The sequence below is a fragment of the Nocardia mangyaensis genome (genome assembly GCF_001886715.1).
Taxonomy (GTDB): Bacteria; Actinomycetota; Actinomycetes; order Mycobacteriales; family Mycobacteriaceae; genus Nocardia; species Nocardia mangyaensis.
This window is the reverse complement of the sequence record NZ_CP018082.1, coordinates 6,373,325-6,604,010: the sequence shown is the minus strand read 5'-3', so window position 1 is coordinate 6,604,010 and position 230,686 is coordinate 6,373,325. Positions and strand designations below refer to the sequence as shown.

At 69.1% G+C, this 230,686-nt stretch carries 165 protein-coding genes, 4 tRNA genes and 2 pseudogenes (1 of these 171 only partly in view); 95 read left to right on the top strand and 76 right to left on the bottom strand.

What is annotated here, in order from left to right; genetic code table 11:
* Window positions 1-6, bottom strand: partial view of a geranylgeranyl reductase family protein gene (locus tag BOX37_RS29860; protein WP_240505102.1) — the 5' portion only. Its footprint begins 1,335 nt before the window's first position; only the first 6 of its 1,341 coding nucleotides appear in the window; its start codon is at window positions 4-6; the stop codon falls past the left edge of the window.
* A gap of 145 nt (window positions 7-151) precedes the next feature.
* Between BOX37_RS29860 and BOX37_RS29855 the strand changes: the two genes are divergently transcribed.
* Both BOX37_RS29855 and htpX read left to right on the top strand, forming a co-directional pair.
* Window positions 152-1,174, top strand: coding sequence for a polyprenyl synthetase family protein (locus BOX37_RS29855; RefSeq protein WP_071930527.1), 1,023 nt, complete (start codon window positions 152-154; stop codon window positions 1,172-1,174).
* 36 nt (window positions 1,175-1,210) lie between these two features.
* On the top strand, window positions 1,211-2,071 hold the full coding sequence (htpX, locus tag BOX37_RS29850) for a zinc metalloprotease HtpX (RefSeq protein WP_071930526.1): 861 nt from the start codon (window positions 1,211-1,213) through the stop codon (window positions 2,069-2,071).
* Window positions 2,072-2,087: 16 nt separating this feature from the next.
* Here htpX and BOX37_RS29845 read toward each other — a convergent pair whose 3' ends face one another.
* On the bottom strand, window positions 2,088-2,579 hold the full coding sequence (locus tag BOX37_RS29845; RefSeq protein WP_071930525.1) for a YajQ family cyclic di-GMP-binding protein: 492 nt from the start codon (window positions 2,577-2,579) through the stop codon (window positions 2,088-2,090).
* A 176-nt stretch (window positions 2,580-2,755) separates the two neighbouring features.
* On the opposite strand from BOX37_RS29845, the gene BOX37_RS29840 reads away from it, so the two are divergent.
* From BOX37_RS29840 to rplA, 10 genes are all read left to right on the top strand, one after another.
* A tRNA-Tyr gene (locus BOX37_RS29840) sits at window positions 2,756-2,838 on the top strand.
* 295 nt (window positions 2,839-3,133) lie between these two features.
* Window positions 3,134-3,206: transfer RNA gene (locus tag BOX37_RS29835), tRNA-Thr, on the top strand.
* Window positions 3,207-3,292: 86 nt separating this feature from the next.
* Window positions 3,293-3,368: transfer RNA gene (locus BOX37_RS29830), tRNA-Met, on the top strand.
* Between the two features lie 36 nt (window positions 3,369-3,404).
* Window positions 3,405-3,575, top strand: coding sequence for a 50S ribosomal protein L33 (gene rpmG, locus BOX37_RS29825; RefSeq protein ID WP_071930524.1), 171 nt, complete (start codon window positions 3,405-3,407; stop codon window positions 3,573-3,575).
* A gap of 105 nt (window positions 3,576-3,680) precedes the next feature.
* Entirely contained in the window at window positions 3,681-4,742 is a 1,062-nt protein-coding gene (locus tag BOX37_RS29820; RefSeq protein WP_071931988.1) for a fused (3R)-hydroxyacyl-ACP dehydratase subunits HadA/HadB, read from the top strand.
* Between the two features lie 202 nt (window positions 4,743-4,944).
* Window positions 4,945-5,017, top strand: a tRNA-Trp gene (locus BOX37_RS29815).
* A gap of 49 nt (window positions 5,018-5,066) precedes the next feature.
* Window positions 5,067-5,435: a preprotein translocase subunit SecE gene (gene secE / locus BOX37_RS29810; protein ID WP_156910623.1), complete on the top strand. Its 369-nt coding sequence runs from the start codon at window positions 5,067-5,069 to the stop codon at window positions 5,433-5,435.
* A 110-nt stretch (window positions 5,436-5,545) separates the two neighbouring features.
* Complete coding sequence (nusG, locus tag BOX37_RS29805; protein WP_071930522.1) at window positions 5,546-6,355, top strand: transcription termination/antitermination protein NusG; 810 nt, start codon at window positions 5,546-5,548, stop codon at window positions 6,353-6,355.
* Between the two features lie 240 nt (window positions 6,356-6,595).
* Window positions 6,596-7,030, top strand: a complete 435-nt coding sequence (gene rplK, locus BOX37_RS29800; protein ID WP_071930521.1) for a 50S ribosomal protein L11 — start codon at window positions 6,596-6,598, stop codon at window positions 7,028-7,030.
* 78 nt (window positions 7,031-7,108) lie between these two features.
* Window positions 7,109-7,822 carry a 50S ribosomal protein L1 gene (gene rplA / locus BOX37_RS29795; RefSeq protein WP_019049396.1) on the top strand — a complete coding sequence of 238 codons (714 nt, stop codon included), beginning with the start codon at window positions 7,109-7,111 and terminating at the stop codon, window positions 7,820-7,822.
* Between the two features lie 78 nt (window positions 7,823-7,900).
* Here the strand turns inward: rplA and BOX37_RS29790 are convergent, their stop codons facing one another.
* On the bottom strand, window positions 7,901-9,511 hold the full coding sequence (locus BOX37_RS29790) for an MFS transporter (protein ID WP_071930520.1): 1,611 nt from the start codon (window positions 9,509-9,511) through the stop codon (window positions 7,901-7,903).
* 404 nt (window positions 9,512-9,915) lie between these two features.
* Here BOX37_RS29790 and rplJ point away from each other — a divergent pair, with 404 nt between their 5' ends.
* The 6 genes from rplJ (at window position 9,916) to BOX37_RS29760 (ending at window position 21,289) form a co-directional block, all read left to right on the top strand.
* The gene (rplJ, locus tag BOX37_RS29785; protein WP_071930519.1) at window positions 9,916-10,461 is read left to right on the top strand and encodes a 50S ribosomal protein L10; all 546 of its coding nucleotides are present in this window, start codon (window positions 9,916-9,918) and stop codon (window positions 10,459-10,461) included.
* Between the two features lie 63 nt (window positions 10,462-10,524).
* Entirely contained in the window at window positions 10,525-10,911 is a 387-nt protein-coding gene (rplL, locus tag BOX37_RS29780) for a 50S ribosomal protein L7/L12 (protein ID WP_071930518.1), read from the top strand.
* Window positions 10,912-11,150: 239 nt separating this feature from the next.
* Window positions 11,151-12,218, top strand: coding sequence for an ABC transporter ATP-binding protein (locus tag BOX37_RS29775; protein WP_206045734.1), 1,068 nt, complete (start codon window positions 11,151-11,153; stop codon window positions 12,216-12,218).
* Between the two features lie 532 nt (window positions 12,219-12,750).
* Complete coding sequence (gene rpoB / locus BOX37_RS29770; protein WP_071930516.1) at window positions 12,751-16,251, top strand: DNA-directed RNA polymerase subunit beta; 3,501 nt, start codon at window positions 12,751-12,753, stop codon at window positions 16,249-16,251.
* A 110-nt stretch (window positions 16,252-16,361) separates the two neighbouring features.
* Entirely contained in the window at window positions 16,362-20,315 is a 3,954-nt protein-coding gene (locus tag BOX37_RS29765) for a DNA-directed RNA polymerase subunit beta' (protein ID WP_071930515.1), read from the top strand.
* Between the two features lie 140 nt (window positions 20,316-20,455).
* Complete coding sequence (locus BOX37_RS29760) at window positions 20,456-21,289, top strand: SDR family oxidoreductase (protein WP_071930514.1); 834 nt, start codon at window positions 20,456-20,458, stop codon at window positions 21,287-21,289.
* Window positions 21,290-21,444: 155 nt separating this feature from the next.
* On the opposite strand, the gene BOX37_RS29755 is transcribed toward BOX37_RS29760, so the two are convergent.
* On the bottom strand, window positions 21,445-22,641 hold the full coding sequence (locus tag BOX37_RS29755; protein ID WP_071930513.1) for a Fic family protein: 1,197 nt from the start codon (window positions 22,639-22,641) through the stop codon (window positions 21,445-21,447).
* Window positions 22,642-22,700: 59 nt separating this feature from the next.
* A complete protein-coding gene (locus BOX37_RS29750) occupies window positions 22,701-23,714 on the bottom strand; it encodes an EamA family transporter (protein WP_071930512.1) in 1,014 nt (337 codons plus the stop codon).
* Window positions 23,715-23,753: 39 nt separating this feature from the next.
* Here BOX37_RS29750 and BOX37_RS29745 point away from each other — a divergent pair, with 39 nt between their 5' ends.
* The gene (locus BOX37_RS29745) at window positions 23,754-24,284 is read left to right on the top strand and encodes a CGNR zinc finger domain-containing protein (RefSeq protein WP_071930511.1); all 531 of its coding nucleotides are present in this window, start codon (window positions 23,754-23,756) and stop codon (window positions 24,282-24,284) included.
* A gap of 119 nt (window positions 24,285-24,403) precedes the next feature.
* On the opposite strand, the gene BOX37_RS29740 is transcribed toward BOX37_RS29745, so the two are convergent.
* The 8 genes from BOX37_RS29740 to BOX37_RS29695 form a co-directional block, all read right to left on the bottom strand.
* Entirely contained in the window at window positions 24,404-25,093 is a 690-nt protein-coding gene (locus tag BOX37_RS29740; RefSeq protein ID WP_156910622.1) for a hypothetical protein, read from the bottom strand.
* A gap of 66 nt (window positions 25,094-25,159) precedes the next feature.
* On the bottom strand, window positions 25,160-25,804 hold the full coding sequence (locus BOX37_RS29735) for a DUF8020 domain-containing protein (protein WP_071930509.1): 645 nt from the start codon (window positions 25,802-25,804) through the stop codon (window positions 25,160-25,162).
* Window positions 25,805-26,135: 331 nt separating this feature from the next.
* Window positions 26,136-27,377 (bottom strand): FAD-dependent oxidoreductase, encoded by a 1,242-nt coding sequence (locus BOX37_RS29730; RefSeq protein WP_071930508.1) that lies wholly within the window; start codon window positions 27,375-27,377, stop codon window positions 26,136-26,138.
* A 344-nt stretch (window positions 27,378-27,721) separates the two neighbouring features.
* Window positions 27,722-28,711 (bottom strand): pirin family protein, encoded by a 990-nt coding sequence (locus tag BOX37_RS29720; RefSeq protein ID WP_071930506.1) that lies wholly within the window; start codon window positions 28,709-28,711, stop codon window positions 27,722-27,724.
* Window positions 28,708-29,082 (bottom strand): GNAT family N-acetyltransferase, encoded by a 375-nt coding sequence (locus tag BOX37_RS35635; protein WP_240505101.1) that lies wholly within the window; start codon window positions 29,080-29,082, stop codon window positions 28,708-28,710. The genes BOX37_RS29720 and BOX37_RS35635 overlap by 4 nt, the downstream gene beginning before the upstream one ends.
* Window positions 29,083-29,279: 197 nt before the next feature.
* Window positions 29,280-30,296: an aldo/keto reductase gene (locus tag BOX37_RS29705; RefSeq protein WP_071930504.1), complete on the bottom strand. Its 1,017-nt coding sequence runs from the start codon at window positions 30,294-30,296 to the stop codon at window positions 29,280-29,282.
* 4 nt (window positions 30,297-30,300) lie between these two features.
* A complete protein-coding gene (locus tag BOX37_RS29700; RefSeq protein WP_071930503.1) occupies window positions 30,301-30,750 on the bottom strand; it encodes a MerR family transcriptional regulator in 450 nt (149 codons plus the stop codon).
* Window positions 30,751-30,837: 87 nt separating this feature from the next.
* Window positions 30,838-31,206: a VOC family protein gene (locus tag BOX37_RS29695; protein ID WP_071931986.1), complete on the bottom strand. Its 369-nt coding sequence runs from the start codon at window positions 31,204-31,206 to the stop codon at window positions 30,838-30,840.
* Between the two features lie 48 nt (window positions 31,207-31,254).
* Between BOX37_RS29695 and BOX37_RS29690 the strand changes: the two genes are divergently transcribed.
* Entirely contained in the window at window positions 31,255-31,458 is a 204-nt protein-coding gene (locus tag BOX37_RS29690; protein WP_071930502.1) for a hypothetical protein, read from the top strand.
* A gap of 16 nt (window positions 31,459-31,474) precedes the next feature.
* Here the strand turns inward: BOX37_RS29690 and BOX37_RS29685 are convergent, their stop codons facing one another.
* Entirely contained in the window at window positions 31,475-31,966 is a 492-nt protein-coding gene (locus tag BOX37_RS29685; RefSeq protein WP_071931985.1) for a SixA phosphatase family protein, read from the bottom strand.
* A 156-nt stretch (window positions 31,967-32,122) separates the two neighbouring features.
* Here BOX37_RS29685 and BOX37_RS29680 point away from each other — a divergent pair, with 156 nt between their 5' ends.
* Window positions 32,123-33,790 (top strand): FAD-dependent oxidoreductase, encoded by a 1,668-nt coding sequence (locus tag BOX37_RS29680; RefSeq protein WP_071930501.1) that lies wholly within the window; start codon window positions 32,123-32,125, stop codon window positions 33,788-33,790.
* 30 nt (window positions 33,791-33,820) lie between these two features.
* Here BOX37_RS29680 and BOX37_RS29675 read toward each other — a convergent pair whose 3' ends face one another.
* Window positions 33,821-34,594, bottom strand: a complete 774-nt coding sequence (locus tag BOX37_RS29675) for an acyl-[acyl-carrier-protein] thioesterase (RefSeq protein ID WP_071930500.1) — start codon at window positions 34,592-34,594, stop codon at window positions 33,821-33,823.
* A gap of 189 nt (window positions 34,595-34,783) precedes the next feature.
* Here BOX37_RS29675 and BOX37_RS34995 point away from each other — a divergent pair, with 189 nt between their 5' ends.
* The 8 genes from BOX37_RS34995 (at window position 34,784) to BOX37_RS29635 (ending at window position 44,170) form a co-directional block, all read left to right on the top strand.
* Window positions 34,784-36,940 carry a serine/threonine-protein kinase gene (locus BOX37_RS34995; RefSeq protein WP_084760385.1) on the top strand — a complete coding sequence of 719 codons (2,157 nt, stop codon included), beginning with the start codon at window positions 34,784-34,786 and terminating at the stop codon, window positions 36,938-36,940.
* 27 nt (window positions 36,941-36,967) lie between these two features.
* Window positions 36,968-37,942, top strand: coding sequence for an NADPH:quinone oxidoreductase family protein (locus BOX37_RS29665; protein WP_071930498.1), 975 nt, complete (start codon window positions 36,968-36,970; stop codon window positions 37,940-37,942).
* Between the two features lie 259 nt (window positions 37,943-38,201).
* Window positions 38,202-39,515, top strand: a complete 1,314-nt coding sequence (locus tag BOX37_RS29660; RefSeq protein WP_071930497.1) for an amidohydrolase family protein — start codon at window positions 38,202-38,204, stop codon at window positions 39,513-39,515.
* Window positions 39,516-39,627: 112 nt separating this feature from the next.
* Window positions 39,628-40,422 carry an ABC transporter ATP-binding protein gene (locus tag BOX37_RS29655; protein ID WP_071931984.1) on the top strand — a complete coding sequence of 265 codons (795 nt, stop codon included), beginning with the start codon at window positions 39,628-39,630 and terminating at the stop codon, window positions 40,420-40,422.
* The gene (locus BOX37_RS29650; RefSeq protein WP_084760384.1) at window positions 40,422-41,294 is read left to right on the top strand and encodes an ABC transporter permease; all 873 of its coding nucleotides are present in this window, start codon (window positions 40,422-40,424) and stop codon (window positions 41,292-41,294) included. Before BOX37_RS29655 ends, BOX37_RS29650 begins: the two co-directional genes overlap by 1 nt.
* Before the next feature lie 20 nt (window positions 41,295-41,314).
* Window positions 41,315-42,487: an ABC transporter substrate-binding protein gene (locus BOX37_RS29645; protein WP_071930496.1), complete on the top strand. Its 1,173-nt coding sequence runs from the start codon at window positions 41,315-41,317 to the stop codon at window positions 42,485-42,487.
* 11 nt (window positions 42,488-42,498) lie between these two features.
* Complete coding sequence (locus tag BOX37_RS29640; RefSeq protein WP_071930495.1) at window positions 42,499-43,491, top strand: isopenicillin N synthase family dioxygenase; 993 nt, start codon at window positions 42,499-42,501, stop codon at window positions 43,489-43,491.
* Window positions 43,492-43,522: 31 nt separating this feature from the next.
* Window positions 43,523-44,170, top strand: a complete 648-nt coding sequence (locus BOX37_RS29635; RefSeq protein ID WP_071930494.1) for a GntR family transcriptional regulator — start codon at window positions 43,523-43,525, stop codon at window positions 44,168-44,170.
* 4 nt (window positions 44,171-44,174) lie between these two features.
* On the opposite strand, the gene BOX37_RS29630 is transcribed toward BOX37_RS29635, so the two are convergent.
* A complete protein-coding gene (locus BOX37_RS29630) occupies window positions 44,175-44,690 on the bottom strand; it encodes an Lrp/AsnC family transcriptional regulator (RefSeq protein WP_071930493.1) in 516 nt (171 codons plus the stop codon).
* Between the two features lie 132 nt (window positions 44,691-44,822).
* Between BOX37_RS29630 and hppD the strand changes: the two genes are divergently transcribed.
* The gene (gene hppD / locus BOX37_RS29625; RefSeq protein WP_071930492.1) at window positions 44,823-45,968 is read left to right on the top strand and encodes a 4-hydroxyphenylpyruvate dioxygenase; all 1,146 of its coding nucleotides are present in this window, start codon (window positions 44,823-44,825) and stop codon (window positions 45,966-45,968) included.
* A gap of 7 nt (window positions 45,969-45,975) precedes the next feature.
* Here hppD and BOX37_RS29620 read toward each other — a convergent pair whose 3' ends face one another.
* A complete protein-coding gene (locus tag BOX37_RS29620) occupies window positions 45,976-47,547 on the bottom strand; it encodes a cation:proton antiporter family protein (RefSeq protein WP_071930491.1) in 1,572 nt (523 codons plus the stop codon).
* Window positions 47,548-47,663: 116 nt separating this feature from the next.
* On the opposite strand from BOX37_RS29620, the gene BOX37_RS29615 reads away from it, so the two are divergent.
* From BOX37_RS29615 to BOX37_RS29580, 8 genes are all read left to right on the top strand, one after another.
* Window positions 47,664-48,191: a DUF3558 domain-containing protein gene (locus BOX37_RS29615; protein WP_071930490.1), complete on the top strand. Its 528-nt coding sequence runs from the start codon at window positions 47,664-47,666 to the stop codon at window positions 48,189-48,191.
* Window positions 48,188-48,742 (top strand): DUF3558 domain-containing protein, encoded by a 555-nt coding sequence (locus BOX37_RS29610; RefSeq protein WP_071930489.1) that lies wholly within the window; start codon window positions 48,188-48,190, stop codon window positions 48,740-48,742. The genes BOX37_RS29615 and BOX37_RS29610 overlap by 4 nt, the downstream gene beginning before the upstream one ends.
* A gap of 271 nt (window positions 48,743-49,013) precedes the next feature.
* On the top strand, window positions 49,014-49,388 hold the full coding sequence (gene rpsL, locus BOX37_RS29605; RefSeq protein WP_056814220.1) for a 30S ribosomal protein S12: 375 nt from the start codon (window positions 49,014-49,016) through the stop codon (window positions 49,386-49,388).
* A 1-nt stretch (window position 49,389) separates the two neighbouring features.
* Complete coding sequence (gene rpsG, locus BOX37_RS29600; protein ID WP_071930488.1) at window positions 49,390-49,860, top strand: 30S ribosomal protein S7; 471 nt, start codon at window positions 49,390-49,392, stop codon at window positions 49,858-49,860.
* A gap of 33 nt (window positions 49,861-49,893) precedes the next feature.
* Window positions 49,894-51,996 (top strand): elongation factor G, encoded by a 2,103-nt coding sequence (gene fusA, locus BOX37_RS29595; RefSeq protein WP_071930487.1) that lies wholly within the window; start codon window positions 49,894-49,896, stop codon window positions 51,994-51,996.
* 114 nt (window positions 51,997-52,110) lie between these two features.
* Entirely contained in the window at window positions 52,111-53,301 is a 1,191-nt protein-coding gene (tuf, locus tag BOX37_RS29590) for an elongation factor Tu (RefSeq protein ID WP_071930486.1), read from the top strand.
* Window positions 53,302-53,625: 324 nt separating this feature from the next.
* Window positions 53,626-54,069 carry a hypothetical protein gene (locus tag BOX37_RS29585; RefSeq protein ID WP_156910621.1) on the top strand — a complete coding sequence of 148 codons (444 nt, stop codon included), beginning with the start codon at window positions 53,626-53,628 and terminating at the stop codon, window positions 54,067-54,069.
* Between the two features lie 93 nt (window positions 54,070-54,162).
* Window positions 54,163-54,981 carry an alpha/beta fold hydrolase gene (locus tag BOX37_RS29580; RefSeq protein WP_071930484.1) on the top strand — a complete coding sequence of 273 codons (819 nt, stop codon included), beginning with the start codon at window positions 54,163-54,165 and terminating at the stop codon, window positions 54,979-54,981.
* Between the two features lie 9 nt (window positions 54,982-54,990).
* On the opposite strand, the gene BOX37_RS29575 is transcribed toward BOX37_RS29580, so the two are convergent.
* The 3 genes from BOX37_RS29575 to BOX37_RS29565 form a co-directional block, all read right to left on the bottom strand.
* Window positions 54,991-55,341 (bottom strand): nitroreductase/quinone reductase family protein, encoded by a 351-nt coding sequence (locus BOX37_RS29575; RefSeq protein WP_071930483.1) that lies wholly within the window; start codon window positions 55,339-55,341, stop codon window positions 54,991-54,993.
* 67 nt (window positions 55,342-55,408) lie between these two features.
* Window positions 55,409-55,840, bottom strand: a complete 432-nt coding sequence (locus BOX37_RS29570; protein WP_071930482.1) for a PPOX class F420-dependent oxidoreductase — start codon at window positions 55,838-55,840, stop codon at window positions 55,409-55,411.
* A 97-nt stretch (window positions 55,841-55,937) separates the two neighbouring features.
* Window positions 55,938-56,822 (bottom strand): helix-turn-helix transcriptional regulator, encoded by an 885-nt coding sequence (locus BOX37_RS29565; protein ID WP_071930481.1) that lies wholly within the window; start codon window positions 56,820-56,822, stop codon window positions 55,938-55,940.
* A gap of 102 nt (window positions 56,823-56,924) precedes the next feature.
* Here BOX37_RS29565 and BOX37_RS29560 point away from each other — a divergent pair, with 102 nt between their 5' ends.
* Complete coding sequence (locus tag BOX37_RS29560; protein WP_071930480.1) at window positions 56,925-58,436, top strand: MFS transporter; 1,512 nt, start codon at window positions 56,925-56,927, stop codon at window positions 58,434-58,436.
* 453 nt (window positions 58,437-58,889) lie between these two features.
* Here BOX37_RS29560 and BOX37_RS29555 read toward each other — a convergent pair whose 3' ends face one another.
* Entirely contained in the window at window positions 58,890-59,366 is a 477-nt protein-coding gene (locus BOX37_RS29555; RefSeq protein WP_071931982.1) for a DoxX family protein, read from the bottom strand.
* 73 nt (window positions 59,367-59,439) lie between these two features.
* On the opposite strand from BOX37_RS29555, the gene BOX37_RS29550 reads away from it, so the two are divergent.
* Window positions 59,440-59,904: a MarR family winged helix-turn-helix transcriptional regulator gene (locus tag BOX37_RS29550; RefSeq protein ID WP_071930479.1), complete on the top strand. Its 465-nt coding sequence runs from the start codon at window positions 59,440-59,442 to the stop codon at window positions 59,902-59,904.
* Between the two features lie 19 nt (window positions 59,905-59,923).
* Here the strand turns inward: BOX37_RS29550 and BOX37_RS29545 are convergent, their stop codons facing one another.
* Together BOX37_RS29545 and BOX37_RS29540 are read right to left on the bottom strand one after the other, a co-directional pair.
* Window positions 59,924-60,541 (bottom strand): TetR/AcrR family transcriptional regulator, encoded by a 618-nt coding sequence (locus BOX37_RS29545; RefSeq protein WP_071930478.1) that lies wholly within the window; start codon window positions 60,539-60,541, stop codon window positions 59,924-59,926.
* The gene (locus BOX37_RS29540) at window positions 60,541-60,897 is read right to left on the bottom strand and encodes an SPW repeat domain-containing protein (RefSeq protein WP_071930477.1); all 357 of its coding nucleotides are present in this window, start codon (window positions 60,895-60,897) and stop codon (window positions 60,541-60,543) included. Before BOX37_RS29540 ends, BOX37_RS29545 begins: the two co-directional genes overlap by 1 nt.
* Window positions 60,898-61,089: 192 nt before the next feature.
* On the opposite strand from BOX37_RS29540, the gene BOX37_RS29535 reads away from it, so the two are divergent.
* The 3 genes from BOX37_RS29535 (at window position 61,090) to BOX37_RS29525 (ending at window position 63,972) form a co-directional block, all read left to right on the top strand.
* Window positions 61,090-62,289 (top strand): NAD(P)/FAD-dependent oxidoreductase, encoded by a 1,200-nt coding sequence (locus BOX37_RS29535; RefSeq protein ID WP_071930476.1) that lies wholly within the window; start codon window positions 61,090-61,092, stop codon window positions 62,287-62,289.
* Between the two features lie 33 nt (window positions 62,290-62,322).
* Entirely contained in the window at window positions 62,323-63,087 is a 765-nt protein-coding gene (locus BOX37_RS29530; RefSeq protein WP_071930475.1) for a glutamate racemase, read from the top strand.
* 144 nt (window positions 63,088-63,231) lie between these two features.
* A complete protein-coding gene (locus BOX37_RS29525; protein ID WP_071930474.1) occupies window positions 63,232-63,972 on the top strand; it encodes a DNA alkylation repair protein in 741 nt (246 codons plus the stop codon).
* Between the two features lie 40 nt (window positions 63,973-64,012).
* Here the strand turns inward: BOX37_RS29525 and BOX37_RS29520 are convergent, their stop codons facing one another.
* Window positions 64,013-65,068, bottom strand: coding sequence for a ferredoxin--NADP reductase (locus tag BOX37_RS29520; RefSeq protein WP_071930473.1), 1,056 nt, complete (start codon window positions 65,066-65,068; stop codon window positions 64,013-64,015).
* A 37-nt stretch (window positions 65,069-65,105) separates the two neighbouring features.
* Window positions 65,106-65,744, bottom strand: a complete 639-nt coding sequence (mftR2, locus tag BOX37_RS29515; protein WP_071930472.1) for a mycofactocin system transcriptional regulator MftR2 — start codon at window positions 65,742-65,744, stop codon at window positions 65,106-65,108.
* Window positions 65,745-66,098: 354 nt separating this feature from the next.
* On the opposite strand from mftR2, the gene mftA reads away from it, so the two are divergent.
* The 8 genes from mftA (at window position 66,099) to BOX37_RS29475 (ending at window position 94,339) form a co-directional block, all read left to right on the top strand.
* On the top strand, window positions 66,099-66,203 hold the full coding sequence (gene mftA, locus BOX37_RS29510; protein ID WP_156910620.1) for a mycofactocin precursor MftA: 105 nt from the start codon (window positions 66,099-66,101) through the stop codon (window positions 66,201-66,203).
* A 2-nt stretch (window positions 66,204-66,205) separates the two neighbouring features.
* A complete protein-coding gene (gene mftC, locus BOX37_RS29505) occupies window positions 66,206-67,699 on the top strand; it encodes a mycofactocin radical SAM maturase (protein WP_084760368.1) in 1,494 nt (497 codons plus the stop codon).
* Window positions 67,700-67,840: 141 nt separating this feature from the next.
* Complete coding sequence (gene mftF, locus BOX37_RS29500; protein WP_071930470.1) at window positions 67,841-69,238, top strand: mycofactocin biosynthesis glycosyltransferase MftF; 1,398 nt, start codon at window positions 67,841-67,843, stop codon at window positions 69,236-69,238.
* Window positions 69,239-69,248: 10 nt separating this feature from the next.
* Complete coding sequence (locus tag BOX37_RS35630; protein ID WP_071930469.1) at window positions 69,249-70,886, top strand: GMC family oxidoreductase N-terminal domain-containing protein; 1,638 nt, start codon at window positions 69,249-69,251, stop codon at window positions 70,884-70,886.
* A 105-nt stretch (window positions 70,887-70,991) separates the two neighbouring features.
* Window positions 70,992-72,356 (top strand): GAF domain-containing protein, encoded by a 1,365-nt coding sequence (locus tag BOX37_RS29490; RefSeq protein WP_071930468.1) that lies wholly within the window; start codon window positions 70,992-70,994, stop codon window positions 72,354-72,356.
* A gap of 466 nt (window positions 72,357-72,822) precedes the next feature.
* Window positions 72,823-91,014 carry a non-ribosomal peptide synthase/polyketide synthase gene (locus tag BOX37_RS29485; protein WP_240505100.1) on the top strand — a complete coding sequence of 6,064 codons (18,192 nt, stop codon included), beginning with the start codon at window positions 72,823-72,825 and terminating at the stop codon, window positions 91,012-91,014.
* A complete protein-coding gene (locus BOX37_RS29480) occupies window positions 91,014-94,112 on the top strand; it encodes an AMP-binding protein (RefSeq protein WP_071930466.1) in 3,099 nt (1,032 codons plus the stop codon). Before BOX37_RS29485 ends, BOX37_RS29480 begins: the two co-directional genes overlap by 1 nt.
* Before the next feature lie 11 nt (window positions 94,113-94,123).
* Window positions 94,124-94,339, top strand: a complete 216-nt coding sequence (locus BOX37_RS29475) for an MbtH family protein (protein ID WP_071930465.1) — start codon at window positions 94,124-94,126, stop codon at window positions 94,337-94,339.
* Window positions 94,340-94,399: 60 nt separating this feature from the next.
* Here BOX37_RS29475 and BOX37_RS29470 read toward each other — a convergent pair whose 3' ends face one another.
* From BOX37_RS29470 to BOX37_RS29430, 9 genes are all read right to left on the bottom strand, one after another.
* Window positions 94,400-95,857 carry a catalase gene (locus BOX37_RS29470; RefSeq protein ID WP_071930464.1) on the bottom strand — a complete coding sequence of 486 codons (1,458 nt, stop codon included), beginning with the start codon at window positions 95,855-95,857 and terminating at the stop codon, window positions 94,400-94,402.
* An 18-nt stretch (window positions 95,858-95,875) separates the two neighbouring features.
* Window positions 95,876-97,309 carry a DUF1254 domain-containing protein gene (locus BOX37_RS29465; protein ID WP_071930463.1) on the bottom strand — a complete coding sequence of 478 codons (1,434 nt, stop codon included), beginning with the start codon at window positions 97,307-97,309 and terminating at the stop codon, window positions 95,876-95,878.
* Between the two features lie 86 nt (window positions 97,310-97,395).
* Window positions 97,396-98,583 (bottom strand): TetR/AcrR family transcriptional regulator, encoded by a 1,188-nt coding sequence (locus tag BOX37_RS29460; protein WP_240505099.1) that lies wholly within the window; start codon window positions 98,581-98,583, stop codon window positions 97,396-97,398.
* A gap of 48 nt (window positions 98,584-98,631) precedes the next feature.
* Complete coding sequence (locus BOX37_RS29455) at window positions 98,632-100,575, bottom strand: acetoacetate--CoA ligase (RefSeq protein ID WP_071930461.1); 1,944 nt, start codon at window positions 100,573-100,575, stop codon at window positions 98,632-98,634.
* A 96-nt stretch (window positions 100,576-100,671) separates the two neighbouring features.
* Window positions 100,672-101,499 carry an HpcH/HpaI aldolase/citrate lyase family protein gene (locus BOX37_RS29450; RefSeq protein ID WP_071930460.1) on the bottom strand — a complete coding sequence of 276 codons (828 nt, stop codon included), beginning with the start codon at window positions 101,497-101,499 and terminating at the stop codon, window positions 100,672-100,674.
* Window positions 101,496-101,975 (bottom strand): MaoC family dehydratase, encoded by a 480-nt coding sequence (locus BOX37_RS29445; protein ID WP_071930459.1) that lies wholly within the window; start codon window positions 101,973-101,975, stop codon window positions 101,496-101,498. Before BOX37_RS29445 ends, BOX37_RS29450 begins: the two co-directional genes overlap by 4 nt.
* Complete coding sequence (locus BOX37_RS29440; protein WP_071930458.1) at window positions 101,972-103,132, bottom strand: acyl-CoA dehydrogenase family protein; 1,161 nt, start codon at window positions 103,130-103,132, stop codon at window positions 101,972-101,974. The genes BOX37_RS29445 and BOX37_RS29440 overlap by 4 nt, the downstream gene beginning before the upstream one ends.
* Window positions 103,129-105,282 (bottom strand): acetyl/propionyl/methylcrotonyl-CoA carboxylase subunit alpha, encoded by a 2,154-nt coding sequence (locus tag BOX37_RS29435; RefSeq protein ID WP_071931980.1) that lies wholly within the window; start codon window positions 105,280-105,282, stop codon window positions 103,129-103,131. The genes BOX37_RS29440 and BOX37_RS29435 overlap by 4 nt, the downstream gene beginning before the upstream one ends.
* Before the next feature lie 5 nt (window positions 105,283-105,287).
* Window positions 105,288-106,895, bottom strand: coding sequence for a carboxyl transferase domain-containing protein (locus BOX37_RS29430; RefSeq protein ID WP_071930457.1), 1,608 nt, complete (start codon window positions 106,893-106,895; stop codon window positions 105,288-105,290).
* A gap of 95 nt (window positions 106,896-106,990) precedes the next feature.
* On the opposite strand from BOX37_RS29430, the pseudogene BOX37_RS29425 reads away from it, so the two are divergent.
* Window positions 106,991-107,578, top strand: a pseudogene (locus BOX37_RS29425) (SACE_7040 family transcriptional regulator); the annotation flags it as partial.
* A 151-nt stretch (window positions 107,579-107,729) separates the two neighbouring features.
* Here the strand turns inward: BOX37_RS29425 and BOX37_RS29420 are convergent.
* The 3 genes from BOX37_RS29420 to BOX37_RS29410 all read right to left on the bottom strand — a co-directional run bounded on the left by BOX37_RS29420 (window position 107,730) and on the right by BOX37_RS29410 (window position 110,189).
* Window positions 107,730-108,122, bottom strand: a complete 393-nt coding sequence (locus tag BOX37_RS29420) for an NYN domain-containing protein (RefSeq protein ID WP_071930456.1) — start codon at window positions 108,120-108,122, stop codon at window positions 107,730-107,732.
* Between the two features lie 295 nt (window positions 108,123-108,417).
* The gene (locus tag BOX37_RS29415) at window positions 108,418-109,122 is read right to left on the bottom strand and encodes an ABC transporter ATP-binding protein (RefSeq protein ID WP_071931979.1); all 705 of its coding nucleotides are present in this window, start codon (window positions 109,120-109,122) and stop codon (window positions 108,418-108,420) included.
* Window positions 109,123-109,133: 11 nt separating this feature from the next.
* Complete coding sequence (locus tag BOX37_RS29410; RefSeq protein WP_071930455.1) at window positions 109,134-110,189, bottom strand: ABC transporter permease; 1,056 nt, start codon at window positions 110,187-110,189, stop codon at window positions 109,134-109,136.
* A gap of 130 nt (window positions 110,190-110,319) precedes the next feature.
* On the opposite strand from BOX37_RS29410, the gene BOX37_RS29405 reads away from it, so the two are divergent.
* The 5 genes from BOX37_RS29405 to BOX37_RS29385 all read left to right on the top strand — a co-directional run bounded on the left by BOX37_RS29405 (window position 110,320) and on the right by BOX37_RS29385 (window position 113,469).
* On the top strand, window positions 110,320-111,564 hold the full coding sequence (locus tag BOX37_RS29405) for a sensor histidine kinase (protein WP_084761073.1): 1,245 nt from the start codon (window positions 110,320-110,322) through the stop codon (window positions 111,562-111,564).
* A complete protein-coding gene (locus BOX37_RS29400) occupies window positions 111,561-112,178 on the top strand; it encodes a LuxR C-terminal-related transcriptional regulator (RefSeq protein WP_071930453.1) in 618 nt (205 codons plus the stop codon). Before BOX37_RS29405 ends, BOX37_RS29400 begins: the two co-directional genes overlap by 4 nt.
* Before the next feature lie 45 nt (window positions 112,179-112,223).
* The gene (locus tag BOX37_RS36345; protein ID WP_240505098.1) at window positions 112,224-112,517 is read left to right on the top strand and encodes a hypothetical protein; all 294 of its coding nucleotides are present in this window, start codon (window positions 112,224-112,226) and stop codon (window positions 112,515-112,517) included.
* Window positions 112,514-112,927 (top strand): type II toxin-antitoxin system VapC family toxin, encoded by a 414-nt coding sequence (locus BOX37_RS29390; RefSeq protein WP_071930452.1) that lies wholly within the window; start codon window positions 112,514-112,516, stop codon window positions 112,925-112,927. The genes BOX37_RS36345 and BOX37_RS29390 overlap by 4 nt, the downstream gene beginning before the upstream one ends.
* 116 nt (window positions 112,928-113,043) lie before the next feature.
* Window positions 113,044-113,469, top strand: a complete 426-nt coding sequence (locus BOX37_RS29385; RefSeq protein ID WP_071930451.1) for a PPOX class F420-dependent oxidoreductase — start codon at window positions 113,044-113,046, stop codon at window positions 113,467-113,469.
* A gap of 6 nt (window positions 113,470-113,475) precedes the next feature.
* On the opposite strand, the gene BOX37_RS29380 is transcribed toward BOX37_RS29385, so the two are convergent.
* Together BOX37_RS29380 and BOX37_RS29375 are read right to left on the bottom strand one after the other, a co-directional pair.
* A complete protein-coding gene (locus BOX37_RS29380; protein WP_071930450.1) occupies window positions 113,476-114,741 on the bottom strand; it encodes a TerD family protein in 1,266 nt (421 codons plus the stop codon).
* Between the two features lie 67 nt (window positions 114,742-114,808).
* The gene (locus BOX37_RS29375) at window positions 114,809-115,441 is read right to left on the bottom strand and encodes a DUF3105 domain-containing protein (RefSeq protein ID WP_084761072.1); all 633 of its coding nucleotides are present in this window, start codon (window positions 115,439-115,441) and stop codon (window positions 114,809-114,811) included.
* A gap of 215 nt (window positions 115,442-115,656) precedes the next feature.
* Here BOX37_RS29375 and cobM point away from each other — a divergent pair, with 215 nt between their 5' ends.
* From cobM to BOX37_RS29340, 5 genes are all read left to right on the top strand, one after another.
* Entirely contained in the window at window positions 115,657-116,445 is a 789-nt protein-coding gene (gene cobM, locus BOX37_RS29370; protein ID WP_071930448.1) for a precorrin-4 C(11)-methyltransferase, read from the top strand.
* Between the two features lie 386 nt (window positions 116,446-116,831).
* Complete coding sequence (locus tag BOX37_RS29365) at window positions 116,832-161,456, top strand: non-ribosomal peptide synthetase (protein ID WP_084760358.1); 44,625 nt, start codon at window positions 116,832-116,834, stop codon at window positions 161,454-161,456.
* A gap of 136 nt (window positions 161,457-161,592) precedes the next feature.
* Complete coding sequence (locus BOX37_RS29350; RefSeq protein WP_071930447.1) at window positions 161,593-162,168, top strand: Uma2 family endonuclease; 576 nt, start codon at window positions 161,593-161,595, stop codon at window positions 162,166-162,168.
* Between the two features lie 75 nt (window positions 162,169-162,243).
* A complete protein-coding gene (locus BOX37_RS29345) occupies window positions 162,244-162,411 on the top strand; it encodes a hypothetical protein (protein ID WP_156910619.1) in 168 nt (55 codons plus the stop codon).
* Window positions 162,412-162,663: 252 nt separating this feature from the next.
* A complete protein-coding gene (locus tag BOX37_RS29340; RefSeq protein WP_071930445.1) occupies window positions 162,664-163,707 on the top strand; it encodes an ATP-grasp domain-containing protein in 1,044 nt (347 codons plus the stop codon).
* Here BOX37_RS29340 and BOX37_RS29335 read toward each other — a convergent pair.
* A complete protein-coding gene (locus BOX37_RS29335) occupies window positions 163,631-164,548 on the bottom strand; it encodes a LysR family transcriptional regulator (RefSeq protein ID WP_071930444.1) in 918 nt (305 codons plus the stop codon). The genes BOX37_RS29340 and BOX37_RS29335 overlap by 77 nt on opposite strands.
* A gap of 160 nt (window positions 164,549-164,708) precedes the next feature.
* Between BOX37_RS29335 and BOX37_RS29330 the strand changes: the two genes are divergently transcribed.
* On the top strand, window positions 164,709-166,100 hold the full coding sequence (locus BOX37_RS29330) for an MFS transporter (RefSeq protein WP_071931978.1): 1,392 nt from the start codon (window positions 164,709-164,711) through the stop codon (window positions 166,098-166,100).
* A complete protein-coding gene (locus BOX37_RS29325; protein ID WP_071930443.1) occupies window positions 166,097-166,579 on the top strand; it encodes a pyridoxamine 5'-phosphate oxidase family protein in 483 nt (160 codons plus the stop codon). Before BOX37_RS29330 ends, BOX37_RS29325 begins: the two co-directional genes overlap by 4 nt.
* Before the next feature lie 64 nt (window positions 166,580-166,643).
* On the opposite strand, the gene BOX37_RS29320 is transcribed toward BOX37_RS29325, so the two are convergent.
* A complete protein-coding gene (locus BOX37_RS29320) occupies window positions 166,644-167,297 on the bottom strand; it encodes a TetR/AcrR family transcriptional regulator (protein WP_071930442.1) in 654 nt (217 codons plus the stop codon).
* 97 nt (window positions 167,298-167,394) lie between these two features.
* Here BOX37_RS29320 and BOX37_RS29315 point away from each other — a divergent pair, with 97 nt between their 5' ends.
* The 3 genes from BOX37_RS29315 to BOX37_RS29305 all read left to right on the top strand — a co-directional run bounded on the left by BOX37_RS29315 (window position 167,395) and on the right by BOX37_RS29305 (window position 169,444).
* Window positions 167,395-168,396 (top strand): NAD(P)-dependent alcohol dehydrogenase, encoded by a 1,002-nt coding sequence (locus BOX37_RS29315; RefSeq protein WP_240505097.1) that lies wholly within the window; start codon window positions 167,395-167,397, stop codon window positions 168,394-168,396.
* Window positions 168,397-168,559: 163 nt separating this feature from the next.
* Window positions 168,560-168,811: a hypothetical protein gene (locus BOX37_RS29310; protein ID WP_071930440.1), complete on the top strand. Its 252-nt coding sequence runs from the start codon at window positions 168,560-168,562 to the stop codon at window positions 168,809-168,811.
* Window positions 168,812-168,967: 156 nt separating this feature from the next.
* The gene (locus tag BOX37_RS29305; protein WP_071930439.1) at window positions 168,968-169,444 is read left to right on the top strand and encodes a MarR family winged helix-turn-helix transcriptional regulator; all 477 of its coding nucleotides are present in this window, start codon (window positions 168,968-168,970) and stop codon (window positions 169,442-169,444) included.
* Here BOX37_RS29305 and BOX37_RS29300 read toward each other — a convergent pair whose 3' ends face one another.
* A complete protein-coding gene (locus BOX37_RS29300) occupies window positions 169,445-170,395 on the bottom strand; it encodes a helix-turn-helix transcriptional regulator (RefSeq protein ID WP_071930438.1) in 951 nt (316 codons plus the stop codon).
* A gap of 62 nt (window positions 170,396-170,457) precedes the next feature.
* Here BOX37_RS29300 and BOX37_RS29295 point away from each other — a divergent pair, with 62 nt between their 5' ends.
* Complete coding sequence (locus tag BOX37_RS29295; RefSeq protein ID WP_071930437.1) at window positions 170,458-171,609, top strand: epoxide hydrolase family protein; 1,152 nt, start codon at window positions 170,458-170,460, stop codon at window positions 171,607-171,609.
* Here BOX37_RS29295 and BOX37_RS29290 read toward each other — a convergent pair whose 3' ends face one another.
* The 4 genes from BOX37_RS29290 to BOX37_RS29275 form a co-directional block, all read right to left on the bottom strand.
* A complete protein-coding gene (locus tag BOX37_RS29290) occupies window positions 171,610-173,580 on the bottom strand; it encodes a 5-oxoprolinase/urea amidolyase family protein (RefSeq protein WP_071931977.1) in 1,971 nt (656 codons plus the stop codon).
* Between the two features lie 164 nt (window positions 173,581-173,744).
* Window positions 173,745-174,365 (bottom strand): urea amidolyase associated protein UAAP2, encoded by a 621-nt coding sequence (locus BOX37_RS29285; protein WP_071930436.1) that lies wholly within the window; start codon window positions 174,363-174,365, stop codon window positions 173,745-173,747.
* Window positions 174,362-175,111 carry a DUF1989 domain-containing protein gene (locus tag BOX37_RS29280; protein WP_071930435.1) on the bottom strand — a complete coding sequence of 250 codons (750 nt, stop codon included), beginning with the start codon at window positions 175,109-175,111 and terminating at the stop codon, window positions 174,362-174,364. The genes BOX37_RS29285 and BOX37_RS29280 overlap by 4 nt, the downstream gene beginning before the upstream one ends.
* Window positions 175,112-175,357: 246 nt before the next feature.
* Window positions 175,358-176,896: an amino acid permease gene (locus BOX37_RS29275; protein ID WP_071931976.1), complete on the bottom strand. Its 1,539-nt coding sequence runs from the start codon at window positions 176,894-176,896 to the stop codon at window positions 175,358-175,360.
* A gap of 216 nt (window positions 176,897-177,112) precedes the next feature.
* On the opposite strand from BOX37_RS29275, the gene BOX37_RS29270 reads away from it, so the two are divergent.
* Window positions 177,113-177,790: a TetR/AcrR family transcriptional regulator gene (locus BOX37_RS29270; protein ID WP_071930434.1), complete on the top strand. Its 678-nt coding sequence runs from the start codon at window positions 177,113-177,115 to the stop codon at window positions 177,788-177,790.
* 71 nt (window positions 177,791-177,861) lie between these two features.
* On the opposite strand, the gene BOX37_RS29265 is transcribed toward BOX37_RS29270, so the two are convergent.
* From BOX37_RS29265 to BOX37_RS29240, 6 genes are all read right to left on the bottom strand, one after another.
* A complete protein-coding gene (locus BOX37_RS29265) occupies window positions 177,862-178,389 on the bottom strand; it encodes a hypothetical protein (RefSeq protein WP_071930433.1) in 528 nt (175 codons plus the stop codon).
* A 56-nt stretch (window positions 178,390-178,445) separates the two neighbouring features.
* Window positions 178,446-179,243 (bottom strand): family 1 encapsulin nanocompartment shell protein, encoded by a 798-nt coding sequence (locus BOX37_RS29260; RefSeq protein ID WP_071930432.1) that lies wholly within the window; start codon window positions 179,241-179,243, stop codon window positions 178,446-178,448.
* Complete coding sequence (locus BOX37_RS29255) at window positions 179,240-180,334, bottom strand: Dyp-type peroxidase (protein ID WP_071930431.1); 1,095 nt, start codon at window positions 180,332-180,334, stop codon at window positions 179,240-179,242. The genes BOX37_RS29260 and BOX37_RS29255 overlap by 4 nt, the downstream gene beginning before the upstream one ends.
* Window positions 180,335-180,417: 83 nt before the next feature.
* On the bottom strand, window positions 180,418-180,744 hold the full coding sequence (locus tag BOX37_RS29250) for a cupin domain-containing protein (protein WP_071930430.1): 327 nt from the start codon (window positions 180,742-180,744) through the stop codon (window positions 180,418-180,420).
* A 104-nt stretch (window positions 180,745-180,848) separates the two neighbouring features.
* Window positions 180,849-181,337 (bottom strand): dihydrofolate reductase, encoded by a 489-nt coding sequence (locus BOX37_RS29245; RefSeq protein WP_071930429.1) that lies wholly within the window; start codon window positions 181,335-181,337, stop codon window positions 180,849-180,851.
* Window positions 181,334-182,137, bottom strand: coding sequence for a thymidylate synthase (locus BOX37_RS29240; protein ID WP_071930428.1), 804 nt, complete (start codon window positions 182,135-182,137; stop codon window positions 181,334-181,336). Before BOX37_RS29240 ends, BOX37_RS29245 begins: the two co-directional genes overlap by 4 nt.
* Window positions 182,138-182,181: 44 nt before the next feature.
* Between BOX37_RS29240 and cobF the strand changes: the two genes are divergently transcribed.
* Complete coding sequence (gene cobF / locus BOX37_RS29235; protein WP_071930427.1) at window positions 182,182-182,922, top strand: precorrin-6A synthase (deacetylating); 741 nt, start codon at window positions 182,182-182,184, stop codon at window positions 182,920-182,922.
* 9 nt (window positions 182,923-182,931) lie between these two features.
* Here cobF and BOX37_RS29230 read toward each other — a convergent pair whose 3' ends face one another.
* Entirely contained in the window at window positions 182,932-183,159 is a 228-nt protein-coding gene (locus BOX37_RS29230) for a hypothetical protein (RefSeq protein WP_071930426.1), read from the bottom strand.
* Between the two features lie 165 nt (window positions 183,160-183,324).
* On the opposite strand from BOX37_RS29230, the gene BOX37_RS29225 reads away from it, so the two are divergent.
* Window positions 183,325-184,194, top strand: a complete 870-nt coding sequence (locus BOX37_RS29225; RefSeq protein WP_071930425.1) for an Fpg/Nei family DNA glycosylase — start codon at window positions 183,325-183,327, stop codon at window positions 184,192-184,194.
* A gap of 1 nt (window position 184,195) precedes the next feature.
* Here BOX37_RS29225 and BOX37_RS29220 read toward each other — a convergent pair whose 3' ends face one another.
* From BOX37_RS29220 to pdxR, 3 genes are all read right to left on the bottom strand, one after another.
* Entirely contained in the window at window positions 184,196-185,635 is a 1,440-nt protein-coding gene (locus tag BOX37_RS29220) for a dihydrolipoyl dehydrogenase family protein (protein ID WP_071930424.1), read from the bottom strand.
* The gene (locus BOX37_RS29215) at window positions 185,632-185,871 is read right to left on the bottom strand and encodes a DUF2630 family protein (RefSeq protein ID WP_071930423.1); all 240 of its coding nucleotides are present in this window, start codon (window positions 185,869-185,871) and stop codon (window positions 185,632-185,634) included. The genes BOX37_RS29220 and BOX37_RS29215 overlap by 4 nt, the downstream gene beginning before the upstream one ends.
* A 116-nt stretch (window positions 185,872-185,987) precedes the next feature.
* Window positions 185,988-187,364 (bottom strand): MocR-like pyridoxine biosynthesis transcription factor PdxR, encoded by a 1,377-nt coding sequence (gene pdxR / locus BOX37_RS29210; RefSeq protein ID WP_071930422.1) that lies wholly within the window; start codon window positions 187,362-187,364, stop codon window positions 185,988-185,990.
* 73 nt (window positions 187,365-187,437) lie between these two features.
* Here pdxR and BOX37_RS29205 point away from each other — a divergent pair, with 73 nt between their 5' ends.
* The gene (locus BOX37_RS29205) at window positions 187,438-188,130 is read left to right on the top strand and encodes a pyridoxamine 5'-phosphate oxidase family protein (RefSeq protein ID WP_071931975.1); all 693 of its coding nucleotides are present in this window, start codon (window positions 187,438-187,440) and stop codon (window positions 188,128-188,130) included.
* A gap of 81 nt (window positions 188,131-188,211) precedes the next feature.
* Here the strand turns inward: BOX37_RS29205 and BOX37_RS33570 are convergent.
* Both BOX37_RS33570 and BOX37_RS29195 read right to left on the bottom strand, forming a co-directional pair.
* Window positions 188,212-188,406, bottom strand: a pseudogene (locus BOX37_RS33570) (phosphatidylglycerol lysyltransferase domain-containing protein); the annotation flags it as partial.
* Between the two features lie 24 nt (window positions 188,407-188,430).
* Complete coding sequence (locus BOX37_RS29195) at window positions 188,431-189,579, bottom strand: rhomboid-like protein (protein ID WP_071930421.1); 1,149 nt, start codon at window positions 189,577-189,579, stop codon at window positions 188,431-188,433.
* A gap of 132 nt (window positions 189,580-189,711) precedes the next feature.
* Here BOX37_RS29195 and BOX37_RS29190 point away from each other — a divergent pair, with 132 nt between their 5' ends.
* Both BOX37_RS29190 and BOX37_RS29185 read left to right on the top strand, forming a co-directional pair.
* The gene (locus tag BOX37_RS29190; protein WP_071931974.1) at window positions 189,712-191,010 is read left to right on the top strand and encodes an alpha/beta hydrolase; all 1,299 of its coding nucleotides are present in this window, start codon (window positions 189,712-189,714) and stop codon (window positions 191,008-191,010) included.
* A 148-nt stretch (window positions 191,011-191,158) separates the two neighbouring features.
* Window positions 191,159-191,857 carry a TetR/AcrR family transcriptional regulator C-terminal domain-containing protein gene (locus BOX37_RS29185; protein WP_071930420.1) on the top strand — a complete coding sequence of 233 codons (699 nt, stop codon included), beginning with the start codon at window positions 191,159-191,161 and terminating at the stop codon, window positions 191,855-191,857.
* Window positions 191,858-191,891: 34 nt separating this feature from the next.
* Here the strand turns inward: BOX37_RS29185 and BOX37_RS29180 are convergent, their stop codons facing one another.
* The gene (locus BOX37_RS29180) at window positions 191,892-193,157 is read right to left on the bottom strand and encodes a hypothetical protein (protein ID WP_071930419.1); all 1,266 of its coding nucleotides are present in this window, start codon (window positions 193,155-193,157) and stop codon (window positions 191,892-191,894) included.
* Window positions 193,157-193,924 (bottom strand): crotonase/enoyl-CoA hydratase family protein, encoded by a 768-nt coding sequence (locus tag BOX37_RS29175; protein WP_071930418.1) that lies wholly within the window; start codon window positions 193,922-193,924, stop codon window positions 193,157-193,159. The genes BOX37_RS29180 and BOX37_RS29175 overlap by 1 nt, the downstream gene beginning before the upstream one ends.
* Before the next feature lie 61 nt (window positions 193,925-193,985).
* On the opposite strand from BOX37_RS29175, the gene BOX37_RS29170 reads away from it, so the two are divergent.
* Genes BOX37_RS29170 through BOX37_RS29155 form a run of 4 tightly spaced genes read left to right on the top strand, consistent with a single transcriptional unit; the run spans window position 193,986 to window position 197,586 of the window.
* Window positions 193,986-194,591: a TetR/AcrR family transcriptional regulator gene (locus BOX37_RS29170; RefSeq protein WP_071930417.1), complete on the top strand. Its 606-nt coding sequence runs from the start codon at window positions 193,986-193,988 to the stop codon at window positions 194,589-194,591.
* An 18-nt stretch (window positions 194,592-194,609) separates the two neighbouring features.
* Window positions 194,610-196,238 (top strand): acyl-CoA dehydrogenase family protein, encoded by a 1,629-nt coding sequence (locus tag BOX37_RS29165; protein WP_071930416.1) that lies wholly within the window; start codon window positions 194,610-194,612, stop codon window positions 196,236-196,238.
* A 40-nt stretch (window positions 196,239-196,278) separates the two neighbouring features.
* Window positions 196,279-196,947, top strand: coding sequence for a nucleoside/nucleotide kinase family protein (locus BOX37_RS29160; protein ID WP_071930415.1), 669 nt, complete (start codon window positions 196,279-196,281; stop codon window positions 196,945-196,947).
* A gap of 60 nt (window positions 196,948-197,007) precedes the next feature.
* Entirely contained in the window at window positions 197,008-197,586 is a 579-nt protein-coding gene (locus BOX37_RS29155; RefSeq protein WP_071930414.1) for a potassium channel family protein, read from the top strand.
* Here the strand turns inward: BOX37_RS29155 and pgi are convergent.
* Complete coding sequence (pgi, locus tag BOX37_RS29150) at window positions 197,558-199,195, bottom strand: glucose-6-phosphate isomerase (protein ID WP_071931973.1); 1,638 nt, start codon at window positions 199,193-199,195, stop codon at window positions 197,558-197,560. The two genes, BOX37_RS29155 and pgi, sit on opposite strands and share 29 nt — an antisense overlap.
* 179 nt (window positions 199,196-199,374) lie before the next feature.
* Between pgi and BOX37_RS29145 the strand changes: the two genes are divergently transcribed.
* A complete protein-coding gene (locus tag BOX37_RS29145) occupies window positions 199,375-200,832 on the top strand; it encodes an NAD-dependent succinate-semialdehyde dehydrogenase (protein WP_071930413.1) in 1,458 nt (485 codons plus the stop codon).
* 189 nt (window positions 200,833-201,021) lie between these two features.
* Here BOX37_RS29145 and BOX37_RS29140 read toward each other — a convergent pair whose 3' ends face one another.
* Complete coding sequence (locus tag BOX37_RS29140) at window positions 201,022-201,315, bottom strand: chorismate mutase (RefSeq protein ID WP_084761067.1); 294 nt, start codon at window positions 201,313-201,315, stop codon at window positions 201,022-201,024.
* 334 nt (window positions 201,316-201,649) lie between these two features.
* Here BOX37_RS29140 and BOX37_RS29135 point away from each other — a divergent pair, with 334 nt between their 5' ends.
* Entirely contained in the window at window positions 201,650-204,250 is a 2,601-nt protein-coding gene (locus BOX37_RS29135; protein ID WP_240505095.1) for a UvrD-helicase domain-containing protein, read from the top strand.
* A gap of 385 nt (window positions 204,251-204,635) precedes the next feature.
* On the opposite strand, the gene BOX37_RS29130 is transcribed toward BOX37_RS29135, so the two are convergent.
* Both BOX37_RS29130 and BOX37_RS29125 read right to left on the bottom strand, forming a co-directional pair.
* Window positions 204,636-206,015 (bottom strand): DUF1731 domain-containing protein, encoded by a 1,380-nt coding sequence (locus BOX37_RS29130; protein WP_071930411.1) that lies wholly within the window; start codon window positions 206,013-206,015, stop codon window positions 204,636-204,638.
* A gap of 150 nt (window positions 206,016-206,165) precedes the next feature.
* Window positions 206,166-207,218: a M23 family metallopeptidase gene (locus BOX37_RS29125; protein WP_071930410.1), complete on the bottom strand. Its 1,053-nt coding sequence runs from the start codon at window positions 207,216-207,218 to the stop codon at window positions 206,166-206,168.
* A gap of 510 nt (window positions 207,219-207,728) precedes the next feature.
* Here BOX37_RS29125 and sucC point away from each other — a divergent pair.
* The 6 genes from sucC (at window position 207,729) to purH (ending at window position 215,028) form a co-directional block, all read left to right on the top strand.
* The gene (gene sucC, locus BOX37_RS29120; RefSeq protein WP_071930409.1) at window positions 207,729-208,904 is read left to right on the top strand and encodes an ADP-forming succinate--CoA ligase subunit beta; all 1,176 of its coding nucleotides are present in this window, start codon (window positions 207,729-207,731) and stop codon (window positions 208,902-208,904) included.
* 13 nt (window positions 208,905-208,917) lie between these two features.
* A complete protein-coding gene (gene sucD / locus BOX37_RS29115; RefSeq protein ID WP_071930408.1) occupies window positions 208,918-209,835 on the top strand; it encodes a succinate--CoA ligase subunit alpha in 918 nt (305 codons plus the stop codon).
* Window positions 209,836-210,046: 211 nt separating this feature from the next.
* Window positions 210,047-211,129 carry a DUF5336 domain-containing protein gene (locus tag BOX37_RS29110; protein ID WP_071930407.1) on the top strand — a complete coding sequence of 361 codons (1,083 nt, stop codon included), beginning with the start codon at window positions 210,047-210,049 and terminating at the stop codon, window positions 211,127-211,129.
* Between the two features lie 112 nt (window positions 211,130-211,241).
* Entirely contained in the window at window positions 211,242-212,750 is a 1,509-nt protein-coding gene (locus BOX37_RS29105; RefSeq protein ID WP_071930406.1) for a cell division protein PerM, read from the top strand.
* An 83-nt stretch (window positions 212,751-212,833) separates the two neighbouring features.
* Entirely contained in the window at window positions 212,834-213,466 is a 633-nt protein-coding gene (gene purN, locus BOX37_RS29100; protein WP_071930405.1) for a phosphoribosylglycinamide formyltransferase, read from the top strand.
* The gene (gene purH, locus BOX37_RS29095) at window positions 213,463-215,028 is read left to right on the top strand and encodes a bifunctional phosphoribosylaminoimidazolecarboxamide formyltransferase/IMP cyclohydrolase (protein ID WP_071930404.1); all 1,566 of its coding nucleotides are present in this window, start codon (window positions 213,463-213,465) and stop codon (window positions 215,026-215,028) included. The genes purN and purH overlap by 4 nt, the downstream gene beginning before the upstream one ends.
* 67 nt (window positions 215,029-215,095) lie before the next feature.
* On the opposite strand, the gene BOX37_RS29090 is transcribed toward purH, so the two are convergent.
* The 3 genes from BOX37_RS29090 to BOX37_RS29080 form a co-directional block, all read right to left on the bottom strand.
* Window positions 215,096-215,353 carry a hypothetical protein gene (locus tag BOX37_RS29090; protein ID WP_071930403.1) on the bottom strand — a complete coding sequence of 86 codons (258 nt, stop codon included), beginning with the start codon at window positions 215,351-215,353 and terminating at the stop codon, window positions 215,096-215,098.
* On the bottom strand, window positions 215,350-216,078 hold the full coding sequence (locus BOX37_RS29085; protein WP_084760347.1) for a TNT domain-containing protein: 729 nt from the start codon (window positions 216,076-216,078) through the stop codon (window positions 215,350-215,352). The genes BOX37_RS29090 and BOX37_RS29085 overlap by 4 nt, the downstream gene beginning before the upstream one ends.
* A gap of 98 nt (window positions 216,079-216,176) precedes the next feature.
* A complete protein-coding gene (locus BOX37_RS29080) occupies window positions 216,177-216,617 on the bottom strand; it encodes a hypothetical protein (RefSeq protein ID WP_071930402.1) in 441 nt (146 codons plus the stop codon).
* 201 nt (window positions 216,618-216,818) lie between these two features.
* Here BOX37_RS29080 and BOX37_RS29075 point away from each other — a divergent pair, with 201 nt between their 5' ends.
* Entirely contained in the window at window positions 216,819-217,379 is a 561-nt protein-coding gene (locus BOX37_RS29075) for a LysM peptidoglycan-binding domain-containing protein (protein WP_084761066.1), read from the top strand.
* 58 nt (window positions 217,380-217,437) lie between these two features.
* Here BOX37_RS29075 and rpsR read toward each other — a convergent pair whose 3' ends face one another.
* The 4 genes from rpsR to rpmB all read right to left on the bottom strand — a co-directional run bounded on the left by rpsR (window position 217,438) and on the right by rpmB (window position 218,524).
* Window positions 217,438-217,695: a 30S ribosomal protein S18 gene (rpsR, locus tag BOX37_RS29070; protein WP_067979995.1), complete on the bottom strand. Its 258-nt coding sequence runs from the start codon at window positions 217,693-217,695 to the stop codon at window positions 217,438-217,440.
* Window positions 217,696-217,729: 34 nt separating this feature from the next.
* Window positions 217,730-218,035 (bottom strand): 30S ribosomal protein S14, encoded by a 306-nt coding sequence (gene rpsN / locus BOX37_RS29065; protein ID WP_071930400.1) that lies wholly within the window; start codon window positions 218,033-218,035, stop codon window positions 217,730-217,732.
* 73 nt (window positions 218,036-218,108) lie between these two features.
* Window positions 218,109-218,279, bottom strand: coding sequence for a 50S ribosomal protein L33 (rpmG, locus tag BOX37_RS29060; protein ID WP_019049259.1), 171 nt, complete (start codon window positions 218,277-218,279; stop codon window positions 218,109-218,111).
* An 8-nt stretch (window positions 218,280-218,287) separates the two neighbouring features.
* On the bottom strand, window positions 218,288-218,524 hold the full coding sequence (gene rpmB / locus BOX37_RS29055; protein ID WP_067485415.1) for a 50S ribosomal protein L28: 237 nt from the start codon (window positions 218,522-218,524) through the stop codon (window positions 218,288-218,290).
* Between the two features lie 104 nt (window positions 218,525-218,628).
* Here rpmB and mrf point away from each other — a divergent pair, with 104 nt between their 5' ends.
* From mrf to rpmF, 3 genes are read left to right on the top strand one after another with little or no spacing between them, the layout of a single operon-like run.
* Window positions 218,629-219,933, top strand: coding sequence for a ribosome hibernation factor-recruiting GTPase MRF (mrf, locus tag BOX37_RS29050; RefSeq protein WP_071930399.1), 1,305 nt, complete (start codon window positions 218,629-218,631; stop codon window positions 219,931-219,933).
* Window positions 219,930-220,196 carry a type B 50S ribosomal protein L31 gene (locus BOX37_RS29045; RefSeq protein WP_071930398.1) on the top strand — a complete coding sequence of 89 codons (267 nt, stop codon included), beginning with the start codon at window positions 219,930-219,932 and terminating at the stop codon, window positions 220,194-220,196. The genes mrf and BOX37_RS29045 overlap by 4 nt, the downstream gene beginning before the upstream one ends.
* A gap of 3 nt (window positions 220,197-220,199) precedes the next feature.
* On the top strand, window positions 220,200-220,373 hold the full coding sequence (gene rpmF, locus BOX37_RS29040; RefSeq protein ID WP_071930397.1) for a 50S ribosomal protein L32: 174 nt from the start codon (window positions 220,200-220,202) through the stop codon (window positions 220,371-220,373).
* Between the two features lie 396 nt (window positions 220,374-220,769).
* On the opposite strand, the gene BOX37_RS29035 is transcribed toward rpmF, so the two are convergent.
* From BOX37_RS29035 to BOX37_RS29015, 5 genes are read right to left on the bottom strand one after another with little or no spacing between them, the layout of a single operon-like run.
* Complete coding sequence (locus BOX37_RS29035) at window positions 220,770-221,546, bottom strand: MHYT domain-containing protein (RefSeq protein WP_071930396.1); 777 nt, start codon at window positions 221,544-221,546, stop codon at window positions 220,770-220,772.
* Window positions 221,539-222,138 (bottom strand): GTP-binding protein, encoded by a 600-nt coding sequence (locus BOX37_RS29030; protein ID WP_071931970.1) that lies wholly within the window; start codon window positions 222,136-222,138, stop codon window positions 221,539-221,541. Before BOX37_RS29030 ends, BOX37_RS29035 begins: the two co-directional genes overlap by 8 nt.
* A gap of 13 nt (window positions 222,139-222,151) precedes the next feature.
* On the bottom strand, window positions 222,152-222,523 hold the full coding sequence (locus BOX37_RS29025) for a DUF742 domain-containing protein (RefSeq protein ID WP_071930395.1): 372 nt from the start codon (window positions 222,521-222,523) through the stop codon (window positions 222,152-222,154).
* 6 nt (window positions 222,524-222,529) lie between these two features.
* Entirely contained in the window at window positions 222,530-222,934 is a 405-nt protein-coding gene (locus BOX37_RS29020) for a roadblock/LC7 domain-containing protein (protein ID WP_071930394.1), read from the bottom strand.
* The gene (locus tag BOX37_RS29015; RefSeq protein ID WP_071930393.1) at window positions 222,931-225,852 is read right to left on the bottom strand and encodes a sensor histidine kinase; all 2,922 of its coding nucleotides are present in this window, start codon (window positions 225,850-225,852) and stop codon (window positions 222,931-222,933) included. The genes BOX37_RS29020 and BOX37_RS29015 overlap by 4 nt, the downstream gene beginning before the upstream one ends.
* 247 nt (window positions 225,853-226,099) lie before the next feature.
* Here BOX37_RS29015 and BOX37_RS29010 point away from each other — a divergent pair, with 247 nt between their 5' ends.
* The 5 genes from BOX37_RS29010 (at window position 226,100) to BOX37_RS28990 (ending at window position 230,427) form a co-directional block, all read left to right on the top strand.
* On the top strand, window positions 226,100-226,786 hold the full coding sequence (locus BOX37_RS29010; RefSeq protein ID WP_071930392.1) for a response regulator transcription factor: 687 nt from the start codon (window positions 226,100-226,102) through the stop codon (window positions 226,784-226,786).
* Between the two features lie 9 nt (window positions 226,787-226,795).
* Window positions 226,796-228,253, top strand: a complete 1,458-nt coding sequence (locus tag BOX37_RS29005; protein WP_071930391.1) for a sensor histidine kinase — start codon at window positions 226,796-226,798, stop codon at window positions 228,251-228,253.
* A 94-nt stretch (window positions 228,254-228,347) separates the two neighbouring features.
* Window positions 228,348-229,700 carry a S1C family serine protease gene (locus tag BOX37_RS29000; RefSeq protein ID WP_240505094.1) on the top strand — a complete coding sequence of 451 codons (1,353 nt, stop codon included), beginning with the start codon at window positions 228,348-228,350 and terminating at the stop codon, window positions 229,698-229,700.
* Window positions 229,700-230,242, top strand: coding sequence for a MogA/MoaB family molybdenum cofactor biosynthesis protein (locus tag BOX37_RS28995; RefSeq protein ID WP_206045929.1), 543 nt, complete (start codon window positions 229,700-229,702; stop codon window positions 230,240-230,242). Before BOX37_RS29000 ends, BOX37_RS28995 begins: the two co-directional genes overlap by 1 nt.
* Complete coding sequence (locus BOX37_RS28990) at window positions 230,239-230,427, top strand: hypothetical protein (RefSeq protein ID WP_071930388.1); 189 nt, start codon at window positions 230,239-230,241, stop codon at window positions 230,425-230,427. Before BOX37_RS28995 ends, BOX37_RS28990 begins: the two co-directional genes overlap by 4 nt.
* Window positions 230,428-230,686 lie beyond the last annotated feature (259 nt).

Here is a 230,686-nt window from a genome sequence, read left to right as displayed (position 1 = left end):
ACCCATGGCTCAATACTGGCACCCCCGGCCGCTGTGCGAGAGTGTCGGGTACACCGGGAATAGTCACTGTGTGACGGTGTTCATCGGCCGTTGCGCCGGAACACGCTAGGTTGCTACCCGTCGGGGTCGGACGCATCGCTGGGAGAAGATAATGAGCACATCGGCTGTGAGCGACGAGAGCACCGTGGTTGCCGGGGTGGATCTCGTCGATCCGGAACTCGCCGTCACCGTGCGCGATGCCCTGGCCGCGGTCGAGAAACTGCTCGTCGACGAACTCTCCGACGGCGAGGAATTCCTTCAGGAAGCCGCGTTGCACCTGGCCAAGGCAGGTGGCAAGCGGTTCCGGCCGCTGTTCACCGTGCTCACCGGTCAGCTCGGCCCCAATCCCACCGACCCGGCGCTGATCACCGCGGGCACGGTGGTGGAGCTGGTGCACCTGGCGACCCTCTACCACGACGACGTGATGGACGAGGCGTCCCAGCGTCGTGGCGCGGTCAGCGTCAACGCCCGCTGGAACAACAACATCGCGATCCTGGCCGGCGACTACCTGTTCGCCCACGCCTCGCGCCTGACCTCGACGCTGGGCCCGGACGCGGTCCGCATCATCGCCGAGACCTTCGCCGAGCTGGTCACCGGCCAGATGCGGGAAACCATGGGCGCCAAGCAGTCCCAGGACCCGGTCGAGCACTACCTGCGCGTGGTCTGGGAGAAGACCGGTTCGCTCATCGCCGCCGCGGGCCGTTTCGGCGGCACCTTCTCCGGCGCCGACGACGAGCACGTCGAACGGCTGGCGCGCCTCGGCGACGCCGTCGGCACCGCCTTCCAGATCTCCGACGACATCATCGACATCTCGTCCTCGGCCGAGCAGTCCGGCAAGACCCCCGGCACCGACCTGCGCGAAGGCGTGCACACCTTGCCCGTGCTCTACGCCCTGCGCGAGTCCGGCTCCGACGGCGACCGCCTGCGCACCCTGCTCGCCCGCCCCCTGGAAACCGACGCCGAGGTCGAGGAGGCCCTGGAACTGCTGCGCCGTTCCCCCGGCATGGCCCAGGCCAAGGAAAAGCTGCAGGAATACGCCGACCTGGCCGACACCGAGCTCACCGCCCTGCCCGCGGGCCCCGCCAACGACGCCCTCACCCGCCTGGTCCGCTACACCATCGAACGAGTCGGTTAGCCGGAACTATCCCGGCTCCATCCACGTTTTCCGTTCATGCCCAATGGGATCAAAACGGCTGGTTTGATGATCGGGCTGTCGGCGCTGATCGTCGCCATCGGGGCGATGTTCCGCAGTCCGACGATTCTGATCATCTCGATCGTGCTCGCGGTCGGCATGAACGCCTACGCCTACTTCAACAGCGACAAACTGGCGTTGAAGGCGATGCACGCGCAACCGGTCAGCGAACTCGAGGCTCCGGTGATGTACCGGATCGTGCGCGAGCTCGCGACCACCGCTCGCCAGCCCATGCCGCGGCTCTACATCAGCCCGACCAACGCGCCCAACGCGTTCGCGACCGGCCGCAATCCCCGTCATGCCGCGGTCTGCTGTACCAGCGGCATCCTGCAACTGCTCGACGAGCGCGAGCTGCGCGCGGTGCTGGGCCACGAACTGTCACACGTCTACAACCGTGACATCCTGATTTCCTCGGTGGCGGGCGCGATGGCCTCGATCATCACCGGTCTGGCCAACATGGCGTTCTTCGCCAGCTCGTTCGGCAGCAGGGACAACGGACCCAACATCATCGGTGTGCTGCTGGTCTCGCTGCTCGGCCCGATCGCCGCCGGCCTGATCAAGATGGCGGTGTCACGGTCGCGTGAGTACCAAGCCGATCAATCCGGTGCCGAGCTCACCGGCGATCCGTTGGCGCTGGCCTCGGCCCTGCGCAAGATCGAACGCGGCGTGCAGGCCGCCCCACTGCCGCCGGACCCCAAGCTGACCAGCGAATCGCACCTGATGATCGCCAACCCGTTCCGCGCGGGCGACCGGGTGGCCCGTTGGTACTCCACCCACCCGCCCATGGTCGAGCGCATCAGGCGCCTGGAGGAGATGGCAGGCGGCACTCACCGCTACTGAGCGCCGCCCTGACGCCCTACCGATAATTGACGAACTGCAGCGCGATTCCGAAGTCCTCGCCCTTGAGCAGCGAGATCACGGCCTGCAGATCATCGCGCTTCTTGCTGCTCACGCGCAGCTCCTCGCCCTGGATCTGCGCCTTCACGCCTTTGGGGCCCTCGTCGCGGATCTTCTTGGAGATCTTCTTCGCCTTCTCGGTGTCGATGCCCTGCACCAGCGTGCCGGTGATCTTGAACACTTTGCCCGAGGGCTGCGCCTCGCCCGCGTCGAACGCCTTCAGTGAGATGTCGCGCCGGATCAGCTTTTCCTTGAACACCTCGAGCGCCGCCTTCACCCGCTCCTCGGCGTTGGCGGTCAGCACGATGGCCTCCTCGCCGGACCAGGCGATCGAGGCGTCGGTGCCCTTGAAGTCGTAGCGGGAGTTCAGCTCCTTCTCCGCCTGATGCAGCGCGTTGTCGACCTCCTGACGATCGACCTTGCTCACGACGTCGAATGACGAATCGGCCACACTGCGCTCCTGTCCATGAAGGTCTGGTCACTCCGGCGGCCCAGGTCTACCGGCCGCCGAGACAGTTGTACCCGCACCGGTGTTCCAGTGCTGCTCGCAGGGGGCCTGTGCAGGCGGTTTGCATTGGGGGTGTGGGTTCGTTGTAAGCTGCTCAGCGCACCGGAAACGGCGCACAAGGCAGATTGCCCGAGCGGCCAATGGGAGCAGACTGTAAATCTGTCGGTGAAAGCCTACGTAGGTTCGAATCCTACATCTGCCACATCGAACCCCGTCGATCACGAGATCGGCGGGGTTCTTTGCTTGTTCCGCCTACCCCGCGGCTTCGACGTGTCGTCCGACGGCTCGACTGTTCGCTCTCGGGCTCGCGCGGGGTCCCAGGTGGTTGGGGAGGCTACCGTGTTCCTGCGCGAATCAGGGGGTCGAGGTGGGTAGAAACATGGGCCTACCTGGCGATTTGGTGGTGTTGGCTGGTAGTGTGTAATCTCGTTCAGGACGCCGGAGCACGGGGTCGCGCTGGTCGGGTCGCCGATCAAGACTCTGTGCCACGTTGTCATGCCCCCTTAGCTCAGTCGGCAGAGCGTTTCCATGGTAAGGAAAAGGTCAACGGTTCGATTCCGTTAGGGGGCTCGCCGGATTGCCGGTGGTGACCGACTCGGCATCGCACTCGCGTTTACGCGGGGGTGGGCGCGGCATCATCGTGATAGGTCCGCCGTGGCGGTGTAGCTCAGTCGGTAGAGCAAACGACTCATAATCGTTGTGTCGCCGGTTCAAGTCCGGCCATCGCTACCAATAACGACTCAGCCCAGACCGGAAAGAAGGCAAATCGTGGCCGCGAAGTCCACCGATGTCCGGCCAAAGATCACCTTGGCCTGCGAAGAGTGCAAGCACCGTAACTACATCACCAAGAAGAACCGGCGTAACGACCCGGATCGCCTCGAGCTGAAGAAGTTCTGCCCGAACTGCTCCACTCATCGGGCGCACCGCGAGTCGCGCTGATTCTCCACCAGTTTTACCGAAGGCCGGACGAAAGTCCGGCCTTTGTGCTTTTCCGGACCGGCCGCCGTTGGTGACCTACGGGTGAGTAAGGTCCATTCTGTGACAGTGAACACCGGAACTGATGACGCGGTCTCCGCCGCAGCTGCCGAGCCCGTCGATCCCGCGGCCCACGCGGCATCCATGGTCGGCCACCACTATCGGGTCGACGACTACTACGAGGTCGGTCGCGAGAAGGTGCGCGAATACGCCCGCGCGGTGCAGGACTACCACCCGGTGCACTGGGAAGAAAACATCGCCCGCGAGTACGGCCACGACGGTCTGCTCGCGCCGCTCACCTTCATCTCCCTGGTCGGCATCCTCGCGCAGCGCAAACTGTTCGAGCAGATCGTCACCGGGTACGACCTGAGCCAGATCATGCAGACCGATCAGATCCTGGAATTCCACCGTCCGATCCGGGTCGGCGATCAACTCACCTGTGATGTGTACCTGCATTCGTTCCGGCAGGCCTTCGGGGGCGACATCATCGTCACCAAGAACATCGTCACCGCTCAGGGCGACGAACTGGTGCTCACCACGTACACCACCCTGATCGGCCGCAGTGGCGGTGACATCGATCCCAGGATGTCGGACGCGGTGCGCAACGTGCTCATGCACGGACTCGCCGAGGATGAACCCGCCCACCACGCCCCCGGCGAGATCACTCCCGATCCGGTCGCCAAGCTGCCCGAGCCGGTGCTCACCTCGCACGCGCTCGCCTTCGGCAGCGTGTCCGCCGGGGACGAACTGCCCCCCCGCGTGGTCCGCCTGACCCGGGGCGACCTGGTCAACTACGCCGGCGTGTCCGGCGACGCCAACCCGATCCACTGGAGCGATGAGATCGTCAAGCTGGTCGGTCTGGACGACGTGGTCGCACACGGCATGCTCACTATGGGTCTCGGCGGCGGATTCGTCACCTCCTGGCTGGGCGATCCCGGCGCGGTGAAGGAATACAACGTGCGATTCACCAGTCCGGTCTATGTCGCCGCCGAGGTCCCCGCCGAGCTCGAATTCACCGGTAAGGTGAAATCGGTCGACCCGGAGAACAAGACCGCCGTCGTCGCCATCACGGCGAAGTCGGCGGGAAAGAAGATCTTCGGTCGCGCCACGGCAACCGTTCAGCTGTCCTGACCTGGTCGACTGTCCCGGATTGGCGAATACGGCACGCGGTAACGTACACTCGGGACTCTGGGGTCACCGGCTGCTGCGCGCTGATCTTCCGGGGAGCGGAGCTCCCTCTGGAAGCGGCGCGCGTGTTGTGTGAGTGGCACCAGGGTTCGATAACCGAATATCGACTGTGGTTGGACGCAACGGCCTCGGCTGGTCCAACCGAAGGGGCGTAGCTCAATTGGCAGAGCAGCGGTCTCCAAAACCGCAGGTTGCAGGTTCAAGTCCTGTCGCCCCTGCCCTTAATGCCAGCGACGAGGAAGGATCGACGTGAGCGACGAGCGGGACATGCGCGCCGAAGACGGCGACGACGACACCGCCGCTGCCACTCGACCGAGCGGTAAGCGGTCCACCCGTCGTGTGCGTCCGTCGGATCCTCCGGCGGACAATGGCAATGGCGGGGTAGCCATGCTCGACCGGCCCTCGTCCCCGCGCAAGGCGGACAAGGCTGCTGGTAAGGCCACGAGCAATCCGTTCAAGCGGATTCTCAAGTTCCTGCGAGAGGTCATCGCGGAACTGCGCAAGGTGATCTGGCCCAACCGGAAACAGATGGTCACCTATACGGCCGTTGTTCTGGTGTTCGTGGTCTTCATGGTCGCGTTCATCAGCGGGATCGACGTGGTGTACGTCAAGGCTGTCGACTGGCTGTTCGGCTGATCGCCGACACCGGAAGCCGACCCCGCGCGGAGCGGTGGAGTGTGCTCCACGCACCCGGACCCGGCCCGGTCCAGAGCATGTACGTGACGACACAGGAAGCGAGTGCCTCAGTGAGCACCCCGGAGAACGACACCGACAACGAGTTCCCGGTTGACGACTCGGCCGTGGCGAAGACCGCCACCGACGAGGTCGAGGCCACCACCGAGCTCGCTGACGACGCCGCGGCCGACGAGGCAGCCGTCGTCGAGGCGCCCGCCACCGAAGAAGACCCCGACGCCGACCCGGTCGAGTCGATGAAGGCCAAGCTGCGCCGCGTCCCCGGCGACTGGTACGTCGTGCACTCCTACGCCGGCTACGAGAACAAGGTCAAGACCAACCTCGAGACCCGCGTGCAGAACCTCGGCCTCGAGGACTACATCTTCCAGGTCGAGGTGCCGACCGAAGAGGTCACCGAGATCAAGAACGGGCAGAAGAAGAACGTCAACCGCAAGGTGCTGCCCGGCTACATCCTGGTCCGGATGGAACTGAACAACGAGTCGTGGGGCGCGGTCCGCAACACCCCCGGCGTCACCGGTTTCGTCGGTATGACCGGCGGTGGCCCCGGCGCCAAGCCGACCCCACTGACCATCAACGAGGTCGTGAAGTTCCTGGTCCCGGCCGGTGCGCAGGCGCAGAAGAAGGCCGCCGCTGCCGCGGCTTCGTCCGGTTCGGATGCCGGCGCCGCCGCTACGGGCAAGCCGGTCATCGAGGTCGACTTCGAGGTCGGCGAGTCGGTCACCGTCATGGACGGCCCGTTCGCGACGCTGCCCGCCAGCATCAGTGAGGTCAACGCCGAGCAGCAGAAGCTCAAGGTGCTCGTCTCGATCTTCGGTCGCGAGACCCCGGTCGAGCTGAACTTCACCCAGGTCTCCAAGATCTAGCTCGAAACCAGCTTCGCAACGGCACCGCTTCGGCGGTGCCGTTGTCGTTGCGCGACCCTCCCCGCCCGCGGCCTCCGCGCCGCGGTTCGGTAGAGTGTGACAGTTCGTGTGTAGACCCGCTCCAGGCGTTTTCCGCCCGGTGTGACGGTCGTGCGCGGATGCCGGGCTTGGACCCGGCGTGGGAGCGATCCCGCAACAGGCTTACGGCAACCGTAAGGAACCGAAACCCAAGGAAGAAAGATGCCCCCCAAGAAGAAGAAGCTCGCCGGGATCATCAAGCTGCAGATCCAGGCCGGCGCCGCGAACCCGGCCCCTCCGGTCGGTCCCGCGCTCGGTCAGCACGGCGTCAACATCATGGAGTTCTGCAAGGCGTACAACGCCGCGACCGAGTCGCAGCGTGGCAACGTCATCCCGGTCGAGATCTCGGTGTACGAGGACCGGACGTTCGACTTCAAGCTGAAGACCCCGCCCGCCGCCAAGCTGCTGCTCAAGGCCGCCGGTGTGCAGAAGGGCTCGGCCGAGCCGCACAAGACCAAGGTCGCCAAGGTCACCATGGACCAGGTCCGGGAGATCGCCAAGACCAAGGCCGAGGATCTCAACGCCACCGATATCGATCAGGCCGCGAAGATCATCGCCGGAACCGCCCGTTCGATGGGTATCACCGTCGAGGGTTGAGCGAACCTCGCTCCAGGTGGGAGGGCCGGCCAGGCCCGGAAACCACATCTGAACTCAGAAACTTAAGGACAGAGAAACATGGCAAAGCGAAGCAAGGCGTATCTCGCCGCTGCTGAGAAGGTCGATCGCGACAAGCTGTACTCCCCGCTGAGCGCCGCGCGCCTGGCCAAGGAGACCGCCACCACCAAGACCGACGCGACCGTCGAGGTCGCCGTTCGTCTCGGCGTGGATCCCCGTAAGGCCGACCAGATGGTCCGCGGCACCGTCAACCTGCCGCACGGCACCGGTAAGACCGCTCGCGTCATCGTGTTCGCCGCGGGCGAGAAGGCCGCTGAGGCCGAGGCCGCCGGTGCCGACGCCGTGGGCGCCGAGGACCTGATCGAGCGGATCCAGGGCGGCTGGCTCGACTTCGACGCCGCGATCGCCACCCCGGACCAGATGGCCAAGGTCGGCCGCATCGCGCGTGTCCTCGGCCCGCGTGGCCTGATGCCGAACCCGAAGACGGGCACGGTCACCAACGATGTGACCAAGGCCGTCAACGACATCAAGGGCGGCAAGATCAACTTCCGCGTCGACAAGCAGGCCAACCTGCACTTCGTCATCGGCAAGGCGTCCTTCGACGACGCCAAGCTGGTGGAGAACTACGGCGCCGCGCTGGACGAGATCCTGCGTGTGAAGCCGTCGACCGCCAAGGGTCGCTACGTCAAGAAGATCACGGTTTCGACGAACACCGGACCGGGCATCCCGGTGGACCCGAACCGCACCCGCAACCTCCTCGACGAGGATGCGTGAGCTTCGGCTGACCGCTAGCTCCTGAGCAACCACGAGGGTGGGAACGCACTGCGTTCCCACCCTCGCGGCGTTTCCTGGCTAGTCGTGGTCGTCGTCGGTCTTGCGCCAGCCGAGCAGGACGGATTCGCCCTGCTGTGGTTTCCACGGCAGGAAGATCGCCACGATCACCGCGCAGACGATCACCGCGCCCGCGCCGACCATCGAGGCGGTGTGCGCGCCCTGCAGCGTCGCCGTCTTCATGGCGACGATCAGGTTCTCGCGCTGGGTCTCGAAGAAGGGCGCGAGTTCGCGTTTGCGTAGTTCCAGCACGCTGAGCGGGCTGGCCTTGACCAGGCTCTTCTCGTTGTCGTTCATGATGCCCAGCGGGATCGCGTCGACCCGGTCGGCGATCCTGCTGGTGTAGTAGGAGGCCACGATCGAGCCGAGTATCGCGACGCCGAGGGTGCCGCCGACCTCGCGGGTGGTGTCGTTGACGGCCGAACCCGCGCCCGCCTCGTTCAGTGGCAGCGAGGACATGATCGATTCGGTCGCCGGACCCTGCACGATGCCGAGTCCCAGTGCCATGAACACCATCGCGGGCAGCACGCCGAGCACATAGGTGCTGTCCACGGTGACCTGTCCGCCCAGGTAGAGCCCGAGGCCGATGAGCAGCAGGCCGGTCACCAGGACCGCCGTCGTGCCGACACGCTGCGCGAGCAGGGTGGCCACCGGCGCGCCGATCGCCACCGAGAAAGCGAACGGCAGTGAGGCGATGCCGAATTCGAGTGGGGTGTATTCGCGCACCCCTTGGAAATACTGGGTGATCAGGAACAGGAATCCGAACATCGAGAAGTAGCCGATCGCGATGGCCAAGGCGGGCAGCGAGAATCGGCGATTGCGGAACAGGCGCATATCGAGAATCGGTGCGGCGGTACGCAATTCCCATGTCACGAACCCGGCCAGCAGGGCCATGCCGAGCAGCAGGGTGCACAGGGTGGTGAGCGAGAGCCAGCCGTTGTGCGGTGCCTCGATGATCGCCCAGACCACCAGCGTGATGCCCGCGATCGAGAGTCCGATGCCGACCAGATCGAGCTTGCCGGCCTGTGTGGCCCGTGATTCGGGGACCCACAGCAGCGTGGCGACCAGCGCGACCAGCGCCACCGGCACATTGATCCAGAACACCGAATGCCAGCTGAAGTGTTCGAGCAGCCAGCCACCCGAGATCGGACCGATGGCGATGGCGAAGCCCGCCATGGCGGTCCAGGCGGCGATGGCGAACGCGCGTTCGCGCCGGTCGGTGAAGATGTTGATGATCAGGGCCAGGGTGGCCGGGAAGACGGCGGCGGCGAAGACACCCATGGCGGCGCGGGCCGCGATGACCTGCGTCATCGAGTCGGCGAGCGCGCCACCGACCGACATCACCGCGATGCCGATCAGGCCGACGATCATGATCCGGCGGCGGCCGTAGCGGTCGCCGAGGTTGCCCGCCGCGAGCAACAGTCCGGCGAAGGTGAGGGTGTAGGCGTCGACGACCCACTGCAGGCCGGAGACCCCGGTCTGCAGTTGGACGCCGATCGAGGGCAGGGCCACGTTGACGATGGTGTTGTCGAGCACCACCAGCAGTTCGGCCAGGCAGATGACGAGGAGAGCGACGATTCGCTGTGGACGCCGGTCCAGCAGCACTGGTGGAGCGACTATGGAGGTTGCCATAGTTGAGGAGTGAACCAGGTTACTGTCACCGGATGTAACACCTTTCTGGTGAGATTGCTGCCACTCATTTCATGAAAAGTGATCCAGCGCACAGCAATTTCGGGCGAACCGGGCGCTGCCCGAGGCGTTTTGGCAGATGGGGGTACGTGCAGGTACAGTGAACTCCGGTCATCGACTCGTTCGATGACTACCCATTCGTTCTACCGAAGACCGTTGGTCGTCGATGCCGCTCGCGCGGTGTCGATCGAAGGTCCGGCGACATTGCCGGCGGCCCACGCAGGGAGAGCTGAGGCCGAAGTAGTTTCGCGCCCCGGTACGCCTTGCGTCCGGGGCGTTAGTTTTGTCGCCGGCCCCTGAATTCGGTAGTGCGCGTTCACGAACCGACATCAGAGAGGAGGCGAAGTATGGCGAAGCCTGAAAAGGTCACCGCTGTCGCGGAGATCGCGGAGCAGTTCAAGAACTCCACGGCCACTGTTGTCACGGAATACCGTGGCCTGTCGGTCGGCAAGCTCACCGAGCTGCGTCGCGCGCTCGGCGCGGACGCTACGTACTCCGTCGCCAAGAACACCCTGGTCAAGCTCGCTGCAGGCGAAGCCGGTGTCGCGGGCCTCGACGACCTGTTCGTCGGGCCGACCGCGATCACCTTCATCCAGGGTGAGCCGGTCGACGCGGCCAAGGCGCTCAAGCAGTTCGCCAAGGAGAACAAGGCCCTTGTGATCAAGGGTGGGTACATGGACGGCAAAGCGCTGTCCGTGTCCGAGGTCGAGCGCATTGCCGACCTCGACTCCCGCGAGGTGCTGCTGGCCAAGCTGGCCGGCGCGTTCAAGGCGAAGCCCGCGCAGGCCGCAGGCCTGTTCAACGCCCCCGCTTCCCAGGTCGCCCGGCTCGCCGCGGCCCTGCTGGAGAAGCGTCAGGGCGAGGCTGCCGCCGCCCCGGCCGACGCCGAATAAGACCACCAATACCCGCCTCGTGACGCGCATGCGGCGCGAGGTACACCATCGGAAGGAAACATCATGGCCAAGCTGAGCACCGAAGAACTGATCGGCGCCTTCAAGGAGCTGACCCTGCTCGAGCTCGCCGAGTTCGTCAAGGTCTTCGAGGAGACCTTCGAGGTCACCGCCGCTGCCCCCGTCGCCGTCGCCGCCGCGGGTGCTGCCCCGGCCGCCGCCGACGCCGCCGAGGAGCAGGACGAGTTCGACGTCATCCTCGAGGGTGCGGGCGACAAGAAGATCCAGGTCATCAAGGTGGTCCGTGAGATCGTCTCGGGCCTGGGCCTGAAGGAAGCCAAGGACCTGGTCGAGGGCGCCCCGAAGCCGATCCTGGAGAAGGTCGCCAAGGATGCCGCCGAGGCTGCCAAGGCGAAGCTGGAAGAGGCCGGCGCCAAGGTCTCGGTCAAGTAATTCAGCGTTTAGCGGTGACAACGGGCGGTCCTTTCGGGGGCCGCCCGTTTGTTATTTGTCCGAACATGCGATGGTGATACGCGCTGTATCAATCGGCTGGGTTACTCTTCAGTCATATGAGGGTGTGCCCCGTCTCACTGATGGGATACAGTGACCGGACCCACAGTGTCGTGACGCACCGCCGTGATGTGAGCGCGCGGTCAGCGGGTGGGGTGCTCGCAGGATCAATGGAGGTAGGCGTGGGCGTCGAGGTCAGGACCGAGGGTGTAACAAAGTCCTTCGGTTCACAGCGAATTTGGCAGGACGTGTCGATCACGCTCCCTTCGGGCGAGGTGAGCGCACTGCTCGGTCCCTCCGGTACGGGTAAGTCGGTGTTCCTGAAGTCGCTCATCGGCCTGCTCCGGCCCGAGCGCGGCTCCATCTTCATCGATGGCACCGATATCACCACCTGCTCCAACAAGGAGCTCTACGAGATCCGCAAGCTGTTCGGCGTGCTCTTCCAGGACGGCGCGCTGTTCGGCTCCATGAATTTGTACGACAACATCGCGTTCCCGCTTCGTGAGCACACGAAGAAGACGGAATCCGAGATCAAGCGCGTCGTGATGGAGAAGCTCGAGCTGACCGGTCTGCTCGGCGCCGAGAACAAGCTGCCCGGCGAGATCTCCGGCGGTATGCGCAAGCGTGCCGGTCTGGCCCGTGCGCTGGTCCTCGACCCGCAGATCATCCTCGTCGACGAGCCCGACTCGGGCCTGGACCCGGTGCGTACCTCGTACCTGGCCCAGCTGCTGCTCAACATCAACGCGCAGATCGACGCGACGATCCTGATCGTGACGCACAACATCAACCTGGCTCGTACCGTGCCGGACAACATCGGCATGCTCTTCCGGCGCAACCTGGTGATGTTCGGCCCGCGCGAGGTGCTGCTCACCAGCGAGGAGCCGGTGGTCAAGCAGTTCCTCAACGGTCGCATGATCGGCCCGATCGGCATGTCGGAGGAGAAGGACGAGGCGCAGATGGCGCGCGAGCAGGCGCTCGTCGACGCCGGTCACCACCACGGTGGCGCCGAGGAGATCGACGGCATCATCCCGCAGATGAAGGCCGAGCCCGGTATGCCGGTTCGCCAGGCGGTGTTCCGTCGCCAGGCGCGGGTGCGCGAGATCATGCACACCCTGCCGCACGCGGCCCAGTCCGCGATCCGCGAGTCGCTCGATCAGTCCGACGACACCCAGGTGATGGCGGCCTACGGCGCCGACGCGCCCACCGAGACCTTCAGCAAGACGATTCCGCACGGCCAGATCAACGGCTGACGCCCTTCCCGCTCCGCAGAGCCCCGGCCTCCGGTCGGGGCTCTGTTGCGTCCTGGCCGCGGCGAAAACAGGCTCTGACCGGCTGTTCCGTGGGTTGGCGCGCACGGCGTGTCGCGGGTAAAATGACCGCCGTCCTGGCCGGGGATGCCCAGCGCGCCAGGCGATCTCACTTGGCGGGCAGTCGACGCCGCGCCACTTGACGAGGCGCGCGCGAACCGTCACCCTATTCACAGCAGTCAGCTGTCACAGGGGCTCCAGCGCCCGAGAAACACCCGACGCAGCCAGCGTCACGGGTCTTCGGCGAGTTGCCGTGCGAGCAGTCGCACGGATGGTATGTTGACACTCCCTTGTCTTGGGGTGTAAGTTTGGACGTTGCGCTGGCTGCCTCCTGTCCACACCTTGATTCGCACTCGTGAGTTCCACCTTCCGGTGTTACTTCCGTTGCTGCCTGTTCGGGTTTCGTTCGGGTTGTAACCAGCGGAATTCGTAGCAGACAAGCGACGGTCGCGGACCACCACGCGACGCGCGTGAGGTGCTGGAAGGACGCATCTTGGCAGTCTCCACCCAGACCAAGGCTGGAATCCCCGGAGCCCCGTTGAGGGTTTCGTTCGCGAAGATCCGAGAGCCCTTGGAGGTGCCCGGACTTCTCGACCTACAAACGGACTCGTTCGCCTGGTTGGTCGGTACTCCCGACTGGCGTGAGAAGGCGGCCGCACGCGGCGACGTCGGTCTCGCAGGCGGCCTCGAGGAGGTGCTCGAGGAGCTCTCGCCCATCGAGGACTTCTCCGGGTCGATGTCCCTGTCGTTCTCCGATCCACGCTTCGAAGAGGTCAAGGCCTCCATCGATGAGTGCAAAGAGAAGGACATGACCTACGCGGCGCCCCTGTTCGTCACCGCGGAGTTCATCAACAACAACACCGGCGAGATCAAGAGCCAGACGGTCTTCATGGGTGATTTCCCGATGATGACCGACAAGGGCACCTTCATCATCAACGGCACCGAGCGTGTCGTCGTCTCGCAGCTGGTGCGTTCCCCCGGTGTCTACTTCGATCACAGCATCGACAAGGGCACCGAGAAGGACCTGCACAGCGTGCGCGTGATTCCCTCGCGCGGCGCGTGGCTGGAGTTCGACGTCGACAAGCGCGACACCGTGGGTGTCCGGATCGACCGCAAGCGGCGTCAGCCGGTCACCGTGCTGCTCAAGGCGCTGGGCTGGTCGACCGAGGAGATCGTCGAGCGTTTCGGCTTCTCCGAGATCATGATGTCCACCCTGGAGAAGGACAGCACGCCCGGCCAGGACGAGGCGCTGCTCGACATCTACCGCAAGCTGCGCCCGGGCGAGCCGCCGACCAAGGAGTCCGCGCAGACCCTGCTGGAGAACCTGTTCTTCAAGGAGAAGCGCTACGACCTGGCGCGCGTCGGTCGTTACAAGATCAACAAGAAGCTCGGCATCCACGTGCACGAGCCGGTGACCTCCTCGGTGCTCACCAAGGAAGACATCGTCACCACCATCGAGTACCTGGTGCGTCTGCACGCCGGTGACCGCTCGATGACCGCCCCCGGTGGCGAAGAGGTCCCCGTCGAGATCGACGACATCGACCACTTCGGCAACCGTCGGCTGCGCACCGTCGGCGAGCTGATCCAGAATCAGATCCGGGTCGGCCTGTCCCGCATGGAGCGTGTGGTGCGCGAGCGGATGACGACTCAGGACGTCGAGGCGATCACGCCGCAGACCCTGATCAACATCCGTCCCGTCGTGGCCGCGATCAAGGAGTTCTTCGGAACCTCGCAGCTGTCGCAGTTCATGGACCAGAACAACCCGCTCTCGGGTCTGACCCACAAGCGCCGCTTGTCGGCGCTGGGCCCGGGTGGTCTGTCCCGTGAGCGTGCCGGTCTGGAAGTTCGTGACGTCCACCCGTCGCACTACGGCCGCATGTGCCCGATCGAGACCCCGGAAGGCCCGAACATCGGCCTGATCGGTTCGCTGTCGGTGTACGCGCGGGTCAACCCGTTCGGCTTCATCGAGACCCCGTACCGCCGGGTCATCGACGGCAAGGTGACCGACGAGGTCAAGTACCTGACCGCCGACGAGGAAGACCGCTACGTTCGCGCGCAGGCCAACTCCCCGGTCGACGCCGAGGGGCGCTTCCTCGAGGAGAAGGTCCTCGTCCGCCGTGCGGGCGAAGAGGTCGAGTTCGTGACGCCGGCTCAGGTCGACTTCATGGACATCTCGCCGCGCCAGATGGTGTCGGTCGCGACGGCCATGATCCCGTTCCTCGAGCACGACGACGCCAACCGTGCCCTGATGGGCGCGAACATGCAGCGCCAGGCCGTGCCGCTGATCCGTTCCGAGGCCCCCATCGTGGGCACCGGCATGGAGCTGCGCGCCGCGGTCGACGCAGGCGATGTCGTGGTGAACGAGAAGCCGGGTGTGGTCGAGGAGGTCTCGGCCGACTACGTCACCGTGATGGCCGACGACGGCAGCCGCAAGTCCTACCGGATGCGCAAGTTCAACCGCTCCAACCAGGGCACCTGCTCCAACCAGCGTCCGATCGTGGACGAGGGTCAGCGGGTGGAGTCGGGCCAGGTCCTGGCCGACGGCCCCTGCACCGAGAACGGTGAGATGGCGCTGGGCAAGAACCTGCTCGTCGCGATCATGCCGTGGGAAGGTCACAACTACGAGGACGCGATCATCCTGTCGCAGCGCCTCGTGGAAGAGGACGTGCTCACCTCGATCCACATCGAAGAGCACGAGATCGACGCCCGCGACACCAAGCTGGGCGCCGAGGAGATCACCCGGGACATCCCGAACGTCTCCGACGAGGTGCTGGCCGACCTGGACGAGCGCGGCATCATCCGCATCGGTGCCGAGGTCCGCGACGGCGACATCCTGGTCGGCAAGGTCACCCCGAAGGGCGAGACCGAGCTGACCCCGGAAGAGCGCCTGCTGCGTGCCATCTTCGGTGAGAAGGCGCGCGAAGTGCGCGACACCTCGCTGAAGGTGCCCCACGGTGAGTCCGGCAAGGTCATCGGCATCCGCGTGTTCTCGCGCGAGGACGACGACGATCTGCCTCCCGGTGTCAACGAACTGGTCCGCGTCTACGTGGCCCAGAAGCGCAAGATCCAGGACGGCGACAAGCTCGCCGGTCGTCACGGCAACAAGGGCGTCATCGGCAAGATCCTCCCCATCGAGGACATGCCGTTCATGCCCGACGGCACCCCGGTCGACATCATCCTGAACACCCACGGTGTGCCTCGTCGTATGAACATCGGCCAGATCCTGGAAACCCATCTCGGGTGGATCGGCAAGGCCGGGTGGAACATCGAGGTGGCCGCCGACGGCAGCCGTCCCGACTGGGCGGCCTCGCTGCCCGAGCAGATGCTCGGTGCTCCGGCCGACTCCAACATCGCGACCCCGGTGTTCGACGGTGCCAAGGACGACGAGCTGACCGGTCTGCTCGGTTCGACCCTGCCCAACCGCGATGGTGAGCGCATGGTCAACTCCGACGGCAAGTCGACGCTGTTCGACGGTCGTTCCGGCGAGCCGTTCCCGTACCCGGTCGCGGTCGGTTACATGTACATCCTGAAGCTGCACCACCTGGTCGACGACAAGATCCACGCCCGTTCGACCGGCCCGTACTCGATGATCACCCAGCAGCCGCTGGGTGGTAAGGCGCAGTTCGGTGGTCAGCGTTTCGGTGAGATGGAGTGCTGGGCCATGCAGGCCTACGGCGCGGCGTACACGCTGCAGGAACTCCTGACCATCAAGTCCGACGACGTGGTGGGCCGCGTGAAGGTCTACGAGGCGATCGTCAAGGGCGAGAACATTCCGGAGCCGGGCATTCCGGAGTCGTTCAAGGTGCTCCTCAAGGAACTCCAGTCGCTGTGCCTCAACGTGGAGGTCCTGTCCTCGGACGGCGCCGCGATCGAGATGCGTGACGGTGACGACGAGGATCTGGAGCGCGCCGCGGCGAACCTGGGCATCAACCTGTCCAGGAACGAAGCGGCCACCGTCGACGATTTGGCGAACTAGGTGGTAAGCGCGGGTGGCCGTTCCCTGGAACGAACGGCCTCCCGCGCTCCGCGATCGACAACTAGTGAACTTTTGCTCGAATTCGACCCGAACAGGGGAAAGGAAGTTACGTGCTAGACGTCAACTTCTTCGATGAACTCCGGATCGGCCTGGCCACCGCCGAAGACATTCGGCAGTGGTCCTTCGGCGAGGTCAAGAAGCCGGAGACCATCAACTACCGCACGCTCAAGCCGGAGAAGGACGGGCTCTTCTGCGAGAAGATCTTCGGCCCCACCCGGGACTGGGAGTGCTACTGCGGCAAGTACAAGCGTGTCCGGTTCAAGGGCATCATCTGTGAGCGCTGCGGCGTCGAGGTGACTCGCGCCAAGGTGCGTCGTGAGCGGATGGGCCACATCGAGCTGGCCGCCCCGGTCACCCACATCTGGTACTTCAAGGGCGTTCCCTCGCGCTTGGGCTACCTGCTGGATCTGGCGCCGAAGGATCTCGAGAAGATCATCTACTTCGCCGCCTACGTCATCGTCGGTGTCGACGAGGAGCTGCGCCACAACGAGCTCAGCACCCTCGAGGCCGAGATGGAGGTCGAGAAGAAGGCCGTCGCCGATCAGCGCGACGCCGATCTCGAGGCCCGCGCGCAGAAGCTCGAGGCCGATCTGGCGGAGCTGGAGGCCGAGGGCGCCAAGTCCGATGTCCGTCGCAAGGTCAAGGACGGCGGCGAGCGCGAGATGCGTCAGCTGCGCGACCGCGCCCAGCGTGAGCTGGACCGCCTCGACGAGATCTGGTCCACCTTCACCAAGCTGGCGGTCAAGCAGCTCATCGTCGACGAGGTGCTCTACCGCGAGCTCGTCGACCGCTATGGCGAGTACTTCACCGGCGCCATGGGTGCGGAGTCCATCCAGAAGCTGATGGAGAACTTCGACATCGACGCCGAGGCCGAGAACCTGCGCGAGACCATTCGCTCGGGCAAGGGCCAGAAGAAGCTGCGCGCGCTCAAGCGGCTCAAGGTCGTCGCGGCCTTCCAGGCCAACGGCAACTCGCCCATGGGCATGGTGCTCGACGCCGTTCCGGTGATCCCGCCGGAGCTGCGCCCGATGGTCCAGCTCGACGGTGGCCGTTTCGCCACCTCCGACCTGAACGACCTGTACCGCCGCGTGATCAACCGCAACAACCGCCTCAAGCGACTGATCGATCTGGGTGCGCCCGAGATCATCGTCAACAACGAGAAGCGGATGCTGCAGGAGTCCGTGGACGCGCTGTTCGACAACGGTCGTCGTGGCCGTCCGGTGACCGGACCGGGCAACCGCCCGCTGAAGTCGCTGAGCGATCTGCTCAAGGGCAAGCAGGGCCGGTTCCGTCAGAACCTGCTCGGCAAGCGCGTGGACTACTCGGGCCGTTCGGTCATCGTGGTCGGTCCGCAGCTCAAGCTGCACCAGTGCGGTCTGCCGAAGCTGATGGCGCTCGAGCTGTTCAAGCCGTTCGTCATGAAGCGTCTGGTGGATCTCAACCACGCGCAGAACATCAAGTCCGCCAAGCGGATGGTGGAGCGTCAGCGTCCCCAGGTGTGGGATGTCCTCGAAGAGGTCATCGCCGAGCACCCGGTGCTGCTCAACCGCGCGCCCACCCTGCACCGCCTCGGTATCCAGGCCTTCGAGCCGCAGCTGGTCGAAGGCAAGGCCATCCAGCTGCACCCGCTGGTGTGTGAGGCGTTCAACGCCGACTTCGACGGTGACCAGATGGCTGTGCACCTGCCGCTGTCGGCGGAGGCGCAGGCCGAGGCGCGCATCCTGATGCTGTCGTCGAACAACATCCTGTCCCCGGCCTCGGGTCGCCCGCTGGCGATGCCGCGACTGGACATGGTGACCGGCCTGTTCTACCTGACTCGTCTCGACGAGAACGGTGTCGGCACCTACAAGGCCGCGCGCAAGGACGAGGCCGAGTTCGGCGTCTACTCCTCGCCGGCCGAGGCGCAGATGGCCGTCGACCGCGGTGAGCTCACCGTGCGCTCGATGATCAAGGTGCGGCTCACCGAGCAGCGTCCGCCGCGTGAGATCGAGGCGGAACTGTTCCCGGACGGCTGGAACCGCGGTGAGGCGTGGCTGGCCGAGACCACCCTGGGCCGGGTGATCTTCAACGATCTGCTCCCGGCGGACTACGCGTTCATCAACGAGCCGATGCCGAAGAAGCGTCAGGCCACGATCATCAACGACCTCGCTGAGCGTTACCCGATGATCGTTGTCGCGCAGACCGTCGACAAGCTCAAGGACGCCGGCTTCTACTGGGCCACGCGTTCGGGTGTCACCGTCTCCATGTCGGACGTGCTCGTTCCGCCGGAGAAGGCCGACATCATGGAGCGCTACGAGTCCATGGCCGATCAGATCGAGAAGAAGTACCAGCGTGGTGCGCTCGATCACCAGGAGCGCAACAACGCCCTGGTCAAGATCTGGCAGGAAGCGACCGAAGAGGTGGGCGCCGCGCTGCGGACCCACTACCCGCCGGACAACCCGATCATCACGATCGTCGACTCCGGCGCGACGGGTAACTTCACCCAGACCCGTACGCTGGCCGGCATGAAGGGCCTGGTGACGAACCCGAAGGGTGAGTTCATCCCGCGCCCGATCAAGTCCTCGTTCCGTGAGGGCCTGACCGTGCTCGAGTACTTCATCAACACCCACGGTGCTCGTAAGGGTCTGGCCGACACCGCGCTGCGTACCGCCGACTCGGGTTACCTGACCCGTCGTCTGGTGGACGTCTCGCAGGACGTCATCGTGCGTGAGCACGACTGTGGCACCGAGCGCGGCATCGTCGTGCCGATCGCGGAGAAGCAGGCCGACGGCTCGCTCATCCGGGACGCGCACGTCGAGACCTCGACCTACGCGCGCACCCTGGCGACCGACGCGGTCGACGCCAAGGGCAACGTCGTGGTGGCCAAGGGCGCCGATCTCGGCGACCCGGCCCTGGAGGCGCTGCTCGACGCCGGGATCACCGAGGTGAAGGTCCGCTCCGTGCTGACCTGCACCACCGGTACCGGCGTCTGCGCCACCTGCTACGGCCGCTCGATGGCCACCGGCAAGCTGGTCGACATCGGCGAGGCCGTCGGCATCGTCGCCGCCCAGTCCATCGGTGAGCCCGGTACCCAGCTGACCATGCGTACCTTCCACCAGGGTGGCGTCGCCGGCGACGACATCACCGGTGGTCTGCCGCGTGTCCAGGAGCTCTTCGAGGCTCGTGTCCCCAAGGGCAAGGCGCCGATCGCGGAGGTCTCGGGCCGGGTGCGCCTCGAGGACGACGACCGCTTCTACAAGATCACGATCATCCCTGATGACGGGTCCGAGGAAGTCGTCTACGACAAGCTCTCGAAGCGTCAGCGTCTGCGTGTGTTCAAGCACGACGACGGCTCCGAGCGTCTGCTGGCCGACGGTGACCACGTGGAGGTGGGTCAGCAGCTGCTCGAGGGCGCTGCCGATCCGCACGAGGTGCTGCGCGTGATGGGTCCCCGTCAGGTGCAGGTCCACCTGGTCCACGAGGTCCAGGAGGTCTATCGCTCGCAGGGTGTGTCGATCCACGACAAGCACATCGAGGTCATTGTGCGCCAGATGCTGCGTCGCGTGACGATCATCGATTCCGGTGCCACGGAGTTCCTGCCCGGCTCGCTCACCGAGCGTTCCGAGTTCGAGGCCTCCAACCGTCGCGTCGTCGCCGAAGGCAACGAGCCCGCGTCGGGTCGCCCGGTGCTGATGGGTATCACCAAGGCGTCGCTGGCCACCGATTCGTGGCTGTCGGCGGCCTCCTTCCAGGAGACCACCCGAGTGCTGACGGACGCGGCGATCAACTGCCGCTCCGACAAGCTGATCGGCCTGAAGGAGAACGTGATCATCGGCAAGCTGATCCCGGCCGGTACCGGTATCAACCGTTACCGCAACATCCAGGTTCAGCCCACCGAGGAAGCCCGTGCCGCGGCGTACGCGGTGCCGTCTTACGACGACACCTACTACTCCCCGGACAGCTTCGGCTCCTCGACCGGTGCCGCGGTCCCGCTGGACGACTACGGTTTCAGCGACTACCGCTAGTCGGTAGGTAGTTCGACACTTCGGCCCCCGCTCTTCGGAGCGGGGGCCGTTGTCGTTCAGCGCCTTCCCGGACTTGACCTTGACTCGAGTTGAGGTTTTAGCGTGTGGATCAGTTGATCACTACGCATGGGAGGTTGGTCATGATTCTGGTGACCGGAGCTACAGGCAATATCGGTAGTTCGTTGTTGCGAGAACTGCGCGCACACGATGCCGGATCGGTCAGGGCGCTCACGCGCGACGTCGCCACAGCGCGGTTCCCGGCCGGGGTCGAGGCGGTCGAGGGTGACCTGGCTGATGTCTCGTCGCTGAAATCCGCGCTGGCTGGTGTGCATTCGCTGTTCCTCGTGCCGCGCCTGGGCCCCGATGCCGAGATCCTCGACGCCGCCCGTCGGGCCGGGGTCGAGCACGTCGTGCTGGTCTCCTCGATCACCGTCCACACCCATCCCCACCTCGGCCCCGCCGCCGACAATGCCGCGACCGAGAAACTGCTCGAAGCCAGCGGCATGGCCTGGACCATCCTGCGCCCCACGCAATTCGCCTCGAATGCCCTCCTGTGGGCTCCGACGATCCAAGCCCACCACCCGATCGAACTGCCCTACCCCGACGCGTCCCTGCCCACCATCCACCCCGCCGACATCGCATCCGTGGCCCGCGTCGCCCTCGCCGAACCCGGCCACACCGGCACTCACTACGCCCTGACGGGACCCGAACCCCTCAGTGCCCGAGACCAACTCGCCACCATCGCCACCCTGCTCGGCCGCGACATCCCCATCACCGAAATCACTCGAGAGCGAGCTCGCCCCACCACCGCCGCCCTTTTCGGCGAAGAAGCCGCCGACGCCGTCCTCGACATCACCGGCGGCGACCTCAACCCCGAGATCCAACGGGTCCGCGCCACGGTCCCTCGGCTCACCGGCGAACCGGGAAGAACCTTCCGGCAATGGGCAGCGGAGAATGTCACTGCCTTCGAGTGACGCCGTAGGGCTCAGGCGACTGTGACCGGTGTACGACGATGGTTGTTCTGTTGTGTGCCTTGGTCTTCACTGGGCTGCGCGACCGGGGGCGGGCGGTCCCGGAGCGGACCGCGGCGGCGGACGGCGCCTGGTATTCGGCCCGGCACCTCGAGGCGTCAGCGTCGGTGGGTTCGCTTTCCCGCCCGGCGGGCGAAATCGTCGAGTGCGTCGAGAACCTCTCTGGCCTGCCACAGGCGGTTGCGTCGCAGACCGGTGAATTCGGTGAGGATGCCGACCTCGACCAGGGCGCCGATAGCGCGTACCGCGTTGGAGTCGGTGATCCCCACAGCCGCGGCCGCGGCCGAGGCGTCGAAGACCGGCTGGCGCAGGGCGATGTCGATCAGTCGCCACGGTGTGGAACCGCGTCGGGTGCGGATCACCGATTCCCATCGATCGCGGATGGTGTGGATGTCCTCGACGAGCATTCTCGCGTTGCTGAGTGCCGTGAAGGTGGCTTCGGCGACTTGGTGCACGATCGGAGCGGGGTCGCCCGCGCGGTAGGCGGTGAGGGCGGAGAAGTAGTCGTCGACGCGGGTCAGCAGGCCGGCGGCGATGGGGACCGTCGCCTGCTCGGTGACCCCCTTCGCTCGCAGCATCGCGTGCATCAGCGCCCGGCCGGTGCGGCCGTTGCCGTCGACGAAAGGGTGGATCGTTTCGAACTGCGCGTGTGCGATCGCGGTGTGGGCGAGCACCGGAATGTCCTCGCGCCGGATGAATCCGAGGAGGTCGTCGATCGAACCGCGGACACGAGTGTGGTGCGGTGCGACGAAAGCCGCCCCGTGTGGGCCTACGGTGTCCCCGCCGATCCACACCTGCTCCGAGCGCCACCGGCCTGCCGCCTCCGGATCGTGGACCATCAGGGCGGCGTGCATGTCGAGCAGCAACCGCTCGTCGATGTCGCCGTCCAGGTTCATCGCCGTCTGCATGGCTCGGACATTGCCGACGATCTCGACCGCATTACGTTGGTCACTACCGCCGATCTCCGCCAGCGCGATCGCCTTCGCCCCCGAGGTCAGGTGTTCTATCTGGGACGAGGACGCGGATTCGGTCCGCAGCAGGATCGCGCCGAACGGTGTGAGGTCGGCGCCGACCATGGTGTCGAATCGAGCGATCTCGAAGGTGGCCGCATCTGCGACGGCCAGGACGTCGGTGGGCAACTGGACGGCCTGATCGGCGATCGCCGGTGCGATCGCCGACAGGTAGGCCCCTCGATGGCGCTCACGTACCCGGCGCGAGAGCAGCTCCGCCGGAATGGTCGGGATCCAGTCGTGGGATTCCCACGTGGCCGGAGGCCACGCGGCATCTGATGACATCTTCCCAGATTATCATCAAATGTTGGATAACTGATTATTTGTGACGGCTGGATCCTCGGCTACCGCTGGTGGTCGGCTTCCGGTCGTGTGGTCGCCGATGGTTCCTCGGTGGCGGCCGGGGTCTCTGGATCGCCGATCGGGATCGGGGTGGGTTCGCCGAGGCGGACGGCTATCACGCCGACGAGGATCAAGGTGCCGCCGACGAGTTGGATCGGGCGGGGGGATTCGCCGAGGAGGGCCCAGGCGAAGAGGAGGGCGGCGAGGACTTCGGTGAGGGCGACGAAAGAGGCGAGGCGGGCACCGAGGCGGCGGGTGGCGGCGATGCCGGTGGCGTAGGCGATGGCGGCGGTGACGATGCCGATGGTGAGGATGGGGATCCACCACGGGGTGGTGAAGTCGTCGAAGACGACCGCTTCGGTAGTGGCGCGCAATGGGACGATGCCGACGACGCCGGCGAGTACCAGTGCCACGCCGCCGATCAGGAGCCCGCCGGCGGCGAGCACGGTGCCGGGGAGGTCGACGCCGTGGGCGGAGAGGACGAAATACGAGGCGGCGCCGACCATCGCGCCCAAGGCCCAGGCGATGCCGATCGGGTCGGTCGACAAGCCGGAGGCCACGTCGAGGACCAGGAGCAACCCGACGATGCCGAGCGCCGCGCCTCCGACGGTCGCGGCGCCAGGACGTTGCCGGTGGCGCACCCACAACCAGCCGACGACGGCGATCGGCGCGGTGTATTCGATGAGCAGTGCGGTGCCGACCTCCATGTGCGCGACGGCGTTGAAGTAGGCGAGCTGGGTGCCGGCCACGGCGACCAAGCCATAGGCGATGATGAGTGTCGCGTTGGCGCGCACCAGGTTCCAGCTGCCGCGCAGTTGCGGCAGCGCGAGGGGGAGCAGCACGACTCCGGCGAGCAGGACGCGTGCCGCCACGACCGCCGCCGCGCTCCAGCCCGCGTTCATCAGGCCGCGGGCCAGCGGACCGGACAGGCCGAACGACGAGGCCGAGACCACCGCGAACAGCAGTCCGGCGCGGAGCTGATTGCCCGTCACCCCGTCATGAGTCAAAGTCGCCATGACAAATGACGGTAAGGAGGGGTGCGGTAATATGTCAATGTGGTTTTTGCTCATGACACCGAGGCGTCGCTGCTGTCCGCGGTCGAACTGGTGAATTCCGCCGAAGATCCGGACACGTTGACCGAGACCGCCCAGCTCGCCGAGTTCTTCGTCCGGCACGTCTACACCGGCGCGCACACCGGCGACACCGCCGAACTCGCCGCTGTGCGGGCCCTGCGCGCCCCGCTGCGCCGCCTGCTCACCAGCGACCGCGACACCGCGGTCGCACTGGTCAACGACATCCTCGCCGAGCACCGCGCGATCCCACAGCTCGTGTGCCATGGCGAGGTCGACTACCACGTGCACGCCGTGCCCGCGGACGCTCCGCTCTCGGTCCGCATCGCCGTCGAAACCGCCATGGCCATGATCGACCTGATCCGCACCGACGACCTGAGCAGGCTCTCGATCTGCGCCGACGACAACTGCGATGGACTGGTACTCGACCTGTCGCGCAACCGATCCCGCCGCTACTGCAGTACCGCTTGCGGCAATCGCAACGCGGTGGCGGCCTATCGCGCCCGGCAGCGTTAGGTGGGATCGAAGTCCGTCGAGATCGCTGTCGTGGAAGTCGAGCGGGCGTCGACGCCGGGAAGTCTCGATGTTCGCGGGAAGCGGGCTCAGTGGCGTTTCAGACCGGTCGGCGGTGCCCCTCAGCCGAGCTTGCGCACCTTCGGGCACTTCTTGCCGGCGAGATGACACTTGTCCTCGAACCCGGCGGGCAGCCAGGTCCCGTTCTGCAGCAGCGGATGATGGGGGAAGTGCCGCAACGCCGCGGTGACGAACAGCAGTGGCGCCCAGGGACTCTGGATGAGCAGTTGCTGCATGACTCCCTGTTTGTCGGGGAACCGGCAGCCGATCCGGTCGGGTGCGGTGAGATCGATGCCCTCCAGTGCCGACCAGTACAGCGAGAAGGATCGCTCCGGCGCGATCAGGTGCATTCGCCGATCCGAGATCATCGCTGTGCCGGGGCGCTCGGCCACCCAGCGTGGTTGCGCGGCGGCCTCGGCGCGCAACCGGCGCGCCTCGTTCCTGACCGCGTTCCCCAGATGGTGGGCCGCGCCGATCGCGGTCCGCCCGTCGGCGCGCACGTGGCCTCGGACGTACTGTCCGTTCCCGGCCGCGCGCCAGGTGAACCAGTTGACCGGCCCGTCGGCCAGGCAGATCTCCCCGGTCTCGACCCGCACCCGCGTCGCCTTCGGCGGGACCTGCGCGAGCCGCCCCGTCGAGATCAGTTCGGCGACAGCGCAGGTGTACAGCAGGTAGTCGTCGAACCACGTCCACCCGGCCTGCTCGGCCAGGACCCGGTCGATATCGGCCAGCGGGTCGAACACGTCTCTCACCACCCACTCACACGCGCGGAGTTCCTCCGTCAAAAATAGCGGAGTGCGCCGAGAACGTGACGCCGGTCAGGGCGCTCCGGTGACGTAGGCGAGCGCGGTGTCGATCGCGGGCTGACCACCGGCGAGCGCGTACCCGGCGAGCGCGCCGATCGCCGCCCCGGCGACGGTGGCGACCGGCACGGTGATGAAGTCGAGCACGAACAGGCCGAGCGGGAAGCCGAGGACGAAGCCGATGGCCGCGCCGATCACCGCGCCCTCGATGATCTGCGGTTGCAGCCGCTGGGTTTCGGCGAAGAAGCGTTCCTGGGCGCTGATGTCGCGCAGCGGGGTCTCGGATTCGCCGATCGGGGTGAGGGTGAGCCGGGTCCCGGTCTCGTCGATCTCCGGCGCGAGCGGCACGGCGTGCTCATCGGCGCGCACGACCATCGGCAGTGCCGCGATCACGTCGCCGTCGCGGTCGGTGACGGTGACGACCTGCCCGTCGTGCACGAGCTCGAAGCGACCCGCGTCCAGCGTGGTCACCACCGAGCGGCGGTCCTCGGTCGCGCTCACCTCGTAGGCGAGACCCTTGTCGATCCCGCGTAGCGACGGCGGCGCGTCGACGGCCTGTTGGGCGTGCACCGGTGTGGGTTCGGCGTGCCCGATCCCCGTCGTGGTCATGGCGACGCCCACCGCCACCAGCGCCGAGGTCACCACAGTGCCGATCCTCATCCCGCAAAGCCTCCTGCTGTCGCACGCGCACCGGACTGGCCCGGTCATCGCGGCAAACTTAACCGCTGCGCACGGTTTCGGAAAGTCCTGCGACCGGGCGGAGTTCGATGACCGTGGTCGATCGGCGTACGTCTGGGTCGAGCGGCAACGTGGGGCCGGGGTGGCGCACGGCCGTCGGCGGCGGGTGACAGGGCCCATGCCGGCGGGTGACAGGGCCGACGGCGGCAGGTGACGGGCCGACGGCGGCGGATGACCGGGCCGACGGCGGCGGATGACCGGGCGGCGGCGGCTGACAGGGCCGACGGCGGCAGGTGACGGGCCGACGGCGGTGCTATGGCGTGGCGCCGACCGGGGGGCGGCGGGCGAAGTCCGGGGCGCGTTCGGGGCGCAGACCCATGCCGCCGAGGTAGGCGGTGAGTCCGGCGAGCATCGGCACCGCGTCGACGATCCGTAGCGGCAGGGGAGCGGTCTCGAGCTGCCCCCGCAGCGCCGGGGCGATGAGCATGTCGTGTTCCCCGCGCTGGGAGCGCTGGGTGAAACTCGCGGGCAGCATCCGGCGGCGCTGCACCTTCTCCAGGTCGGCGGTCCGCACGGTGCCGTCGAGCAGGGGCCTCGCCAGAATCCGCGCGGCCGCCACGGCGTCCTGCACGGCGAGATTCACGCCGACACCGCCGACCGGCGACATCGTGTGCGCGGCATCGCCGATGCACAGCAATCCGGGGACGTACCAGCGGTCGAGCATGCCGACGGTCACCTCGAGCAGCTTGACGTCGTCCCAGCTGCGGATCGCGGCCAGGGTCTCGGTGGGCCAGCCGAACAGTTCACCGACGCGCTCACGCAGCCATGTCACGTCGTGGGTGGCGCGCAGCGTGGCGTCGCGACCCTTTTCGATGATGTAGCCGGTCTGGTAGTAGTCACCGCGATCGATCGCCACCGCCGAATTGCCGCTGGTGAAACGGGCTTGTACCGCGCCGCCCTCGTGATCGTCCGCCGATTTCGGGATGCGCAGGAACCACATGTCCATCGGCACGTCCTCCATCCGCTGACGCAGCCCCGCCGCCTCGCGTGCCACCGAATCACGCCCGTCGCAGGCGATCACCAGGTCGGCGCGCAGGGTGTGCTCGACGCCGTCGGAATCGAGATAGCGCACACCGCCGACCGCGTTCGCCTCGGTGATCACTCCGGTGACGGTCGAGCGCATCCGCAAGGTGAACGTCGGCTCGTCGCCGGCGGCGCTGGTCAGCAGATCGAGGAAGTCCCACTGCGGCACCATCGCGATGTGCCGGTAGCGCCCGGGGATCTTGGTCAGGTCGGCCGCGACCACCATGCGATCACCCGCGTACATGCGCATCCGCGTCAGCTCCGAGCGCGGCAACCGCGCGAACTCGGCGCCCAGCCCCAGCTCGTCGATCAGCCGGACCGTCGAGGGATGCACTGTGTCGCCTCGGAAGTCCCGGAAGAAGTCGGCATGCTTCTCCAGTACGACGACCTCGACCCCCGCTCTGGCCAGCAACAGCCCCACCATCGCCCCGGCCGGCCCGCCGCCGACAACGCAGCATGTGGTCGTGTCCATGAGTTCCCCCTCGTCGCTCGTATCTACGACAAAGCGTAGTAGTCGGGCTCGGAACGTGTCCATGGATCGTCGAAAGTTCTCGACCTCACCTCGACCCGGGCCGCGAACTGCACATCGAACGCGAATTCGACGCACCGCTGGATCGGGTATGGGACGCCTGCAACCGGGTCGAGCAGCTCACCCGCTGGTGGGGTCGCGGTCACGCCCCTCGACATCGAGCGCTGGGAGTTCCGCAAGCATGCTCGGTTCCGGCATGCGGACCGGCCTCAACGACCGCTACCGCGCCCTCGACGCCCTGCTGGCACAGCAGGGGCTGACCCGGCGCGCTGCGCCGTGGTGCCGGATCAGCCATGTCCACATCCGGTGGCCCGCTTGCGCGGCTTCAACCGCAGCGGCGGGAGCGGCGGTGCCGGGATCCGCTCGTCGGGTGGGTGGCCGAGGACATCGGGAAAACGGCCGGTATCGCGGGCTTCCCACGCCTCGCGGGCCGCCACGATCTCGTCGTGACTGCGCCCGACGAAGTTCCACCACATCACCAGTTCCTCGCCGAACGGCTCGCCGCCGATCAGCGCGAAGTGCGCGCCCTCGGTACTCGACAGCAGCACTTCCGCGCGGTCGGTGCCGAGATAGAGCAGGGGACCCGGGCCGAGTTCGGTGTCGTCGACGGTGACCGTGCCGTCGACGACCAGTACCGCGTGCTCGAACGCGCGTTCCACCGGTAGCCGCACTCGCGCGCCCGGGTCGAGCACGATATCGGCGCCGACGATCGGGGTGTAGGCGTGTGCCGGTGAGGTGACACCGCCCAGCGATCCGATCAGCACCGTGGCCCGCAACCCGGGCTCGGCGTAGACGGGCAGCTCACGATGCTGCTCGAAATGGGGTTCCACGCCGATCGCACTGCCGGGCAGGGCGATCCACAGCTGCAGTCCGTTGCCCGCGTTCGCGCCCGGCACGCCGAACTCCGAGTGCGCGATGCCGCGACCGGAGGTCATGAGGTTGAGCTGTCCCGGTTCGATCTCCACATCCGAGCCCACCGAATCGCGGTGCCGGATGCGGCCGTCGAACGGCCAGGTCACCGTCTGTAGCCCGATGTGCGGGTGCGGCAGGATGTCGGGGGAGGCGCCGGTCGTCGTCACCGTCGGCGAACCGAACCGGTCGAGGAAACACCACGCGCCGACCGTCGGCAGATCACGTTGCGGCAGCGTGCGTTCCACGTACACCCCGCGGACCCCGCCGAGCGGTACCTCCCTGGCCGGGTACAGCTCGGTGATCGGTCCCGGACTCGGCGAGGGCTCACACAGTGCCTCGGTGGGATCGGCCTCCAGATCGCTCATCGCGGGATGCCCTTGCCCACCACGTGGGCGTCGTACTCGGGGTGCTTGTCGAGGTAGGCGCGAATGAACGGGCAGTGCGCGGTGACAGTGCGTCCGCGCGCGATCACGTCCTCGATCGCCTGCTTGGCCAACACCCCGCCCAGACCTTTGCCCGCGAAGGCGTCGTCGATCTCGGTGTGCACGAAGTCGGTGTCGTTTCCGCGCTCGACGTACTCGGTGAACCCGGCGAGTTCACCGTCGTAGAACACGTCGTAGCGGTTCTTCGCCGGGTTGTTGGCGACGCGGCGCTCGGGCTCGTTCGATGTGGGCTGTGGGGCGGTCTCGGACATCTTCTTGCGCTCCTTCCGCACCGGAACCGGGTGCGCGCTCATGATCGACACGGTGGAACGCGCCGATCGCGACGGCGATCCAGACGATCACCGAGATCTGTTCATCGAACCAATGCTCGCGCGCGATCGCGTATTCCCGATCGGCGTGCTCCTGCTCGGGCAAGGTGGTGCCCGCCTCGGTCACCCTCGCGATGCTAGCGCCGGGTGCCGCGACCCGCAGGGCCGCGACACCCGGGTCGCTATTCGCGTCCGGCCGAGGTGAAGGACATGTCGGCGTAACGATCGCCGGCCACCTTGCCCGCGATCGGCTCGAGGGCGGCCAACTCGGCGTCGGTGAGCCGCACCGTCGCCGCGGCGACGTTCTCGGCGAGCCTGGTGCGCTTGCGGGTGCCCGGGATCGGCACCACCGGCAGGTTGTGGACCCTGGCCCTGGCGTGCACCCAGGCGAGCGCGGCCTGGGCCAGGGTGATCCCGTGCGCCTGCGCGATCGCGGCCAGCGGTGCGAGCAGTTCGGCGTTGTGCGCGGCGTTGTCGCCGGTGAAACGCGGCTGGAAGGCGCGGAAGTCCTTGTCGCCCAGTTCGTCCGCCGAGCGGAACGAGCCGGTGAGGAAGCCGCGGCCCAGCGGCGAGTACGGCACGAACGCCACTCCGAGTTCGGCCGCCGCGGGCACCGCGGTGCGCTCGACATCGCGCGAGAACAGTGACCATTCCGACTGCACGGCCGCGATCGGGTGCACCGCGTGCGCCGCGCGCAGTTCCTCGCCGGTGACCTCCGACAGGCCGAGCGCGCGCACCTTGCCCGCGGCGACGAGTTCGGCCAGCGTGCCGACGGTGTCCTCGATCGGGACGCTGGTGTCGCGGCGGTGCACGTAGTACAGGTCGACGGTGTCGACACCGAGCCTTCGCAGGCTGGCCTCGATCGCCGCGCGGATATAGGCGGGGGAGTTGTCGACGCCGCGGTAGGACGGGTCGTCGGCCTTGCGCACGATGCCGAACTTCGTGGCGATCACCAACTGGTCGCGGTTGGCCCGGACGAAGTCGGACAGGAATTCCTCGTTGTGGCCGGAGCCGTAGATGTCGGCGGTGTCGAACAGCATGACGCCGAGTTCGAGCGCGTGGTCGAGGGTGGCGCGCGACTCGGCCGGATCGGTCTCGCCGTAGAACTCGCTGATGCCCATGCAGCCGAGGCCTTGCACGCCGACCAGCGGGCCGTCGGTGCCGAGGGCGGTGGTCGGCAGCGTCGCGGTGGTACTCATGTCGTCAGGTTCCTTCGCTCGTGTGCGCGGTGTCGGGCCGCACGACCTCGGATCTGCCCTCGTAGACGGCGATCTTGTAGTCGAGTACGGCCACGGTCTTCTGCAGTTCCGCGATCTTGTCGAGCACATCGGCCCTGGTCTGGCGGAACATCGCCAGCCGGGCCGGGAAGGTCTGTTCGCCCGCCCGCACCAGTTCGGCGTAGCGGATCATGTCGGCCACCGGCATGCCGGTCAGCCGCAACCGGGCGATCAGTTCCAGCCATTCCAGGTCGCGGTCGCTGAAGCGGCGCTTCCCGGCGTGGTCGCGCCCGATGTAGTTCATCAGCCCGATCCGCTCGTACCAGCGCAAGGTGTCGCGACTGAGCCCTGAGCGATCGGCGGCCTCGCCGATCGAGTATCTCGGGAGCTCGCGGTCGTCGTAGCTCGTCGCGCCTGGTTCGGCGTGTGGATCCATAGTGCTCGTCCCCTCTCACGGAACCTCACCGACGCTAGCCACCTGGAGTGCACTCCAAGCAAGACTTGGTTTCGGGGACGAGCGAATTCAGCTGTAGTTCGGCAGCTCCTGGACCGCCCACTGATTGCCGTCGGGGTCTTTGAAGAAGGTGAACAGGCCCCAGCCCATCTCCTGCACCGGCGTGGCCTCCACCCCGGCGGCGACGAGCTGTTCATAGGCCTTCTGGGCACTCGGGACAACGATCTGCATGCCCTCGACGCTGCCCGGCGCGGCCTGGGTGATGCCGCGGCCGATACAGATCGAACACCCTGAGCCCGGCGGGGTGAGCTGCACGAACCGGATCTCAGGGCTCGGGGTGTGGTCGTGATCGGCGTTGAAGCCGATACTGGTGTAGAAATCCTTGGCCCGATCGACGTCGGTGACCGGGATGGCAACGAGTTCGATTTTCCAATCCATGCCCAACAGCATGGCACTGTGGACCGACAGAAACGTAGTGTGGATCACATGGCTGGTAAGGACATCGACCGCATCAGGGCCCGCTCGGCGTGGGAAACGGTCAAGGAAAGTCCCGTGATCACCGCGATCGCGGTGGCTCCGGTGGTACTCGTACTCGCGGTGGTGTGGTGGCTGACGAACGGATTCGTCGCCTTCCTGCTGCTCGCGCTGTTGGGGGTCGGCATCGTCGTCGGCGGCAAACTACTCAAGTAGGCCGCCTCCGCGCGGTTCAGCGCGGAACGTGGAAGCGCGTGAGTTCGCCCATCCCGGGGCCGAGCTGTGCCCAAGGCCGGTTGAATTCGAGCACGGCCAGCGCCGAGGTGGGGAACTTGCGGCTCAGCTCGGTCGCCTGGTCGGATTCTCGATTGGCGGCCAGTTCCCAGGCGGTCCAGGGGATTCCGGGCACATGGCCGACGACGAGCAGGGTGTCGATCGCGTCGTCGGTGAGCTGGAACAGCTCGATCAGCGTATGCGGGTTCGCCTCGTAGATGTCGTCGGTGTAGTCCACCGGTGCGGAGATGCCGGTGGCGGCGAGGGTCTGTCTGGTGCGCTGGGCGGTCGAGCAGCGCACGGCGTCGATCGGCGGCATCACCGCGCGCAACCAGTCCCCGGCCAGGCCGGCTTCGCGCTCGCCGCGCGGGGCCAGCGGGCGGGCGTGATCGTCCACGCCGTCGGGGTAAGCCGATTTTCCGTGCCGCATCAGGATCAGGGTCGTCGCCATGAGAACACCGTAATCCCGGGCGCAGGTGAGGTTGCGGTCACACTCGAGGCACACTGAAAGCTACGTCACCTTGGATGTGTTCGTGGCCTACCCGCCGCGGGCCCGCTGCGGTGCACGTCTCGAGCCACCGACCACATATTTCGAGGATCTGCACCTATGGCCTACGTCATCACGCAGCGTTGTTGTAACGACGCCAGCTGCGTCACCGAGTGTCCAGTCGACTGCATCCGTCCGACTCCGGATCAGCCGGAATTCGCCACGGCCGAGATGCTGTACATCGACCCCGACACCTGTATCGACTGCGGAGCCTGTGTCGACGCCTGTCCGGTGGACGCCATCTTCCCCGAGGACGATCTGCTCGCCTCGCTGGCCAGGTATCGCGAGATCAACGCCGCCTACTTCCAGCGCCACCCGCTGGAGTCCAACTTCGACCCGCTGGCCACCCCGACGCGCCCACCCAAGACCCTGGGCACTCTGCGCGTCGCGATCGTCGGCGCCGGTCCGGCGGCCTGCTACGCCGCCGACGAACTGCTCCGGCGCAGCGACGTCGAGGTCGAGATGTTCGACCGGCTGCCGACCCCGTGGGGCCTGATCCGCGCGGGCGTCGCCCCTGATCACGCGGGCACCAAGGGCGTGGCGAACATGTTCGACTCCGCGTTCCGCCGCGACACTCTGCAGTACTACCTGAACGTCGAGGTGGGCGAGCACATCGAGCACCAGGAACTGCTCGACCACCACCACGCGGTGATCTACGCCGTCGGCGCCTCCGCCGACCGCAGGCTCGGCGTGCCCGGCGAGGACCTGCCGGGCAGCCATTCGGCCACCGAGTTCGTCGCCTGGTACAACGGGCACCCCGACTTCGCCGACCGCGAGTTCGACCTGTCCGGCGAGCGCGCGGTGATCGTCGGCAACGGCAATGTGGCGCTCGATGTCGCCCGCGTGCTCACCCTCGACCCGGACGAACTCGCCAAGACCGACATCGCCGACCACGCGCTCGACGCCCTGCGGCGCAGCAGTATCCGCGAGGTCGTTGTCCTCGGCAGGCGTGGTCCGCTGCAGGCGGCCTACTCCTCGCCGGAGTTCCTGGCGCTGACGCACCTGAAGGGCGTCGACGTGATCGTCGATCCGGCCGACCTCGACCTCGATCCGCACAGTCGCGCCGTCTTCGACGACCCGGACACCGAGCCCGCGCTGCGCCTGAAGTACCAGCTCGCGCAGGAGTACTCGACCGCGCCGCGCGATCCGGCCAACAAGCGCATCATCTTCCGCTACCTGGCCACGCCCACCGTGGTGCACGGCACCGATCGCGCCACCGCGCTCGAGTTCGCGCACAACGAATTGACCGAGGAGAACGGGCAATTGGTGGCTACCGCCACCGACCGCACCGAGACCCTCGACACCGGGCTGGTGCTGCGCTCGATCGGTTACCGCGGTGTCCCCGTCGCCGGCCTGCCCTTCGACGAGCGGCGCGGCACGGTGCCCAGCGAGCACGGCCGGGTCATCGACGCGACCGAGCCGGTGCCGGGCGTGTACGTCTCGGGCTGGATCAAGCGTGGCCCGCGCGGGGTGATCGGCTCCAACCGGGTCGATGCCGAGGAGACCGTGGAGGCGGTGATCGCCGACTTCATCGCGGGCAAACTCGCCGCGCCCAGCGGTGACCGGGCCGCGCTGCAGGCACTGCTCGCGCAGCGTCAGCCCGATCTGGTCGACCGCAAGGGCTGGAAGACGATCGACCAAGCCGAGAAGACCGCGGGCAAGGCGGCGGGCAGGCCACGGGTCAAGTTCGCCACCCGCGCCGACCTGCTCAAAGCCGCGAAGGGGTAGCCGCAGGCCCCGGCCCGCGCGGGGCCGGGGCTATTCCGGCAGCGGCATGATCCGCACGACGGTCGTGGTGATTCCGCCGACCACGAACCACAGTCGCAGTACCGGGTGGCCGGTCGGGTCGCCGGGCTCGTAGCGGGCGCGCACGGTGATGTGCTCGCGGGCCAGTACCGGCGCGACGTACTCGATCACCGCGCGGTGCGGTCCGGCGACCAGCTTCGGGAAGTCGACCAGATACTGCTCGACCGCCTGCCAGTAGCAGGTGTTGTTGACGTGGTTGAACTGGTCGATGTCGGTCGCGCGGACCGGGAACGGCAGGTCGGTGTCGGATTCGCGCGGGGCCGGATCGGTGAGATAGGGCCGCCAGCGCAGCCGGTGCTCCTCGGTCGATCGGGCCAGGTAGGCAAGGCCCTCGTCGCTGATCCGGGACGGCAGGTTGCTCGACTCGCTGAGGTTGATCCAGAAGCCCTCGGTCTCGATCAGCCCGCCGCCCTCGCTGGTGATCCGCACCCGCATGTTCGTCCAGCGGGTGGACATGCTCGAGCACCAGCGGGTCAGGTGCACCTGGTCGGGCCAGACGACCGGACGGATCACGTCGATGACGGTGCGGCGCACGATCCAGGTGGGGTCGCTGCGGTGCAGCGCGGTCTGGTGCAGTTCGTCCCAGGCGATGTCTTGCAGGTAGCGCGCCACGGCATCGAAGCGCAGCCGTTGATACGGATCCACGTCGCCAGCCCGGACGGGCCACGCCGTGGCGAAACCCGTGCCCTCCTGGGGAAGCGGGGCCAGTGGCTGATCGAGTGACACTTGTGCTCCTTGCGCGGCTCACCAGGTGTGCCACGACTTCTTGCGTAGTTCCGCACACGACTTTACGGGGCGCAGATCACACCCTCGCGCCGAGTGCGGACCAAGCGGTACCAGGTGCGGGTCCCAGCTCGGGCGCCGGCGACGTTGTCACACATGACAGACCCCACCGGTGGCCGGTAGCCTGCAGGAATGGGCGCCGGGTCGATGGCAGGCTCGATGTTCGGGCGCTATGAGTTGCGCAGGCTCCTCGGAGTCGGCGGTATGGGGGAGGTCTACGAGGCATACGACACGTCCAAGAGCCGTACCGTCGCGCTCAAGATGCTCAATCGGGAGCTGGCCAGGGATCCCGTTTACGTCCAGCGGTTCCGGCGGGAATCGCACGCGATGGCGAGTGTGCAGGAGCCGCACGTCATTCCGGTGCACGACTGGGGCGAGGTCGACGGAGTGCTCTACATCGACATGCGCCTGGTCAAGGGCACCGATCTCAAGGAACGCCTGCAGCGGCACGGCAGCCTCACCCCTGGTGAGTCGGTGCAGGTCGTGGAGCAGATCGCCGCCGCGCTCGACGCCGCGCACGAGGTCGGGCTGGTCCATCGCGACGTGAAACCGGCCAACATCCTGCTCACCGGCAACCTGTTCGCCTATCTCGTCGATTTCGGTATCGCGCACACGGCCACCGATCCGCAGCTCACCAGTACCGGCAGCGCGGTCGGTTCGATGGCGTACATGGCGCCGGAGCGGTTCGAGAACGCCCCGCTGACCCCGGCGGTGGACACCTACGCGCTCAGCTGCGTGCTCTACGAGAGCCTGGTCGGCCGGGTCCCTTTCCCGGTCAACAGCCTCGCCGGCGCGATCGGTTCGCACCAGATGGCCCCGCCGCCACGGCCCAGCACCGTCGACCCCGCCCTGGCCCCCTTCGACCCGATCATCGAACGCGGCATGGCCAAGCGCCCCGACCACCGCTACGCCACCCCCGGCGACCTGTCGCGGGCCGCCCGTGGCGCCCTGATCCAGATCGAGCGCAACGCCCCGGCCACCGAGCCGGGGCCGCGGATCGACCGCGCGATGTTCGTCGCCCCGGGCGCGGGCGACCAGCCGCCCGGGACGAGTCAGGACCACGGTACGAGTCAGCCGCATGCGACAAGTCAGCCGCACGGCAGAAGCCAGCCGCACGGAACGGGCGAGCCGATACCGGGGATCTCCCAGCAGGCGCCGGATGCGGGCCGGTGGACGGGGTCCGCCCAGTTGCCGGTAGCGGGCCGGCCTCCGGGCGCTGCCCGTGCTCCGGGGGCTGGCCAAGCCGTGCGAACAGGCCGGGGCTTGGCGCCCGGTCAGGCGCCAGAAGCTGGCCAGTCTTCGATGAAGGGCCAGCCGCCGGCGCCAGGTCGGCCGTTGGACGCGGGCCAGTCGTCGGGCACAGGGTGGCCGTCGGGAACCGGTCAGTTGCCGGGTGCAAGCCAGTTTTCCGATGTGGGCCAGCCACCTTCCGCCGACCAGTTTTCGGCGGGGTCCGGGCGGCTCTCGAACGAGAGCCAGCGGCCGGGGTCCAGCCAGCCGCCGGGAGTCGAGCGGCCGTCGGGAGTCGAGTGGCCGTCGGGAGTCGAGCGGCCGTCGGGAGTCGAGCGGCCGTCGGGAGTCGAGCGGCCGTCGGGAGTCGAGTGGCCGGTGGGAGCCGGGCCGGTGCTGGGGACGGTGCCGCCGCCGGGGTATCAGGCTGCCGGGCCGCAGGCGACGAGTGGGTACTCCCATCCGTCGGTGCCGCTGGCCCCCTCGCCGCAACGCAATGCGTCGAGGCCGATCCTTGCCGGGGCGCTGGGTGTGCTGATCGTGGTCGCGGTGGTCGGTGTGGCCGTGTGGATCATGGTGAGCATCAGCGGTACCGAGCAGTCCGTGGCCGAACCGCCGTCGGCCACGGACTTCGCACCGCCACCGCCGGTGATCGGGACGGTCAGCCAGACCGTACCCACCCCGGATGCCACCACCGCACCACCGGGAATCACGGTGCCGCCGCTGTATTCGAGTGTCTCCGGCGCCGACGGCCAGGGCTTCCTCGACGGTGGCCCGCGCTGCGACGACGACGATGCCGCGATGACCATCGCGCGCACCTCCGCCTCCCGCCTCGTCATCTGCCAGACCGGCGCCGACCGGTACTACTACAAGGGCGCCAGGGACAGCGATGGCCAAGGCCTCGAACTCGACGATCCGGTGCCCACCGGCGGGGGCGGTTTCACCGCGACCAATCCGACCGACGGCACCCAGTACCAGATCACCTCGGCCGGGCTGACGATCGTCCGGGACGGCGCGGTGCTGGCCAGCGAATCGATGTCCGAATTCGCCTATCGCTGACCCGGCCGGCGGGTTATGTTAACGACCATGCGCGCAGCCCAGGTCGGCAAGTTGGATGGTCCGTCGGCGATCGAGATCGTCGACCTGCCCGAACCCGCGGTCTACCCCGGTGGGGTGCTGATCGATGTGCACGCCGCGGGGATCGCCTTCCCCGACGTGCTGATGACGCGCGGTCTCTACCAGATGAAGCCGGGCCTGCCCTTCGTCGTCGGCGGCGAGGTCGCCGGTGTCGTGCGCGAGGCGCCGGAGGGCTCGGCGCTGCGCCCGGGTGCCCGGGTGGCCGCGCTGACCATGCTCGGCAACGGCGTCGCCGAGGTGGCGGTCGCGCCCGAACACGCGGTCTTCGAGTTGCCGGACAACGTCTCGCTCGAGGCGGGCGCCGGCATTCTGTTCAACGACCTCACCGTCCACTTCTGCCTCACCACACGCGGCAGGCTCGCCGAGGGCGAGACCGTGCTGGTCCACGGCGCCGCGGGCGGTATCGGCACCTCCACCCTGCGGATGGCCAAGGCACTGGGTGCGGGCCGGGTGATCGCGGTGGTGAGCACCGAGTCGAAGGCTCAGGTCGCCAAGGCCAACGGCGCCACCGATGTGGTGCTCGCCGAGGGCTGGCTGGCCGCGGTGAAAGAGCTCACCGGCGGGCGCGGCGTCGACATCGTCCTCGATCCCGTCGGCGGTGACCGGTTCACCGACAGCATTCGCTCCCTGGCCGGTGGCGGTCGGCTCCTGGTCGTCGGTTTCACCGCGGGGGAGATCCCGACCGTGAAGGTGAACCGCCTGCTGCTCAAGAATGTCGAGGTCATCGGCGCCGCCTGGGGCGAATGGGTGATGAGCCATCCCACCTATCTCGCCGAGCAGTGGGCCGAGGTCGCGCCCCTGCTGGCCTCGGGCGCGATCCCAGCGCCCGACCCGGTGCTCTACCCCCTCGAGCGGACCGCTGGAGCCGTTGCGGCGCTCGATGAGCGGACCGCCACTGGAAAGGTGGTCGTTCAGCTCCGCTGACCGCTCCGCGCGCATCCCGTGCTACAGCGTTGCGGATCGAGCCCCCCGGGCTTCCGCGAACCCGACCACCGCGCGTGACTCAGTGGCGCCCCAGCGTCTAGGCCGGCTGCGCGGTGCGGACCTGTTCCGTGACACGGCTTTAACGTCGAAGCAACACCGGCTTCCTATCGTCGTCCCCACGACGTTCATGGCTGCAACGGACGACGTGCCGCGCTGAACCCGGCGGGCGAACCAGCCGCATCCCGAAAGAGGTGCGCGCATGGGAACTCCCGCGTCCGTTGTCATCACCGATGTCACCGTCTATACCGAACAGGGCTGGACGCCCGGCGAGGTCGTCGTCCGCGACGGCGTGGTCCTCGCCTTGGCGGCCGGTCCCGAACACGCCGATCTGCCGCGTTTCGACGGCGGCAACGGCTACCTGCTGCCCGGTTTCGTCAACACCCACACCCACCTGCAGCAGGCCGTGCTGCGCGGCGTCGGCGAGGGTCTGCCGTTGCTGGAATGGCTGCGCTGCGTGGGCGAGCACACCGTGGCCGCCACCCCGGAACAGACCTATCTCTCGGCTCTGGCCGGTGGTCTGGAGCTGCTGCGCAGCGGTGTGACCACCGTGGTCGAGCACATGTGGCCCAGCCCGTCCGACGCGGTTCACCAGGCGATGATCCGCGCCCTCGACGAGCTCGGCATCCGCGTCGTCCTCGGTCGCGGTGTCGCCGACCGCGCCGACATCACCCGCAAGTGGGGCCTCGACCCGCGCCTCATGCAGCCACTCGACGAGGTACTGGCGCACGTCGACGAACTCGACAAACACCTGCTCGGTACCCGTATCACCACCGCCCTCGCCGTCCCGAACCCGCGCTGCCTCACCCTCGAGGGGATGGCGGCGACCCGCGAGTACGCGCAGGCCACCGGCAAGACGGTGTCTATACATGTACTCGAGACCACCACCGACGACGACATGTGCCGATTGCATGCAGGCGCCTCGGCCGTCGACTACCTCGACGCCGGCGGCTTCCTCTGGGACCGCACCCTGGCCGTGCACTGCGTCAATCTCGACGAGCACGGTCGCGCGGTCTTCGCCGATCGCGGTGTCGCCGTCTCCTACAACCCGGTCTCGAACATGCGCTTGGGCAGCGGCGTCGCCCCGGTCCCGGAAATGCTCGCCGCGGGCATCGACGTCACCCTCGGCGTCGACGGCGCGGCCAGCAACGACACCCAGGACATGCTGCTGGCCCTGCGCTTCGGCGCGTATCTGCAGCGTGCGGCCAACAAGCGGGCCGACCTGCTCGGTTTCGAAGCCATGCTGCGGATGGCCACCGGCGCGGCGGGCCGGGTCCTCGGCCGCCCTGCGCGCACTGGCATCGCCGTCGGCGACCGTGCCGACCTCACCTTGGTCCGCTTCGATCGCGACTTCGCCTGCCTGCCCGTCCTCGACCCCGGCGCCACCCTGCTCACCGCCGCGTCACCGCGTGTGATCGACACCGTCTGGGTCGACGGCGAGGCCGTGATCCGTGACGGCAGCAGCACCAGGGTCGATGCCCAGGATCTCGCACAACGCCTGATTCGCATGCGCTGATTGTTAATACGCTCGAAACGAACCACACATTGCATGTAATTAACCAAGTACAGACTGAAATCAATCAGAAGTTGCACGCAACATCGACATACCGCAGGAGAAGGTGATCACGGTGACGCTCTACGACACGGTGAACGACGCCGACGCGCGGACGCTGCTCTCCGGCATGGAGGTCTCCTTCGCCGGGGTGAGCAAGCGCTTCGGCGGCCCGGGCGATGCCGAGGGCACGCTGGCGCTGACCGACATCGACCTCGACATCCGCGAAGGCGAGTTCGTCGCGGTGGTCGGCCCGTCCGGCTGTGGCAAGTCCACGCTGCTGCGCCTGGCCGCCGGCCTGGAGCCGGTGACCGACGGCGCCGTCGCGGTGCGCACGAACTCGATCGGCTTCATCTTCCAAGAAGCCACGCTGCTGCCCTGGCGCAAGGTCCGCCGCAATGTCGAACTCTCGGCCGAACTGGCCGGGGTCGACCGCGCGGTGCGCCGCGCCCGGGTCGAGCGGGCCATCGAGGCGGTCGGCCTGGCCGACTTCGCGAACAAACTGCCCAATCAGCTCTCCGGCGGTATGCGCATGCGCGTCTCGCTGGCCAGGGCGCTGTCACTGGAACCGCGGCTGATGCTGCTCGACGAACCGTTCGGCGCGCTCGACGAGATGACCAGGCTGAACATGCAGGAAGAGCTGCTTCGCCTCTACCGCGACAACGCCTTCACCGCGCTGTTCATCACCCATTCGGTGTCGGAGGCGGTGTTCCTGGCCTCCCGCGTGGTGGTGATGTCGGCGCGCCCCGGCCGCATCCACGAGGTGATCGACGTCGACCTGCCGTACCCGAGGGAGCGGGAGCTGCGCTTCGAGCCCGCCTTCACCGAACTCGTCTCGCGAACCTCGCGCTCGTTGAAGGAGGCTGCCTGATGGTCAGCATCGTGGCCCGCGCCGCCGCTCCAGCCGCTACCCCCGCTCCTGCCGACCCCCGGACGAAGCTGCCGCCTCCCATCGCGCAGTTGCGCAAGTTCGGCAGTGTCCTTGTCGCGCCGCTTGTTTCGATCACCCTGGCCCTGGCCGCCTGGTACGCGGTGTCGATGCTGGTGCTCAGCGAGAGCCGCCGGTTCCTGCTGCCGCCACCGCATGTGGTGTTCAGCGAATCGCTGGCCGATCCCGCCAAACTCGAGGTGATGCTCGAGGCGCTGGTGGTCACCGCCAGGGTCGCGATCTTCGGCCTGGTGATCTCGGCCGTGCTCGGTGTCGCCATCGCGGTGCTGATGAGTCAGGCCAAGCCGATCGAGAAGGTTGTCTACCCGTATGCCGTGGTGCTGCAGGCGATTCCGGTGCTCGCCGTGGTGCCGCTGATCGGTCTGTGGCTGGGCTACGGCTTCGCCGCCCGCACCACGGTGTGCGTGCTGATCGCGATTCACCCGATCATCGCGATGACGCTGTTCGGCATCAAATCCGTCGACGCCAACCTGCAGGAACTGTTCGCCCTCGGCCGCGCCGGTCGGGTGCGCAGGCTCTGGTCACTGCAACTGCCCGCCGCGCTGCCGTCGACCCTGACCGGCTTGCGCACTGCCGCGGGGCTTTCGGTCACCGGCGCCATCATCGGCGACATGTTCTTCGCGCAGGGCAAACCCGGTATCGGCACCCTGCTCGACACCTACCGGGCCCGGCTGCAGTCGGAGGACCTGATCGGCGCGCTGCTGCTGGCCGCGCTGTTCGGCGTGCTCGTTTTCACCGTATTCACCGTGGTGCAGAAGGTCAGCGTCGGCCGCTGGCACAACTCGGCCCACTAGCCCGCACAGAGGATCACCCCATGAAGAAGCCACTTCCCGTGCGCCGCTTCGGCGTCGCCGCGCTCGCCGTCCTGCTCGCCGGCGCCGCCTCGGCCTGTTCCGACGACGCCGCCGAGACCGCCGCTGTCGCCCTCGAATCCGCCCCCGCCGAGCAGCAGCTCGCCGCCGACTGCCCGGGCACCGTCGTCGTGCAGCTGCAGTGGGCGCCGGAAACCGATTCCGGGCCGATCTTCGGTCTGCTCGGCCCCGGCTACCAGGTCGACGCCGACAACAACAAGATCACCGGTCCGCTCGTCACCGACGGCAAGGACACCGGGGTGCAGCTCGAGATCCGCGCGGGCGGCCCCGCCATCGGGTTCCAGACGGTGCCCTCGCAGATGTATGTCGATCAGTCGATCACCCTCGGCCTGGCCCACTCCGAGCACGCGATCGCCGCCGCCGGACAGCAGCCGATCGTCGCGGTCACCACCCTGCTGCGTAACAGCCCGCAGATGCTGATGTGGGACCCGTCGACCAATCCCGGCTGGCAGGGCATCGCCGACATCGGCAAGTCGGGCAAGCCGATCGTGGTCTCCAAGGGCCAGCTGTACCCGGACTGGTTGGTCGCGCGTGGACTGGTGAAGCCCGAGCAGATCGACGCCTCCTACGACAACTCGCCCTCGCGCTTCGTCACCGACCCGTCCTTCGCCCAGCAGGGCTTCGCCAACGCCGAACCGTTCACCTACGAAAACGAGGTGCGCGCGTGGAACAAGCCGGTGAGCTACCAGCTGCTCAAGGATGTCGGCTACGAGGGCTATGCCCGCACCGTGAACGTGCGCGCCGACAAGCTCGACGAACTGCGGCCCTGCCTGAAGAAGCTGGTGCCGATGATCCAGACGGCCACCGCGCAGTTCACGGCCGACCCGTCCCACGTCAACGACGTGGTCGTGGACGTGGTCTCGCAGAACCCCAAGCTCAGCCCCTACAGCGCCGAACTGGCCGCGTTCGGTTCGACGGCACTCATCGACGGTGGCCTGATCGGCAATGACACCGACGGCGTCCTCGGCAGTTTCGACGAGGCCCGCGTCCAGCGCATCATCGACGAATTCGGACCCATCCTGCGGACCGGCGGCGCCGACGTGCCAGCCGGGCTGACGGCCACGGACCTGGTCACCAAGGAATTCCTCGATCCCGCCATCTCCGTCACCGGATAAGGAGTCACACCATGACCGCCAGCTACGACCTGTCCGAAGTCTCGCGCGAGAAGCAGATGGGCGGACTCGGCCGGGAAACCGCCGACCGCGAGATCCGCGTCATCGACCTCACCGACTTCGACGCCCGTCGCGCCGAGATCACCGACCAGCTGTGGGCCGCCGCCACCGAGATCGGCTTCTTCCAGCTCTCCGGCCACGGCATCCCGCAAGATCTGATCGACGGAATGTTCGGCGCCACAGCAGACTTCTTCGCCCTCCCCGAGGATGTGAAAGGCCAGTATCCGCTGGTCAAGAAGGACAACGCGGGCTGGGAATCGCTGAGCCAGGTGCGCCCGTCCATCGGCGTACCGGATCAGAAGGAGTCCTACCAGGTCACCCGCCCACACATGGACCAGCTCTGGCCCAGCGAGTCCGAACTGGCCGGATTCCGTGCCCGCGTACTCGATTTCGAGCACCGAGCCTGGGCGGTGGCGATGCGGGTGCTGTCCTGCTTCGCCGATCGGCTCGGTCTGGCGCGCGAACACTTCACCGCCGCACACGATCCCGAGTCGCCGAACTACCAGAGCGCGCTGCGACTGCTGCACTACTTCGCCGTCCCCGAAGAACTGCGTGGCGTCCCCGGTCGCTGGCGGGCAGGCGCGCACACCGACTTCGACTGCCTGACCCTGCTGTTCCAGCGCGACGGTCAGGGCGGGCTGCAGGTGTGCCCCGGCAAGGAGATGGAAGAACAGGAATGGACTTCCATCACCCCGTCGTCGAGCCTGATCACCTGCAATATCGGGGACATGCTCACCCGCTGGAGCGATGACCTGCTGCCGTCGAACTTCCACCGGGTCCGCAGCCCCGGCGAGGGCGAGTACCAGGGCGAGCGCTACAGCATCGCCTACTTCGCCCAGGCCGACCGCGACGCGATCATCCAGGGCCCCGCCGGCAAGTACCCGCCCGTCACCGCCGCGGACTTCTTGACCCAGCGCGTGCGGGCCAACTATCAGCCGCGAGGATAATTACCCCTCCAGACCCGGAAAGGACACCGCGATGACCGTGGACGGCACCTCCTCGCTGCTCGGGCAGTCGGTACACCGCCAGATCAGGCAGATGGTCCTTTCCGGCGAGCTGACCCCGGGCCAGGCGCTCAGCGTGCCCGCGCTGGCGACCAAGCTCGGGGTCAGTCGCAGTCCCGTCCGCGAGGCGGTGCAGCAGCTGATCTACGAGGGGCTCGCGGTGAGCGCGCCGCACGCGGGCGCCAAGGTGGCCGCCGTCGACGACGACCGGATCCGCGACGTGCTCGCGGTCCGCGCCGCCCTCGACGGCCTGGCCGCCGCCGCGGCCGCCACCCGGCTCACCGACGCCGACCTCGACAAGCTCGGCGCCATCATCGCCGCCCAGGAAGCGAACCTCGACGACAGCACCGACGCCACCCGTGACGCCCAGCTCGACATCGAATTCCACACCTTCATCCGCGACGCCTCCGGCAACAGCTGCGTCGTCGACGAGCTGGCCCGCCTGGAAGCCCAGGCCCACCTCTACCGCGGCGACCTGTGGTGCTCGGCCCGCAACCGTCGCGTGGCCCTGCGCGAACACCGGCGCATCGTCGAGGCCCTCGAATCCGGACACCCGGAATCGGCGCGCGCTGCGGCCGAGGCGCACGTCCAAGGCCTGCTGACCCGCCTCGCCCGGCAGTGATCGTTCAGCGCTGATCCCGGTAGGCGGGTGCCTTCGCCGTGCCCGCCGGGGTGAGCGTGCGCAGCAGCGGCATGGTGCGCCGGGCGACGACCGTCGAGAGCACGATCACGCTGTGCGAGCGGACCACCGAGCCGGTCCGGTCGATGCTGAGCAGCACGGCCTGCAAGCCGGCGTGCGAATCGGCGCCGATGCGGCACAGCACGTCCCCGGAGCCGGTGGTCGCGTACGCCTCCAGGACCCCGGGGATCGCGGCGAGCTCGGCGCTGACGGTGTCCAGCGCGCCCTGCGCGATCTCCAGGGTGACGAACGCCTGCACATCGAAACCGGCCGCGGTGACATCGAGCTGCGGGTCGTAGGAGGCGATCACCCCCGCCTCCTCCATCCGGTTGATCCGCGCCTGCACGGTCGCGCGCGCCACCTTCGTCCGGCGCGAGAGCTCGAGGATTCCTGCCTTCTGGAACTCGTGCATCGCGGTCAGGATCGCCAGATCGAGCTCGTCCAGTTTCGCGGGCGTTCGCATCGACAGACCTCCGTGCTCGGGTGCTATTCAAATTGTCCACCATCGGGGGGCGAAAGGTAGCAACTCGAGTCAGCCTGTCCAGCCTTCGCTGGCGTTGTTGCTCAGGTACGGCTCGGCGAGATTTGCTTGGTCATGACCATTGAGCAGCAGCTCGTCGGGCTGATCGCCCATGACGACAGTGTCGATCCGTTTCCGGTGACCGGGTGGGACGCGCTGGTGTGGGTCGTCGGCAACGCGACCCAGAGCGCGCACTTCCTGCAGTCCGCGTTCGGGATGCGGCTCGAGGCCTACTCCGGGCCCGAGACCGGCAACCGCGACCACAAGGCGTTCGTATTGCGCAGCGGGGGAGCGCGGTTCGTCGTCAAGGGCGCGGTCGATCCCGGCAGTGCGCTCGTCGCCCACCACGACCGCCACGGCGACGGCATCGTCGACATCGCCCTCGAGGTGCCCGATGTGGATCGCTGTATCGCCTGGGCGCGCACCCACGGCGCCACGATCCTGACCGAACCGCACGACGAGAGCGACGAATTCGGCACCGTCCGCTCGGCGGCGCTGGCGATCTACGGCGAGACCAGACACACGCTGATCGACCGGTCGGCCTACGCCGGTCCCTATCTACCCGGCTATGTCGCGCGCACGTCGACTCGGCAACCGCGCCGGGACAGGCTGTTCCAGGCGATCGATCACGTGGTCGGCAATGTGGAACTCGGCATGATGGACCGCTGGGTCGAGTTCTACCGCGAGGTCATGGGATTCACGAACATGGCCGAGTTCGTCGGTGACGACATCGCCACCGAGTACTCCGCGCTGATGAGCAAGGTCGTCGCCAATGGCAACCACCGGGTCAAGTTCCCGCTCAACGAACCGGCGGTGGGCCGCAAGCGCTCTCAGATCGACGAGTACCTCGAGTTCTACCGCGGGCCCGGCGTGCAGCACATCGCGCTGGCCACCGGCGACATCATCGCCACCGTCGACGCGCTGCGCGCCGAGGGTGTCGAATTCCTGGCCACCCCCGACACCTACTACGAAGACCCCGACCTACGCGCCCGAATCGGCCACGTGCGAGTACCGGTGGACGATCTGCAGCGCCGCGGCATCCTGGTCGACCGCGACGAGGACGGCTACCTGCTGCAGATCTTCACCCGCCCGCTCGCCGATCGCCCCACCGTCTTCTTCGAACTCATCGAGCGGCATGGCTCACTGGGCTTCGGAAAGGGCAATTTCAAAGCCCTGTTCCAGGCCATCGAACGAGAACAGGCCGCGCGGGGCAACCTGTGAGCTCGCCTCAGTTCTCGGTGCGGCTCCGGATCGCGTCGTCGGCCAGCGCCTTACCGGCTTCACCGTAGAGATGGAACACATGGTCGGCGCCGCGAGCCCGAAGCTCGGCGATGTCCTCGGTCCTGGTGACGATGCCGGCGATCGTGGCCTGACAGTTGCTGTTACCGACGCTGTCGAGAGCGGCCAGGTTGCCTTGTTGGTGCGGCATGGCCAGCACGATGAGTTCCACGTCGGTCAGGGTCACCCGTTCCCAGAAGTCGGAGTCGGCGGCGTCGCCCTGCACGACCCGGTATCCCTGCACGCGCAGCTCGGCGATGACTCGCGGATCCTGCTCCACTCCCACGACGGTCAGTCCGTGGGTGTCGCGCAGCCGGTCGTAGGCACCTCGGCCGACCCGTCCCATGCCGAGTACCACCGACTGCGCGTCGTCGATCTGGATGTGCTGGTCGATGTCGAGCAGTTCGGCGTGCTCGCGCCGCTTCAGCCACTCGCCGTACCGGCGATACAGGCTCTCGCCACGCGAGTTCAACACCGCGGAGGCGGTGAAGCTCATGGCGACCGTCAAGGCGATCACCACCAGCCAGTCCTGGTGGAGCCAGCCTTTGGACGCCGCGAGCGCGCCGACGATCAGCCCGAACTCCGAGTAGTTGCTCAACGTCAGCCCGGCCAGCAGCGCGGTGCGCGCACGTAGACGCCCGAGCAGGAAGAGCACGGTGAACAGGGCACCCTTGAGCGGGATCAGCAACAGCAGGGCGGTGGCGATGAGGAAGGTCTGCACTGTCGGCATCGCGGTGAGCCCGATGCTGAGGAAGAAGCCGACGAGGAACAGTTCCTTCAGCGAGAACAGTGATTTGGCCAGCGGGGCCGCGTTCGCGGCGGGGGCGATCACCATGCCGAGCAGCAGCGCGCCCAGATCACCCTTGACCCCGACGAGGTCGAACAGGGAGTAGCCGAGGACCAGCGCCGCGACGACCCCGAACAGCACCTGCATCTCGCCGTGGCCGATCCGATCGAGTACGCGATGCAGTAGCGGAGCGAGCGGGATGAGCAGCAGCAGGAGCAGAGCCCACAGGCTCGGGTAATTGCCGGTGGACGCTGTGATGAACACGACAGCGAAAATGTCCTGCATCACCAGGACACCGATCGCGATCCGCCCGTAGAGCGCGGTCGCTTCCCCTCGTTCGTCGAGCACCTTCACCGCGAAGACCGTGCTGGAGAACGACAGTGCGAAGCCGAGCAGGAGCAGATCGCTCCAGCCGGTCCCGGCCAACAGCGCGAAGCCGCTGAACTTCAGTACGCCGATGAACCCGGCGATGGCCAGGGTCGTGACGGCCATGTGCGCGGTGGCTGTCCCCCAGATCTCCCGTCGAGCCAGCGACCGCACATCGAGCTTCAGGCCGATGGTGAACAGCAGGAGCGTGACCCCGAGGTCGGCGATGGTTTCCAGCTCGGGAGTGAGCCCGTAGCCCATGGCGTTGAGCACGAAGCCCGCTACCAGGAATCCGACCAGTGGTGGTAGCCGGACCAGCATGGCGACCAGGCCGCCGGCGAAGGCGGCGACGATGAACGCGATATCCATGAATCCTCGAAGCGTCGAACGGCTGAGATCGGCCGCGTGGCGGCCGATCCGACGATAGCGGCAGGTCGGAGCCCGAGCCATTCGACGCCAGCCGGGAAGACACTACAGTTCATGGCATGCGGATCCCCTCGGCGATCGTCATCGGCATGGCCCTTGCTGTCGTGCTGTCGTCGTGCGGATCGGGGGGGAACTCCGATTCGCCGACCGGCTCGATGCGTCCACCACCGAAGGTCGCCTCGCTCGGTCCGTTCGTCGGCGAATGCGGACACGTCACCGACGACGAGGTGCGTGACCTCGCCGGGATCGGCCAGATCGCGCGGGTCTACAAGAACGCCACCGGCTGCAACTGGGAGGCGGCCGGAATCTCTTCGCCCAGTGTCACCTTCGCCTCTTACCGGGGCAGTCCGATCGAGCGGGAGAAGGCCTGGGTGTCCAGCGTCGGGCGCGAACCGGAGAGCATCGACGTAGGTGGACTTCCCGGTTTCCAGGCGCTCGATCCCCGCGGCACGGTCTGCGACCTCGCCGTGCAACTCGACGACGACTTCTTCGAATGGTCCATGTCCACCGGCCTGTTCGCGATGGGCGGCAATCCGTGCGACCGGACCAGGAAACTGGCCGAGCTGACCGTGGGACGGCTGGGGTGAGCGCGCGCGGGATCGTGGCCGCCGCGGCAGGCGCGCTGCTGCTCACCGCCACGCTGACAGGTTGCGGCACGACGATCGAGGGCAACGCCCAGCCGCTGGGCAGCGGCGGTGGCGAGGAGGCGATCAACACCGACTTCGACAAACTGCTGCGCGAGTGCGAGGTGGTCGCCGCGGACAAGATCGGCGAGATCGTCGGCGACGCGGAGATGGTGCTCACCTCGTTCTCCGGCGCCGTCTGCATGTGGGACATCGAGGACGCCCCCGGTGGGAGTGCCATGGCTACCCTGAACTGGTACGAGATGGGTACGCTGAACAACGAGAAGGCCACCAACGACAAGCTGGGGTACCTCACCAGTGACATCGCCGTGCAGGGTCGCAGGGCCCTGCAGGTACGCCGCCCGGGTGACAACGACTCCTGCGGAGTCACCGCGCCGGCCGCCGATGTCGGGGTCGTCGGCTGGTGGATCAACTACCGACCGGGCTCGGCCCATCCGGACCCGTGTGCCGGGGCACAGAAATTGGTCGAGTTGACCTTGGATCTGGCCCGGTAGAAGTCTTGACCTCCAACCCGCTTTGACCCCGGTTCGGGCGGGCGCGTATCGTGGATCGCTGTGCCCGGATTGCTACGGGCAAGTTCGCGTGTGAACGTAGGCCAGCGAGAGCGGCCGATACGTTCCAGCGTGCCCAGAAAAAGGGTCCTGAGCTGCGCGCGACACGCCCGACCGCGGGTTAAAGGAAACACGGTCGGACGTGCGGGTGAAAGCTCGATGAACTGAATGCACCGCAAATCAAGCCGCCATTACCAATAAGGAAAGCCGGTCTATGCCAACCATCAACCAGCTGGTCCGCAAGGGTCGCCGCGACAAGGTCACCAAGACCAAGACTGCGGCCCTCAAGGGGAGCCCGCAGCGTCGTGGCGTGTGCACTCGCGTGTACACCACCACCCCCAAGAAGCCGAACTCCGCGCTGCGTAAGGTCGCGCGCGTTCGCCTGACCAGCGCGATCGAGGTCACGGCGTACATCCCCGGTGAAGGCCACAACCTGCAGGAGCACTCGATGGTGCTCGTGCGCGGCGGTCGTGTGAAGGACCTTCCGGGTGTGCGCTACAAGATCATCCGTGGCTCGCTCGACACCCAGGGTGTGAAGAACCGCAAGCAGGCCCGCAGCCGCTACGGCGCCAAGAAGGAGAAGAGCTGATATGCCACGCAAGGGCCCCGCACCCAAGCGTCCGCTGATCAACGACCCGGTCTACGGGTCGCCCCTGGTCACGCAGCTGGTCAACAAGATCCTGCTGGACGGCAAGAAGTCCACCGCCGAGCGCATCGTCTACGGCGCGCTCGAGCAGGCTCGCGAGAAGACCGGCACCGATCCGGTCGTCACCCTCAAGCGTGCGCTCGACAACGTCAAGCCCGCCCTCGAGGTGAAGCCCCGTCGTGTCGGTGGCGCCACCTACCAGGTGCCGGTCGAGGTCCGTCCGGGCCGCGCCAACACCCTGGCGCTGCGCTGGCTGGTCAGCTACTCCCGCGCGCGTCGTGAGAAGACCATGGTGGAGCGTCTCGCTCACGAACTCCTCGACGCCAGCAACGGCCTCGGTGCCGCCGTGAAGCGTCGCGAGGACACCCACAAGATGGCCGAGTCGAACCGGGCCTTCGCGCACTACCGCTGGTAAGTCCCCGGCCCGTCACTCAAAAGGGAGAATTCCGTGGCACAGGACGTGCTCACCGACCTGAACAAGGTCCGCAACATCGGCATCATGGCCCACATCGATGCGGGCAAGACCACCACAACCGAACGCATCCTCTTCTACACCGGTATCACGTACAAGATCGGTGAGGTCCATGACGGCGCGGCCACCATGGACTGGATGGAGCAGGAGCAGGAGCGTGGCATCACCATCACCTCCGCCGCTACCACCTGCTTCTGGAAAGACAACCAGATCAACATCATCGACACCCCCGGGCACGTCGACTTCACCGTCGAGGTGGAGCGTTCGCTGCGCGTGCTCGATGGCGCGGTCGCGGTGTTCGACGGTAAAGAGGGTGTCGAGCCGCAGTCCGAGCAGGTGTGGCGTCAGGCCGACAAGTACGACGTGCCGCGTATCTGCTTCGTGAACAAGATGGACAAGCTCGGCGCTGACTTCTACTTCACCGTGCAGACCATCAAGGATCGTCTCGGTGCCAAGCCGCTGGTCATCCAGCTGCCGATCGGCGCGGAGAACGACTTCGAGGGCATCGTCGACCTGGTCGAGAACAACGCCAAGGTCTGGAAGGGCGAGACCAAGCTCGGCGAAGAGTACGAAGTCGTCGAGATCCCGGCCGACCTCAAGGACAAGGCCGAGCAGTACCGTCAGGAACTGCTCGAGACCGTCGCGGAGTCCGACGAGGCCCTGCTGGAGAAGTTCTTCGGCGGTGAGGAGCTCTCGATCGACGAGATCAAGGGCGCCATCCGCAAGATGACCGTGAACTCGGAGCTCTACCCCGTGCTCTGTGGTTCGGCGTTCAAGAACAAGGGCGTGCAGCCCATGCTCGACGCGGTCATCGACTACCTGCCGTCCCCGCTGGATGTCGAGGCCACCACCGGCCACATCCCGGGCAAGGAAGAAGAGCTGGTCACCCGCAAGCCGAACGTCGACGAGCCGTTCTCGGCGCTGGCGTTCAAGATCGCGGTGCACCCGTTCTTCGGCGAGCTCACCTACGTGCGCGTGTACTCCGGCGCCGTGGCCTCCGGTGCCCAGGTCGTCAACTCGACCAAGGGCAAGAAGGAGCGTCTGGGCAAGCTGTTCCAGATGCACTCCAACAAGGAGAACCCGGTCGGCACCGCCTCCGCCGGTCACATCTACGCCGTGATCGGTCTGAAGGACACCACCACCGGTGACACCCTGTCGGACCCGCAGAACCAGGTCGTCCTCGAGTCGATGACGTTCCCGGACCCGGTCATCGAGGTCTCGATCGAGCCCAAGACCAAGTCCGACCAGGAGAAGCTCGGTACCGCGATCCAGAAGCTGGCGCGCGAGGATCCGACGTTCTCGGTCAAGCTCGACGCCGAGACCGGCCAGACCGTCATCGGCGGCATGGGCGAGCTCCACCTCGACATCCTCGTGGATCGCATGAAGCGCGAGTTCAAGGTCGAGGCGAACGTCGGCAAGCCGCAGGTGGCCTACCGCGAGACGATCACCAAGACCGTCGAGAAGCTCGAGTTCACCCACAAGAAGCAGACGGGTGGCTCCGGCCAGTTCGCGAAGGTCATCATCGCGGTCGCGCCGTTCGTCGGCGAAGACGGCGCGACCTACGAGTTCGAGAACAAGGTCTCCGGCGGTCGCGTGCCCCGTGAGTACATCCCGTCGGTCGACGCGGGTGCCCAGGACGCCATGCAGTACGGCGTGCTCGCCGGCTACCCGCTGGTGAACCTGAAGGTCACCCTGCTCGACGGCGCGTACCACGACGTCGACTCCTCGGAGATGGCGTTCAAGATCGCGGGTTCGCAGGCCCTCAAGGAAGCGGCCCGCAAGGCCGGTCCGGTGATCCTCGAGCCGCTCATGGCGGTCGAGGTCATCACGCCCGAGGACTACATGGGCGATGTGATCGGCGACCTCAACTCCCGCCGTGGCCAGATCCAGGCCATGGAGGAACGCAGTGGTGCCCGTGTCGTCAAGGCGCTGGTTCCGCTCTCGGAGATGTTCGGCTACATCGGTGACCTGCGGTCCAAGACCCAGGGTCGCGCGAACTACTCCATGGTGTTCGCCCAGTACGCGGAGGTTCCGGCCAACGTGTCCAAGGAGATCATCGCCAAGGCGACCGGCGAGTAATTCGCTTGCCGGGGCCAAGTACGCTTGGCCCCGGCAACCGGGCGTCAGCACGACCCCCCTTAATAACCGCACTGCTGCAAAAAAGCACGCACTAACTAGTCCAGGAGGACAACAGTGGCGAAGGCGAAGTTCGAGCGGACGAAGCCCCACGTCAACATCGGCACCATCGGTCACGTCGACCATGGCAAGACCACGCTGACTGCAGCGATCACCAAGGTGCTGGCTGACAAGTTCCCGGATCTGAACGACGCGTTCGCGTTCGATCAGATCGACAAGGCGCCGGAGGAGAAGGCTCGTGGTATCACGATCAACATCTCCCACGTCGAGTACCAGACCGACAAGCGCCACTACGCGCACGTCGACGCCCCGGGCCACGCCGACTACATCAAGAACATGATCACCGGTGCGGCCCAGATGGACGGCGCCATCCTCGTGGTCGCCGCCACCGACGGCCCGATGCCGCAGACCCGCGAGCACGTGCTGCTCGCCCGCCAGGTCGGCGTGCCCTACATCCTGGTCGCGCTGAACAAGTCGGACATGGTCGACGACGAGGAAATCCTCGAGCTCGTCGAGATGGAGGTCCGCGAGCTGCTGGCCTCGCAGGAGTTCGACGAGGACGCGCCGGTCGTGCGCGTCTCCGGCCTGAAGGCCCTCGAGGGCGACGAGAAGTGGGCCGAGTCCATCGTCGAGCTGATGCAGGCCGTCGACGACTCGATCCCGGACCCGGTCCGTGAGACCGAGCTCCCGTTCCTGATGCCCGTCGAGGACGTCTTCACGATCACCGGTCGTGGCACCGTCGTCACCGGCCGCATCGAGCGCGGTGTGGTCAACGTGAACGAGGAAGTCGAGATCGTCGGCATCCGTCCGGACAAGACCAAGACCACGGTCACCGGTATCGAGATGTTCCGCAAGCTGCTCGATCAGGGCCAGGCGGGCGACAACGTCGGCCTGCTGGTTCGTGGCATCAAGCGCGAAGATGTCGAGCGTGGCCAGGTTGTCGTCAAGCCCGGCACCACCACCCCGCACACCGAGTTCGAGGGTCAGGCCTACATCCTGTCGAAGGACGAGGGTGGCCGCCACACCCCGTTCTTCAACAACTACCGTCCGCAGTTCTACTTCCGTACGACTGACGTGACGGGCGTTGTGACCCTGCCCGAGGGCACCGAGATGGTCATGCCCGGTGACAACACCGAGATGTCGGTCAAGCTGATCCAGCCGGTCGCCATGGACGAGGGCCTGCGTTTCGCGATCCGTGAGGGTGGCCGCACCGTCGGCGCCGGTCGCGTCACGAAGATCGTCAAGTGAGCCTGTAGACTCACCGACACCGCCACGGCGTCGCTCCTTCGGGAGCGGCGCCGTTCGGCGTTTCCGGGACCTGTTGCGCGACAAGGATTTCGCAACCGCTCCTCGTGATAATCGATCGAGCCCTCGTGCCGGACATGGCATCATGAGGGGCGGATCGACGCGACGGGGGTGGTGTCAGTGGGTTCGGACGGCTATTTGGAAAAGCCTGGGGGAGAAGCGAATTCGGGTAATGAACCCGAGCTGCGCCCGCCCTTTCGCGTGCGGCAACCGGCCCGGTGGCCCACCCGTCCACCCGCGACCGAACCCTTGCTGTTCTCCTCGCACATGCGGCGCGTGGATCGCGAACACGACCGGATGCGGCAGCGGATTCGAGAAGCTGCTGCCAAGGACGAGCGCGACAACTCCATGAAGATGGGCGCCATCGCGATCGTGGGCATCGCGGCGCTCATCGGTGGTTTCTACGTTGTCGAGAAGAGCAAGGAGCCCGACACCGTCGTGGCATCGTGCTACCGCGAGGATCGCGACGGCACCCGGACCGTCGTCGCGGACAGCAACTGCGACAGCAGTTCGGCCGGTGGGTCCTACCGCACGAGGTCGCCCACCATGTGGCCGCAATACCGCTACTACTACGGTGGCACGGCGCAGATCGGTCAGGCGCCGTCCGGCGGCACCACCATCAAGCCGAGCAATGCCGAGATCAAGACCAAGAGCGGCGCGGTGATCCAGCGTGGCGGCCTCGGGCGCGGTGGTGGCGGCAGCGGTTCGTGACGCGCGGCGCCGCGATGACCTGCGAGGTCATCGCGGTGGCGCGCGACGGTCGGTACCGTCCGGGGTACGTATTCGGACGGATCGGAGAATGTCATGGGCAGAGCGGGCATCGAGAAGAAACTCGCCGTGAGCGAAGGGGTGCTCGGCGCTGGGATGCCGTATCTGGCGTTCGGCTCGGGCCGGCCGCTGGTGTTCCTGCGGTGGTTCACGCCCGATCACGCCAATCCGACCGGCTGGCTGCGCTCGGCCGAGATCAAGACGATGGCACCGCTGGCCGCGCACTATCGCGTGTACGCGGTCAATCGCGCGCCGGGCATGGCCGAGGGCACCACGATGGCCGACATCGCCACGGCGCACGCGGAAGGCATGGCGGCCGAATTCGACGGTCCCGTAGACGTTCTCGGCATCTCCTCGGGTGGTTCGCTGGCCTTGCAGCTCGCCGCCGACCACCCGGCGGCGGTGCGCCGACTCGTCGTCGCCTCCTCGGGCCATCGCCTCGAAGACGCCGCCCGCATCTCGCAGATGAAGTACGCGACGGCCGCGGCCCAGGGCAAGCGCGCGCTGCATCACCTAGCGACGCAGGGCATCGAATCCCCGGTCAAGGCCAGGTTGGTCGGTGCCGCCAGCTGGATTCTCGACCCGTTCCTGCGCCCGAAGAACCCGGCCGACACGCTCGCCTTCGTCCGCGCCGAGGACGCCTTCGACCTGTCCGGCCGACTCGGTGACATCACCGCGCCCACCCTGGTGGTCGGCGGCGACCGCGACGAGTACTACCGTGTGTCCACCTTCGAACAGACCGCCGAGGGTATCCCCGGCGCCCGCCTGATCGTCTACCCGGACACCAACCACCTCGGCGCGATCAAGCACCCTCGGTTCGCCCCGGACGTGACCGAATTCCTCGACGCGCCATAGCGTCTGGACTCAGGCGTCGAGGCGAACCCGGACGGTGACCCGGCCACGCTCGTCGCGCGCCGACACCGCGTGCCCCGCGTGGTCGACGCCGTCGATCCGCAGCGTGACCGGCCCGCCGTCACCGAGGAAGTTCCGCCACCACGTCTTCTTGTCCGGCATGGCCACGCCGATGAGGTATTCGTCGCCGCGGCGCCGATAGTTCACCGGCGTGCTGAACGCGCGCCCCGACTTACGCCCCACATAGCTCACCTGCGCGAAGGCCTTGCCCAGCACCTTCCCGATGACCGGCGCCTCGGTCAACGCGACCACACCCGCGTTGAACCCGCGCACACCCCGGCGCGCCAACGATTCCTGCCCCATCAGAAGCTCCCTGCTCGCGATGATCCCGTCACCACAAGGCTACGGGCGGGTGCCCAAGCCTGCCGGTTCAGCGAATCCGGGCGCCGTAGACGTGCTCCACGGCCAGCGACAGCAACACCCGCCGATCCGACACCATCACCGAGCGATACTCCGCCCAATCCGGATGCTCACCGGCCGCGGCCCGGTAGTAGTCGACGAGCGCCCCGACCTCTGGTCCGTTCGGGTCGCTTCCCGGCCCGATCAACGTCGCGGTCCCTTCCGCGGTAGCCCACGCCCACCCATCAGCGCTGGTCACCTCGAACGCCGCCCGAGGATCCCGCCGCAGATTCACCGTCTTGGCCCGCCCCTCGGTCATCGACACATAAATGATCCCCGCCGCCCGATCGAAATACGGCGTGACCGGCGACAACTGTGGCCGCCCATCCTTCTTGAGCGTCGCGAGCACCCCCAACCGGGCCTCGGCGAGCAGCGCGTACGGATCGAACGTTTCGTCTGACACGGCAGGTCTCCTGTGGTTGCGAAGGCGGTTCTTCGAAGGAACGGTCAGCTCAGCGGGTTTATGCCCGTCGGTGGATCGGTCGCGGTGACGGAGTCGATCATCGCCTGCTGAGCGCCCCCGCTGCTGTCGCTTCGACACCGGAGACGCCGGCGGCGAGCAGCCGCAGCGCGTCGGCCGAGCTCGCGTCGCGCGGGGTGTAGACCTCGAGCCGGTGATCGGGGCTGTCGGGCTGCAGCCAGACCTGGTAGTCCACATCGGCGCCGCCGACCGTCGGATGGTGTAGCTGCATTCGGCCGACCGTGCAGTCGGCCACCTCGCCCTCGGCCCACAGGGTCGCGAATTCGCCACTGCGCATGGCGAGTTCGCCGATCAGTTCGGCCAGGCGCGCATCGGTGGGATGTCGACCGGCGGTGAGTCGCAGATAAGCGACGTGGATGCGGGCGAGCTCGGCCCAGTTGCGGTGCAGGTCCCTGGTGAGCGGATCGAGGAAGAACTGCCGTGGGATCGAGGGGCGCCGGTCGGGATCGGCGGGTGCGTCGAAGTCGAGGTGTTCGGCGAAGAGGGCATGGCCGGTGCGATTCCAGGCGAGCACGTCACCGCGGCGGCCGAGGACCACCGCGGGCATGGTCTCGCCGAGCGCGTCCAGTAGCGCGAGGACCCGGGGGTTGGCCTGCTCCACCGCGGGCGCGACCAGGCGCGGCGTGCTGGACCGCCCGGCGAGATTGTGCAGGTGGGCCGTCTCGGCCTGATCGAGCCGCAACACCCGGGCGATGGCATCGATGACCTGCTCGGACGCCGTGCCCGCCTGATCCTGTTCCAGCCGGGTGTAATAGCCCGCGCTGACCCCGGCCAGCTGAGCGAGCTCCTCGCGGCGCAGCCCCGGCACGCGGCGGGTGACGCCGTAGGTGTGCAGGCCGATCGCCGCCGGGGTGATCCGGTCGCGCCGGGTCTTGAGGAAGGCGCCGAGGCTCTCGAGTTCCATCTCTCCGATGGTAGGCAGCGCTGTCGTGCCGTGGGTATCCCTGCCGGGTGTACCCATCGCCGGGGCTGGTTGTCTTCGGCGCGGCGCCGCAGATTCGGTGGCATGAAACAACGACTCGCTCCCACCGAGCTGCGTGCCTGGCTCGGGCTGCTGGTGGTCCTCGGTCCCGTCCTGCTCGTCGCGATGGACGGCTCGATCCTGTTCCTGGCGATGCCGACCCTCACCGACGCGCTGACCCCCACCGCCGATCAATCCCTGTGGATCCTGGACAGTTACGGCTTCGCCGTAGGATCGCTGCTGATCGCGTTCGGCAGTATCGGTGACCGCTACGGCCGGCTGCGGTTGTTGATGATCGGCGCGGGAGTGTTCGGTATCGCCTCGGCCGCAGCGGCTTTCGCGACAAGCCCGGAAATGCTGATCGCTTTGCGCATCGTGATGGGCGTGGCCGGGGCGACGCTGCTGCCCTCGGCGCTCGCGGTGCTGAGCACCCTGTTCGCCGATCCACGCACACGCGCGCAGGCCATCGGCATCTTCGCCGCCACCTTCGCCGCCGGTTTCGCCATCGGCCCGATCGTCGCGGGACAGCTGCTGAGCCACTTCTGGTGGGGTTCGGTGTTCCTGATCAATCTGCCGGTGCTGCTTGCCTTCCTGGTGTTCGCGCCGATCCTGCTCCGTGAAGTGCCCGCCACCCGCACCGGTGGCGTCGATGTGCCCAGCGTGCTGAGTTCGGCGGCCGGGCTGCTGCTCACGATGTACGCCGTGAAGCACGCGGCGGCCGCGGGTGTGTCGGTGGACGGGCTGGTCGTCGGACTGGTCGGACTCGTCGCGCTGGCCTGGTTCGTCCGGCGTCAGTTCCGGATCGCGCTCCCGCTCATCGACTTCGGGCTGTTCCGCAGTCCGGTGTTCACCATCGCGATCCTCACTGGTTTCCTCCCGCTGGCGGCCTGGTCGGCCATTGCGTACCTCACCGCCACCTACCTGCAGTCGATCCTCGATCTGACGATCGCCCGCGCCGCGCTGCTGGCCGTGCCGGGCGCACTGGTCCTCACTGTCACCGCCGTGGTGACTCCCGCCGTCGTCGCCCGGATCGGCCAATCGACCGCCCTGGTCGCCGCCCACGTCTTCATCACCGCCGGCCTGCTCGCGCTGCTGCCGACCGGCACCTCCGACGGGATCGCCTGGTACCTCGCGGCCACCGTCATCGCCGGCATCGGCTATGGCATCTCGTTCAGCGTCGTCGCCGACATCGCCGTCGCCGCCGTGCCCGCCGAACGCGCGGGTTCAGCCGCCGCCCTCGCCGAAACCAGCAACGAACTGGGCAACGCCCTCGGCATCGCCCTCTTCGGCTCCCTGGCCGCCCTCCTGTTCCGCCTCACCGGCCCTGACCTGGCCCCGACCCTCGGCGAAACCCTGACCCTGACCACCCTCACCCCCGCCCAGCTCGCCGCCGCCCGGACCGCCTTCGTCGACAGTCTCCACCTGGTGGCCCTCACCGCGGCAGTCCTCCACGCCACCGTCGCCTTCCTGGCCCACCGCAAACTCCGCCGCCCCACCGTCCGGCCCCGGGACGCCGCCACCCCCGGCAACGAGCCGGTCACCCATGGCACCCATTGACCCGGTGGTGACTCTGTCGAATCGGGTGATGCCGTCTGCGATGACCTGGTCGATGTCGGCCAGGTCATCGCGGTGCGAGTCGAGCTACACCGTGACTCCGACCATGATGTCGGCCTGAAGTCCGCTGTCGGGGGTGCCGGCCACTGTCAGCAGGGTGTGGTCGGCGACGCGTCGGAAGAGGAAGTCCTGGTTGTTGCGGGTGCGGGGTTCGGTGCGGTGGGAGTACGGCGATCATCGCGGTGAGGTCGTCGTCGAAATACAGCTGGCCGGTGTGGATCTCGCGGCCGCCGACGTGGACCTTCAAGTGGATGTGAGCGGTGCGCTCGGCTTGTTCTCGCTGAGGTCGCGGCGGATGGGGCGGGGATGTGCTCGGGCGGTCGGTTCCGCACCCCGCGTTCACCAGTCCCAGCCCGAGTGCGGTCAGCACGGTCCGGCGATTCGGGGCACCTGGGTTCATGCCGGATCGTCGCGGCGGGTCGGGGTGGACCAGCGGGTCGCGATCAGCCCGTCGACACCGAACCGCCCCGCGCCCTGTACGGCGAGTACCAGACAGGCGGCGGCGAGGACGAGCACCAGTTCGATGCCGCCGTTCTCGACGAAGATGCCATGCGGCGCGTGGATGAACGCGATCGCGCCGACCATGACCACGGCCAGTGCCAGGGCGGCCGGGCGGGTGAGCGCGCCGAGGGCGAGCAGCGGGCCGCCGATGAGTTCGGCGAGCACGGTGAACGGGCCGGCCAGCTCCGGGAGCGGAATCCCCGACTCGCGCTGCAGGTCGATGGTCCCCGAGACGCCGAGGTTCTGGAAGGTGTCCCAGCCGTGGGCGAAGAAGATCACGCCCAGGGTCAGGCGCAGCAGCAGGAGTGTGCCGTCCACGAGTGGGCGGGGAGCGGGGCCGGTCAACAGTGCGAGGCTCGATCGATCAGTCATGCGCATTCCTTTGTAGTTGCCTGATGCAATAGTAGCGATATGCAACAGTTTTGGCGACCGGTATGGTCGCCTGATGTCAGTCCACCGGCAGCGCCCGCCATCCCTGCTCGCCCAGCCGTCGTATCTGGCCTCGCAGGTGTCGAAGTTCGGGCGGCAGCAGCTGGAGATCGCCCTGGCCGAACGGGGCCTCCGGCTGGGCCACCAGGCCGTGCTCAGCGCGCTGGACGACTTCGGCCCCCTGTCGCAGCAGCAACTGGCCGACGCACTCGACCTCGACAAGAGCCATCTGGTCGGCCACATCGACGAGCTACAGCGCCTCGGTCTGGTGACCAGGGCTCAGGACCCGGCCGACCGTCGCCGCAACAAGATCGCACTCACCGCCGCAGGCGAGGCCGCCACGCGCGAACTGCACCCCGTGGCGATGGCATCGCAGCGCGGCTTCCTCGATGCCCTCTCCGCCCCAGAGCAGCAGACCCTGACCGAGCTCCTGCGCCGCGTCCTCGCCGCCAACGACGCCGCCCGCTGGAGCGAGGCGTGATCGCGTGGGGCGGGCGCGCTCAGCCGAGTTGGGTCATCCCCGCCGCGACGACCTGAGCGACGTTCGTCAGGTCCTCGACGGTGGGGACCGGAAGGCCGTCCAGAGCGCGCAGGCGGTCGGCGCCGGCGATGGCGAACATGGCCGAGACCCAGGCGGCGGCGCAGGCGCGCAGGGTGCCGGGGCGGACCGGGGTGGGGGTGCTGGCCTGGAGGACGTGGGCGGTGACGTCGAGGAGTTGGTCGCGCAGTTGGCGCAGGCGGCGGCGGACGTCGGGATGGGTGTCGGCTTCGCGCCACATGATCACGCGCAGCACCGAGGAGTGGTGATCGCGCAGGTTGAGCGCGGTGTCGAGGTTGATCAAACTGGTGGCCGGGTCGCCGAGGGCGACGACGGCACCGATGTCGTCGATGGGATGGTCGGGCAGTCGTTCACGTAGGAGCGCGGACAGGATCGCGTTCTTGGTCGGGAAGTAGTAGAAGACCAGCCCCTTGGGCACACCGGCGGCCGCCGCCAGGGCGGCGGTCGGAGTCGCGTCGAACCCCCGTGCGGCGAACAGGGATTCGGCGGCATCCAGGATGAGTTGCCGGGCGTCGCCATCGCGTTTCGCGTTGCGGCGCCCGACGCGTCGGCCCGGCATCAGTGATGGGGAGCCATATTGTGCAGGCGTTGCGACATCGCGGGCAGCGCGGCCACCGCCACGACCGCGGTCACCACCCCGACCACCCAGGCGGTCCAGGCCGCGCCACGGAACGCGGTGAAGTCCATGGCCCACGGCGAGATGAACAGCAGCACGCCGAACAGGCCCATCGCGTAGTCGGCGCTGGCCATGCTCGCCCGTGCCATCTGGACCAGCCCGGTCGCGGCGATGAGTACGCCGAGCACGATGAGCGTCCAGCGGGCGTTGCTGTTGGTGTTGAGCCACAGGGGCGAGAGTGCGGTGAACGCACCGAGCACGACGGCGAGAAAATCTTGTGCGCGGCTGTCGTTGAACATGGGAGCTGCCTCCTCGTTGAGACCGAAATTGAGACAAAATGCCTCTGACCTCGGTTTACTCCTGATTGACCGCCCGGTCGATACCGGTATCGGCACGGTTGGGTTGCGACGTGGGTGTCACAGGTGTCCTCGCACACTGGTACAAACATCTGGGGGCCGTAGTGGCCCGCGACACAGCAGAAGGACACATCTATGAGCGCGCCCATCGTGATCGTCGGAGCGGGTCTGGCAGGCCTGCGTACGGCGGAGGAACTGCGCCGGGCCGGGTACGAAGGTGGGGTGCTGCTGCTCGGCGACGAGACGCGCCCGCCCTACGATCGCCCCCCGCTGTCGAAGCAGTTCGTACGCGGCGAGACCGACGACACCACGCTGCGCCCGCCGGAGTTCTTCGCGGACAAGAACATCGAGCTGCGCCTCGGAACGGCCGTCACCGGCGTCGACATCGCCGCGCGCACGATCACCCTCGCCGACGGCAGCACGATCGCCTACGCCCAGCTGATCATCGCAACCGGCCTGCGCCCCCGCCGACTGCCCGGATTGCCCGCCGCGGGCGGTGTGCACGTCCTGCGGGCGCACGAGGACGCCGAAACCCTGCGCGCCGAACTCGACGGCGCGACGCGGGCGCTGATCATCGGTGCCGGTTTCATCGGCTGCGAACTCGCCGCCAGTTTCCGTGCCGCCGGAGTCGAGGTCAGCCTCATCGAACCGCAGCCGACCCCGCTGGCCTCGGTGCTCGGTGAGCGGATCGGCGCGCTGGTGGCCAGAATGCACCGTGAGGAAGGGGTCGACCTGCGCTGCGGCACCGGCGTCGACACCCTGCGTGCCGATGAGTCGGGCCGGGTGCGCGGCGCGCTGCTCACCGACGGCACCGAACTCGCCGCGGACCTGGTCGTCATCGGCGTCGGCTCGGTCCCCGTCACCGACTGGCTCGCCGATTCCGGCATCGAGCTGGCCGAACCGTCCGCGGGCGGCGGTGTGCTCGCCGACGAGGTCGGCCGCACCTCCGCCGACGCCGTCTGGGCCGTCGGCGACGTGGCCGCCTGGCAGCACGACACGGGCGTGCGCAAGCGGGTCGAGCACTGGACCAGTGCGGGCGAACAGGCCAAACTCCTGGTCACCGCCCTCCTCGGCGGCCCGGCCCCCACCGCCGCCCGCGTCCCGTACTTCTGGAGCGACCAGTACGACGTGAAGATCCAGGCTCTCGGCACCCCCGCCGCCACCGACGATGTCACCATCGTCACCGACGACGGCCGCAAGTTCCTCGCCTACTACTCCCGCGACGGCGTCCTCACCGCCGTCCTCGGCGCCGGCCTCACTTCCCAGGTCATGAAACTGCGCGCCAAACTCGCCACCCCCACCCCGCTCGCCGACCTCCTCACGCCCACCTCGTAAGGCCCGAATGCGCCGCTGTAATACGGTGGACCGGTGATCGTCGCGCTCATCGATTCCGGCCTTGGCCTGTTGCCTACGGCTGCTTGGTTGCGCAAACTGCGGCCTGATGTGGATCTGTTGCTGCTGCTGGACCCCGAGGGCGCGCCGTGGGGGCCGAAGGCGGAGGAGTGGGTGGTCGAACGGGTGCTCGGGACGGCGCGGCAGGCGCTCGAGCTGGGGGCCGAGGTGATCGTGTTGCCGTGCAATACGGCGAGTGTGACGGCGCTGGATCATGTGCGGGCGGCGGTGGGGGAGTCGGTGCCGGTGATCGGGACGGTGCCCGCGATCAAGCCGGCGGCGGCGCAGTGCCGGTCGGTGGCGGTGTGGGCGACCGCGGCGACGACGGCCAGCCGGTACCAGGCCGATCTGATCGCCCGGTTCGGCGGGGCGGCGAAGGTCGTCGGGGTCGCCTGTCACGGGCTGGCCGACGCGATCGACCGGGGCGATCTGCCCGCCATCGGTGAGTCCATCGCCGACGCCGCGGCGCGCACCCCCGCCGATGTCGAGGGCGTGGTGCTCGGCTGCACGCACTATCCGCTGGTCATCGATGCCATCGTGGCCGCACTGCCCGACGGGGTGCGCCTGTTCGACAGCGCCCAGGCCGTGGCCGCCCAGACCATCCGCAAAATGGACGAACTCGGCCGCCCCACGACGGGCAACGGCAATGTCACGGTCCGCACCAGCGGGCGGACCGGCGAATTGCCCGCCAGCGCGGCGACATTCGAATCCGGCCGACTGCTCGGAGCGCTGCCGGGCTGATCGCGTCGGCTCCTCCTGGCCACGCGCGGGGTGTGCTCGCCGCGCGGGGGTTCCGTCGCCGGGTGACCGAGCTGTGGCCGATGGCTGAATTGTCGGTCCCTCGGGGTTGAATGCGGTGGAACCCGTCGACTCCGGAGGTGCGCAGTGTCCGAGCTCCCCACCGCCACGCAGGTGCGCGAGGCCCTCGCCGAACTGGCGAATCCCGAGGACGCGCGGAACCTGCAGCGCTTCTTCAAGACCGCTCCCGGCGAATACGGCGAAGGCGACGTCTTCCTCGGCGTCCGCGTCCCCGCCAGTCGACAAGTGGCGAAGCGGTTCGCCACCCTGCCGCTCGAACAGATCGACGAACTCCTCGACAGCCCCGTCCACGAGGAACGCCTCACGGCCCTGTTCGTCCTGAACCTCCGCTTCGCCGCCGCGTCCAAACCGCGCACCCGGGACGACAGCGCCCGCGCGGAGATGGTCGCGCTCTACCTCGCGGCCGTCCGCCGGGGCAGGGTGAACAACTGGGACCTGGTCGACGCCTCCGCCGAACACATCATCGGCCCCTGGCTCCTCGACAAGGACCGCGCCCTGCTGTTCCAGCTCGCCCAGCGCGATTCCCTGTGGGAGCGCCGGGTGGCCCTGCTGTCCACCTTCGCCTTCATCAAGGCCGGCGAGGCGAGCACCACGCTGGAACTCGCCGAAATACTGCTCGCCGACCGCCGCGACCTCATCCAGAAGGCCCTCGGCTGGATGCTGCGCGAGGTCGGCAAACGGGTCGACCGAGCGGTGCTCACCGGCTTCCTCGACACCCATGCACCCGAGATGGGCCGTACCGCATTGAGTTACGCGACCGAACACCTCGCTCCACAACAGCGCGCCGCCTATCGCGCGCTGCGCTGAACCGGGTCGGCGACCGGCGGCGAGCCGCCGTGGTTCCGGCTCAGAACTGGATCTTCAGCCGATCGGTGACCGGCCGCGCCTGGCATCCCAGGATGTATCCGTTCTCGATGTCCTCGGGATCGAGGATCTCGGCGTTGTCCATCTCCACCTTGCCCTCGAGCACCGTGCAGGCACACGACCCGCACTCGCCCTCCTGGCAGGAGTAGGGCACGTCGAGCCCCTTGCTCAGCATGATGTCGACCAGCGTCTGCTTGCGCGGCCACGACAGCTCGTGCACCTGCCCGTCGAGTTCGACCTCGACGGTCGCGGCATCGGCCGCCTCGTCCTCGCTCAGCTCGGCGGGCGTGTGGTCGGCGAACGGATCGCCGGCGAGGGAGTTGAACACCTCGGCGTGGGTGCGGGCGCGCGGCACCTCGAGGGCGGCCAGCGCGTCGTGCACCAGGTCCATGAACGGCTTGGGCCCGCACATGAACGCCTCGTAGGCGGTGTAGGGCGCGACCAGCCCGGCCAGCATGTCGGCGGTCGGCAGCCCCAGCAGCGGTTCCAGCCAGTGGATGACGGTGAGTCGTTGCGGATGCTTGCCGACGAGTTCGCGCAGCTCCTCGGCGAAGATCACCGAGCCCGCGTCGCGGTTGGCGTAGATCAGCACCACCTTGCCGGAACCCTCCGACAGCGCCGACTTCAGGATCGACATGACCGGGGTGATGCCGCTACCCGCACCGAACAGCAGCAGATCCTCGTCGAGATTCTTGGGGGTGAACACACCCGACGGTGGCAGCACCTCGAGCTCGTCGCCCGCGGAGATGTTGTCGCACAGCCAGTTCGAGCCGTAGCCGCCCTCGGTGCGCTTGACGGTCACCTTGGGCAGGTCATCGGTGAACGGCGAGCTGGCCAGCGAGTAGCAGCGGGCGACCGAGCCGGTCTGTTCGCTGGGGATGCGTACGGTCAGGAATTGACCTGGCTGGTAGCGGAAACGTTCGCGGAGTTCGGCGGGCACCTCGAAGACCACGGAGTGGGTATCGGCCGTCTCGGCGATCACTGCGGCCACCCGCAGCACCACCGAGCGCGAACCGTGCGGAACCTCGACTGTGGTCATGTCGTCCTCTCGAACAAAACTAGAACGTGTTTCAGTTTCATGCTAGGTCGGGACGCGCCTGCAGGGCAAGCTGTGCCTCCAGACCGGCGACCAACACCTCCATCCCGAAGTCGTAGGAGTACTTGCCGCGCAGGTCGGACATGTACTTGGTGGCGCGGGCCACGGCCTCGGGTAACAGCACGTCAGCGGGGGCGGAACGGTCGCGCGGATTCACCCGGCTGCGGCCGAACAGGTAGGTGTGGATGGTCGCGTAAGCGGCCAGTACGTTGCGGTCGCTGAAGCCCGCGTCGAACAGGATCTCCATCACCGCGTCGATCAGGTCGAGCTGCTTGCCGAGCATCTGCTCGAGCAGGATGTCGCCCAGGCCGGGATGCCTGCGCAGTTTATCGTCTATCTGATCGATCAGATCGCGCAGGCGCACCTGCCACGGCCCGGAATCGTGTGAGGGCTTGCGCACGCCGAGCAGCGCCGCGCTGGCCACCAGATCGAGCAGTTCGCGCTTGTCGGCCACGTAGTAGTACGGCGCCATCGGTGAGACGCCGAGCTCGCGCGAGAGCCTGCGCATCGACAGCTTCTCCACGCCGTCCTCGCGCACGACGCGCAGCGCCGCCTCGACGATCTCCGACTCCGACAGCGTTGAATTCGCGCCACTCCCTGCCCCTCCGTGGTTACGCACGCTGCCTCCTCCGGGGCTGACGCTCGTGACACGGCGTTGAATTCGCGCCACTCCCTGCCCCTCCGTGGTTACGCACGCTGCCTCCTCCGGGGCTGACGCTCGTGACACGGCGTTGAATTCGCGCCAATCCCTACCCCACCGTGGTTACGCAAGCTTTTGCCTCACCTCTACTGACACCGGGCCGCAGCGCGATCCCGTTCCCGTCCTGCTCCCGGCAGTCTAGAGGGGCGCAGATCACCCGGGGGCGGCTGTGCGAATCGGTGGTCGGCGGACAGCGAGATTTTCGATTTCGCTCCTTTATGGCAGTGACTGACGTTAAGGTTCGAGGTGACCGGCAACACAATGGAGGTAGTCATGTCAGAGAACGCGACGCGTGCGACCGTCGAAACCGACGAGGACCTGGTCACCGAGACGCTGATCGAAGAGGTCAGCATCGACGGCATGTGCGGCGTGTACTGATCATGGAGGCAGGCGTGCTCGACCTCGACACCCGCTGGGCGCTGCATCCGCGCGTCTCGCTGCGGCCGGAATCCTTCGGTGCGCTGCTGTACCACTTCGGCACCCGCAAGCTCTCGTTCCTCAAGAGCCGCGATCTGGTCGAGGTGGTCCAGTCACTGCCCGCGCACCCCTCGGTGCGGGAGGCGCTGCGTGCCACCGGGGTCGGCGGCTCCGACGTGCACATCAAAGCGCTCACCCAGCTCGCCGACACCGACATGATCGTGCCCGCACCGGGCCCGGTCACTCCGGTGGCGGCACCGAGCATGCCTGCCCCCACCGGCGCCCCGCAGGGCGGCCGGCTGATCGACCGTTTCGAATCGGGTCTGGCGGCACCGATCTGCCTGACCTGGGAGCTCACCTACGCGTGCAACCTGTCGTGCGTGCACTGCCTGTCCTCCTCGGGACGGCGTGACCCCGACGAGCTGAGCACCGAGCAGTGCAAGGCGCTGATCGACGAGTTCGAGCGCATGCAGATCTTCTACGTCAACATCGGCGGCGGCGAACCCACCGTGCGCCCGGACTTCTGGGAGCTGGTCGACTACGCCACCGCCCACCACGTGGGAGTGAAGTTCTCCACCAACGGCGTTCGGATCAACGAGCAGGTCGCCGCGCGGCTGGCCGCCAGCGACTACGTCGACGTGCAGATCTCCCTCGACGGCGCCGACGCCGCGGTCAACGACGCGGTGCGCGGTCCCGGCTCCTACGACACCGCCATCAAGGCACTGTCGAACCTGGCCGCCGCCGGTTTCAAGGACGCGAAGCTCTCGGTGGTCGCCACCCGCCACAACATCAGCCAGCTCGACGAATTCAAGGCCATCGCCGACCGTTACGGCGCCACCCTGCGCCTGACCCGGTTGCGTCCCTCGGGCCGCGGCGCCGACGTGTGGGACGAACTGCACCCGCTGCCCGAACAGCAGCGCGAGCTCTACGACTGGCTGGTCCGCAACGGCGACGGCGTACTCACCGGCGACTCCTTCTTCCACCTGTCCGCCTTCGGCTCGGCCCTGCCCGGTCTGAACATGTGCGGCGCGGGCCGGGTGGTCTGCCTGGTCGACCCGGTCGGCGATGTCTACGCCTGCCCGTTCGCCATCCACGACCGGTTCAAGGCTGGAAACATCGTCACCGAGGGCGGTTTCGACGCGGTGTGGACCAACTCCGCACTGTTCGCCGAACTGCGCGAGCCGGTCGACGGCGGCGCCTGCACCAAGTGCGCGCACTACGACGCGTGCCGCGGCGGCTGCATGGCGGCCAAGTTCTTCACCGGCCTGCCCGCCAACGGACCCGATCCGGAATGCGTGCAGGGCTATGGCGAAGCGGCGCTGTCCCTGCCGGGGCGCACCATTCCACGACCCGCGGTCGACCATTCGCGGCCGGTGCGGACCCGTGGTCGGGTGTCGCTGCCGCTGACCGTCAAGCGCCCGCCTGCCAAGGCGTGCAACGAGAGTCCACTCGGCTGAGGCGAGACCGGTTGCCAGGAGTGCGCTGCCGATCTTGTTCATGGGGCTGGCTATCGGTCACGGCGGCATTTCGGGCGGACTTTCCTCCTTTTTTGTGGGGTGATGATGTCTGGAAGGCCAACTGCGCATAGCATGCGAGGAATGCGCCATGATCGTCTGCCCGACGGCTTCGGGGTACGGATCGATCCACGGGTACGCGCATTTTCCGGGGGTCGGATCCTGATCGGTGGATCCCCCGCGCGGATGCTGCGTCTGGCCCCTGAGGCCGCCGAGTTGATCGGCGACGGGTACCTGGAGGTGACCGATACCAAGTCCGCGATCGTCGCCCGCCGCCTGCTCGATTCCGGTGTGGCGAACCCGCGTCCGCGACTGCTGCCCTCTCTCGACGACATCACCATCGTCATTCCGCTCTACAACAACGCCGACGGGTTGTTGCGGCTACTCGCCACCCTGCGCGGTCACCCTGTGATCGTCGTCGACGACGGTTCTGACGAGCCGGTGCGCATCCCGCCGCGCCAGGGCCGCTGCCAGGTGACGGTGCTGCGCCACGAGCGCCCGCTCGGCCCCGCCGCTGCCCGGAATGCCGGATTGCGGGCGGCGACAACGGGCTTCGTCGCGTTCCTCGACTCCGATGTGGTGCCGCGCAGCGGGTGGCTCGAGGTGATGCTCGGACACTTCAGCGATCCACAGGTCGCGCTGGTCGCCCCGCGAATCGTCGCGCTGGACAAGGAGTCCAACGCGCTGGCTCGCTACGAGCACACCCGCTCCTCGCTCGACCTGGGCAGGCGGGAGTCGGCGGTGCACGCGGGCGGGGTCGTGTCGTATGTGCCGAGCGCGGCGCTGCTGGCGCGCCGGGCCGCGCTGCTCGGCGAGGGCGGCTTCGACGAATCGATGCAGGTGGCCGAGGACGTCGACCTGTGCTGGCGGCTGGAGCGGGCGGGCTGGCGGCTGCGCTACGAGCCGGCCGCGCACGTCGCCCACGATCACCGGGTCGGCTTCCGCGCCTGGTTCGGGCGACGGATGTTCTACGGCACCGGCGCCGCGCCGCTGGGTAAGCGGCACGCGGGCATGGTCTCGCCGCTGTCGGTGCCCACCTGGACGGTGCTGGCCACCTTGCTGTTCGCGACGCTGTCCAAGTGGGGGCTGCTCGGCGGACTGGTCACCCTCGGCACCGCCCTGATCCGGCTGCGGCGCGTGTTCGCCGAACTGGACAACCCGACCCGGATCGCGGCGGTCTATCTGGCCCGCGGCTTCTTCGCCGGACTGTGGCGGCTGGCCTCGGCGATGTGCCGGGACTATTGGCCGGTGACGCTGCTGGCGGTGCTGCTGTCGAGCCGGATCAGGAAGATCGCCGTCACCATGGCGCTCGCCGACGGGCTGGCCGACTGGTTCACCCATCGCGACTCCGGTGGCCTCGATCCGGTGCGGTACGTGGCCTACAAGCGCATCGACGATGTGGCCTACGGCAGTGGCCTGTGGCTCGGTGTCATCCGGGCGCGCAGTTTCGAGGCGCTCAAGCCGCACGTCCCGCCCAGCTGAGTCCGGCTGCGTGACGAGCACTCTGATCGTCGGCGCGGGGTCGGCGGGCTGCGTGCTCGCCGCCCGGCTCAGCGCCGATCCGGCCCACGCTGTGCGAGTGCTCGAGGCCGGTCCGGTCTGGGCGTCACTGGCCGACCTGCCCGCCGAACTCCTCGACCCCGCCCACCTCCCGGTCGGCCCGGAATCCCCCGTGGTGTGGCGGTACCCGGGAAACCTGGTGCGCGGCAAAATGATCGGCGGCTCCGGCGCTGTCAACGGAAGCTATTTCGTCCGCCCACCGGCAACGGACTTCGCGGCGTGGAGCGCTGCGGCCCGTAGCTCCCGGTGGTCGTTCGACGCGGTCCTGCCGACTTTCCGCGCACTCGAACACGATCTCGACTTCGGCACCGCTCCCGGCCACGGCGACCGCGGCCCCATCCCGGTGCTGCGTACCGCGCACCCCACTCCGTTCAGTGCTGAGTTCGCCAGAGCCTGCGCGGCGGCGGGGTTCGGGGAGCGAGCCGACCTCAACGCGCTGCGGGAACCCACACCATGGACCAGGGCCTGGTCGCCGGCGCCCGACACCGCGAGTTCGGTCGACCCCACCGCAGCCCCCGACACCGACTCCGCTCCGATCGCCGACGCCGCGGCAGGCACCGGTTCGGCGGCCTCGACCAGTGACCACGAGCGGCGGTGCACCGTCCGGGCGGATTCGGCCGTCGGTCCTCCGCCATCGAATGCCGATCGGGCAGCGGCGGAATTCGGCGGAAGGCCCATGGCCGCGTGCTCCGAGGCGGGGTTCGGCCGAGTTCCCCTGGCGATGTCGGCGGGGCGGCGGGCCGGACCTGCGGTCACTCATCTGTATCCGGCTCTCGATCGGCCCAATCTGACAGTCATCGGATCGACGATGGCGACGCGGCTGCTCCTGCGCGGAAACCGAGTCGTCGGTGTGGAGTGGGTACGGGGCCGGGCGCGCGGACAGGCGTACGCCGATCGGGTGGTGTTGTGCGCGGGGGCGGTGGAGTCGGCGGCACTGCTGATCCGTTCCGGGATCGGGCCCGAATCGCAGCTTCGCTCGCTCGGCGTACCGGTCGTCCTGCCCGCCCCGGTGGGGCTCTGGTGCACCGATCACCCGGAGATCGGCCTCGAGTTCCCGGGGCCGACTCCCGCCGCGGCGGGAGTCGCGCTCGAATACGTCCTCGAGGTCGACGACCTCGAGCTTCGTCCGTACACCCCGATGTTCACGCCGGGTCTTCGCCGACTGGGCGTTGCGCTGATGCGTCCCGAGTCGACCGGCGAACTGCTCCTGGTCTCCGCCGATCCGACTGTCCCCCCGCACATCGAACAGGGCTACCTGCGCGCTGCCGAGGACCGTGCCAGGTTGCGCACCGGAGTCGAGTTGGCAGCCGAACTGGTGGGCCTGCGGGTCGGCCAGGTCGAGGATCCCTGGTTGCGCACGCACCTGGGCACTTCCCAGCATCTCTCGGGCACCTGCCGAATGGGCCCGGCCGAGGACGAGCGCGCCGTCGTCGACGAGCTCGGCGCGGTGCACGGCATCGACGCGCTGACGGTCGCCGATCTGTCCATCGTGCCGGTCCCGCTGGGCCGTGGTCCGCAGGCCACCGTGGTGATGCAGGCCTCGGCCATAGCCGAATCCATGGCGGTGTGACGAAGTGACGGCTGATACCACGATGTGACCTGCCGGACAAACCCACACTTCTGGCGATTGGGCCGATAACTCACCGGTACAGTTTGTATCGGGAAAGAAAGGCAAATGGTCAGCAATCTTGCAGGTGGGCGGCCCCCACGGCAGGCAGCGGAGGCGGGCGCACAGCTCGGAGCTCTGGAAGCCTATGCCGCACAGGCCCATGGATTTCTCAGTGCCGGTGGTGAACAGCTGACCCAGCTGGCCGGCCTGCTGCGTCCGCTCGTCCTCGAATCCTGGTTGCGCAGTGTGCGCGGCGGAGTCGATCCGATGGACGTGCTCGACGGTCGGGGTCTGCGTGGTGCCGACCTGGCGCGCTATCGCGATGCCCATCCCATCGCCGCCCTCATGCCGCTCATCGACAAACTGCTGGTCCAGGACGCGGCGCACGCCGGATTGATCGTGACCGTGGCCGATCAATTCGGCCGGGTGCTCTCCGTGCACGGTCATCCCGACCAGGTCGCGGCCGTCGCCGAGATCGGTGTGCGCGAGGGCGACGATCTCAGTGAACGCCGCGTCGGCACCAATGCTGTCGGTCTCGTCGTGCGTACCGGCCGCGCGACCTGGATCCACGGACCCGAACACTTCCTGCATCGCATGCACCAGATCACCGGCGCCGCGGCCCCCGTGCACGAGCCGGATGGGCGCCTGATCGGTGTTCTGATGATTGCGGGCGGGATGCGGGTGGCCAAGCCCGAGATCCTCGCTCTGGTCAAGGCCGCGGCGACCGCTGCCGAAATGGACCTGGTGCTGCGGGCGATGCGCGCCGGTCGCGGCGACGTGACCGCGGTTCCCACGCACCAGCCCGAACCCGAGCGCGCCCTGCTGGGTCTCGAGGTCCTCGGACTCGGCCAGCCGCAATTGAGTACGGCGGGGGAGCGGGTGCCGCTCTCGCAGCGGCACGCCGAGATCCTGTTGTTGCTCACCGAGCATCCCGAAGGGCTCGGCGCCGATCACCTGGCGCTGCTGCTCGACGACACGGATCTGGACAACGGCACGATCCGCGCGGCGATGTCGCGCTTACGGTCGGTGATCGGCGCCTCCGTCGTCGGATCACGCCCATACCGTCTGCGCGTGCATGTCGCAACCGATGTGGAGGCGTTACGGGCGGCACTCGACTCCGGTGATATCGAAACCGCATTGCGGTTCTACGCCGGTCCGGTGCTGCCGCGCTCCTCCGCGCCCGGCATCTGCGACATCCGCGACGAGTTGCGGGTGCGGTTGCGCACCGCGGTGCTCGCTTCCGGCGATCCCGGCGTGCTGCGCCGCTGGACCGCGGGGGCCGACGGCCGTGACGATGCCGCGGCCTGGGCCGCCTACCGGGCGACAGTCGACCGTGACTCGCCGCTGTATGCGCAGATCGAGGCCAAGATCCGGGTCCTCGACCGGCGCCTCGGCGCCGATGCAACGCAGATGCAACGTTTCGGCTCATAGTCTCGGCTTCGAACAGTGTGCTAGATCACAAAGTTGGCCAGGGTGTGGCCGAGCGCACACTGCTGCCCAGGTCGTGGGGAGGCCTCGGAGCGGACTGGACGCTCGTCCGATTTTTTTAGCGGAAAAAGTTCCTTTTTATTAACCGACGGCATAGTGTCTGCAAGGCATGGACAGGCGCCATGTGATGTAACAGACAACAAAGCCGGGGCATCGGCAGTGCGCCTCGGCCGCGACGTTGGAGGAACGATCATCAGTTAGACACCTCGCGACGGACGAAAACGTCTGTCGCGCCGACGGCCGATCGAGCCGTCGATCTCGTCCACATGATCTGTCGGGGATCCTGCGCTGGTGCGGCATCGCGCCCACCGCGCTCACACCGAATCTCTCGGTTCACGAAGTGCCCAGGTGTCTTCGTGCTGCCCGAAAAGTGTTCGGTCTGCTGTTTTTCGCGAGTGAGGAGGCTCTGGTGCACGGTACGGAGTTGGGTGGGTACAGCGCGCGACCACAGGAAGCGGAGGTCGCCGCGGGTGCGTCGACATCGTTCTCGCTGACACCGGCCCAGCTCGGGGTCTGGTACGCGCAGCTGCTCGATCCCGATGTGCCGATCACCATCGCCCAATACGTCGACATCACCGGTGTCCTCGATCCGGCGCTCCTGCAGGAGGTCACGGCCGAGGCGGCGCACTCCTATGGATCGCCGCTGGTGCGCATCGGTGAATCCGAGGGTGTTCCGTACCAGATCGTCGACCACACCATCCCGGTCGAAAACGAACTGCCGCTGATCGATCTGCGCCACCACGACGATCCGGTCGCCGCCGCGCACGAGTGGATGCGGGCGGAGTTCGGCGCTCCCGTCGACCTGCTCGCCGATCGCCTGGTGGCCGGCGCGGTCCTTCGCGTCGCTGATCAGCGCTGGTTCTGGTACCTGCGGGGCCATCACATCGTCCTCGACGGCTACGGCGCGTTCACGCTCTCCCAGCGCATCGCCGAGCTCTACACCGCCCGCATTCTCGGCACCGAGGCCCGCCCGATCGTGCCCGGCGGCCTGGCCGAGCTGGTCGAAGGCGAACAGCGCTACCGTGACAGCACCCGCTTCGCCAACGACCGTGAGCACTGGGCCGAGCGGATCGCCGGACTGGACAGCCCGACCGGTCTCGACAGCCGCACCGCGCCGCGCTCGGCGATCAACCTGGTGACCGGTGGCCGACTCTCGGAGCGACTGGTCGACCGGCTGGAAACCATTGCCGCCAGTGATGATTCGACAATCTCGGCGGTGCTGCTCGCCGCCTTCGCCGCCTACCTCGGCCGGCTCACCGACCGCCCCGACGCGGTGCTGAGCCTGCCTGTCACCGCCCGCACCACCGCGGTGATGCGGCGCTCGGCGGGGATGCTGTCCAATATCGTGCCGCTGCGCCTGCCCACGGGCGCGGCCGGCGCCGCGACCACCTGGGGTGAGCTGCTGCGGGCGGCGCGGGTCGAGGTGGCCGGGGCGCTACGGCATCAGCGCTACCGCGCCGAGGACATCCGCCGCGACGCCGAGGACGACGGTCGCCCGGCCCGGCGCGCGCTGTTCGGCCCGCTGGCCAACTTCATGCTCTTCCGCAGCGACCTCGCCCTCGGCACCACCACCGGTCGCTACCGGGTGCTCTCCACCGGACCGATCGAGGACCTGAGCCTCAATGTCTACTACGGCGACCGCGACCGCGTGCACGTCGACTTCGAGGCCAATCCCCACCTCTACGACGCCGACACCCTGGCCAGGCACCACTCCCGGTTCCTGCGTTTCCTGGAGCGGCTGGCCGCCGTCGACCTGGACACCCCGCTGGGCGCGGTCGAGGTGGCGACCGAGCTGGAGCTGCACGTCAGCACTCAGATCTGGAATGCGACCCGCTTCGATGTCGAGGCCACGCTGGCCGAGCGCTCGGTGCCGACGGCGACCCTGCCCGCGCTGTTCGAGGCGCAGCTCGCCCGCACCCCCGGCGACGTGGCCGTGCGCATGGCCGGCGCCGAGTCCGCGACCCTGACCTACCGCGAGCTGGCCCAGCGCGCGCATCGCCTGGCCCGGCGTCTGCGCGCCGATGGCGTCGGCCCGGAATCGCTGGTGGCGCTGAGTATTCGGCGTTCGCCCGAACTCGTCGTCGCCATGTACGCGGTGCTCGCCGCGGGTGCCGCCTACGTGCCGATCGACCCGGATCATCCGGTCGACCGCACCGCGCACGTCCTGCGTGCCGCCGCACCGGCCGCCGTGCTCACCACCACTCGCGACGGTGCCCCCGGCGTGGCCGGGGTGCCGGTGCTGGCGGTGGACGCACTGGACCTGAGCGACTACGCCGACGGCCCGCTGACCGATGCCGAGCGCACCGCGCCGTTGCGTCCGGGGCACCCCGCCTACGTCATCTTCACCTCCGGCTCGACCGGTCTGCCCAAGGGCGTCGCCGTCGAGCACGCCGCGATCGTCAACCGGCTGGTGTGGATGCAGCAGGCCTACCGGCTGCACGGGGTGGACGTCGTTCTGCAGAAGACCCCGATGACGTTCGACGTCTCGGTGTGGGAGTTCTTCTGGCCCTTGCAGATCGGCGCCACCCTGCTGCTGGCCGAACCGGACGGCCATCGCGACCCGGCGTATCTGCGTCGGGTGATCGCCGAATACGGCGTCACCGTCGCGCATTTCGTGCCGTCCATGCTCGAAGCCTTTCTCGCCCAGCAGGAGATCGCCGAGCGCACCACGCTGCGGCTGGTCTTCGCCTCCGGTGAGGCGCTGCCCGCGGCACTGGCCCAGCGGCTGCGGCTGCTCACCGGTGCGCGGCTGCACAATCTCTACGGCCCGACCGAGGCCGCCGTCGACGTCACCTTCCACGAGGTGAACGATGGTGACCGGGTCACAGTGCCGATCGGCGCGCCGGTGTTCAACACCCGGCTCCATGTTCTCGACTCGCGGCTGCGGCCGGTTCCGGTCGGGGCTTCGGGTGAGCTGTATCTGTCGGGGGTACAGCTCGCCCGGGGTTATGTCGGACGTCCCGAGCTCACCTCGGGGCGCTTCGTCGCCGACCCGACCGCGCCGGGCGAGCGGATGTACCGCACCGGTGACCTGGTCCGCTGGACCACCAACGGTGAACTGGAATACCTGGGCCGCACCGACTTCCAGGTGAAGCTGCGCGGTCTGCGGATCGAGCTCGGCGAGATCGAGGCCGTGCTCGAGACCGTCGAGGCGGCGGTGCGCGCGGTCGTGGTCGTGCGCGAGGACGCCGGTGTCGGCGAGCAGTTGGTCGCCTACGTGGTGGCGGCCGAGCCGGATGCCGTCGCGGTCGATGACCTGCGCGCGGCGGCCCTGCGCGCCCTGCCCGCCTACATGGTGCCCGCCGCGTACGTGCTGCTCGACGCGCTGCCGGTGAACGCCTCGGGCAAGCTCGATCGCAAGGCGCTGCCCGCGCCCGAACGCACCGTCGTCACCTACGCCGAGCCCGTCGGGCCGGTGGAAGCGGCGGTGGCGCGGGTCTTCGGTGAGGTGCTCGGCCTCGACCGGGTCGGCCGCGACGACGACTTCTTCGCCCTCGGCGGCAACAGCCTGGTCGCCACCCAGGTGGCCGCCCGGCTCGGCGCCGACCTCGGCTGCCGGCTCGGGGTGCGCGATCTGTTCGGCGCGACCACGGTCACCCGCCTGGCCGCCGCGATCGCCGAACGCGTCGAGTCGGGAGTCTCGGCCGAGCTGCCGGTGCTCGCCGCGCGTGTGCGTCCGGAGCTGATCCCGCTTTCCCCGGCCCAGCAACGGATCTGGTTTCTCAATCGGTTCGACCCGTCGGCGCCGGGCTACAACATGCCGTTCGTGGTCCGGCTGCGCGGCACCACCGAGCTGCCCGCGCTGATCGCCGCCCTGACCGCCGTCGTCGACCGGCACGAGGCACTGCGCACCGTGTTCCCCGCGGTCGCCGCTCCCGGTGGCGAGGTCGCCGAGCAGGTGGTGTGCGCGGCCGGATCGGTGCGGATCGCCGAGCCGACCCACGTTGCCGCCAGCGATCTCGATTCCTCGCTCACTCGATTCGCCCACACCGGATTCGATCTCGAACGCGAGGTGCCGTTCCGGGCGCGGATCTTCGTGACATCGGGTTCGGCCGCACCGAATGCGCTCGCGGGCGACCCGAGTGCCGCACCCGGACATGACACCGGCGAGTGTGTGCTCGCCGTCGTACTGCATCACATCGCGGCCGACGGTGTTTCGCTGCGCGTGCTGGTGAGCGATGTCCTCACCGCCTACCGGGCCGCCATCGACGGCGGCGAACCGCGGTGGGCGCCGCTGACTGTGCAGTACGCCGACTACGCGCTGTGGCAGCGCGAACTGCTCGGCACCGACGCCGATCCGCAGTCGCTGGCCTCGCGCGAGATCGCCTTCTGGGAGCGCACACTGGCCGCCCTGCCCGATCAGCTGGACCTGCCCTCGGCCCGGCCGCGTCCGGCCGAGCCGAGCATGCGCGGCGCGCGGACGGCCTTCACCATCGACGCCGAGCTGCACCGGCGACTGGCAGAGCTGGCTCAGCATTCGGGCGCCTCGCTGTTCATGGTCGTGCACACCGCCCTCGCGGTCTTGCTGGCCCGGCTCTCGGGTAGCACCGACATCGCCATCGGCACCGGTGTCGCCGGCCGCGGCGACCGGGCCATCGACGACCTGATCGGTATGTTCGTCAACACCCTCGTGCTCCGTACCGAGATCGACCCCGCGAGGAGCTTCGCCGCCGCACTAGAGCACACTCGCGAGACCGACTTGGCCGCCTTCGCCCACGCCACGGTCCCGTTCGACCGCCTGGTCGAGGTGGTCAACCCGGCTCGCGCGCAGTCGCGCCACCCGCTGTTCCAGGTGGCGCTGAACTTCCAGGCCGTCCTCGACACCACCTTCGAGCTGGCCGGCTCGAAGGTCACGGTGCACGAGATCGAACTCGACATCACCAAGTTCGATCTCCAGATCACCCTCGCCGAACACCGCGGCGCCGCGGGCGAGCCCGACGGTATCGAGGCCGTCTTGCTCTACGCCACCGACCTGTTCGACGAGGCCGAGATGCGTGATCTCGGTGCGCGTTTCGTTCGGCTGCTCGCCGCCGCCGTCGCCGCCCCGCGGACCCCGGTCGGCGACCTACCACTGCTGTCGGCGACCGAGCACACTCGCCTCACCGCCATGCGCGGAGCTCCGGTGACCGCCACCGGTCTGCTACCCGATCTGCTGGCCGCGGCCGTCGCCGCCGATCCGGAGCGCGATGCCGTCACCGACGGTGATCGCGTCCTGACCTATCGGGAACTGGACCGGGCGTCCTCGCGCCTGGCCCGGGTGCTCATCGATGCCGGTGTCGGTCCCGATGATGTTGTCGCGGTAGGTATCCCCCGTTCGGTGGAATCGGTGCTCGCGGTCTGGGCGATCGCGAAGGCCGGTGCGGCCTGGCTGCCGGTGGATCCGAGCTATCCCCGCGATCGGATCTCCCATATGGTGACCGATTCCGGTGCGCGACTGGGTCTTACGGTGTCCGAGGCGCAGGCCGCGCTGCCCGGCCCGATCGACTGGCTGATGCTCGACGAACTCAAGCTGATGGCCGAATGCGCGGGACGTTCCAGCGATCCCGTGACCGATCTCGACCGGGTGCGACCGCTGCGTGCCCAGCACCTCGCCTACGTCATCTACACCTCCGGTTCCACCGGTCTGCCCAAGGGCGTGCTGGTGACCCAGGCCGGGATCGCCGGATTCGCCGCCGAGGAGAGCGACCGGATGTTCGGCACGCCCGACGCGCGGGTGCTGCAGGTGGGTTCGCCGTCGTTCGACATCTCGGTGATGGAATTCCTCCTGGCCGTGAACTCGGCCGCCACCCTGGTCATCGCTCCGCTCGGCCGCCACGTGGGTGCCGAACTGGCGCAACTGCTGTCGGAGCAGCGGGTTACCCACGCGCTGATGACCCCGTCGGGTCTGGCCGTGCTCGACCCCGACCAGCTCGACGACCTGCGCATGGTGATGGTCGGCGGCGAGGCCTGTCCGCCCGATCTGGTCGCCCGCTGGACCAGCGGCGCCGTCCCGCGCGCCTTCGTGAACGCCTACGGGCCGTCCGAGGTCACGGTCGCCACCAATATCAGCGCCCCCCTGACCGCCGACGCCGCGCTGACCCTCGGCACCCCGCTGCGCGGCATCACCCAGTGGGTCCTCGACGACCGCCTGCGCCCGGTACCCGTCGGCGTCGCCGGTGAGCTCTACGTCGCCGGTGCCCAGCTGGCCCGCGGCTACCGCGACCGCTCCGCCCTCACCGCCACCCGCTTCGTCGCCTGCCCCTGGGCCCCCGGGCAGCGCATGTACCGCACCGGCGACCTGGTCCGCTGGACCCTCGACGGCACCCTGGACTATCTGGGCCGCAACGACGACCAGGTCAAACTCCGCGGCTTCCGCATCGAGCTCGGCGAAATCGAAACCGCCCTGCTCGCCCAGCCTGCGATCCGGCAAGCCGTCGTCCTGGTGCGCCCCGACACCCACCGCGGTGACCAGCTCGTCGCCTACCTCGTACCCGAGGTGGCGGCCATCGCGACTGCCGACCGCACGGACGCCGCCGACCGTCGCCCAGGGGCGTACGCCGACACGGCCGCTCAGGTCGCCGACGCGAGCGCCGAGGTGGTGACCAGCGAGGTGGACTCCGCCGCTCGTGGCGCCGCCGTGATGCCGGATGCCGTGACGGGGATGATCGATGTCGACGAGATCGCTGTCGCACTGCGCGGCACCCTCGCCGCGCACATGGTGCCGTCGGCGTTCGTGGTGATCGAGGCGCTGCCGCTCACTCCCAACGGCAAGCTCGACCGCAAGGCGCTGCCCGAGCCGGTGTTCGCCGCGCGGGCCTTCCGTGCGCCCGCCGCCGGTGCGGAGACCGCCGTGGCGCGGGTGTTCGGTGCGGTGCTCGGGGTCGAGCAGGTCGGTGCCGACGACGACTTCTTCGACCTCGGCGGGAACTCCCTGGTCGCCACGCAGGTCGTGTCGCGGCTCGGCGCCGAACTCGGTGTGGCGGTGTCGCTGAAGACGCTGTTCGAGGCGTCGACGGTCGCCGAGCTCGCCGCCCGGCTCGGTGACGGCGAGGCCACTGCGTCCCGACTGCCGCTGGTGGCTGGAGCGCGACCGCACCGGATTCCGCTGTCCTACGCGCAGCAGCGCATGTGGTTCCTCAACCAGTTCGACGCCGACTCGGTGGCCGACAACATCGCCGCCGCAGTCCGCCTCACCGGCGAACTCGACCACGCCGCCCTCGCCGCCGCCGTCACCGCGGTGTTCGCCCGGCACGAGGCGCTGCGCACCCGCTACCCGTCCGTCGACGGCATCCCCTTCCAAGAGGTGCTCTCCGCCGACCGGCTCACCATCACCCTCGCGCCCGAGCGGATCGACCCCGCCACCCTCCACGACCGCATCCGTGCCCTCGCCGCGGTGCCGTTCGCCGTCGACAACGAGCCGCCGGTGCGCCTGCACCTGCTGCGGACGAGCTCGGTGGACGCAGAGGCTCCCGAGGCTTGCGCCCCCGCCGGTAGTGCGATCGTCCGCGAGGGTGATGCTGCCGAAGACGCCGCCTGGGCGCGGTCAGATCGCACTGACGAGTATGTGCTCGTCCTGGTTCTGCACCACATCACCGCCGACGGCTGGTCGGTCGCTCCACTCACCCGCGATCTGATGCTGGCCTACGCCGCGCATCTGGCCGGGGCCGCACCGCAGTGGCCGCCACTTCCGGTGCAGTACGCCGACTTCGCGCTGTGGCAGCGCGAGGTGCTGGGCGCCGAGGACGACCCGGAGTCGCTCATGGCGCGACAGATCGATTTCTGGACAACGGAACTCGCCGATCTGCCCGATCTGCTCACGCTGCCCACCGACCGGCCACGGCCAGCCGTGGCCTCCGGTCGCGGTGCGCGCCACGCGTTCACGATCCCCGCCGCTGTCACCGACCGCCTCCGCGCACTGGCCGCTGACACCCAGTCCTCGCTGTTCATGGTGTTGCACGCCGCCTTCGCCGCGACCCTGGCGAAACTGTCCGGCCAGCAGGACATCTCGATCGGCACACCGGTCGCCGGTCGTGGCGATCAGGCGCTCGACGACCTCGTCGGTATGTTCGTCAACACTCTCGTGCTGCGCACCCAGGTCCGGCCCGGCGCGACCTTCACCGACCTGCTCGGCACGGTCCGCGACGGCGACCTGCGCGCCCTCGCCAATACCGAGGTCACCTTCGATCGCCTCGTCGAGGTGCTCAATCCCGAGCGCTCGACCGCGCGGCACCCGCTGTTCCAGGTGATGCTCGACTTCCAGAACACCACGCAGACCGAACTCGCGCTGGCCGGTGTCACCGCGTCGGAAGTCGAGATCGACACCCGCACGGCGAAATTCGACCTGCAGTTGACCCTGCGCGAGACCGCCGACGGCCTCCTCGCCCGCTTCGAGTACGCGACCGACCTGTTCGACGCGCGGACCATCACAGATTTCGGCCTCCGCCTGCGGCGGGTGCTGGATACGGTGACCGCCGATCCCACCGTCGTGATCGGCGACATCGACCTGCTCGCCGCCGCGGAGCGCACCCGGCTGCTCGACACCTGGAACGACACCGCCTACCCGATCGACGACCGCACGACGCTGGTCTCGCTGTTCGCGGCCCAGGCCGCGCGCACTCCGGACGCCACCGCGCTGACCTTCGAGGGCGAGTCGCTCACCTACGCCGAGTTCACCGCTCGGGTGAACCGTCTCGCGCGCCTGTTGATCTCGATCGGTGTGCGGCCCGATCGCACCGTCGCCCTCGGCATGCGACGTTCGACCGATCTGGTCGTGGCCATGTACGCGGTGCTCGCCGCGGGCGGCGCCTATGTCCCGCTCGACCCCGACCATCCGGCAGAGCGCGTCGCGCATGTCCTCGACGCGGCCGCCCCCGTCTGTGTGCTGACCCGATCGGCCGACGAACTCGCCGTCCCCGCGACACATTCGGTTGCCGTACTCGACATCGAACAGCTCGATACCAGCGACTACTCGGCCGCACCGCTCACCGACGCCGACCGGCTCGCCACCCTCACCCCCGGCAATGCCGCCTACCTGATCTTCACCTCCGGCTCCACCGGTAGGCCCAAGGGCGTCGTCGTCTCGCACGCCGCGATCGTCAACCGCCTGATCTGGATGCAGGACGCCTACCGGCTCACCCCCGCGGACTCGGTCCTGCAGAAGACGCCGGCCACCTTCGACGTGTCGGTCTGGGAGTTCTTCTGGCCCTTGCAGATCGGCGCCCGTCTGGTCCTCGCACGCCCGGACGGCCACCGTGACCCGGCCTACCTGGCCCAGCTGATCGACGACGAACAGATCACCGTCGGCCACTTCGTCCCGTCGATGCTGGCGGTCTTCGTCGCAGCCCTCGACGACGCCTCCGCGTGCTGCGCCTCGCTGCGTCTGGTGTTCGCCTCGGGTGAGGCGCTGGCACCGGCGCCCGCACAGTTGCTGCGTCGTCGCACCGGGACCGCTGTGCACAACCTGTACGGTCCCACCGAAGCGGCCGTCGATGTCACCTTCCACGAGGTCGTCGATGCCGACGTGACCACAGTGCCGATCGGTGAACCTGTGCACAACACGCAGGTGTACGTCCTCGACGGTCGCCTGCGCCCGGTCCCCGCCGGAGTCCCCGGTGAGCTGTACCTGGCCGGTGCGCAACTGGCCCGTGGCTACGCGGCCCGCGCCGACCTGACCGCGGATCGCTTCGTCGCCAACCCGTTCGCCGATGGCGAGCGCATGTACCGCACCGGTGATCTCGTCACCTGGACCGCGGTGTTCGACGACGACGTCACCGGAGACGCCGCGGGGCTGTGGTCCGACGCCCGCCACCCGCGCGGCCGACTGGAGTACCTCGGCCGCACCGACTTCCAGGTGAAGCTGCGCGGCCTGCGCATCGAACTCGGCGAGATCGAGGCGGCGCTGGCCGCGATGACCGAAGTCGCCCAGGCCGCGGTCGTCGTGCACGACGGTGACACGCTCGTCGCGTATGTCGTCGCGGCACCGGACCTTCACGTGGACGCGGTGAAAGCCGCACTGGCCCGGACCCTGCCCGCCTACATGGTCCCCGCCGCGGTCGTCGTGCTCGACGAGTTCCCGCTCAACACCTCGGGCAAGCTCGACCGCGGGGCCCTGCCCGCGCCGGTGCTCGAGACCGCGGTCTTCCGCGCCCCGGTCACCGAGGTGGAGCGGATCGTGGCCAGCACCTTCGCCGCCGTCCTCGGCTTCCCCGCCGACCGCGAAGTCGGCCTCGACGACGACTTCTTCGGCCTCGGCGGCAACTCCCTCAATGCCACTCAGGTCGCGGCCCGTCTCGGCGCCGCCCTCGACACCAAGGTCCCGGTGCGCCTGCTGTTCGACACCCCGACCGTCGCGACCCTCGCCGAACGGTGCGCGGACCTGCGCGGCACCGGCGGCCGAATCGAACTCACCACGCGGGAACGCCCCCAGCGCATTCCGCTCTCGGCGGCCCAGCGGCGGATGTGGTTCCTCAACCGCTACCTCGCCGACGCCGACGGCATCGGCGACGCCGTCGACAACATCCCCGTCGCCCTGCGGCTGACCGGCGACCTCGACATCGCCGCGCTCGACGCCGCCCTCCGCGACCTCATCGCCCGGCACGAAACCCTGCGCACCAGCTACCCGGACGGCCCCGAAGGCGCCGAGCAGTCGATCGCCGAGACCAGCGACATCGCGCTGCGGGCCGAGCCGATCACCGAGGCGGACCTGCCCGTGCGCCTGCTGTCGTGCGCCGCCGTCCGCTTCGACCTGACCACCGAGATCCCGCTGCGCGCGGCACTGTTCGCCATGGGCGAGGAGCACGTCCTGGTCCTGGTGGTCCACCACATCGCCGCCGACGGCTTCTCCCTCGGCCCGCTGGCCGCCGACCTGATGACCGCTTACGCCGCTCGCACCGCGGGCACGGCCCCCGGCTGGGCACCCTTGCCCATCCAGTACGCCGACTACGCACTCTGGCAGGACGAGAACCTCGGCGACGCCGCCGATCCCGCCTCGCTCGCCCACGCCCAGCTGGCCTTCTGGCGCCGCGGCCTGGCCGGTCTGCCCGAGCAGCTCGAGCTGCCGACCGATCGGCCCCGCCCGGTCGACTCCAGCTTCCGCGGCGGCGTGCACCGCTTCCAGATCGACTCCGATCTGCACAGCGAGCTGCGCGAACTGGCCCGCAAGCACGAGGCCACCCTGTTCAGCACCGTGCACGCCGCACTGGCCGTCCTGCTGGCCCGCCTGTCCGGCGGCAGCGACATCGCCATCGGCACCCCGGTCGCCGGACGCGGTGAGGCGGCGCTCGACGGGCTGATCGGCATGTTCGTCAACACCCTGGTCCTGCGCACCCAGATCGACCCGCGCGCGGAATTCGAGACCACCCTCGATGCCGTCCGCGCCGGTGACCTCGACGCGCTCTCCCACGCCGACATCCCGTTCGAGCAGGTGGTCGACGCGATCGATCCGGCCCGGGCGCGCAACCGGCACCCGCTGTTCCAGGTGGCGCTGGTCCTGCAGAACTTCACCGTCCCCGAACTGGCCGCCGCCGGACTGCGCGTGACGCCGGTCGACTTCGACCCGGCAGTGGCGAAGTTCGACCTGCAGTTCACCGTCACCGAGTCCGGCGACATCGACGGCCGTGCCGATGGTATGAGTGTCGAAATCGGCTATGCCACCGACTTGTTCGACCCAGCGAGCATCGCGGTGCTGGCTCGCCGGTTCACCCAGGTGCTGGCCGCCGTGGTCGCCGACCCGACCGTGGTCGTCGGTGACATCCAGCTGCTCAGCGCCGAGGAGCAGCAGCGCACCCTGCACGACTGGGCGGGCACCGGCACCTCCGTGGCGAGCGGCACCGAGACCATGGTCGACCGCTTCGCCCGCGCCGCCGCACTCGACCCGAATGCCGTCGCGGTGAAGGCCGGTGGCGACACCCTCACCTACGCCGAACTCGACGCCTGGTCCAACCGGCTCGCCCGCCGCCTGGTCGCCGCCGGAGTCGGGCCGGAATCGCTGGTGGCCGTAGCACTTCCGCGCACCGTGGAACTGCCCGTCGCGCTGTTGGCCGTGCTCAAGGCCGGCGGCGGCTACCTGCCGATCGACCCGAACTACCCGGCCGACCGCATCGAGTACATCCTCGACGACGCCCGCCCGTTGTGCGCCATCGCGGGCGCGGGCACCGGCCTGGCCCGCGACTGGTTCGGCGGGCCGGTGCTCGATCCCGCCGCCGAGAACCTGATCGACTTCGCCGCCGACGCTCTCACCGAAGCCGACCGACGAGCCCCACTGGTTCCCGCGCACGCGGCCTACGTCATCTACACCTCCGGCTCGACCGGCCGCCCCAAGGGGGTGGTGATCCCGCACGCGAATGTGCTCGCGTTGCTGGACAACTCGGCCCGCCACTTCGCGTTCGATTCGTCGGACGTGTGGACGATGTTCCACTCCTACGCCTTCGACTTCTCGGTGTGGGAACTGTGGGGTGCTCTGCTGCACGGCGGCTCGGTGGTCCTGGTCGACTACTACACCTCGCGCTCACCCGAACAGTTCCGGGAGCTGCTGCTCACCGAGCGGGTGACCGTGCTCAACCAGACGCCCTCGGCCTTCTATCAGCTGATCGCGGCAGACCTGGCCGCGGGCGCGGCGCCCTCGGACATCGGACCGGCGGACTACGCGCTGCGCACGGTGATCTTCGGTGGTGAGGCGCTCGAACCGCAGCGACTGGCGGGCTGGTTCGCCCGCCACCCGGACTCCCCGCGCCTGGTGAACATGTACGGCATCACCGAGACCACGGTCCACGTCTCCTACCGTGAGATCACCCCGGACACCGGTTCGGCCAGCGTGATCGGCGGCGCTCTCGCGGGATTGACGGTGCGCGTGCTCGATTCGCGCCTGCGCCCGGTTCCGGTCGGCGTGCCCGGCGAAATCTATGTCTCCGGTGCGCAATTGGCGCGCGGCTACCTGGCCCGCCCCGATCTGACCGCGAGCCGGTTCGTCGCCGACCCCTACGGCGGGCCCGGTGCTCTCACTTATCGTTCCGGTGACCTGGCCCGCTGGACCGCCGACGGCGATCTCGAATACCTCGGCCGGGCCGACCAGCAGGTCAACCTGCGCGGCTTCCGGATCGAGCTCGGCGAGATCGAGGCCGCGCTGCTGAGCAGTTCGGTGGCCCCGCGCGAGGTCGCGGTGCTTGTCCGGACCGATCTGGCGGACGAGCCGCGCATCGTGGCGTACTTGGTCGCCGGGGTGCAGATCGACGCCGCCGCGCTGCGCCAGGAACTGGCCCGGACCCTGCCCGAGCACATGCTCCCCGCCGCGGTCGTGCCGGTCGAGCGCATCCCGCTGACCGTCAACGGCAAGCTCGACCGCGCCGCACTGCCCGCGCCGGTCTTCGAGACCACCGCCTACCGCAAGCCCACCACGGTCACCGAGGAGATCGTGGCCGCGGTCTACACCGAGGTCCTCGGCAACGACCAGCCCATCGGCGTCGACGACGACTTCTTCGCCCTCGGCGGCAGCTCCCTGCTGGCCGCCAAGGCCAGTGCCCGCATCGGCGCCGCACTGGACCGGCGAGTCGGCGTGCGGACTCTGTTCGAGGCGCCGCGCGTGGGTGAACTGGCGGCCGCGGTGGACGCCCAGGCGAAGGTCGACCGGCCCGCCCTGGTCGGCCGGGCCCGTCCCGAGCTGCTGCCGCTGTCCCCGGCGCAGCAGCGGATGTGGTTCCTCAACCGATTCGACCGCACCTCGGTGGCCTACAACATCCCGTTCGCCCTGCGGCTGTCCGGCGCCCTCGATGTCGCCGCGCTGCGGGCGGCGGTGGCCGATGTGGTCGCCCGCCACGAATCGCTGCGCACGGTCTACCCGGAGGCCGACGGCCAACCCGTGCAGGCGATCGTCGCCGCCACCCAGGCGGTTCCGGCGCTCGACCCGATCGCGGTGACCGAAGACGCGCTTGCGCGGACGATCCGCGAGCTCGCCGAGACGACCTTCGATGTCACCACCGAGATCCCGGTGCGGCTGCGCCTGTTCCAGGTGCACGACACCGAGTTCGTGCTCGCCGCGGTGCTGCACCACATCGCCGCCGACGGCTCCTCGATCGCACCGTTCGTCGCCGATCTGATGCGGGCCTACACCGCCCGCCTCGCCGACACCGCGCCCGGCTGGGCCCCGCCCGCCGTGCAGTTCGCCGACTACGCGCTGTGGCAGCGCGACCTGCTCGGTGACGAAGCCGATCCCACGTCGATCGCCGCCCAGCAGGTCGCCTACTGGTCGACCCAGCTGGCCGGACTCCCGGACCAGCTCGCCCTGCCGGCCGATCGCCCGCGTCCCGCACGGCAGAGCCTGCGCGGCGACAAGGTGAGCTTCACCGTCGACGCCGACCTGCACGCCGCGCTGGTCGCCCTCGGTCGCGGCCACGGCGCCACGCTGTTCATGGTGGTGCACGCGGCCTTCGCGGCCCTGCTGGCCCGTCTGTCGGGGACCGACGACATCGCCGTCGGCACCCCGAACGCAGGTCGTGGGGAAGCCGAACTCGACGAGGTCATCGGCATGTTCGTCAACACACTGGTCCTGCGCACGCGCGTCGCGGGGGATCGGCCCTTCGCCGAGCTGCTCACCGCGGCACGCACCGCCGACATCGCGGCGTTCTCGCACGCCGATGTGCCCTTCGAACGGCTGGTCGAGGTGCTCAACCCGGCTCGTTCCACCGCCCGGCACCCGCTGTTCCAGGTCGGCTACTCGTTCCAGAACCACGAGCGCGGCCGGCTCGAGCTGCCGGGACTGACCGTGTCCGACATCGAATTCGATACCGCCGTCGCGCAGTTCGATCTGCACCTGTTCGCCCTCGACCACTACACCGAGGCCGGGGCACCCGCCGGGATCGAGATGGCCCTGGGATACGCCACCGATCTGTTCGACGCCGAGACCGCGCGGCGTTTCGCCGCGCAGCTGCGGCGCGTGCTCGAATCCGTCCCCGTCGCACCGGAAACGGTTGTCGGTGACCTGGATCTGCTGGGCGCGGACCGTTCGCTGGTGCTCGACACCTGGAACGCCACGACACATCCGGTCGCACCCTCGACGCTGGCCTCGCTGGGCGCACACCAAGCCGCGCGCACTCCGGACGCCCTCGCCCTGATGGACGCGGAGACCGGCGAGTCCCTCGACTACGCCGCCTTCGAAGCCCGCGTCAACCGCATCGCCCGGCTGCTCATCGCCGAGGGCGTCGGCCCGGAGCGCACCGTCGCACTGGCGATGCGGCGCGGCATCGACCTGGTGATCGCCATGCACGCGGTGGTGCGGGCCGGTGGCGCGTACGTGCCGATCGACCCCGATCATCCGGTCGACCGGATCGCCTACATCGTGTCCACGGCCGCCCCGCTGTGTGTGCTGACCACCGCCGCCGACGGGTTGCCGGTCACGGTAGACGTGCCGGTCTTCGAACTGGATCACCGTGTTCTGGACGGACTCTCGACCGAGGTGGTGACCGATGTCGACCGCATCGCGCCCCTGCGACCCGAGCATCCCGCGTACATCATCTTCACCTCCGGCTCCACCGGCCTGCCCAAGGGCGTCACCGTGCCGCACGCGGCGATCGTCAACCAGCTCGCCTGGCTGCACGACCGCTTCGCCATGACCGGCGCCGACCGGGTGCTGCTGAAGACCCCCGCCACCTTCGACCTGTCGGTCTGGGAGTTCTGGTCGCCACTGACCTGCGGCGGTGCGCTGATCGTCACCCGTCCCGGCGACGAGCGTGATCCGGATCGCCTGCGCGCCATCATGGCCCAGCACGGCGTCACCGTCCTGCACGCAGTGCCCTCCCTGGTGGCCATGCTGCTGGCCGCCGAATCCACGCCCGCCCTGCCCGATGCACTGCGCGCCGTCCTCGCCATCGGTGAAGCCCTGCCCGCCGCCACCGCCACCCGGTTCCGCGCCCGCGCCGCCACCACCGCACTGCACAATCTGTACGGCCCGACCGAGGCCGCGGTCTCGATCACCGAATACGAAGTGGCGCAGTCTCCCTCGCCTGTGGTGCCCATCGGGGCCCCGGCCTGGAACAGCGCACTGTTTGTCCTCGATTCCCGCCTGCGTCCGGTCCCGATCGGTGTCGCCGGCGAGCTCTATCTGGCCGGTGACCAGCTGGCCCGCGGCTACCACGGCCGCTACGCCCTGACCGCCGACCGATTCGTTGCCAACCCCTTCGCAGGGACCGGCACATCCACGCCGCCTGCGCCGGTCCGCGGTCGTGGGTCCGATGCGGGTGCCGCGCTGTCTTCCACTTCGGTTCGCCGCACCGCGGGCACGCGGATGTACCGCACCGGTGACATCGTGCGCTGGCGCGCCGACGGCACCCTCGAGTACCTGGAGCGCGCCGACTTCCAGGTCAAGATCGGTGGCTTCCGCATCGAGCTCGGTGAGGTCGAGACAGCCCTGCTGCGCTGCGCCGATGTCCGAGCCGCGGTCGCCATCGCCAAGTCCGACGAGCGCGTCGGTGCCAGGCTGATCGCCTACGCCGCGGTGGCCGATCTCGAACCCGGCGACGAACCCGCTGTGGTGGCCCGCCTGCGCGGCGAACTCGCCGCCCGCCTGCCCGCCTACATGGTGCCCGCCGCGCTGGTCGTCCTGGCTGCTCTGCCGCTCAATGCCAACGGCAAGCTCGACCGGGCCCGGCTACCCGAACCGGAGTTCGCCGAGGCCGCCTTCCGTGCTCCGGTCACCGCGATCGAGCAACTCGTCGCGCAGACGTTCGTCGAGGTGATCGGTTGCGCGAGCGCCGGTCTGGACGACGACTTCTTCGCCCTCGGCGGCAATTCGCTGATGGCGACCCGCCTGGCCGCCCGCTTGGGCGCCGCACTCGGCGCCCAGGTCCCCGTGGCCGCGGTGTTCGACGCACCGACCGTCGCCGCCCTCGCCGAGCGACTCGACGCGGCCGAGCGCGCCGGTGCCCGCCCGCCGCTGACCCGCCGCGTCGACGACGGCCCCGCTGTCCTCTCGCCCGCCCAGCAGCGCATGTGGGTGCTGCACCAGCTGTCCCCGCAGTCGGCGGCCTACCACATCCCCGCCGCCATCCGGCTGACCGGCGAACTGGATCTGCCTGCCCTCCAGTCCGCCATCGCCGACCTGCTCGGCCGCCACGACACCCTCCGCACCCGCTACCCCGACACCGCCGACGGGCCGGTGCAGCAGGTGATGCCCGCGTGGTCGGCCGCAGTTGACCTGACCCCGATCCCGGTCGCGCCCGACGAGGTCGAGGCCAGGATCGCCGCGCTGGTCGCCCAGCCGTTCGACATCACCGCCGCCCCGCCGGTGCGCGTCGCGCTCTACGGTCTCGGCGCCGATGACCACGTGCTCGTCGTGGTGGTGCACCACATCAGCGCAGACGGCTACTCCATCGCCCCGCTCACCCGAGATCTGGTGCGCGCCTATGTCGATCGCAGCGAAGGTCGCGAACCCGGCTGGGCCCCGCTCGACATCCAGTACGGCGACTTCAGCGTCTGGCAGCGCGACCTGCTCGGTGCCGCCGACGACCCGGACAGCGTCCTGGCCCAGCAGCTCACCTACTGGACCCGCGAACTGGCCGGCGTGCCGGAACTGCTCGCCCTGCCCACCGACCGTCCCCGCGCCACCCGGCGCGAGATGCGGTGCGCCGCCGTGGAATTCGAGCTCGGCGGGGTACTGACCCGTCGCCTCGACGAGGTGGCCCGCACGCACGGAACCACCCTGTTCACCCTGGTGCACAGCGCGCTGGCGGTCCTGCTGGCCAAGCAGTCCGGCAGCGCCGACATCACCATCGGCGCACCGGTGGCCGGGCGCGGCGCCCGCGAACTCGACGACCTCGTCGGGATGTTCGTCAACACCGTGGTGCTGCGCACCGAGGTGGACTCGCGCGCGCCGTTCACCGACCTGCTCGCCCAGGCCCGCCGCCGCGACCTCGCCGCCCTCTCGCACGCCGACGTGCCGTTCGAGCAGATCGTCGACGCCATGGGCCGCACCAGGTCCGGCGCCTACACCCCGCTGTTCCAGGTGATGCTCACCTTCCAGAACATGCCGCCGGGCGGCGTCGAGCTACCGGGCTTACGGGTGCAGACGCTGGACCCCGGACTCGGCGAAGCCAAGTTCGACCTGCACCTGACCGCCCTGCAGTGCTACGCCGCCGACGGCACCCTCGACGGCCTCGACCTGCACTTCGGCTACGCGACAGACCTTTTCGACGCCTCCACCGTCAGTGCGCTCGTCGAGCGACTGCGCAAGATCCTGACCGCCGTCGCCGCCGACCCGACCGTGGCGGTGCGCGCGATCGATGTGCGCACCGACGCGGAGAAGGCGCCGAGACCGCGTACCTACACCATCGCCGATCTGCCCGGCCTGGTCGGTTCCGCCGCCCGGCTCGCCCCGGCGACAGTGGCCTTCGCTCACGGCGAGCACGCCATCTCCTTCGGCGCGCTCGACGCCAAACTCACCGCGGTGAGCCGGGCGATGGGAGCCAAGATGAAACCCGAAGCGCTGGTGAACGTCGCGCTGGCCGGGCTCGTGCCCGGCGTGCTCGCCGCTCTCGGCGCCTCCGGGCTCAGCACCACGTTGCACACACTGGTGACCGATGCCGCCGCGGTGATCGCCGGGTCGGGATCGGCCGACGACTCGGAAGGACAACTCTGATGTCGCATACGGATTCGGTCACGGCCGCTGTCTCACTCGACGCGCTGCTCGCCGACCAGGCGGGTGAACGCCCGCCTGACCCGGCGACCCTGCTCGCCGCGTTCACCCACCACGCCAGGCACGACCCCGATGCCGTCGCGGTTGTCGACGGGGCCGACCGGCTCACCTACGGTGCGCTGGCCGAACGAGTCGACGCGCTGGCGGCCACCCTGGCCGAGCGCGGGGTCGGTCCCGAGACCACCGTCGCGGTGTCGCTGCCGCGCTCGAGCGAACTGGTCGTCGCCGTGCACGCGGTGCTCACCGCGGGTGGCGCGTTCGTCCTGCTCGACCCGGAAGCGCCCACCGACCTGCAGCGCCGCACCGTCACCCTGGCCGCTCCGGTGCTCATGCTCACCACTGCGGGCGCGCCCCACCCGACCGGCACCGGCGTTCCGGTCCTGCGCACCGACACCCCGGCGGCCGATCCGGAACCCGACGAGCTACCAGGGCCGGGCGCCGACAACCCGGCCTACCTGGTGGTCGACATCGCCGCGTCCACCGCGGTGGTGGTCGGACACCGCGCCGCACAAGCCAATTCGGTCTGGCGGCAGCGGCTGTGCGGCATCGGACCCGGCGATTCGGTGCTCTGGCACGCGCCGCTCACCGGCCAGGCCGCTGTGGGGGAGATGCTGCTCGCCCTGCAGACCGGCGCCAGCCTGGTCCTCCCGACCGCCGCGTCGCTCGCCAAGTCCATCGCCGAAACCGGCGTCACCGCCGCCTGCTTCGATCCTGATCAGCTCGCCGAGCTGGCCGCGCTGCCCGATGCCGAGGAGCGCCTCGACTCGCTGCGCGTCGTCCTGAGCTGCGGTGCCCCGCTGCCCGCGAAGACCGGCGCCGCCCTGCGCGCGGTCAGCGGCGCCACCCTGTGGCACGTGTACGGCAGGCCGGAGACGGCCGGAGAGGTCGTGGCGCACGAGGTCACCGGCGCCGATCTGGAGGTGGTCCCGATCGGGTCGGCCGCCGACGATGTCGAACTGCTGATCCTCGACAAGCACCTGTGCCCGGTCCCCGACGGCGAAATCGGCGAACTCTACGTCTCCGGTGTGCAATTGGCGCGCGGCTATGTCGGCAGGCAGGCCACCGCCGCCACCTTCCTCGCCAACCCCATCGGCCCGGTCGACGACCGCATGTTCGCCACCGGCGACCTGGTCCGGCGCAGGCCGCCGGGTGCGGACTGGACCGCCGAGATCGAATTCGTCGGCCGCGTCGAGGACCGGCCCGACCGGCTCGTCACCGGAACCCGCCACGGCGGCCTCCCCGGCGAACTGCTGCTCGACGAGTTCGAGGCCCAGGCGGCCGCGACCCCGTTCGACCCCGCGGTGGTACACGCACCCGGCGCGGCGGGCCCGACCGCGATCATCACCTACGGCGACCTGGACCGGCGAACCAATCAGCTGGCCCGGCATCTGATCGCACTCGGTGTCGGGCCGGAATCGGCGGTCCTCATCGACATTCCGCGTTCGGTCGAGCTGGTCGTGGCGATGTACGCCGTGCTCAAAGCGGGCGGCGCGGTGGTTCCGGCCGACATCGGCACGGGGGTCCTCCCTCCGGTCGTCGACCCGGCACTCGTGCTAGCCGTCGCCGAACGCAATCACGGTGCGGTGTACGACATTCCCGTCGTCGTCGTGGACGCCGTGCCGCTGTCGGATTACTTCGACGAGCCGATCCTGCGCGCCGAGCGCCGAGCTCCGGTGCTGCCGCAGCACCCGGCGTTCGTGCTGTACCCGCACGGCGCCACCCAGGGCATCACCGTCAGCCATGCCGCCGCGGTGCACCGGGTGACCGGCATGCAGGGCCGCCACGGGTTCACCGGTCGCGATGTGTACCTGCATCAGGCGGGCGCGGGCGAGGTCACCGAATGGCACGGCTTCCTGCTGCCCTTGCGAGTCGGTGCCACCGTGGTGCTGGCCGAACCGCCCGATCCGGCGACCCAGGCCGAGATCATCGCCGCCTACGGCATCACCGCGGCCGACTTCACTCCGCGCCGCCTCGCCGCGTTCACCGACCATGTCGCGCGCGCCGGACTGCGGACCGAGATCGCCTCGCTGCGCAGCGTCGTCGTACTCGGCACCCCCCTGTCCGCCGCCGAGGTCCGCGCGTTCGGCGCCGTGATCGGCGCGCGACTGCACCACGACTACGGCCGCGCCGAAGCGACTGTCACCCTGACCTATCCGGTGGCGCCCCGCGCCGACGCGCCGGAGCCGCCCGCCGTGCGGGTCCGCGAATGGAACCGGCGCGTCTACGTCCTGGACCGACGCCTGCGACCTACCAGCCCGGGTGCCGCCGGTGAGCTGTACCTGGCGGGCGCGCAGCTGGCCCGCGGCTACCGCGACGGTCCGGTGCCGACCGCGGATCGCTTCGTCGCCAATCCCTTCGGCATCCCCGGCGAACGCATGTTCCGCACCGGTGAACTCGCCCGCTGGGAGATCGACGGCACCACCGCGGCTCTGGTCCGGCTCGGAGAGCTGGTCAAACCCGTTGCTGCGGAACCGGTTCGCGGGCGCAGCGCGAGCATGCGGGCCAGAGTCGGCGCCGGAATAGGCGCGCGGATCGCGGAATTGGCTCGCCGTCACGCGGTTCCGCCGTTCGCCGTCGTCCGGGCCGCGGTGACGGTTCTGCTGGCCTGGCAGGCCGGAGCCGCCGTCGCGGGCGCCACCACCCTGGCCGAGATCCTGTGCGCCGAACCCGATCCCATGGTCGCGGCCGCCGCCGCGGCCACCAGTGAGGCCTGCGCGATCGCCGGTCCGCTCGGCCCGGTGACCCTGAGCTACCTCGACACCGGCGCCGACCCGTTCACCGTCCCCGGCCTCGAACTCACCGCGATGCGCTTCGACACCCCGCGCCCGGCCGACGGCGTGCACTTCATCGTCTCCGCGCCCGCCGACCCCGACGGCCACCTCGGCCTCGAACTCGAGTACAGCACCGACCGCTTCGACGACGACGCCGCGGCCATTCTCCTGCGCCGCTTCTCCCGCACCCTCGGTCTGCTCACCGCCGACCCCGACGCACCGAGTGACTCCTTCGACCTGAGCACCCCCGCCGAGCGCGCGGCCCACTGAAAGGCACCCCCATGAGCAACCCCTTCGACGACGACAACGCCCAGTTCTACGTCCTGGTCAACTCCGAAGGCGAACACTCCCTCTGGCCCACCTTCGCCGCCGTCCCCCGCGGCTGGACCGTGGCCTTCGGCGCCGCCCCCCGCGCCTCCTGCCTCCACTATGTCGAATCCCACTGGCTCGACATGCGCCCGAACTCCCTCATCGCGGCCATGGCCAACGAACCCTGACAGGCGGACGCGCTAGGGCGAAGCCCGCCTCCTGACGTGCGGAGGCGGGCTTCGGCGGGGTCAGGACCGGGCTGCTCGTACCCCCTGTTCGATGCGGTCGCCCACTTCGGTGTCGATGTTTCGCCAATAGTCGAAGGCGCGGACGAGGACTGGTTCGGTGACGCCGTTGAGGAGGTGGCCGACGACGTTGCTGACCAGGCGGTCGCGGGCGGCGTCGTCGAGGACTTCGCGGACCAAGGTGTGGGCCTGGCCGAAGTCGCTGTCGTCGGGGCGCAAGGTGTAGGCGGTGCGGACCATTTCGCCGTCGGTGTGCCAGCCCATCACCGGGCCCGACGCCTTCTCGTCGGCGTGCGGGCCGCCCTTGGAGTTGGGGACGTAGACCGGGTCGGTGACATTGGTGTAGCGCATGGCGCCGTCCTTGGTGTAGGAGTGCACCGGGGCGGCGTGCGGTGAATTGACCGGCAGCAGTGTGTAGTTCGAGCCGATGCGGTGACGGTGGGCGTCGGGGTAGGAGAACCAGCGGCCCAGCAGCATCTTGTCGGGGCTGGGTCCGGTGCCGCGCACCGCGTTGCTCGGTTCGAACGCGGCCTGCTCGATCTCGGTGTGGTAGTCGGCGGGATTGCGGTTCAAGGTCATGCGCCCCACCTTGATCAGCGGGTAGTCACCATGCGGCCAGACCTTGGTCAGGTCGAAGGGGTTGAAGCGGTAGGTCTTGGCCTCGTCGAACGGCATGATCTGCATGTGCAGTGTCCAGCTCGGGAATTCGCCGCTCTTGATGTGTTCCCACAGGTCACGCACGTAGTGGTCGGCGTCGGCCGAGGCGAAGTGGTCGCCCTCTTCCTGGGTGAGGAAGTCCACGCCCTGATCGGACTTGAAATGGTATTTGACCCAGAAACGCTCGCCACCGGCGTTGTACCAGAGATAGGTATGGCTGGAGTATCCGTTCATGTGCCGCCACGAGCGCGGGATTCCGCGATCGCCGAGCAGCCAGGCCACCTGGTGAGCCGACTCCGGCGACAACGTCCAGAAATCCCATTGCATGTCGTTGTCGCGTAAATTGTTGTCGGCCCGACGTTTCTGCGATCGGATGAAATCCTGGAACTTCATCGGATCGCGCATGAAGAACACCGGCGTGTTGTTGCCGACCATGTCGAAATTGCCGGCGGTGGTGTAGAACTTCAGCGCGAAGCCGCGCGGATCACGCCAGGTGTCCGGGCTGCCGCGCTCGCCGGCGACCGAGGAGAACCGGGCGAGCATCTCGGTCTTGGCGCCGGGTTGGAAGACATCGGCGCAGGTGTAGGCGCTGACATCGTCGGTGACCTCGAAGATGCCGAATGCCCCGCCGCCTTTGGCATGCGGCTGTCGCTCCGGCACACGCTCCCGATTGAATTGCGCCATCTTCTCGATCAGGTACGCATCGTGCAGGAGAATCGGACCATCCGGACCCACGGTCAGCGAGTGCTCGTCACTGGGAACCGGAATTCCCGAATCCGAAGTCGTGAAATTGCTGTCGCTCATACCATCTCCTAGTCGTCGTTATTGCACGGGGACCATTGGTGGTGGTACCCACTTTCCTTCCAGGGCATCTTCTTTTGGTGCGTAGAGGCGCAGGGTGAGAGAGAAGTCACCGGTGGCGGGGATGGGCAGCCAGTTGCCGGGGGCGACGGCGGGGCGGGGGTCCTCGTATTGGAGGGCGATGTCGACCGTGCCGTCGGCGGTGGGGGTGACCGGAGGGTGGTGGCCGACGGAATAGATCTCGGCGGCGTTGGGGATCAGGAAGCCCTCGGGGTCGTAGGCGGTGATCGAGGAGAAGGCCTCGGCCGGCGGCCACTGGCCGGGGTCGAAACGGATCCGGTAGCGCAGCGGGCGCCCCTGCTCATCGGCCGCGGGGGCGCTCCAGAGCACGGCGTAGAGGACGTTGCGGATGGGGGAGAGGCCGGGCGACCGCATGGTCGTCGCGGCTCGGCGCAGGTAGTCGGTGCCGAAGTTGCCGATCTCGGTCGGGATCTCCCAGCCGTTGACCCTGCGTGCGGTGGGATCCTCCCAGCCGACGATCCGGCGATGCGCTTGGCGGACCGCCTCGTCGAGGATCTCGCTCGGTTGACTGTCGACGTTGCCGCCCGGCTGCACCCCGATCGTGGCCAATTGCCCGGCCAGCGCGGCGTCGGCGGGCGTGGGCGCCGAGGCCAGCATGAGTCGGCACAGCCGATTGAAATAGGTGCGGCCGTCCAGCGCCGCGATCCGCTTCACCGGCGGCTCCGGCCCACGGTCGATCGGGTGTACCCGGCTGACGGTGCGGTCGAGTTCGCCCCGCAGCCAGGCGCTCAGCGGGACCAGCTTCACCTGGTCCTGGAACCGATTGACCTGTGGAGCGTCCTCGATGCCGTTGATCTGGACCCGCCCGACGATCGTCGCCATCGTCGACGGCATGTGCAGCAGCGTCGAACGCTCGGGAGTCCGCCCCGACCACCTCGGCCCGGTGATGAGGTAGGTGTAGGGCGGTCCCTCGGCCCCGATCGTGGTCCGCGGCTCCTTACTGGTCAGATCGTGCACCGTGTTGCCCCACCCGTCGAGCAGCTGGAACAGCCAGTACCGGTCGCGCTCGGCCTCGGGGAGCTGCAGCACCAGCGGTTCGTCGTCGAGGTTGAGCCAGGCCTGCGAATACACCATGTCATGGCTGAGCCGGGCGACCCCGCGGTCGAGCGGATCGGGCAGAACGCTGTGGTCGAGGGTGTTCGTCGGCGCGCTCGCCGCGCGCATCATGTCGAGCATGATCATCGGATAGCCGAAGACATAGGCGTCGATCGCGCGGGCGAGCACGTCCGGTGGTCCGGTGGACCGGGCCGGACCGAACGGCGTGTCGTCGCCACGACCACACCCCGGCAGGGCCGCCACCATGGTGGCCGCCGCGCCGAGCCCGAGCAAAGATCGCCTGCTCAGACCGCGGTGGTCGTTCGCGCGATGACCCATCCACTCTCCGTTCGACGCCCGTCGCCGCCGAGCCTAGAACCGGCCCGGCGCGCACCGCCTCACACACAACGGGTGAGATCCGCTGCTCAGCCGAGCAGTACCCGCCGCATCAGGAAGCCAACCCGGGCCCGGCAGGCGATCGGGTCGTCGCCGAAGGCCTGACCGAGATCGATCACCATCGCGAAGGCCGCGTGCACCAGGAATCGGGCCTCGGCGGCGGACAGTTCCGGGCGTACCTCGCGGGTCAGCCGCGCCCATTCCTGGACACTCAGCCGCTGGATGTTGCGCAGAACCGCACGCTCCTCGGCGGGCACGTGGCCGAACTCGGCGTAGTAGACGACCGCCAGCGCTCGCTCGTCGAAGGTGTCGGCCACGAACTGGCCGATCAGCATGTCCAGCGCGGCGGCACTGTCGGGTGTGCCGGCGACGGCGGGTCCGATCGCGCCGGAGACCCGGTCGGCGGCGCGGCGGAACGCGGCGGCGAGCAGGTCGCTCTTGCCGCGGTAGAACCGGTACACCGCCGAGGCCGCCGACAGGCCGGCCGCCGAGGCGATGTCCTCCACACTGACGTTCGGATAGCCGTGCTCGTGGAACAGTTCGACCGCTTTGCGCAGCAGCAGTTCGTGTTTGAACGAATCCGGGATCTCGACCGGCGTCGACTGCTCCGAAATCGTCGCCGCGGGCGGCAATTCGGACTCGGTCAGGGACAGACAAGCGGTGCCGAGCAGCGTGGTCATGGTGCGCGCCGGCAGCGCGGCGTGATGATCGGCGATGCTGGTGATCACGCCGAGCATCCCGGTGGACAGCAGCCGTAGCTCCGCCGCGGACAGTTCCGGCCGCAGCACCGCGAGCTGTTCGTCGAGCGCGCCGAGCACCGAGGCGCGCTGTTGGTCGAGCACCAGCCGGTCGGCGGGCTCGAGATAGCGGCCCTCCCAGCGCACCAGCGCGACGGTCGCCCGGTTCGCCACGGTCGAGCCGAGGAGGCCGGTGAGCATGTGCCGCAACCGCTCTGCCGAGGACTCGCCCTCGTCCGCGGCGGCGATCGCGGTGGTGAACGACTGCCCCACGCGCAACAGTTCCTCCCGGAACAGCGCGTACTTGCTCGGATAGTGCCGGTACAGCGCCGCCGAGCTGATGCCGAGCCCGGACGCGATGTCCTCCATGCTCACGCCGTGATACCCGGCTGCCCCGAACGCCACGGCCGAGGTTGCCGCGATCTGCGCCCGGCGGTTCTTCGGCCGCCGCCGCACACTCTCCCCGGTGACTCCGACCATCGATCCACGTGCCCCACGAGATCCGCCGACATTCATACTCGAAGTGTATTATGCCTTGTGGGGCGGGGTGATCCGGGCATACCAGTCGAGCAGAGCGGGGTCGTCGACGGCGCTGCGTTCGACCACCCGGGCCGGGTCGGCGCCCTGAAAGAGCTTCTTGATCGGCACTTCCAGCTTCTTGCCGGTTCGGGTGTGCGGGATCCCGGGCGTCTCGCGGATCTCGTCGGGGACGTGGCGCGGGGAGACCTCGGTCCGGATCGCGGCGCAGAGCCTGGTCTTCAGCTCCTCGGTGAGTTCGGCGCCGGGCGCGAGGACGACGAACAGCGGCATCCAGTAGCCGCCGTCGGGTTGTTCGGCACCGATCACCAACGCCTCGGCGATCTCGGGGAATTGCTCGACCACCTGGTAGATGTCGGCGCTGCCCATCCGGATGCCGTGGCGGTTGAGGGTGGAATCGGAGCGGCCGTGCACGACGATGCTGCCGTGGCCGGTCAGGGTGATCCAGTCGCCGTGCCGCCACACGCCGGGATAGGTGTCGAAATAGGCGTTGTGGTAGCGCTTTCCGTCCTCGTCGCGCCAGAAACGCACCGGCATGGACGGCATCGGCTCGGTCACCACCAGCTCGCCGACCTCGCCGCGCACCGGCGCACCGAGTTCGTCGTAGGCATCGAGGGCGACGCCGAGATACGGCGCCGACAGCTCACCCGGCCACACCGGCACGGTCGGCACGCCGCCGATGAACGCCGACACCACATCGGTGCCGCCGCTGATCGAATTCACCCGCACGTGCTCGCCCGCGTTCTCGTTCAGCCACAGCGCACTCGACACCGGCAGCGACGACCCGGTGATGCCGACGGTGCGCAGTGCCGAGAGGTCGTGCTCGGTGCGCGGCACCACACCCGCCTTGACGCAGGCGAGGACATAGCCGGGACTCGTGCCGAGCACGGTGGCGCGGACCTGAGCGGCCAGGCGCCACAGCGCATCGGGCGATCCGGCGGTCGGGCTGCCGTCGTAGGTGACGATCGTCGCACCGGTGAGCAGGCCGGCGACCTGGAAGTTCCACATCATCCAGCTGGGGCTGGTGAACCAGAAGAAGGTGTCGTCGGCGCCGATGTCGGAGTGCAGCGCCACGGCTTTCAGGTGCTCGAGCAGGACACCGCCGTGCCCGTGCACGATGCCCTTGGGCAGGCCCGTGGTGCCGGAGGAGAACACGATCCACAGCGGATGATCGAAATCGACGGCGGTGGTCTCGATGATGCCGAGATCGGCGTCGGCCACCGCCTCCGCCCAGGGCAGGGCGTCGGGCACGTCGAGTCCGAGCTGGGACACCGCGACCGTCGCCCGCAGGCCGGGCAGGCCGTCCTGGAGCGCCGCGATGTCGGCGCGCTTGTCGTGGTCCTTGCCGCCGAACCGGTAGCCGTCGGCGGTGACCAGCACCGTGGGGTCGAGTTGACCGAGCCGGTCCAGCGCCGCCTTGGCGGAATAGTCCTGCCCGCAGGCGCTCCAGACCGCGCCGATGCTCGCGGTGGCGAGGAAGGCGACGACCGCCTCGGGGATGTTGGGCAGATAGCCGATCACCCGGTCACCCGCCTCGACACCCTGTTCGCGCAGGGTACGGGCGAAAACGGTGACCTGCTCGATCAATTCGGCCCAGGACAGCTCACGGGGCTCGGCGTCCTCGCGCAAGGCGATGATCGCGGGCCTGCCCGGCTGGGCCATCCGGATGATCTGATCGACGTAGTTGAGCCGGGTACCGGGGAACCACCGCGCGCCGGGCATCTCGCGCGTGTCGAGGACCTCACCCGCGGTCTCGCCGAGTTCGAAGTAGTCCCACAGTGCTTGCCAGAACCCGGTGACATCGTCGACCGACCACCGCCAGAGCGCCTGGTAGTCGGGGTACTCGTCACCTGTTCGCGCGCTGACGAAGGCGGCGAAGTCGGTGACCCGCGCCGATGCGATGTCCTGCGCGGTCGGTTCCCATTGCGGTTGCACCGGAGGTCCTCCTCGTACTGGGTTGCGCGGGCCGGAACTGCCCGGTCGATGAGTACCCCGGCGCGCGAGCGTTACGCGACGCGCGCCGGGTGCTGGTCAGCCGAGGGGCTCGGCCCGGCGCACGATCCGCTCCGCGTGCCGTAGCACCGGTGCGTCGACCATGCGCCCTTCGAACGCGAAGACACCCCGATGGTCGGGCACCTCGGCGAGAACTCGGTGTGCCCAGTCGAGCTCGTCGGGATCGGGGGCGTACCCCGCGCGGATCACCGCGACCTGGCTGGGATGGATGGCCACCTTCGCGTCGAACCCGACCGCCACCGCGTCGAGAGTCTCCGCCGCCAGGCCGTCGTGGTCCTTGATGTCGAGATACACCGAGTCGAGGGCGAATCGGCCGAAAGCCTTGGCCGCCAGCAGACTCGTCGAGCGCACGTGCCGGGCGATGTCGCGGTAGCCGCCGTCGGCGTGCCTGCTGGAGTTGCCGCCCAGCCCGGCCACCAGGTCCTCGGCGCCCCACATCACGCCGATCGCGTTCTCGGCGGCGATCGAGTCGGTGACCCGCACCGCACCCAGCGGTGATTCGATCAGCACGATCACCTCGTAGTCGGTCAGACTCCGAACCTGTTCGGGCGATTCACATTTGGGCAGCATGACGCGTCGATAGGCAGTCTGCGCGAGCACGGCCAGATCGGCCGCGTGCTCGTCGGTGTCGGTCGCGTTCACCCGGATCACGGTGTGCCGCGGGTCGAGTGGGGTCGCGAGCAGGGCCTTTCTGGCCGCGTCCTTGTCGGCGGCGGCCACCCCGTCCTCGAGGTCGAGGATCACCACATCGGCGGCCGCGGCGGCCTTGGCGAAACGTTCGGGACGGTCGGCCGGGCAGAACAGCCAGGCCGGTCCGCTCGGCTCCCACGTGCTGTCTCCGGTCATGCCGCCGGCGCCTTTCTGACCAGCGTCTGCCGGACCGCCTTCGCCACGATCACGCCGTCCTGGTTGCGGGCGGTGTGGGTCAGACTGACGATGCCCTCGCCCGGCCGGCTCTTGGACTCGCGCTTGTCGGTGACCAGGGTTTCGGCGTACATGGTGTCGCCGTGGAACAGCGGCGCGGGCAGCGCCATCTCGGAGAAGCCGAGATTGGCCACCAGGGTGCCCTGGGTGAGCTGGGCGACCGAGAGCCCGACCAGCGTGGACAGGGTGAACATCGAGTTCACCAGCCGCTGGTTGAACGGCGGCTGCGCGTCGGCGAAGGCGGCGTCCAGGTGCAGGGCCTGGGTGTTCATGGTCAGCGTGGTGAACAGGACATTGTCGGCCTCGGTGATGGTGCGCCCCGGCCGGTGCTCGTAGATCGTGCCGATCTCGAACTCCTCGAACCACAATCCCCGCTGGACGACGCGACGGGTACTCACAGACCCAGCTCCCTTGCGATCAGCATCAGCTGTACCTCCGTCGTGCCCTCACCGATTTCCAGGATCTTGCTGTCACGGTAGTGCCTGGACACGGGGTACTCGTTCATGAAGCCGTTGCCACCGAAGATCTGGGTGGCGTCGCGGGCGTTGTCCATGGCGGCCTCGCTGGCGACCATCTTGGCGATGGAGGCGGCCTTCTTGAACGGCTTGCCCGCCAGCATCAGCGCGGCCGCGTCGTAGTAGGCGGTGCGGGCCACGTGGGCGCGCGCCTCCATCCGGGCGATCTTGAACGCGATGGCCTGATTGCGGCCGATCGCCTGACCGAACGCCTGCCGCTCGTTCGCGTAGCGCACGCTCTCGTCCACACAGCCCTGCGCGGCGCCCACGGCCAGCGCGGCGATGGCGATGCGGCCCTCGTCGAGGATGCGCAGGAAGTTGGCGTAGCCGCGGCCACGCTCGCCGAGCAGGTTCTCCCGCGGCACCCGGACATCGGTGAAGCTGAGCGGATGGGTGTCCGAGGCGTTCCAGCCGACCTTGTTGTATGCGGGCTCGGCCACGAAGCCCGGCGTGGAGGTCGGCACCAGGATGGTGGAGATCTCCTTCTTGCCACCGCTGGTCCCGGTGACCGCGGTGACGGTGACCAGGCGGGTGATGTCGGTGCCGGAGTTGGTGATGAACTGCTTGGCGCCGTTGATCACCCAGCTCTGGCCGTCCTCCACCGCGGTGGTGCGGGTGCCGCCCGCGTCGCTGCCCGCGTCGGGTTCGGTGAGTCCGAAGCCGGCCAGCGCCTGCCCGCTGGTGAGCTGGGGCAGCCACTCGGTCTTCTGCTTGTCGTCGCCGAAGCGGTAGATCGGCATGGCGCCGAGCGAGACACCGGCCTCGAGGGTGATGGCCACGCTCTGGTCGACCTTGCCGAGTTCCTCGAGCGCGAGGCACAGCGCGAAGTAGTCGCCGCCCATGCCGCCGAACTCCTCGGGAAACGGCAGGCCGAACAGGCCCATCTCGGCCATGCCCGCCACGACCTCGTACGGAAAACTGTGCTCGGCATCGTGTTTCGCCGAGACCGGCGCGACGACCTGCTGGGCGAAGTCACGCACGGTCAGGGCGAGCTGGCGGTACTCGTCGGGCAGGGAACCGGAGGACAGGTAGTCGGTCATGCGGGGGTTCCTTCGCGTTCGGTCTCCGCCGTGGCGGCGGTGTTGTCGGGATGGGCGAGCACGCGGACCAGGACCTGGTCGAGTTTCACCTGCGCGCCCGGCTGGACCAGCAGCTCGATCGTGCCCGCGACCGGCGCGGTGAGCGCGTGCTCCATCTTCATGGCCTCGATGACCACCACCGGGTCACCGGCCGCCACGGTCGCGCCGTCGGCGACCGGGGCCGCGATCACCGAACCCGGCATGGGACTGCGGACCTCGGCGTCGCCGACGTGTGCGGCATCGCCACGCACGCTCGCCTCGGCCACCTCGCGCAGCACGGCGACGTTCCCGCCGGTGCTCACCCACACCTGGCCGTCGGCCTCGGCGACGCGGCACACGCGGCGGAGTCCGTCGACGGTGAGGGTCAGGCGGTCCCCGTGCAGCGCGGCAGTGAGCGAGCGGCTGCCGGCACCGTCGGCCGGATCACCCGGCCGCAGCGCGGTAACGGATTCCGGCTGACTCGTCGCGGGGTCCGTCGCGCCCGCGCCGGAGGCATGCTGCGTCTGACCGCCCACGCCGTCGGACTCGAGTCGCACAGTCGCGGATTCCGGTGTGCCCGTCAGGAAGACATGGCGTATGTGATCGCCCGACGCGAGCCGCAACACGGTCGGCGCCGGTGTGCCGAGCCGCCAGCCCGAGGGCACCGCCCACGGGTCGCCACTCGTGCGCGGCCACCGGCGCAGCCAGTGATACGCCGCGGCGGCGATGAATTCGTCGTCGGTGACGGTGGCGGGCCGGAAGTCGGCGACCCGGCGGTCGAGCAGCGCGGTGTCCAGGCGTCCGGCCTGGACGTCGTCGTCGGCGAGCAGGAAGCGCAGGAACTCGATATTGCTCGTCACGCCGAGCAGCACGGTCTGTGCCAGCGCGCGATCGAGCGCGGCGAGCGCGTCGGCGCGGGTGTCGCCGCGCGCGATCACCTTCGACAGCATGGGGTCGTAGTCGCTGCCGACCACGGTGCCCTCGGCAAGGCCCGAATCCACCCGCACGCCATGGCCATTCGGCTCTGTGAGCGCGAGCACGGTGCCGCCGGTGGGCAGGAAGCCGCGACCCGGATCCTCGGCGTAGACGCGCGCCTCGACGGCGTGCCCGACCAGGTGGATCTCGTCCTGGCTCTTCGCCAGTTTCTGGCCCGCGGCCACCCGCACCTGGCATTCCACCAGGTCGACTCCGGTGACCAGCTCGGTCACCGGATGCTCCACCTGCAGCCGGGTGTTCATCTCCATGAAGAAGAACTCGTCGGGCCGATCGGCGGAGACGATGAACTCCACCGTGCCCGCGCCGACGTAGTCGACACTGCGCGCGGTGTTGCAGGCCGCGGTGCCGATTCTGGCCCTGGTCGCGGCGTCGAGCAGCGGCGAGGGTGCTTCCTCGATCACCTTCTGATGCCTGCGCTGCAAACTGCATTCGCGTTCGCCCAGATGCACCACATTGCCGAATGTGTCGGCCAGGATCTGCACCTCGATGTGCCGAGGCCGGGTGACGAACCGTTCCAGGAACAGGGTGTCGTCGCCGAAGGCGGCACCGGCTTCGCGGCGCGCGCTGACCAGGGCGGCGGGCAGGTCCTCGGCCCGCTCGACCCGGCGCATGCCCTTGCCGCCGCCACCAGCGGACGGCTTGACCAGGACGGGGTAGCCGACTTCGGCCGCAGCGGTGACCAATTGCGCATCGGTGAGGCCCGGTTCGGCGATGCCGGGAACCACCGGAACGCCGAACGCGGTGACCGTGTTCTTGGCCGTGATCTTGTCGCCCATCACCTCGATCGCCTTGGCGGGCGGGCCGAGGAACACGATGTCGGCGTCGGCCAGCGCGGCGGCGAAGGCCGAATTCTCCGACAGGAAGCCATATCCGGGATGCACAGCCTGCGCACCGGACCGCACGGCGGCATCGACGACCTTCTCGATCGACAGGTAGCTCTCGCGCGCGGGCGCCGGGCCGAGGCGCACCGCGACATCGGCCTCGCGCACATGGCGGGCGTCGGCATCGGCATCGCTGTACACCGCGACCGAGCGAATACCCATGGCGCGCAAGGTCTTGATCACACGTACCGCGATCTCGCCGCGATTGGCCACCAGGACGGTGTCGAACTCGACGGGGGTGGATTTGTTCAGCATGTCTGTCACATCCGGAAGACGCCGTAGGAAACGGGTTCGAGCGGCGCTTGCGCGCAGACCGAAAGGGCAAGGCCGAGCACAGTTCTGGTGTCCGACGGGGCGATGACGCCGTCGTCCCAGATGCGCGCGGTGGCGTAGTAGGGGTTGCCCTGGGTCTCGTACTGCTCGCGGATCGGGGCCTTGAACGCCTCCTGATCCTGCTCCGACCACGGCTTGCCCGCGCTGTCGAGCTGATCGCCGCGCACCGTCGCCAGGACCGAGGCGGCCTGTTCACCACCCATCACCGAGATGCGCGCGTTCGGCCACATCCACAGGAATCGTGGCGAATACGCGCGCCCACACATCGAGTAGTTGCCTGCGCCGTAGGAGCCGCCGATCACCACGGTCAGCTTCGGCACCCGCGCGCACGCCACGGCGGTGACCATCTTCGCGCCGTGCTTGGCGATGCCGCCGGCCTCGTAGTCGCGCCCGACCATGAAGCCGGTGATGTTCTGCAGGAACAGCAGCGGGATCTTGCGCTTGTCGCACAGCTCGATGAAATGCGCGCCCTTCATGGCGGATTCGCTGAACAGCACGCCATTGTTGGCGACGATGCCGACCGGATGGCCGTGGATGCGGGCGAAGCCGGTGACCAGGGTTTTGCCGTATTCGGCTTTGAACTCATGGAATCCGTTCTCGCCGTCGATGATCCGGTCGATCACCTCGCGCACGTCATAGGGGGTGCGCGGGTCGACGGGGACCACGTCGTAGAGCTCGTCCTCGGGCTTGGCGGGCGGGGTGGTGGGCAGTACCTCCCACGGCGCTTCGGGGCGCGGACCGAGGGTGGCGACGATATCGCGGACGATGCGCAGGGCGTCGCGGTCGTCCTCGGCCAGATGGTCGGTCACGCCGGAGGTGCGCGAATGCAGCAGGCCGCCGCCGAGATCCTCGGCGGTGACGACCTCGCCGGTAGCCGCCTTCACCAGCGGCGGGCCGCCGAGGAAGATGGTGCCCTGGTCACGCACGATCACCGCCTCGTCGGCCATCGCGGGGACATAGGCGCCGCCCGCGGTGCACGAGCCGAGTACCGCGGCGATCTGGGCGATGCCCTTGGCGCTCATGTTCGCCTGATTGAAGAAGATGCGGCCGAAATGGTCGCGGTCGGGGAACACCTCGTCCTGGCGTGGCAGGAAGCCGCCGCCGGACTCCACCAGGTACACGCACGGCAGGTTGTTCTGCGCGGCCACCTCCTGGGCGCGCAGGTGCTTCTTCACCGTGATCGGGTAGTAGGTGCCGCCCTTGACCGTCGGGTCGTTGGCCAGGACCAGGCACTCGCGACCGGCGATGCGGCCGATGCCGGCGATCACGCCCGCGCCGGGGCACTCGTCGTCGTACATGCCGTTGCCCGCCAGCGGGGCCAACTCGAGGAACGGGCTGCCGGGGTCGAGCAGTTCGTCGATGCGCTCACGGGGGAGCAGCTTGCCCCTGGCCACGTGCCGTTCGCGCGCCTTGAGCGGGCCGCCGAGCGCGGTCAAGGCCAGCCGCTGGTGCAGATCGTCGACCAGCGCGGCGTGCGCGGCCCGATTGCTGGTCGCGGTCGGGGCGTCGGTGCCCAGATCGTGCGTAACCGTCATCACGTCATCCTGTCGCCCGGTTAATCGCCAATAACTGAAAATCAGGTTAATCTGGACTAACCGAGTTGTCCAGACCCGGTGGAGGGAGATTCGCTGTGGCCACCGTCGAGCCGGTCCCCGCGACCCGTCGTGAGCAGCTGAAAGCCGAGCGTCGCGCGCAATTGCTCGACGCGGGTGCCCGGCTCATCGCCGACCGCGGCTTCCTCGGCGTGCGCCTCGACGACCTCGGCGCGGCCGTCGGCATCAGCGGTCCCGCTGTCTACCGGCACTTCGCGAACAAAGAGGCCCTGCTCGTCGAGTTGCTCGTCGGGATCAGTGAGCGGCTGCTCGCCGGCGGCCGCTCGGTCGTCGCTTCGGCCGCGTCGCCGGCCGACGCCCTCGAGGGCCTGATCGAGTTCCACCTCGACTTCGCCTTCGGCAACCCCGAACTCATCCGCATCCAGGACCGCGACCTCGACAATGTCCCCACCCCCGACCGTCGCATCCTGCGCCGCACTCAGCGTCAGTACGTCGAGATCTGGGTGGGAGTGCTGCGCCAGGTGCACCCAGACCTCGCTGAGGAAACCGCCCGCATCCAAGCCCACGCCGCCTTCGGTCTGATCAACTCGACTCCGCACAGCGCCAGCCAGGCCACCGCGATCAGGGCCCGGCCGGTCCTGCGGGAGATGGCGCTGGCGGCCCTCGTTGGGGTCTCGCACCGCCAATCGTTGGAGAGTCTGCGCGAGCAGGGCCGGATTCAGCCCGCGAGGGAACCCAAGCGTCGCGCAGTCGAGCCGATCGAGGGCAGTGGCACGGTCAGCGATCTGGTCGAAGAGAACAGGTGACAAGGGGCAGTCAGTCCAATTGGCTCCACAGCCAGCTCGGACCAACGGTGTCGGTGCTGGGTGCCTGGACGCGGGAACGGAGTTCGCGGTCGGCGGTGACGACCGTGATCTGGTCGGCGGCACTCGCCTGAGCCACCACGTCGACGATCTTGTCGTCGCCTGAGCGTTCGGCCAGGACGACCGTCATGCGCGGGGTCGCGGGTTCGGTGTCGTCGACGGCCGCCTTGGCAGCGCCTTCGAGGACGACGACGATCGATGTGGTCTCGGGCAGCCGGGTGCTCAACCCGGCCAGATCCGCGAGCAGTCGCCGCGCGGCACCCGCCCGATCCCGCCACCAGCCGTTGGGTCGGGAACCGATCACATTGGCGGCATCGACCACGATCAACTGCCTCGGTTCGTTCATCGCACAAGTGTGCCTGGGTACGTCCGGGGTCGATCAGCTTGCCGGGTGTCGCAGAACTGTGTCAGCGTTGAGCTATGGCTACCGGTCGGGTTGGTCTCGATGCTGCTGTGCATTCCCGGCTCGTCTCGCAGGGGCGAATGCGACCCGCGACTCGAGGGCGCGCGGAGTTGCTGATGCAGCTCAGTCGTGGCGCGGAGACCGCAGACGCCGATCACGACAACTCCGTCAGCGCTGCGCTGGCGGAGTGTCGCGACAGCGAGCGTTACTGAAGGCTGGCGTAGTTCGCCGTGTGCGATCAGGCGGGGATGCGGTCGACGGTGGTCAGGTGGCCGTCGACCATGCGGTAGACGGCGTCCATGCGGTGCAGGTGGGTGGGGTCGTGGGTGACCAGGATGGTGGCGGCGCGGTGCTCGCGGGCGATGGTGGTGACGAGGTCGATGATGGCGGCGCCGCGTTCGGAGTCGAGGGCGGAGGTGGGTTCGTCGACGACGAGCAGGGCGGGGTCGTTCATCAGGGCGCGGGCGATGTTGACGCGTTGGCGTTGGCCGCCGGAGAGTTGGGCGGGGCGTTTGTGCGCTTGGTCGGCGAGGCCGACCGCGTCGAGCAGTGCCCTCGCGCGGGAACGCGTTTCCCCGCGTGGTGTGCGGCTGCGCCCGCCGAGGTGGGCGGTGACCTCCAGCTGTTCGGCCGCGGTGAGCGCGGGGATCAGGTTCGGTTGCTGGAACACGATGCCCATCGAGCAACGGCGCACGGTGGCGGCGGCGCGTCTGCCCAAGCTGGCGAGATCGACTGTGCCCGAATCGGTGTCGAGGACGACGGTGCCGGAGTCGGGGCGGATCAGGGTCGCCGCCACCGCGAGCAGGCTCGACTTGCCCGAGCCGGAGGGTCCGGTGACGGCGGCGATGGTGCCGCCAGGGACGCGCAGGTTCACCCGGTCCAGGGCGGTCAGGCGGTCGGCGCCGTCGGGGTAGGTGAGGGTGACATCGGTGAGGGTGAGCATCGAGGTGTCCTTCAACGGGTCGCGCCGAGCGCGGTCAACGGGTCGGTGGTGAACAGGAAGCGCAGGGCCACCGCGGCGCCGGCCAGGCCGAGCACGATCAGTGCCAGCGCGGGGACCAGCGTGGTCGCGGGCGAGAGCACGAACGGCACCGCGTCACCGAGGGCGAGCGAGGCTGCCGCGGTGATGCCGAGGCCGAGGGTCACGCCGGTGACCAGCACGATCGCGGCCTGGGCGAGGGCGTCGAGCACCAGCGAACCGGTGGTCGCGCCGAGCGCCTTCAAGGTGGCGACATCGGGCTGTCGCTGCACCGTCCACACCGTGAAGAACGCGCCGATCACCAGCGCCGAGATGGCGAACAGCAGCATCGTCATCAGAGTCAGCGAGCTGTTCTCGGCCTGGTAGGAGCCGATCGCCCCGACGGCCTCGCCGGCCGCGACGGTCTGCGTGCCCGCCTCGGGGTCCAGACCGCCGTGGTCGAGCGAACCGGTCACCGCCAGGACGGTCGCCGCACCGGAGCGCGGGCTCGCCGCCTGCCAGTCCGCCAGGCTCGTCCAGATCACCGGGGTGTGGCTGTACCAGTCGTCGGTCGACACGTCGGCGACCCTGAACTCGTGCCCGGCGAGTACCACGGTGTCCCCTGCGCTCGCCGAGAGTTCGCGCGCCGCACCAGCGCTCAGCACCACCGCACCGGATTCGGTAGCGGGATGATTGCCGAACGCCGACGGGTCGCCGCCGAACAGTGCCACCTGGACCGGGGCGGAGCCGGTGTGTTCGGCCCGGATACGCGAGATGCCGATCGGCGTGACGGTCGCGTTCTCGGCCGCCGACGTCCACTGGTCGAGCTGCTGCTCGGTGAGCACCGAGGAGTCGAACGACGGATCGGTGCCGGTCTCGGCGAACACGATCTCGTCGGCGTCGATGCCCTCGACCGCGGAGATGTTCTGGTGCGCCAGGCCCGCGGTGAGGCCGCTGAGAAAACTCACCAGCACCGCGACGAGCAACACGACGGTGGTGATGAGCAGGAAGCGGCCGCGGGCGGCCCGTAGATCTCGGAGTGCTACGAACATGACTCCACCCTCGCCGCGCGTAGCCCGTTCGGCATCGCACCGGCGCTGGAATCGCGCTCCACCGTAGGGCCGAGCGTGTTTACACCTTTCGATGGATGCCCGCGCGGTTGCCGCACATAAGCTGGTCGGTGTGCACTCGTCCCCGCTGACCCCGGTGGTCACCACGCTGCGGCTCGGCCTGCACGTGCTGGTGACGGTGCTGGCCGTGGTGGTCGCGGTGCGGGCGGTGGTCGATGGTGGGCACGGCGTCGCGGTGGTCGCGCTGACCGCCGTCTGGCTGGTCGTCTACTTCGCCGGGGCCGAGGTGCCGCGGCGTTTCGGGAAAGTCGAGCTGGGTTCGGGTCGTGCTGCGCGAGTCGTCAGGGGACCGAGGACTCGCGCAGACGCATCGGTGGGGATGGGGGCCCGGTCCGGGGCCATGTGGCTGTGGCTGGGCGTGCTCACCGTCCTGTGGCTCATCCTGCTCGCGTTCACGCCCGACGCTGTCTATCTCGCGTTCGGGCTGTTCTTCCTGTATCTGCACTTGCTCCCGCGACCGTGGAACCTGGTGACCGTGGTGCTGGCGACGGCGTTCGGGGTGTTCGGGTTCGCGGCGCATCGTGGGTGGTCGGTGGGGGCGGTGATCGGGCCGGTGCTCGGGGCGGCGGTGGCGATCGGGATCGGGCTGGGGTATCAGGCGCTGTATCGCGAGGCGGTCGAGCGCGAACAGTTGATCGACGAATTGATCAGCACCAGAGCGGTTCTCGCCGATCAGGAACGCACCGCGGGCAAGCTGGCCGAACGCGAGCGTCTCGCCAAGGAGATCCACGACACCGTCGCCCAGGGGCTGAGCAGCATTCAGCTGCTGCTGCACGCCGCCGAGCAAGCCGCACCGGATCACCCCGCGCTGGAACGCATTCAGCTCGCCCGCCAGACCGCTGCGGAGGATCTGGCCGAAACCCGCAGGCTCATCGACGAACTCTCGCCCGCCGCGCTGGACGGTCAATCCCTCGCCGATGCGCTGGAACGGATCTGCGGCCGGGCGCAGTCGCCGACGCTGGCCACACAATTGCTCGTCGAAGGGGAACCGGAGCGGTTGCCGATGCCGGTGGAAGCCGCGCTGGTGCGGATCGCGCAGAGCGCGGTCGCCAATGTCGTCCAGCATGCCGAGGCCGCGCGCATGCGGGTCACCCTCACCTATGCCGACACCGATGTGCACCTCGACATCGTCGACGACGGCGTCGGCATCGATCCCGGTGCCCTGCGCGGATCGCGCGCGTTCGGACTGGCCGCCATGCGCAGTCGCGTCGAACAGCAGGGCGGAGCGATGACCGTCGAATCAGAGCCAGGCCACACCGCCGTCACCGTGTCCTTCCCCCTGGGAGCCGCCTCGTGATCCGCCTGCTGCTCGCCGACGACCACGCCATCGTCCGCGCCGGCCTGCGCGCCCTGCTCGAAGCGTCCGCCGACATCACCGTGGTCGGCGATGTCGCCGACGCCGACGCGGCGGTGGCCTTCTGCGCCGCCAACCTCGTCGACCTGGTCCTGATGGATCTGCGCTTCGGTGACGGCCGCTCCGGCGCCTCGGCCACCGCCGGTCTGCGCGCCCTCCCGGACCCACCGAATGTCCTCGTCGTCACCAACTACGACACCGACGCCGACATCCTCGGCGCCATCGAAGCGGGCGCGGTCGGCTACCTCCTCAAGGACACCCCGCCCGCCGAACTCCTCGCCGCCGTCCGTGCCGCCGCGGTGGGCGAGAGCGTCCTCTCGCCCACCGTCGCCTCCCGCCTGATGACCAGGGTCCGCCGCGCCGACACCACCCTCAGCGCCCGCGAAGTCGAGGTCCTGCGCCTGGTCGCCGTTGGCCTGTCCAACCGCGACATCGCCAAACAACTCTTCCTCAGCGAGACCACCGTCAAATCCCACCTCGTCCACATCTACGCCAAACTCGGCGTCAAATCCCGCACCTCCGCCGTCGCCACCGCCCGCGCCCAGGGCGCGATCTGACCGGACTCGATAGGCGCCCGTGATACCTGGCGGTATCATGAGCGTATGGCTATGACACTGCGGTTGTCCGAGGAGCAGACGGCCGCACTGCGGCGCCGTGCGGAGGCCGAACACACGTCGATGCAGCAGGTTGCGCTGGCCGCCATCGATAGCTATATAAACCAGCCGACAGACCTCGGTCGGCGCCGCGCTGTGCCAGTCGACGAGTTGTTCGCGATGTTCGGTGACCTGCCGCCGATGGACCTCGATCGGTTCAGGGCGGATCAGGACGAGCATGTCGACGGAGCTGCTCATTTCGACGCTCATCTCCGGGCGAACCGGTCTGGAGAAGCTGAGTGACCGCCAAGCACCTGCGCGGTCTTGCCGACACCAATATCCTGATCTACCTGGAGCGATTGCTCAGGGAGTCGCTGCCCGGCGAGTTGTTGACCAGTACTGTCACCTTGGCAGAACTGTCCGCAGGTGTGCACCAAACCGACGATGCGATGGAGCGGGCGCAGCGAATCGCTCGCCTACAGCGCACCGAGGCGGTGTTTGACCCCTTGCCGTTCGATTCCGAGGCCGCACGGCATTACGGACTGATCGCAGCGGGCGTGATCGCCCACGGTCGCAAACCTCGACGCCGAGAAGCGGATCTGATGATCGCGGCCGTTGCCGCCGCCCGCCGACTGCCACTGTTCACCACCAACCCTGATGACTTCAAAGGCACCGAAAACCTCGTGACGGTCGTCCCGGTACAACGCCCGTAGGTACCTCGCCCGACGACGAACCGCCGCCGCCAGCACGCGTCCGGGGACGCGATCTGACCTGAAGACATGCCTTTCGCCTTCGGCCCCGCCTTACCGGATGGGCCTACCCTTGGGACATGGCTTCCCTGTCGGATCCTCAGGTACGTGAATTCCTCACCCATGGCACGCGGACGGGCAAGGTGGCCTTCACCGCTGCCGACGGTCGTCCGCTGGTGACCCCGATCTGGTTCATCGTCGAGGGCGACGAACTGGTCTTCAACACGGGCGCGAACACTGCGAAGGGGCGGGCGTTCGCGCGCGACCCGCGGGCCGCGCTGTGCGTCGACCTCGAAGAGCCGCCCTACGCCCTCGTCGAAGCGCAGGGCACGGTCACGCTGTCGGAAGACCTCGACGAACTCGTCCGCACCGCCACCGCCATCGCCGCCCGCTACATGGGCCAGGACCGAGCCGAGGAGTTCGGCAAACGCAACGGTGTCCCCGGCGAGCTCGTCGTCCGCCTCCGGCCGACCAAGATCATCGCCCACTTCGACATGACCGGCTGAGCGCGGCTAGCGGGTCGCGAGGACGAAGCGTTTGCCCGGGTCGACCATCTTGCGGACCGTCGCACCCTTCGCGTACTCGCCGAGGGCCGTCATGTTCCAGCTGTGCGCGTCGCGGGTCAGGACGCAGAGGAACACGCCGGTGGTCGGTTCGCCGCCGGACAGTTCGAAACGCACCAGCTCGGCGCCGGTGTGGTCGTCGATCAGGCGGCAGTGGGCGCGGGCGACCTGGTCGAACTTGTGGCCCGCGAAGGAGTTGACGGTGAAGACCAGAGCGTGGACCTCCGGGGGCAGGGCGGTCAGGTCGACGGTGATGACCTCGTCGTCACCGTCTCCGTGACCGGTCAGGTTGTCGCCGGAGTGCTTGATGGCGCCGTTGAACGCCTGCTGGCGCAGGAACCACACGTTGATCAGCTTCTTCGCCCGGTTGTCGTAGGCGATGACCGAGGCGTCGAGGTCGACATTGCTGCCGTGCTTCGCCGGATCCCATCCCAAGCCCATGCGCACCCGGCTCAGCGGTGGTTCGCCGTGCTTGGTGAGCGAGACCGTCTCGTTCTTGCGCAGCGTGACGCGGCCCTTGGTGAGGTCGATCGTCGGTTGCCCGAATCTCGGCGGCTCGGCGGGCTGCCGCGAGGGTTGTGGCGGGTCGGCCGGTGGCTGCCAGTGCTGAGGTGGGTTGGCCTGTGCTCCTGGGTCGTGCGGCGGGGCCGGCAGCGTCGAGTGCGGCTGCGCAGGCGCGGTGGGTGGCGCCGACACGGGCTGGGGGAGCAGTTCCGGACTCGGCTCGTCGTCGACGGTGATCCCGAAGTCGGTGGCGATCCCGACCAGGCCCTGCGCGTACCCCTGACCGACCGCGCGGACCTTCCAGCCACCATTGCGCCGGTAGAGCTCGCAGGCGATCAAGGCCGTCTCCGGGCCGAGCCCGTCCGGTGCGAAGGTGGCGAGCAGCGTGCCGGTCGAGGTGTCGGTGATCGTGATCCGCAGCGGTCCGGCCTGACCCCAGTTGGCGGGACCGGTGCCGTCGAGGCTGGCGGTGAGGACGATCTTGTCGATTTCGGCGGGGACGACGCCGGGAACGACGCGAATCGCCTCGGTACCCAGCACCTCGACACCGGGCGCGACCGGCTGGTTGTAGAAGACGAAATCGCTGTCGGAGCGCACCTTTCCGCTCGCGGTGAGCAGCAGCGCGGCGATGTCGACCGTCGTCGCGGCCGCTACCGAGATCCGCACCTCGCTCGCGGAAATCGGCGCGTTCGCGCCTTTGACCAACTCCATGGGTCCCCCTTGTCCGTCGCGACCCACCCTACGACGCGGCTCGCCCTCGGTGCGGCCTTCTACCGAGCTACGACATCGGGAACGCGTCCGGCCCGGGCGGGCTGGGGTCGTAGGGCGGCGGATTGTCGCGGTCGAACACGGGTGACGAGCAGGTGGCTCCGGGTTCCGGAGTGGTGTACGGGTTCTCGCGCAGGGCGACGATGAACTGGTCGATGCGTCCGTCATCGGCGTTGTCGGGGACCAGCTGGTGTCCCCAGGACTGCAGGGAGAGAGCATCGGACATGCCGGGGATCGGTGACATCAGCATGTACGGCTTGTTCTCGACCTTCGCGCGCAGCGTCGCCTGCTCCTCGGCGCCGACCCGCGCCGGGTCGTAGGCGATCCACACCGCGCCGTGTTCCAGGGAGTGCACGACGTTCTCGGTGCGCAGCGCCTTGTCGTAGACGACACCGTCGCAGGCGGCCCACCGCGCGTCGTGCGGTCCGCCCATCGGCGGGATCGCAGGGTAGGCGACGCGCTGCGAACCCGTCACGTGCAGACCCGGCGGGATCTCGACGGTGACGATGCCGGGTATCCCACGCGACGGGTCCTGATTGTTCACCGACGGCGCATACCCGTCGAGCGCGGCCGTGGCATGCCCGTCGACGGTGCCGCCCGCACACCCCGCGGCGAACACCGCCGCCACGACACCCACGACCATCGCCACCTCAGCCCTACCCGAAACCCGCACCCCGTCCCCTCTCCTCGCACCGACCCGTACCTCAGAACCTACGTGCCCACCCCCTCGCCCGCGCGGCCGATTCAAGATCACCACGCTCTGGTGGCGGACTGCCCTCGGGTCGATGCTGCCACCAGACCCTGGTGATCAACTGTCCAGGGCGTGAGGGGCGCGGGGGTGCGATCTACGCTGCTGGCATGACTGTGCACTTCATCGGGGCCGGCCCCGGGGCGGCTGATCTGCTCACGGTGCGTGCGGTGAATCTGCTGCGCGAGAGTGCGGTCTGTCTGTACGCGGGGACCTATCTCGATCCCGGGGTGCTCGCGCACTGCGCGCCGGGCACCGAACTCGTCGACACCCAGCGACTGGATCTGGACCAGATCACCGGCCATTTCGTGCGCGCGCACGCGGCGGGCCTGGACGTGGCGCGTCTGTGCTCGGGCGACCCGTCACTGTATTCAGCACTGACCGAGCAGACCCGCCGCCTCGACGCCCACGGCGTGCCCTGGGACATCACCCCCGGTGTCCCGGCCTATGCCGCGGCCGCGGCGGCCCTCGGCACCGAGTTGACCGTCCCCGAGGTGGTCCAGTCGGTCGTTCTCACCCGCACCCAGGCCCGTTCCACGGCGATGCCCGAAGCCGAGGCCCTCGCGAACTTCGCCGCGACCGGCGCCACCCTCGTTCTGCATCTCGCGATCACCCGGATCAGAGTGCTCGCGGCGGAACTGATCGCCCAGTACGGCCCGAACTGCCCGGTGGCCGTGGTCTACCGCGCGAGCCAGCCCGAACAACTCGCGCTGCGCGGCACGCTCGCCGACATCGCCGACCAGGTCGAATCCGCCGGCCTGCGTCAAGCCGCGGTGATCCTGGTCGGCCCCGCGATGACGCCCTCGATCGACTGCGCCCAGTCCCACCTCTACGACCCGGCCCGAGTCCGCGCGGCGTCCGAAAAGGCGGCTGGCCTGGGATCAGACCGGGCGGTGTGATCCATGCCTCAGTCGCTGGGTCCTCAGTGGGGCTCCGGCGAGGATGTGAGAACACAGACAAGGGTCAGCAAACTCGGGGTGGGCGGCTCACCTGGCCCGATGCCGCGTCGCTATGGATGTGGTTGGTTGCGGGGCGGGCGCACCGGTAGATTGGTGCGATGGTTTGCGACGAGCACACCGGCGCTGGCAGCCGGACGGTCACGAGCATGGTCTCGGCCATGTAACGAGATCGGCCGAGCCGACAGATAGTGCCAATGGACATTTTTGCCTGATTGATTTCGAGAACTGAACCCGAGACGCAGGCGCCACGCTAGTTCTGGCTGGGGCGCCTGCGTTCCGGTGTCGTCGGGGAGCGCTGACTAGGTGTTCCGGAAGCGAGGTTTGGGTTGGACCGGCTGGATTTCGGCGGAAACGGCGAAACTGGTGACGGACGTGGAGACTCTCCGGAGTACTTCCCGCTCTCGCCCGCTCAGCTCGGTATCTGGTACGCGCAGCACGTCGACCCACAGGTGCCGATCAATATCGCCCAGTACGTCGACCTGCGTGGACGCCTCGATGTCGCCGCACTAGAGCGCGCGAGCGCGGGCGCGGCGACCGACCTGGAGTCGGGCTGGCTGCGCATCGTCGAGGTCGACGGCGAACCGATGCAGACCATCGACCCGTCTCAGGACGCGACGCTGATCTATGTCGACCTACGTGGCGCGGCCGATCCCGAGGCCGCCGCCGCCGAGTGGATGCGCGCGGAGTACAGCCGCCCGCTCGACATCGTCGCCGACCGTCTCGTGCAGGCCGCCGCGCTGCAACTCGACGACGAGCACTGGTACTGGTACGCCCGCGTCCACCACATCGTGCTCGACGGGTTCGGCGCCAACAACTTCGTCAACCGCACGGCACAGCTCTATACCGCCGCGGTCTCCGGCACGCCCGCGCCGGAGAACAAGGCCACCGATCTGCGCTCGCTCTACGAGACCGAGATCGCCTACCGCGACAGCACCCGCTTCGAATCCGACAAGGCCCACTGGGCCCAGCGGGTGGCCGGACTGGAAGAGGGCAGCAGCCTCACCGGCCGCTCCGCCCCGCCCTCGCCGGTCAACGACATCACCAGCGCCGCCCTGTCCCAGGCCCAGGACGACCTGCTCGCCGCGGCCATCGCCCGCCACGACAGCACCGCCGCGCCGCTGCTGATCGCCGGCTTCGCCGCCTACCTGGCCCAGATCACCGGCGCCGAGGACGTCATCCTCAGCCTCCCGGTCACCGCGCGCACCACCGCGATCATGCGTCGCTCGGGCGGCGCGACCTCCAACATCGTGCCGCTGCGCCTGCGCGTCGGGCACGACACCACCGTCGCCGAACTGCTGCGCTCGGTCACCACGGAGGTCTCCGGCGCCCTGCGCCATCAGCGCTACCGCCACGAGGACATCCGCCGTGACTCCGCGGGCGAGGGCATGGTCTCGACCGAGTTCTTCGGTCCGTGGGTCAACATCATGCTGTTCGACAACCACCTGCGCTTCGGCGACATGGAGGGCACGCTCAACGTGCTCTCCACGGGCAGTATCGAAGACCTCGGCGTCAACTTCTATCAGTCGCACGGTGGCACCCGCTCCCACATCGACTTCGAGACCAACCCGAACCTCTACTCCGCCGCCGACGCGCAGACCCACCACGCCCGGTTCCTGGAGTTCTTCGACCGCTTCCTGGCCGCCGAGGCCGAGCTGCCGGTCTGGCGGCTGCCGGTCACCGGCGTCGCCGAGCTGGAACGCTCACTGCTCGAGTGGAACGACTCCGCGCACGAGGTCCCCGCGACCACGCTGCCCGCGCTCCTCGACGCCCAGATCCCGTTGACGCCGGGCAGTATCGCCCTGGACTTCGAGGGCGAGACCCTCACCTACGCCGAGTTCGGCAAGCAGGTCAACCGCCTTGCGCGCTTCCTGATCGCCGACGGCGTCGGCCCGGAATCTCTGGTAGCCCTCGGCATGCGGCGTTCGCTCGAGCTGGTCGTCGGCATGCACGCGGTGCTGCGAGCCGGTGGCGCGTACGTGCCGATCGACCCGGATCATCCGGCCGACCGCACCGCCTACATCCTCGAGTCCGCGGCACCGGTCTGCGTATTGACCACCACCACCGACGATCTGGACCTCCCGGAGTCGGTGGCCAAGGTCGAGATCGACACCCTCGACACCTCCGCCTACGCCGACACCCCGATCACCGACGACGAGCGCCTGTCCCCGCTGCGCCCGGACAACACCGCCTACGTCATCTACACCTCGGGTTCGACCGGCCGCCCCAAAGGCGTCGCGGTGACCCATCACGCGATCGTCAACCAAGAGCTGTGGATGCTCGACGAATACCGGTTGACCGCCGACGACGTCTACCTGCAGAAGACCGCCACCACCTTCGACGTGTCGCTGTGGGGCTACTTCCTGCCGCTGATGGTCGGCGCCAAGCTGGTCATCGCCTCGCCCGACGGCCATCGCGACCCGCTCTACGTGGCGGACATGATCGAGCGGCACGGCGTCACCGTGACCGACTTCGTGCCGTCGATGCTCACGGTCTTCGTCTCACACGCCACTGCGGCCCAATGCGCCACGCTGCGTGCGGTTTTCGTGATCGGTGAGGCGCTGCCGCCGGAGACCGCCGCCGGGCTGCGCGCGATCTCCGATGCCGGTCTGCACAACCTGTACGGCCCCACCGAGGCCGCGGTCTCGGTGACCTACTGGGAGGCCACCGAAGCCGACACCGTCACGGTGCCGATCGGTATTCCCGAGTGGAATGTCGAAGTCTACGTATTGGATTCGCGCCTGCGCCCGGCCGCGATCGGCGCTCCGGGTGAGCTGTATCTGGCGGGCCGTCAGCTGGCGCGCTGCTACCGCGGCCGCCCCGACCTGACCTCGGACCGCTTCGTCGCCAACCCCGTCGGTGGTCCCGGCGAGCGCATGTACCGCACCGGTGACCTGGTGCGCTGGAACACCGAGGGTGTCCTGGAGTACATCGGCCGCACCGACTTCCAGGTGAAGTTCCGCGGTCAGCGCATCGAGCTCGGCGAGATCGAGACCGACCTGCTCGCGCATCCGAGTGTCAGCCAGGCCGCGGTGCTGGTGGTCGACACCGCCACCGGCCAGCAGTTGGTGGCCTACGTGGTCCCCGCGCCGGGCCAGTCCGCCGATCCGACCACGCTGGCCCGCTTCGTCGGCGAGAAACTGCCGACCTACATGGTGCCCGCGTCGATCATGGTGCTCGACGCGTTCCCGCTCAACACCTCGGGCAAGCTCGACCGCAAGGCCCTGCCCGAGCCCGTGTTCACCGCTGCCGCGGGCGGGTTCCGTGCCCCGCGCACCCCGGCCGAGCAGATCGTGGCCGGGATCTTCGCCGATGTGCTGAGCCAGGAGCGGGTCGGCGCCGACGACAACTTCTTCGAGCTCGGCGGCAACTCGCTGGTCGCCACTCAGGTGGTGGCCCGCATCGGCGCTGCCTTCGGTATCCAGCTCGGTGTCCGCGCGCTGTTCGAGACCCCGACCGTGGCCGGACTGGCCGCGCGGGCCGAATCCGCCACGCCCGCCGAGATTTCCACCCGGCCGCCGCTGGTCGCCCAGCCGCATCCCGAGCAGGTGCCGCTGTCGCTGGCCCAGCAGCGGATGTGGTTCATCAACCAGTTCGATCCCACCGTGCCGACCTACAACCTGCCCTTCGTCGTGCAGATGAAGGGCCGCGTCGACGTCGACGCGTTGATCGCCGCGCTCGATGACGTTGTGGTGCGCCAGGAATCGCTGCGCACGATCTTCCCCGACGCCGACGGTGGCTTCCAGCGTGTGCTCGGCGCCGACGAGTTCGACCTCGGCATCACCGTGACGCCGATCGAGCAGCCGCTGCTGCGCGAGGCGCTGATCGACTTCGCCTCCACCGGTTTCGACGTCACCCTGGAACTGCCGATCCGCGTGCGGATCTACCAGGTGACCAGCGGAACCGCTGCCTCGAACGGCGCCGCTCCCGAGGGCTCTCCGTGGTCACGCTCCGCAGCCGCCTCCGAGTCCGCCCGTCGCGACGCGGGCACATCGGAATTCGCGGTCGCCTTCGTCGTACACCACATCGCCGCCGACGGCTTCTCCTTCGGCCCGCTGGCTCGCGACGTCGCCACCGCCTACCTGGCCCGCTCGGCGGGCGAGGCCCCGGCCTGGGCGCCGTTGCCGGTGCAGTACCGCGACTACACGCTGTGGCAGCGCGAACTGCTCGGCCTCGAGTCCGATCCGACCTCGATGGCCGCGCGTCAGCTCGACTACTGGCAGCGTGCGCTCGACGGCCTACCCGACCAGCTCGACCTGCCCAGTGACCGCCCGCGCCCGCAGCAGCAGAGCTTCCGCGGCGCGCGCGTCGGCTTCGAGATCGACGCCGACACCCACGAGCAGCTGGCGGCGCTGGCCCGCGCCAACGGCGTCACGCTGTTCATGGTCGTGCACGCCTCGCTCGCGGTGCTGCTGGCGCGGCTGTCGGGCACCACCGACATCGCCGTCGGCACGCCCATCGCGGGTCGCGGCGAGCAGGCGCTCGACGACCTGATCGGCATGTTCGTCAACACTCTGGTGCTGCGTTCCGATGTCGACCCGGCTCAGCCGTTCGCCGAGTTCCTGGCCAGCACCCGCGACACCGACCTGTCGGCGTTCGCCAACGCCGATGTGCCGTTCGAGCGGCTCGTCGACGTGCTCAACCCCTCGCGCTCGCAGGCGCGCCACCCGTTGTTCCAGGTGGTGCTGTCGTTCCAGGAGATGTCGCACGGCACCCTGGAGCTACCCGGTCTCACGGTCAACGCCGACGAGGTCGAGGTCGACATGGCCAAGTTCGACCTGCAGTGGACGCTGACCGAAGAGCACACCGGCGCCGGCGCCCTGTCGGGCATGACCGGCGTGCTCACCTACGCGATCGACCTGTTCGACCAGTCCACCGTCGAGGAACTGCTGCTGCGCTGGCGGCGCGTGCTCGCCGCGATTCTGGCCGATCCGGCCGTCACCGTCGGCGCGATCGACGTGCTCGACGACGCCGAACGCGCCGACCTGGTCACCCGGGTGGGCGCACCCGCCGCCGTCGCGCGCACCCTGCCGCAGCTGATGGCGCAAGCGGCCCGCGACACCGAGGCGACCGCGGTGGTGTTCGAGGGGACAGCTGTGTCCTACGGTGAGCTCGATCGCCGCTCGAACCAGTTGGCCCGCTTGCTGATCCAGCAGGGCCTCGGCGCCGAGGACTTCGTCGCGGTCGCCGTGCCGCGCTCGTTGGAGTCGGTGCTCGCGGTGTGGTCGGTCGCCAAGACCGGCGCCGCGTTCGTGCCCGTCGACCCGAACTACCCGGCCGACCGCATCGCACACATGATCGCCGATGCCGGTGTGTCCGTTGGCCTCACGGTCACCGCCGAGGCGGGAGTGCTGCCCGGCCACGCCGAGGACTCCGGTGTGCGCTGGCTCGAGATCGACGATCTCGACCTCGACGACTTCTCCGACGCCTCGCTCGCCCCGCGCGAGCTGGTGCGCCAGACCGATCCCGCGCAGCCCGCGTACCTGATCTACACCTCCGGTTCCACCGGTGTGCCCAAGGGCGTCGTGGTCACCCATGCCAGCGTCGCCAACTTCTGCGCCGAGCAGATCGACCTGTACTCGCTCGACTCCGATACCCGCGCACTGCATTTCGCCTCGCCCTCGTTCGACGCCTCGGTGCTGGAACTGCTGCTCGCGCTCGGTCGCGGCGGCACGCTCGTCGTGGTCCCGCCGGGGGTGTACGGCGGCGAGGAACTGCGCGACATCCTGATCACCGAGGAGGTCACGCACGCGTTCGTGACCCCGGCCGCGCTGGCCACCTTCGACGCGCGCGGCCTCGATCACCTGCGGGTGCTCGCGGCCGGTGGCGAGGCGGTGCCGCCGGAGCTGGTCACCAAGTGGGCGGTGCGCCTGCCCAACGGCTCGCGGCGCATGCTCGGCAATGTCTACGGGCCCACCGAGACCACCATCGCCTCCAACCTCAGCGAGGGCCTGATCCCGGGGGAGCGGGTCGTCATCGGCGGTCCCATCCGCGGCGCCCACTCGCTGATCCTCGACGACCGCCTGCGCCCGGTTCCGGCCGGTGTCGCCGGTGAGCTCTACATCGCCGGTGTCGGCATGGCGCGCGGCTACCACGCGCGGCCCGCGCTGACCGCCGACCGTTTCGTCGCCAACCCGTACGTGCCCGGTCAGCGGATGTACCGCACCGGTGACGTGGTGCGCTGGACCGCCGACCGCAATGTCGAGTACGTCGGGCGCTCCGACTTCCAGGTGAAGGTGCGCGGCTTCCGCATCGAGCTCGGCGAGATCGACTCGGCGCTGGCTTCGCACGAGACCGTCGACTTCGCGGTCAGCATCGGTCACAAGAACAACGGCGGCAGCACCTCGCTGGTGTCCTATGTCGTCGCCGTGCCGGGCCGTTCGATCGAGGTCACCGAACTCACCGAGCACGTGGCGCAGCGACTGCCCGCGTACATGGTGCCCTCGTCGATCATGGTGCTCGACGCGGTCCCGCTGACCGTCAACGGCAAGCTCGATCGCCGCGCGCTGCCCGCACCGGTGTTCGAGGTGCGCGAGTTCCGCGCGCCCACCACACCGATCGAGCAGATCGTCGCGCAGGTCTTCGCCGACGTGCTCGAGCTGTCGCGGGTCGGTGTCGAGGACGACTTCTTCGAGCTGGGCGGCAACTCGCTGATCGCCACCCAGGTCGCCTCCCGCATCGGCATCGCCCTGGACACCCGTGTCCCGGTGCGCATGCTGTTCGAGGCACCCACCGTCGCCGCGCTGGCCGCGCGGGTGGAGTCCCAGGCCGGTGACGGCGCGCGCAAGGCGCTCGTCGCCCGCGAGCGCCCCGAGCGGGTGCCGCTGTCGCTGGCTCAGCAGCGGATGTGGTTCCTCAACCGCTTCGACACCGGCTCGGCGGTCAACAACATCCCGGTCGCGATCCGGCTGTCCGGCGAGCTCGACGTGGCCGCGCTGCAGGTCGCCGTGATCGACGTGATCGACCGGCACGAGTCGCTGCGCACCGTGTTCCCCGAATCCGGCACCGGCCCCGTGCAGGTGGTGCTGGACGCGGCGCAGATCGTGCCCGACCTCACCCCGTACCGGGTCACCGAGGACAACCTCATCGACCACCTGATCGACCTGGCCTCGATGGCCTTCGACGTGACCAGCGAAGTCCCGCTGCACGCGAGGCTTTTCGAGATCAGTGAGACCGAGTACGTACTCGGCATGGTGGTGCACCACATCTCCGCCGACGGCTGGTCGATGGCGCCGCTGTCGCGCGATGTGATCGTCGCCTACGCGGCGCGTACCTCGTGGGAGGCGCCGACCTGGGCCGAATTGCCGGTCCAGTACGCCGATTACGCGCTGTGGCAGCGCGAGGTGCTCGGTTCCGAGGACGACCCGGCCTCGCTGATCTCCTCCGAGATCGACTACTGGGCCCGCGAACTCGCCGATCTGCCCGACGAACTGGTGCTGCCCGCCGACCATCCGCGTCCGCCCGCTGCCACCTACCGTGGCGGCACCTACAGTTTCGTCATCGCGAGCGAGACCCAGCGCGCCCTGGTCGAATTGGGGCGCCGCTACAACGCCTCGCTGTTCATGGTCATGCACAGCGCGCTGGCCGTACTGCTGGCCCGCGCCAGCGGGACCGCCGACATCGCGATCGGCACCCCGGTGGCCGGCCGCGGCGACCAAGCGCTCGACGACCTGGTCGGCATGTTCGTCAACACCCTGGTGCTGCGCACCGAGGTGGACGGCGCCACCGGTTTCGCGACCCTGCTCGACCAGGCCCGCGAAACCGACCTGCAGGCCTTCGCGCACGCCGATGTGCCGTTCGAGCGGCTCGTCGAGGTCCTCAACCCGACTCGGTCGCAGGCGCGGCACCCGCTGTTCCAGGTGATGCTGTCGTTCCAGAACAACAAGCAGGCCTCGCTGCAGCTGCCCGGCCTGTCGGTCAGCGGCATCGACTACGACGCCCAGCTGGCCAAGTTCGATCTCCAGCTGACGCTCACCGAGGTGCAGGACACCGACGGTGAGGTCGGCGGCATGTCGGCCGAGTTCTCCTACGCGCTGGATCTTTTCGAGGAATCGACCATCGCGGCGTTCGCCCGCAGGCTCGACAACATCTTCGCCGCGATCGTCGCCGATCCCGAGGTGGCGGTCGGTGACATCGACCTGCTCGCCCCCGAGGAGCACGCGCAGGTCCTGGTCGACTGGAACGACACCGCGCGCGCGGTGCCCGAGGCGACTCTGGTCTCGCTGTTCGACGCCCAGGTGGCACGGACCCCCGACGCGGTCGCGCTGGTCTTCGAGAACGAGTCGCTGTCCTATCTCGAACTGCAGGAGCGGGCCAATCGCATCGCCCGCCGCCTGATCGCCGACGGCGTCGGCCCTGGTGCGCATGTGGCACTGGCGATCCGGCGCTCGACCGAGTTGGTCGTGGCCATGTACGCGGTGCTGCAGGCGGGCGCGGCGTACGTGCCGCTCGACCCCGATCAGCCCGCCGATCGCATCGGCCACATCATCGGGACCGCTCAACCGCGCCTGGTGCTCACCAGCCGCCGCGACAACTTCGAGGCCGACGGTGTCACCGTGCTGGCCGTCGAGAACATCGAGGCGCCCGCCGATTTCAGCGGCGCCCCGATCACCGATGCCGAGCGGGTCAAGCCGCTGCGGACGACCAATACCGCCTATGTGATCTTCACGTCGGGCTCGACCGGTCGGCCCAAGGGCGTGGCGGTCGATCACGCCGCGATCGTCAACCGGCTGCTGTGGATGCAGCACGAGTACCCGATCGATGCCGCCGACGCGGTGCTGCAGAAGACCCCGGCCACCTTCGACGTGTCGGTGTGGGAGTTCTTCTGGCCCTTGCAGACCGGTGCGCGCCTGGTCGTGGCCAAGCCCGAGGGCCACCGCGATCCGGTGTACCTGGCGCAGGTCATCGCCGAACGCGGCATCACCACCGCGCACTTCGTGCCGTCGATGCTGTCGGTGTTCGTCTCGACTCTGGGCAGCAACGGTAACGGCAGCGCGGTGCGCCTGCGGCAGGTGTTCGCCTCCGGTGAGGCGTTGCCCGCGCCCACCGCGCAGCGGCTGCGCGAACTCACCGGCGCCCGCCTGCACAACCTGTACGGCCCCACCGAGGCCGCGGTCGACGTCACCTATCACGAGGTCCTCGACACCGATGTGGAGTCGGTGCCGATCGGCCGTCCGGTGTGGAACACCAAGGTGTTCGTGCTGGATTCGCGGCTGCACCCGGTGGCTCCCGGGGTCGCGGGTGAGCTGTATCTGGCGGGCGATCAGCTCGCCGTCGGCTACCTCAACCGGGCCGACCTCACCGCTGACCGCTTCGTCGCCAATCCCTACGGCGCGGCCGGTTCGCGGATGTACCGCACCGGTGACCTGGTCACCTGGACGCGCGAAGGGGAACTGAACTACCTGGGCCGCACCGACTTCCAGGTGAAGCTGCGCGGTCTGCGCATCGAGCTCGGCGAGATCGAGGCCACGCTGCTGGCCCAGCCGGGCGTCGCGCAGTCGGTCGTCGTGGTGCGCGCCGACGCGCACGCCGGTGACCAGCTCGTGGGTTACCTGGTGCCGCAACCGGATTCGGGACTCGATGTGGCCGCGGTGAAGGCGGGTGTCACCGCCGAGCTCCCGGCCTACATGGTGCCGTCCGCGCTGGTCGTGCTGGATGCCTTCCCGCTCAACGCCTCCGGCAAGCTCGATCGCAAGGCGCTGCCCGCGCCGGTGTTCGAGGCCAAGCAGTTCCGGGCGCCCTCGACCCCGATCGAGGAGATCGTCGCGGAGATCTTCGCCGATCTGCTCGGCGCCGACCGGGTCGGCGTGGACGACGACTTCTTCGCCCTGGGCGGCAACTCGCTGGTCGCCACCCAGGTCGCCGCCCGGTTGAGCAAGGCGCTCGACGCCGAGGTCGGCGTGCGCACCCTGTTCGAGGCGCCGACCGTCGGGGCGCTCGCGGCCCGCGTCGAATCGCATGCCGGCACCGGGGTGCGGGCCGAGCTGGCAGCCCGGCCGCGGCCGGAGCATCCGCCGCTGTCGCTGGCCCAGCAACGGATGTGGTTCCTCAACCGCTTCGACCTCACCGACGCGGGGGACACCGGCACCTACAACATCCCGGTCGCGGTGCGCCTGCAGGGCCTGCTCGATCTGCCCGCCCTGCGCGGCGCGGTCGCCGACGTCATCGCCCGGCACGAGTCGCTGCGCACCGTCTACCCCTCCCACGACGGCACCGCCTTCCAGAAGGTGCTCGCCGCCGCGGTCTCGATTCCCGCTGTCGAACTCGTCGAGGTCGACGAGACCGACATGGCGGCCTCGCTCTACGAGTTCGCCCGCCGCGGCTTCGACGTCACCGCGAACGCCCCTGTGCGCCTTCGGGTCTACGAGCTGAGCGAGCGCGAGCACGTGCTGGTGATGGTGGTCCACCACATCGCCGCCGACGGTTTCTCGCTGCGTCCGCTGGTGCGCGACCTGATGACCGCCTACGTCGCCCGCACCGGCAACGCCGAGCCGGGCTGGCCGCCGCTGGCCGTGCAGTACGTGGACTACGCGCTGTGGCAGCGCGAAACCCTCGGCGACGAGGACGATCCCACCTCGCTGATCTCCGAGCAGCTCGACTACTGGCGCGGCGCGCTGGCCGATCTGCCCGACGAGCTGCGCCTCGGCCACAAGTCGCGGCCCGCGCAGGCCAGCTACCAGGCGGGCACGCATCGCTTCGAGGTGCCCGGCGAGCTGGTCGAGGCCCTGAACCGGGTGGCCCACGAGCACGGCACCACGCTGTTCATGGTGGTGCACAGCGCCTTCGCCGCGTTGCTGTCGCGCTTGTCGGGCACCTCCGACATCGCCGTCGGCATCCCCGTCGCCGGCCGTGGCGAGCAGGCGCTCGACGATCTGGTCGGCATGTTCGTCAACACCCTGGTGCTGCGTGCCCAGGTCGATCCCGCGGTCGCCTTCACCAGGCTGCTCGGCCAGGTCCGCGAGAACGATCTGGCCGCCTTCGCCCATGCCGATGTGCCGTTCGAGCGCCTCGTCGAGGTGCTCAACCCGGCCCGTTCGCAGGCACGGCACCCGTTGTTCCAGGTGATGCTCTCGTTCCAGAACCTGGGTCGCACCACCCTGGAGCTGCCGGGCCTGACGGTCTCGGAGCTGGGCATCGACCAGCACACGGCCAAGTTCGACCTGCAACTCGCGCTCAGCGAGGTCCCGGCCGACGACGACAGCCACATGGATGCCGAACTCGTCTACGCCACCGACCTGTTCGACGCCGGGTTCGCCGCCACCTTCGGCGCGCGCCTGCTGCGCGTGCTCACCGCCGTCGTCGCCGATTCCACGGTCGCCGTCGGCGACATCGACCTGCTCGATCCCGCCGAGCGCACCCTGGTGCTCGACCGGTGGAACGACACCGAGTTCGCCGTCGACGCCGCGCTGAGCACCCCCAGCGACGACGACCCGGCCACCCTCAACGCCCTGTTCGAGGCGCAGGTCGCACGGACCCCCGACGCGACCGCGCTCACCTTCGAGGGGACGAGTCTGTCCTACGCCGAGTTCGCGGTGCGGGTGCGTCAGCTCGCGCGCTGGCTCAAGGATGCCGGGGTCGGCCCGGAATCGTATGTGGCACTGGGCATGCGGCGCTCACTCGACCTGCTGGTCGGCATGTACGCCGTGTCCGCGGCCGGCGGCGCGTACGTGCCGCTGGACCCCGATCACCCGGCCGAGCGCATCGAGCACATCCTCGAGACCGCGCAGCCGGTGTGCGTGCTGACTTCCGGGGCGTCACTGCCGGGAGCCGCCGGGCGCGAAGTGCGCATCGACGAACTCGACCTGTCCGGGCATTCGAGCGCGCCGGTCACCGATGCCGATCGGCATCGCCCGCTGCGCTCGGACAACACCGCCTATGTCATCTTCACTTCCGGTTCGACCGGTCGCCCGAAGGGTGTGGCGGTCAGCCACGCGGCGATCGTCAACCGCTTGGTGTGGATGCACGCCGCCTACGGCCTGGCCGCCGACGACGTGGTGCTGCAGAAGACCCCGGCCACCTTCGACGTGTCGGTGTGGGAGTTCTTCTGGCCGCTGCAGGTCGGTGCGCGCCTGGTCGTCGCCAAGCCCGACGGGCACCGCGATCCGGCCTACCTGGCCCGGCTGATCGCGGCCGAGCAGGTCACCACGGTGCACTTCGTGCCGTCGATGATGGCCGTGTTCGTCACCGAACCTCTTGCCGCGGACTGTGTCTCGCTGCGCAATGTGTTCGCCTCCGGCGAGGCGCTGCCGGTGCCCACCGCGCAGCGCCTGCGCGAGCTGACCGGTGCCGCGTTGCACAACCTCTACGGCCCCACCGAGGCCGCGGTCGACGTGACCTATCACGAGGTCACCGACACCGACACCGACACGGTGCCGATCGGCGCCCCGGTCTTCAACACCCGGCTCTACGTGCTGGATTCGCGCCTGCGCCCGGTGCCGGTGGGTGTCGCGGGTGAGCTGTATCTGGCGGGTGTGCAGCTGGCGCACGGCTACGTGGGCCGTGCCGACCTCACCATGGACCGTTTCGTCGCCGACCCGTTCCATCCGGGCGAGCGCATGTACCGCACCGGCGACCTGGTCACCTGGACCGTCGACGGTGAGCTGGAATACCTGGGCCGCACCGACTTCCAGGTGAAGCTGCGCGGCCTGCGCATCGAACTCGGCGAGATCGAGTCGGCGCTCACCGCGCTGCCGACGATCGCCCAGTCGGTGGTCGTGGTTCGCGCCGACGAGCACACCGGCGACCAGCTGGTCGCCTACCTCATCCCGCAGCCGGGTGCCACGGTCGACACCGACGCGGTCAAGGACGCGCTCGGCACCGAACTGCCGGTGTACATGGTGCCCGCGGCCTATGTGGTGCTGAACGCGTTCCCGCTCAACGCTTCCGGCAAGCTCGATCGCAAGGCGCTGCCCGCGCCGGTGTTCGCCGCGAAGACCTTCCAGGCGCCGGTCACTCCGGTGCAGCAGATCGTCGCGGCCACCTTCGCCGAGGTGCTCGGCGTCGGTCAGGTCGGCCTCGACGACGACTTCTTCGCACTCGGCGGCAACTCGCTGGTCGCCACCCGGGTCGCGGCCCGGCTGTCGGAGGCACTCGACACCCAGGTGCCGCTGCGCGCGCTGTTCGAGGCCTCGACGGTGGGCGCGCTCGCGACCCGCGTCGAGTTGTCCACCGGTCGCGGCGGTCGCGTCCCGCTGACCCCGCGTCCGCGCCCGGAGCTGGTGCCGCTGTCACAGGCTCAGCAGCGGATGTGGTTCCTCAACCGCTTCGACAACCGCACCGCGGTCAACAACATCCCGGTCGCGATCCGGCTCACCGGTGAGCTCGATGTCGCCGCGCTGGAGGCGGCCATCGCCGACGTGACGGCCCGCCACGAGACCCTGCGCACCTTCTACCCGGAGGTCGAAGGCGCGGGCTATCAGCAGATCCTGCCCGCCGACGAGGTCCGCTTCGCACTGCCCGCCCAGCCGGTCGCCGCCACCGACGTGGTCGCCCGGGTGGTCGAGCTGGCCGGCGCGCACTTCGACGTGACCCGTGAGGTGCCGTTCCGCGCGAGCCTGCTGCGCGTCGAGGATCGTGGCGCGGTCGCCGGTCGTACCGAACACGTGGCCGTGCTGGTCATGCACCACATCAGCGGTGACGGTTTCTCGCTGCGGCCGCTGCTGCGCGATGTCGTCGTCGCCTACACCGAGCGCGCCCGAGGCGAGGTCCCGGCCTGGGCCCCGCTCGAGGTGCACTACGCCGACTACACGCTGTGGCAGCGTGAGGTGCTCGGCTCCGAGACCGATCCCGAGTCCGTCGCGGCGAGTCAGATCGGCTACTGGACCGAGCAGCTGCGTGATCTGCCCGACCAGCTCGAACTCCCCGCCGACCGGCCGCGCCCGGAGATCGCCACCAATGCCGGTGACCTGCACCGGTTCACCATCGACGCCGAGCTGCACCGCGCGCTCACCGCGATCGCCCGCGCCCGCGGCGTGACCCTGTTCATGGTGATGCACGCGGCGCTGGCCACCTGGGCCGCGCGCCTGTCCAACAGCACCGACATCGCGATCGGCACCCCGATCGCCGGTCGCGGCGAGCGCACCCTCGACGACCTGGTCGGCATGTTCGTCAACACCCTGGTGCTGCGCAGCGAGGTCGACCTGGGCGGGCGCTTCGGCGATCTGCTCGAGCAGGTGCGCAAGGTCGACCTGTCGGCCTTCGCCAATGCCGACGTGCCGTTCGAGCGGCTCGTCGACGTGCTCAGCCCCACCCGCTCGCAGGCGCACCACCCGCTGTTCCAGGTGGCGCTCACCTTCGAGGCGGCCACCGCCGCCGACACCGGCACTGTGGCGCTGCCCGGCCTCGACCTCGATGTGGTCGACTTCGACCCGGGCACAGCCAAATTCGATGTGCAGCTGACCGTGGGCGAGGCCGCCGACGGCTCGCTGGCCATGTCGTGGAACTACGCCACCGATCTGTTCGACGCCGAGACCGTCGCCGCCTTCGGTGACCGTCTGGTGCGCATCCTGCGCAGCGTGGCCGAGGACCCGGACGTGATCGTCGGCGACATCGACCTGCTCGGCGAGGCCGAACAGCGCGATGTCGCCCAGCGCTGGGTGTCCTCGGGCGTCGACGCGATCGCCCTGCCGGTGATCCACGACGCCAGCACCCCGGCCGGTCACCGGCGTGGGCTGTTCGGGAACAAGCACACCACCCTGGTCGACCTGTTCGACGCCGCGGCCGTGGCCCATCCGGACCGCATCGCCGCCAAGTTCGGCGTCGAGTCGCTGACCTACGCCGAGCTCGACCGGCGCGCGAATGTCCTGGCGCGCAGGCTGATCGACGACGGCGCAGGCCCGGAGTCGCTGGTCGCGGTGATCCTGCCGCGCTCGCTGGACCTGGTCGTCGCGCTGCTCGCGGTGGTCAAGACCGGCGCGGGCTATGTACCGGTCGACCCGACCTACCCGGCCGAGCGCATCGCCTACGTGCTCGAGGACTCCCAGCCCACCAGCGTGGTCCTGGATTCGACCGTCCAGGTGACGGTGCCGGCGCATCTGCCCTCGGTGGTGCTCGACGGTTTCGCCGTGGAGACCGGCAATATCGAGGACGCCGACGACGCGCCGATCACCGACGCCGACCGGCTGTCCCCACTCTCGCCGGACCACGTCGCCTACGTCATCTACACCTCGGGTTCGACCGGCCGCCCCAAGGGCGTCGCGGTCGCGCACCGCAACGTGGTGCGCCTGTTCGCCAACACCGACCGCGATTTCGGCTTCGGCCCACGCGATGTGTGGACTCTTTTCCACTCCTACGCCTTCGACTTCTCGGTGTGGGAGCTGTGGGGTCCGCTGCTGTTCGGCGGCTCGCTGATCGTCGTCGACTACTACACCTCTCGCTCGCCCGAGCAGTTCCTGGAACTGCTGCGCGTCGAGCAGGTCACCGTGCTCAACCAGACGCCCTCGGCGTTCTACCAGCTGGCCGAGGCCGACCGGAACGCCGGGCCCGGCCTGGAACCCCTGGCTCTGCGCTATGTGGTGTTCGGTGGCGAGGCGCTGGAGCTGCGCCGCCTCTCGGATTGGGTCGCCCGCCACGGCGACAGCTCGCCGACGCTGGTGAACATGTACGGCATCACCGAGACCACGGTGCACGTGTCGTTCCGCGCGCTGGACGCGCAAACCATTGCCGCCGCTGCGGGTTCGGTCGTCGGCCGGGCCATCGCGGGTCTGGGCGTCTACGTCCTGGACAGCCGGCTGCGGCCGGTACCGGTGGGTGTCGCGGGCGAAATGTATGTCGCGGGACCGCAGTTGGCGCGCGGCTACCTCGGACGCCCCGACCTGACCGCCACCCGCTTCGTCGCCAACCCCCTGGCCGGCCCGAACCAGGGCGGCTCGCGGCTGTACCGTTCCGGCGACCTCGCGCGCTGGAACCGCTTCGGCGAGCTCGAGTACCTCGGCCGTGCCGACGATCAGGTCAAGGTTCGCGGCTTCCGCATCGAACTCGGTGAGATCGAGGCCGCCGTGCTCGCGCAGCCGGGCATCGCCCAGGCCGCGGTGATCGTGCGCGAGGACCACCCGGGCGACCAGCGGATCGTCGCCTACGTCGTCGCCGAGGGCGAGCTCGTGCCCGACCTCGATGTGGTGCGCACCGGTGCGGCCGAACAGCTACCCGCCTACATGGTTCCGGCGGCGCTGGTCCGCCTGGAATGGATCCCGCTGACCGTCAACGGCAAGCTGGATCGGCGCGCGCTGCCCGCCCCGGCGGTGCAGGCGCGCGCCTTCCGCGCCCCGGTCACGCCGGTGCAGGAGGCCGTCGCCGCGGTCTTCGCCGATGTGCTCGGCCTGGATCGGGTCGGCGTCGACGACGACTTCTTCGACCTCGGCGGCAACTCGCTCATCGCCACCCGCGTGGTGGCTCGCATCGGCGCCGCCCTCGGCGCCACCGTGCCGGTGCGCGCGCTGTTCGAAGCCTCGACCGTGGAAGCCCTCGCGGCCCGGGTGGAATCGCACACCGGCGGCACCGCCCGCGCGGCGCTGGTCGCCCGTGAGCGCGCCGAGGACGAACTGGTTCCGCTGTCGTTCGCCCAGCAGCGCATGTGGTTCCTCAACAAGTACGACACCACCTCCGCCGCGTACAACCTGCCCGTCGCGATCCGCCTCACCGGCGATCTCGACACCGAGGCGCTCTCGCTCGCCCTCGCCGATCTGGTGCGCAGGCACGAATCGCTGCGCACCCGTTACCCCGAGCACGGTGGCACGCCGGTGCAGCAGATCGTTGCCGCCGAACGCATCTCGCTGGATCTGCGGCCGGTCACGGTCGCCCACGACGAGCTGTTCGGCACGGTCACCGAGTTCGTTTCCACCGGTTTCGATGTGGCCGAACAGGTTCCGCTGCGCGCCCGGCTGTTCCGGGTCGCCGCGACCGACGACAGGACTGGTGAGACCCGCTCAGCGAGTGCGTCCGAGCCTGTTGGTAGCACCGCTGCCACCGAGCACACGGGTCGCATCGCCGCCGAGCACGTGTTGGTGGTGGTCGTGCACCACATCGCCGCCGACGGTTTCTCCATCGCACCGCTGACCCGCGATGTGATGCGCGCCTATACGGCTCGTGCGCAGGGCACCGCGCCAGGCTGGGCTCCGCTGCCGGTGCAGTACGCCGATTTCGCCATCTGGCAGCGCGCCGTACTCGGCACCGAGGACGACACCGACTCGCTGATGTCGCGCCAGGTCGGCTACTGGCAGTCGCAGCTCGCAGGCATCCCCGATGAATTGACGCTGCCGTTCGACCGGCCGCGTCCGGCTATCGCCTCACTGCGCGGCGCGACCGTGCATCGCGAACTCTCGCCCGAGCTGATCGCCAAGCTCGACGAGGTGGCCCGCCGCCAGGGTGCGTCGCTGTTCATGGTTATGCACACCGCGTTGGCGGTGCTGCTGGCTCGCCTCTCCGGCTCCGATGACGTCGCCATCGGCACCCCGATCGCGGGCCGTGGCGAGCAGGCCCTCGATGGCCTGGTCGGCATGTTCGTCAACACTCTGGTGCTGCGTACCGGTGTGCGCCCGGCCGAGTCGTTCACCGACCTGCTCGAGCAGGCCCGTAAGACCGACCTCGACGCCTACGGCAACGCTGACGTGCCCTTCGAACGCCTGGTGGAACTCCTGGCGCCCGAGCGCTCGCAGTCGCGTAACCCGCTGTTCCAGGTGATGCTGGCCTTCCAGAACCTGGACCGCACCACCCTCGAACTGCCCGGCCTCGCGGTCTCCGCGCTCGACCTCGACGAGAGCGTCGCCCGCTTCGACCTGCAGTTCACCCTGTCCGAGCTGGGTGAACCCGGCAGTGGCGGCATGGCGTTGGCACTGAACTACGCCACCGAACTGTTCGACGAGGACACCGTCGCCGGCATCGCCGTGCGCTGGCAGCGAGTGCTGGAGGCCGTTGCCGCCGATGCCTCGATGACCGTCGGCGCCATCGACGTCCTCGATGCCGCCGAGCGGTCCGACCTGGTGTTCCGGGTCGGCGAGCCGCCGGTTCCCGCGCGAACCCTGCGCACCCTGATCGCCGAGGCCGTGGCCCAGAACCCCACCGGCCCCGCCGTCGTGTTCCAAGGGACGAGTCTGTCCTACGCCGAGCTCGACGAGCGTTCGAACCGCTTGGCGCGCTTGCTGATCGCGGAGGGCATCGGCGCCGAAGACCTCGTCGCGGTCGGCGTCCCGCGCTCGGCCGACTCGGTGTTCGCCGCCTGGGCCGTGGCCAAGACCGGCGCCGCCTTCGTCCCGGTCGACCCGACCTACCCGGCCGACCGCATCGCGCACATGGTCACCGACTCCGGCTCTCCGCTGGGTCTCACGGTGGCCTCCGTACGCGCGGGCCTGCCCGAGTCCGCCCGCTGGCTGGTGCTCGACGAGCTGGACCTGGACGCCTTCGACGGCGGCCCGATCGCTGACGCGGAGCTGGTCCGCCCGACCACCCCCGAACAGCCCGCCTACGTCATCTACACCTCCGGCTCCACCGGCGTGCCCAAGGGTGTCGTGGTCACCCACGCCGGTCTGGCGAACTTCGGCGAGGAGCAGGCACAGCGCTACGCCCTCGACACCGACACGCGCGCACTGCATTTCGCTTCGCCCTCGTTCGACGCCTCGATCCTGGAACTGCTGCTGGCCCTGGCCCGCGGCGGCGCGCTGGTCGTCGTCCCGCCGGGTGTCTACGGCGGCGACGAGCTCTCGGAACTGATCCGCGCCGAGCGGGTCACCCACGCCTTCATCACCCCCGCCGCCCTGGCGACCTTCGATCCCAGCGGTCTCGACTCGCTGCGGGTGCTGGTCGCCGGTGGCGAAGCGGTACCCGCCGATCTGGTGTCGAAGTGGGCGGTTCGGTTGGCGGACGGCACGACTCGCGCCTTCCACAACGGCTACGGCCCCACCGAGACCACGATCATGACCAACATCAGCGACGCGCTGGTGCCGGGCGAACTGGTCACCATCGGTGGCCCGACCCGCGGTATGCGCTCGCTGATCCTGGACGCCCAGCTCCAGCCCGTTCCGGTGGGTGTCGCGGGTGAGCTGTATCTGTCGGGCATCCAGCTGGCCCGCGGCTACCACGCCCGTGCCGGACTCACCGCCGACCGTTTCGTCGCCGACCCGTTCGTCTCGGGCGAGCGGATGTACCGCACCGGAGACGTGGTCCGCTGGACCGGCGAGCGTACGGTCGAATACGTCGGCCGCTCCGACTTCCAGGTCAAGATCCGCGGCTTCCGTATCGAACTGGGCGAGATCGACTCCGCTCTCGCCGCGCACGAGACCGTCGACTTCGCCACCACCATCGGCCACAAGAGCACCGCGGGCGCGGTCTCGCTGGTCGCGTATGTGGTTGCCGCGCCGGGTCATTCGATCGATGTCGCGGCGCTCACCGCGCACGTCGAGGATCGCCTGCCCGCCTACATGGTGCCCTCGTCGATCATGGTGATCGACCGGGTGCCGCTGACCCCGGTCGGCAAGCTCGACCGCAAGGCGCTGCCCGAGCCGGTGTTCGCCACCGAGGTCACCTTCCGGGCCGCGCGCAGTTCCATCGAGCAGACCATCGCCGAGGTGTTCGCCGAGGTCCTCGGCGTGGAGCGGGTCGGTGTCGACGATTCGTTCTTCGCCCTCGGCGGCGACTCGATCGTCTCCATCCAGCTCGTCTCGCGGGCCAAGGCTCGTGGCGTGCTGTTCACCCCACGCCACGTCTTCGAGCAGCGCACCGTCGCCGGCCTGGCGTCGGTCGCCGAAACCGCTGATGTGGCAGCGGCTTCCGCGGTCGCGCTGGCCGAGCTGCCGGGTGGTGGTGTCGGTGAGATGCCGCTGACCCCGGTGGTCCGGTTCATGGCCGAGCGGTCCGGCTCGTTCGACCGGTTCAACCAGACCATGGCGCTGGAACTGCCGGTCGGGATCGATCGCGCGGGTATCGCCGCCACCGTCGGCGCGGTGATCGACCGCCACGACATGCTGCGGGCGCGCCTGCACCGGGTCGACGGCCGCTGGATCGTCGACACCGCGCCGGTCGGCGCCGTCGATGCCGACGCGCTGATCGATCACAGCACCTTCGACGCCAACGTCACCGACGCCGAACTCGTCGAGATCGCCTCGGCCGCACTGGATGCCGGCCTGGACCGGCTCGATCCGGCGGCGGGCGTCGTGGTCCGCTTCGTGTGGCTCGAGCCCACCGAGACCAGTTCCACACCGACGGTCTCCCTGTCCGGCACCGACGACACCGCCGCGAAATCCACCGACTCGGCGCGAGCCGGACGACTGATCGTCCTGGCCCACCACCTCGTGGTCGACGGCGTCTCCTGGCGCATCCTCGTCCCCGACTTCGTCGCGGCTTGGGGCCAGCTCTCCGCCGGTCAGCAGCCCGAACTGGTCGCCCCGGCGACCTCCATGCGGGCCTGGGCGCACGCGCTGGCCGATGAGGCCCGCACCCCCGAGCGCGCCGCCGAACTCGACTTCTGGCGCGCGGTCGTCGACACGCCCGATCCGCTGCTCACCGAGCGGCCGATGGACCCGGCGATCGACGTCTCCGGCGTCATCGAGAAGCTGCCGGTCGAGGTGTCCGCCGAGGTCACCAAGGCCCTGCTCACCACCGTTCCCGCCCTGTTCCACGGTGGCGTGAACGATGGCCTGCTCACCGCACTGGCCCTGGCCGCCGCCAAGTGGCGTGCCACCCGTGCCGGTACGGCCAACGCACACGGCAACGGCAGCCGTGGCTCGCGGACCGACAGTGACGCGCTGCTGGTCCGGCTCGAGGGCCACGGTCGTGAGGAGGAGATCGCGCCCGGCGCCGATCTGTCCCGCACGGTCGGCTGGTTCACCGCGATCTTCCCGGTCCGCCTCGACCTGGCCGGGATCGACCTCGACGCCGCGCTCGCCGGTGGACCCGCGCTGGGTCAGGCCGTCAAGGCGGTCAAGGAACAACTGCTCGCCGTGCCCGACAAGGGCATCGGCTACGGCCTGCTGCGCTACATGAACGCCGAGACCGCCGCGGACCTGCCCACCCAACTGCCCGGCCAGATCAGCTTCAACTACCTCGGCCGCGTGGCCGATTCCGACGTGCCCGACGCCCTGCGCGGCTTCGGCTGGATCCCCGCGCCCGAGCTGGCCACCCTCGGCGGCGCCTACGACGCCGACATGCCCGCCATGGCGCCGCTGGACGTCAACGCGATCGTGGTCGGCGACAAGCTCAGCGCCAACATCGGCTACCCGAGCACCCTGCTCGACGAGGCCGAGGTCCGCGAATTCGCCGACCTGTGGGTCAGCGCGCTGGAAGCCGTCGCCCGCCATGCCAACTCCTCGGGCGCGGGCGGTCACACGCCGTCGGACTTCGCGCTCGTGCGCGCCACCCAGCGCGATATCGACGGCTGGGAGCAGCGCTACCCCGCGCTGACCCAGGTCTGGCCGCTGGCCGCCCTGCAGGCCGGTCTGTTCTTCCACGCCCGCCTGGCCGCCACCTCGGTCGACGTCTACACCGCGCAGGCGGTCCTGACGCTCACCGGCCGGGTCGACGCCACCCGGCTGCGCGCCGCCGCCCAGGCCCTGCTCGACCGGCACGAGACGCTGCGCACCGCGTTCGTCACCGACCACGACGGCAATGCCGTGCAGGTCGTCCTCGACACCGCCCGCGTGGCCTGGACCGAACACGATCGCACCGAATCGGGCGAGTTCGCCGACCTGGTCGAGGCCGATCGCAACGCCCGCTTCGATCTGGCCGCCCCGCCGCTGATCCGGTTCACCTTGATCCAGGTCGCCGAGCACGAGTGGCGCTTCGTGGTCTCCAACCATCACATCCTGCTCGACGGCTGGTCGACGCCGCTGGTCATGCGCGACCTGCTCGCGCTCTACGCCCTGCACGGAGACTCCAGCGCGCTGCCCGCGGTCCGCTCCTACCGCCACTTCCTGGAATGGATCGCCCAGCAGGATCACGCGGTCTCGGTGGCCGCCTGGTCCGACGCGCTGCGCGGCGTCACCGAACCGACGCTGCTGGCCCGTCCCGACGCCAGCCGGGAGATCGCCGCGCTGTCCGAGGAGTACCTGTTCGACCTGGACGAGGCCACCACCGCCCGCTTGGTCGCGCTGGCCGCCGACCTCGGCGTCACGCCGAACACGGTGCTGCAGGTGGCCTGGTCGATCGTGCTCGGCCGGATGACCGGCCGTGACGACGTGTTGTTCGGCACCACCGTCTCCGGCCGTCCCGCCCAGCTGTCCGGCGTGGAATCCATGGTCGGCCTGTTCATCAACACCGTCCCGGTGCGCGTGCGCTTCGACGCCGCCGAGACGGTGCGCGAGGTGCTCACTCGTACCCAGATCGAGCAGGCCGACCTGCTCGATCACCACTACATCGGCCTGGCCGAGATCCAGTCGGCCGCCGGGATCGGTGGGCTGTTCGACTCGCTGGTGGTCTTCGAGTCCTACCCGGTCGACGCCGAGGGCATCAAGGCCCAGGCCGCCGACATCGACGGCATGGCCGTCACGGGCGTCGACGCCGCCGACGCCACCCACTACCCGCTGTCGCTGATCGCCCAGCTCGATACCCGGCTCCGCATTCGCGCCGGGTACCTGAGCGAGCTGTTCGACGCCGCCACCGTGCACCGCATCGCCGAGCGTCTGGTCCGGGTGCTCACCGCGATCACCACGGAACCGGCTGTCGCCGTGGGTGATATCGAGCTGCTCGACACCGCCGAACGCGACCTGGTCGTGCGTGACTGGAACGCCACCGCGCACGAGGTCGACACCACGGCCACCCTGGTCTCGCTGTTCGAGGCCCAGCTGGCGCGTACCCCGCAGGCCACCGCCCTGACCTACGAGGGCACGAGTCTGTCCTACGCCGAGTTCGCCCAGCGGGTCTACCGCCTGGCGCGTTGGCTCGTCGATCGCGGTGTCGGCCCGGAAACCTTTGTCGCGCTGGGCATGCGCCGCTCGATCGACCTGGTGGTCGGCATGTACGCGGTGAGCGTGGCCGGTGGCGCCTATGTGCCGCTGGATCCCGATCACCCGGCCGAGCGCACGGAATACATTCTGGCGACGGCGGATCCGGTGTGTGTGCTCACCTCCGGCGTCGATCTGGAGACCGACACCGCGCAGGTCCGCATCGATCTGCTCGATCTGGACGGCTACACCGACACCCGCGTCACCGACGCCGAACGCACTGTGCCGCTGCGTTCTTCGAACACCGCCTACGTGATCTTCACCTCGGGTTCGACGGGTCGTCCGAAGGGTGTCGCGGTCAGCCATGGCGCGATCGTGAACCGCCTGGTCTGGATGCAGGAGCAGTACGGCCTGACCGCTGACGATGTGATCCTGCAGAAGACCCCGGCAACCTTCGACGTGTCGGTGTGGGAGTTCTTCTGGCCTTTGCAGATCGGTGCGCGCCTGGTCGTGGCGAAGCCGGATGGTCATCGTGATCCGGCGTATCTGGCCGAGACCATCCGCGCCGAGGGCGTCACCGTCACGCACTTCGTGCCGTCGATGCTCGCGGTCTTCGTCGCCGATGCCGCCGCCGCGCAGTGCGGGTCGCTGCGCATGGTGTTCGCCTCCGGTGAGGCCTTGCCGCCCAAGCCCGCCCACCGTCTGCGCGAGCTCACCGGTGCGGCCCTGCACAACCTGTACGGCCCCACCGAGGCCGCGGTCGACGTCACCTTCCACGAGGTCGTCGACGCCGACACCGACATGGTGCCGATCGGTGCGCCGGTGTTCAACACCCAGGTCTACGTCCTCGACGCGCGTCTGCGGCCCGTGCCGGTGGGTGTGGCGGGTGAGCTCTACCTCGCGGGCACCCAGCTGGCGCGCGGCTATGTCGCCCGTCCCGACCTGACTGCGGATCGTTTCGTCGCCGACCCGTTCTCCGAACTCGGCGAGCGCATGTACCGCACCGGTGATCTCGTCGCCTGGACCGAGCACGGTGAGCTGGAGTACCTGGGCCGCACCGACTTCCAGGTCAAGCTGCGTGGTCTGCGGATCGAGCTGGGTGAGATCGAGTCGGCGCTGACCGGTCTCGACGAGGTCGCCCAGTCGGTGGTCGTCGTGCGCGGCGACCAGCACACCGGCGATCAGCTGGTGGCCTACGTCATCCCGGCGATCGGGCGAGCCGTCGATGTCGAGGACGCCCGCGAGGAATTGGGCAACAACCTGCCCGCCTACATGGTGCCCGCGGTGATCATCGTCCTCGACGAGTTCCCGCTCAACGCCTCCGGCAAGCTCGACCGCAAGGCGCTGCCCGCGCCGGTGTTCGAAGCCGCGGTGTTCCGCGCCCCGACCACCCCGGTCGAGGAGATCGTCGCCGCCACCTTCGCCGGGGTGCTCGGCCTCGACCGCGTCGGTCTCGACGACGACTTCTTCGCCCTCGGCGGCAACTCGCTGACCGCCACCCAGGTCGCCGCCCGCCTGTCGGCGGCGCTGGAAACCGATATCGGCGTGCGCGAGCTGTTCGAGTCGTCCACGGTCGCCGGGCTGGCCGCCCGCGCCGAGACGCACTCCGGCACCGACCGGCGCGCGCCGCTGGTGCCCCAGCAGCGCGGCGAGCGGGTGCCGCTGTCGCTGGCGCAGCAGCGCATGTGGTTCCTCAACCGCTTCGATCCCGAATCGGCGGTCGACAACATCCCGGCCGCCGTGCGGTTGTCGGGCCTGCTCGACCGGCAGGCGCTGCAGGTGGCGGTGGCCGATGTGCTGGCCCGCCACGAGTCGCTGCGCACCTACTACCCGGAGGTCGCCGGCGCGGCCCACCAGGTGATCGTCCCGACCGGCAAGGTCATTCCCGATCTCGCGCCGATCGAGACCACCGACACCGAACTGCCGCAGCGGCTTTCGGCGCTGGTGCGCACCGCCTTCGATGTCACCGCCGAGGTGCCGTTCCGGGCCGCGCTGTTCGAGGTGAGCCCCACCGAACACGTGCTCGCCCTCGTCGTGCACCACATCTCCGCCGACGGCTTCTCCATGGGCCCGCTGACCCGCGACGTGATGACCGCCTACAGCGCCCGCGTCGAAGGCGCCGAACCGGCCTGGCGTCCCCTCGATGTGCAGTACGCCGACTTCGCCCTGTGGCAGCGTGCTGTGCTCGGCTACGAGGACGACGCGAAATCGGTGATCGCCCAGCAGATCTCGTTCTGGGGCGAGCGGCTGCGCGGCCTGCCCGAGCAGCTGGACCTGCCCGCCGACCGGCCGCGTCCCGCCCTCGCGAGCGGACGCGGCGCCACCCACACCTTCGAGATCGACGCGCGCACCCACGCGGCGCTGACCGAACTGGCCCGCAGCCGTGGCGCGACCCTGTTCATGGTCGCCCACGCCGCGCTGGCGCTGCTGCTCTCGCGCCTGTCCGGTGAGCGCGACATCGCCATCGGCACCCCGATCGCGGGCCGGGGCGAGCGCGCGCTCGACGATCTGATCGGCATGTTCGTCAACACCCTGGTGCTGCGCACCGAGGTCGACGGCGACGCCAGCTTCACCGACCTGCTCGGTTCGGTCCGCGCGGCCGACATCGCGGCCTTCGGTCACGCCGACCTGCCGTTCGAGCGGCTCGTCGAGATCATCAACCCGGCCCGTTCGCAGGCACGGCACCCGCTGTTCCAGGTGATGCTGGCCTTCCAGAACACCGGCCAGAACAGCCTCGAACTGCCCGGCCTCACGGTCAGCGGCGTCGACCTGCCGATCGATGTGGCCAAGTTCGATCTGCAGGTGGTGCTCACCGAGAAGCGCCCGGCGGCCACGGAAGCGAAGCGTGACCACACAGGGGCCTCGGGAGCGGATCGGTCCGACGCTGCGAAGCCCGCGGATGCGCCGTCGGGCATCGTCGCCGAGCTGATCTACGCCACCGATCTGTTCGACGCGGCCACCATGGACCGCTTCGGCACCCGGTTCGCCCGACTGCTCACCCAGATCGCGGCGGCCCCGGAGCGTCCGGTCGGCGATATCGCCCTGCTCGATGTCACCGAGGCCGCACAGGCTGTGCGCGGGTGGAACGACACCGCGCGTGAGCTGCCCGAAGCGGGCACGCTCGTCGACGAGTTCGCCCGGCAGGCAGCGGCGACCCCGAACGCGGTCGCCCTGGTCGACCCGGCCGCCGGTGCGACGCTGACCTATGCCGAATTCGCCTCGCGCGTGCACCGTTTGGCGCATCGACTGATCGATGCCGGTGTCGGCCCGGAGGCGCTGGTCGCGCTCGGCCTGCGCCGCGGTATCGACCTGGTCGTGGCCGCGTACGCGGTCCAGGCGGCCGGTGGCGGCTACGTGCCGCTCGACCTCGACCAGCCCGCCGACCGCATCGCGTATGTGCTGGAGACGGCCGCGCCGGTCGTCGTCCTCACCACCACGCGCGACGGGTTCCGGATCGACGACGTCGCGTCCACGGATTCGGCCGAACACGGTGCCCCGACCGCGCGCCCCGCCGTGAGCGGCGAGGGCGAAGCGGCCACCCCGCTGACCTTGGTCATCGATGCGCTCGACCTCTCGGCGTACCCGGATACGCAGGTCACCGACGCCGACCGCATCGCCGCGCTGCGCCCGCGGCACCCGGCCTACGTCATCTTCACCTCCGGCTCGACCGGCCGCCCCAAGGGCGTCGCCGTGCCACACGCCGCCGTGGTGAACCAGATTCGCTGGATCACCGGCGAGTACGGCATCGGCGCCGACGATGTGGTGCTGTTCAAGACTCCCGCCACCTTCGACGTGTCGGTGTGGGAGCTGTTCGGTCCGCTGAGCACCGGCGGCCGACTGGTCGTCGCCAGCGCCGACGGCCACCGCGATCCGCAGTACCTGGCCGATGTCATTGCCGCACAGCGGGTCACGATGACCTCGTTCGTGCCGTCGATGCTCACTGTTTTCGCGGGCAGCATCGATGAAGCCGCGGTGCGGGGCGGAGTTCTGTCCTCGCTGCGTGCCCTGCTCATCGCGGGCGAGGCCTTCACCGGCGACGCGGTCACGGCGCTGCGCCGAGTGAGCGATGCCGCCCTGTTCAACCTGTACGGCCCCACCGAGTTCACCGTGCACGCGACGCACGGCCCGGTCGCCGACCAGGTCGACGGCGCCGCTTCTGATGGCGGTGCTCCCGAGGGCCCTGCGTGGTCACGCTCCGCTACCGCCTCCGGGCCCGCCGCTCGCACCGCGGTCCCGATCGGTACGCCCGTCTGGAACGCCAAGGCGTACGTGCTGGATTCGCGCCTGCACCCGGTCGCCGCCGGGGTCGCCGGTGAGCTGTACCTGGCCGGTGACCAGCTGGCGCGCGGCTACTTCGGCCGCCCTGATCTCACCGCCGACCGCTTCGTCGCCGACCCGTTCGGTGAGGACGGCGCCCGCATGTACCGCACCGGTGACCTGGTGCGCCGCGACGCGAACGGCGTCATCACCTACCTGGGCCGCACCGACTTCCAGGTCAAGCTGCGTGGTCTGCGCATCGAGCTCGGCGAGATCGAGGCCGCGCTCACCGCGCACGACTCCGTCGCCCAGGCCGTGGTGGTCGTGCGCTCGCACGCGGGCACCGGTGACCAGCTCGTCGGCTACCTCGTGCCCGCCACCGCCGGACGACCGGCGGGCGCGGACTCGGCGAGCACGCGCTCCGGTGCCGCCGAGAACGTCGACATCGACACGCTCCGTGCGCATCTGGCCGCGCAGCTGCCGTCCTACATGGTGCCCGCCGCGTTCGTCGTGCTCGACGAGATGCCGCTGTCGGCCAACGGCAAGCTCGACCGCCGCGCCCTGCCCGATCCGGTGTTCGAGGCGCGCGAGTTCCGTGCGCCGCGTACGCCGATCGAGGAGATCGTCGCCGCCACCTTCGCCGAGGTGCTCGGCCTGACCGGCGAACGCGCCGTCGGTTTGGACGACGACTTCTTCGACCTCGGCGGGAACTCGCTCGTCGCCACCCAGGTCGTGGCCCGCCTCGGCGCCGCCCTGGACACCCGCGTCCCCGTGCGCGTGCTGTTCGAGGCGCCTTCGGTGGCCGCGCTGGCCGCCAAGGTGGAGACCCACGCGGGCAGCGGCAGCCGCCGCGAGCTCGTCGCCGGACCGCGCCCGGAGCAGATCCCGCTCTCACTGGCCCAGCAGCGCATGTGGTTCCTCAACCGCTTCGACAGCACCACCGGGGTCAACAACATCCCGCTCGCGGTGCGCCTCACCGGTGCCCTCGATGTCGACGCGCTGCGCCAGGCCGTCGCCGATGTGGTCGAGCGGCACGAAGTGCTGCGCACCGTGTATCCGGAGACCGCCGAGGGGCAGGGCGTGCAGGTGGTCCTGCCCGCGAATGTCGCGCCGATCTCGCTCGACCCGATCACCGTCGACGAGGACGAACTGCCCGACCGCATCAGCGAACTGGTGCTCACCGGCTTCGACGTCACCGCCGAGGTGCCGGTGCGCGCCGCGCTGTTGCGCATCGCGGGCTCCATGGACGGCTCGCACCCCGACACTCACGTGCTGGTCTTCGTCGTGCACCACATCTCCGGCGACGGCTGGTCGGTGCGCCCGCTGGCCCGCGACGTGATGATCGCCTACGCGGCGCGTTCGCGGCACCAGGCGCCGGGTTGGGCCCCGCTGCCGGTGCAGTACGCCGACTTCGCGCTGTGGCAGCGCGAAACCCTGGGTGCCGAGGATGATTCGTCGTCGATGATCGCCCAGCAGGTCGCGTACTGGTCGCGGCACCTGGCCGGGCTGCCCGATCAGCTCGACCTGCCGACCGACCGGCCGCGTCCTGCCGTGGCCTCCAACCGCGGTGGCGTGCACGAGTTCTCGATCGATCCGGCCCTGGCCGCGAGCCTCAACGCGCTGGCCCGCGAACACGGTGCCAGCCTGTTCATGGTGGTGCACGCCGCGTTCGCCGCCCTGCTCGCCCGCCTGTCCGGCACCGACGACATCGCCATCGGCACCGCCGTCGCCGGTCGTGGTGAAGCGGTGCTCGACGACGCTATCGGCATGTTCGTCAACACCCTGGTGCTGCGCACCGCGGTCGACCCGGCCCAACCGTTCGCGGAGTTGCTCGCGCAGACCAGGGAGAACGACCTCGCCGCCTTCGGCCACGCCGACCTGCCGTTCGAGCGGCTCGTCGAGATCCTCAACCCGGCTCGTTCGCAGGCGCGGCATCCGCTCATCCAGGTGATGCTGTCGTTCCAGAACACCGGTGAGGCGTCGTTCGAACTGCCCGGTCTCGAGGTCGCCGGCGTGCCGCTGGACGTGGTGACCGCCAAGTTCGATCTGCACCTGAACCTGACCGATCGCCACCGCCCCGACGGCTCGGCCGACGGCATGACCGCCGAATTCGCCTACGCCACCGACATGTTCGACGCCGACACCATCGCCGCGCTCGCCCAGCGCCTGGTGCGGGTGCTGACCGCGGTAGTGGCCAAGCCGGCTCGCGCGATCGGCGAGGTCGACCTGCTCGACGCGGCCGAGCGTCGCACGGTGCTCACCGAGTGGAACGCCACCGCGTACCCGGTCGACCAGGCCGCGACGCTGGTCTCGCTGTTCCAGGCGCGGGCCGCGGCCACGCCGAACGCGACGGCTCTCACCTTCGAGGGGACGAGTCTGTCCTACGGGGAGTTCGCCGCCAGGGCGAACCGTCTGGCCCGCCACCTGATCGCCCAGGGCGTCGGCCCGGACACCATGGTCGCGCTGGGCATGCGCCGCTCGATCGACCTGGTGGTCGGCATGTACGCGGTGAGCGTGGCCGGTGGCGCCTATGTGCCGCTGGATCCCGATCACCCGGCCGAGCGCACCCACTACGTGCTCGCCACCGCGGCGCCGGTGTGCGTGCTGACCACTGCCGCCGACGAATTCGACGCGGGTGCGACGACCGCGCTCGACATCGCGAACCTGGATCTGTCGGAATACTCCGACGCACCGGTCACCGATGCCGACCGGACCGCCCCGCTGCGTCCGTCCAATACCGCGTACGTGATCTTCACGTCGGGTTCGACGGGTCGTCCGAAGGGTGTCGCGGTCAGCCATGGCGCGATCGTGAACCGCCTGGTCTGGATGCAGGAGCGCTACGGTCTGACCGCTGACGATGTGGTGCTGCAGAAGACCCCGGCCACCTTCGACGTGTCGGTGTGGGAGTTCTTCTGGCCCTTGCAGATCGGTGCGCGGCTGGTGGTCGCGAAGCCGGATGGTCATCGTGATCCGGGGTACCTGGCCGGGATCATCCGCACCGAAGGCGTGACCACCGCGCACTTCGTGCCGTCGATGATGTCGGTGTTCGTCGCCGAGCTGACCGAGTCCGCCGCGGTCTCGCTCGCCGACGGCCAGGAGCCGAGCGCGAGCAGCCTGCGCCTGGTCTTCGCCTCCGGTGAGGCGCTGCCCGCGCCGACCGCCCAGCGCCTGCGTGCCCTCACCGGTGCGGCCCTGCACAACCTGTACGGTCCCACCGAGGCCGCGGTCGACGTCACCTTCCACGAGGTCACCGACGCCGACGCCACCTCCGTGCCGATCGGCGCCCCGGTGTTCAACACCCAGGTATACGTGCTGGATTCGCGCCTGCACCCGGTGCCCGTCGGCGTCCCCGGCGAGCTGTACCTGGCCGGGGTGCAGCTGGCGCGCGGCTACGTCGCTCGTCCCGACCTGACCGCGGATCGCTTCGTCGCCGACCCGTTCTCCGAACTCGGCGAGCGCATGTACCGCACCGGTGATCTCGTCGCCTGGACCGAGCACGGTGAGCTGGAGTACCTGGGCCGCACCGACTTCCAGGTCAAGCTGCGTGGTCTGCGGATCGAGCTCGGCGAGATCGAGGCCGCGCTCACCGCGCAGCCCTCGATCGCCCAGTCGGTGGTCGTGGTCCGCTCCGACGACCGCCTCGGCGACCAGCTGGTCGGCTATCTCATCCCCGCCGCGGGGATGAGCATCGACCTCGACGCCGTGCGCACCGAACTCGGCGCCGACCTGCCGACCTACATGGTCCCCACCGCGTTCGTCGTGCTGGATGCCTTCCCGCTCAACGCCTCCGGCAAGCTCGATCGCAAGGCGCTGCCCGCGCCGGTGTTCGAGGCCAAGCAGTTCCGGGCGCCCTCGACCCCGATCGAGGAGATCGTCGCGGGCACCTTCGGTGACGTGCTCGGCGTGACCCGCGTCGGCGCCGACGACGACTTCTTCGAACTCGGCGGCAACTCGCTGCTGGCCACCCAGGTCACCGCCCGCATCGGCGCGGCGCTGGACACCCAGCTCTCGGTGCGCGACCTGTTCGAGGCCTCGACCGTGTCTGCCCTGGCCACCCGGGTCGAGCACAACGCGGGCTCCGGCCGGACCCGCCCGCGCCTGACCGCGGGGGAGCGGCCCGCCCGCATCCCGCTCTCGCCCGCCCAGCAGCGCTACTGGTTCCTCAACCAGTTCGACACCTCCACCTCCGCGGTGGACAACATCCCGCTGGCCGTGCGCCTGACCGGCGATCTCGACGTACCCGCGCTCGAACAGGCCATCGGCGACGTGTTCGCCCGGCACGAGATGCTGCGCACCACCTACCCGCGCTCGGCCGAGGGCCCGCACCAGGTGATCCTGCCGATCTCGCAGAGCCGCGCGCAGGTGCACCACATCGCCGTCGCCGAGGCCGACCTGCTCGGCACGGTCATCGACTTCGCGATGACCACCTTCGACGTCACCGAAGAGGTGCCGCTCAAGGTCGCGCTGTTCGAGCTCACAGAATCCGATGGCGGTGCTCACGAGAGCTCTGCGGGGTCACGCTCCGCCGCCGAGCCCGCTGTTCGCACCGGCACCGACCATGTGCTCGCCTTCACCGTGCACCACGTCTCCGCCGACGGCTCCTCCATGGGCCCGCTGGCGCGCGACATCATGGCCGCCTACGTGGCCCGTGTGCAGGGCGAGACGCCGCACTGGGCGCCGCTGCCGGTGCAGTACGCCGACTACGCGCTGTGGCAGCGTGAGGTCCTCGGCGACGAGGTCGACCCGGAATCGCTGGCCGCCAAGCAGGTTTCGTACTGGCGGACAGCGCTCGCCGGACTGCCCGATCAGCTCGAACTGCCCGCGGACCGCCCGCGCCCGCCCGCGCAGTCGTTCCAGGGCAAGGCGATCCGCTTCGAGATCGACCCGCAGCGCCACGCGGCACTGCACAACCTGGCCAGGGCCAACAACGCCTCGCTGTTCATGGTCGTACACGCCGCCCTCGCGGTGCTGCTCGCGCGCCTGTCCGGCACCGACGACATCGCCGTCGGCACGCCGATCGCGGGCCGTGGTGAACGCGAACTCGACGACCTGATCGGCATGTTCGTCAACACCCTGGTGTTCCGCACGGTCGTCGACCCCGGCGCCACCTTCGCCGACCTGCTCGCCGACGTGCGCGAACGCGACCTGGAAGCCTTCGCCAATGCCGACGTGCCGTTCGAGCGCCTGGTCGAGGTACTCAACCCGGTGCGCTCCACCGCGCGCAACCCGCTGTTCCAGGTGGGCCTGTCGTTCCAGAACCTGGCCGACACCACCTTCGAACTGCCCGGCCTCACCGTCAGCGCGGTCGACTACGACTCGCAGCTGGCCAAGACCGACCTGCACGTCACCCTCTACGACCGCTACACCGACGACGGCGCGCCGGCCCAGCTGGTCACCGAATTCGGTTACGCCATCGACTTGTTCGACGAGTCGACGGTGCAGAGCTTCGCCGACCGCTTCCTGCTCGTCCTCGACGCGGTCGCCGCCGACGCGAGCATTCCGGTCGGGGACATCGACCTGCTCGAGGCCGAGGAGTCCGCGCGGATCGTCACGGACTGGAACGACACCACGCACGCGATCGACACCGACGCCACGCTGGTGTCACTGCTCGATGCGACGGTGGCCGCCACCCCCGACGCGGTCGCGCTGGTTGTCGACCTGCCGGACGGCGTGACCTCCGACGACGCCGCCCGGCCGGTCGGCCTCTCGGCCGAGCGCGGCGGTCCGACCGCCGAGGATGCGGCCGGGTCCACCGGTGGTGGAGCGGTTTCCCTCGGCCGCACCGCCGACGCAGTTGTCGCCGGTCGCCGTGAGCTGACCTACGCCGAGCTCGATGCCGAGGTGAACCGCCTTGCACGACACCTGATCTCGCTCGGCATCGGCACCGAGGACCGGGTGGCGCTTGCCATCCGGCGCTCCGCCGAGCTGGTCATCGCCATGTACGCGGTGGCCCGCACGGGCGCGGCCTACGTGCCGATCGACCCCGATCAGCCCGCCGAGCGCACCGATTACATCCTGGAGACGGCCGCGCCCGCCGTGGTCCTGACCACGGCGAACGCCGAATTCCGCACGGCGGCGGCCGAAGTGATGGTTCTGGACGAGCTCGATCTGAGCGAGGTCAGTGCCGCGCCGATCACCGGTCGTATCGTGGCTCCCGCGAACACCGCGTACGTGATCTTCACCTCGGGCTCCACCGGCAAGCCCAAGGGTGTCGCAGTCCCGCACGGCGCGATCGTCAACCAGCTCCTGTGGAAGGCCACGGAATTCGGCATCGGCGCCGATGACGCGGTCCTGCTCAAGACCGCCGCCACCTTCGACCTCTCGGTCTGGGAGTTCTGGACCGCCGCCGTGACCGGCGCCCGCCTGGTGGTCGCCACCGCCGACGGCCACCGCGACCCGGCCTACCTCAACGACCTGATGCGGGCCACCGGCGTCACGACGCTGCATGTGGTGCCCTCGATGCTCGACGCGCTGCTCACCGAATCCGGTGCGGCCCTGCCGCGTACGTTGCGCCGCGTCCTTGCCATCGGTGAGGCGTTGCCCGCCGCCACCGCGCAGCGTTTCCGCACGGCGAACACCGCCGCGCTGGTCAACCTCTACGGCCCGACCGAGGCCGCGGTCTCGATCACCAGCCACGCGGTCACCGACGCCGACCAGGTGTCGGTCTCGATCGGTTCGCCGGAGTGGAACAGCCGGGTCTACGTGCTGGATTCGCGTTTGCGCCCGGTGCCGGTCGGTGTGTCCGGCGAGCTGTACCTGGCCGGTGCGCAGCTGGCGCGCGGCTACTACGGTCGCGCCGACCTCACCGCCGACCGTTTCGTCGCCGACCCGTTCGGCGCCGACGGTGAGCGCATGTACCGCACCGGTGACCTGGTGGCCTGGAACGCCGACGGCGAACTGGACTACCGTGGCCGCACCGACTTCCAGGTCAAGATCCGCGGCTTCCGTATCGAGCTCGGCGAGATCGAAGCCGCGCTGCTGCGTCGGCCCGGCATCGCCGCTGCCGCTGTGCTCGCCCACACCGACCCCGTCGTCGGCGACCGCCTCGTCGCCTACGTGGTCGCCGATACAACGCCCGATGCCGCCGAACCCGACGCCGACATCGACAAGGTCGCGCTGCGCGCCGCGCTCGCCGCCGAGCTGCCGTCTTACATGGTGCCCACCGTGTTCCTGCAGCTCGACGCGCTGCCGCTCAACGCCAACGGCAAGCTCGACCGCAAGGCGCTCCCGGAGCCCGAGGTCGAGAAGGCGGTGTTCCGCGCCCCGGTCAGCCCGAGCGAACAGCTCGTCGCGGCCACCTTCGCCGAGGTCCTTCGCCTCGACGTCCAGCCGCGACCGGCGGGCCCGGAGGCGGTAGCGAAGCGTGACCACGCAGGGCCCTCGGGAGCGGCTGAATCCGACACAGACAAGCGCTTCGGCCTCGACGACGACTTCTTCGCCTGGGGTGGCAACTCGCTGCTGGCCACGCAGGTCGCCGCCCGCCTCGGCGAGGCCCTCGACACCCGCATCCCGGTTCGCCTGCTGTTCGAGGCGTCCACGGTGGCCGCGCTGGCCCAGCGGGTCGAGCAGCACTCGGAGACCGGTGATCGCAAGGCGCTCACCGCCGGACCGCGCCCCGAGCACATTCCGCTCTCGCTCGCGCAGCAGCGGATGTGGTTCCTCAACCGCTTCGACACTCAGTCCGCGGCCTACAACGTGCCGGTCGCGGTCCGCCTCACCGGCGACCTCGACGTGGCCGCGCTGCGCGCCGCGGTCACCGACCTGGTGACCCGGCACGAGATCCTGCGCACCGTCTACCCGCAGACCGAATCCGGTGCGGCACAGGTGATCCTGTCGCCCGCCCAGGCCGCGCCGGAACTGCTCGAGCGCACCGTCGCCGCCGACCAGATGGAGACCGCGGTCGCCGAACTGCTCGGCACGATCTTCGACGTCACTGTCGAGGTGCCGCTCAAGGTCGCGTTGTTCCGGGTCGAGAACGCGGTACCCGATGGCGATGCTTCCGAGGGCCCTGCGTGGTCACGCTCCGCTCGCGTGTCCCAGCCCGCCGACATCATCACGGGCGAATTCGTCCTCGCCATGGTCGTGCATCACATCTCCGGCGACGGCTCCTCGGTCGCCCCGCTGACCCGCGACCTGATGACCGCCTACGCGGCCCGCGCCACCGGCCACGAACCCGGCTGGGCCCCGCTGGCGGTGCAGTACGCGGACTACAGCATCTGGCAGCGTGACCTGCTCGGCAGCGAGGATGATCCGGACTCGATGGCGTCCAAGCAAGTCGCGCACTGGAAGCGGGCGCTGGCCGAGCTGCCCGATCAGCTCGACCTGCCCGCCGACCGGCCGCGTCCCGCGGTGCAGACCTTCGCGGGCGGCAAGGTCGATCTGCAGATCGACGCCGAGACCCACCGCGCACTGGTCGAACTGGCCCGTGCCGAAGGCGCGACGCTGTTCATGGTGGTGCACACCGCCCTCGCGGTCCTGCTCGCGCGCCTGTCCGGCACCGACGACATCGCCATCGGCACCCCGATGGCCGGTCGTGGCGAAGCGGCCCTCGACGACATGATCGGCATGTTCGTCAACACCCTGGTCTTCCGCACCAGGGTCGATTCGGGCGAGGCGTTCACCGAGCTGCTGGCCCGCCAGCGCGAGGACGACATCGCCGCCTTCGCCAATGCCGACGTGCCGTTCGAGCGCCTGGTCGAGGTGCTCAACCCGGTGCGCTCCACCGCCCGCCACCCGCTGTTCCAGGTGGGCCTGTCGTTCCAGAACCTCAGCCGCAGCACCCTGGAACTGCCCGGCCTGACGGTCTCCGGGCTCGACATCGACTCCAAGCTGTCGCAGTTCGACCTGCACCTGATCGCCACCGACCGCTACGGCGACGCCGGTGAGCCCGAGGGCATCTCGGGTCTGTTCACCTACGCCACCGACCTGTTCGACCACGCCACGGTCGAAAGTTTCGTGGCACGGTTCGTCCGCCTGCTCGCCGCGATCGTGGACACCCCGCGCACCGCGGTCGGCGACATCGAACTGCTGGCACCCGCCGAACGCACCCAGGTACTCGACGCGCGCAATGCCACCGACTACCCGGTCGACACCGATGCCACGCTGGTGTCGCTGCTCGACGCGACGGTGGCCGCCGATCCGAAGTCGACCGCCCTGGTCACCGACGACGGCGCCCAGCTCAGCTACGCCGAACTCGACGCGAAGGTGAACCGCCTCGCGCGGCACCTGATCTCGCTCGGTGTCGGCCCGGAGGCCCGCGTCGCGCTGGCGCTGCGGCGCTCGGTGGACCTGATCGTCGCGATGTACGCGGTGGCCAAGTCCGGTGGCGCGTACGTGCCGGTCGATCCGGATCAGGCGGCCGAGCGCACGACCTACATCCTCGAGACAGCGGCACCGGTCTGCGTGCTGACCAATGCCGACGCCGAGTTCGACAGCGATGTCGCGCCGGTGGTGCGCATCGATGAACTCGATCTCGAAGCCCTCAGCGGCGCACCGGTTTCCGATGCCGAGCGCACCGAGCCGCTGCGCCCTGACAACACCGCGTACGTCATCTTCACCTCCGGTTCCACCGGTCGTCCGAAGGGTGTCGCGGTGCCGCACGGCGCCATCGCCAACCAGCTGCAGTGGAAGCTGATCGAATTCGGTCTCGACGCCGCCGATGCCGTGCTGCTCAAGACCGCCGCCACCTTCGACCTCTCGGTCTGGGAGTTCTGGTCGGCCGCCGTCTGCGGCGGGCGCCTGGTGATCGCCGCGCCCGACGGCCATCGCGATCCGGCCTACCTCAACGAGCTGATGGCGCGGGAATGGGTGACCACTCTGCACGCGGTGCCGTCCATGCTCGACGCACTGCTCGCGTCGGGGATGCCGGACTCGCTGTGGCGGGTGCTGGCCATTGGTGAGGCGTTGCCGGGCTCGCTGGCCCAGCGGTTCCGCGCCGAGTTCAAGCGCACCGAACTGTTCAACCTGTACGGCCCGACCGAGGCCGCGGTCTCGATCACCGCGCATCGGGTGAACGCCGCCGACCAGGTGTCGGTCTCCATCGGTTCGCCGGAGTGGAACAGCCAGGTCTACGTGCTCGACGAGCGCCTGCGCCCGGTGCCCGACGGTGTGTCCGGCGAGCTGTACCTGGCCGGTGCCCAGCTGGCGCGCGGCTACTTCGGTCGCGCCGATCTGACCGCCGACCGCTTCGTGGCCAACCCGTTCACCCCCGGCACCCGCATGTACCGCACCGGTGACCTGGTGGCCTGGCACAACGGCGAACTCGACTACCGGGGCCGCACCGACTTCCAGGTGAAGATCCGTGGCTTCCGCATCGAGCTCGGTGAGATCGAGGCCGCGCTGCTCGCGCTGCCCGAGATCGCCCAGGCCGCGGTCATCGCCAAGTCCGACCCGCGCACCGGTGACCGTCTGGTCGCCTACCTGGTGGGTACGGATATCGATGTGGCGCAGGTGAAGTCGACCCTGTCGGAGGGTCTGCCATCCTACATGGTGCCCGCCGTGTTCGTCGTCCTCGACGCGCTGCCGCTCAATGTCAACGGCAAGCTCGACCGCAAGGCGCTGCCCGAACCGGAGTTCGAGGCGCAGGTCTTCCGTGCGCCCTCGACTCCGATCGAGGAGATCGTGGCCGGGGTGTTCGCGGAGGTGCTCAGTGCCGAGCGCGTCGGTGCCGACGACGACTTCTTCGCTCTCGGCGGCAACTCGCTGCTGGCCACCCAGGTCGCCGCCCGCCTCGGCGCGGCGCTGGACAGCCGGGTGCCCGTGCGCCTGTTGTTCGAGGCCTCGACTGTGGCCGGGCTCGCGGTGAAGGTCGAGCAGGGTGCGGGCGCCGGTGGGCGGCGCGCGCTGGTCGCCGGACCGCGCCCGGATCAGGTGCCGCTCTCGCTCGCCCAGCAGCGCATGTGGTTCCTGAACCAGTTCGACACCGGCTCCGCGGTGAACAACATCCCGGTCGCCGTCCGCCTGTCGGGCGCCCTGGATGTCGAGGCCCTGCAGCTGGCCGTCGCCGACGTGCTGGCCAGGCACGAGACCCTGCGCACGGTGTACCCGTCGGCCAACGGCACACCGCACCAGGTGATCCTGCCGGTCGAGGGCAATGTCCCTGACCTGACACCGGAAACCATCGCGCCCGAGCAGGTCCGCGACAAGATCGCCGAAGTGATCTCCACGGGCTTCGACGTGCTCTCGGAAGTTCCGTTGCGCGCCAAGCTCCTGCACGTCGGCACCGACGAGTACGTGCTCGTCTTCGTCGCGCACCACATCAGCGCCGACGGCTGGTCCATGGGTCCGCTGACCCGCGATGTGATGGTGGCCTACGCCGCCCGCGCCGTCGGGGAACGTCCGGGCTGGGCGCCGATGCCGGTGCAGTACGCCGACTTCAGCGTCTGGCAGCGCGAGGTGCTCGGCTCCGAGACCGACGAGACCAGCCTGGTCTCCCAGCAGGCCGACTACTGGAAGCGCGCACTCGCCGGCGTCCCCGACGAACTGAACCTGCCCTTGGACCGGCCGCGTCCGAGCACGCAGTCCTTCGCCGGTGGCCGGGTGCTGTTCGCCATCGACACCGAGACCCATGCCGGGCTCTCGGCCATCGCCCGCGAGCACAACGCGACGTTGTTCATGGTCGTGCACACCGCGCTGGCGGTGTTCCTGGCCCGCATGTCGGGCACCGAGGACATCGTCATCGGCACCCCGATCGCGGGCCGCGGCGAGGCCGAACTCGACGATGTGATCGGCATGTTCGTCAACACCCTCGCCCTGCGCACCCAGGTAGACGGGCACCTCGGCTTCACCGAACTCCTGGCCCACGCCAAGGAAGCCGACCTGGCCGCCTTCGCGCACGCCGACATCCCGTTCGAACGCCTGGTGGAACTGCTCAACCCCGAGCGCTCCACCGCGCGGCACCCGCTGTTCCAGGTGGCGCTGTCGTTCGAGAATCTGCCCGACGCCAGCTTCGAACTGCCGGGCCTGTCGGTCTCGGCGGTCGACTTCGACGTCGACACCGCCAAGTTCGACCTGCTGCTCACCGTGCGTGAGGCGGGCGCGGGTGATGACGCAGGCGCTTACGCCGAGTTCTCCTACGCCAGTGCGCTGTTCGACCATTCCACGGTCGAGAAGTTCGCGCAGCGCTTCGGGCGCCTGCTCGCCGAGGTCGTCGCCGACACCACCACGGCGATCGGCGATCTCGAACTCCTCGACACCGTCGAACGCGCCGAACTGCTCACCCGCACCGGCGGTCCCGCCGCGTCGACGAGCACCCTGCCCGAGCTGCTGGCCCAGGCCGTGGCGACCAACCCGACCGGTCCGGCGATCATCGCACCGGGCGAGTCGGTCGACACCGGGCTGGTCCACGCCCTCACCGCGACCAGCACGCTGGACGCGGCGCGGCGCGCGGGCGCGTCGGCCGATGCCGACCCGGCGACTTCGGGCGAACTGGTGCGTGCGGGCGAGTCCGCTGGGCTCGCGGCGGCTCAGGCGCGCTCGCTGACCTACGCCGAACTCGACGCGGCCTCCGCACGGCTGGCGCGGGTGCTCATCGCGCGTGGCGCCGCACCGGAGACGGTCGTCGCCATCGCCATGGAGCGCTCGCTCGAGACCACCCTCGCCATCTGGGCAGTGGTCAAGTCGGGTGCGGCGTTCCTGCCGGTCGACCCGAAGTACCCGGCCGACCGCATCGCGCACATGATGTCGGATTCGGGTGCGGCGCTGGGGATCACGGTGTCGGCCGAGGTCGACCACCTGCCCGCGCCCGCGCTGGGTGAGTGGCTGGTCCTCGACGACCCGGATCTGCACGCAGCGGCCGCTGAAAAGTCCGCGGCGCCGATCACCGACGCGGACCGTCGTGGTGCGGTCCACTCCGGCAACACGGCCTACATGATCTACACCTCGGGTTCGACGGGTCTGCCCAAGGGCGTCGTCGTCTCCCACACCGGCGTGGCCAACTTCGCCGCCGCCCAGGTGGCCCAGTTCGGCCTCGGCCGCGACGCCCGCACCCTCGCGTTCGCGTCCCCGTCGTTCGACGCGTCGATCCTCGAGTTCCTGCTCGCGGTCGGCTCGGCGGGCGCGCTGGTGATCACGCCGGTCGGCGTGGTCGGTGGCGAGGAACTGGCCGAGATCATCGTCGGCCAGCAGCTGACCCACGTGTTCCTCACCCCGCTGGTCGCGGCGTCGATGGAACCCGCGGCGCTGGCCGGGCTGGAAGCGCTGATCGTCGGCGGTGACAAGGCCCCGGTCGACCTGGTGGCGAACTGGCACAGCGCGGGCGCCGACCCGGCGCACCACCGGTTCTACAACGCCTACGGTCCGACCGAGGCGACCATCGCGACCAACCTGTCCGACGCCCTGCTGCCCGGCGACACCATGAACATCGGCGGCCCGATCGCCGGTGCGACCGTGCTGGTGCTCGACAGTCGTCTGCGTCCGGTGCCCGAGGGCGTGGCCGGTGAGCTGTACCTGGGCGGTCTCCCGCTGGCTCGCGGCTACCACGCGCGCCACGGCCTCACCGCCGAACGGTTCGTCGCCAGCCCCTACCCTGTGTCAGCCGGCAGCCCCGCGGTGGGCGAGCGGCTGTACCGCACCGGTGACGTCGTCGCCTGGCGCACCGTCAACGGCAAGCCGGTCGTGGAGTACGTGGGCCGCAACGACTTCCAGGTGAAGATCCGCGGTTTCCGGATCGAACTGGGCGAGATCGACGCGGTCCTCACCGCGCACGACGACGTCGAGTTCGCCGCCACCATCGGCCGCACCACCGACGCGGGCGCCACCATCCTGGTGTCCTATGTCCGGGCCACCCCGGGCACCGCCGCCGACCCGGCCGCACTGGTCGAGTACGCGGCCGGACAGCTGCCCGCGCACATGGTGCCCGCGGCCGTGCTGGTGCTCGACGAGATCCCGCTGACCCCCGCGGGCAAGCTGGACCGTCGTGCCCTGCCCGAGCCGGTCCTCGCCCCGCGCGAGTTCCGCACCCCGACAAGCGAAGTCGAGGCGATCATCGCCGCGGTCTTCGCCGAGGTGCTCGGCGTGGACGCGGTCGGCCTGGACGATTCGTTCTTCGCCCTCGGCGGTGACTCGATCCTGTCCATCCAGCTGGTCTCGCGCGCCAAGGACCGCGGCGTGCTGTTCAAGCCGCGCGATGTGTTCGACAAGCGCAGCGTGGCCGGACTGGCCGAGATCGCCGTGCTCGCGGGCGATGCCGACCAGATCGTGCTCGAGGAACTGCCCGGCGGCGGTGTCGGTGACATTCCGATGCTGCCGATCATGCGCCAGATCCTGGCCGGTGGCTCCACCTACGACCGGTTCTCCCAGTCGATGGTGCTTCGCCTGCCGGACAACATCACCGAGGAGGTCCTGCACGCCACCATCGGCGCGGTCTTCGATCACCACGATGTGCTGCGCTCGCGGGTCGTCAAGGATGCCGAAAAGGGTTGGCTCTTCGAGGCATTGGCTCCGGGCGGGGTCGACGTGACCACGCTGGTGCGGCGCGTCGAGGTCTCCGGTGAGATCGGTGACGAGCAGCTGTCCAAGCTGGCCTCGGTCGAATACGACGAGGCCATGGGCCGCCTCGACCCCGCGAACGCCGCCATGGTGCAGTTCGTCTGGTTCGCCTTCGGCGAGAACACCGACGGACCGCGCCGCCGCGACGTGCTGCTCGTGGTGGGCCACCACTTCGTGATCGACGGCGTCTCCTGGCGCATCCTGATCCCGGACCTCGGTATGGCCTGGGGCCAGATCGCGGCCGGTCAGCCGGTCGCGCTGCCCGCCAACGGCACCTCGATGCGGCGCTGGGCCCACAGCCTGGTCGAGCAGTCGCCGGACCGGCGCGCGGAGCTGCCGTTCTGGCGCGAGATCTCGGCTACCGCCGATCCGCAGCTGGGCGCGCGGGCGTTCGACCCGCGGGTCGACACCTTCGCCACCGTCGACCGGGTGCAGGTCACCCTGTCGCCCGAGGTCACCGACGCGGTGCTCACCGCGATCCCGGGTCTGTACCACGGCGGCGTCAACGACGGGCTGCTCACCGCCCTCGCGCTGGCCGTATCCCGCTGGCGCGGTGACGAATCCGGTGGTGCGGCGCTGATCAAGCTGGAGGGTCACGGCCGCCAGGAAGAGATCGTCGCCGGTGCGGATCTGTCGCGTACCGTCGGCTGGTTCACCACCGCCTTCCCGGTCCGGCTCGACCTGGCCGGTGCCGATCTCGACGACGCCTTCGCCGGCGGCTCCGTGCTCGGCGAGGTGATCAAGTCGGTCAAGGAGCAGATGCTCGGCGTGCCCGACAAGGGCATCGGCTACGGCATGCTCAAGTACCTGACCGGCGAGGGCGCGGATCTGCCGAGCGTCGGCCAGATCAGCTTCAACTATCTCGGCCGGGCCACCGCGGGCGAGATCCCCGCCGAACTCGCCGAACTCGGCTGGGTGCCGGTGGCGGACCTGGGCCGGCTCGACGCCGAGATGGACCTGGACATGCCCGCCAACGCGACGCTGGACATCAACGCCATCGTCAACGACGGCGACGAGGGCCCGCAGCTGGGCGCCAACATCGCCTTCCCGACCGGGCTGCTCACCACCGAGCAGGCGCAGGAGTTCGCCGACCTGTTCGTGGCCGCGCTCGGCGCGCTGGCCACCCACGCGCAGCGCGTCGACGCGGGCGGTTTCACCCCGTCCGACATGCCGCTGGTCCGGGTCGGACAGTCCGACATCGAGCTGTGGGAGCGCGACTACCCCGCACTGTCGGAGATCTGGCCGCTCTCGCCGCTGCAGGCGGGCCTGATGTTCCACGCCATGCTCAGCTCGGCGACCGTCGACGTGTACACCGTGCAGGCCGTGCTCGACCTGACCGGTCCGCTCGACACCGAGCGACTGCGCAACGCGGCCCAGGCCGTGCTCGACCGGTACCCGAACCTGCGGACCGCGTTCGTCACCGATTCGGCCGGTCAGCCGGTGCAGGTGGTGCTGTCCGAGCTCGAGGTGCCGTGGCGCGAGGTCGACCTGACCGACCTGCCCGCCGACGAGCGCATGCCGCGGATGCGCCAGCTGCTGGTGGCCGACCATGCCGACCAGTTCGACATGGCCACCGCGCCGCTGATCCGCTTCGGCCTGTACACGACCGGCGAGGGCACGGCGCACCTGGCGATCACGGTGCACCACATCCTGGTCGACGGCTGGTCCATGCCGCTGCTCATGCGCGACCTGCTGGTCCTCTACGCGGTACACGGTGACCTCACCGCGCTGCCGCGGGTGGCCTCCTACCGCAACTTCCTGTCCTGGCTCTCGGGCTGGGATCGGGAACAGTCGCTGCGGGCCTGGTCGGAGGCGCTGGCCGGGGTCGAGAGCCCGACCCAGCTCGCCCCCGCGCCGCGCGCCGCGGAGCGCTACGAGCTCGAGAAGGTCATCGTCGAAATCGACAGCGACCGGACCAGGGCGCTCGGCAAGTTCGCCGGTGAGCTCGGTGTCACCGTGAACACGCTGCTGCAGACCGCGTGGGGCATCGTCGTCGGGCGTCTCACCGGCCGCGACGACGTGGTGTTCGGCGCGACCGTGTCCGGTCGCCCGGCCGAGCTGCCCGGTGTCGAGTCGATGGTGGGCCTGTTCATCAACACCCTGCCGGTGCGGATTCGGATCGACGACCGGATCAGCGCGGAGGAGCTGACCAAGCGGGTGCAGTCCGAGCAGGCCGAACTGCTCAGCCACCACTTCGTCGGCCTGTCCGACATCCAGCGGGTCGCCGGGGTCGGGTCGCAGTTCGACACGCTGCTGGTGTTCGAGTCCTACCCGATGGACAAGGACGCGGTCACCGCGGCGAGCTCGATCGACGGCATGCAGGTCACCGGTGTCGGCCTCGACGACGCCACCCACTACCCGCTCACGCTGGTGGTGATGGCCGAGTCGACCATCGAGATCACCATGAAGTACCTGACCAGCACCTTCACCGGTGACGAGGTCCGCACGCTGTCGCAGCGCCTGCTGCGGGTGCTCGACGAGCTGCTCGACAACCCGACCGGACTGGTCGGCGACATCGACATCCTCGACGCGGGCGAACGCGCCAAGCTGCTCGCCGAATCCGGTGTGACCGCGGCGGTTTCGGCGCCGGTCGTCGGTGCCGGAGTCGGCGCGCGGACGGTGGCCAAGGTGCTCGGCGAGGTCGTCGAAGCCGATCCGCAGGCTCCCGCCCTGCTGCGCGGTGACAGCGAGATCGCCTACAGCGCGCTGGATCGCAAGTCCTCGCAGCTGGCTCGCGTGCTGATCGACCGCGGCGCGGGCCCCGGCGACGTGGTCGCGATCTCGCTGCCTCGCGGCGTGGATTCGGTCCTGGCCGCCTGGGCGGTCCAGAAGGCCGGCGCGGCAGTCCTGTTCGCCGGTGACCTCACCGGCGTCGAGATCGCCGCCGCAGGCGCGTCGTTCGGCATCAGCGCCGCCCCCGTGGCCGGTGCCGCCGGAACCTGGCTGGTCCTGCCCGACCTGGAGGCCGAGATCGCCGCCGCCGCAGCGCATCCCGTCTCCTACGCCGACCGGGTTCGTCCGCTGTCCGAAGACCACCCGGCCTTCGTCCAGGTCACCGGCGAGCACACCTCGACGCTCACCCAGAGCGCCGCGGTCGCCCTCGCCGACCGTCTCCGCGACGACCACGGCATCGACTACGAATCCACCACCTACACCACCCACGCCTCCGGCCCGGCCGCCATCGGGGAATTCCTGGCCGCGTCCACCGCGGGCGCGTTGTCGGTGCTCCCCGACGCCTCGGTCGACGACGACCTGGCCGACGGCGAGGTGACCCACTGGTTCGTGCTCGCGGGTGATGTGACGGGCGTGGCCGACGACGAGATCACGGTGATCGTCGCCGAGTAGCGTTTGCTGCCCCGCCGACCATCATTTCCCTGGTAGGCGGGGCAGTATCAACGCTCCGTGATCGTGCGGCAGGCGCTAGACTCGAACCGTTCGGCGCGAGCGGCGCGCCGTGGTTCGACGAGTCGGAGGTGTTCGAATGGCGATGCCGTCACCGCACTCCGATCATTGGACTGCCGCAGATCTCGACCACATGCCCGATGATGGACTGCGATACGAAGTGTTGAATGGCCAACTCGTCGTGAATGCCGCACCCAAACCGAAGCATCAGTGGTTGATCCAAACGCTGTTTCTGGCGTTGCAGCCGGTTGTCCCGGCCGACATGGCCACTTTGTTAGGCATCGGTGTGCTGATCGGTTCCGACGAGCCTGTCCCTGACCTGGTTGTTGTCACCCGGCCCATCGATATGGAGAGTCGGGGTGTGCCGGCCGCGCAGGTCCAAGTCGCTGTCGAGGTGGTCTCGAAGTCGACCACTTTCCCCGACCGCATGGTGAAGCCGGTGATCTACGCCTCTGCGGGAATCCCGCACTACTGGCGGTTCGAGATCAACCCGTTCAAAGGCCAGCTTCCCGGCGAGACCCTCCCGGTTCTCTTCGCCTATTCGTTGGGCTCCGACGGCAACTACGAACAAACACACCGAATCTCGGCTGGACAACCTGTGAAGGTGTCCGCGCCCTTCGAGTTCACCATCGAAACCGGTTCACTGTTGCCCTGACCCCGCCTGAGCCCGCGCTCGCTCGGGCGAGTCCCTCGATCAGGGACTATCCTGGTGGTGGCAAAGGGGGAGAACATGACCGAGCAGCATGAGAAGAACGCCGACCCACGGGCGCGGTGGCGGCAGCTTCCGCCTGCACCTACGGAGTTGGTCGAGGAGACCGCTGTCGATACCAGCGCTACCGATCACGGGCTGCCTGCGATCGACCTCACTCAGGAATTCGTCCGCAAATACGGTCTGTGAGGGTTTAGCGCGACTATGGCCGGCGGTGCATGGTGGCGTTACCCTGCGCGCTCCCGATCGGCGAGGAACGTTCGTCAATGGATCGGCCAGCTGGCCAAGTGAGCCGGGGATGTGACGTGCAGGCTTTCGTTCCGAAATGTGCGTGACGCCGAATCGGGATAGGGTCCGGTTCTCTACGGGAACGGGAAGGGTGCGGTTGCCATAACGGTTCGGATTTGGCTGAGCAGTGCGGGGGCGGCGACGGTTCAGGTCATGCGGTTGCTGCGGGACAACCCCGACGGGGTCGGCGTCACCATTTACGCCAGCAATGTTGATCCGGGGGCGGTTGCGCTGTCGGTGTGTGATGTGGCGGCGATCGAGCCCCGGTACGTCGGCAACGACGAGTACGCGCAGTTCGCGTTGGACTTCTGTCGGACGCATCGCATCGATGTGATGATTCCGCCGCGTCGGCTCGATGCGCTGGCGGGGCGGGTGGCGGACTTCGCGGCGGTCGGCACCAGCCTGATGTGTTCGCCGTTGTCGGCGGTGACCGCGCTGACCAGCAAGGTGCGCACCTACGAGATCGGGGCGGCGGCGGGGATTCCGGTGCCGCCGTGGCGGGAGGCGACCGATGCCGACGAGTTCTACGCCGCGGTCGAGGAGTTGTCCCGGGGCGGGGAGACGCTCTGCATCAAGCCGAGCGGCGAGTACTCGGCATTCGGCTTTCGCATCCTGGACGACCGCCCGCTGTCCATGGCCTGCCTGCGCGCCGCACCCCGGCCGGTCGTCTCGGTCGAGGCGGTAGCGGGGGCGATGCGCCGGGCCGCGAACGAGGGCGAATTCGTGCCACCGCTGCTCGTGATGCCGTTTCTCGACGGCCCGGAGATCAGCATCGATTGCCTCTCCGCGCCGGGAGGCGAACTGCTGGTGGGTATTCCACGTGCCAAGCATGGCCGTTTCCGCACACTTCTCGACGACCCGACGGTGGTCGGGATCGCCCGGCGCTTGGTCCGCCACTTCGAACTGGCCTATCTGACCAACATCCAATTGCGTTATCGCGCTGGGGAACCAGTGCTGCTCGAGGTGAACCCGCGGCCCTCGGCGGGCCTGTTCCACACCGCCTTCGCCGACCTGAACCTGCCTTGGGCCGCGATTCGGCTACTGCTGGAACGGGATTCGGGGCTGCGTAATCCGCCGCGGCTCGGCGTTCGGCTGGCCGTGGCGGAAGCGGTCATGGAGGTCACTCCGCGACTGGATGATCAGGGACCGGACGAGGCGTCGCGATACCTGCCGACAGCTCGATCGCTGCCTGTGTGAACGCCCGCACCATCGCGGTCGCGGCGGTCACCGGCCAGACGAGTCCGTAGGTGAGCGGTGGGGCGTCGGTGAACGGTAGATACACGAGGGTGGGCCGCGGGTAGTAGCGCGCACCTTGTTCCGCACAGACGGTGACGCCTTGCCCCGCGGCGACCAGCGTGAGCAGTTCCTGCCAGGACGTGGTCGTCTGAATCGGCCGGCGACAAGACGTGTGCGCCGGGATGAGATCGTCGAGGAAGTACCCCGGCAGTCCGGCGATCACGTGAATGGTCTCCCCGCTGAGGTCCTCGGCCCGCACCGTGCCCCGGCCGGCCAGCGGGTGCGCGCTCGACACGGCGAGCACTCGTGGATCACAGAAGATCGCCGGGCCGGTGACCAGATCCGGCTCGCACACCGGGAATTCGACCAGCGCCAGATCGAGCTCACCGCCGCGCAGGGAACTGTAGCGGTCTGTCAGCGGGACCTCCCGGATCGCGACTTCGCAGTCGGGATGCGCGGTGCGGAACATCGCCGCGATGCCCATCACCCGCTCGCCCGCCATCGGGCTGGAGAACCCCACGGTCAAGGTGCCGCTGATGCCGCGTGCCGCGTCCGCCGCCCGCGCGAACGCCTGCATGATGCCGAACTGATGCGGCGTCAGATCCTCGAGCAGTTGCCTGCCGATCGGGGTCAACGCGACCCGTCGGCTGGTGCGGTCGAACAGCGGTGCGCCGATCCGCCGCTCCAGCGTCTGGACCACCTGACTCACCCGCGCCCGCGACAGATGTAGTCGCTCGGCGGTGCGGCCGAAGTGCAACTCGTGCGCGAGGGTCTGAAAAACCTCCAGCTCTTGCCAATCCATCGTCACCCTCACCTATCGGTAAGCGCGCCTTACCGATAGGTGAGGACTTTACCGTTGTTCCCGGCATCGCCCCTGGTCGAAGCTGATTTCGTCGCCTACCACTGGGCGACGTGTCGAAGAACGGACAGAAATTGTGTTGCAAGTAGCCGACAGCGACCGGATGAGCGGTCGCGTGTGGGGGATGCTGCTCGTCTTGTGTGCGGCGATCTTCCTCGAGGGCGTGGATGTTTCGATGATGGGCGTCGCGCTGCCCGCCATTCAGGCCGATCTGGGGATGACCACCGGCGAACTGCAATGGGTGGTCAGCGCGTATGTGCTCACCTACGGCGGATTCATGCTGATGGGCGGCCGGGCCGCCGACCTGCTGGGGCGGCGGCGGATGTTCCTGTTCTGGCTGGCGGTGTTCATGGTCTTCTCCGGCCTCGGCGCCTTCGCCGGGGACGGCTGGGTGCTGATCCTGTCCAGGCTGGTCAAGGGTGTCGCCGCGGCGTTCCTCACGCCTGCGGGCCTGTCGATCATCACCACCAGCTTCCCGGAGGGCAGGCTGCGCAACAAGGCGCTGCTCGTCTACGCCGGGACCGCTGCCGCCGGGTTCTCGCTCGGGCTGGTGGTGGGTGGCCTGCTGACCACGATCAGCTGGCGGTGGGTCTTCATCGCGCCGGTCATCATGACCGCCGCGATCCTGGCGGCCGCCATCGTGCTGGTGCCGAAAGACGAACCGCTGGAACGCTCCTCGGGTGGGTTCGATCTGACCGGGGCGATCAGCGTGACCGCCGCGGTGCTGCTGCTCGTTCTCACGGTGGAGCGATCGACGCACGTCAGCGCCGCCCAAACCATCGGCCTGCTGATACTCAGCGCGGCGCTGCTGGTGCTGTTCGTGATCACCGAGAAGCGTTCGCGATCGCCACTGGTCCGGCTGGGCATCTTCGCCTCGGGTCCGCTGGTTCGCGCCAACCTCGCCGCGATCCTGTTCTCCGGTTCGTTCTTCGCCTTCCAGTTCATCGTGGTGCTGTACCTGCAGCAGCTGCGGGGCTGGTCGCCGTTGCAGACCGGTTTGGCCCTGCTGGCCATCGGCGTCGATGCCGTCCTGGCACCGACGCTCACCCCCTGGCTGGTGAATCGGTTCGGCAATGTGCGGGTGATCTTCGGCGGGCTGGTCATCGCCGCGCTGGCCTACGTCCTGTTCCAGCCGATGGCCATGGACTGGACCTACGCCGCGATGTTCCCCAGCATGATCCTGCTCGGGCTGGCCTTCGCGCTGGTGTACGGGCCGCTCACGATCGCCGCGACCGACGGTGTCAGCGGCGACGAACAGGGTCTCGCGGGCGGGTTGCTCAATACGTCGTTCCAGTTCGGCGCGGGAGTCGGTCTGGCGATCGTCACCGCGGTGAGCACCGCCGTCATCGGCGGCGCCACCACCTCGGCCGCGATTCTGGACGGCTATCGCGCGGCCTTGCTCGTGCCGGTCGGCGCGGCCGTGCTCGGTGCGCTCGTGATCGCCGTCGGCCTTCGTCGGACCTCGACGCAGACCCCCACCCTGGAGCCAGCATGACAGTGAAAGTGACCTCGTTCGCCGCGCTCGAGGACGAGTTCAACGCCTACGTGGGCAGCATCGTGTCCGCCACGATGGTCACCGTGGACTCGAAGGGGCGACCGAGAACTCGCGTCCTCATACCAGTCTGGGAACTGGTCGGCGCAGACCCGGTGGGTTGGCTGGCGACCTACAAGACCAAGGTCAAGGCCGCGCACATCGCGGGCAACCCGTACACGAGCTTCTCGTACTGGGCGCGCGGAAACAACTCGGCCGCCGTCGACGCCCACGCGGCCTGGGTCGATGACCTGGACCTGAAAGCCCATGTCTGGCGCCTGTATCGCAAGACCAGCCCACGCGGTGCCGGATACAACCTCGGCCAGTTCTGGAACTCGCCGAGCGATCCGCTGTTGCACGTTCTGAAGTTGACGCCGTGGCGGGTTCAGGTCATCCGAGGCAGGGACCTGCGCAGCAGGATCTGGCAGCCCGCAGCGTCCTGAATCTCGGTCCGCCCCGGCAGTCGATGGATTGCCGGGGCGGACCGGCATCGAGCCGCGGACACCACTACGACGGGCTGCTTCGGTGGAGCAGGTGCGTCAGGCCGTCGAGTAACAGATCGAGTCCGAAGGTGAAATCGGCGGCGCCGGAGTGGGTTCCGCTGATCACCTGGGTGGACAGGGCGTGCATGTGTGGGTGTGTCTCGGCCGGGATCAGGGGGAGGAATTGCGATGCCGCCGAGGCATATTCGGAAGGGTCGAGGGGAAAAGTGATGGCCTGGAGGGTGAAGCCGTAGATGTGGGAGTCGATGGCGTTCCAGGCGCGGTCGGCCTGCTCGTAGGTGAAGCCCGCGGCGACCAGGCAGCCGAGGGTGGCCTCGACATAGCCGAGCATGGCGGGGCCGACATTGACGCGGGAGCCGATGAGGGGAGTGGCCCAGCGGTGGGCCAGCAGGACCTCGTGCGCGGAGGTGGCGCGGTGGCGGAGTTCGCGGCGCCAGTCGCCGTCCGTCCGGGGGACATAGATCTCGGCGACGACCAGGTCGACGATGCCGTCGAGTAGATCGTCCTTGTTGGCGACGTGGTTGTAGAGCGACATGGCTTCCACCCCGACCGCCTTGGCGAGCTTGCGCATCGACAGGGCCGCCGCTCCTTCCTGGTCGGCCAGTTCGACGGCGGCGCGCAGGATCCGGTCCCGAGTGAGTGGGTTGCGTGGCGGCATGGGGTTCCTGACTGTTTCCTTGACCTACTTACGGCGTAAGCGTACCGTCTCGCAGTAGATGCTTACGCTGTAAGTACACGGCTGGTGAGGAACGCTCATGACCGAGGTGGAAACAACTACGATGATCGCGGTGGTCGCGCCCCGCTACGGCGGCAGTGAGGTGTTGCGTGTCGAGGTCGCGCCGCTGCCGGTGCCAGGGGAGCGGGAAGTGATGGTGCGGGTGCGCGCGGCATCGCTGTGCAGCGGGGATCTGCATCTGCTGAACGGGACGCCGTATCTGTTGCGGCTGGGGTTCGGGTTGCGCAGGCCGAAGCGGCCGGGGATTGGACAGAACCTGGCGGGCCACGTCGTCGCGGTGGGTGCGCAGGTGACCGAATTTCAGGTGGGCGACCGGGTTTTCGGTGAGATCCCCGGTGGCGCCTTCGCCGAGTATGCGTGCGCGGCCGTCGGCGCGCTCGCCCTCGTGCCTGACGGGCTGGGTATGGAAGAGGCCGCGGCGATCCCGGATTCGGGGATGACCGCCCTGCAGGGCCTGCGCGACATCGGCAAGGTCGAGCCGGGTCAACGGGTGCTGATCAATGGGGCCTCGGGCGGGGTCGGGAGCTTCGCGGTGCAGATCGCGAAGCTGCTCGGCGCGCACGTGACCGCCGTGTGCAGTACCCGGCACCTCGAGATGGTGCGCGGCATCGGCGCGGATGTCGTCATCGACTACACGGCAGACGATTTCACCCGCACCGATGCCCCCTATGACGTCGTCTTCGATCTGGCGGGCAATCGCTCGCTACGGGAGATCCGTCGGGCACTCGCTCCCGACGGAGTGTTCGTCTCCTCGGCCGCCGCGCCCGGTGACCACTGGTTCGGCCCGATCCGCTGGCTCGCCGCGGTCGCGCTCACCGATCTGTTCACCCGGCCGACGATGAAGTCGCTGCTCATGCGGCCGTCGGCCACCGACCTCGCCCACCTGGCCGACCTGGCCGCCGATGGGCGTCTGCGACCGGTGCTCGAACGCCAGGTACCCCTGATCGAAACGCCCTCTGCCATAGCGGTGTTCGCGCAAGGACATGCCGCGGGCAAGACCGTGCTGACCGTGGCCGGATGAGCACCGGCCACGCGGTTACCTCGAGGTACAGCCCGTCGGTCCCCGCCGAGTCGAAAGCGTCAGTGGTACGCAGCCATTCGTTGACCGCGGCGCGGGTCGGCTGGGTTTCGGTCAGCGGCATCGCGGGGTAAACGCACGCCGCGTACGGCCCGATGGTCGCGGCGTGGACGCGCAGGTCCGCCGCGTGGGAGCGCTGCGCGAGGTCGGTGAAGGCGGTGATCAGTTCGTCGGTGGTGGCCGACGGCTGCCCGCCCATGGCGCCCAGGATCAGATCGTTGATGCCGAAGTTCAGCAGGACGTCGGTGACGCCGGTGACGAGTCTGGCGTCGGAATCGAAACGCGCGCTGCCGGATTCGCCGATCTCGCGCGCGGTGATCCGGACTCTCGCGATTCGGCGAGCTTGATCTGTTCGTAGGGGCTGATCACTCCGGTCCGGAAACCGGCGACCCAGGTGCTGTGCTGCATGACCACTCCATTAGTTGCTGCGAGGAATATTGCGTAGACATAGGTCTACTCGGAGGTATTCCTCATGTCAACTATCCGCGTAGCAACAATCGGCTAGGGTGGGGTCATGCAAGAACTGTTCGACGACCCGCGGTTGACCGCCGCAGGTTTGCTCTTCGAGGCGCACAGCGGTTTGCTCGCCAAGCTCGAACCCACCTGGAAAACGCACGGCCTCTCCGGCCTCGACCTCAATGCCCTGATGCGGCTGAGTCGCTCCCCGGGCCACCGCCTGCGCATGTCCGATCTCGCAACGCAGACGGAACTGTCGACCAGCGGCGTCACCCGCCTGGTCGACCGCCTGGCGCGCGACGGGTTGGTCGAACGCCAACTCGCCCCCGCCGACCGCCGCAGCGCCTACGCGGCACTGACCGAAGCCGGCGGCCGCCGCCTGGAACAAGCCCTCCCCGACTACCTGGCCGCCCTCGACCAATGGCTGACCGGTCTGCTCACACCCACCCAACTGGACGGCCTGGTCACCGCCCTCCGCATCCTCCGCGACGCCACCAACCCCTCCGCCACCGCGATCGCCCGGCTGGACAGCTGATCAGTCGGTGGCCTCGGCGAAACGGGTGGCGAGGGTGCGGAGGTGGGCGATGAGTTCGGGGGGTTCTTCGACGTGGAAGGGGAAGTCGAAGGTGGCCACGTAGATCGCCAGTTCGGTGAGGTCGTTGGAGCCGGTGCGCAGGAGGCAGGTGTCGGGGGTGAGGGGCTCGATCAGGCCGACGGTGGGGGCGATGCGGTCGGCGGCGACGGCGGCGGAGACCGCGAGGGTGATGACGGCCTGGTAGCGGTAGGTGGCCGTGGTGATGCCACGGGTCAGGTAACCGCCGAGGTCGAGATCAGGGGCTTCGCGGGGCGTGAAACGGGGACCGGTGGGGATGCGGGGCGTGACCCGGTCGACGCGGTAGGTGCGCCAGTCGGCACGGTCGACGTCCCAGGCGATGAGGTACCAGTGGCGGCCCGTGTGCGCCAGGCGATGGGGCTCCGCGGTGCGCAAAGTCGTTGTGCCGTCGTGGGTTCGGTAGTCGAAGCGGAGACGGTGGTTGTCGCGGATGGTGGCCGCCACGGCGGTGAGGACATCGGGGTCGACGCGGGTCGCGGCGGCGGGAACGGTGACGGTCACCGAGTGCAGCAGGCTCACGCGGTGACGCAGGCGCGAGGGCAGCACCTGTTCGAGTTTGGTGAGCGCGCGCAGAGAACTGTCCTCGATCCCGGCGACGGTGCCGCCCGCCGCGGTGCGCAGGCCGATGGCCACGGCGACCGCTTCGTCGTCGTCGAGGAGCAGCGGGGGCAGCTTCGCGCCCGCGCCGAGCCGGTAGCCACCGACGCCGGGCGTCGCGTCGACCGGATAGCCGAGGCCGCGCAGCTTCTCGATATCGCGGCGCACGGTGCGCGCGTCGACCTCGAGACGCTCGGCGAGTTCGGTGCCGGTCCAGTCGCGGGGAGTCTGCAGCAGCGACAGCAGACGGAGCAGGCGGGCCGAGGTTTCCAGCATGATTTGATTCTCTCGCACAGCTAGGGCGGAAACTGTCCTAGGTGGCTCATAGGGTTGATCTCATGAGCAACGAGATCCAGTCCTTCCGCCTCGACATCCCGCAGCAGCAGCTCGATGACCTGCGCACTCGGCTCGACAACGCGCGCTGGCCCGCAGCGCTGCCGGGTGACGGCTGGGACACCGGCGTGCCGACCGGCTACCTGCGCGAACTCGTCGACCACTGGCGCACCGGCTACGACTGGCGGGCCGAAGAAGCGAAACTCAACGCGCACGAACAGTTCACGACGGAGATCGACGGCCAGAACATCCACTTCCTGCACGTGCGCTCACCGGAACCCACCGCGGTGCCGTTGCTGCTCACCCACGGCTGGCCGGGCTCGGTCGCGGAGTTCCTCGACCTGATCGGCCCGCTGACCGATCCGCGTGCGCACGGTGGCGATCCGGCCGACGCCTTCCACGTGGTGATCCCGTCGCTGCCGGGCTTCGGCTTCTCCGGCCCGGTCACCGAGGGGTGGTCGGTGCGCCGGATCGCCGAGGCGTGGGTCGAGCTGATGACCCGGCTCGGGTACGAGCGCTTCGGGGTGCAGGGCGGCGACATCGGGGCGGCGGTGAGCCCGGAGGTCGGGCGGGTCGCACCGGATCGGGTGATCGGGGTGCACGTCAACGGTGGTGCGGGTTCGTTCCCTCAGCTGCCGCTGTCGGCGCAGGACATGGCGAGCCTGACCGACCTCGAGCGGGACCGCATCGCACGAATCGAGGCGTTCATGAACGAGGAGTTCGGCTATATCGCCGTGCAGTCCACCCGTCCGCAGACACTGGCCTACGGGCTGGTCGACTCCCCGATCGGGCAGCTGGCGTGGATCCTGGACAAGTTCCGGGAGTGGACGCACCCGCGGGAGACGCTGCCGGACAAAATCATCGATCGCAATCGGCTGCTGACCAACGTGATGATCTACTGGCTCACCGGCACGGCGGGCTCGGCGGGGTACATCGGCTACGCGCAGCCGGCGCAATGGGGTGTGGTGCCCGCGAATTCGGGTGTGCCGACCGGCGTGCTCGTCCTCGCCCACGATGTCGCGATCCGCCGCTTCGACGAGGCGGAGAACACGATCGTGCGGTGGAACGATGTGGATCGGGGCGGGCACTTCGCGGCGCTCGAGGAACCGGAACTGCTCACCACCGATGTGCGCGAGTTCTTCGCCGCGCTGCGCTGATCAGTCGAGTTCGCCCGCCGAGCGCCAGGACTGGCGTTCGGCGCCGAACGCCTCGGCCTGCACGGCGCGGAAGTCGGCGATGGAGCGCGCGTTGTCGGCGAGGAACCGGCGGTAGTCCGCGAGGCGGAACTCGCCGTCTTCCACGGTGATGTCGACCTTGCCCGCGGCGAAATCCGCACGCAGATCGAGGAGTTCGCCGGCCTCGACCGGATGCCAGCGGATACGGTCGAAATAGCGCAGCAGCCATGGTGTTTCGGCGTCGGTGGCGAAGCGGTCGACGCCGGGTCCGGCGGCACCGGCCGGACGGGCACGGTGATTCCAGACCTGGGTGGTGCGGCCGATGAACTGATAGCCACCGGGGCCCTCCATGCCGTAGATGCACAGGTACGCGCCGCCGATGCCGACGGCGTTCTCGGGCGTCCAGGTGCGGGCCGGGTTGTATTTGGTGGTGACCAGACGATGGCGGGGGTCGGTGGGGGTGGCGACGGGGGCGCCGAGGTAGACATCGCCGAGGCCCAGGACGAGGTATTCGGCGTCGAAGACGGTGCGATAGACGTCCTCGACCGAGGTCAGGCCGTTCATCCGGCGGATGAATTCGATGTTCCACGGGCACCACGGTGCGTCGGCCCGCACGCCGTGCATGTAGCGGATGATGGCCTCGCGGGTGGACGGGTCGTCCCACGACAACGGCAGATGCACGGTGCGGCTGGGGACCACGAGCTCGGCCGAATTCGGGAGGTGTGCTTCGGCTTCGGCCAGTAGGTCGAGAAGCGCAGCGATCGGCAGGACCGCTGGATCGACCCGGATCTGCAGGGAGCGGATGCCGGGGGTGAGTTCGATGACCCCGCGCAGGCCGATGGTGATCAGGTGCTGGTGCAGGGCGTGGACCCGGGCGCGGAGGCCGAGATCCAGGGTGAGCGTGCCGTATTCGACGAGAACGCCGTCGTCGCCCTGCCGGCGATAGGTCACGCCGGTCTCGTCGTCGACCTCGGCACGGCGCAGGACGCCGTCGTCGCCGTCGCGGCCCGCCGAGAGCACGGTGCCCAGGGACGCGCGCCTGCTCGCGCCGAGGGCGGCGGCGGGTGCGGCGTGTTCGGCGCGGACGGGGACGAAACGCACCGTGTCACCGGGGGTGAGCTGGCCGAGCTTCCAGCGGTCGGCGGCGACCACGGTGACCGGGCAGACGAAGCCGCCGAGGCTGGGGCCGTCGGGGCCGAGCAGGATCGGGGTGTCGCCGGTGAAATCGAGCGCGCCGATCGTATAGGCGTTGTCGTGGATGTTGGACGGATGCAGGCCGGCCTCGCCGCCATCGGTGCGCGCCCACTCCGGCTTCGGGCCGATCAGGCGGACGCCGGTGCGGTCGGAGTTGAAGTGCACCTCGTAGTCGGTGCCGATGATGGTGTCGAAGTCGGTGCGGGTGAAGAACTCCGGCGCGCCGTGTGGGCCCTCGGTGACCGCCAGTTCCCAGCGGTGGCCGAAAGCCGGGAGGTCGGCCATCGGGACGGCGGGGGCGATGCGGGTCGACGGGGTGCCGAGCGGGACAGTGTCGTCGGCGCGCAGCGCCGCGCCGGTACCGCCGCCGAACTTGCCCAGGGTGAAGGTGGCCGCGCTGCCGAGGAATTCGTCGATGTCGAGGCCGCCGGACACCAGGATGTAGGTGCGCATCCCGGGACCGCGAATCGCACCGACATCCAGTACGCCACCGGCGGGCACCTCGACCGTGCGCCACTGTTCGATCGGGACACCGTTCACTCCTACATCGGCCACCGCCCCTGTCACGCACACCCAGGTGGCCGTGCTGAATCGCAGGGCCGGTCCGCCGAGCGTGCACTCCAGCCCCGCGGCGCCTTCCGGATTTCCGAGCACCCGGTTTCCGAGCCGGAACGACAGATCGTCCATCGGGCCGGATGGTGGAACGCCGATGTGCCAGTAGCCGATTCGGCCCGGCCAGTCCTGCACGGTGGTCTGCATTCCCGGGCGCTCGACAGTCAGTCGCCGCCCGGTTGGTGCCGTATCGGCGAGGGCCGCCGAACCCGCGCCGTCTTCGCGGTGTGTGTCGAGTGCGCCGAGGCTCGCGCTGGTGGTGCGGGTGCGTGCCGTCGCGGGTAGCTCACGGGACGGCGAGGCGACGCGGCTCATCGGGTCACCACCATGCGGACCGGGGTGGGGTCGAAACCGTTGCAGGGGTTGTTGATCTGGGGGCAGTTGGAGACCAGGACGAGGGTGTCGATCTCGGCACGCAGGGTCACCTTCTTGCCCGGTGCCGACAAGCCGTCGACGATGCCGAGGGTGCCGTCGGCCTCGACGGGGACATTCATGAACCAGTTGATGTTCGAGACGAGATCCCGCTTGCCCAGACCCCGTTCGAGCGCGGCGGTGAGGAAGTTCTCGACGCAGGCGTGCTGGTGGCGGGTGTGGTGGCCGTAGCGCAGGGTGTTGGACTCCTGGGAGCAGGCACCGGCGATGGTGTCGTGATTGCCGACCTCGTCGGCGACGACCGTCATCAGCGGGGTGCCCGCCTCGGTCAGCAGGACGCTACCGGTGGTGAGGAAGATGTTGCGCTGGGCGGCGATGGTGGCCTGGGCGCTGTAGCGGTCGGTGTGGTCGGCGGCGGAGTAGAGCAGGCAGTCGACGGCCTGGTTGCCGTGCAGGTCGATGATCTCGAGCTGCTCGCCCGCGCGCACGATCGCCGACCACGGCGCCTGTGCGGGGACGGTCTCGTCGCGGACGACGGTGCGGGTGGTCGCCGTGGTCATGCCAGGACCTCCGAGTTCAGTGCGGCCGCCCACGCGGCCTCGGTGTTGTCGACGGCCCGCAGGTACTCGGGGTCGTCGTTGCGGGTGGTGTTCAGCTCGGCGGGTGCGGACCAGGCGAGCAGGTCGAGGTCACCGGTGGGGCGAGCGTCGAGGGGGTGGGCGGCATTGGCGACCAGGAGGGTGATCGGCAAGTGCACGATCAGGTCGACGGTGGCCCCCGTCGGGCCGTTGCCGGTGGGGATCAGCGCGCCGTCGGGGGCGACCGTGGCGCCGCGGAAGAGGGCGATCGACGGGCCGATGTCACGAGGTTCGAGGCCCTGTTTGGCGCCGGCCAGATGCAGCTGGTGACGGGCTTCGGTGGTCGGACCGCAGAGCGTGTCGTGGTGGCCGGCGGCGTCGAGGACCGTGGCGAGGACCCTGCCCTGATCGGAGAGGAGGGGGTGGCCTTGGCTCAGGTAGGCCTGCCACGGGACCTTGACGGTGTCGGCGACATTGAGCCGTTCCCAAGGAGATTCGGCGCGCAGGAGGAACAGGTGGGCGCAGGTGGTTCCCTCGGGGTCACCGAGTCTGAGGTGCGTGCCGCGGCCGAGGACGATGTTCGCGTAGCCGCCGGGAGGGATGCGTTGCGCGAGCACGATTGTTGCGGGGTCGATGTCGGGCGGGGTGGTCGGACGAGCGATTCGCGCTGACGCGGCCTGAGCGCGTGCGTGGGCGCGGGCGCCGTCGGTGGACTGGGTGCTCGTCATCGGTGGCCACTCCTGGAGTGCTGGTGGGTGGGTAGGGGTCTCTGAGGGGGCTGTGTGGCTGGGTGTTCGGTAGGTGGCGGACTCGATGGTGAGATGGGGCTGGGTGTGCGGTAGTGGCGGACTCAGGTGGTGTGGTGTGGCTGGTAGTGCGGTAGGTGTTCGGCCACGGCGGGCTTCGGAACATGGGTTGGGCGCGGTCTGGGCCAAGTGTGGGTTGGGGCCGTGGCGGCGTTGGCACGGCACGAATCATGCTGTGGTGGAAGCTGGTTCGGGCGTCGGTGTCTCGGTCTTCGTGGCGACCACGGAGCGGTAGATGAGGGCGCCGATGGTGAGGATCACTACTATCGAGAGGGGGCCTGCCCACTGCTGCCACCAGCTGCCGCCTTCGGGGATGTAGACCTCGGGGCGGGGCCAGGCGAGGTTGACGACCATGGCGATGCCCCAGGCGACGGCGAGGGCGTTGACGGGGAGGCCCCAGCGGCCGAGGTTGAACAGGGTCGGGTCCTCGGTTTCGGCGGCCCAGCCTTTGAGCCTGCGGAACAGCAGGGGGACGGTGACCAAGAGGTAGGCCAGGTACAGGCTGACGATGCAGACGCTGGCCAGGGTGGCGAAGATGGCGGGGTTGCCCAGGTTGAGGACCAGCAGGCCGATGCCGAGGGCGCCGATCACCACGGCGGGCCAGACGGGAGTGCCGAAGCGGGGGTGCACGGTGGCGAGGGGCTTGGCGAAGGGCAGTTTGCCGTCGCGGGCCATGGAGAACATCAGGCGGGAGCCTGCGGTCTGGATGGCCAGGGTGCACACGACCACCGCCACCGCGACGCAGGCGAGCAGCACGGTGCCCGCGGGGCTGTTGAGCTTCGCGGTGATCACGTAGGCCAGCCCGCCGGAGGCCAATTCGCCGTCGGACAGGCTCGGTGCCGCCATCAGCGCGCCGAGCAACATGAGGCCGCCGCCCAGTGCCGAGGCCGAGAGGGCCAGCAGGATGGTGCGCGGGGCGACCCGGCGCGGATTCTTGGTCTCCTCGGAGAGCTCACCGGCGGAATCGAAGCCGACCATCACGTAGGCCGCCATCAAGCCGGAGACCAGGAACGCCGCCCAGTACGGGCCGGGGGTGGCCTGGTCGGTCTCGAACACCACGGCCGGGCCACGCTCGGTGCCGGCGAAGAACAGCCCGATGATCGCCAGCACGCCGACGATCTCGATGGTGACACCGATCGAATTGATCCGTGCCATCAGATCGATGCCGATCACATTGATCGTGGTGGTGACGACCAGCAGCACGCTGCCCAGCAGCACGGCGTTCATCGCGCCGTCGCGGGAGGTGAGCGCGGTGTCGGTGCCGATGATCTGGAATCCGCTCCAGATCGAGGGCAGCACCACCTGCAGCGCGATGGCGGCCGCGGCGGCGGTGACGACCTGGGCGATCACCATCATCCACCCGGCGAACCAGCCGACCAGTCCGCCCGCGAGGCGGCGCGACCACTGGTAGATGCAGCCCGAGAGGGGATACCGGGCGGCCAGTTCGGCGAAGTTCAGCGCGACCAGGAACTGTCCGGCGAACACGAGCGGCCAGGTCCAGAAGAACGCGGCGCCGCCGAACGAATAGCCGAAGCCGAAGAACTGGAAGATCGTGGTGAGGATGGAGACGAACGAGAAGCCGGCCGCGAAGGACGCATAGCGTCCCAGCTTGCGATGCAGGACCGGCTGATAGCCGAACTGTGCCAGGTCGGCACTGTCGCGGCTGGATTCGGGCGGGGCGGTGGGCGAGTCGAGCGTGGTGGCCATGTCGGTGTCCTTCGGCGGTGCGGCCAATATCTATCAGTCGATAGTTTTGCGGCTGCGATCGCTCGAACGGTGTCGTGGATGTATCGACTGTGCGGCCTGCGGTAACTTCTGCGTTGCCCAGGTTTCTGTCAAATGACAGAAATTAGACCGTCCAGCATCCGCGCTGGTGAGCCGCCCGCTGACGGCCAGGTCGGGCGCCGATGACAGAATCGGGGCGTGGCAAACCTCGGTCCCGGGCGTCCCCGGCTGGAACAGCGGCGCAGGCAGGGGACCACGCCGCGCGCGGAGATCCTCGACGCGGCGGCGGAACTGTTCACCACCAAGGGGTATGCCAACACCTCGACCAGGGCGGTGGCCGATGCCGTGGGGATTCGGCAGGCCTCGCTGTATCACCACTTCGCCGCCAAGGACGACATCCTCGACGCGCTACTGGCCGAAACCGTCGCAGGGCCGGTCGAGTTGGCTCAGCGGATGCGGCCCGAACCCGATGCGGCGGTCGCCAAGCTGTATGCCCTGGCGCTGGCCGATGTGCGCCAATTGCGCACGGCCCGCTGGAATCTGGGCGCGCTGTATCTGCTTCCCGAGCTACGCACCGAGCGGTTCGCCGCGTTCCGGCGGCGCCGCGACGAGCTCCGTGAACACTACGAGCTCCTCGCCGCCGAATCCGCCGCTGCCGCAGAGCAATCCGACGATGCCAAGATCCTGCCCTTCCGCATGGTCGAGACCGTGATCGGGATCAGGTCCGATGAAGGGGCCGCGCCCGCCGACACCGAGCGCCTCATCCCGGACGCGATCGTGCGCATCGTCGGCCACGGCGCTGAGATCGCGCGCGTACGAATCGCGGCCGAGGAACTGCTCACCCGGCTGGGCGAGGTCGGTACCGAACCGGCCTGAGCTGTCAGCGCCGGGCGCCGGTGAACCGGGCTGTGCTGTCGGTGCCGGGTGGTGGCGAACCAGGCTGTGCTTCAGCGTGCGGTCGGCGGCGCGATCTGCCAGTGCTGGTTCAGCGCACCGGCGATCTCGGGCAGCACGGTGATCGGGATCCGCTTGGCGCGCAGCATCTCCCGGATCTCGCTCACCTGCTCGCGCTTGCGCATGTCATAGGCGCCCGAGACGGGGCGACTGACCGGTGGGATCGACAGCAGCACCAGTTCGTCGGCGGTGTCGCCGGTGAGGTCGAGCGCCAGTGCCCAGCGGTCGTGCTCGTCGAGAGTGAACCGGCCCGCGACCACGCGATCCCACGGCACCGTCGCCGAGCGGAACGGGGTGCGCGCGTAGATCGCGTGCTCGGTCAGCTCGGTGACATCACGCGCGAACAGCGCCACGCCCGCCGCGATCCCGCCGACGATGCCGACCAGCACCCCGGCGACGACCCGGTTCACCCCGAACATCGCCACGGCCAGGCCGGTGATGCCGGTGGTGACCAGCAGCCCGATCAGGATGTAGACCACGCTCCGACCGCCGGGGACCACACCGGCACGCACGACCGCCATGCGACCTCCTCTTCACGCTCTGCGGCCCACCCTAAGCGGTGGGCACCGCGCCGGGCTCAGGATCCGAGCGATACCGCGGCTTCCGAGGTCTCGACGAGGAAGGTGAAGGTCTCCTGGAAGTACAGCTCCACGGTCTCGGCGTCGTGGCTGAGGTAGCCGATCGACAGGTCCTGACCGAGCGCCATCTCGAAGTCGCCACCGCGGGTGGTGAGGGCGAAACCGCCGGTGATCGCGGGCGCCCAGATGATCTCGCCGTCGATCAGGCGCTCGATGTGGGTACGGATCGGGTGGCCGTGATCGGAGGTCTCGCTGACCTGGGTGTACAGGTCGGCGCTGAGCACCACCGAGTACGGGCCCTGCACGCCGGCCAGGCGCAGGCCGGTCAGCGCGTGCGAGATCGCGTCGGGGATGTCGACCACATCGCTCGGGATGGCGACCGAGTCGTTGGAGGCCGCCGCGCGGATACCGGTGATGCCCGCGGCCGGATAGCTCTCGAAGATCGCGCGGTCCTCGGCGAAGGCGATCTTCTGGGCCGCGTCCTTGAGACTGTCGAAGTCGGCGTCACCCGCGCCGCGCTCGATGTCGTCGAGCTCCGCGCGCTGCAGCGTGAACGGCACCCGCAGCTCGATCAGCGGCTGCACCACCCGCTGATGGGCCTGCACGCCCTCGTCCGGCGACGCGATCGGGGTCAGCCTGCCGCGGTTGCGCGCCGAGTAGTCGACGCCGTGCGGGCCCGACACGTCGACCACGCGACGGCCCGCGATATTGCGCTTGAACGTGCGGGTCGCCTCCTCCTCGATCTGCGCCCATGCCTCGTCGGTGATCGGCGCGAGCTCGCGGTGCAGGTTGTTCATTGAATGCTCCTTTTCATCGTGCCGATGGCGAGTGAACCGTCGGAAACGGCGCCGGTCCGGCCGGTGGCCGTCGTGGTGGCGGCGGCTTTCTCGGCTGCCGCGTTGGCTTCGATCACCGGTTCGAATTCCGGGACGGTGACTTGCGGGCCGTCCTCGGCGCCGGCCGGCGCGTCGGGCAGATCGTCGAAGAAGTCCGCCGCGGGAGTGAAGAAGAGCGTGCCGGTGATCGCGGTGGAGAAGTCGAGGATGCGGTCGTAGGCGGCGTCGTCGGTACCCAGGAACATCCGCTCCAGCATGCGCTCGGTCACCGACGGGGTGGCGCAGTAGGCGATGTAGTAGGTGCCGAGCTGACCGTCACCGACGGTCCCGAAGGGCATGTTGGCGCGCAGGACATCGCGCTCGGTGCCGTCGAGGTCGATGATCGTGTTGATCGTGACGTGCGAGTTGGGGGGTTTCACGTCGTCGGGCAGTTCGTAGTCGCTGAGCTTGGTGCGTCCGATCACGCGTTCCTGCTCCTCGACCGGCAGGGCGTTCCACTGGTCGAGCGGATGGACGTACTTCTGCACGATCACATAGCTGCCGCCGGCGAAGTCGGCGTCCTCGTCGCCCACGAACACACTGGCGACCGCCGCGGCGCCCTCCGGGTTGGCGGTGCCGTCGACGAAGCCGAGCAGGTCGCGCTGTTCGAAGTAGCGGAAGCCGGAGGTCTCGTCGACGAAGGTGACCGCACCGCGCAGGCGGGTGGCGATGGCCATCGCGAGCTCGTAGCAGGTGCCGGTGGTCTCGGACCTGATGTGGAAGAGCAGATCGCCGGGGGTGGCCGGGCACGAATGCACGGCGCCCCGGTAGCCCGGAAATTCGTGCAGCTCAGCGGGTCTCGGCCCGGCGAACAGCCGGTCCCAGCCGCTGGAGCCGATCGAGGTGACGCAGCTCAGGCCCTGGCCGGGTGCTCGGAACCCGACGGACTTGCGCAGCTCGTCGACTTCGCCGAGCAACTGACGAACGGCCGCCTCGCCGCCCTCGTCGATGGTGGCGACGAGGAAGATCGCGGCGGGCGTGAGCGGATCGAGGACCGGTTGTGGCTCACCCATGGCGTCCACAGTACGGCTCCGCGCCGACAGGTTCGATCAGTGCCTTGGTGTGTCAGCGCATGACGGGCACTGCACCCGACCGGCTACTTGGCGACGGTCAGCAGGAACGTCACGTTGTCGATGGCCTTGACGCTGTGGCGGGCGCGTGGGACCACGATGAGGTCACCGGCCGACCCCTTCCACTCGTCGGTGCCCGCGATCAGCACCAGCGTGCCGGTGAGGACCTGGATGGTGGAATCCCCGGCATTGTCGTGTTCGGCCAGGCTCTGGCCCTCGGCGAGCGCGACGACGGTCTGGCGCAGCGCATGGGTGTGACCGCCGATGACAGTCTGCGAACTCCGGCCGCTCGTCGAGGTGGCCGCCAGCTTCAATTGTTGGCGGGCCACCGCCGTCAGCGATTTCTTGTCCATGACATCGCGCCTTTCGCAGGCTTCTCGCGGGGCTGGTATCGAGGAGTATGCCCGAGACCGGGCCCGCGTTCGGGCGTTTTGCCCGGACCGATAGCCAGGTGTTGTCAGGCGCGGGTGTAGCGGCGAATGCGATAGCGCAGACCGGTTTTCGAGGTCAGCCAGGGTGTTTCGGGGGCAGACCACTCCGGGCCGATGGGTGGGGCGAAGGTGTGCCCGGCGACGGTGGTGTCGACCTCGGTGACCTGCAGGGTCGTCGCCAGCGGGAGCGCGGCGCGATAGATCTCGCCGCCACCGGCCACCCAGGTGTCGACCTCGCCCGCCAGGGCGAGCGCGTCCGGGACCGAAGCGGCGCGTTCGGCGCCCTCGACGGCCCAATCGGTCTGGCGGGTGACCACGATGTTGCGGCGACCGGTCAGCGGGCGGAAACGCGGTGGCAGCGAATCCCAGGTGCGCCTGCCCATGATCACCGGGTGTCCCATGGTGGTGTCCCGAAAGCTGGCCATGTCCTCGGGCAGGCGCCACGGGATCGTGTTGTCGACGCCGATGACGCCGTCGTTGGCCTGCGCCCAGATCAGGCCGATCAGGCGGCTCACACCGCCACCGGCGCCTTGATGGTCGGGTGGTGGCGGTAGTCGGACAGTTCGATGTCGGCGTAGGCGTAGTCGAACAGGCTCGTCGCCGGGCGCAGGTGCAGCCGTGGGAACGGGTACGGCTCGCGGCTGAGCTGTTCGCGCGCCTGCTCGACGTGGTTGTCGTAGACGTGCACGTCGCCGCCGGTCCAGATGAACTCGCCGGGTTCGAGTTCGGTCTGCTGGGCGACCATCAGGGTGAGCAGGGCGTAGCTGGCGATGTTGAACGGCACGCCGAGGAACAGGTCGGCGCTGCGTTGGTACAGCTGGCACGACAGTTTGCCGTCGGCGACGTAGAACTGGAAGAACGCGTGACAGGGGGCCAGCGCCATCTTGTCCAGGTCGGCGACGTTCCAGGCCGAGACGATCATCCGGCGCGAATCCGGGTCGGTGCGCAGGGTGTGCAGCACCTGGGCGATCTGGTCGATGTGGGTGCCGTCGGGGGTGGGCCACGAGCGCCACTGCACGCCGTAGACCGGGCCGAGCTCGCCGTCGGCGTCGGCCCATTCGTCCCAGATGCTGACGCCGTGTTCGCGCAGCCAGGAGACGTTGGAGTCGCCGCGCAGGAACCACAGCAGTTCGTAGGCGATGGACTTGAGATGGACCCGCTTGGTGGTGATCAGCGGGAAGCTCTCGGCGAGGTCGTAGCGCAGCTGATGACCGAAGATGCTGCGCGTTCCGGTCCCGGTGCGGTCGGCCTTCGGCGTGCCGTTCGCCAGAACGTGCCGGAGCAGATCCTCGTACTGGGTGTCAGGGGTGGCCACGGCTGCCGATTCTACGTGCCCGGGCACCTGGCAAGCTCGAGCGCATGCGTGAGCTCTCCGTGATCGGCATCGGCGCCGGCGACCCCGACCAGGTGACAATGCAGGCGGTCAAGGCCATGCGCCGGGCCGAGGCGTTCTTCGTGATCGGCAAGGGCGCCGAGAAGCGGGAACTGGTCGAGGTGCGGACCGCGATCCTGGCCGAGTACGTCGAGGGGCCGCACCGGATCATCGAGATCACCGACCCTCCGCGCGATCGCACGCCCGAGGACTACACCGGTGTCGTCCAGGACTGGCACGAACGCCGTGCCGAACTCCTGGAGGCCGCCTTCGAGCAGGTCGACGGTGTCGGCGCGATCCTGGTCTGGGGTGACCCGGCGCTGTATGACAGCACCCTGCGCATGATCGAGCACGTGCTGGCTCGCGGGCGCGTCGACTTCGACTACACGGTGATTCCCGGCGTCACCAGCATCGCCGCCCTGGCCGCCCGGCACCGCGTGGTCCTGCACCGCATCGGCGAGCCGGTCCACGTCACCACCGGCCGCAAGCTCCGCGAGCAGGGCCTGGGCACCGGCTCGACCGTGGTGATGCTCGACGGCGACACCTCGTTCACCGAGGTCCCCGGCGACGACATCCACATCTGGTGGGGCGCCTACCTCGGCATGCCCGACGAAACCCTGATCGCGGGCAATCTGCGCGAGGTGGAGCACGAGATCGTGACCCGCCGCGCGCAACTGCGCGCCAACAAGGGCTGGATCATGGACGTCTACCTGCTGCGTGCCTTCTGAACCCACCGCTCAGCGGTTGCGCGGCAGGATTCTCAGCGCGACGATCAGGCCGCCCGCGAAGGCAACGCTGGCGAGGACGGCGGCCACGGCCGAATGCGAGAGCGCGGCGATCCCAACAGTTAATGTCAAGCAAATGATCAGTGCCAGGATGGCGGTCCCCGACTCCATCCCCGCCAGCCGGGCCGGTCGATCTTCCGTAGACGTCATGAAGAGCTGATTCTCGTTGGTCAGCGACACTGTCGTACCTCCGTAGTTGCCGCGCGCCGTTTCGGACGCGCTCACCAAGACAGACCCGACGGCCCGACGATCCTCACGCGGCAAACACTGAGACACCGGTCACTCCGAGGGGGAGCCCGCCTCGTCGCCCCGCGTCACCGGACCCAGATCGCTAAACTGGCGACCGTGCCCGAGCTACCCGAGGTAGAGGCGTTGGCGCAGTTCCTGCGGGATCATGCGGTCGACGCGGTCGTGGGGCGAGTCGATGTGGCGGCGTTGAGCGCGGTGAAGACGTTCGATCCGCCGGTCACCGCCCTGTCCGGTCGTGACGTCACCGGCGCGGGGCGGTGGGGGAAGTTCCTCGGGATGGATTGTGGCGGGCTGTGGTTGATCACCCATCTGTCGCGTGGCGGCTGGTTGCGCTGGGTCGACGAGCCGAATCCGTTGCCGCCCAAGCCCGGTGGGAAGAGTCCGCTGGCGCTGCGCGTGCATTTCTTCACACCCGAGGGCGCGACACCGGCGATCGATCTGACCGAGGCGGGGACGAAGAAGCGGCTGGCGGTGTACGTCGTCGAGGACCCGATGACCGTGCCGGGAATCGCGCGCCTCGGTCCCGACGCGCTGGCGGTGACCGAGGACGAGTTCGCGGCGATCCTGCGCGACAACTCGCAGCGGATCAAGACCGCGCTGGTCGACCAGACCCTGCTGGCCGGCATCGGCAACGCCTACTCCGACGAGATCCTGCACACCGCGAAGATCTCGCCGTTCGCGAATACGAAAACCATGTCGGCGGAGAAGGTCTCGCAGCTCTACGCGGCCATGCGGACGGTGCTGCTCGACGCGGTCGAGCGGTCGACCGGGCAGGACGCGGCCCGGTTGAAGGGCGAGAAACGGTCCGGGATGCGGGTGCACGCGCGGACCGGGCAGCCGTGCCCGGTGTGTGGTGACACCGTGCGCGAGGTGTCCTACGCGGAGCGCTCGTTCCAGTACTGTGCCACCTGTCAGACCGGCGGCAAGGTCCTCGCCGACCGGCGGATGTCGCGGCTGCTCAAGTAACTCAGCGCTCGCGCCGGGCTTCCAGGAGACGCAACCAGAATTCGCTGACCGTGGGAAACGCGGGTACTGCGTTCCACAGTGTTTCCAGCGGTACCCGGCCGACCACCGCGATGGTCGCGGCGTGCAGCTGTTCACCCATGTCGGGGCCGACGAAGGTGGCGCCGAGGAGGCGGTCGGCGGCGGTGTCGACGACGAGTTTCGCGCGGCCGTGGAAGTCGTCGCGTGAGAGCGACGAGCCTGCGACTTCGATGTCGAGTTCGACGGTGTCGACGGCATGTCCGGCGTCGCGGGCCTGCTGTTCGGTCAGGCCGACGGCGGCCAGTTCCGGTGCCGTGTACACGACCTGGGGGACCTGCTGATGATCGGCGCTCGCGGTGTAGCGGGGCAGGTCGAGCGGCTTGCCCTCGGCGCGGGCGGCGATCACGTCACCGCACACTCGGGCCTGGTACTTGCCCATATGGGTCAGTGCCGCACGGTGATTCACATCGCCGACGGCGTAGAGCCACTCGCCGGGCACCGCGCGGACGGTGAGCTGGTCGTCGACCTCCACATAGCCCGCGGGCAGGCCGACCGTGTCCAGACCGAGGTGTTCGGTGGACGGCGCCCGGCCGGTGGCGACGACGAGTTCGTCGACCTCGAGTTCGCCGCCGTCGAACACGACGGTGACCGGCCCGCCGTGGATGCGGCCCACGCCGGTGTCGGCGGGGTCGCGGCGCGAGACCAGGTGCGGTTCGGTCCGCAGCCGCACGGTGACCACCCCGGTGTCGCGGAGGCCGCGCAGGACCAGGCCCGCGGCGAAGGGCTCGACCCGGGGGAGCAGGCGGTCGCCGCGCACCAGCAGGGTCACTTCCTCGGCGCCGAGTTCGGCCAGCCAGGTGGCGGTCTCGCAGGCCACGACGCCGCCGCCGACGATGGCGACGCGGCGCGGGACGACGGTCAGGGCGGTCGCGTCGCGCGAGGTCCACGGCAGCGCCTCGCGGACGCCGGGGATGTTCGGGATCGCGGCGGTGGTGCCGGTGGCGAGGACGACCGCGTGCCGGGCACGCAGGACTCGCACGCCGTCGCCGGTGTCGACCTCGACCAGCCGTTCCCCGGCGAGGCGACCGGCGCCGCGGATCGGGTCGATGCGGGCCGACTTCGCCCACTCGACCTGGGAGCTGTCGTCGTGGTCGTGCACGAAGGCATCGCGGCGGGCCAGCACGTCGGCGACCTGCGGACCGCTCACCGTCACCCCCGGCATCGACTCGCCGAGGTCGAGGACGGCGCCCGGGCGCAGCAGCGCCTTACTGGGGATGCACGCCCAGTAGCTGCACTCGCCGCCGAACAGTTCCCGTTCGACGAGCGCGGCCGTGCGGTCGCTGCCCGCGATGGCGTAGGCGGCGGCGTTCTCGCCCGCCGGGCCCGCGCCGAGGACGATGACGTCGTACTCGGCGTCGGTCACTGCAGGTAGCCCTCGACTTCGCGAGGGGAGCGCAGCTCGGCGTCGTCGGGTGACCCGTCGGCGCGGGCGCGGCGCTGTCGCAGCAGGTCCCAGGCCTGGTCGAGCATCACTTCCAGCTGGGCCAGTTGCCGGCGTTCGGCGACCGGGTCGATCTCGCCCGCGGTGGCCTTGGCTCGCAGGGCGTGCTCGTCGTCGACGAGCTGTTTGATTCGCGCCAGAATGTCCTGTTCGGTCATGTGCTCACCACTTCGATGGTCGGAGGGCTAGTGCTGGACGAACTGCGACCCGCGCGGGGTTCTCGGTCCATGCTACGACCGTGCCGGGCCGCCGGGACACGACCTTCGCGCGTGGGTCAGGCGTGGGCGGCCAGGGAGTCGGCGGCGATCGGCATGGCCGCGGTCAGGTCCGCGGTGCTCATCGCCGTGTAGCCGATGGCGACGCCGAAGCGGTGGGGCTCGGCGAGGTGGTGGCGGGCCAGGCCGTCGAGGAAGACGCCGTGGGCGCGGGCGGCGGCGATGGCGCGCTGTTCGGCCGGCGCGTCGGGGAGTTCGACCACCACGTGGGAGCCGGCGTCATCGCCGAGGACAGGCAGGCCGCGGTGGGTGAGTGCCTCCACGACGAGGGCACGGCGGGGTGGCACGACTCGGCGGAGGCGGCGCAGGTGACGGGCCAGGTCGCCGTGGCGGGCGAACTCGCTGAGGACCCGCTGGCCCGCCGGGCTCGGGGCGGTGCCGGTGTGGAGGCGGTGGGTGCGGACGGCGTCGGCGATGTCGGGGCGGGCGACGAGCCAGCCGACGCCGAGGGTGGTGGCGATGATCTTGCTGGTGGTGCCGAGGTGGATGACGACATCCGGTGCCATCGACGCGAGCAGCGGCAAGGGCGCCGTGTCGTAACGCAGTTCGCCGTCGTAGTCGTCTTCGAGGACGAGGGTGCCGGTGGCCCTGGCGAATTCGATCAGCTCGACCCGACGTGCGGCCTGCATGCGCGCGCCGAGCGGAAACTGGTGTGCCGGTGTGCAGAACACCGCGCGGACACCGCTCGGAATCCGGTCGACCCGCAGGCCGTCGGCGTCGACCGGTACCGGGAGCGCCCGCACCCCGGCGGCCTCGAACGCGCCGACCGCACGCTGGTAGCCGGGGTCCTCGATGGCGACGGTGTCGCCGGGGCGCAGCAGCGCCGAGGCCAGCTCGCCGACGGCCGCGCTGGTGCCCGCGGTGGCGAGCACGACCGACGCGGTACCGGCGGCGAGTCCGCGATGGCGCAGCAGGTGTTCGGCGACGGCGGCGCGGAAGTCGGGTTCACCGGCGCGGTCCTTGTGGGTGTCGGCGGGTTGATCGCCTGCCGCTCGCCAGGCGCGGCGCCAGGCGGCCGGGTCGACGGCCTCGACGCACGGCGCGCCGGGTCCGAGGTCGAGCAGTCCGGCGTCGGGATCGGTGGCGGCGCCGGGATCGGTGTTCGGCGGGGCGGGGGCCGGTGCGGTGCTCAGGTAGGTACCCGAACCCCGTCGGCCCGCGAGCCACCCCTCGGCGTGCAGCTGGTCGTAGGCGGTGGACACCACGGCCCGACTCACCCCGAGCCGCTGCGCCAGCGCTCGTGAGGACGGCAACCGCTCGCCGACCCGCACCACACCGCCGGTCGCCGCGGCGCGTAGGGCATCGGCTACCTGCACCGACAGCGGTTCGGTCGCGGTTCGGTCGAGCGGAATCGGGAGATCGTCGAGCACGGCCATCCTCGAAGTGGACTGTTGATCTTTCGTTGAATTGGAACTATACGCGGTCCACTTCATCGGCGAAGCTCATACCATGACCACGCACGACACCCACCGCGTTCCCCTCTCGCCGACCCCGCGCACCACCCTGACCCGCAGCAAGGAGCGGGGCGTCGACGATCGCGCCGCACTCGACGCGGTGCTCGATGCCGGACTGGTCTGCCACCTCGGTGTGCTGCTCGGCGGCTCGCCGGTGGTGGTGCCGACGATCTATGGCCGCGGCGGGGACACCCTCTACCTGCACGGCTCCACCGGAGCGGGCAATGTGCGCGCGGCCATCGGCGCCGACGTCTCGATCGCGGTGACCCACGTCGACGGCGTGGTGTACGCCCGCTCGGCCATGCACTTCTCGATGAACTACCGCAGCGCTGTGATCCGCGGCAAGGCGGTGCTGGTCACCGATGACGCCGAGCGCACCGAGGCCCTGCGGCTGATCGTCGAGCACGCCGCGCCGGGCTCATGGGACCGGGTGCGCCCGCCCAACCGCAAGGAGATGGCGGCCACCATGGTGCTCGCGCTCGACCTCACCGAAGCGTCGGTGAAGGTGCGCACGGGCGGCCCGAACGACGACGCGGACGATGTCGAGACCGGTGGAGTGTGGGCCGGTGTGCTGCCGCTGCGCCAGGTCTGGGGCGAACCGATCGCCGCGGACAACCTGGAGCCCGGGGTTGAGGTACCCGCTGAGGTCGCCGCGCGTGGGACGCCGGAATCGGTCGCGGCGGGCTGAGATGGCCGGCTGGCGTCGTTGCTGGGTCGACCTCGCGCTGAGCGGCGCGAGGGACGCCGGGCCGAGGTCACGCGGGCCTGCTCAGCGCGCCGACGCGCCCACTGCCATCAGGTCCTTGGCCGACACCTCGGGCAGGTACGCCTTGGTCAGCGCGACGCCGACGCCTTCCTCTTCGAACGCCTGGCAGGCCGAGGCGATGAGGAACTCGACGACGGGCCGGAAGCCGTCGGGTCGGCGGCGCATCACATCCAGGGTCCAGCCACGGATCTTGCCGCCGGGGAACCAGTACGTGTTCTCGGGTCAGGTGGTCATCCACGACATGGTGGAGCCGCCGTAGCGGGTCAGCAGTGTGCGCACCGCTTCGCCGGGTTCGACGCCGGCGAGCGTGCCCTCGGTGATCTTGCGCCGGGCGGGGACTCGGAACGCGCCGCGTCCGCCGTAGAGCAGTGCCACCTCACCCGCCCACAGCAGAGCGGTGCCGACGGTGACCGCGCCGGTGGTCTCGACCTCGGCGCCGATGGCGACGCCGAGCAGGACCAGCGTGAGTACCACGTGCAGGGTGCCGTAGCCGATGGCGACCCACCAGGCCCACCGCTTGCCCTTGCGCAGCTGATCGGCGACCACCGCGATCACCGCCACCGTGATGAGCGTGCTCCACAGCGAGCCGCGTTCGTCCTCGGTGGCCCCGAGCAGACTCTCGCCGGGGAAGAAGTACACCGCCACCGAGGCCGCCGCGATCACCAGCAGCCCGGTGAAGGCCAGCATCCGCACCTCACGGCGGGTGCGCGGCCAGAAGCCGTGTTCGGTGCGGCTGAACAGCTTCTCGCCCAGCGGCAGCCACACGGCGACGGCGATCACGTGCATCAGATCGGCGAAGGTCGACTCGAACAGGAAGGCGATCGCCACATACGCCACCAGCGCGGCGCGCACCCGCAGTCGCCAGGGTGAGCGCAGGGTCGCCGAGACCGCGGCCAGCGCGGCGATCGCAGCCGTGGTGAACCCGACATCGCGCACGTCGGCGAGGCGATCGGCCCAACCGAGATGGGTGTGGGCCAGCAGCCCGACCGTCACCGAGGCCACCAGGATGCCGATCAGCTGACCGCTGAGGCAGACCACGGCGGTGCGCACCGTGCCGAGGCGCCACTCGGCCCAGCCGACGGCGGCCGCGAAAAGGATTGCCATGGTGACGTACTGAGCGGGCGTGAGGCCGAAGAACCAGCCAGACAACGGCGTCCACCACCTGCCCTCCTGGAGGGCGGGCCAGCCGTAGGCGATGTCGGCGAACCACGATCGCGTGTCGAGCCTGCGCCACAGGCCCCCGCCGGCGATACCGAGGAGGGTGACGACGACCAGGAAACCGACGGTGAACGGCACCCTCCGCAGCACGATGCCCACGGCGGCGATGCCGCTGGGCGGGCCCTGTTCGGTGGCAGCTGTGTTGTCGTCCATCGATCCACCCTTTGCTGCGAGTGCGCCGTCCCGACGCGGGGAAGCCGTCTGTGTACCGTATGTCATCACGGTGGCCGCCGGACCCGATGTGGGAGCCCGGGGTGGTCGAAGTGGCATCTGTGGAGGTCAGTGCTGACGCGATTCACCGATCTGTCGTTGCTCACGGGATGGCTCCCGGTGGCGTTGACGCTGCTCGGCGTGATGGGTGCGGTGTGGTTGCTGCTCCCGCGCGCGCGCCGCTATGTCACGACGACCGTGCCGATCGCCTTGCTCGCCGCGACGGTGCTGACCGTCGCCGCGTACCTGTTCGTCGAGGAAGTGTGGCAGCCGTTCCCCGACCCGATCGCCGAGTCGGTGTACGTGCTGATCGGGATCGGTGTGGCGGCGGTGCTGCTCGTCTTACCGCGAATCCTGGTGCGCCGCAGTGTGGGGACCGCCGTGGTGACGGTGCTGGCGGTGGTGGCCGTGCTGATCGCGGTGGGGACACGGGTGAATCTGGTCTACGCGTCCTATCCGACGGTGGGCGCGGCGTTCGGGATCGAGAAGATCGGCCGGATCGATGCCGGGGAGTTGACCCGGACCGAACAGGTGGTCACCGGTCGCCCGCTCGAGTCGGTGTGGCAGGTGCCGGCCGGGCTCGCTGACGGCGGTCGGGTGCTGACCGCCTCGGTGTCGCCGACGGCGTCCGGATTCACCGCGCGCGATGCCGAGATCTACTTGCCACCCGCCTATTTCGCCGATCCGCGCCCGCTGCTGCCGGTGCTGGTGCTGCTGGCCGGACAGCCTGGCGCGCCGGAGGACTGGTTTGTCGGCGGACAGCTGGCCGAGACCATGGACGAGTTCGCCCGCGAGCACGGCGGTCTCGCGCCGGTGGTCGTGGTCGCCGACGGGACCGGCACCGCGCTGGCCGATCCGCTGTGCCTGGATTCGCGATTGGGCAACGTCGCCACCTATCTCGCGGTCGACGTACCCGCGTGGACGCGGTCGACGGTGCAGGTCGATCCCGATCCGCGCGCCTGGGCCATCGGCGGGTTGTCCTACGGCGGAACCTGTGCGTTGCAGATGGCCACCAACCATCCAGAGGTCTACCCGACCTTCCTTGACCTGTCCGGCGAGGACGAACCGACCCTCGGTGACCGGCAGCGCACGGTGGACGCGGCTTTCGGCGGCGACGCGGAGGCGTTCGTGCGGGTCAACCCGCTCGACCTGCTGCACAGCCGCACCTACCCGGATTCGGCGGGCGCGTTCGTCGTCGGTGCTGACGACGAGACCTATCGCCCGCAGGTCGAGCGCATGTACGAGGCGACCAAGGCGGCCGGGATGGATGTGCGATTGCAGGTGCTGCCCGGCGGGCACAGTTTCGCGGTGTGGTCGGCGGGGTTGCGTGATCAGTTGCCGTGGTTGGCGACTCGGCTCGGTATCACGTCGTAGGCGGACGGCCCGTGAGCCCGGCGGTGTCACCGGAGCGGATCGGCGCTCGGGTGCGCCGCGAACGGTTTCGCGGGTGTGGTGATTGGGCCTCCGTGGCGCCGCGGCGGGTTACCGGGTGACGGTGGCTCCACGGGGTAGCGTCCGTGGCATGTCGGAGGCTGAATCGGCAGGTCGGCGGGGCTCGGCGGGGCGGGCGTTCACCGAGTTCGAGGTGGTCGGCACCGCGCTCGGGCTGCTCGATGCGGGTGGGCCGAGTGCGTTGTCGATCGGGGCTGTGGCCGCGCGGCTCGGGGTCGAGGCGGACGCGGTGTCCAGCGTGGCAGGCAGCCGGGTCGAGCTGGAGCGGGCCGTGATCGAGCGGGTGCTCTCGGCAGTGCCGGTGGGGCCGCTGTCGGATGCGGGAGTGGAGTGGTCGGCCGCGGTGATCCAGTTCGCGCTCGGGATGCGTGACCAACTGCTCGCGCATCCGGCGGTCGTCACCCTGATGATGTCGGGGCCGATGGACGGTCCGGCGGCGGATGGTCCGGTGGCGCGCGATATCAGCGAGGCGCTGTTGGCCTGTCTGACTCGGGGCGGGCTGCCCGCGCAGGCGCGAGCGCACGGGGTGTACTCGGTGCTCGTGCAGGTGCTCGGAGCCGTCGCCCTCGACGTGGCCGAGACCGACGGAAAGCCGCCGCTGCCACCGGAATCCGAGCGGGTTCGGCAGCGGCGCGCGGCGCTCGACGACATCGACTCCGCGCGCTGGCCGCGTACGACGGCGCACCTCGACGAGATCGCCGCGTGGAATTCGGTGGACCAGTTCGTCTGGTCGTTGCGAACGCTGCTCACCGGGATGGTGGCGGCCTGAGCGCAGGTACGGGGCGGCTCGACCGGGCGCGCGATCACCAGGAATCCGGGCGCGTGCCGAGTTCCTCGCAGGCTCGATCTGTCGCGGCGCTGAGCGTTTCGCGGTCACCTGCCAGGCTCACCAGGGCCAGGGTGTAGGTGTCGCCGAGCCGGGACAGGTAGCCGGAGAGCCGGGTGCGGGGAAATGTGGTGATGCCAGGGTGAATGGCCCGTGCGGCGACGCGATCGCAGTGGTGGGTGCCGACCGTGCGCAAGCTGTCGGGCAGTGATCCGATGTTGGAGCACAGGATGTCTCGCTCACCCGCGCCCTTGCTGAGCGTGTACGCCCAGCGGTCCGGGACCACCTGGAGGATCTCTTCGGGTAGACCGGCGGGGCTCGACATCCGTCGCTGATAGGCGGCGCGTGCCTTCTCTCGAATGGTCGCGGGGGTGTCGGCGCGGCTCACGGTGATCTCGGTGACGGCCAAGTCGTTGTCGACGCGGGGTTCGTCGCGGGTGTCCACCGGCAGGCTCGCGGCGATCCGCTCTCCAGGAAAACCGGTCTCCCACAGGACCTTCGCGACGAGATGGATGAACAGGCTGTTCGCGGTTCCGCCGGCTGTCGCGGCGGTGTGGTCCCACGTGGCGGCGTCGAAGGTGAGCAGCGTGCTGTGGACGAGACGATCGGCCGTGGGCTCGGGTGTCGTGGTCGCCGGTGGTCGCGGGATCCCCTGCCGCAGCGCGCGGGCAGTGCCGGTGATGATCGTGGTCCATTGGGAGATCGCATCGGACCAATCCGATGTCGTTGTCCGGCAGCCGTACTCGATGCGCGAGGGCGGTGCGTCCGGGGCGTCGCCGCTCGTGGGGTCCCCAGCGTGCGGACGTAGTTCGGCAAGGGCCGCGGTGACGGCATGGATCAGGCCGCGGGCGTCGGCCAAGGCGTGCGAACAGGTCAGGGCAACAACGGTTCCGCCGTCGTGCAGGGGCGTGGCGGACAGGCGCCAGCCGGGGCCGAACTCGGGATCGAGGTCGGTGCCGAGGGCGTCGGCCCATGGCAGGATGCCGTGCTCGGGCAGCGGGTCGGCGGCGACGTCGAGGGGGTGGGCCCTGGTGTTGGGTCGCCACGCTCGGCGCGCGCCGGGAATGCGTGGCCGGATCACTCTGCGACCCAGCGCGCCGACCCGCAGCTGCTCGTGAATGGCCTGCAGCAGTGTGGGTTCCATCGCGTCGGTGATCCGCCACAGCCCTTGCAGGGCGATGGGGGTGCCCATCCCGCGGTGGGTGCGCAGGAAGATCTCGTCGACGACGGTGAGCCGGTCCATCAGCGGGGGTCGGGGCTCCCGCTGCGGCCGGCGCCCGCGGCGAATCGGGCGGCGCCGTCGAGCGCGCCACCGGTCAGCGCCGTCATGCCGTGCTCGAACTCGATGCGAAGCGCCTCTTCTTCGGTGTGTCCGTACTGGTCGAACAGCGCGGCGCGATCGGTCCGCAGGCAGGTCTGCGGGAGCGCGGCCAGCTGCCCGGCGATCTCCTCGGCGACGCGGCGGGCGTCGCCGGTGGGGACGACGCGGGTGACCAGGCCCATCTGCAGTGCCTCGGGCGCGCTCACCGCCCTGCCGGTCAGGATCATGTCCAGCGCCCTGCCCTCGCCGACGATGCGCGGCAGTCGCACGGTGCCGCCGTCGATCAGCGGCACACCCCAGCGGCGGCAGAACACGCCGAAGGTGGCGTCCTGCTCGGCGACGCGCAGATCGCACCACAGCGCCAGTTCCAGCCCACCGGCCACCGCGTAGCCGGAGACGGCCGCGATCACCGGCTTGGACAGCCGCATGCGGGTGGGACCCATCGGGCCGTCGCCGTCGACGGTGGCCTGGTTGCTGGTCTCGGTGCCGAGGGCCTTGAGGTCCGCGCCCGAGCAGAAGGTGCCGTGTTCGCCCCACAGCACCGCCACCGCGGCGGTCGGATCGGCGTCGAAGGCCCGGAAGGCGTCGGCCAGCGCGCGTGCGGTCGGGCCGTCGACGGCATTGCGGGCATGTGGGCGGTCCAGGATCACCGTGGTGATCGGACCCGCGTGTTCGACTCGTACGGCCATGTCTCGACCATACGGCTCCGGCTCTTGCGTGAAGCGGTGAATCAGTGGTTCACTTCTTCGCATGGTGTACCGCAGGACCCCGGCTGTTCAGGCCCGGCTCGACGCGCAACGCGCGCTGATCGTGCAGGGTGCCACCGCGGTGCTGTCCCGGGACGGGTTCGCCGGATTGTCGATGGCCGCCGTCGCTTCGCAGGCCGGAATCGCGACGGGAACGGTCTACAAGCAGTTCGAGAACAAAGCCGCGCTGGTCGCCGCGGTCTTCGAGACGGTGGTCGCCCGCGAGGTCGACGCGGTCCGCGCCGCGGTGGCCGACGGTGACGTGCTCGAGCGGGTCACCGCGGCGGTGGAGACCTTCGCCGGACGCGCGCTCAAGAACCCGAAACTGGCCTACGTGCTGCTGGCCGAGCCGGTCGACCCCGGCGTCGACGCGCAGCGCCTGGAATTCCGGCGCGCCTTCGCCGCCTCGTTCGAGACCGCGATCGCGCACGGAGTCGCCCAGGGCGTGCTACCCGCGCAGGACTCGGGCCTCAGTGCCGCCGCGCTCGTCGGCGCCATCGGTGAAGTGCTGGTCGGCCCGCTGGTCGCCGCGCCGCACGCCGAGACCGTCGTCCCCGAATTGGTCGCTTTCGCCGTGCGCGCGCTGGGCGTGCGCCCGGAATCGTCGTAGTCGAAGGAGTTGTCGTCAATGCTGACCCATGAGGTGTTCAACCAGGTCCCGCCGCTCGTCCCCTTCGACGCCGCGCGCAATCCGGCGCTGCTCGAGGGCCTGCACCGCGAAGGCGCGGGCTGGGCCGAGGCGGAGGTGCGTGAACTCGGCGCGCTCGCAGGAGGTTTCGCCGCGCAAGAGTGGGGCCGGCTGGCCAACGAGTACCCGCCGGTGCTGCACACCCACGACCGCTGGGGGCATCGAGTCGACGAGGTGGAGTTCCATCCGCACTGGCACGACCTGATGACTGTCGCGGTCGAACACGGCCTGCACGGATCGCCGTGGCTCGACGAGCGTCCCGGCGCGCACACCGCCCGCGCTGCCAAGTTCTACACCTGGGGCGCCGCCGACGCCGGGCACATGTGTCCGATCTCGATGACCTACGCGGTGGTGCCCGCGCTGCGCCACAATCCCGAACTCGCCGCTCGCTTCGAACCACTGCTCGGTTCGCGCACCTACGATTTCGGGCTGCGCGAACCCTCCACCAAGGCCGGGCTCATCGCCGGGATGTCGATGACCGAGAAGCAGGGCGGCTCGGATGTGCGGGCCAACACCACCACGGCCGCGCCGCAGCCCGATGGCTCCTACCGCGTCGTCGGGCACAAGTGGTTCACCTCGGCGCCGATGTCGGACATGTTCCTGACCCTGGCCCAGGCGCCCGGCGGTCTGTCGTGCTTCCTGCTGCCGCGCGTGCTGCCCGACGGCACCCGCAATCCGATCCGCATCCAGCGCCTCAAGGACAAACTGGGCAACAAGTCGAACGCGTCCTCGGAGATCGAATACGAGAACGCCACCGGCTGGCTGGTCGGCGCCGAGGGCGCGGGGGTGAAGACGATCATCGAGATGGTCAACATGACCCGGCTGGACTGCGTGATCGGTTCGGCCACCGGCATGCGCCTCGGCGCGGTCACCGCGGTGCACCACGCACGGCATCGAGAAGCGTTCGGCGCCAAGCTGATCGACCAGCCCGCGATGCGCAATGTGCTCGCCGATCTGCTCGTCGAGTCCGATGCCGCGACCACGGTGATGATGCGGCTGGCCGGTGCCACCGACCGGGCGGGCAGCGATCCGAGTGAGGCGGCGCTGCGCCGGATCGCGCTGGCCATCACCAAGTACTGGGTGTGCAAGCGCGCCCCGTCACACGCGGCCGAGGCGCTGGAATGCCTGGGCGGCAATGGATATGCCGAGGAATCGGGGATGCCACGGCTGTACCGCGAGGCGCCGCTCATGTCGATCTGGGAGGGCTCGGGCAATGTGGCCGCGCTGGACGCGTTGCGCGCCATGGGACGTCAGCCCGAGACGGTCGAGGCCTACTTCGCCGAGGTCGGCCGCGCGCGCGGCGCCGACCCGCGCCTGGACGACGCGATCGACCGGGTCGGCAAGGAACTCACCGACCTGTCCGACATCGAGTACCGGGCGCGGCGCGTGGTGGAACTGATGGCGCTGGTGCTGCAGGGCGCGCAGCTGGTGCGCCACGGGCACTCGGCCGTCGCCGACGCCTTCTGCGCCACCCGGCTCAGTGGAGACTGGGGGATCGCCTTCGGTACGTTGCCGGTCGGTGTCGATACCGGTGCGATCCTCGAGCGGGGATTCGTCGACCCGAGCTGAGTCACCGTACCTCTGGTGAGCATCTCGATAGGCTGGGTCGATGAACCGGGCGAGCGGCTTGCTGTCTGTGGCCGAACTGGCCAGGTCGGTTCCGGCGGTCACCGCGCAGCGCTACCTGCTCGGTATCGCGGGGCCGCCTGGTGCGGGCAAATCGACGCTGGCGCAGCGGCTGCGCACCGAGCTCACCCGTGCTGGGCGGGCGGCGGTCGTCGCGCCGATGGATGGATACCACCTGCGCAACGAGGTGCTGCGGGCGCGGGGCGCACTGGCGCGCAAGGGTGAGCCGGACACCTTCGACGCCGCCGGATTCGTCGCCGACCTGCGGTTGCTTCGGCAGACGCCGGTGGGTGAACCGGTGCCGTGGCCCCTGTTCGATCGGGCGATCGACGAACCCACCGAGGGCGGGGTGGTCGTTCGCGACGAACAGATCGTCGTCATCGAGGGCAACTATCTGCTGCTGACCGACGAGCAGGCGCCCGGTTGGGCGGCAGTGCGCGGCCTGCTCGACGCGTGCTGGTATCTCGACGCGCCGCGTGCGGTGCTCACCGACCGGCTCCTCGACCGGCACCTCGCCGGTGCTCGCACGCGCGCCGAAGCCAGCGCGAAAGTCGCTCACAGCGATCTGCGCAACGCCGACCTCGTCGCCGCGAGCCGACCCCGCGCCGATGAGATCCTCACCGCGGTCGGCGACGGCTACCTGGTTCACTGAGCGCACCCCCGCTCGGCGCGTGCGCCACCCGATCGGTGCGGAACCGGCCATCATGGACCGATGACGCGACCTCGGCGATTCCCGGTGGCCGGGCATGTGCTCCGAAACGCCTCGGCGGCTCTCTGCGCGCTTCTGTTCTACTACAGCGTCCCGATCGCATGGGCCTACAACCTCGACGCGTGGCCGGGCCGAACCCTCGGGCTGATCACCTTCGTCGTCGGCGTCCTCGGTCTCGGTTGGTTGGTGTGGCGACGAGTCGAGTACTTTCTCCGGGCCCCGACCTCGACCGGCGGGCGCGTCGACGGGGTACTGCTGGTCGTCTGCGTGGTCTGCGTGGTGTTCGCGCTGTACTACTACCGGCTCGAACAACTACAGCCGGGACAGTTCGAGGGTCTGAGCACCCGAACCGATGCGCTGTACTACACGCTGATGACCCTCGGCACCGTCGGTTACGGCGATGTACACGCCGTGGGTCAGGTGGCGCGGATCGCCACGATGGTGCAGGTGGTTTTCGACCTGGTCGTCCTCGGCACCCTGCTCACCATCGTCACCACCAGCGTCACCGGGCGCATCGAGGCCGCCGCGGGCGCTCGGCGCGACGTCGAGGATCTCAGCGATTCGCCCGATACCACTCGATGAGCGCGTCGGTCGACGAATCACCGGCCGAGGCGGGCTCGTTCGCCGAACTCAGCAGCGGCGCCAGCGCGAGTGCCTGTTGCTTGCCCAGCTCCACACCCCACTGGTCGAAGCTGTCGATACCCCAGATGGTGCCCTCGACGAACACCTGGTGCTCATAGAGCGCGATCAGCTGACCCACCGTCGACGGGGTGAGCTCCGGTGCCAGAATCGTGGTGCTCGGCCGGTTGCCGGGCATCACCTTGTGCGGCACCAACGTCGGATCGGTGCCCTCGGCGGCGATCTCCTCGGCGGTCTTGCCGAAGGCCAGCACCTTGGTCTGGGCGAACAGGTTGCTCATCAGGATGTCGTGCATGCTGCCGGTGCCGTCGCGGGTCGGCAGGTCGTCGGTGGACTTGGCGAAGCCGAGGAAATCGGCGGGAATCAGGCGGGTGCCCTGATGCAGCAGCTGATAGAAGGCGTGCTGACCGTTGGTCCCCGGTTCGCCCCAGAAGATCTCGCCGGTCGAGGAGGTCACCGGCGTGCCGTCGGCGCGCACCGACTTGCCGTTGGACTCCATCGTCAATTGCTGCAGATAGGCGGGGAATCGGGCCAGATCGTTCGAATACGGCAGCACCGCACGTGATTCCGCGCCGAAGAAGTTCGAATACCAGACGCCGAGCAGAGCCAGCAGGACCGGTCCGTTCTCGGCCAGTGGCGCGGTGGCGAAATGCCGGTCGACAGCGTGCATTCCGCTGAGGAACTCGCCGAACCGCTCCTTGCCGATGGTCACCATCACCGACAGGCCGATCGCCGAGTCGACCGAGTAGCGGCCACCCACCCAGTCCCAGAAGCCGAACATGTTCGCGGTATCGATCCCGAACTCGGCCACCCGTTCCGCGTTGGTCGAGACCGCGACGAAATGCTTGGCGACCGCGTCGGTACCCAGCGCGGCGACCAGCCAACGTCGGGCCGCCGTCGCGTTGGTCAGCGTCTCCAACGTCGAGAACGTCTTGGACGCGACGATGAACAGCGTCGTCGCGGGGTCGAGCCCGGCGAGCTTGGCGACCAGATCGGCCGGGTCGACATTGGAGACGAACCTGGCCTCGATCTCGGCGTCGGCGTAATGGCGCAGCGCGCGATACACCATGTCGGGGCCCAGATCCGAGCCGCCGATCCCGATGTTCACGACGGTCCTGATGCCCTCACCGGTCGCGCCGCGCCACTCACCCGAGCGCACCGAATCGGCGAACTCGCCCATCCGGCGCAGAACGTCGTGCACCTCGGCGTCGGCGTCGGTGCCGTCGATCTCGAGCTGATCGCCCACCGGCAGCCGGAGCGCGATGTGCCCGACCGCGCGGTCCTCGGAGGTGTTGATGTGCTCGCCCGAAAACATCTGGTCGCGATGCTCCGGCACGCCCGCCGTGCGCGCGAGATCGACCAGTAGACGCAGGGTTTCGCGGGTCACCCGGTGTTTGCTGTAGTCGATGTGCAGATCGGCCACCTGCAGCGTCAGCTCACGGCCGCGCGCCGGATCCTCGGCGAACAGTTCCCTGAGATGACGTGGTGCGACCTTGCGGTGATCATCGTGCAGTGCCTGCCAGGCCGCCGACGCGGTGATGTCGCTGCTCACGCTGGCCACGGTACCGTGCTTTCGGAGCGCTGGCGCGCTCGAGCCGCGGCCCCTGGCCCGGCCGCGACCGGCCACTGCGTGGCCGCCGCTCCTCGGGGTCGCGGGTGCGGGGTTGGGAGTGCGGTCATGGCGGACTGGGTTCTGGTGTGTGCGGGCGGGTGTCGGCTTAGGCTGGCGGGATGGTGTCTGAACGCGATGTACTCGAATTCGTACCGAAGGGTTTGTGGATCGGTTCCGGGCCGGTCGAGGCGGGTGGGGGCGGCACGTTCGACGTGCTGAATCCGGCCGACGGCTCGGTGCTCGCGCAGGTGGCGGACGCGACGCCCGAGGACGCGAAGCGCGCGCTCGATGTCGCGGTCGCGGCGGGCGCGGAGTGGGCGGCGACGCCGTCGCGGGAGCGGGGCGAGATCCTGCGTGGGGTGTTCGATCAGCTGAGTGCGCGGGCCGAGGAGTTCGCGTTGCTGATGACGCTCGAGATGGGCAAGGCGCTGGCCGAGAGCCGCAACGAGGTGCGCTACGGCGCCGAGTTCTTCCGCTGGTTCAGCGAGGAGGCGGTGCGGGTGCACGGGCGGTATCTGCGCGCACCCTCCGGGAACGGTCGGATCATGGTCGACAAACAGCCGGTGGGGCCGTGTCTGGCGATCACGCCGTGGAACTTCCCGCTCGCCATGGGCACGCGCAAGATCGGTCCCGCGCTGGCCGCCGGTTGCACGATGATCGTCAAGCCCGCCTCGGCGACACCGCTGACCATGCTGGCGCTGGCCAAGCTCTGCAGCGAGGCGGGGCTGCCCGACGGGGTGCTGTCGGTGATCACGACCCAGCATTCGGGGGCTGTCACGGGCCCGCTGATCGACGATCCGCGCCTGCGCAAGCTCACCTTCACCGGATCCACCGAGGTCGGTAAGAAGCTCGTCGCGGCCTCGGCGAACCGGCTGCTGCGCACCTCGATGGAACTGGGCGGCAACGCACCGTTCGTGGTGTTCGACGACGCCGATGTCGACGCCGCGGTCACCGGCGCGATGCAGGCGAAACTGCGCAATGGCGGGGAGGCGTGCACGGCGGCCAACCGGTTCCACGTCCAGCGCGCGGTGGTCGCCGAGTTCACCGAGAAACTGGTCGCCGCGATGGCCGACACCGTGGTTCTCGGGTCGGGTACCGATCCGGACACGACTCTCGGTCCGCTCGTCAGCGAGGACCAGCGCGAGATCGTGAGCGACCTCGTCGACGACGCCGTGGCCAAGGGCGCCAACTGCCTGCTCGGCGGCAAAGTGCCCAGCGGACCCGGCTGGTTCTACCCGGCCACCATCCTGGCCGACGTGCCCGAGAACGCGCGCATCCTGCGCGAAGAGGTCTTCGGCCCGGTCGCGCCCATCGTCGCCTTCGACACCGAGGACGAGGGCGTCGCCGCCGCCAACGACACCGAGTACGGCCTGGTCGGCTATGTCTACACCCGCGACCTCGACCGCGCCCTGCGCGTCTCCGAAGCTGTGCAGACCGGCATGGTCGGCGTCAACCGCGGCGTCATCTCCGACCCGGCGGCCCCCTTCGGCGGCGTCAAGGAATCGGGCTTCGGCCGCGAAGGCGGCACCGAGGGCATCGAGGAATACCTGAACACGAAGTACATCGCCCTGACCTGAGCAAGCATCCCGGCTCCACGCACCCCAGTCCACGCCGACCCGGTCACCCGACGCACCCACCACGGAGGGAGTCCTACGACGAACACGCGGCCCCGGGCCGCAAATAAACACCGCCCCGGGGATGGTGTTGCACCCGGGGCGGCTTTCTGGAAGCGGCGAACTGGATGGTCGCCGCGGGTATTGGGGGGCCTAGCGGCCGAGCCGACCGCGGCCGAGGCGCAGCAGGAGCATGGCGAGGGTGTGGCCCTCCTGGCCGAGCTCACTGAAGCGTTCGAGCACCTTCATCTCACGACTGTGGACCAGGCGCGGACCACCCGAAGCCATCCGGGTGCGGCCGATGATCCGCGAGATCTCGCTCCGGCGTTTGATCGCGGCGAGGATCGTGGCATCGAGCTGGTCGATCTCGAGGCGAAGCTTTTCGATCTCCGCCTCGGATTGCGGCAGCGCCGAATCGGACCCGGCGGTCGTAGCAGGGGTGCTCATCATTCATCTCCTCGTGTCAGAACTTGGATCGGTTGGACTGGACGCCCTGTTACCCGATCTGTTCCTTCACCCTGAAACTTTCCCGATGGGCGGTACTGGATCCCCCCGGGAGTACGCAAATGGCAACGCCCTGTGCCACGGTATCGGATCGTACGCCGATCCGGACATGCGAAGAAGGGCTGACCATGCGCCCCAGTCTGCCACGGGCCGATAGGTATGCAAAACAGTTGTGTTTGTGAATCTGCTGAGAACGTTCACACTCCTGTCGCCGGATCGTCATCGGCGCGGTGGCAGTTCGGCACCTGTCGGTGGACGCCGGTAGCGTGGACAGACGATGGACATCACGGTCGCTCCCCACGCCTCAGCCGCCGATCCCAGCGATCCCGCACCCGCGCCCGGAGGCGCCGCGCTATCGCATCGCGACGGGGGTGGAGCCGCCGTGTCCGGCGGTGGTTTGGCCGAGGCGGCCGCCCGCCACAGCGCCGAACAGGAACAGCGGCGCAAGGAGCGCGAACAGCGGCGCGCGGAGGAGACCGAGCGGCTGCTCGACGGGCTCAACCCGCAGCAGCGCGCCGCCGTGGTGCACGCCGGCGCGCCGCTGTTGATCGTGGCCGGGGCGGGCTCGGGCAAGACCGCGGTGCTCACCAGGCGCATCGCGTATCTGCTCGCCGCGCGCGGGGTGCACACCGGGCAGATCCTGGCGATCACCTTCACCAACAAGGCCGCCGCGGAGATGCGCGAGCGGGTGGCCGGGCTGGTCGGGCCGCGGGCGGCCAGCATGTGGGTGTCGACTTTCCATTCCAGCTGCGTCCGCATTCTGCGGATGCAGGCGGCCCTGCTGCCGGGGCTGAACTCGAATTTCTCCATCTACGACGCCGACGATTCGCGCCGGTTGCTCACGATGATCAGCCGCGATTTCGACATCGACACGAAGAAATACTCGGCGCGATTGCTGGCGACCGCTATTTCCAATCTGAAGAACGAACTCATCGGTCCGGAACAGGCCGTCGCCGACGCCGAATCCGACGAGACCGAACTGCCCGGCCTGGTGGCCAGGGTGTACACCGAGTACCAGCGGCGGCTGCGCACGGCCAACGCCATGGACTTCGACGATCTGATCGGCGAGACGGTCGCGCTGCTGCAGAACCATCCGCAGGTCGCCGAGTACTACCGGCGCCGGTTCCGGCACGTGCTGGTCGACGAGTACCAGGACACCAACCATGCCCAGTACGTGCTGGTGCGTGAACTCGTCGGCCACCACAGCGAACCCACCGCCGAGGCCGACGACGCCGGGGTCGGGCCGAGCGAGCTGTGCGTGGTCGGTGACGCCGACCAGTCGATCTACGCCTTCCGCGGCGCCACCATCCGCAACATCGAAGAATTCGAGCGCGATTTCCCCGACGCGGAAACCATCCTGCTGGAACAGAACTACCGGTCGACCCAGCACATCCTGTCCGCCGCGAACGCGGTGATCGCGCGCAACGAGGGCAGGCGCGAGAAGAAGCTGTGGACCGATTCCGGTGAAGGTGAGCTGATCACCGGCTACGTCGCCGACAACGAGCACGACGAGGCGTCGTTCGTCGCCAAGGAGATCGACCGGCTCGTCGACACCGGCGAGGCCAACTACGGCGATGTCGCGGTGTTCTATCGCACCAACAACAATTCGCGAGCGCTCGAAGAGATCTTCATCCGAATGGGCCTGCCCTACAAGGTGGTCGGCGGTGTGCGGTTCTACGAGCGCAAGGAGGTGCGCGATGTGGTCGCGTACCTGCGTGTGCTGGAGAATCCCGACGACGCGGTGAGCCTGCGCCGCATCCTCAACACCCCGCGCCGCGGGATCGGTGACCGTGCCGAGGCGTGCGTGGCGGTGCACGCCGAACAGCGCGATGTCGGTTTCGCCGTCGCCCTGCGTGATGCCGCCGACGGCAAGGTCGCACTGCTGAACACCCGTGCACAGCGGGCCATCGCCGGCTTCCTCGACCTGCTCGAGGAGATCCGTGCGGCCGGGCAGCGGGCCGACAGCGAGTACCCCGATGTGGGCAATGTCGTCGACGCGGTGCTCGACCGCACCGGCTACCGCGCCGAGCTGGAAGCCTCCGACGATCCACAGGACGGCGCCCGGCTCGACAATCTCAACGAATTGGTCAGCGTCGCCCGCGAATTCAGTTCCGAGGCGTTCAACAACGCCGAGGCCGCGCGTGAAGAAGGGCTGCTACCCGAGGCGGGCGACGGTGAGCCCGAACCCGGTTCGCTCGCGGCGTTCCTCGAGCGGGTCTCGCTGGTGGCCGACACCGATCAGATCCCGGACGAGGGCACCGGTGTGGTCACCATGATGACCTTGCACACCGCCAAGGGCTTGGAGTTCCCGGTGGTCTTCGTGACCGGTTGGGAGGACGGGCAGTTCCCGCACATGCGGGCGCTGGGCGATCCGACCGAACTGGCCGAGGAACGTCGGCTGGCCTATGTCGGTATCACGCGGGCCCGTCAGCGGCTCTACCTCTCGCGCGCGGTGGTGCGGTCCGGCTGGGGGCAACCGGTTTCGAACCCGGAATCGCGGTTCCTCCAGGAGATCCCGCAGCATCTGCTCGACTGGCGTCGGCTGGAGCCGGTGGTCTCGCCGGTGCAGCGCGGTCGCAGGCGCGGCGAGGACAGCGGCTTCGATCGGGACTGGACCCGCGGTGATGGCTGGGACCAGCGGCCCGGCGTGCGTGGCGGTTCAGGTGAGCGCAGGCCCGCCCCCGGCGGTGCGGTCAAACGCAACAACACCGATCTCGTGCTCGCAGTGGGCGACCGGGTCAGCGACGACAAGTACGGCCTCGGCCGGGTGGTCGCCGCCGACGGCGTCGGCCCCCTGGCGACGGTCACCATCGACTTCGGCACCGCGGGCAAGATCCGGCTGATCCCCCAGTTCAGCCGCACCATCGTCAAGCTGTGACACCAACCCTCACCAGGCCCGAAGTCAGCCTCCCACCGCCCCAGTCACATGGCACCACTCGAGTCCGCCGCCTGCCGCAGTACCAGCGCACACGGCACCACTCGAGTCGGCCATGACCGCACTACCCGCCCGCACGGCACAACCTGAGTCGGCCATGACCGCACTACCCGCCCGCACGGCACAACCTGAGTCCGCCATGACCGCACTCCCAGCCCCGCACCCGCGACCCCGAGGAGCGGCGGCCGACGAAGTCGGCCGGTCGCGGCCGGGTCGCCGGTCAGCGCTCGAAGCGCATGCGCCGCAGGCGCGAGTCTCGAGCGCTGACCGGCGGCCCCTCGGGGCCGCGACTCGAGCGCGCCAGCGCTCCAACAAACACCGGCTCCAATTAACACCGCAACAGGTCGGTGAGGGCTTCGTCGAGGGTGGGGTAGCGGAATGTGAAGCCCGCCTTCGGAAGGACTTTCGAGGTCGCGTGGCGGCCGGTGAGGCCGAGTGCGGGGTCGGTGCGGAGGAAGACCGCGCCGAGGGTGAGCATCGCCGTGGGGGTCGGTGGTGCGGGTGGGCGGCGCAGGCGGCGTCGCAGCGTGGCCATGAGTTCGGTGTTGCGGACCGGGAATTCGGTGGCGGCGACGAGGATGCCGTCGGGGAGGGTGAGTTCGGGGTCGAGGCCGAGGGCGCCGCGCACGATGGCGAGCCAGTCCTCGATGTGGATCCAGCTGAACCACTGGTCACCGGGGCCGATGCGGCCGCCGAGGCCCGCTCTGGTGAGCTGACCGAGGCGTATGAGGGCGGGGGCGTCCGGCTCGAGGACGATGGAGGTGCGCAGGATCGTCCAGTGCGCGGCCTGGGTGGGATCGAACGCCTCCTCCCACGGCTGGGCGACTCCGGTCATCTGCGGCAGGCCCGTCGGCAGGGGAGTGGTTTCGGTGCAGCGGGTTTCGCCCGCGTCCGACCAGATGGCCGTGGTGCTGGCCTGTATCCAGTAGTCGACCGGGGTTTCGCGCAGCCCTGCCGCGGCGACCAGGGCGGTGGTGGAATCGACCCGGCTGCTGCGTAGTTCGGCGACATTGCGCGCGGTGGGCCGACAGTCGACCAGCTTGCCCGCGAGGTTGATCACCGCGAGACGACCGGGTTCACGCAGCTCGGCGGCCCAGGCGCCGATCGAGCGGCCGTCCCATTCGGTCTGCCGGAACGGCAGGGCGCGGTTGCGGCGGCGGGTGAGCAGCGTGACGCGCTGACCCCGGCAGGTCAGATCGGCGGCGACCTGGAGGCCGAGCGCACCGGCGCCGCCTGCGATGACCACGGTGAGCGCGTTGTCGGCGGGAACGAGTCCGGCCAGCCGTGCCAGCCGGGAGAAGTTCACGCGCGCATCGGTTTCGATGAAGGGGCGAACGACGGCACGGGCCGCGGCGGCCGATGGACCGGTGAAGCGGAGTTCCTGGGTGAGTTCGGTACCGCCGTCGACAGGTGCCAATCGCCAGGTGAGATGCATGGTGCCCGCGGGCTCGGGCTGCTCGATGCTCAGTTCCCGATTCGGGTCGACGGTCGTGACGGTGAAGGGCGCGCCGAATCGTCTGTGGATGCGCGCCGAGAGCTTCCCGTTCGGCAGATAGTCACCAGTGGCGCCGACGGCGACCGGCCCGTGCATCCGCACGTCCCGCACCCCCGGATTCCACTCCGGCCACTGCTCCAGGTCACCGAGCACACGCCACACCGATTCCGGTGGGAGAGCGATGAACTGCGTGTACTTCGTTGTACCGGACATGAAGAAACGCTATCTCACGCCGAAGCCTATGGAAGCGTGCTACTCGTCACGCGACACCTGGCCAACGTGAGCCTCGCCGGACCGCCTGTCGCCGACGTCGGGTTCCGACCCGCCGGAGGCCGACCGCGATACTCGGGAGGCGGGACGGCCTCAGTCGCGCTGGTAGCCCAGGCTGATGCCGCGGGTGGCCAGCCACGGGACCGGATCGATCTTGTCGGTGCCGTTGAGCCAGACCTCGAAGTGGCAGTGCGGGCCGGTGGAGAAGCCGCGGTTGCCCATGGTGGCGATCTGGTCGCCGGCCAGGACTCGCTGGCCCTCGAAGACGGTCGCGGTGTCGATGTGGCCGTAGACGGTAACGGTGCCGTCGTCGTGCAGGACGCGCACCCACATGCCGAAACCGGAGGCCGGGCCCGCCTCGATGACGGTGCCGTCGGCGACCGAGTAGATCGGCGTGCCGATCGGACCGGCGACGTCGATACCGAGGTGTTGCACGCCCCAGCGGGCGCCGAAGCCGGAGGTGTAGTTGCCCGTGGTGAACTTGGCGAACAGCGGTCGCAGCTTGGCCGATTCCTGTGCGGCGAGGTCCTCGGCGAACTTGGCGCCTTTGGCCAGTATGTCGTCGAAGTGACTCTTGTCGGCGATCGCCGACGCCTCCAGGACCTGCGGCGAGGAACCGGTGGTCGCGCCTTCGACGTCGGCGGTGTTCATCGACTGCGCGGCGATCTCGTGGATCTGGCCCGCGGCCTCGTAGTCGAGGCTGTGATCTGCCTGGCCGGGCGAGGCCACCGCGGCCTGGCCGGCGGCGACGACCGCGCCCGCGGCGACGGCGATGACCGCGGCGCGGCCCTTCAGCGCGGCGGGCGGGGCGGGAACGCGATGCGCGCCACCACGACGCGCGGCGCGGCGCGGCGGTTCGGTCGCGGCCGGCTGCTCGGGTTCGGCCGACTGCCAGGTGTTGTCGTAGGTGCCGGAGTCGTAGGTGTCGGACTCGTCGGCGGTCCACTCGTCTTCGGCGGGCGTCCAGGCCGAGTCGGCGGACCAGCTGTTCTGGGTGTGCCAGGAGTCGGTGTGCGGCCACGCGGGCTGCGGCTGTGCTGCGGCCGTGCGACGGCCCTGCGGGTGCGAGGTGAACTCGTCGGCATACCGGTAACGATGTCCGGAAGCGGCGCGGTTTTCGACTGTGAAGGTGGAGCGGTGGTTCATCGGCTGCGCCGAATCGCCGACCGCTGCTGCAAGCGAGTGCTGACGTGCCTCAAGCTTGTCGTCCTCCTCAGTCCTGACTTGCCAGTCGTGACCTGGTTGTCGTGACCTGGTTGTGACTTCGACCGCACTGACGGTAACGAAGCGATTGCAGAGTGGCAAGCGCTGGTTGGAAACCTACACTCACGTGTGATATTCGTCACCGTAACGCGACGGAATATCTCACCGCATTTCGGGGTCCCGGGTGAGGTCCGTCGACGACATAACGTAGTAGATGTCGGGGCGTCGCGGCTTTACGTGTCCCGACCTGCCACGGCACCTGAAAACTACTCGCCAGTAGCCTTGGCCAGCGGTTTTCCGGACCTCCCGTTACCCGTCGTGACCTGCGCCACTTAGGATGAATGTGGCCGTTTGGCCCTCCATGTGACTGGTTAGAGTCCGACCCGACCCGCTACCGACGTCGGGCCGCCAACAAAGACGTTGTCATAGCAACGCAGACGAGACGGTGAGTACATGGATCTCTTCGAATATCAGGCGAAGGAGCTCTTCGTTAAGCACGGAGTGCCTTCGTCGGAGGGCCGGGTTTGCGACACGGCCGAAGAAGCGCGCGCGATCGCCGAGGAAATCGGCAAGCCGGTGATGGTCAAGGCGCAGGTCAAGGTGGGCGGTCGCGGTAAGGCGGGGGGCGTCAAGTACGCCGCCACTGCGGAGGACGCGTTCACGCACGCGCAGAACATCCTCGGCCTCGACATCAAGGGCCACATCGTCAAGAAGCTCCTTGTCGCCGAGGCCAAGGACATCGCGGAGGAGTACTACATCTCCTTCCTGCTCGACCGGTCCAACCGCACCTACCTGGCGATGTGTTCGGTCGAGGGCGGTATGGAGATCGAAGAGGTCGCGGAGAAGACTCCCGAGCGCCTCGCCAAGATCCCCGTCGACGCCGTCAAGGGTGTCGACCTGGCCTTCGCCCGTGAGATCGCCGAGCAGGGCCACCTGCCCGCCGAGGTGCTCGACGCCGCGGCTGTGACCATCCAGAAGCTGTGGGAAGTCTTCGTTTCCGAGGACACCACCCTGGTCGAGGTCAACCCGCTGGTGCGCACCCCCGGCGACGAGATCCTCGCCCTCGACGGCAAGGTCACCCTGGACGAGAACGCCGAGTACCGGCACCCCGACCACGAGGCCTTCGCCGACATCGAGGCGACCGATCCGCTCGAGCTCCAGGCCAAGGAGAACGACCTCAACTACGTCAAGCTCGACGGCGAGGTCGGCATCATCGGCAACGGCGCCGGTCTGGTCATGTCGACCCTGGACGTCGTCGCCTACGCGGGCGAGAACCACGGCGGCGTGAAGCCGGCCAACTTCCTCGACATCGGCGGTGGCGCCTCGGCCGAGGTGATGGCGGCCGGGCTGGACGTCATCCTGGGCGACTCGCAGGTCAAGAGCGTGTTCGTCAATGTTTTCGGTGGCATCACCGCGTGTGACGCGGTCGCCAACGGCATCGTCAAGGCCCTCGAGATCCTGGGCGACGAGGCCAACAAGCCGCTGGTCGTGCGCCTCGACGGCAACCGGGTGGACGAGGGTCGCCAGATCCTCGCCGATGCCGCGCACCCGCTGGTGACGCTGGCGCAGACCATGGACGAAGGCGCCGACAAGGCCGCCGAACTGGCCTTCAACGGCTCAGCCAAGTAAGGAAAACACTGATATGTCCATCTTCCTGAACAAGGACTCGAAGGTCATCGTCCAGGGCATCACCGGCGGCGAGGGCACCAAGCACACCGCCCTGATGCTGAAGGCGGGCACCCAGGTCGTCGGCGGCGTGAACGCGCGCAAGGCCGGCACCACGGTCTCGCACACCGACGCCGACGGCAACCCGGTCGAGCTGCCGGTCTTCGGCACCGTCGCCGAGGCCATGAAGGAGACCGGAGCCGACGTCTCGATCGCCTTCGTGCCGCCGAAGTTCTCCAAGGACGCCATCGTCGAGGCCATCGACGCGGAGATCCCGCTGCTCGTGGTCATCACCGAGGGCATCCCGGTGCAGGACTCCGCTTACGCGTGGGCCTACAACGTCGAAAAGGGCGAGAAGACCCGCATCATCGGCCCGAACTGCCCCGGCATCATCACCCCCGGCGAGGCGCTGGTCGGCATCACCCCGAACAACATCACCGGCAAGGGCCCGATCGGCCTGGTGTCGAAGTCGGGCACCCTGACCTACCAGATGATGTACGAACTGCGCGATTTCGGTTTCTCGACCGCGATCGGCATCGGCGGCGACCCGGTCATCGGCACCACCCACATCGACGCCATCGAGGCGTTCGAGAAGGATCCCGAGACCAAGATCATCGTCATGATCGGCGAGATCGGTGGTGACGCCGAAGAGCGTGCCGCGGCGTACATCAAGGCCAACGTGACCAAGCCGGTCGTCGGCTATGTCGCCGGTTTCACCGCGCCCGAGGGCAAGACCATGGGCCACGCCGGTGCCATCGTCTCCAGCGGCGGCGGTACCGCGCAGGCCAAGCAGGAAGCGCTCGAGGCCGCGGGCGTGAAGGTCGGCAAGACGCCGTCCGCCACCGCCGCGCTGGCGCGCGAGATCCTGGAGAAGGCGTCGATCGCGTCCGCCTGATCCGACACCGCCTGATCGATCTCACACCGACGAAGGCCGCCTCCAGGTTTGATGGAGGCGGCCTTCGCCGATTCCTCCACAGGCCGGGTTATCCACAGCCCGATCGGTTTGGTGATGACCGGGGACGTGACGTGCAGTAGCGTCAGGTATCGGATCAGCGCCAGTCAGTTCGACGCGACCGTCGCGCACGACTCGACAAGGAGACGACGACATGTCATACCCGACCGGGGGCTCCGGGTACAACACACCCGGGCAACCCGCAGCGCCCAGCCAGGCTCCGAACACCGGAGCCGCCGCGGCTGCGCCATCGACTCCGGCCGGTTCGGAAGGTAAAGGGCTGCCGTTCATCCTGACGGCGGCGACCGCCGGACTCGGTGTGCTGACCTTCCTGCTCGGCTTCCTGCCCTTCATCGGCGCCGAGCCGGTGACCATCGGTGGCACGACGGTGAGCAGCGACGAGACCGACAGTGTCTTCGCCTATTTCGGTGGCGCACCGTCGCTGACGATCGTGCTGGTGGCCGGACTGCTGGCCGCGGTGTCCTTGCTGCCCAAGCAGAACCTGCTCGGCGCGGCGACGGCGACCGCGGTGGCGGGGCTCTTCGGCGTGCTCGCCCTGACCTTCTCGCTGCCCGAGGGCGTCGAGTTGAAGTTCGGCGCCTTCGTCGTCATCGCCTTCGCGCTGCTGACCGCCGCGGCCGCCGTCGTGGCGCTGCTGTTCCAGTTGGGCATCATCACCCCGCCCGCCCCCAAGCCCGCGCAGCCGCAGCAGCAGCCGGGTCAGTACGGCCAGTACGGTCAGCCGGGTCAGCAGCAGGGCTACGGACAGCAGCCGGGTGGCTACGGTCAGCCGGGCCAGCAGCCCTACGGCCAGGGCGGTTACGGCCAGACCACCGGCGGGCAGTACCCGACGCAGTCGCCGTACGGGCAGCAGAGTCAGCCGTCGGTACCGCAGCAGTCCTACGGTCAGCCGGGCCAGCAGGGCTATGGCCAGCCGGGCCAGCCGGGCCAGCCGCAGCAGTCGCCGTACGGACAGCAGTACGGTGCGCCGCAGCAGCAGTCCCCGTACGGTTCCGCTCCGCAGGCGCAGCAGGGACCGGGCGAGGGCGCGACCCAGGGCTTCGGCGCTCAGCCGGGCCAGCCCTTCGGCGGACCGACCTACGGTGCCCAGCAGGGCGCGCCCGCCCAGCCGGGCCAGACCGGTGCTGGCCAGGCCCAGCCGTTCGGCGGCGAGCAGACCGCCGATCCGGCCGCGGACGCGACCACCGCGTTCCGTCCGAACGACGACCAGAAATAAGAACACGGCCGCCGCGCGTGGCTCAGGTTCGATCGCGAGCCCACAGGTGTGCCTGTGGGCTCGCGGCGCGCCTGACCCGTGCCCGCCGGGGAAGCTGCCACGCTGAACTGTCATGAGTTCCCGTAACGCCCTCGTGCGCCAGACCTCAGGGTCGCCGGGCACCGGGGAATCCGCCGCCACCGGGTCCGATCGCGAGCCCGGTTGGTGGGCGCCGCCCTCGCCCGAGCGGGCGCGGACGCTACTGCTCGTCGCGGCAAGGCCGACGATCTGCGCGCTGGCGGCGACGGTGGTGCTCGTCCTGCTGGTCATGCTCACCACCGACACCGATCTGACCAGCGCGCCGGGGGCGGTAGGGGCCACCTGGCTTGCCGCGCATCAGGTTCCGCTCACCGTCGGCAAGACCACATTGGGCCTGCTGCCGCTCGTTCCGACCGCCGTCCTGCTCCTGGTCGCCGCTCGTGAATGCGCGCGGGCAGTGCCGAACCGCCCGACCCCGATCGAACTGGCCTGGCTCACCGGCGCGGTACTGGCCGGACCGCTGCTGATGACGGCGGTGTGTATCGCCGTCGTCGGTGATGCCGCCGGCGTCACCCCGCTCCAGCCGCCCGGTGCGTTCACCGCGTTCGGCTGGGTGATCGTGCTGTACCTGGGCGCGGCCGCCGCGGGAATCGGCAGCAGGGCAGGGCGTTCGCTGTGTGCGTCGGTGCCGATCGAGATCCCGGACTGGGCGGTGCTCGGCGCCCGCACCGCCCGGCGCACTGTGCTGCGAATGCTCGGCTGTGCCGCGGTGGCGACGATGATCTCGTTCTTCGCGCACCTGTCTCGCCTCGACGGCGCGTATCAGCAGGCGCACAACGTCACCGATGTGCTCGGCATGACGTTGCTGTCGCTGCTCTACCTGCCGAACGCGGTGATCGCCGCGGCCGGCCTGCTCAGCGGGGCGGCCGTGCAGTTCGGCACCGGGTCGGTCGGGCTGTTCGGGGTCACCGGCGCGCAGGTGCCCGCGATACCCGCGCTGATCCCGGTGCCGGAAGGGCCTGCCTCGGCATGGTGGCCGGTACTGCTGATGATTCCGCTCGCCGTCGGCGTGCTCGGCGGGATCGAGTTGGGCCGCACCAGCGACGACCGGCCCGGCGCGCCCTGGGCGACGCTCACCTCCGCGGCACTCGCCACCCTCACTTTCCTCGTCCTCGCCGTGCTCGGCGGCGGGATGCTCGGCGCTGTCGGCCGGGTCGGGGTCGACCTGCTGATGCTGGTCGTGCTGATGGGCACCTGGTTCGGTTTCGGCGGCTTCGTCGGCATGATGTTCGCCCGCCGCTTTCTCGCCCCCGCCGAACCCGCTGAACCGGTCGAGGACTACGACGACGAGTACGACGAGTACGACGAGTACGACGAGTACGACGACGAGGACGATGACGATTTCTACTACGACGATGACGACTACGACGACGATCCCGAACCCGACGTCGAAGTGGACGCCGAACTGGTCACCGACATCGAAGACGACGTCGAAGTGAGCATCGCCGCGCCCGGCTCGGCGGAGCAGCCAGGGGAAGACATCGTCGACGCCGAGGTGGTCGAGCCGGACCTGCCGGAAGGTGGCAAGGGTACCGGTCGTTAAGCTCGACCCGGCGGTATCGCCGATCACCGCCCCGCCGACCCACACGCAGGAGTAGAGCGCTGACGTCCTCGTTTGCCCAGTGGCTGCCCGCCGGGGCGCCCGCCACCGTCGTCGTCCTGGCCTCGGGCACCGGCTCGCTGCTCAACGCGCTGCTGACCGCGGCGCGTGAGCCCGGCTTCCCGGCGAAGATCGTCGCGGTGGGCGTCGACCGCGTCTGCCAGGCGACCGAGCACGCCGAAGCGGCGGGCATCGAGCACTTCCGTGTGGCGCTGAAGGATTTTCCCGATCGCGCCGCCTGGGACGTGGCGCTGACCGAAGCCATCGACGCCTACCAGCCCGACCTGGTCGTCTCGGCGGGCTTCATGAAAATCGTCGGCCCCGCGTTCCTCGAACGCTTCGGTGGCCGGGTCATCAACACCCATCCCGCGCTGCTGCCGTCGTTCCCCGGCGCGCACGGGGTGCGTGACGCGCTCGCCTACGGCGCCAAGGTCACCGGCTGCACGGTGCACCTGGTCGACGCCGGGGTCGACACCGGCCCGATCCTCGCGCAGGAGGCCGTCACGGTGCTGCCCGACGACGACGAGGCCACCCTGCACGAGCGCATCAAGGTTGTCGAGCGACGGCTACTGGCGGAGGTCATCGCCGCCGTCGCGACGCGAGGCATTGTCTCCGACGGACGAAAGGCAGTAATTCCAGATGAGCGAGCACGCCGGTGAGTGAACGTAAGGCGATCCGCAGGGCGCTGGTGAGCGTCTACGACAAGACCGGGCTCGTCGAGCTGGCCACCGGACTGCACGCCGCCGGCGTGGAACTGGTGTCGACCGGCTCGACCGCGGGCAAGATCGCCGAGGCGGGTATTCCGGTCACCAAGGTCGAGGACCTGACCGGTTTCCCGGAGACCCTCGACGGTCGCGTCAAGACGCTGCACCCGCGGGTGCACGCGGGCATTCTCGCCGACACCCGTCGTCCCGAGCATGTCGAGCAGCTCGTCGAACTCGGTGTCGCGGCGTTCGAGCTGGTGGTGGTGAACCTCTACCCGTTCACCCAGACCGTGGCCAGCGGCGCGAGCGTCGACGAATGCGTCGAGCAGATCGACATCGGCGGCCCGTCGATGGTGCGCGCCGCCGCCAAGAACCACCCCTCGGTGGGCGTGGTGGTCGACGTCACCGACTACGACGACGTGCTCGCGGCGGTGAAGTCCGGCGGGTTCACCCTCGCCGAACGGACCACACTGGCCGCCAAGGCCTTCCAGCACACCGCGAGCTACGACGTGGCCGTCGCGAGCTGGATGGGCTCGGTCGCCGTGCCCGCCGTCACCGAGGAGACCGAGCAGTTCCCCGGCTGGGTCGCCGGTTCCTGGGCGCGCACCGCGGTGCTGCGCTACGGCGAGAACCCGCATCAGGCCGCCGCGCTGTACACCAGCAACGACGGCACGGTCGGCATCGCGCAGGCCGAGCAGTTGCACGGCAAGGAAATGTCGTACAACAACTACACCGACGGTGATGCCGCCTGGCGCGCTGCCTTCGACTTCGACGAGCCCGCTGTCGCGGTGATCAAGCACGCCAACCCGTGCGGGATCGCTGTCGGCGTCGATATCGCCGAGGCACACCGCAAGGCCCACGCCACCGACCCGGTCAGCGCCTACGGCGGCGTGATCGCGGCCAACCGCGAGGTCAGCGTCGAGATGGCCGAGCAGGTCGCCGAGATCTTCACCGAGGTGATCGTGGCTCCCGGCTACGCACCCGGCGCGGTCGACGTGCTGCAGCGCAAGAAGAACGTACGCGTGCTCGTCGCCGAGCCGCCGCAGCGCAAGGGCGTGGAACTGCGTCCGATCAGCGGCGGTGCGCTGCTGCAGGACCGCGACGTCCTCGACGCCGCGGGCGACGATCCGGCCAACTGGACCCTGGCCGCGGGCGACCCCGCCGACGCCACCACCCTGGCCGACCTCGAATTCGCCTGGCGCGCGTGCCGCGCCGTGAAGTCGAACGCGATCCTGCTGGCCGAGGACGGTGCCGCCGTCGGCGTCGGCATGGGCCAGGTCAATCGCGTCGACTCCTGCAAGCTCGCCGTCGAGCGCGCGGGCGAACGTGCCAAGGGCTCGGTCGCCGCCTCCGACGCCTTCTTCCCCTTCTCCGACGGCCCACAGATCCTGGTGGCCGCGGGGGTTCGCGCGATCGTCCACCCCGGTGGCTCGATCCGCGACAAGGACACCATCGAACTCTGCAAGGAAGCCGGCGTCACCCTGTACTTGACCGGGGCACGTCACTTCGCGCACTGATCCGCGCGCAGCACGAGGGCCCCGCGGGTGTCGCGGGGCCCTCGTCGTGTGTTGTGGTGGAACTCGGTCAGCGAGTCGCGTCGGCCGTTCCGCCGGTGAGGGTGGTCAGCATCCACTGGGTGGCGGCGGACTCGGTGTCGAAGCGGGCCCGGGTGTCGAAGCGGCCACGTTCGAAGGCGCCGACTTCCCAGCCGCCGTCGGCGCCGGAACGCAGGAACCAGAAGTCGGTGGGCAGGGGAGTGGTCTCGTGGACGCCGGGGATCTGGAAGGAGCCCGTGGCCAGACCGGCGTCGAGAAGAGCCGTGACGAGTTGTTCGCGGTTCATGGGGCGTCCGTTCCGGTGGGTCGTTCTTCGACGAGGTAGCCGTTGTCCAGCAGCCAGGTGACGCTCAGTGCCTGCCCGGCTTCGGGCAGGTAACTCGATTCCAGCTTGTATTGGGTGCCGCCACCGGGCTGTTCGAACCAGGCGGCGATCGGGCCCGCGTCCACGCGGAAGGACTCGAGCACGCAGTACTGGTGATAGTTGCTCAGCGGGGTGCCGCTCGGGGTGTTCAGGTTCTGTGGTGGCAGGGCCCGTTCGGCGAACGAATCGCCCTGCGGGGCAAGGAAAGCCCCGCCCGCGTAGCCGAAGCGATCGAGGCGTTCGCCGGGCGAAAGCACCTCCTCGTATCGGACCGGTTCACCGTTCAGCACTTCGAAGCCGTCATCGGGCGGGTAGATCCACCAGCCCTCGTCGGTGCGGTACTTGGCGACGAACGCGTCGGCGTCCAGGGCGCCGAAGCGCTGATAGCCCGGCAGCAACGGCGCGACCGGTGGCTGCTCGGGCAGCGGGTCGGGGCCCAGGTATTGGCGGTCGGCGTCGTAGAAGGTGGTGGTTTCGGGGGCGATGTCAGGGGTGCCGGGCCGACAGGGCTCGTTCGGCGCGGCGGAACCGGAACCCGAGGATCCGGGGAAGAACGGTTCGGCCGGTACCGCGGAACCCACCGCGGGAGGCCCCGCGAGCAAGGCGACGACGGCGGCGACTACAGCGACAATCGATCCAGAGCGCATCCAGTCAACTCCTCGATGAGGCGATACTGCGGGCCGCCCATTACAGCACGTTGTCGCAGTTCAGCGAGGTTCTCGCGCGGCGTGGCGCCCGATTTGGGCTATTCGGCGTCGAGGACCGCGCGGCTGCCGAGTGGGGATCGCAGCGTGATGTCCATGGTGCCGAGGACGGCGTCCATGGTGCACATCTTGCCGACGGCGTCGGCGCGGGTCCCCGAGCGCAGCGCGATGGTGATCGTCTCCGCGGTTTCGGTGACGGCGGCGTCCACGGCGAAGCACGCGGGGTTGCCGGTCTGGAAGTTCACGGCGATGGTGTCCTCGCCGAGCCGGGTCCACGAGGTGAAGGGCAGCGGATGGGGATTGACGAGGGTGGGGTCGGGGACGAAGCGGTGGCCGAGGGTGGTGGCGTTGTCTTCGGGACGGGCAGCGGCCGACGTATCATGTTGGGGTGCAGCGTCTTCGGTGGACGCGCAGGCCGTGAGGGGGCTGAGCAGGACGGCCAGTGTCGCCGCGGCGGCGGTGAAACGCGACGTCGTTCTCATGCCGACCACCCTAGACGCCGGGTCGTGGGCGCGGAGCATTGTCAGGGCGACTCAGCCCACAGTGAACATTCCGCGAACCGTGCGCGTAACTCACCCATTTCCGCTCTGCGGGGACTACATTCGGCTGCGATGCGCCGCCGTGGCTTACGGCGAGCATCACGTAGTTGGATGCTCTGCAACTGGATCTTCGAAAGGAACAACGTGGGCGACACGCTGCGCGTAGGCGAAGAACTGGGACTGGGACAGTCCCTGACCGGCGGTGCGTACACCCTGGCTCTGCAGCCGGACGGCAACCTTGTGCTGACCGAGCCCGACGGCAACGTCGTGTGGGCCGCGCAGACTCATGGACAGGACGTGCAACGCGCGGCCCTGCAGAACGACGGCAACTTCGTTGTCTACAAGGGCGATGGTTCGGCCGCATGGTCGACCGAGACCAACGGCAAGAACGTCGAGCGGCTCGTGGTGCAGCCCGACCGCAACGTCGTGATCTACGGCAACGACAACTCGGTCGCGTGGGCCTCTGCCACCCAGACCGACAACCCGCTGCCCGCTCCGGAGCCGGTGGCCGCGGCCCCCGCCGCCGAAGAGGTTCCCCCGCCGCCGCCGGCCGCGCAGACCTACACGGTCGAGCCGGGCGACACGCTGTGGGCGATCTCCGAGCGTTTCTACGGCGACGGCAACCGCTACTCCGAGATCGCTGCCGCTTCCGGCATCGCCAACCCGGATCTCATCAATGCCGGTCAGGTTCTGACAATCCCGTAATTCGCACAGCGAAAGTGGCCCCGAGGCAACAGCTTCGGGGCCACTCTCGTGTGTGGAGCTACTTGGTGGTGGTGAAGGGCAGCAGCGCCATCTCGCGCGCGTTCTTCACGGCCACAGCGACCTGACGCTGCTGCTGCGGGGTCAGGCCGGTGACGCGGCGGCTGCGGATCTTGCCGCGATCGGAGATGAAGGTGCGCAGCAGGTTCACGTCTTTGTAGTCGACGTACTCGATACCCGCGGCGATCAGCGGGTTCTTCTTCGGCTTACGGCCCTGCTCGGCGCGTGCCTTCTTGGACGGTGCTCGCTTCACTGCCATGGGATTTTCCTTCTCACGAGATCAATGAGTGTCTCTACCAGCTCGATTTGTGGACCCCGGGGAGCTCGCCCCGGTGGGCCATCTCACGCACACGAATACGGGAGAGGCCGAACTTGCGGAGGTGACCCCGTGGTCGGCCGTCAGCAGCATCCCGATTGCGCAATCGTACCGGACTGGCATCGCGGGGCTGGGCGCGCAGTTCGGCCTGGGCGGCGGCGCGCTCGGCTTCCCCGGTGGTGGGCTTGCGGATGATCTCCTTGAGCTCCGTGCGCCGGGCCGCGTAGCGCGCGACGATCTCGCGACGCTGTTCGTTGCGGGCGATCTTGGACTTCTTGGCCATATCTGTGGCTCCCTTCACTGGGCCTACATGGTTACGCTGCGCTGCCGCTTCCGGCCCCTGAGCTCAGGGAACGTCAGCGCTCCTCGCGGAAGTCGACGTGCTTGCGCACGACGGGGTCGTATTTGCGCAGGACCAGCCGGTCGGGGTCGTTGCGGCGGTTCTTGCGGGTGACATAGGTGTAGCCGGTGCCCGCGGTGGACTTCAGCTTGACGATCGGCCGGATATCGGTCGATTTCGAGGCCATGGGTGCTCCTAGATCTTGTCGCCGCGAGCGCGGATGCGGGCGACAACAGCCTCGATCCCGTCGCGGTCGATGGTCTTGATGCCCTTGGCGGAGACCGTCAGCGTCACGCGGCGGCCCTCGCTGGGCAGGTAGTAGGTCTTGCGCTGGATGTTGGGGTTCCAGCGCCGGTTGGTGCGCCGGTGCGAATGTGAGACGGCTTTTCCGAAGCCGGGCTTGCGACCGGTGACCTGGCAGTGGGCCGACATGCGACCTCCCTCCACGGTTATGACAACCATTTTCGACAACGAGTATTCCGCACTGTACCGTTGCCCCTCAAGTAAATGAAAATCGTTATCGAAAGGGGTGTCGGGTGCTGGACAAGTCCGACCGGAGAACGCCCGTGGTGCTGCTGGCGGGCTTCGCCGGACCGGCCATGACCGCCGTCGAGCACATCGCGGCGACGCTGAGCGAGGACGCGGGCACGGTAGTCGTGCACCACGACCTCGCCGAACTGAGGGAAGGGGTGGTGCGTCGCACGGTACGCACCGCGGGCCATGTCACGACCACGGTGCTCGAACTGGCGCACGGCTGTGTCTCGTGCACGCTGCGCGCCGACCTGCTGCCGATGCTGTGCACACTGGCCGCGCGCGAGAACGTGCGCCGGATCGTGCTGGCCCTCGACCCGGCCATCGAGGCAGAGGCGCTGTGCCACGCGATCGAGACGGTCGAGGTGAGTGGGGTGGCTGATCGCGTCGATGGCCCCGCCGCGCGCAACGTGCGGATCGAGTCCGTGCTGACCTGCCTCGACGGCGATCAGTGGCTGGCCGACGCCACCGGCGACGAAGCCTTGGCCGATCGCGGGCTCGCCGCCGCCGACGACGAGCGCACCGTCGCTCAGGTAGCTGTCGGCCAGGTCGACTTCGCCGACGCGCTGGTGGTCCTCAGTGCCGGGGTCGACGCGCTCGACCGCGAACGGCTGGGCGCGGTGCTCGACCGCCTGGCTCCCGCGGCGCCGGTGGCCTGGCTCGACGATCTGTCCGGCTTCGACGCGCTCGAGATCGGCGCGCTGCTCACCCGCGTGCCCGTCGATTCGCGGCGCGGCCAGATCTTCGGCGCGCACGCCCCGCTGCTGCGTGGTCAGCCGCCGTTGACCACCGACTGTGGCGTCACGATCGTCGAGTTCGCCGCCCGCAGGCCGTTCCATCCCCTCCGGCTGCACGACGCACTGGACGTGCTGTTCGACGGCGTCGTCACCGCGCGCGGCCGGATCTGGCTGGCCACCCAACCCGATCAGGTGGTCTGGCTGGAATCGGCGGGCGGTGGGCTTCGCGTCGGCAGCGCGGGCCGCTGGCTGGCCGCGATGAGCGCCGACGAGCAGGCCGACGCCGATCCGGACCGCCGGGCCATGGCCGCGCTGCGCTGGGACGAGCGCTTCGGCGATCGTGATGTGTCGCTGGTGATCCTGGCTCACGACGCCGACCCGGCCGAGATCCGCCACGCCCTGCACTGGGCACTGGTCGAGGATGACGAGCTGTTGCTCGTCGACCGGGCGCCGGACCGAGTCGCGCTGTGGGAAGACCCCTTCGGCGACTGGCACGAAGATCCCTGCGCCGATCCCACCGAGGCCGCGGCCACGGCGAGCGAGCGCACCAACCCGAAAGGAGAAACATCATGAAAGCGGGCATTCACCCCGACTACCACCCCGTGGTGATCGAGGATTCGAGCACCGGCAAGCAGTTCCTGACCCGGTCCACCGCGACCACTGATCGCACCGTCGAGTGGACCGACGGGAACGTCTATCCACTGCTGATGGTCGACGTGACCTCGGATTCGCACCCGTTCTGGACCGGCGCGGCCCGTGTGCTCGACGCCCAGGGCCGGGTGGAGAAGTTCGAACGCAAGTACGGCAAGCGTTCGCGCGCCGGCAAGGAGGGCTGAACGATGGCGGTTCCCAAGCGCAGGATGTCGCGCTCGAACACTCGCAGCAGGCGCGCGCAGTGGAAAGCGGCGGCGCCGCAGCTGGTTCCGGTCACCGTCGGTGGCGTCGAATATCAGGTGCCGCGCCGCATCATCGGCGCCGTGCGCAAGGGACTCATCGATCCTGCGCAGCTCTGATCCGACCGCGGAACGCCCTGGCGTCCAGGGGGCTTGCGGTGGCACTGTCGTGCCTGCTCACAGCCCCTTTATGGGGGCCAGGGCAATCGTCCGGTTAACGATGTGACGCGCGCCACTTGCGTCAAGTGGATCGGTGAGCTTGCCGGAAGATTGCTGATGGTCGAATTACCAACTCGTGGTTTGTTTCTCGGCACAGGAAAATTCCTGGATCACTGATGCGCAGTCCTGGGCCGGTATGTACTCTCGTGCGGGAGGGCGGGTTCTCCTGAGGAGGAGGACCCGCCCATCGCCACTTCAGAGGCCGTTTTCGGCCGTCGGCCGCAGTTCTCTCCCACGATGGGCAGCGGGGCGCAGGACGGCAAAGAATCAGGCAAACCGGACGTTAGCTGGTTGTCGTCACCGGGACGCGGCAGGCACCTGATGGTGCTGCGCGAGATCGCGCCGATCCGGCGCCACCAGCACGGCGGTGATCGGCACGGTGAGTCCGAGCGCGCCGAGCACGAGCATCGGGAACACCAGGTCGAACAGCGTGAACCCGGTCGGCATCCGGTGCCCGGGATCGATCTCGAAGGTCAGCGCGGTGATCGCGGTGTAGTAGACCGCCGCCACGCCACCGGCGAACAGCACCGCGACGACCGGGCGCAGCCACGCCCGGCGGACCAGATGGAAGGCCTGCAGGATCGCCGTGCACACCACCATCGAGATCAGCACCGCCGCACCGATCAGCATCAGAGACTGGTCGATGGTTCCGCGCACCTCGAGCGCGTCCAGAGTCAGATAGGTGGACAGGCCCACCCCGAGGCCCATCACCAGTCCGCCGACGATCGTCCGGGGCAACTGCGGGTCGCGTCCGGCGATCAGCAGCCCGGCGAACACCGCGACCACCGCGATCGCCAGCGCCGCCGCACCGAGCGCAGCGGTGTAGCGCATCGGGGCCTCGGGCACCTGAAGCCCCAGCAGTGCCACCGAATTCGCCAGCCACACCCCGACCCCGCCGAGCGAGACCGCGGCCACCGTCAGCCAGAGCACCCGGAACCGCACCGAATACCGTGCGTGCCGCGCACAGGCGAACGCGACCAGCGCACCGAGCACCGAGAGCGCGAACGCCAGCAGCGCGACACCGAAACCGAGCCCGAACGTGTCGGCTCCGGTCGCGGCGAGCACCTCAGCCACGCCTGCCCGCCCCCTCGAACTGCTGCGGTTCGAGCTGGGCGATGGCGTACTCGGTCACCGCCGCCAGTGCCTGACGGACTTCGACGGCGTTGCGCGCGTCGATGTCGACGATCGGGATTCCCTCGCGCACCGAGAGCGCCTCGCGCAGTTCGGCGATCGGGAACCGCGGCGCGTTGGGGAAGCGGTTCACCGCGATCAGGAACGGCAGCCCGCGTGCCTCGAAGAAGTCCACCGCGGCGAAACTGTCCTCCAGCCTGCGGGTATCGATCAGGACCACCGCGCCGATGGCGCCGCGGATCAGGTCGTCCCACATGAACCAGAACCGTTTCTGGCCTGGCGTGCCGAACAGGTAGAGCACCAGGTTGCCGGGCAGCACGATGCGGCCGAAGTCCATGGCGACGGTGGTGGTCTCCTTCTCCGGCGTCTCGGCGAGATCGTCGATGCCGTCGGAGAAATGGGTCACCATCGCCTCGGTGCGCAGCGGCACGATCTCCGACACCGCACCGACGAAAGTCGTCTTGCCCGCACCGAATCCGCCGGCCACGACGATCTTGGTCGACGCGACCCGCTGCTCGGGTGCCGGTGGGCGCATCGGTGCGCCGCCCTCAGAGGCCACGGAGTCCACGCAAAGTCCTCTCCATCAGTGATCGTCGTTCGTCGTAGCTCGCCTGTTCGGACAGCGTCGAATGCACGCGAAGAATCCCGCCGACTACCAGATCGCCGATCATCACCCGGACCATACCCAGTGGGCGCCCGAGGTATGCGGCGATTTCCGCTACCGAGAGCCGATGTGTGCCGAGTCGCACGATTTCGGTCCGCAGATCTCCTGCGGGCCAGTCCATGTGCGCGGTATAGGAGACGGTCTCGATGACCGCCTCCAGCGGTAGCGCGACCGCGGGTTCGGTGCGACCGGAGGTGAGGGCGTAGGGCCTGACCCTGGTCGTCGGCCGGTTTTCGGATCCGTAAGGGCTCGACATCTCACCTCAGCCGGCGGAGCGGGCGGTGGCGGTGACCGCCGAGCCCACCCGGTCGACGAGCAACGCCATCTCGTAGCCGATCCGGCCGATGTCGTGACTCTTGTTGGCGAGCACCGCGAGATGCGAGCCGTTGCCCACGCTCATCACCAGCAGGTAGCCGCGCTGCATCTCCACGATCGACTGCATCACCTTGCCGCCGTCGAACAGCTGCGCCGCGCCCATCGATAGGCTCGCCAGACCGGCGGTCACCGCGGCCAGTTGCTCGGCGCGATCCGACGGCAGGTGCGGACTGGTCGCCTGCAGTAATCCGTCGGCCGAGACCAGCACCGCGTGCGAGACGCCGGGCACGTCTCGGGTGAAGCGGGCGACCAGCCAGTTCAGATTCTCGTCTGTGGGGTGCGCGTTGCTCATTCGAGGCCTCCGTCGTTGTACTGGATCTCGGCACGGCCACTGCGGACGCCACTGAGATGTCGGGTCAAGTTGTTGCGGATCTCCTCGGGATCGCGGGCGCCCGCTTCCTCGGCGGGGGACAAGCCGCCCGGCACCAATTGGGCGCCCGGCTTACGGATCGGCAGGCCCCCGACGGTGCGTGAGGACGTGGGTGGGCTGCCCGCGCTGGCCGCCGCCGACCAGCCCGCGTCACCGGGGGAACTCCACGATGCGCCGTTTCCGCCGGATTCGCCAGGGGCGGTGGCGGGTTCGACGAGCCATTCCGAGACCATCCGCTGGTAGATCGGGGTCGGGGCCGCGCCGGTCACCGGCTGCAGCCGGGTGGTCGAGGTGGGTACCGAGTCGGCTTCGGCGGGGTGCGGCGCCCGCTCGGGCTCGACGGGCCGCGGTCCACGTTCGGGCTCGGTGGGTGCCTGCGGGGTGTCGACCGGTTCGTCGATCAGAGCGAAGGGTTGATCGACGGGCACGGGCGCCCGGTCGGCGGACTCGGTGCGCCGCGTCGCGTCGGGCGCGGGAGCCTGCAGCCGCTGTGGCAGGCCGATCGGCGTGGGCGCGGTGGCGTCGGACGTGGGTGCTGTGGTCGCCGGGACCTGGAGATCGTCGGTATCGTGCTCGGCCCACAGGCCGGTCGGCTCGCCCGGCTCGTCGAATTCGACCGGCACCGGCTCGGGCCGCCGGACCGGCTCCGGCGCGGGCCTCGGCACGCTCGCGGGGACGCGCTGCGGCAGACCGGCACTGGTGAGCGGGGCTTTGCCGAGCTCGGGCGGGCCGACCGCGGTCGGTACCAGCGGCGACGGGCCGGTCGGCGTGGGCACCCGGGGCGACGGGCCGGTGGGCGTCGGCACGATCGGGTGTGGACCGGTCGGCGCGGGCGCGAGCGGCTGCGGGCCGCTCCCCGAGACGATCGGGTTCGGGCCGGTGATGTCGGCGGGCGTCAGCGCGTGCGGGCCGATCGGGGACGACATCAGCGGGTGCGGTCCGGTCGAGACGATCGGATTGGGACCGGTGACCGGACCTGAGACCGGTGGCGGCGGCGCGACGAGCGCGCTGGGCAGATGCACGCTGGCGGTGATGCCGGGCTGCGGGGCCGCGCCGGAGGTGCGCCGCAAGCTGACCGTGATGGTGTGCCGCTTGGCGAGCCTGCCGACCACGAAAAGACCCATGCGGCGCGCGGTTTCGATGGTGACCTCGCCGCCGGAGGCGAGCCGGTCGTTGGTTGTCTGCAGATCGTCGGCCGACATGCCGAGACCGCGGTCGGTGATCTCGATCAGGTAGCCGCCGTCGACCGCGCGGCCGACGATGACCGCCACCGAGGTGCTCGGCGGGGAGTAGCGCAGCGCGTTGTCGATCAGCTCGGCGAGCAGGTGCTCGATGTCGACCGCGGACTCACCGGCGACCACACCGTCGGGCACGTTGCCGATCTCGACGCGCTGGTAGTCCTCCACTTGCGAGACCGCGCTCCACAGCATGTCCGACAGCGGGACCGGCGGCAGGTGGCCGCGGCGCAGCACGGTGCCCGCGAGCACGAGCAGGTTGTCGCCGTTGCGGCGCATGCGGGTGGCGAGGTGGTCGAGGCGGAACAGCGTCTGCAAACGGGTGGGGTTGTCCTCGTCGTGTTCGAGTTCCTCGATCAGCGCGAGCTGCTGCTCGACCAGCGACTGGCTGCGCCGCGACAGCGTCTCGAACATGTTGCCGATCTGCAGGCGCAGGCGGGCCTGGTCGGCGGCGAGATTGAGCGCCTGCTCGTGGATCTCGTCGACGGCGCGGGCGAGCTGGCCGACCTCGTCGGTGGAATGCACGCCCACCGGGGTGATCTCGGGCGTCGCGCCGCCGCTGCGCACCACGGCCAGTTCGTCGGGCAGCTTCACGTGCGCGACCTCGAGCGCGTCGCGGCGCAGCCTGCGTACCGGCACCACCAGTGTGCGGGCCACCGCGAGCGCCAGCGCGAGACCGGCCAGCAGCATGCCGAGCACCAGGGTGGTCTCGCGCAGGGCGCCGGTCTGCGCGGCGGCGGTGTTCTCCTCCAGCGTCCGGTCGATGTTGTCGAGCAGTGCCGAGATGGTGGCGGCGTAGGTGTCGGCGCTGACCTGCAGGGTGTTGAGCACCGCGGCATTGGTGGTCGGGTCGCCGGTGTTCTGGCTGAACACGCTGATCCGGGTCTGTACCGCCTCGAGCAGCGCGGCCTGGCTGCCCGCGTTCTCCGGCAGGATCATCGCGTAGGTCTTGAGCATGGTCGACTCGGAGCCGAGTTCGATCAGCATCTTGGCGCGGGCGCTCTGGCTGCTGCCCGCGTCGGGTTGCACCACCAGGGTGCGCTCGCGGGTGAGCACCCGGCGCGCCTGGTGCAGCGCGGTCAGCTGCAGGAAGTAGCGCTGCACGACGAAGTCCTCGACCTGCGGGGTCTTGGCCAGCGCGTTGCCGATCCGCTCGCCGATCTCGTCGGTCTGCTCGCCGACCATCGCGGGGGAGCCACCGCGCACGGTGTTGCGCAGGGTGGCACCGGTCGCGGTGGCGGCGGTGAGCTCGGCGGCGACGGCCTCATCGATGCGGGCCGAGCGCAGCGCGCTCTGCACCTCGGCGAGGGCCTGGTCGTAGGTGGTGAGGGCGGCGTCGGTCTGTGGGTCGGCGATCGCGCCCCAGTTGGCCGTCGCGGCGACGGCGAGTTGTTCGGTCGCGGTGGCGAATTTGACGACGGGACGGATGACGGCGGCCTGTTCGGACGCGGCGCCGAGCTGCGTCATCGTCTGCAGCTCATTGTTGATGCGCAGCACGGCGAAGGCGGTCGCGAGCATCACCGGCAGCACCAGCACCACACCGACCTTGCGCGTTACCGACCAGTTGGACAGGCTGAATTGCCAGGAGCGCGATGCAGGTTCCATCCGCGTGCGTTGCCTCTGCTTCCACGTGTGACCGTCAGGCCCGCGCGGGGAGGTCGCGGAGCGATGCGAGCGCAGAACCAACTGGAGGTCTTCTTTTACCGCAGGGAAGATACCGTGCTGGGTGGTCAACGGCAATCCGGACCACTCGCGCGGAAATTCGCCGAATATGCGCTGACACAACGATGATGCCGGGCAACGCGAGGCCCCCTCTCAGTACGTTCTCAGTCGGCCACGGCAAACTGGGCACATGCGCATTCTGGTAGTCGACGACGATCGCGCCGTGCGGGAATCACTGCGCCGGTCGCTGAGCTTCAACGGCTACACCGTCGAACTGGCCGTCGACGGTATGGACGCCCTGGAAAAAGTAGCCGTATCCAGGCCCGATGCCCTGGTGCTCGATGTCATGATGCCGCGCCTGGACGGTCTGGAAGTGTGCCGCAGGCTGCGCAGCACCGGTGACGATCTGCCGATTCTCGTATTGACCGCGCGCGATTCGGTGTCCGAACGGGTCGCCGGGCTCGACGCGGGCGCCGACGATTATTTGCCGAAACCTTTCGCGTTGGAGGAATTGCTGGCACGTTTGCGCGCGTTGCTGCGCCGACGAACGCCCGATCCTGGCGAAGCGTCGGAGGCGATGGTGTTCGCTGATCTGTCGCTGGACCCGGTGACCCGTGAGGTTTCCCGCGGCGAACGCTCGATCAGCCTCACTCGCACCGAGTTCTCCTTGCTCGAGATGCTGATGGCCAATCCGCGCCGGGTGCTCACCCGCGGGCGCATCCTCGAGGAGGTCTGGGGCTACGACTTTCCCACCTCCGGCAACGCGCTCGAGGTCTACATCGGCTATTTGCGGCGCAAGACCGAGGCCGACGGCGAGGAACGGCTGATCCACACGGTGCGCGGCGTCGGCTACGTGCTGCGCGAGACCCCTCCGTAGGCGGCGGGCATGGCTCACAACGAATCGGCGGTCGCGGCCCTGCGCATCTCGTCCGACACGGGGGAGATGCGGCCGCCGATGCCGCTGACCCGCTCGGTCTCGTTGCGCTGGCGGGTCACCCTGCTGGCCGCCTCGGTGGTGCTCATCGCCGTCGCGGTGACCTCGATCGCGGCGTACGCGATGGTGGCCCGCTCGCTCTACGCCGATGTCGACGCCCAGCTCGAGGCGCGCGCGGCGACGATGATCAACAACAATTTCGAGATGCTCGGCTTCCAGTCGATCGTGCTGGCGGGTCTGTTCTCCAACGATGTCGGTGTCGCGCTGATCTACGACGATCACAAGCCCTACATGCCGCCGCAGCAGACCATTCCGCCGGTCGGCGCGCAGGAGCTCGCCGTCGCCGACGGCAAGCTCAGCTCCTCGCTGCGCACCGTGGGTGATCAGCGGGTCCTCGCCGCGCGCACGCACAGCGGCGCCACGCTGATCATCTCGCAGAAGCTCTACCGCACCCGCGAGGTGCTCGACCGGCTGGCCTGGCTGCTGTTCGTCGTCGGCGCCTGCGGTGTCGTGCTCGCCGCCGCCGCCGGTACCGCGGTGGGCCGCACCGGCCTGCGCCCGATCGCCCGGCTGACCGCCGCCACCGAGCGGGTCGCGCGCACCGACGACCTGACCCCGATCCCGGTCACCGGGGACGACGAACTGGCCAGGCTCACCGACAGTTTCAACACCATGCTGCGCGCGCTGGCCGAATCCCGCGACCGCCAGCGTCGGCTCGTCGCCGACGCGGGCCACGAACTACGCACCCCGCTGACGTCGCTACGTACCAATATGGAGCTCCTCATCGCCTCCGGCAGACCGGGCGCGCCCCGGCTGCCCGACGAGGACATGGCCGAGCTACGCGCCGATGTGGTCGCCCAGATCGAGGAGCTGTCCACCCTGGTTGGTGACCTGGTCGACCTGGCCAGGGAGGACGCGCCCGAAACCGTCTACGAGCGGGTCGATCTCGGCGAGGTGGCCGAGCGGGCGCTGGAGCGGGCGCGGCGCCGGGGTACCGGCATCACCTTCACCGCCGAACTGCGACCGTGGTTCGTCTACGGCCACGAGGCCGGGCTGGAACGCGCTGTGCTCAACGTGCTCGACAACGCGGCCAAGTGGAGTCCGCCCGATGCCGAAGTGCGCATCACCATGCGCCCGGCCGGGCCGGGTCTGCTCGAGCTCGCGGTCACCGACGCCGGTCCCGGCATCCCCATGGCCGAACGCGAACTGGTCTTCGAGCGGTTCTACCGCACCACCGCCTCTCGGTCGATGCCCGGTTCCGGGCTCGGGTTGGCGATCGTGAAGCAGGTGGTGACCAAACACGGTGGCACGATCGCGGTCGACACCTCCGATCGCGGTGGTGCCCTGGTGCGGATCGTGCTGCCCGGTGAAGCGCCTTCGGTGCCCGAGGATCCCGAGTCGGCCGGATGATCGGCGCACAGTCACGGTGAACTGACGGGCCGATCTCAGGAGCTTCTCAGTCGTCGCCAGCAAGCTGGTCAGCAAGCGTGAGGAGACAGACACCATGACCGACGATCCCCAGCAGTACTCTGCTGACCAGCCCAGCGGCGCAGGTATGGGCGCGGATCATCCTGTTCAGCCACACTCCGGGCCTCCGGCATTCGGTCCACCACAGTCCGGCGGGCCGGGAACGGGTCCGGCCGGATATCCACCGACCGCCGCGGGCCATGGCGGTCAGCCGCCCTACGGCGCCGCACCGCCTTACGGCCCCGGTCCGCAAGCATTCGGTGCCGCTGCGGCGGCGAACCCGCCGCGCAAGCCCTTGCGGCTCGGTCTGGTCGCGGGCGCGGCCGCGCTGGCCCTGGTCAGCGGTGGTGTCGGTGGCGCCGTCGGCGTGCTGGCGGCCAACTCGGATTCGGCGCAGGTGACCAACGCGCTCGAGGCCCCCAGGCCCGCGCTGAACAATGTCGCCAACGCGCCCGCCGGGTCGACCCAGGCGGTGGCGCAGCGGGTGCTGCCCAGCGTCGTGATGATCAAGGTGGCGGGCACCAGGGCCGCCGGCGAGGGTTCGGGGGTGGTGCTGTCCTCGGACGGGCTGATTCTCACCAACAATCACGTCGCCGCCGGTGCGGGCGCCTCGGCGAAGATGGAAGTGGTCTTCAGCGACGGCAGCACCGCCCCCGCCACCATGGTCGGCGCCGACCCGGTCTCGGATCTGGCCGTGATCAAGGTCAGCGGCAAGACCGGGCTCACCCCGATCGAACTCGGCACCTCCGAGGGGCTCGCGGTCGGCCAGCCGGTGATCGCGATCGGTTCTCCGCTCGGCCTGGCGGGCACGGTCACCACCGGCATCGTCTCCGCGCTCAATCGACCGGTCTCCACCAGCGGCGAGGGCACCCCGAGCCAGGTGAACCCGGTGATCGACGCGATCCAGACCGATGCCGCGATCAACCCCGGCAACTCCGGCGGCGCCCTCGTCGACGGCGAGGGCAGGCTGATCGGCATCAACACCGCGATCGCCAGCCTCGGCGGCGAGGCCGCGGGGGCACAGAGCGGCTCGATCGGCCTCGGCTTCGCGATCCCGGTCGACCAGGCGCGCCGCGTCGCCGACGAGCTGATCAAGACCGGACAGGCCACCTACGCCCAGATCGGCGTCAAACTGCGACCCCAGGACTCCGTCGCGCGGGTGCTCGAGGCCACGCCCGACGGGCCCGCCGACCAGGCGGGCATCCCGGCGGGCGCGGTCATCACCCGCCTCGACGACCGACCCATCGATACCGGCGACGCGCTGATCGCCGCCGTCCGATCCCACCAGCCAGGAGACAAGGTGTCAGTCACCTATACCGACGAACAGGGCGGTAACACCACGACCGTCGAGGTCACGCTCACCGCCGCGGCAGCGGAGGGGGGTCGATGATGCGATCGAACGCGGCACTGTCGTGTGTAGGCGCTACGGTGATGACCATGGACATCGATGCTCCCGTGGCAGGGCGTGCACTGGTTGTGGTCGTCGACGATCGAACGGCTCATGGCGGCGTGGATTCATTCGGCCCCCTCGTCACCGAACTGCTCAGCGAGGCAGGCTTCCTGGTCGACGCCTCGGTGACGGTGCAGGCCGAAGAGGTCGAGATCCGCAATGCCCTCAACACCGCGGTGATCGGCGGTGTCGACCTGGTGATCTCGGTCGGCGGCACCGGTATGTCCCCCCGTGACGTCACCCCGGAGGCCACCGCGCAGGTGCTCGACCGGGAGCTGCCCGGCATCACCGAGGCGCTGCGTGCCTCGGGCCGGGTGGCCGGTTCGCTCGACGCCGGTCTCTCGCGCGGTGTCGCCGGGATCTCCGGCAGCACGCTCGTGGTGAACCTGCCGGGTACCCGCTCGGCGATCCGCGATGGCATGGCGACCCTCGGCCCGCTGGCGAGCCGGGTGATCGGCGAATTGTCGGGGCTCGACGAGTGAGTTCCGAGCAGGCGTCCGCCGACGCCGCCGAAGCGCTGCGGCGCAAGGCGGCGGAGACGGCGCGGGTCGCGCGGATCTTCGGTGAGGTGCTGCCCGACACGAGCGGCGACGAGCGCGGAGAGGATGTGCGGGGCACCGAAGGCGATGAATGGTTGCGGTCTCAGATTCCGCCGCACCACGGGTGACCGCTCCGTTATCTACGTAGCCGCTACGTAGATAGAGCCCCGTCGAATTGGCGTTTTCGGCGGTATGGCGAATCGATGACAATTGTTCTGGACCACGCGAAAGCGTGGTCCTTTGTCGTGTGCGGGTTCGGTACTGGTCGGTAGTCAACTTCGGTCCATCCCCGTTGACACACACCTTCGCAACCCTATTTATGCATGTCACAGCATGTGGCCATGTGCGCACTTGTGCGTAAGTGCGCGTTGAAATTTACGAACTGTT

What these genes read in the sequence shown, in the direction of transcription:
- BOX37_RS29205 (WP_071931975.1), top strand. Translation starts at nt 187,438, where the DNA reads ATGACCACGCACGACACCCACCGCGTTCCCCTCTCGCCGACCCCGCGC.
- BOX37_RS29640 (WP_071930495.1), top strand. Translation starts at nt 42,499, where the DNA reads ATGACCGCCAGCTACGACCTGTCCGAAGTCTCGCGCGAGAAGCAGATG.
- sucC (WP_071930409.1), top strand. Translation starts at nt 207,729, where the DNA reads ATGGATCTCTTCGAATATCAGGCGAAGGAGCTCTTCGTTAAGCACGGA.
- BOX37_RS29565 (WP_071930481.1), bottom strand. Translation starts at nt 56,822, where the DNA reads ATGGAACTCGAGAGCCTCGGCGCCTTCCTCAAGACCCGGCGCGACCGG.
- BOX37_RS29550 (WP_071930479.1), top strand. Translation starts at nt 59,440, where the DNA reads ATGTCAGTCCACCGGCAGCGCCCGCCATCCCTGCTCGCCCAGCCGTCG.
- BOX37_RS29090 (WP_071930403.1), bottom strand. Translation starts at nt 215,353, where the DNA reads ATGAACCGCGAACAACTCGTCACGGCTCTTCTCGACGCCGGTCTGGCC.
- BOX37_RS29575 (WP_071930483.1), bottom strand. Translation starts at nt 55,341, where the DNA reads ATGGGGCAGGAATCGTTGGCGCGCCGGGGTGTGCGCGGGTTCAACGCG.
- BOX37_RS29415 (WP_071931979.1), bottom strand. Translation starts at nt 109,122, where the DNA reads ATGCTCACCCTCACCGATGTCACCCTCACCTACCCCGACGGCGCCGAC.
- BOX37_RS29855 (WP_071930527.1), top strand. Translation starts at nt 152, where the DNA reads ATGAGCACATCGGCTGTGAGCGACGAGAGCACCGTGGTTGCCGGGGTG.
- rpsR (WP_067979995.1), bottom strand. Translation starts at nt 217,695, where the DNA reads ATGGCAGTGAAGCGAGCACCGTCCAAGAAGGCACGCGCCGAGCAGGGC.
- BOX37_RS29350 (WP_071930447.1), top strand. Translation starts at nt 161,593, where the DNA reads ATGGCGATGCCGTCACCGCACTCCGATCATTGGACTGCCGCAGATCTC.
- BOX37_RS29490 (WP_071930468.1), top strand. Translation starts at nt 70,992, where the DNA reads ATGGTCAGCAATCTTGCAGGTGGGCGGCCCCCACGGCAGGCAGCGGAG.
- BOX37_RS29025 (WP_071930395.1), bottom strand. Translation starts at nt 222,523, where the DNA reads ATGTCGAGCCCTTACGGATCCGAAAACCGGCCGACGACCAGGGTCAGG.
- BOX37_RS29160 (WP_071930415.1), top strand. Translation starts at nt 196,279, where the DNA reads ATGAACCGGGCGAGCGGCTTGCTGTCTGTGGCCGAACTGGCCAGGTCG.
- BOX37_RS29695 (WP_071931986.1), bottom strand. Translation starts at nt 31,206, where the DNA reads ATGGATTGGAAAATCGAACTCGTTGCCATCCCGGTCACCGACGTCGAT.
- BOX37_RS29665 (WP_071930498.1), top strand. Translation starts at nt 36,968, where the DNA reads ATGCGCGCAGCCCAGGTCGGCAAGTTGGATGGTCCGTCGGCGATCGAG.
- cobF (WP_071930427.1), top strand. Translation starts at nt 182,182, where the DNA reads ATGCGTGAGCTCTCCGTGATCGGCATCGGCGCCGGCGACCCCGACCAG.
- BOX37_RS29005 (WP_071930391.1), top strand. Translation starts at nt 226,796, where the DNA reads ATGGCTCACAACGAATCGGCGGTCGCGGCCCTGCGCATCTCGTCCGAC.
- BOX37_RS29470 (WP_071930464.1), bottom strand. Translation starts at nt 95,857, where the DNA reads ATGAGCGACAGCAATTTCACGACTTCGGATTCGGGAATTCCGGTTCCC.
- BOX37_RS29275 (WP_071931976.1), bottom strand. Translation starts at nt 176,896, where the DNA reads ATGGCCACCACGCTCGACTCGCCCACCGCCCCGCCCGAATCCAGCCGC.
- BOX37_RS29410 (WP_071930455.1), bottom strand. Translation starts at nt 110,189, where the DNA reads ATGTTCGTAGCACTCCGAGATCTACGGGCCGCCCGCGGCCGCTTCCTG.
- BOX37_RS29010 (WP_071930392.1), top strand. Translation starts at nt 226,100, where the DNA reads ATGCGCATTCTGGTAGTCGACGACGATCGCGCCGTGCGGGAATCACTG.
- BOX37_RS29375 (WP_084761072.1), bottom strand. Translation starts at nt 115,441, where the DNA reads ATGGTCGTGGGTGTCGTGGCGGCGGTGTTCGCCGCGGGGTGTGCGGGC.
- hppD (WP_071930492.1), top strand. Translation starts at nt 44,823, where the DNA reads ATGACCATTGAGCAGCAGCTCGTCGGGCTGATCGCCCATGACGACAGT.
- BOX37_RS29345 (WP_156910619.1), top strand. Translation starts at nt 162,244, where the DNA reads ATGACCGAGCAGCATGAGAAGAACGCCGACCCACGGGCGCGGTGGCGG.
- BOX37_RS35635 (WP_240505101.1), bottom strand. Translation starts at nt 29,082, where the DNA reads ATGAGCGCGCACCCGGTTCCGGTGCGGAAGGAGCGCAAGAAGATGTCC.
- BOX37_RS34995 (WP_084760385.1), top strand. Translation starts at nt 34,784, where the DNA reads ATGGGCGCCGGGTCGATGGCAGGCTCGATGTTCGGGCGCTATGAGTTG.
- BOX37_RS29685 (WP_071931985.1), bottom strand. Translation starts at nt 31,966, where the DNA reads ATGGCGACGACCCTGATCCTGATGCGGCACGGAAAATCGGCTTACCCC.
- BOX37_RS29295 (WP_071930437.1), top strand. Translation starts at nt 170,458, where the DNA reads ATGAGCAACGAGATCCAGTCCTTCCGCCTCGACATCCCGCAGCAGCAG.
- mftC (WP_084760368.1), top strand. Translation starts at nt 66,206, where the DNA reads ATGGAGGCAGGCGTGCTCGACCTCGACACCCGCTGGGCGCTGCATCCG.
- BOX37_RS29650 (WP_084760384.1), top strand. Translation starts at nt 40,422, where the DNA reads ATGGTCAGCATCGTGGCCCGCGCCGCCGCTCCAGCCGCTACCCCCGCT.
- BOX37_RS29750 (WP_071930512.1), bottom strand. Translation starts at nt 23,714, where the DNA reads ATGGCGACTTTGACTCATGACGGGGTGACGGGCAATCAGCTCCGCGCC.
- BOX37_RS29105 (WP_071930406.1), top strand. Translation starts at nt 211,242, where the DNA reads ATGAGTTCCCGTAACGCCCTCGTGCGCCAGACCTCAGGGTCGCCGGGC.
- BOX37_RS29285 (WP_071930436.1), bottom strand. Translation starts at nt 174,365, where the DNA reads ATGACCACGGCGACCACCCGCACCGTCGTCCGCGACGAGACCGTCCCC.
- rplL (WP_071930518.1), top strand. Translation starts at nt 10,525, where the DNA reads ATGGCCAAGCTGAGCACCGAAGAACTGATCGGCGCCTTCAAGGAGCTG.
- BOX37_RS29110 (WP_071930407.1), top strand. Translation starts at nt 210,047, where the DNA reads ATGTCATACCCGACCGGGGGCTCCGGGTACAACACACCCGGGCAACCC.
- BOX37_RS29720 (WP_071930506.1), bottom strand. Translation starts at nt 28,711, where the DNA reads ATGAGCGATCTGGAGGCCGATCCCACCGAGGCACTGTGTGAGCCCTCG.
- BOX37_RS29460 (WP_240505099.1), bottom strand. Translation starts at nt 98,583, where the DNA reads ATGGTCGGAGTCACCGGGGAGAGTGTGCGGCGGCGGCCGAAGAACCGC.
- BOX37_RS29475 (WP_071930465.1), top strand. Translation starts at nt 94,124, where the DNA reads ATGAGCAACCCCTTCGACGACGACAACGCCCAGTTCTACGTCCTGGTC.
- cobM (WP_071930448.1), top strand. Translation starts at nt 115,657, where the DNA reads ATGACTGTGCACTTCATCGGGGCCGGCCCCGGGGCGGCTGATCTGCTC.
- BOX37_RS29380 (WP_071930450.1), bottom strand. Translation starts at nt 114,741, where the DNA reads ATGGAGTTGGTCAAAGGCGCGAACGCGCCGATTTCCGCGAGCGAGGTG.
- BOX37_RS29140 (WP_084761067.1), bottom strand. Translation starts at nt 201,315, where the DNA reads ATGAGCACCCCTGCTACGACCGCCGGGTCCGATTCGGCGCTGCCGCAA.
- BOX37_RS29260 (WP_071930432.1), bottom strand. Translation starts at nt 179,243, where the DNA reads ATGAACAACCTGCACCGCGAGCTCGCGCCGATCACCGACGAGGCATGG.
- BOX37_RS29000 (WP_240505094.1), top strand. Translation starts at nt 228,348, where the DNA reads ATGACCGACGATCCCCAGCAGTACTCTGCTGACCAGCCCAGCGGCGCA.
- BOX37_RS29335 (WP_071930444.1), bottom strand. Translation starts at nt 164,548, where the DNA reads ATGGATTGGCAAGAGCTGGAGGTTTTTCAGACCCTCGCGCACGAGTTG.
- BOX37_RS29435 (WP_071931980.1), bottom strand. Translation starts at nt 105,282, where the DNA reads ATGCTGAACAAATCCACCCCCGTCGAGTTCGACACCGTCCTGGTGGCC.
- BOX37_RS29145 (WP_071930413.1), top strand. Translation starts at nt 199,375, where the DNA reads ATGGTGTCTGAACGCGATGTACTCGAATTCGTACCGAAGGGTTTGTGG.
- BOX37_RS29755 (WP_071930513.1), bottom strand. Translation starts at nt 22,641, where the DNA reads ATGTCATCAGATGCCGCGTGGCCTCCGGCCACGTGGGAATCCCACGAC.
- BOX37_RS29315 (WP_240505097.1), top strand. Translation starts at nt 167,395, where the DNA reads ATGACCGAGGTGGAAACAACTACGATGATCGCGGTGGTCGCGCCCCGC.
- BOX37_RS29440 (WP_071930458.1), bottom strand. Translation starts at nt 103,132, where the DNA reads ATGACCGACTACCTGTCCTCCGGTTCCCTGCCCGACGAGTACCGCCAG.
- BOX37_RS29135 (WP_240505095.1), top strand. Translation starts at nt 201,650, where the DNA reads ATGGACATCACGGTCGCTCCCCACGCCTCAGCCGCCGATCCCAGCGAT.
- rplK (WP_071930521.1), top strand. Translation starts at nt 6,596, where the DNA reads ATGCCCCCCAAGAAGAAGAAGCTCGCCGGGATCATCAAGCTGCAGATC.
- BOX37_RS29125 (WP_071930410.1), bottom strand. Translation starts at nt 207,218, where the DNA reads ATGAACCACCGCTCCACCTTCACAGTCGAAAACCGCGCCGCTTCCGGA.
- BOX37_RS29680 (WP_071930501.1), top strand. Translation starts at nt 32,123, where the DNA reads ATGGCCTACGTCATCACGCAGCGTTGTTGTAACGACGCCAGCTGCGTC.
- BOX37_RS29340 (WP_071930445.1), top strand. Translation starts at nt 162,664, where the DNA reads ATGCGGTTGCTGCGGGACAACCCCGACGGGGTCGGCGTCACCATTTAC.
- rpmF (WP_071930397.1), top strand. Translation starts at nt 220,200, where the DNA reads ATGGCGGTTCCCAAGCGCAGGATGTCGCGCTCGAACACTCGCAGCAGG.
- BOX37_RS29545 (WP_071930478.1), bottom strand. Translation starts at nt 60,541, where the DNA reads ATGCCGGGCCGACGCGTCGGGCGCCGCAACGCGAAACGCGATGGCGAC.
- BOX37_RS29300 (WP_071930438.1), bottom strand. Translation starts at nt 170,395, where the DNA reads ATGCTGGAAACCTCGGCCCGCCTGCTCCGTCTGCTGTCGCTGCTGCAG.
- BOX37_RS29450 (WP_071930460.1), bottom strand. Translation starts at nt 101,499, where the DNA reads ATGACCGGAGACAGCACGTGGGAGCCGAGCGGACCGGCCTGGCTGTTC.
- BOX37_RS29185 (WP_071930420.1), top strand. Translation starts at nt 191,159, where the DNA reads ATGTCGGAGGCTGAATCGGCAGGTCGGCGGGGCTCGGCGGGGCGGGCG.
- BOX37_RS29760 (WP_071930514.1), top strand. Translation starts at nt 20,456, where the DNA reads ATGATTCTGGTGACCGGAGCTACAGGCAATATCGGTAGTTCGTTGTTG.
- rpmB (WP_067485415.1), bottom strand. Translation starts at nt 218,524, where the DNA reads ATGTCGGCCCACTGCCAGGTCACCGGTCGCAAGCCCGGCTTCGGAAAA.
- BOX37_RS29325 (WP_071930443.1), top strand. Translation starts at nt 166,097, where the DNA reads ATGACAGTGAAAGTGACCTCGTTCGCCGCGCTCGAGGACGAGTTCAAC.
- BOX37_RS29735 (WP_071930509.1), bottom strand. Translation starts at nt 25,804, where the DNA reads ATGAGGATCGGCACTGTGGTGACCTCGGCGCTGGTGGCGGTGGGCGTC.
- BOX37_RS29420 (WP_071930456.1), bottom strand. Translation starts at nt 108,122, where the DNA reads ATGAACGAACCGAGGCAGTTGATCGTGGTCGATGCCGCCAATGTGATC.
- BOX37_RS29255 (WP_071930431.1), bottom strand. Translation starts at nt 180,334, where the DNA reads ATGGGTGAGCCACAACCGGTCCTCGATCCGCTCACGCCCGCCGCGATC.
- BOX37_RS29465 (WP_071930463.1), bottom strand. Translation starts at nt 97,309, where the DNA reads ATGGGTCATCGCGCGAACGACCACCGCGGTCTGAGCAGGCGATCTTTG.
- BOX37_RS29165 (WP_071930416.1), top strand. Translation starts at nt 194,610, where the DNA reads ATGCTGACCCATGAGGTGTTCAACCAGGTCCCGCCGCTCGTCCCCTTC.
- BOX37_RS29305 (WP_071930439.1), top strand. Translation starts at nt 168,968, where the DNA reads ATGCAAGAACTGTTCGACGACCCGCGGTTGACCGCCGCAGGTTTGCTC.
- BOX37_RS29155 (WP_071930414.1), top strand. Translation starts at nt 197,008, where the DNA reads ATGACGCGACCTCGGCGATTCCCGGTGGCCGGGCATGTGCTCCGAAAC.
- BOX37_RS29555 (WP_071931982.1), bottom strand. Translation starts at nt 59,366, where the DNA reads ATGACTGATCGATCGAGCCTCGCACTGTTGACCGGCCCCGCTCCCCGC.
- BOX37_RS29645 (WP_071930496.1), top strand. Translation starts at nt 41,315, where the DNA reads ATGAAGAAGCCACTTCCCGTGCGCCGCTTCGGCGTCGCCGCGCTCGCC.
- BOX37_RS29790 (WP_071930520.1), bottom strand. Translation starts at nt 9,511, where the DNA reads ATGGCAACCTCCATAGTCGCTCCACCAGTGCTGCTGGACCGGCGTCCA.
- BOX37_RS29085 (WP_084760347.1), bottom strand. Translation starts at nt 216,078, where the DNA reads ATGCGCTCTGGATCGATTGTCGCTGTAGTCGCCGCCGTCGTCGCCTTG.
- BOX37_RS29585 (WP_156910621.1), top strand. Translation starts at nt 53,626, where the DNA reads ATGCGGCGCGTGGATCGCGAACACGACCGGATGCGGCAGCGGATTCGA.
- BOX37_RS29620 (WP_071930491.1), bottom strand. Translation starts at nt 47,547, where the DNA reads ATGGATATCGCGTTCATCGTCGCCGCCTTCGCCGGCGGCCTGGTCGCC.
- rpsG (WP_071930488.1), top strand. Translation starts at nt 49,390, where the DNA reads ATGCCACGCAAGGGCCCCGCACCCAAGCGTCCGCTGATCAACGACCCG.
- BOX37_RS29320 (WP_071930442.1), bottom strand. Translation starts at nt 167,297, where the DNA reads ATGCCGCCACGCAACCCACTCACTCGGGACCGGATCCTGCGCGCCGCC.
- BOX37_RS29690 (WP_071930502.1), top strand. Translation starts at nt 31,255, where the DNA reads ATGGCTGGTAAGGACATCGACCGCATCAGGGCCCGCTCGGCGTGGGAA.
- BOX37_RS29700 (WP_071930503.1), bottom strand. Translation starts at nt 30,750, where the DNA reads ATGGATCCACACGCCGAACCAGGCGCGACGAGCTACGACGACCGCGAG.
- BOX37_RS29015 (WP_071930393.1), bottom strand. Translation starts at nt 225,852, where the DNA reads ATGGAACCTGCATCGCGCTCCTGGCAATTCAGCCTGTCCAACTGGTCG.
- rpsN (WP_071930400.1), bottom strand. Translation starts at nt 218,035, where the DNA reads ATGGCCAAGAAGTCCAAGATCGCCCGCAACGAACAGCGTCGCGAGATC.
- BOX37_RS29660 (WP_071930497.1), top strand. Translation starts at nt 38,202, where the DNA reads ATGGGAACTCCCGCGTCCGTTGTCATCACCGATGTCACCGTCTATACC.
- BOX37_RS29215 (WP_071930423.1), bottom strand. Translation starts at nt 185,871, where the DNA reads ATGACCGAACAGGACATTCTGGCGCGAATCAAACAGCTCGTCGACGAC.
- BOX37_RS29480 (WP_071930466.1), top strand. Translation starts at nt 91,014, where the DNA reads ATGTCGCATACGGATTCGGTCACGGCCGCTGTCTCACTCGACGCGCTG.
- BOX37_RS29020 (WP_071930394.1), bottom strand. Translation starts at nt 222,934, where the DNA reads ATGAGCAACGCGCACCCCACAGACGAGAATCTGAACTGGCTGGTCGCC.
- BOX37_RS29635 (WP_071930494.1), top strand. Translation starts at nt 43,523, where the DNA reads ATGACCGTGGACGGCACCTCCTCGCTGCTCGGGCAGTCGGTACACCGC.
- BOX37_RS29250 (WP_071930430.1), bottom strand. Translation starts at nt 180,744, where the DNA reads ATGGACAAGAAATCGCTGACGGCGGTGGCCCGCCAACAATTGAAGCTG.
- rplJ (WP_071930519.1), top strand. Translation starts at nt 9,916, where the DNA reads ATGGCGAAGCCTGAAAAGGTCACCGCTGTCGCGGAGATCGCGGAGCAG.
- BOX37_RS29180 (WP_071930419.1), bottom strand. Translation starts at nt 193,157, where the DNA reads ATGGACCGGCTCACCGTCGTCGACGAGATCTTCCTGCGCACCCACCGC.
- BOX37_RS29535 (WP_071930476.1), top strand. Translation starts at nt 61,090, where the DNA reads ATGAGCGCGCCCATCGTGATCGTCGGAGCGGGTCTGGCAGGCCTGCGT.
- BOX37_RS36345 (WP_240505098.1), top strand. Translation starts at nt 112,224, where the DNA reads ATGGCTATGACACTGCGGTTGTCCGAGGAGCAGACGGCCGCACTGCGG.
- BOX37_RS29330 (WP_071931978.1), top strand. Translation starts at nt 164,709, where the DNA reads ATGAGCGGTCGCGTGTGGGGGATGCTGCTCGTCTTGTGTGCGGCGATC.
- BOX37_RS28995 (WP_206045929.1), top strand. Translation starts at nt 229,700, where the DNA reads ATGCGATCGAACGCGGCACTGTCGTGTGTAGGCGCTACGGTGATGACC.
- BOX37_RS29615 (WP_071930490.1), top strand. Translation starts at nt 47,664, where the DNA reads ATGCGGATCCCCTCGGCGATCGTCATCGGCATGGCCCTTGCTGTCGTG.
- BOX37_RS29175 (WP_071930418.1), bottom strand. Translation starts at nt 193,924, where the DNA reads ATGGCCGTACGAGTCGAACACGCGGGTCCGATCACCACGGTGATCCTG.
- rplA (WP_019049396.1), top strand. Translation starts at nt 7,109, where the DNA reads ATGGCAAAGCGAAGCAAGGCGTATCTCGCCGCTGCTGAGAAGGTCGAT.
- BOX37_RS29560 (WP_071930480.1), top strand. Translation starts at nt 56,925, where the DNA reads ATGAAACAACGACTCGCTCCCACCGAGCTGCGTGCCTGGCTCGGGCTG.
- BOX37_RS29540 (WP_071930477.1), bottom strand. Translation starts at nt 60,897, where the DNA reads ATGTTCAACGACAGCCGCGCACAAGATTTTCTCGCCGTCGTGCTCGGT.
- BOX37_RS29630 (WP_071930493.1), bottom strand. Translation starts at nt 44,690, where the DNA reads ATGCGAACGCCCGCGAAACTGGACGAGCTCGATCTGGCGATCCTGACC.
- BOX37_RS29265 (WP_071930433.1), bottom strand. Translation starts at nt 178,389, where the DNA reads ATGGCGGTCGTGCGTGCCGGTGTGGTCCCCGGCGGTCGGAGCGTGGTC.
- BOX37_RS29030 (WP_071931970.1), bottom strand. Translation starts at nt 222,138, where the DNA reads ATGCGCCCACCGGCACCCGAGCAGCGGGTCGCGTCGACCAAGATCGTC.
- BOX37_RS29130 (WP_071930411.1), bottom strand. Translation starts at nt 206,015, where the DNA reads ATGTCCGGTACAACGAAGTACACGCAGTTCATCGCTCTCCCACCGGAA.
- BOX37_RS29195 (WP_071930421.1), bottom strand. Translation starts at nt 189,579, where the DNA reads ATGGACGACAACACAGCTGCCACCGAACAGGGCCCGCCCAGCGGCATC.
- rpsL (WP_056814220.1), top strand. Translation starts at nt 49,014, where the DNA reads ATGCCAACCATCAACCAGCTGGTCCGCAAGGGTCGCCGCGACAAGGTC.
- BOX37_RS29280 (WP_071930435.1), bottom strand. Translation starts at nt 175,111, where the DNA reads ATGACGAGCACCCAGTCCACCGACGGCGCCCGCGCCCACGCACGCGCT.
- BOX37_RS29580 (WP_071930484.1), top strand. Translation starts at nt 54,163, where the DNA reads ATGGGCAGAGCGGGCATCGAGAAGAAACTCGCCGTGAGCGAAGGGGTG.
- BOX37_RS29045 (WP_071930398.1), top strand. Translation starts at nt 219,930, where the DNA reads ATGAAAGCGGGCATTCACCCCGACTACCACCCCGTGGTGATCGAGGAT.
- htpX (WP_071930526.1), top strand. Translation starts at nt 1,211, where the DNA reads ATGCCCAATGGGATCAAAACGGCTGGTTTGATGATCGGGCTGTCGGCG.
- pdxR (WP_071930422.1), bottom strand. Translation starts at nt 187,364, where the DNA reads ATGGCCGTGCTCGACGATCTCCCGATTCCGCTCGACCGAACCGCGACC.
- BOX37_RS29730 (WP_071930508.1), bottom strand. Translation starts at nt 27,377, where the DNA reads ATGGACACGACCACATGCTGCGTTGTCGGCGGCGGGCCGGCCGGGGCG.
- BOX37_RS29430 (WP_071930457.1), bottom strand. Translation starts at nt 106,895, where the DNA reads ATGACGGTTACGCACGATCTGGGCACCGACGCCCCGACCGCGACCAGC.
- BOX37_RS29520 (WP_071930473.1), bottom strand. Translation starts at nt 65,068, where the DNA reads ATGACCACAGTCGAGGTTCCGCACGGTTCGCGCTCGGTGGTGCTGCGG.
- mftF (WP_071930470.1), top strand. Translation starts at nt 67,841, where the DNA reads ATGCGCCATGATCGTCTGCCCGACGGCTTCGGGGTACGGATCGATCCA.
- rpmG (WP_019049259.1), bottom strand. Translation starts at nt 218,279, where the DNA reads ATGGCCTCGAAATCGACCGATATCCGGCCGATCGTCAAGCTGAAGTCC.
- sucD (WP_071930408.1), top strand. Translation starts at nt 208,918, where the DNA reads ATGTCCATCTTCCTGAACAAGGACTCGAAGGTCATCGTCCAGGGCATC.
- mftA (WP_156910620.1), top strand. Translation starts at nt 66,099, where the DNA reads ATGTCAGAGAACGCGACGCGTGCGACCGTCGAAACCGACGAGGACCTG.
- BOX37_RS29080 (WP_071930402.1), bottom strand. Translation starts at nt 216,617, where the DNA reads ATGAGAACGACGTCGCGTTTCACCGCCGCCGCGGCGACACTGGCCGTC.
- BOX37_RS29170 (WP_071930417.1), top strand. Translation starts at nt 193,986, where the DNA reads ATGGTGTACCGCAGGACCCCGGCTGTTCAGGCCCGGCTCGACGCGCAA.
- secE (WP_156910623.1), top strand. Translation starts at nt 5,067, where the DNA reads ATGCGCGCCGAAGACGGCGACGACGACACCGCCGCTGCCACTCGACCG.
- BOX37_RS29290 (WP_071931977.1), bottom strand. Translation starts at nt 173,580, where the DNA reads ATGCAGACCACCGTGCAGGACTGGCCGGGCCGAATCGGCTACTGGCAC.
- BOX37_RS29385 (WP_071930451.1), top strand. Translation starts at nt 113,044, where the DNA reads ATGGCTTCCCTGTCGGATCCTCAGGTACGTGAATTCCTCACCCATGGC.
- BOX37_RS29705 (WP_071930504.1), bottom strand. Translation starts at nt 30,296, where the DNA reads ATGAGTACCACCGCGACGCTGCCGACCACCGCCCTCGGCACCGACGGC.